Annotated in this window: 194 protein-coding genes, 2 tRNA genes and 1 pseudogene (1 of these 197 running past the window's edge); 105 read left to right on the top strand and 92 right to left on the bottom strand. The window is 71.7% G+C overall.

All coding sequences use genetic code 11. The features are described from left to right. Nucleotides 1-45: 45 nt before the first annotated feature. Entirely contained in the window at nt 46-861 is an 816-nt protein-coding gene (locus tag TU31_RS32060; RefSeq protein WP_042161129.1) for an SAM-dependent methyltransferase, read from the top strand. Between the two features lie 81 nt (nt 862-942). Here TU31_RS32060 and TU31_RS32055 read toward each other — a convergent pair whose 3' ends face one another. Further along, nucleotides 943-1,851, bottom strand: a complete 909-nt coding sequence (locus tag TU31_RS32055; RefSeq protein WP_042161127.1) for a Sco1979 family transcriptional regulator — start codon at nt 1,849-1,851, stop codon at nt 943-945. A gap of 219 nt (nt 1,852-2,070) precedes the next feature. Beyond that, nucleotides 2,071-2,307, bottom strand: coding sequence for a DUF397 domain-containing protein (locus TU31_RS32050; RefSeq protein WP_042161124.1), 237 nt, complete (start codon nt 2,305-2,307; stop codon nt 2,071-2,073). A 196-nt stretch (nt 2,308-2,503) separates the two neighbouring features. Between TU31_RS32050 and TU31_RS32045 the strand changes: the two genes are divergently transcribed. Both TU31_RS32045 and TU31_RS32040 read left to right on the top strand, forming a co-directional pair. Then, complete coding sequence (locus tag TU31_RS32045; protein WP_052719129.1) at nt 2,504-3,013, top strand: ATP-binding protein; 510 nt, start codon at nt 2,504-2,506, stop codon at nt 3,011-3,013. Nucleotides 3,014-3,122: 109 nt separating this feature from the next. Beyond that, nucleotides 3,123-4,061 (top strand): LysR family transcriptional regulator, encoded by a 939-nt coding sequence (locus tag TU31_RS32040; RefSeq protein WP_042161121.1) that lies wholly within the window; start codon nt 3,123-3,125, stop codon nt 4,059-4,061. Nucleotides 4,062-4,109: 48 nt separating this feature from the next. Here TU31_RS32040 and TU31_RS32035 read toward each other — a convergent pair whose 3' ends face one another. Beyond that, a complete protein-coding gene (locus TU31_RS32035) occupies nt 4,110-4,496 on the bottom strand; it encodes a MarR family winged helix-turn-helix transcriptional regulator (RefSeq protein WP_042161119.1) in 387 nt (128 codons plus the stop codon). Nucleotides 4,497-4,581: 85 nt separating this feature from the next. Between TU31_RS32035 and TU31_RS32030 the strand changes: the two genes are divergently transcribed. Beyond that, a complete protein-coding gene (locus TU31_RS32030; RefSeq protein WP_042161116.1) occupies nt 4,582-6,093 on the top strand; it encodes an MFS transporter in 1,512 nt (503 codons plus the stop codon). Between the two features lie 136 nt (nt 6,094-6,229). Here TU31_RS32030 and meaB read toward each other — a convergent pair whose 3' ends face one another. Genes meaB through TU31_RS32015 form a run of 3 tightly spaced genes read right to left on the bottom strand, consistent with a single transcriptional unit; the run spans nt 6,230 to nt 11,401 of the window. Next, entirely contained in the window at nt 6,230-7,237 is a 1,008-nt protein-coding gene (meaB, locus tag TU31_RS32025) for a methylmalonyl Co-A mutase-associated GTPase MeaB (RefSeq protein ID WP_042161113.1), read from the bottom strand. A gap of 10 nt (nt 7,238-7,247) precedes the next feature. Next, nucleotides 7,248-9,518, bottom strand: coding sequence for a methylmalonyl-CoA mutase (gene scpA, locus TU31_RS32020; RefSeq protein WP_245698932.1), 2,271 nt, complete (start codon nt 9,516-9,518; stop codon nt 7,248-7,250). Continuing rightward, a complete protein-coding gene (locus TU31_RS32015) occupies nt 9,518-11,401 on the bottom strand; it encodes a methylmalonyl-CoA mutase subunit beta (protein WP_042161111.1) in 1,884 nt (627 codons plus the stop codon). The genes scpA and TU31_RS32015 overlap by 1 nt, the downstream gene beginning before the upstream one ends. A 243-nt stretch (nt 11,402-11,644) precedes the next feature. On the opposite strand from TU31_RS32015, the gene TU31_RS32010 reads away from it, so the two are divergent. After that, on the top strand, nt 11,645-12,919 hold the full coding sequence (locus TU31_RS32010; protein ID WP_042161110.1) for a DUF5005 domain-containing protein: 1,275 nt from the start codon (nt 11,645-11,647) through the stop codon (nt 12,917-12,919). A gap of 24 nt (nt 12,920-12,943) precedes the next feature. Here TU31_RS32010 and TU31_RS32005 read toward each other — a convergent pair whose 3' ends face one another. The 4 genes from TU31_RS32005 to TU31_RS31990 form a co-directional block, all read right to left on the bottom strand. Continuing rightward, nucleotides 12,944-13,345, bottom strand: coding sequence for a DnaJ family domain-containing protein (locus tag TU31_RS32005; RefSeq protein WP_042161108.1), 402 nt, complete (start codon nt 13,343-13,345; stop codon nt 12,944-12,946). A gap of 168 nt (nt 13,346-13,513) precedes the next feature. Further along, nucleotides 13,514-14,143, bottom strand: a complete 630-nt coding sequence (locus TU31_RS32000; RefSeq protein ID WP_052719128.1) for a GerMN domain-containing protein — start codon at nt 14,141-14,143, stop codon at nt 13,514-13,516. Then, the gene (locus tag TU31_RS31995; RefSeq protein ID WP_042161106.1) at nt 14,140-15,738 is read right to left on the bottom strand and encodes an ATP-binding protein; all 1,599 of its coding nucleotides are present in this window, start codon (nt 15,736-15,738) and stop codon (nt 14,140-14,142) included. The genes TU31_RS32000 and TU31_RS31995 overlap by 4 nt, the downstream gene beginning before the upstream one ends. Beyond that, nucleotides 15,735-16,442, bottom strand: coding sequence for a response regulator (locus TU31_RS31990; protein WP_042161105.1), 708 nt, complete (start codon nt 16,440-16,442; stop codon nt 15,735-15,737). Before TU31_RS31990 ends, TU31_RS31995 begins: the two co-directional genes overlap by 4 nt. 148 nt (nt 16,443-16,590) lie before the next feature. Here TU31_RS31990 and TU31_RS31985 point away from each other — a divergent pair, with 148 nt between their 5' ends. After that, entirely contained in the window at nt 16,591-17,355 is a 765-nt protein-coding gene (locus tag TU31_RS31985) for a polysaccharide deacetylase family protein (RefSeq protein WP_042161103.1), read from the top strand. A gap of 101 nt (nt 17,356-17,456) precedes the next feature. Here TU31_RS31985 and ssgD (TU31_RS31980) read toward each other — a convergent pair whose 3' ends face one another. The 3 genes from ssgD (TU31_RS31980) to TU31_RS31970 all read right to left on the bottom strand — a co-directional run bounded on the left by ssgD (TU31_RS31980) (nt 17,457) and on the right by TU31_RS31970 (nt 20,427). Further along, on the bottom strand, nt 17,457-17,870 hold the full coding sequence (gene ssgD / locus TU31_RS31980; RefSeq protein WP_042161101.1) for a spore wall synthesis regulator SsgD: 414 nt from the start codon (nt 17,868-17,870) through the stop codon (nt 17,457-17,459). 398 nt (nt 17,871-18,268) lie between these two features. Further along, the gene (locus TU31_RS31975) at nt 18,269-19,912 is read right to left on the bottom strand and encodes a PH domain-containing protein (protein WP_042161099.1); all 1,644 of its coding nucleotides are present in this window, start codon (nt 19,910-19,912) and stop codon (nt 18,269-18,271) included. Continuing rightward, nucleotides 19,909-20,427, bottom strand: a complete 519-nt coding sequence (locus TU31_RS31970) for a PH domain-containing protein (RefSeq protein ID WP_042161449.1) — start codon at nt 20,425-20,427, stop codon at nt 19,909-19,911. Before TU31_RS31970 ends, TU31_RS31975 begins: the two co-directional genes overlap by 4 nt. A 137-nt stretch (nt 20,428-20,564) precedes the next feature. On the opposite strand from TU31_RS31970, the gene TU31_RS31965 reads away from it, so the two are divergent. Then, entirely contained in the window at nt 20,565-21,221 is a 657-nt protein-coding gene (locus TU31_RS31965; RefSeq protein WP_042161097.1) for a TetR/AcrR family transcriptional regulator, read from the top strand. Nucleotides 21,222-21,285: 64 nt separating this feature from the next. On the opposite strand, the gene ssgD (TU31_RS31960) is transcribed toward TU31_RS31965, so the two are convergent. Then, nucleotides 21,286-21,699 carry a spore wall synthesis regulator SsgD gene (ssgD, locus tag TU31_RS31960; RefSeq protein ID WP_042161095.1) on the bottom strand — a complete coding sequence of 138 codons (414 nt, stop codon included), beginning with the start codon at nt 21,697-21,699 and terminating at the stop codon, nt 21,286-21,288. 492 nt (nt 21,700-22,191) lie between these two features. Here ssgD (TU31_RS31960) and TU31_RS31955 point away from each other — a divergent pair, with 492 nt between their 5' ends. Further along, the gene (locus tag TU31_RS31955) at nt 22,192-23,268 is read left to right on the top strand and encodes a WD40/YVTN/BNR-like repeat-containing protein (RefSeq protein ID WP_107070797.1); all 1,077 of its coding nucleotides are present in this window, start codon (nt 22,192-22,194) and stop codon (nt 23,266-23,268) included. Nucleotides 23,269-23,420: 152 nt separating this feature from the next. Here the strand turns inward: TU31_RS31955 and TU31_RS31950 are convergent, their stop codons facing one another. Further along, nucleotides 23,421-23,927: a MarR family winged helix-turn-helix transcriptional regulator gene (locus TU31_RS31950; protein ID WP_042161094.1), complete on the bottom strand. Its 507-nt coding sequence runs from the start codon at nt 23,925-23,927 to the stop codon at nt 23,421-23,423. Between the two features lie 72 nt (nt 23,928-23,999). Next, on the bottom strand, nt 24,000-25,796 hold the full coding sequence (locus TU31_RS31945; RefSeq protein ID WP_042161092.1) for an FUSC family protein: 1,797 nt from the start codon (nt 25,794-25,796) through the stop codon (nt 24,000-24,002). Nucleotides 25,797-26,031: 235 nt separating this feature from the next. On the opposite strand from TU31_RS31945, the gene TU31_RS31940 reads away from it, so the two are divergent. After that, a complete protein-coding gene (locus TU31_RS31940; RefSeq protein WP_042161088.1) occupies nt 26,032-26,649 on the top strand; it encodes a TetR/AcrR family transcriptional regulator in 618 nt (205 codons plus the stop codon). A gap of 168 nt (nt 26,650-26,817) precedes the next feature. On the opposite strand, the gene TU31_RS31935 is transcribed toward TU31_RS31940, so the two are convergent. Further along, entirely contained in the window at nt 26,818-27,129 is a 312-nt protein-coding gene (locus TU31_RS31935; protein ID WP_042161087.1) for a hypothetical protein, read from the bottom strand. Between the two features lie 169 nt (nt 27,130-27,298). Further along, nucleotides 27,299-27,874: a TetR/AcrR family transcriptional regulator gene (locus tag TU31_RS31930; protein ID WP_052719127.1), complete on the bottom strand. Its 576-nt coding sequence runs from the start codon at nt 27,872-27,874 to the stop codon at nt 27,299-27,301. 761 nt (nt 27,875-28,635) lie between these two features. Here TU31_RS31930 and TU31_RS31925 point away from each other — a divergent pair. Then, on the top strand, nt 28,636-29,436 hold the full coding sequence (locus TU31_RS31925) for an SDR family oxidoreductase (RefSeq protein WP_245698930.1): 801 nt from the start codon (nt 28,636-28,638) through the stop codon (nt 29,434-29,436). A gap of 326 nt (nt 29,437-29,762) precedes the next feature. On the opposite strand, the gene TU31_RS31920 is transcribed toward TU31_RS31925, so the two are convergent. The 3 genes from TU31_RS31920 to TU31_RS31910 all read right to left on the bottom strand — a co-directional run bounded on the left by TU31_RS31920 (nt 29,763) and on the right by TU31_RS31910 (nt 32,632). Next, nucleotides 29,763-30,566, bottom strand: a complete 804-nt coding sequence (locus TU31_RS31920) for a DeoR/GlpR family DNA-binding transcription regulator (protein WP_042161083.1) — start codon at nt 30,564-30,566, stop codon at nt 29,763-29,765. A 219-nt stretch (nt 30,567-30,785) separates the two neighbouring features. Continuing rightward, nucleotides 30,786-31,667, bottom strand: a complete 882-nt coding sequence (locus TU31_RS31915) for a class II fructose-bisphosphate aldolase (RefSeq protein WP_042161081.1) — start codon at nt 31,665-31,667, stop codon at nt 30,786-30,788. 59 nt (nt 31,668-31,726) lie between these two features. Next, nucleotides 31,727-32,632: an SIS domain-containing protein gene (locus TU31_RS31910; protein WP_042161080.1), complete on the bottom strand. Its 906-nt coding sequence runs from the start codon at nt 32,630-32,632 to the stop codon at nt 31,727-31,729. Nucleotides 32,633-32,969: 337 nt separating this feature from the next. On the opposite strand from TU31_RS31910, the gene TU31_RS31905 reads away from it, so the two are divergent. Further along, complete coding sequence (locus TU31_RS31905) at nt 32,970-34,436, top strand: sugar porter family MFS transporter (protein WP_042161078.1); 1,467 nt, start codon at nt 32,970-32,972, stop codon at nt 34,434-34,436. Nucleotides 34,437-34,531: 95 nt separating this feature from the next. On the opposite strand, the gene TU31_RS31900 is transcribed toward TU31_RS31905, so the two are convergent. After that, a complete protein-coding gene (locus TU31_RS31900; protein ID WP_042161076.1) occupies nt 34,532-34,831 on the bottom strand; it encodes a YciI family protein in 300 nt (99 codons plus the stop codon). A 168-nt stretch (nt 34,832-34,999) separates the two neighbouring features. Beyond that, entirely contained in the window at nt 35,000-36,433 is a 1,434-nt protein-coding gene (locus tag TU31_RS31895; protein ID WP_181018714.1) for an amidase, read from the bottom strand. 158 nt (nt 36,434-36,591) lie between these two features. Between TU31_RS31895 and TU31_RS31890 the strand changes: the two genes are divergently transcribed. Then, complete coding sequence (locus tag TU31_RS31890) at nt 36,592-37,296, top strand: endonuclease V (protein WP_042161074.1); 705 nt, start codon at nt 36,592-36,594, stop codon at nt 37,294-37,296. Between the two features lie 25 nt (nt 37,297-37,321). Here TU31_RS31890 and TU31_RS31885 read toward each other — a convergent pair whose 3' ends face one another. Beyond that, nucleotides 37,322-38,509, bottom strand: coding sequence for a saccharopine dehydrogenase family protein (locus TU31_RS31885; RefSeq protein WP_042161072.1), 1,188 nt, complete (start codon nt 38,507-38,509; stop codon nt 37,322-37,324). Between the two features lie 296 nt (nt 38,510-38,805). On the opposite strand from TU31_RS31885, the gene TU31_RS31880 reads away from it, so the two are divergent. The 6 genes from TU31_RS31880 (at nt 38,806) to TU31_RS31855 (ending at nt 47,314) form a co-directional block, all read left to right on the top strand. Beyond that, nucleotides 38,806-40,266: a sialate:H+ symport family MFS transporter gene (locus tag TU31_RS31880; protein ID WP_245698950.1), complete on the top strand. Its 1,461-nt coding sequence runs from the start codon at nt 38,806-38,808 to the stop codon at nt 40,264-40,266. 323 nt (nt 40,267-40,589) lie between these two features. After that, a complete protein-coding gene (locus TU31_RS31875) occupies nt 40,590-40,982 on the top strand; it encodes an MmcQ/YjbR family DNA-binding protein (RefSeq protein ID WP_107070796.1) in 393 nt (130 codons plus the stop codon). 177 nt (nt 40,983-41,159) lie between these two features. Further along, nucleotides 41,160-42,338: a CaiB/BaiF CoA transferase family protein gene (locus TU31_RS31870; RefSeq protein ID WP_042161068.1), complete on the top strand. Its 1,179-nt coding sequence runs from the start codon at nt 41,160-41,162 to the stop codon at nt 42,336-42,338. Between the two features lie 314 nt (nt 42,339-42,652). Continuing rightward, nucleotides 42,653-43,795, top strand: coding sequence for an acyl-CoA dehydrogenase family protein (locus TU31_RS31865; protein ID WP_042161442.1), 1,143 nt, complete (start codon nt 42,653-42,655; stop codon nt 43,793-43,795). A 65-nt stretch (nt 43,796-43,860) separates the two neighbouring features. Continuing rightward, nucleotides 43,861-45,075, top strand: a complete 1,215-nt coding sequence (locus TU31_RS31860; RefSeq protein ID WP_042161066.1) for an acetyl-CoA C-acetyltransferase — start codon at nt 43,861-43,863, stop codon at nt 45,073-45,075. Between the two features lie 34 nt (nt 45,076-45,109). After that, a complete protein-coding gene (locus TU31_RS31855) occupies nt 45,110-47,314 on the top strand; it encodes a 3-hydroxyacyl-CoA dehydrogenase NAD-binding domain-containing protein (RefSeq protein WP_042161065.1) in 2,205 nt (734 codons plus the stop codon). 36 nt (nt 47,315-47,350) lie between these two features. Here TU31_RS31855 and TU31_RS31850 read toward each other — a convergent pair whose 3' ends face one another. Beyond that, complete coding sequence (locus TU31_RS31850) at nt 47,351-48,109, bottom strand: MerR family transcriptional regulator (protein ID WP_042161063.1); 759 nt, start codon at nt 48,107-48,109, stop codon at nt 47,351-47,353. Between the two features lie 399 nt (nt 48,110-48,508). Here TU31_RS31850 and TU31_RS31845 point away from each other — a divergent pair, with 399 nt between their 5' ends. From TU31_RS31845 to TU31_RS31830, 4 genes are all read left to right on the top strand, one after another. Next, nucleotides 48,509-49,969, top strand: coding sequence for an amino acid permease (locus TU31_RS31845; RefSeq protein ID WP_078886076.1), 1,461 nt, complete (start codon nt 48,509-48,511; stop codon nt 49,967-49,969). 196 nt (nt 49,970-50,165) lie between these two features. Then, the gene (locus tag TU31_RS31840; RefSeq protein ID WP_245698929.1) at nt 50,166-51,026 is read left to right on the top strand and encodes a CPBP family intramembrane glutamic endopeptidase; all 861 of its coding nucleotides are present in this window, start codon (nt 50,166-50,168) and stop codon (nt 51,024-51,026) included. Continuing rightward, nucleotides 51,016-52,290 carry a sensor histidine kinase gene (locus TU31_RS31835; RefSeq protein WP_042161061.1) on the top strand — a complete coding sequence of 425 codons (1,275 nt, stop codon included), beginning with the start codon at nt 51,016-51,018 and terminating at the stop codon, nt 52,288-52,290. Before TU31_RS31840 ends, TU31_RS31835 begins: the two co-directional genes overlap by 11 nt. Further along, nucleotides 52,254-52,904: a response regulator transcription factor gene (locus TU31_RS31830; protein ID WP_042161059.1), complete on the top strand. Its 651-nt coding sequence runs from the start codon at nt 52,254-52,256 to the stop codon at nt 52,902-52,904. The genes TU31_RS31835 and TU31_RS31830 overlap by 37 nt, the downstream gene beginning before the upstream one ends. Before the next feature lie 25 nt (nt 52,905-52,929). On the opposite strand, the gene sph is transcribed toward TU31_RS31830, so the two are convergent. From sph to TU31_RS31815, 3 genes are all read right to left on the bottom strand, one after another. Further along, nucleotides 52,930-53,910 carry a sphingomyelin phosphodiesterase gene (gene sph / locus TU31_RS31825; RefSeq protein ID WP_042161057.1) on the bottom strand — a complete coding sequence of 327 codons (981 nt, stop codon included), beginning with the start codon at nt 53,908-53,910 and terminating at the stop codon, nt 52,930-52,932. 133 nt (nt 53,911-54,043) lie between these two features. After that, nucleotides 54,044-55,732, bottom strand: a complete 1,689-nt coding sequence (locus tag TU31_RS31820; RefSeq protein ID WP_245698928.1) for a DUF6895 family protein — start codon at nt 55,730-55,732, stop codon at nt 54,044-54,046. Between the two features lie 34 nt (nt 55,733-55,766). Continuing rightward, nucleotides 55,767-55,985, bottom strand: a complete 219-nt coding sequence (locus TU31_RS31815; RefSeq protein ID WP_042161055.1) for a hypothetical protein — start codon at nt 55,983-55,985, stop codon at nt 55,767-55,769. Nucleotides 55,986-56,530: 545 nt separating this feature from the next. Between TU31_RS31815 and TU31_RS31810 the strand changes: the two genes are divergently transcribed. Continuing rightward, nucleotides 56,531-57,382 carry an oxygenase MpaB family protein gene (locus TU31_RS31810; protein WP_181018713.1) on the top strand — a complete coding sequence of 284 codons (852 nt, stop codon included), beginning with the start codon at nt 56,531-56,533 and terminating at the stop codon, nt 57,380-57,382. Between the two features lie 66 nt (nt 57,383-57,448). On the opposite strand, the gene TU31_RS31805 is transcribed toward TU31_RS31810, so the two are convergent. Then, nucleotides 57,449-58,936, bottom strand: a complete 1,488-nt coding sequence (locus tag TU31_RS31805; protein ID WP_042161050.1) for a M1 family metallopeptidase — start codon at nt 58,934-58,936, stop codon at nt 57,449-57,451. A gap of 356 nt (nt 58,937-59,292) precedes the next feature. Between TU31_RS31805 and TU31_RS31800 the strand changes: the two genes are divergently transcribed. From TU31_RS31800 to TU31_RS31790, 3 genes are all read left to right on the top strand, one after another. Next, nucleotides 59,293-61,209 carry a Xaa-Pro dipeptidyl-peptidase gene (locus tag TU31_RS31800; protein WP_042161048.1) on the top strand — a complete coding sequence of 639 codons (1,917 nt, stop codon included), beginning with the start codon at nt 59,293-59,295 and terminating at the stop codon, nt 61,207-61,209. Nucleotides 61,210-61,286: 77 nt separating this feature from the next. Beyond that, nucleotides 61,287-62,627, top strand: a complete 1,341-nt coding sequence (locus TU31_RS31795; RefSeq protein WP_042161046.1) for a M14 family metallopeptidase — start codon at nt 61,287-61,289, stop codon at nt 62,625-62,627. Nucleotides 62,628-62,705: 78 nt separating this feature from the next. Beyond that, nucleotides 62,706-64,427, top strand: a complete 1,722-nt coding sequence (locus TU31_RS31790) for a BCCT family transporter (RefSeq protein ID WP_042161043.1) — start codon at nt 62,706-62,708, stop codon at nt 64,425-64,427. Nucleotides 64,428-64,536: 109 nt separating this feature from the next. Here the strand turns inward: TU31_RS31790 and TU31_RS31785 are convergent, their stop codons facing one another. Both TU31_RS31785 and TU31_RS31780 read right to left on the bottom strand, forming a co-directional pair. Continuing rightward, a complete protein-coding gene (locus TU31_RS31785; protein ID WP_042161041.1) occupies nt 64,537-65,430 on the bottom strand; it encodes a D-alanyl-D-alanine carboxypeptidase family protein in 894 nt (297 codons plus the stop codon). A 177-nt stretch (nt 65,431-65,607) separates the two neighbouring features. Further along, entirely contained in the window at nt 65,608-66,618 is a 1,011-nt protein-coding gene (locus TU31_RS31780; protein ID WP_042161039.1) for an FAD-dependent oxidoreductase, read from the bottom strand. Between the two features lie 381 nt (nt 66,619-66,999). On the opposite strand from TU31_RS31780, the gene TU31_RS31775 reads away from it, so the two are divergent. Further along, the gene (locus TU31_RS31775; protein WP_042161037.1) at nt 67,000-69,009 is read left to right on the top strand and encodes an FUSC family protein; all 2,010 of its coding nucleotides are present in this window, start codon (nt 67,000-67,002) and stop codon (nt 69,007-69,009) included. Nucleotides 69,010-69,352: 343 nt separating this feature from the next. Next, nucleotides 69,353-69,742: a DUF2267 domain-containing protein gene (locus tag TU31_RS31765; protein ID WP_042161033.1), complete on the top strand. Its 390-nt coding sequence runs from the start codon at nt 69,353-69,355 to the stop codon at nt 69,740-69,742. 104 nt (nt 69,743-69,846) lie between these two features. Here the strand turns inward: TU31_RS31765 and TU31_RS31760 are convergent, their stop codons facing one another. The 5 genes from TU31_RS31760 to TU31_RS31740 form a co-directional block, all read right to left on the bottom strand. Beyond that, nucleotides 69,847-71,103, bottom strand: coding sequence for a Cmx/CmrA family chloramphenicol efflux MFS transporter (locus TU31_RS31760; protein ID WP_042161031.1), 1,257 nt, complete (start codon nt 71,101-71,103; stop codon nt 69,847-69,849). Between the two features lie 385 nt (nt 71,104-71,488). After that, entirely contained in the window at nt 71,489-73,387 is a 1,899-nt protein-coding gene (locus tag TU31_RS31755) for an ATPase AAA (protein WP_042161028.1), read from the bottom strand. Then, entirely contained in the window at nt 73,384-74,790 is a 1,407-nt protein-coding gene (locus TU31_RS31750) for a DUF2201 family putative metallopeptidase (protein ID WP_042161027.1), read from the bottom strand. Before TU31_RS31750 ends, TU31_RS31755 begins: the two co-directional genes overlap by 4 nt. Nucleotides 74,791-74,934: 144 nt before the next feature. Next, on the bottom strand, nt 74,935-77,376 hold the full coding sequence (locus TU31_RS31745) for a Tex family protein (RefSeq protein WP_042161026.1): 2,442 nt from the start codon (nt 77,374-77,376) through the stop codon (nt 74,935-74,937). A 242-nt stretch (nt 77,377-77,618) separates the two neighbouring features. Beyond that, on the bottom strand, nt 77,619-78,488 hold the full coding sequence (locus tag TU31_RS31740) for an SCO6745 family protein (RefSeq protein WP_042161025.1): 870 nt from the start codon (nt 78,486-78,488) through the stop codon (nt 77,619-77,621). Between the two features lie 150 nt (nt 78,489-78,638). Here TU31_RS31740 and TU31_RS31735 point away from each other — a divergent pair, with 150 nt between their 5' ends. Next, nucleotides 78,639-79,610 carry a GlxA family transcriptional regulator gene (locus tag TU31_RS31735; RefSeq protein ID WP_042161024.1) on the top strand — a complete coding sequence of 324 codons (972 nt, stop codon included), beginning with the start codon at nt 78,639-78,641 and terminating at the stop codon, nt 79,608-79,610. Nucleotides 79,611-79,671: 61 nt separating this feature from the next. After that, nucleotides 79,672-80,316 carry a DJ-1/PfpI family protein gene (locus tag TU31_RS31730; RefSeq protein WP_042161023.1) on the top strand — a complete coding sequence of 215 codons (645 nt, stop codon included), beginning with the start codon at nt 79,672-79,674 and terminating at the stop codon, nt 80,314-80,316. A gap of 36 nt (nt 80,317-80,352) precedes the next feature. On the opposite strand, the gene TU31_RS31725 is transcribed toward TU31_RS31730, so the two are convergent. After that, nucleotides 80,353-81,123: an enoyl-CoA hydratase/isomerase family protein gene (locus TU31_RS31725; RefSeq protein WP_042161020.1), complete on the bottom strand. Its 771-nt coding sequence runs from the start codon at nt 81,121-81,123 to the stop codon at nt 80,353-80,355. 54 nt (nt 81,124-81,177) lie between these two features. Between TU31_RS31725 and TU31_RS31720 the strand changes: the two genes are divergently transcribed. The 3 genes from TU31_RS31720 to TU31_RS31710 all read left to right on the top strand — a co-directional run bounded on the left by TU31_RS31720 (nt 81,178) and on the right by TU31_RS31710 (nt 83,685). Next, nucleotides 81,178-82,821: an ABC-F family ATP-binding cassette domain-containing protein gene (locus TU31_RS31720; protein WP_042161018.1), complete on the top strand. Its 1,644-nt coding sequence runs from the start codon at nt 81,178-81,180 to the stop codon at nt 82,819-82,821. 85 nt (nt 82,822-82,906) lie between these two features. After that, nucleotides 82,907-82,980: transfer RNA gene (locus TU31_RS31715), tRNA-Met, on the top strand. 213 nt (nt 82,981-83,193) lie between these two features. Then, entirely contained in the window at nt 83,194-83,685 is a 492-nt protein-coding gene (locus TU31_RS31710) for an ATP-binding protein (protein WP_042161016.1), read from the top strand. Here the strand turns inward: TU31_RS31710 and idi are convergent. Continuing rightward, nucleotides 83,660-84,271, bottom strand: coding sequence for an isopentenyl-diphosphate Delta-isomerase (idi, locus tag TU31_RS31705; protein WP_042161014.1), 612 nt, complete (start codon nt 84,269-84,271; stop codon nt 83,660-83,662). The genes TU31_RS31710 and idi overlap by 26 nt on opposite strands. Before the next feature lie 546 nt (nt 84,272-84,817). Between idi and TU31_RS31700 the strand changes: the two genes are divergently transcribed. The 16 genes from TU31_RS31700 to TU31_RS31625 all read left to right on the top strand — a co-directional run bounded on the left by TU31_RS31700 (nt 84,818) and on the right by TU31_RS31625 (nt 103,317). After that, complete coding sequence (locus tag TU31_RS31700) at nt 84,818-86,623, top strand: DUF5941 domain-containing protein (protein WP_042161012.1); 1,806 nt, start codon at nt 84,818-84,820, stop codon at nt 86,621-86,623. Beyond that, entirely contained in the window at nt 86,620-87,357 is a 738-nt protein-coding gene (locus TU31_RS31695; protein ID WP_018090622.1) for a phosphocholine cytidylyltransferase family protein, read from the top strand. Before TU31_RS31700 ends, TU31_RS31695 begins: the two co-directional genes overlap by 4 nt. Beyond that, on the top strand, nt 87,345-88,406 hold the full coding sequence (locus TU31_RS31690) for an iron-containing alcohol dehydrogenase family protein (RefSeq protein ID WP_042161008.1): 1,062 nt from the start codon (nt 87,345-87,347) through the stop codon (nt 88,404-88,406). Before TU31_RS31695 ends, TU31_RS31690 begins: the two co-directional genes overlap by 13 nt. After that, a complete protein-coding gene (locus TU31_RS31685) occupies nt 88,384-89,163 on the top strand; it encodes a CDP-alcohol phosphatidyltransferase family protein (protein WP_042161007.1) in 780 nt (259 codons plus the stop codon). The genes TU31_RS31690 and TU31_RS31685 overlap by 23 nt, the downstream gene beginning before the upstream one ends. A gap of 14 nt (nt 89,164-89,177) precedes the next feature. Continuing rightward, a complete protein-coding gene (locus TU31_RS31680) occupies nt 89,178-90,050 on the top strand; it encodes a glycosyltransferase family 2 protein (protein WP_042161005.1) in 873 nt (290 codons plus the stop codon). Between the two features lie 78 nt (nt 90,051-90,128). Further along, nucleotides 90,129-91,058 (top strand): ABC transporter permease, encoded by a 930-nt coding sequence (locus tag TU31_RS31675; RefSeq protein WP_042161003.1) that lies wholly within the window; start codon nt 90,129-90,131, stop codon nt 91,056-91,058. Further along, nucleotides 91,051-91,854, top strand: a complete 804-nt coding sequence (locus tag TU31_RS31670) for an ABC transporter ATP-binding protein (RefSeq protein ID WP_042161001.1) — start codon at nt 91,051-91,053, stop codon at nt 91,852-91,854. The genes TU31_RS31675 and TU31_RS31670 overlap by 8 nt, the downstream gene beginning before the upstream one ends. Nucleotides 91,855-92,303: 449 nt before the next feature. Next, complete coding sequence (hpnC, locus tag TU31_RS31665; protein WP_042160998.1) at nt 92,304-93,170, top strand: squalene synthase HpnC; 867 nt, start codon at nt 92,304-92,306, stop codon at nt 93,168-93,170. Continuing rightward, nucleotides 93,167-94,120, top strand: coding sequence for a presqualene diphosphate synthase HpnD (hpnD, locus tag TU31_RS31660; protein WP_181018712.1), 954 nt, complete (start codon nt 93,167-93,169; stop codon nt 94,118-94,120). The genes hpnC and hpnD overlap by 4 nt, the downstream gene beginning before the upstream one ends. A 100-nt stretch (nt 94,121-94,220) precedes the next feature. Next, nucleotides 94,221-95,678, top strand: coding sequence for a hydroxysqualene dehydroxylase HpnE (hpnE, locus tag TU31_RS31655; protein WP_078886075.1), 1,458 nt, complete (start codon nt 94,221-94,223; stop codon nt 95,676-95,678). Further along, nucleotides 95,675-96,796 (top strand): polyprenyl synthetase family protein, encoded by a 1,122-nt coding sequence (locus tag TU31_RS31650; RefSeq protein ID WP_042160992.1) that lies wholly within the window; start codon nt 95,675-95,677, stop codon nt 96,794-96,796. Before hpnE ends, TU31_RS31650 begins: the two co-directional genes overlap by 4 nt. A gap of 107 nt (nt 96,797-96,903) precedes the next feature. Beyond that, nucleotides 96,904-98,922 (top strand): squalene--hopene cyclase, encoded by a 2,019-nt coding sequence (shc, locus tag TU31_RS31645; RefSeq protein ID WP_042160990.1) that lies wholly within the window; start codon nt 96,904-96,906, stop codon nt 98,920-98,922. Then, complete coding sequence (locus TU31_RS31640) at nt 98,922-99,599, top strand: phosphorylase family protein (RefSeq protein ID WP_042160989.1); 678 nt, start codon at nt 98,922-98,924, stop codon at nt 99,597-99,599. Before shc ends, TU31_RS31640 begins: the two co-directional genes overlap by 1 nt. A 5-nt stretch (nt 99,600-99,604) precedes the next feature. Further along, complete coding sequence (hpnH, locus tag TU31_RS31635) at nt 99,605-100,630, top strand: adenosyl-hopene transferase HpnH (RefSeq protein ID WP_042160988.1); 1,026 nt, start codon at nt 99,605-99,607, stop codon at nt 100,628-100,630. A 115-nt stretch (nt 100,631-100,745) separates the two neighbouring features. Beyond that, nucleotides 100,746-102,128: an aspartate aminotransferase family protein gene (locus TU31_RS31630; protein WP_042160987.1), complete on the top strand. Its 1,383-nt coding sequence runs from the start codon at nt 100,746-100,748 to the stop codon at nt 102,126-102,128. Nucleotides 102,129-102,150: 22 nt separating this feature from the next. Beyond that, nucleotides 102,151-103,317 (top strand): serpin family protein, encoded by a 1,167-nt coding sequence (locus tag TU31_RS31625; RefSeq protein ID WP_042160986.1) that lies wholly within the window; start codon nt 102,151-102,153, stop codon nt 103,315-103,317. A gap of 15 nt (nt 103,318-103,332) precedes the next feature. On the opposite strand, the gene TU31_RS31620 is transcribed toward TU31_RS31625, so the two are convergent. After that, complete coding sequence (locus tag TU31_RS31620) at nt 103,333-104,142, bottom strand: tyrosine-protein phosphatase (protein ID WP_042160984.1); 810 nt, start codon at nt 104,140-104,142, stop codon at nt 103,333-103,335. Nucleotides 104,143-104,397: 255 nt separating this feature from the next. Here TU31_RS31620 and TU31_RS31615 point away from each other — a divergent pair, with 255 nt between their 5' ends. After that, nucleotides 104,398-105,198 carry an SGNH/GDSL hydrolase family protein gene (locus TU31_RS31615; protein WP_042160982.1) on the top strand — a complete coding sequence of 267 codons (801 nt, stop codon included), beginning with the start codon at nt 104,398-104,400 and terminating at the stop codon, nt 105,196-105,198. 69 nt (nt 105,199-105,267) lie between these two features. Here TU31_RS31615 and TU31_RS31610 read toward each other — a convergent pair whose 3' ends face one another. Continuing rightward, nucleotides 105,268-105,729, bottom strand: coding sequence for an ATP-binding protein (locus tag TU31_RS31610; protein ID WP_245698927.1), 462 nt, complete (start codon nt 105,727-105,729; stop codon nt 105,268-105,270). Between the two features lie 137 nt (nt 105,730-105,866). On the opposite strand from TU31_RS31610, the gene TU31_RS31605 reads away from it, so the two are divergent. The 3 genes from TU31_RS31605 to TU31_RS31595 are packed head-to-tail and all read left to right on the top strand — an operon-like array spanning nt 105,867 to nt 107,917. Continuing rightward, entirely contained in the window at nt 105,867-106,733 is an 867-nt protein-coding gene (locus TU31_RS31605; protein ID WP_042160979.1) for a Sco1979 family transcriptional regulator, read from the top strand. A gap of 3 nt (nt 106,734-106,736) precedes the next feature. Beyond that, a complete protein-coding gene (locus TU31_RS31600; RefSeq protein ID WP_042160976.1) occupies nt 106,737-107,015 on the top strand; it encodes a DUF397 domain-containing protein in 279 nt (92 codons plus the stop codon). Beyond that, nucleotides 107,012-107,917 (top strand): SAM-dependent methyltransferase, encoded by a 906-nt coding sequence (locus TU31_RS31595; protein ID WP_181018710.1) that lies wholly within the window; start codon nt 107,012-107,014, stop codon nt 107,915-107,917. Before TU31_RS31600 ends, TU31_RS31595 begins: the two co-directional genes overlap by 4 nt. 41 nt (nt 107,918-107,958) lie before the next feature. Here TU31_RS31595 and TU31_RS31590 read toward each other — a convergent pair whose 3' ends face one another. Next, entirely contained in the window at nt 107,959-108,975 is a 1,017-nt protein-coding gene (locus tag TU31_RS31590; RefSeq protein WP_042160974.1) for a carbohydrate kinase family protein, read from the bottom strand. 415 nt (nt 108,976-109,390) lie between these two features. Here TU31_RS31590 and TU31_RS31585 point away from each other — a divergent pair, with 415 nt between their 5' ends. The 3 genes from TU31_RS31585 (at nt 109,391) to TU31_RS31575 (ending at nt 113,489) form a co-directional block, all read left to right on the top strand. Beyond that, a complete protein-coding gene (locus tag TU31_RS31585; protein ID WP_107070792.1) occupies nt 109,391-110,797 on the top strand; it encodes an NAD(P)/FAD-dependent oxidoreductase in 1,407 nt (468 codons plus the stop codon). A gap of 410 nt (nt 110,798-111,207) precedes the next feature. Next, the gene (locus TU31_RS31580; RefSeq protein ID WP_042160972.1) at nt 111,208-112,383 is read left to right on the top strand and encodes an MBL fold metallo-hydrolase; all 1,176 of its coding nucleotides are present in this window, start codon (nt 111,208-111,210) and stop codon (nt 112,381-112,383) included. A 242-nt stretch (nt 112,384-112,625) separates the two neighbouring features. Further along, nucleotides 112,626-113,489 carry an alpha/beta fold hydrolase gene (locus tag TU31_RS31575; protein WP_042160970.1) on the top strand — a complete coding sequence of 288 codons (864 nt, stop codon included), beginning with the start codon at nt 112,626-112,628 and terminating at the stop codon, nt 113,487-113,489. Between the two features lie 3 nt (nt 113,490-113,492). Here TU31_RS31575 and TU31_RS31570 read toward each other — a convergent pair whose 3' ends face one another. After that, complete coding sequence (locus TU31_RS31570; protein ID WP_042160968.1) at nt 113,493-114,113, bottom strand: TetR/AcrR family transcriptional regulator; 621 nt, start codon at nt 114,111-114,113, stop codon at nt 113,493-113,495. Between the two features lie 233 nt (nt 114,114-114,346). On the opposite strand from TU31_RS31570, the gene TU31_RS31565 reads away from it, so the two are divergent. From TU31_RS31565 to TU31_RS31540, 6 genes are all read left to right on the top strand, one after another. Continuing rightward, nucleotides 114,347-115,537: an FAD-dependent oxidoreductase gene (locus TU31_RS31565; protein WP_042160965.1), complete on the top strand. Its 1,191-nt coding sequence runs from the start codon at nt 114,347-114,349 to the stop codon at nt 115,535-115,537. Nucleotides 115,538-115,908: 371 nt separating this feature from the next. Beyond that, nucleotides 115,909-117,984 (top strand): sensor histidine kinase, encoded by a 2,076-nt coding sequence (locus TU31_RS31560; RefSeq protein WP_245698926.1) that lies wholly within the window; start codon nt 115,909-115,911, stop codon nt 117,982-117,984. Then, complete coding sequence (locus TU31_RS31555; protein ID WP_018088399.1) at nt 117,974-118,423, top strand: roadblock/LC7 domain-containing protein; 450 nt, start codon at nt 117,974-117,976, stop codon at nt 118,421-118,423. Before TU31_RS31560 ends, TU31_RS31555 begins: the two co-directional genes overlap by 11 nt. A 2-nt stretch (nt 118,424-118,425) precedes the next feature. After that, nucleotides 118,426-118,824 (top strand): DUF742 domain-containing protein, encoded by a 399-nt coding sequence (locus TU31_RS31550; protein ID WP_042160962.1) that lies wholly within the window; start codon nt 118,426-118,428, stop codon nt 118,822-118,824. Then, the gene (locus TU31_RS31545; protein WP_042160960.1) at nt 118,802-119,422 is read left to right on the top strand and encodes a GTP-binding protein; all 621 of its coding nucleotides are present in this window, start codon (nt 118,802-118,804) and stop codon (nt 119,420-119,422) included. Before TU31_RS31550 ends, TU31_RS31545 begins: the two co-directional genes overlap by 23 nt. Beyond that, nucleotides 119,419-120,024, top strand: a complete 606-nt coding sequence (locus TU31_RS31540; protein WP_042160958.1) for a GAF domain-containing protein — start codon at nt 119,419-119,421, stop codon at nt 120,022-120,024. The genes TU31_RS31545 and TU31_RS31540 overlap by 4 nt, the downstream gene beginning before the upstream one ends. Before the next feature lie 118 nt (nt 120,025-120,142). Here TU31_RS31540 and TU31_RS31535 read toward each other — a convergent pair whose 3' ends face one another. Both TU31_RS31535 and TU31_RS31530 read right to left on the bottom strand, forming a co-directional pair. Further along, nucleotides 120,143-121,477, bottom strand: coding sequence for an acyl-CoA dehydrogenase family protein (locus TU31_RS31535; RefSeq protein WP_042160956.1), 1,335 nt, complete (start codon nt 121,475-121,477; stop codon nt 120,143-120,145). Nucleotides 121,478-121,778: 301 nt separating this feature from the next. After that, nucleotides 121,779-124,970 carry an amidohydrolase family protein gene (locus TU31_RS31530; protein ID WP_042160953.1) on the bottom strand — a complete coding sequence of 1,064 codons (3,192 nt, stop codon included), beginning with the start codon at nt 124,968-124,970 and terminating at the stop codon, nt 121,779-121,781. Between the two features lie 182 nt (nt 124,971-125,152). On the opposite strand from TU31_RS31530, the gene TU31_RS31525 reads away from it, so the two are divergent. Further along, nucleotides 125,153-126,076: an alpha/beta fold hydrolase gene (locus TU31_RS31525; RefSeq protein WP_042160951.1), complete on the top strand. Its 924-nt coding sequence runs from the start codon at nt 125,153-125,155 to the stop codon at nt 126,074-126,076. A 51-nt stretch (nt 126,077-126,127) separates the two neighbouring features. On the opposite strand, the gene TU31_RS31520 is transcribed toward TU31_RS31525, so the two are convergent. From TU31_RS31520 to TU31_RS31510, 3 genes are all read right to left on the bottom strand, one after another. Further along, nucleotides 126,128-127,036, bottom strand: a complete 909-nt coding sequence (locus tag TU31_RS31520) for a transketolase family protein (RefSeq protein WP_042160949.1) — start codon at nt 127,034-127,036, stop codon at nt 126,128-126,130. Nucleotides 127,037-127,088: 52 nt separating this feature from the next. Next, on the bottom strand, nt 127,089-127,832 hold the full coding sequence (locus TU31_RS31515) for a thiamine pyrophosphate-binding protein (protein WP_370682778.1): 744 nt from the start codon (nt 127,830-127,832) through the stop codon (nt 127,089-127,091). Nucleotides 127,833-127,916: 84 nt separating this feature from the next. Continuing rightward, nucleotides 127,917-128,210 carry a YiaA/YiaB family inner membrane protein gene (locus tag TU31_RS31510; protein WP_181018709.1) on the bottom strand — a complete coding sequence of 98 codons (294 nt, stop codon included), beginning with the start codon at nt 128,208-128,210 and terminating at the stop codon, nt 127,917-127,919. 161 nt (nt 128,211-128,371) lie between these two features. On the opposite strand from TU31_RS31510, the gene TU31_RS31505 reads away from it, so the two are divergent. Both TU31_RS31505 and TU31_RS31500 read left to right on the top strand, forming a co-directional pair. Next, nucleotides 128,372-128,445: transfer RNA gene (locus TU31_RS31505), tRNA-Pro, on the top strand. Nucleotides 128,446-128,739: 294 nt separating this feature from the next. Next, the gene (locus tag TU31_RS31500) at nt 128,740-129,384 is read left to right on the top strand and encodes a LysE family translocator (RefSeq protein WP_042160946.1); all 645 of its coding nucleotides are present in this window, start codon (nt 128,740-128,742) and stop codon (nt 129,382-129,384) included. Between the two features lie 146 nt (nt 129,385-129,530). On the opposite strand, the gene TU31_RS31495 is transcribed toward TU31_RS31500, so the two are convergent. Next, nucleotides 129,531-129,749: a hypothetical protein gene (locus tag TU31_RS31495; protein WP_042160944.1), complete on the bottom strand. Its 219-nt coding sequence runs from the start codon at nt 129,747-129,749 to the stop codon at nt 129,531-129,533. Between the two features lie 280 nt (nt 129,750-130,029). Here TU31_RS31495 and TU31_RS31490 point away from each other — a divergent pair, with 280 nt between their 5' ends. The 5 genes from TU31_RS31490 (at nt 130,030) to TU31_RS31470 (ending at nt 135,541) form a co-directional block, all read left to right on the top strand. Continuing rightward, nucleotides 130,030-130,518 carry a helix-turn-helix domain-containing protein gene (locus tag TU31_RS31490; RefSeq protein ID WP_042160942.1) on the top strand — a complete coding sequence of 163 codons (489 nt, stop codon included), beginning with the start codon at nt 130,030-130,032 and terminating at the stop codon, nt 130,516-130,518. Nucleotides 130,519-130,597: 79 nt separating this feature from the next. After that, entirely contained in the window at nt 130,598-131,206 is a 609-nt protein-coding gene (locus TU31_RS31485; RefSeq protein WP_245698946.1) for a hypothetical protein, read from the top strand. Continuing rightward, nucleotides 131,199-132,419: an MAB_1171c family putative transporter gene (locus tag TU31_RS31480; protein WP_042160938.1), complete on the top strand. Its 1,221-nt coding sequence runs from the start codon at nt 131,199-131,201 to the stop codon at nt 132,417-132,419. The genes TU31_RS31485 and TU31_RS31480 overlap by 8 nt, the downstream gene beginning before the upstream one ends. Nucleotides 132,420-132,947: 528 nt before the next feature. Beyond that, nucleotides 132,948-134,171, top strand: a complete 1,224-nt coding sequence (locus tag TU31_RS31475) for a cytochrome P450 family protein (RefSeq protein ID WP_042160935.1) — start codon at nt 132,948-132,950, stop codon at nt 134,169-134,171. Between the two features lie 209 nt (nt 134,172-134,380). After that, on the top strand, nt 134,381-135,541 hold the full coding sequence (locus TU31_RS31470) for a D-alanyl-D-alanine carboxypeptidase family protein (RefSeq protein WP_042160933.1): 1,161 nt from the start codon (nt 134,381-134,383) through the stop codon (nt 135,539-135,541). Between the two features lie 174 nt (nt 135,542-135,715). Here TU31_RS31470 and TU31_RS40005 read toward each other — a convergent pair. Further along, nucleotides 135,716-136,192, bottom strand: a pseudogene (locus TU31_RS40005) (DUF309 domain-containing protein); the annotation flags it as partial. Between the two features lie 492 nt (nt 136,193-136,684). Continuing rightward, nucleotides 136,685-137,017: a DUF427 domain-containing protein gene (locus tag TU31_RS31460; RefSeq protein ID WP_042160930.1), complete on the bottom strand. Its 333-nt coding sequence runs from the start codon at nt 137,015-137,017 to the stop codon at nt 136,685-136,687. An 86-nt stretch (nt 137,018-137,103) separates the two neighbouring features. Between TU31_RS31460 and TU31_RS38255 the strand changes: the two genes are divergently transcribed. Further along, the gene (locus TU31_RS38255; RefSeq protein ID WP_219819238.1) at nt 137,104-137,352 is read left to right on the top strand and encodes a hypothetical protein; all 249 of its coding nucleotides are present in this window, start codon (nt 137,104-137,106) and stop codon (nt 137,350-137,352) included. A 40-nt stretch (nt 137,353-137,392) separates the two neighbouring features. Here the strand turns inward: TU31_RS38255 and TU31_RS31450 are convergent, their stop codons facing one another. Together TU31_RS31450 and TU31_RS38855 are read right to left on the bottom strand one after the other, a co-directional pair. Beyond that, entirely contained in the window at nt 137,393-137,635 is a 243-nt protein-coding gene (locus TU31_RS31450; protein ID WP_042160926.1) for a hypothetical protein, read from the bottom strand. Between the two features lie 22 nt (nt 137,636-137,657). Next, a complete protein-coding gene (locus TU31_RS38855) occupies nt 137,658-137,909 on the bottom strand; it encodes a hypothetical protein (RefSeq protein ID WP_158894811.1) in 252 nt (83 codons plus the stop codon). Between the two features lie 550 nt (nt 137,910-138,459). Here TU31_RS38855 and TU31_RS31445 point away from each other — a divergent pair. Beyond that, nucleotides 138,460-139,551: a hypothetical protein gene (locus TU31_RS31445; protein WP_042160924.1), complete on the top strand. Its 1,092-nt coding sequence runs from the start codon at nt 138,460-138,462 to the stop codon at nt 139,549-139,551. 47 nt (nt 139,552-139,598) lie between these two features. On the opposite strand, the gene TU31_RS31440 is transcribed toward TU31_RS31445, so the two are convergent. The 4 genes from TU31_RS31440 to TU31_RS31425 all read right to left on the bottom strand — a co-directional run bounded on the left by TU31_RS31440 (nt 139,599) and on the right by TU31_RS31425 (nt 142,912). Further along, nucleotides 139,599-140,075: a thioesterase family protein gene (locus TU31_RS31440; protein ID WP_042160923.1), complete on the bottom strand. Its 477-nt coding sequence runs from the start codon at nt 140,073-140,075 to the stop codon at nt 139,599-139,601. Beyond that, entirely contained in the window at nt 140,072-141,043 is a 972-nt protein-coding gene (locus tag TU31_RS31435; protein WP_042160921.1) for a 3-hydroxyacyl-CoA dehydrogenase NAD-binding domain-containing protein, read from the bottom strand. Before TU31_RS31435 ends, TU31_RS31440 begins: the two co-directional genes overlap by 4 nt. A gap of 61 nt (nt 141,044-141,104) precedes the next feature. Further along, nucleotides 141,105-141,992 carry a beta-keto acid cleavage family enzyme gene (locus tag TU31_RS31430; protein WP_042160919.1) on the bottom strand — a complete coding sequence of 296 codons (888 nt, stop codon included), beginning with the start codon at nt 141,990-141,992 and terminating at the stop codon, nt 141,105-141,107. A 50-nt stretch (nt 141,993-142,042) separates the two neighbouring features. Next, a complete protein-coding gene (locus TU31_RS31425) occupies nt 142,043-142,912 on the bottom strand; it encodes a TetR/AcrR family transcriptional regulator (RefSeq protein WP_042160917.1) in 870 nt (289 codons plus the stop codon). A gap of 206 nt (nt 142,913-143,118) precedes the next feature. Here TU31_RS31425 and TU31_RS31420 point away from each other — a divergent pair, with 206 nt between their 5' ends. The 3 genes from TU31_RS31420 to TU31_RS31410 all read left to right on the top strand — a co-directional run bounded on the left by TU31_RS31420 (nt 143,119) and on the right by TU31_RS31410 (nt 148,042). Beyond that, a complete protein-coding gene (locus TU31_RS31420) occupies nt 143,119-145,182 on the top strand; it encodes a SpoIIE family protein phosphatase (RefSeq protein ID WP_042160915.1) in 2,064 nt (687 codons plus the stop codon). 84 nt (nt 145,183-145,266) lie between these two features. Beyond that, nucleotides 145,267-146,667, top strand: a complete 1,401-nt coding sequence (locus TU31_RS31415) for a glutamine synthetase family protein (protein WP_042160913.1) — start codon at nt 145,267-145,269, stop codon at nt 146,665-146,667. A 100-nt stretch (nt 146,668-146,767) separates the two neighbouring features. Next, a complete protein-coding gene (locus tag TU31_RS31410) occupies nt 146,768-148,042 on the top strand; it encodes an MFS transporter (protein WP_245698925.1) in 1,275 nt (424 codons plus the stop codon). Nucleotides 148,043-148,104: 62 nt separating this feature from the next. Here TU31_RS31410 and TU31_RS31405 read toward each other — a convergent pair whose 3' ends face one another. Both TU31_RS31405 and TU31_RS31400 read right to left on the bottom strand, forming a co-directional pair. Beyond that, nucleotides 148,105-149,628, bottom strand: a complete 1,524-nt coding sequence (locus tag TU31_RS31405) for a M81 family metallopeptidase (RefSeq protein ID WP_042160909.1) — start codon at nt 149,626-149,628, stop codon at nt 148,105-148,107. A gap of 148 nt (nt 149,629-149,776) precedes the next feature. After that, complete coding sequence (locus tag TU31_RS31400) at nt 149,777-150,487, bottom strand: L,D-transpeptidase family protein (protein WP_370682782.1); 711 nt, start codon at nt 150,485-150,487, stop codon at nt 149,777-149,779. Nucleotides 150,488-151,231: 744 nt separating this feature from the next. Between TU31_RS31400 and TU31_RS31395 the strand changes: the two genes are divergently transcribed. Continuing rightward, a complete protein-coding gene (locus TU31_RS31395; RefSeq protein ID WP_042161420.1) occupies nt 151,232-152,629 on the top strand; it encodes an NADP-dependent succinic semialdehyde dehydrogenase in 1,398 nt (465 codons plus the stop codon). A gap of 272 nt (nt 152,630-152,901) precedes the next feature. Here the strand turns inward: TU31_RS31395 and TU31_RS31390 are convergent, their stop codons facing one another. Then, a complete protein-coding gene (locus tag TU31_RS31390; protein ID WP_042160906.1) occupies nt 152,902-155,046 on the bottom strand; it encodes a SpoIIE family protein phosphatase in 2,145 nt (714 codons plus the stop codon). Nucleotides 155,047-155,379: 333 nt separating this feature from the next. On the opposite strand from TU31_RS31390, the gene TU31_RS31385 reads away from it, so the two are divergent. Next, nucleotides 155,380-155,811, top strand: coding sequence for a DUF2000 domain-containing protein (locus tag TU31_RS31385; protein ID WP_042160905.1), 432 nt, complete (start codon nt 155,380-155,382; stop codon nt 155,809-155,811). Nucleotides 155,812-155,869: 58 nt separating this feature from the next. On the opposite strand, the gene TU31_RS31380 is transcribed toward TU31_RS31385, so the two are convergent. The 5 genes from TU31_RS31380 to TU31_RS31360 form a co-directional block, all read right to left on the bottom strand. Continuing rightward, complete coding sequence (locus TU31_RS31380) at nt 155,870-156,712, bottom strand: SMI1/KNR4 family protein (protein ID WP_042160903.1); 843 nt, start codon at nt 156,710-156,712, stop codon at nt 155,870-155,872. A 102-nt stretch (nt 156,713-156,814) separates the two neighbouring features. Continuing rightward, nucleotides 156,815-158,038, bottom strand: coding sequence for a metallophosphoesterase (locus TU31_RS31375; RefSeq protein WP_078886072.1), 1,224 nt, complete (start codon nt 158,036-158,038; stop codon nt 156,815-156,817). A gap of 237 nt (nt 158,039-158,275) precedes the next feature. Then, nucleotides 158,276-158,785 (bottom strand): DUF1990 domain-containing protein, encoded by a 510-nt coding sequence (locus TU31_RS31370; RefSeq protein WP_042160899.1) that lies wholly within the window; start codon nt 158,783-158,785, stop codon nt 158,276-158,278. 113 nt (nt 158,786-158,898) lie between these two features. Next, nucleotides 158,899-159,750 (bottom strand): crotonase/enoyl-CoA hydratase family protein, encoded by an 852-nt coding sequence (locus tag TU31_RS31365; protein WP_245698923.1) that lies wholly within the window; start codon nt 159,748-159,750, stop codon nt 158,899-158,901. Beyond that, the gene (locus TU31_RS31360; RefSeq protein ID WP_042160897.1) at nt 159,750-161,414 is read right to left on the bottom strand and encodes an acyl-CoA dehydrogenase family protein; all 1,665 of its coding nucleotides are present in this window, start codon (nt 161,412-161,414) and stop codon (nt 159,750-159,752) included. The genes TU31_RS31365 and TU31_RS31360 overlap by 1 nt, the downstream gene beginning before the upstream one ends. Before the next feature lie 80 nt (nt 161,415-161,494). Between TU31_RS31360 and TU31_RS31355 the strand changes: the two genes are divergently transcribed. Then, nucleotides 161,495-162,268 carry a PaaX family transcriptional regulator C-terminal domain-containing protein gene (locus tag TU31_RS31355; protein ID WP_042160895.1) on the top strand — a complete coding sequence of 258 codons (774 nt, stop codon included), beginning with the start codon at nt 161,495-161,497 and terminating at the stop codon, nt 162,266-162,268. 83 nt (nt 162,269-162,351) lie between these two features. Here TU31_RS31355 and TU31_RS31350 read toward each other — a convergent pair whose 3' ends face one another. After that, entirely contained in the window at nt 162,352-163,755 is a 1,404-nt protein-coding gene (locus TU31_RS31350) for an alpha/beta hydrolase family protein (protein ID WP_042160893.1), read from the bottom strand. A gap of 332 nt (nt 163,756-164,087) precedes the next feature. After that, the gene (locus tag TU31_RS31345; protein WP_052719126.1) at nt 164,088-165,506 is read right to left on the bottom strand and encodes a hypothetical protein; all 1,419 of its coding nucleotides are present in this window, start codon (nt 165,504-165,506) and stop codon (nt 164,088-164,090) included. 298 nt (nt 165,507-165,804) lie between these two features. Here TU31_RS31345 and TU31_RS31340 point away from each other — a divergent pair, with 298 nt between their 5' ends. Then, a complete protein-coding gene (locus tag TU31_RS31340) occupies nt 165,805-167,073 on the top strand; it encodes an aspartate aminotransferase type Ic (protein ID WP_042160891.1) in 1,269 nt (422 codons plus the stop codon). Between the two features lie 24 nt (nt 167,074-167,097). Here the strand turns inward: TU31_RS31340 and TU31_RS31335 are convergent, their stop codons facing one another. Next, nucleotides 167,098-168,507 (bottom strand): amino acid permease, encoded by a 1,410-nt coding sequence (locus tag TU31_RS31335; RefSeq protein ID WP_078886071.1) that lies wholly within the window; start codon nt 168,505-168,507, stop codon nt 167,098-167,100. A gap of 99 nt (nt 168,508-168,606) precedes the next feature. Further along, nucleotides 168,607-169,803 carry a lactonase family protein gene (locus tag TU31_RS31330; RefSeq protein ID WP_042160887.1) on the bottom strand — a complete coding sequence of 399 codons (1,197 nt, stop codon included), beginning with the start codon at nt 169,801-169,803 and terminating at the stop codon, nt 168,607-168,609. Nucleotides 169,804-170,099: 296 nt separating this feature from the next. Here TU31_RS31330 and TU31_RS31325 point away from each other — a divergent pair, with 296 nt between their 5' ends. Then, nucleotides 170,100-171,188 (top strand): tetratricopeptide repeat protein, encoded by a 1,089-nt coding sequence (locus tag TU31_RS31325; RefSeq protein ID WP_042160885.1) that lies wholly within the window; start codon nt 170,100-170,102, stop codon nt 171,186-171,188. Here the strand turns inward: TU31_RS31325 and TU31_RS31320 are convergent. After that, nucleotides 171,082-172,506, bottom strand: coding sequence for a lipase maturation factor family protein (locus TU31_RS31320; RefSeq protein WP_042160883.1), 1,425 nt, complete (start codon nt 172,504-172,506; stop codon nt 171,082-171,084). The genes TU31_RS31325 and TU31_RS31320 overlap by 107 nt on opposite strands. Before the next feature lie 392 nt (nt 172,507-172,898). On the opposite strand from TU31_RS31320, the gene TU31_RS38850 reads away from it, so the two are divergent. Then, complete coding sequence (locus TU31_RS38850; RefSeq protein WP_158686011.1) at nt 172,899-173,069, top strand: hypothetical protein; 171 nt, start codon at nt 172,899-172,901, stop codon at nt 173,067-173,069. Between the two features lie 55 nt (nt 173,070-173,124). On the opposite strand, the gene TU31_RS31315 is transcribed toward TU31_RS38850, so the two are convergent. Then, nucleotides 173,125-173,700 carry a TIGR03086 family metal-binding protein gene (locus TU31_RS31315; RefSeq protein WP_042160881.1) on the bottom strand — a complete coding sequence of 192 codons (576 nt, stop codon included), beginning with the start codon at nt 173,698-173,700 and terminating at the stop codon, nt 173,125-173,127. 119 nt (nt 173,701-173,819) lie between these two features. Beyond that, complete coding sequence (locus tag TU31_RS31310) at nt 173,820-175,649, bottom strand: alpha-L-fucosidase (protein ID WP_042160878.1); 1,830 nt, start codon at nt 175,647-175,649, stop codon at nt 173,820-173,822. A 308-nt stretch (nt 175,650-175,957) separates the two neighbouring features. Here TU31_RS31310 and TU31_RS31305 point away from each other — a divergent pair, with 308 nt between their 5' ends. Next, the gene (locus TU31_RS31305; protein ID WP_042160876.1) at nt 175,958-177,520 is read left to right on the top strand and encodes an AMP-binding protein; all 1,563 of its coding nucleotides are present in this window, start codon (nt 175,958-175,960) and stop codon (nt 177,518-177,520) included. Nucleotides 177,521-177,550: 30 nt separating this feature from the next. Here TU31_RS31305 and TU31_RS31300 read toward each other — a convergent pair whose 3' ends face one another. Next, nucleotides 177,551-178,393 (bottom strand): nitroreductase/quinone reductase family protein, encoded by an 843-nt coding sequence (locus TU31_RS31300; protein ID WP_042160873.1) that lies wholly within the window; start codon nt 178,391-178,393, stop codon nt 177,551-177,553. A 530-nt stretch (nt 178,394-178,923) separates the two neighbouring features. Beyond that, the gene (locus TU31_RS31295; RefSeq protein ID WP_042160871.1) at nt 178,924-181,032 is read right to left on the bottom strand and encodes an alpha-galactosidase; all 2,109 of its coding nucleotides are present in this window, start codon (nt 181,030-181,032) and stop codon (nt 178,924-178,926) included. 225 nt (nt 181,033-181,257) lie between these two features. Between TU31_RS31295 and TU31_RS31290 the strand changes: the two genes are divergently transcribed. Then, entirely contained in the window at nt 181,258-181,602 is a 345-nt protein-coding gene (locus tag TU31_RS31290; RefSeq protein ID WP_042160869.1) for a DUF1330 domain-containing protein, read from the top strand. A gap of 245 nt (nt 181,603-181,847) precedes the next feature. Further along, nucleotides 181,848-183,926: a restriction endonuclease gene (locus TU31_RS31285; RefSeq protein WP_107070791.1), complete on the top strand. Its 2,079-nt coding sequence runs from the start codon at nt 181,848-181,850 to the stop codon at nt 183,924-183,926. A 54-nt stretch (nt 183,927-183,980) separates the two neighbouring features. Here the strand turns inward: TU31_RS31285 and TU31_RS31280 are convergent, their stop codons facing one another. Further along, entirely contained in the window at nt 183,981-184,784 is an 804-nt protein-coding gene (locus TU31_RS31280; protein WP_042160864.1) for an alpha/beta fold hydrolase, read from the bottom strand. 186 nt (nt 184,785-184,970) lie between these two features. On the opposite strand from TU31_RS31280, the gene TU31_RS31275 reads away from it, so the two are divergent. The 4 genes from TU31_RS31275 (at nt 184,971) to TU31_RS31260 (ending at nt 190,297) form a co-directional block, all read left to right on the top strand. After that, complete coding sequence (locus TU31_RS31275) at nt 184,971-186,098, top strand: tetratricopeptide repeat protein (protein ID WP_158894807.1); 1,128 nt, start codon at nt 184,971-184,973, stop codon at nt 186,096-186,098. 108 nt (nt 186,099-186,206) lie between these two features. After that, nucleotides 186,207-187,376, top strand: a complete 1,170-nt coding sequence (locus TU31_RS31270; RefSeq protein WP_042160861.1) for a CapA family protein — start codon at nt 186,207-186,209, stop codon at nt 187,374-187,376. Nucleotides 187,377-187,548: 172 nt separating this feature from the next. Beyond that, nucleotides 187,549-190,002: an excinuclease ABC subunit UvrA gene (gene uvrA / locus TU31_RS31265; RefSeq protein ID WP_107070789.1), complete on the top strand. Its 2,454-nt coding sequence runs from the start codon at nt 187,549-187,551 to the stop codon at nt 190,000-190,002. An 82-nt stretch (nt 190,003-190,084) separates the two neighbouring features. Continuing rightward, nucleotides 190,085-190,297, top strand: coding sequence for an EF-hand domain-containing protein (locus tag TU31_RS31260; RefSeq protein ID WP_042160858.1), 213 nt, complete (start codon nt 190,085-190,087; stop codon nt 190,295-190,297). 85 nt (nt 190,298-190,382) lie between these two features. On the opposite strand, the gene TU31_RS31255 is transcribed toward TU31_RS31260, so the two are convergent. Then, nucleotides 190,383-190,796 carry a LysR family transcriptional regulator gene (locus TU31_RS31255; RefSeq protein WP_052719125.1) on the bottom strand — a complete coding sequence of 138 codons (414 nt, stop codon included), beginning with the start codon at nt 190,794-190,796 and terminating at the stop codon, nt 190,383-190,385. 113 nt (nt 190,797-190,909) lie between these two features. On the opposite strand from TU31_RS31255, the gene TU31_RS40000 reads away from it, so the two are divergent. Next, nucleotides 190,910-191,092, top strand: coding sequence for a hypothetical protein (locus tag TU31_RS40000; RefSeq protein WP_306304278.1), 183 nt, complete (start codon nt 190,910-190,912; stop codon nt 191,090-191,092). 90 nt (nt 191,093-191,182) lie between these two features. On the opposite strand, the gene TU31_RS31245 is transcribed toward TU31_RS40000, so the two are convergent. Both TU31_RS31245 and TU31_RS31240 read right to left on the bottom strand, forming a co-directional pair. Continuing rightward, nucleotides 191,183-193,567 (bottom strand): GH92 family glycosyl hydrolase, encoded by a 2,385-nt coding sequence (locus tag TU31_RS31245; RefSeq protein WP_107070788.1) that lies wholly within the window; start codon nt 193,565-193,567, stop codon nt 191,183-191,185. Between the two features lie 242 nt (nt 193,568-193,809). Beyond that, the gene (locus tag TU31_RS31240) at nt 193,810-194,253 is read right to left on the bottom strand and encodes a tautomerase family protein (protein WP_042160856.1); all 444 of its coding nucleotides are present in this window, start codon (nt 194,251-194,253) and stop codon (nt 193,810-193,812) included. A gap of 120 nt (nt 194,254-194,373) precedes the next feature. Here TU31_RS31240 and TU31_RS31235 point away from each other — a divergent pair, with 120 nt between their 5' ends. Further along, a complete protein-coding gene (locus tag TU31_RS31235; RefSeq protein WP_042160854.1) occupies nt 194,374-195,315 on the top strand; it encodes a LysR family transcriptional regulator in 942 nt (313 codons plus the stop codon). A gap of 46 nt (nt 195,316-195,361) precedes the next feature. Here the strand turns inward: TU31_RS31235 and TU31_RS31230 are convergent, their stop codons facing one another. Next, on the bottom strand, nt 195,362-196,099 hold the full coding sequence (locus TU31_RS31230) for a class I SAM-dependent methyltransferase (RefSeq protein WP_042160852.1): 738 nt from the start codon (nt 196,097-196,099) through the stop codon (nt 195,362-195,364). Nucleotides 196,100-196,604: 505 nt separating this feature from the next. On the opposite strand from TU31_RS31230, the gene TU31_RS31225 reads away from it, so the two are divergent. Continuing rightward, the gene (locus TU31_RS31225; RefSeq protein WP_018088483.1) at nt 196,605-197,081 is read left to right on the top strand and encodes a hypothetical protein; all 477 of its coding nucleotides are present in this window, start codon (nt 196,605-196,607) and stop codon (nt 197,079-197,081) included. A 75-nt stretch (nt 197,082-197,156) separates the two neighbouring features. On the opposite strand, the gene TU31_RS31220 is transcribed toward TU31_RS31225, so the two are convergent. The 4 genes from TU31_RS31220 to TU31_RS31205 all read right to left on the bottom strand — a co-directional run bounded on the left by TU31_RS31220 (nt 197,157) and on the right by TU31_RS31205 (nt 200,297). After that, nucleotides 197,157-198,608, bottom strand: a complete 1,452-nt coding sequence (locus tag TU31_RS31220; RefSeq protein WP_370682781.1) for an amino acid permease — start codon at nt 198,606-198,608, stop codon at nt 197,157-197,159. 125 nt (nt 198,609-198,733) lie between these two features. After that, entirely contained in the window at nt 198,734-198,949 is a 216-nt protein-coding gene (locus TU31_RS31215) for a dodecin (protein ID WP_042160848.1), read from the bottom strand. Nucleotides 198,950-199,047: 98 nt separating this feature from the next. After that, nucleotides 199,048-199,509, bottom strand: coding sequence for a universal stress protein (locus tag TU31_RS31210; protein WP_042160846.1), 462 nt, complete (start codon nt 199,507-199,509; stop codon nt 199,048-199,050). An 80-nt stretch (nt 199,510-199,589) separates the two neighbouring features. Further along, nucleotides 199,590-200,297, bottom strand: coding sequence for a PAS domain-containing protein (locus tag TU31_RS31205; RefSeq protein WP_042160844.1), 708 nt, complete (start codon nt 200,295-200,297; stop codon nt 199,590-199,592). Nucleotides 200,298-200,402: 105 nt separating this feature from the next. Between TU31_RS31205 and TU31_RS31200 the strand changes: the two genes are divergently transcribed. Continuing rightward, nucleotides 200,403-203,591, top strand: coding sequence for a cytochrome P450 (locus TU31_RS31200; protein ID WP_042160842.1), 3,189 nt, complete (start codon nt 200,403-200,405; stop codon nt 203,589-203,591). Between the two features lie 278 nt (nt 203,592-203,869). Here the strand turns inward: TU31_RS31200 and TU31_RS31195 are convergent, their stop codons facing one another. Continuing rightward, nucleotides 203,870-204,433 (bottom strand): DUF2165 domain-containing protein, encoded by a 564-nt coding sequence (locus tag TU31_RS31195; RefSeq protein WP_042160841.1) that lies wholly within the window; start codon nt 204,431-204,433, stop codon nt 203,870-203,872. A gap of 174 nt (nt 204,434-204,607) precedes the next feature. Here TU31_RS31195 and TU31_RS31190 point away from each other — a divergent pair, with 174 nt between their 5' ends. Continuing rightward, entirely contained in the window at nt 204,608-205,642 is a 1,035-nt protein-coding gene (locus TU31_RS31190) for a phosphatidylinositol-specific phospholipase C domain-containing protein (protein ID WP_042160839.1), read from the top strand. Here TU31_RS31190 and TU31_RS31185 read toward each other — a convergent pair. The 7 genes from TU31_RS31185 to TU31_RS31155 all read right to left on the bottom strand — a co-directional run bounded on the left by TU31_RS31185 (nt 205,614) and on the right by TU31_RS31155 (nt 213,999). Beyond that, nucleotides 205,614-206,741, bottom strand: coding sequence for a trypsin-like serine peptidase (locus TU31_RS31185; RefSeq protein WP_042160837.1), 1,128 nt, complete (start codon nt 206,739-206,741; stop codon nt 205,614-205,616). The genes TU31_RS31190 and TU31_RS31185 overlap by 29 nt on opposite strands. Before the next feature lie 296 nt (nt 206,742-207,037). Next, nucleotides 207,038-207,967 carry a phosphatidylinositol-specific phospholipase C gene (locus TU31_RS31180; protein WP_042160835.1) on the bottom strand — a complete coding sequence of 310 codons (930 nt, stop codon included), beginning with the start codon at nt 207,965-207,967 and terminating at the stop codon, nt 207,038-207,040. A gap of 147 nt (nt 207,968-208,114) precedes the next feature. Continuing rightward, nucleotides 208,115-209,077 carry an L-histidine N(alpha)-methyltransferase gene (egtD, locus tag TU31_RS31175; RefSeq protein ID WP_042160833.1) on the bottom strand — a complete coding sequence of 321 codons (963 nt, stop codon included), beginning with the start codon at nt 209,075-209,077 and terminating at the stop codon, nt 208,115-208,117. Then, nucleotides 209,074-209,829 (bottom strand): ergothioneine biosynthesis protein EgtC, encoded by a 756-nt coding sequence (gene egtC / locus TU31_RS31170; RefSeq protein ID WP_042160831.1) that lies wholly within the window; start codon nt 209,827-209,829, stop codon nt 209,074-209,076. Before egtC ends, egtD begins: the two co-directional genes overlap by 4 nt. A gap of 37 nt (nt 209,830-209,866) precedes the next feature. Further along, a complete protein-coding gene (egtB, locus tag TU31_RS31165; RefSeq protein WP_042160829.1) occupies nt 209,867-211,189 on the bottom strand; it encodes an ergothioneine biosynthesis protein EgtB in 1,323 nt (440 codons plus the stop codon). Then, nucleotides 211,186-212,463, bottom strand: a complete 1,278-nt coding sequence (egtA, locus tag TU31_RS31160; protein ID WP_042160827.1) for an ergothioneine biosynthesis glutamate--cysteine ligase EgtA — start codon at nt 212,461-212,463, stop codon at nt 211,186-211,188. Before egtA ends, egtB begins: the two co-directional genes overlap by 4 nt. 324 nt (nt 212,464-212,787) lie before the next feature. Beyond that, on the bottom strand, nt 212,788-213,999 hold the full coding sequence (locus tag TU31_RS31155) for a pyridoxal phosphate-dependent aminotransferase (protein ID WP_042160825.1): 1,212 nt from the start codon (nt 213,997-213,999) through the stop codon (nt 212,788-212,790). A 113-nt stretch (nt 214,000-214,112) separates the two neighbouring features. Between TU31_RS31155 and TU31_RS31150 the strand changes: the two genes are divergently transcribed. The 6 genes from TU31_RS31150 to TU31_RS31125 all read left to right on the top strand — a co-directional run bounded on the left by TU31_RS31150 (nt 214,113) and on the right by TU31_RS31125 (nt 219,934). Next, nucleotides 214,113-214,787, top strand: a complete 675-nt coding sequence (locus TU31_RS31150) for a winged helix-turn-helix transcriptional regulator (RefSeq protein WP_042160823.1) — start codon at nt 214,113-214,115, stop codon at nt 214,785-214,787. Next, the gene (locus tag TU31_RS31145) at nt 214,784-215,266 is read left to right on the top strand and encodes a phosphatase domain-containing protein (protein ID WP_042160821.1); all 483 of its coding nucleotides are present in this window, start codon (nt 214,784-214,786) and stop codon (nt 215,264-215,266) included. The genes TU31_RS31150 and TU31_RS31145 overlap by 4 nt, the downstream gene beginning before the upstream one ends. 150 nt (nt 215,267-215,416) lie before the next feature. Next, entirely contained in the window at nt 215,417-216,433 is a 1,017-nt protein-coding gene (locus TU31_RS31140) for a glycosyl hydrolase family 18 protein (protein ID WP_245698921.1), read from the top strand. A 161-nt stretch (nt 216,434-216,594) separates the two neighbouring features. Beyond that, nucleotides 216,595-217,593 (top strand): NADPH:quinone oxidoreductase family protein, encoded by a 999-nt coding sequence (locus TU31_RS31135; RefSeq protein WP_042160816.1) that lies wholly within the window; start codon nt 216,595-216,597, stop codon nt 217,591-217,593. Beyond that, the gene (locus TU31_RS31130; RefSeq protein WP_042160815.1) at nt 217,590-218,774 is read left to right on the top strand and encodes an acyl-CoA dehydrogenase family protein; all 1,185 of its coding nucleotides are present in this window, start codon (nt 217,590-217,592) and stop codon (nt 218,772-218,774) included. Before TU31_RS31135 ends, TU31_RS31130 begins: the two co-directional genes overlap by 4 nt. After that, nucleotides 218,771-219,934 (top strand): acyl-CoA dehydrogenase family protein, encoded by a 1,164-nt coding sequence (locus TU31_RS31125; RefSeq protein ID WP_042160812.1) that lies wholly within the window; start codon nt 218,771-218,773, stop codon nt 219,932-219,934. Before TU31_RS31130 ends, TU31_RS31125 begins: the two co-directional genes overlap by 4 nt. Before the next feature lie 24 nt (nt 219,935-219,958). On the opposite strand, the gene TU31_RS31120 is transcribed toward TU31_RS31125, so the two are convergent. Then, entirely contained in the window at nt 219,959-220,501 is a 543-nt protein-coding gene (locus TU31_RS31120) for a Ser-Thr-rich GPI-anchored membrane family protein (RefSeq protein WP_245698920.1), read from the bottom strand. Nucleotides 220,502-220,703: 202 nt separating this feature from the next. On the opposite strand from TU31_RS31120, the gene TU31_RS31110 reads away from it, so the two are divergent. After that, complete coding sequence (locus TU31_RS31110) at nt 220,704-222,062, top strand: hypothetical protein (protein ID WP_042160806.1); 1,359 nt, start codon at nt 220,704-220,706, stop codon at nt 222,060-222,062. Between the two features lie 88 nt (nt 222,063-222,150). Here the strand turns inward: TU31_RS31110 and TU31_RS31105 are convergent, their stop codons facing one another. After that, the gene (locus TU31_RS31105; protein ID WP_042160804.1) at nt 222,151-222,693 is read right to left on the bottom strand and encodes a cell wall hydrolase; all 543 of its coding nucleotides are present in this window, start codon (nt 222,691-222,693) and stop codon (nt 222,151-222,153) included. Nucleotides 222,694-222,796: 103 nt separating this feature from the next. Here TU31_RS31105 and TU31_RS31100 point away from each other — a divergent pair, with 103 nt between their 5' ends. From TU31_RS31100 to TU31_RS31080, 5 genes are all read left to right on the top strand, one after another. Continuing rightward, entirely contained in the window at nt 222,797-224,026 is a 1,230-nt protein-coding gene (locus TU31_RS31100) for a S1 family peptidase (RefSeq protein ID WP_042160802.1), read from the top strand. A 178-nt stretch (nt 224,027-224,204) separates the two neighbouring features. Then, entirely contained in the window at nt 224,205-224,672 is a 468-nt protein-coding gene (locus TU31_RS31095) for an acyl-CoA thioesterase (RefSeq protein WP_042160801.1), read from the top strand. A gap of 176 nt (nt 224,673-224,848) precedes the next feature. Further along, nucleotides 224,849-226,870: a LodA/GoxA family CTQ-dependent oxidase gene (locus TU31_RS31090; RefSeq protein ID WP_042160800.1), complete on the top strand. Its 2,022-nt coding sequence runs from the start codon at nt 224,849-224,851 to the stop codon at nt 226,868-226,870. Beyond that, nucleotides 226,867-228,024, top strand: a complete 1,158-nt coding sequence (locus TU31_RS31085; protein ID WP_042160799.1) for an FAD-dependent monooxygenase — start codon at nt 226,867-226,869, stop codon at nt 228,022-228,024. Before TU31_RS31090 ends, TU31_RS31085 begins: the two co-directional genes overlap by 4 nt. Beyond that, nucleotides 228,021-228,598, top strand: partial view of a hypothetical protein gene (locus TU31_RS31080; protein ID WP_042160797.1) — the 5' portion only. The gene runs 145 nt beyond the window's last position; 578 of the gene's 723 nt are visible here — the first part of the coding sequence; it begins with the start codon at nt 228,021-228,023; its stop codon lies off the right edge, out of view. The genes TU31_RS31085 and TU31_RS31080 overlap by 4 nt, the downstream gene beginning before the upstream one ends.

Below are 228,598 nucleotides of genomic sequence, written 5' to 3'. Positions count from 1 at the left end.
GCTGCCCCCTGCCTGAGGGCTGTCGAAGCGACGGGAAAGTGTGGAATGAGCCAAGAGACGCGACCGCAGTCCAGCGCCGTCGACGTCAGCATCCCGAGTGTGGCGCGGATGTACGACTACTACCTCGGTGGCAAGGACAACTACGCCGTCGACCGCGAGGCCTGTGACGAGCTGAGCAAGGTCGTCCCGAGCACCCAGGTGCTGGCGATCAACAACCGGCGTTTTCTCCAGCGGGTGGTCCGCTGGCTGGCGCGTGAACACGGCATCCGGCAGTTCATCGACCACGGATCAGGTCTGCCGACCCAGGACAACGTTCACCAGGTCGCCCAGCAGGTCGACCCGCGGTCCCGTGTGGTGTACGTCGACAACGACCCCATCGTGCTGGCGCACGGCCGCGCCCTGCTGGAGGAGAACGCCAACACCGCGGTCATCCAGGCGGATATGCGGGACACCGACGGCATCTTCAGCAGCCCTGAGGTCGAGCGGCTGATCGACTTCGACCAGCCCGTCGCCGCGCTGTTCGTCTCCGTGCTCCACTGCATACCGGACGCCGACGACCCGGCGGGTCTGATCAAGCGGGTCGCCGACCGGCTGGTGCCGGGCAGCTTCCTGGTGGTGTGCCAGCTGGTCAGCGAGGACGCCGCGACCCGCGACTTCGTCACCGAATTCATGCGGGTCAGCACCCACGGACAGTGGGGGCGGGTACGTCAGGCGCATGAACTGGCCGGATTCCTGGAAGGGCTGGAGGTCCAGGAACCGGGCCTGGTGGAGGTCTCCACCTGGAAGCCGGACGCGGACATCGGCCCCAAGCAGCTCACCCAGGAGTGGATCGAGTACGGCGGCGTGGCCCGCAAGCCGTAGCGCGGCCGGCACCCCACAACGCGGAAGCGGGCGGTGCACCTCGGTGGGTGCCCCGCCCCGCTCCGCCGAGAACCGTGCGGATCAGCTCTCCTGCTTGAGCAGCCGCTCCAGGATCGCCACGGATTCGCGTGGCGACTCGGACTGGGCGCTGAGCCGGTCCATCACCGCGAGGTAGTGGTCCACATCATCGCGCTTGTCCAGATAGAGCGCGCTGGTCAGCTGTTCCAGATAGACGATGTCCGGAAGATCCGGCTCCAGGAACCGCAGGATCGTGATCGGACCACCGGCCGCCGCCAGTCCACCGAGGCTGAACGGCGCGATCTGTAGCGTCACATTCGGCAGCTCGGTCATCTTCAGCAGATGTCTGAGCTGGTCCGCCATCACCTCCGGCCCGCCGAGCGGGCGCCGCAGGGACGCCTCGTCGATCACCGCCCACACCCGCGGCGCGTCCGGGACGGTCAGCAGTTCCTGACGATGAACCCGCAGCTGCACCCGGCGCTCGATCTCCTCGGGTGAGGACCGCGGATGACCGAGCTGCGCCACCGCACGGGCATAGTCGGCGGTCTGCAACAGGCCCGGTACGAACTGGACTTCGTAGGTGCGGATCACCGAGGCGGCCTCTTCGAGGCCGATATGCGTCTCGAACCAGCCGGGCAGTACATCGCCGTACTGATGCCACCAGCCGGGGCTGCTGGTCCGGCGGGCCAGCTTGAGGAAGTCGGCGCGGACCGCCTCGTCCGTGACGTTGTAGAGCGTCAGCAGATCGGCGATATCCCGCTCCTTGCAGCTCACCCGGCCGAGTTCGAGACGGCTGATCTTGGCGTGTGAGCCGCGGATGGCGTCCCCGGCGGCCTCCCGGGTGATGCCCGCCGCTTCCCGCAGCCGGCGCAGCTGGGTGCCCAGCACGATGCGCAGAACGGTCGGGCCGCCCCGCGGGTGGTCGAGATAGCGGCGCAGGGACGGACCGCTGCTCGGCTGCGCGGCGTTCATGCCGAAACCTCACTTCGCTCGGCCTCGCCTGCGCGCGGCGCGCACCCTTCAACGGTCCGCCGACCTCCGGCCGGGCGAACCCCCATCCGGCGCTCGCTCATGCTGACTCCCCTGAGTGGTCGGGCGAACGCCCAGTGTCCCATCGGCCCCAGCGTGCGTACAGCCGGGGTGACTATCCAGTCGACATATGCGCCAATCGTGGCGGCGTCTGCGCCGGTCCTAGGCGATGAGATCGTCGAAGTCGCCGTCCTTGGCGCCCTGGACGAAGGCCACCATCTCCTCGCGGGTGTAGATGAGTGCCGGCCCCGAGGCGAACCGGGAGTTACGCACCGCCACTCCGCCGTCCGAAAGAACCGCCAGTTCAACACAGTTGCCACTGGGGTTGCTGCGGCGGCTCTTGCGCCAGACGGCGCCTTCGATGCTGGTCGCCTGTATGCCGTTGCTCACCGACTCCATCACAACTGCTCCCTTACTGGAGGTCATTCCTCCGACCGATGCCGAGCCTTCGATCACCTTGGCGTGAACGAGCCCCTGGGGCGCCGTCCTTGCCGATGTAATTGCAGATGCACTTGCACCGGGTGACGGCTGCCGAGGATATTAACCCTCCGAGGCAGTCCGGCCCAGCCCCGAAATCCCCTTCGCGGAGATGTTGATGACCACACATCCGGCAGAGACCGTGCACCACGCCCCTCGGGAGGAACCGTGTGAGGACGCCTGGTGGATGCCCACCCCCGACGGCTTCGCCGCCTGCGCCCTCAGCGCTACCGCACGCACCGTGCCGGAAGCCCGCCGGTTCACCCGGGCGACCCTCGAAGGCTGGCAGGTGTGCGCGGGCCTCGCCGATGACGCGGTCCTGGTCGTCTCCGAACTCGTCAGCAACGCCCTGCGGCACGGTTTCCGGAACCCCGGACCGCAGGACGGGGACGCCGCGGCACCCACCCCCTTCTGCAATGCCTGGCTGGCACTGACCCGGCAGGAGACCACCGTGCTGTGCGCGGTCTCGGACGCCGGCCCCGGCGCTCCCGTCATCAGGCAGCAGGACGTCCTGGCGGAATCCGGGCGCGGTCTCCATATCGTCGACCGGCTGAGCGAGTCCTGGGGCTGGACGCCACCCGACCGGTCGGGGAAGACGGTCTGGGCGGCGATGTCGGTACGTGGCTGAGGCGGCGCGTACGGAACCCTGCGGCGGCCCGCGCGTGGAGCGGGCCATTACCTGTCGTGTGTGACGATTCCGGGGTCGCCGTCACCCGAGCGGAAGGCCCCGGAAGCCGATGGATCTGCTGTCCCTGCGCTACTTCCGTGCGGTCGCGCGCCGGGAGCACATCAGCCGGGCCGCCGAGGAACTGCGGGTGGCCCAGCCCTCGGTGAGCCGGACGATCGCCCGGCTGGAGGCCGAACTGGGCGTGCCGCTGTTCGACCGGCACGGCCGCGCGATCCGGCTCAACCGCTACGGCGCCGCGTTCCTGACCCGGGTCGAGCGGGCGCTGGACGAACTCGACGACGCCCGCCGGGAGATGGCCGATGCGGCCGGACTCGATGACGGCGGGATCGCCGTCGCCGCCGAGACGCTGCTGCCGCTCACCGAGCTGCTGGCGGGATACCGCGCCGCCTACCCCGGGGTCACCGTCCGCTGCTTCCAGTCCACCCCCCACGTGATGCGGGAGCAGCTGCGGGCCCGGGAGGTGGACTTCTGCATCGCCTCGCAGCCGCTGTCCGGGCCCGGTCTGGGGGCGGTGCGGCTGCTGCACGAAGAGGTGCTGCTCGTCGTCCCGGCCTCGCATCCGCTGGCCGGCCGCGAACGGGTCACGGTCGCCGCGCTCGCCGAGGAGCCCTTCATCACCACCAGGCCGGGCCACTGGCAACGGGCCCTGCTGGAGCGGCTGTTCACCAGCATCGGACGCCGTCCGGTGATCTCCTGCGAGGGCGACGAACCGGGCGCCACCCACTTCCTGGTCGCGGCCGGTCTCGGCATCGGCCTGATGCCCTCGCTGGCCCGCGCCGATCTCGCGTCCGTGCCGCTCGCCTGGCTGCATCTCGACACCCCCGACTGCGTACGGACCCTGAGCCTGGTCCGGCGCGAGGACAGTTATCTGACCTTGGCCGCGGCACGCTTCCGGGACCTGGCCGTCGCCCATTTCACCGGCCGGCCACAACATGGCGAACCGGCCCGGGAGCCGCGGCGGTCCGAGGGGCCGGCGGGCGTCGCGTAGGCAGACCTCTGACCGTGAACCGTCATCGACTGTCCGCGCGGGAGCGGGTCAGTCTTCTTCGTGGAGGGTGCGCGCGAGAACGGAGCGGTGGGTCGGTTTGGCGTCGCCGTAGCGCTTGTGGCCTTCGTCGGTGATGACGACGAAGATGCCACGGCGGTCGAGATCGCACATGACGCGCTCGACGAGGCCGCCTCGCTCCAGCCTGGCGACCAGCCGGGAGGCGGCGCTCTGGCTCAGGTGCACCACGTTGGTGAGGTCCTGGCCGCGGCACTTGCCGTGATCGGAGGAGGCGAGGAGTTCGAGCGCCTCGAACTCGCTGACGCTGAGGCCGTGCTCCGCCTGCAACTCCTGCTCCAGAGCGCTGTGCACGGTGGCATGGCGGGCGAGAAGCCCATGCCACTCCTCGACCAGTTCCTGCTCCGAGCGACCCTTCATGGGGCAAGGTTAACATGCGCCAGCATTTGATGCACGGAAATTAAATGCGCTTGCATTCGATGTGCGTGCATGCAAGGCTCGTCGCATGACTTCCTCCGCACCCCTGTCCGTCTCCACACCCACGTGGAACGCCAAACTCTGGGGAGTTCTGCTCACGGTCTCCCTGGTCATCGGCCTCGACGCGCTCGACGTCTCGATGGTGGGCGTCGCGCTCCCCTCCATCCAGGCGGACCTGGGTCTGTCGACCAGCGCGCTTCAGTGGATCGTCAGCGGCTATGTCCTCAGCTACGGCGGGCTGCTGCTGCTCGGTGGCCGCGCCGCCGACCTGCTCGGCCGCCGCCGGGTCTTCCTGACCGCGGTGGCCGTGTTCGCCGCGGCCTCCGTGCTCGGCGGTCTGGTCGACGACGGAACCCTGCTCATCGCCACCCGCATACTCAAGGGCATGGCGGCGGCGTTCACCGCGCCTGCCGCGCTGTCGATCATTACGACCACGTTCGCCGAAGGGCCGGCGCGCAACAAGGCGCTGGGCGTCTTCTCCGTCTTCGGGGCCAGCGGCTACTCGGCCGGCCTGGTGCTCTCCGGCCTGCTGACCCAGGTGGGCTGGCGGTGGACGTTCTTCCTGCCGGTGCCGGTCGCGGTGATCGCGTGGATAGCGGCCAACCGCCTGCTCCCCAAGGACGGTCCCCGCGCCTCCGGCGGCTACGACATCCCCGGGGCGATCACCTCGGTCGGCGCGATGCTGCTGCTCGTCTACACCGTCGTGGAGGCGCCGGAGGCCGGCTGGGCCGCGCCGAACACGCTGATCCAGTTCGCGATCGCCGCGGTGCTGCTGGCCGCCTTCCTGGTGATCGAGCGCCGCAGTGCGCATCCGCTGGTCCGGCTCGGCATCCTCCGCTCGGGCTCGCTGGCGCGGGCCAACCTGGGCATATCCGTGTTCTTCGGCGGCTACATCGGCTTCCAGTTCGTGGTCATGCTCTACTTCCAGTCGGTGTTGCAGTGGTCGGCGCTCCAGACCGCGCTGGGCTTCCTTCCGGCCGCGGTGATCGTCGCCTTCGGCTCGCCGCGGATGGACCCCCTGATCGAACGGGTCGGCACCGCGCGCACCATCGCCGGCGGCGTCATCGCTCACCTCATCGGCTACGTGCTCTTCCTCGTCATCGACCGGGACGCCCCGTACGCCGTCGGTGTGCTGCCCAGCATGATCCTGCTGGGTATCGGGTTCACCCTGGCCTTCGCGTCCTTCAACATCCAGGCCACCGCCGGCATCCCGGACCACGAACAGGGCCTGGCCGGCGGCCTGTTGAACACCTCGACGCAGGTCGGCGGCGCGATCGGGCTCGCCATCGTCACCGCGGTGCTCACCGCCGGAGGCGAAGGCAAGACCGGCCCCGACGCCCTGCTCGCCGGCTTCACCCCGGCGCTGCTCACGATCACCGTCCTCTCGGCGATCGGCCTGCTCATCGGAGTGTCCGGCCTGATCGGGCGGCGCAAGGCCGATCAGCCGGCGGACGCGTCGGTGGGAGAGCCGGCGGAGAAGCCGGCCGTGAAGCCGGGGGAGAAGTCCTCGGACGAGCGGGAGCTCGCCCTCGTCGACTGACCGGTCTGGTCCCGGCACCTCCCGGTGTGCGGCACGAGCCGCAGCCGGGAGGTGCCGTGGTGCGTACGCCTCCGCGTGACTCGCTGACGGATGCGTGGTGCATGCGCCGCGTGTCCGACTCGGCGCACACGCCCGGCTAGGCTTCGCCCGGCGCGCCGTCCCCCAAGCCGAAGGCGGCCAGCAGGCGTTCGGCGGCCAGTGTCGCGGTGAGTTCGCCGTCGCGCACCGCGCGTTCGACCTCCGGGCCCAAGCGGCGTACCTCGGGGTGTTCCTGGAGGCGGTCGATCAGCCGCTCGCGCACCATCGACCAGGTCCAGTCGACCTGCTGGACCCGGCGCCGCTCGGCCAGCGCCCCGGTGGACTCCAGCAGGGTGCGATGCTGCTCGACCCGCTCCCAGACGCCCTTCAGACCGGTGCCCTCGCGGGCGCTACAGGTCAGCACGGGCGGCGTCCAGGCGGCGTCCGGCGGCTGCAACAGCCGCAGTGCACCGGCCAGTTCACGGGCCGCGGACCGGGCATCGCGCTCGTGCGGACCGTCGGCCTTGTTGACGGAGACCAGGTCCGCCAGCTCCAGCACCCCCTTCTTGATGCCCTGGAGCTGGTCACCGGTGCGCGCCAGGGTCAGCAGCAGAAAGGTGTCGACCATGTTGGCGACGGTGGTCTCGGACTGGCCGACGCCGACCGTCTCCACCAGGATCACGTCATAGCCCGCCGCCTCCATCACCACGATGGACTCCCGGGTGGCCCGGGCCACCCCGCCCAGGGTGCCGGACGTCGGGGACGGCCGGACGAACGCCGCCGGGTCGGTCGCCAGCCGCTCCATCCTGGTCTTGTCACCCAGGATGGAGCCGCCGGTACGGCTGGAGGACGGGTCGACGGCGAGCACCGCCACTCGGTGTCCCATCCCGGTCAGCAGGGTGCCGAGCGCGTCGATGAAGGTCGACTTGCCGACGCCCGGCACCCCGCTGATGCCCACTCTGCGGGCCGAACCGGAGTACGGCAGCAGCTCGATCAGCAGCCGCTGGGCCGCCGCCCGGTGGTCCGGGCGGGTCGACTCGACCAGGGTGACGGCGCGGGCGATCCAGGCCCGGGAACCCGCCCGGACACCCTCGGCGTACCGTTCGACATCGATCGTCGCAGGCATGACCCCCCGCTCAGAGCTCGTGGCCGAGGACCGACGCCAGGTCCCGCACCAGATCGTGCGCGGCCTCGGGGATGACCGTGCCGGGCAGGAACACCGCGGCGGCGCCCATGTCCCGCAGCGGCTGCACATCCTGCGGCGGGATCACCCCGCCCACCACGATCGTGATGTCCTCACGGTCCTCCGCCGCCAGCGCCTCCTTGAGCGCCGGCACCAGCGTCAGATGGCCGGCCGCCAGCGACGACACCCCGACGATATGAACGTCCGCCTCCACCGCCTGGCGGGCCACCTCGGCCGGCGTCTGGAACAGCGGGCCGACATCGACGTCGAAGCCCAGGTCGGCAAAGGCGGTGGCGATCACCTTCTGGCCGCGGTCATGGCCGTCCTGGCCCATCTTGGCCACCAGGATGCGCGGCCGGCGGCCCTCGGCGCGCTCGAACTCGGCCACCAGCGACCGGGTGCGCTCCACACCGGAGGAGGGGCCTGCTTCGTCTCGGTACACACCGGAGATCGTACGGATCTGGCCGGAGTGCCGCCCGTAGACCGACTCCAGTGCGTCCGAGATCTCACCGACCGTGGCCATCGCACGGGCCGCGTCCACCGCCAGCGCCAGCAGATTGCCCTCCAGCCCCTCGCCGGGACCGGACTCGGCCGCCGCGGTCAGCGCGCGCAGCGCCTTCTGGCAGGCCTCCTCGTCGCGCTCGGCACGCAGCCGCTTGAGCTTCTCGATCTGCTGGGCCCGCACCGAGGAGTTGTCGACCTTGAGGACCTCGATCTCCTCGTCGGTCTCCACCCGGTACTTGTTGACGCCGATCAGCGCCTGCCGCCCCGAGTCGATCCGCGCCTGCGTCCGGGCCGCGGCCTCCTCGACGCGCAGCTTGGGGATGCCCGCGTCGATGGCCTTGGCCATCCCGCCGGCCGCCTCGACCTCCTCGATGTGCTGCCAGGCCCGGTGCGCCAGATCGTGGGTGAGCTTCTCGACGTACGCACTGCCGCCCCACGGGTCGATGACCCGGCAGGTGCCCGACTCCTGCTGGAGGAACAGCTGGGTGTTACGGGCGATACGGGCGGAGAAGTCGGTGGGCAGCGCCAGCGCCTCGTCGAGGGCGTTGGTGTGCAGCGACTGGGTGTGCCCCTGGGTGGCGGCCATCGCCTCCACACACGTACGCGTGACGTTGTTGAACACGTCCTGCGCGGTCAGCGACCAGCCCGAGGTCTGCGAATGGGTGCGCAGCGAAAGGGACTTGGGGTTCTTCGGCTCGAAGCGCTGCACCAGGCGCGCCCACAGCAGCCGGGCCGCCCGCAGCTTGGCGATCTCCATGAAGAAGTTCATGCCGATCGCCCAGAAGAACGACAGCCGGGGGGCGAAGGAGTCCACGTCCATGCCCGCCGCGATGCCCGCGCGCAGGTACTCCACCCCGTCGGCCAGGGTGTACGCCAGCTCCAGGTCGGCCGTCGCACCGGCTTCCTGGATGTGATAGCCGGAGATCGAGATGGAGTTGTAGCGCGGCATCTTCTGCGAGGTGTACGCGAAGATGTCGGAGATGATCCGCATCGAGGGCTGCGGCGGATAGATGTAGGTGTTGCGGACCATGAACTCCTTGAGGATGTCGTTCTGAATGGTCCCGGCCAGCTTCTCGGGCGGTACGCCCTGTTCCTCCGCGGCCACGATGTACAGGGCGAGAACGGGCAGCACCGCGCCGTTCATCGTCATCGACACGGTCATCTTGTCCAGCGGGATGCCCTCGAAGAGCTGCCGCATGTCATAGATCGAGTCGATCGCGACGCCCGCCATACCGACATCGCCGGTCACCCGGGGGTGGTCGCTGTCGTAGCCGCGGTGGGTGGGCAGGTCGAAGGCGACCGACAGGCCCTTCTGGCCGGCCGCGAGGTTGCGGCGGTAGAAGGCGTTGGACTCCTCGGCGGTGGAGAAACCGGCGTACTGCCGGATGGTCCAGGGCTGGTTGACGTACATCGTCGGGTACGGGCCGCGCAGATACGGGGTGATGCCCGGGTAGGTCCCCAGGAAGTCCAGCCCGTCGAGGTCCGCCTCGGTGTACAGCGGCTTGACGTCGATGCCCTCCGGCGTCTCCCACGTCAGATCCGCCACGCCCTTGCCGGTGGCCTGCTGCACGGCCGCGGCCCACTCCCCGGCCTCGCCGGCGTCCGCGGTGACCGGGCCGCCGAGCTCGACCGTGCTGAAGTCCGGGATGGCGCCCGAGGGCACCGGGGAACCGTGCGGCGCTTCGCCGACGGCGCCTGTCTGCTGCGTCGTCTCCTCCATCACGCCACCTCCATGACATCCAGGGCCGAGGACAGCACCTCGACCGCGTCGCAGCCCGTGAAGACGAAGGAGTCCACACCGGCCGCTGCGAATTCGTCCCGCCGCTCGCCCGGCTTGCCCGCCAGATGCACCCGCAGCGCACCCGCCGACTTCAGCGCGGCCGCCACGGCCGCCGCCTGCTCGCCGTACACCGTGTCGCTCGCGCACAGACAGGCGATCTGCGCGCCACTGCGGGCGAACGCCTCGGCCACCGACTCGGCGTCCACCGGCGCGGGCTCGGCCACCGTCTCGATGCCGCCCGCCTGGAACAGATTGGCGGCGAAGGCCACCCGCGCGGTGTGTGTCGCGACCGGGCCCAGCGCGGCCAGAAAGACCTTCGGACGGGCGCCGCTCGCGGCCAGCTGCGCATCGGAGCGCGTCCGTAGCCGCTCGAAGGCATCGTCCCTGCGCACTCGCGGCAGCCCTCCGCCGATCGGCGCGGGCGCCGGCTCGCGGTGCACCGGCGGCTCGGCGAGATGCGGGAACTCGCTGACGCCGGTGACCGGTTCGCGCCGGTGGGCGAGGTCCTCCGTACGGCGCTCCCAGGTGTCGGCCAGCCGGCCTGCGATCATCCCGGAGCGCAGGGCCGCGGCCTGGCCGCCGGCTCCCTCGATCTCCTGGAACCACGCCCAGGCCGCACGGGCAAGCTCATCGGTGAGGCTCTCCACGTACCAGGAGCCGCCCGCCGGGTCGATCACCTTCGACAGATGCGACTCCTCCAGCAGCACGGACTGGGTGTTGCGGGCGATCCGCCGCGCGAACGCGTCGGGCAGGCCCAGCGCGGCGTCGAACGGCAGCACCGTCACCGCGTCGGCGCCGCCCACCCCCGCGGACAGTCCGGCGACCGTGGTGCGCAGCATGTTCACCCACGGATCCCGACGGGTCATCATCACCGTGGAGGTGACGGCGTGCTGGCGCTGCGCGGACGCGGCGGGGGAGGCCCCGCACACCTCGGCGACCCGCGCCCACAGCCGGCGGGCCGCCCGCAGCTTGGCGATCGTCAGGAACTGGTCCGCGGTGGCGGCATAGCGGAACTCCAGCTGCCGGCAGGCGTCGTCGATGCCGAGGCCGGAGCCCGTCAGCTGCCGCAGATAGGCGACGCCGGTGGCCAGCGAGGTGCCCAGTTCCTCGGCGGCCGAGCCGCCCGCCTCGTGGTACGGCAGCGCGTCGACCGCCAGCGCGCGCACACCGGGCGCCTCGGCGGCGCAGCGCGCGGCCATCCGGGCGGCCGACTCCAACTGGAGGCGCAGCTTGGCGTCATCGCCCGTACGGGCCAGCAGGCCGAGCGGGTCGGCGCCCAGGCAGCCGGCCGCCTCGCGCAGCGGCGCACCGGACGCGGTGTACAGCCGCAGCAACTCCTCGGCGGCCGCCGCGAAATCGGCCCCGGCGTCCAGCACCACCGCGGCCAGGTCCAGATAGACCCCCCGCAGTGCCTGCTCCAGCCCGGCCACCGGCACCCCGCCGTCACCGACGGTCAGCCAGACCGAGGTGACGCCGTTCTCCAGATCGGCCAGCACCGATTCATTGGCCTGCTGGGGATCGGTGTGGACATGGCGCTGGCGTACGTCCCACCCGGCGACGGTCGTGCCCTCGGGCCGGCCGGCCCGTACGAAGGGCGGAAAGCCCGGGTGGCCCAGGGCGGCCGTACCGTCCTCGGCGGTGTAGAGCGGGCGGACGCGGATGCCGTCCTGGAGATCGGTGGCGAGCGCGTCCTCGGCGGCGGGGCCCGTTGCTTCTGCGACGCCCGATTTGCGCAGCACACCTTCGACGAGGCGCTGCCACTGTGCGCGGTCGGCATCCGGGAAGGCTGCGGCCAGGGGGAGTTCGGGGGACTCGGCGGTCATGGCAGCAGGCTAGGCGAACGACCGTTAGCTGGAGCAGGGGCTCCAGCTGTGACGTTGCACTCGTTGACCGTGCAGAAATGTTGATATCCATGGGCCGGATGGGGCAGGTGGGACGGGTCGCCCCTATCGCGCGAAGTCCTCCGGTGACCTACGGGACGTGTCCGCCCCGGGGCGTCGGCGCAGGTTCAGTACGGTGGGCGCGGCACCCTCCCCAGGAGCAGGGGGTACCCCCAGAGGAGCGCGATGCCCAAGGCGCCGTTGACCCGAACCGTGACCGTCGCCACGTTGCTGCTGGCCGTCGCCGCGCTCCTGTGGGTGCTGCCGCGGACCGCCGGCCGCGGTCACGCCGCGGACTGCGCCGGACGCCGGATCGTCTCCTGGACCCCCGATTCCCGGCATACCGCGGAATTCGCCCGTTACGGCAATGACAACACCCGGGTCGACGACTGGACCGGCGGCGACGGCACCCACTCGGTGCGCCTCCCCGACGGCCGGACGCTCTGGCTCTTCTCCGACACCTTCCTCGACCGGATCCAGCAACCGCCCAACCCGCAGGGGGAGCACCGCCGTTGGCGCACCGCCGACACCGGCGGCACCCCGTTCCTGCGGCACAACTCCGCCGTGGTGATGTCCCGTTCGGGCCGGCTGGAGCGCACCCTGACCGGTGGCACCGCGGCCGCCCCCGGACCGTTCTTCCCCGACCCGCCCGGCGGTGGCTGGCGCTGGCCGGTCCGCGCGAGCGTGGAGCCCCGCGGGCCCGGATCGGACCGGAAAGTGGTCCGTGTCCTGCTGTGGAACCGCGCGCCCGGCACCGGCCCGTGGATCTTCGGAATGCCGCACAGCACCGAGGTCGCCACGCTCTCCCTCCCCGGCCTGCGCCTGGAAGGCATCACCCAGGCCGTCGGCCCGACCTCCGCGGACCCGGGCCGGCGTGTCCTCTACGGCGCGGCCGCGGTCCGCGACGGCGGCTGGACCTATGTCTTCGGCAGCGACGACCCACCGTCGGCACCCGCCTCCAGCGCCTATCTCGCACGGGTCCCGGCCGGGCGGCTAGGGGACCGCGGAAGCTGGCGGTTCTGGGACGGCGCCCACTGGCAGCGGCGGGCCGGGCGGGCCCGCCCGGTGCTGCGGGACGGGGGCCCGCGCGGCGTCGGCACCGCCTTCACCGTCGTCCGCGACGGACCCGCGTGGGTGCTGATCACCATGGACACCGGGGGCGGCGGCGCGGCCGGGATGCGGGCCCTCACCAGCTACTGGTCCTGCTCACCCCACGGCCCCTGGCACGGGCCGAACGGCCGGCTCACCCCGCCCCGCCCACCCGCCGCCGACCCCCAGCACCTCACGGTCTACAACCCGCAGGCGCATCCGGAATTCACCGCCGACGGCGCACTGCTGCTCAGCTACGACATCAACTGGCTCGGCCCGCCCGGCGTCCCGGCCGACTCCCGGCTCAACGGTGATGTGGACCTCTACCGGCCACGATTCCTGCGGGTGCGGCTGGGCCCGGTCGGGCCGTGAGCCGGGGCGCGGCGCCCGGTCTCTTCAACTCCCGTGCTGCTCCCGCCACTTACGGGCCGCCTCGTCGATGTCGAACGGTACGAGGTTCAGCGGCGGGCCTTCGAGCGGGGTGCGCAGCGCCGCGCGGATGCGCTCATTGACCGGTGTCAGGATGCGGCGCAGGGCCGCCTCGGTGGGAGCGGTGGCCGCGGCCTCCAGGGCGTCCTCCGCCTCCTTGCGCAGGGCGAGGCTCGGCGGAAGGTAGGAGAGGTGCTCCCGGCTCATCTTGTCCTTGATCCACCACATCTCGTCATACGGCTGATCGAGGTGGGGGAGGGGCTTGCCTGCGCCCGGGAGGCCGGCGAACTCGCCGCGCTCCGTCGCCTCGCGGATCTGCCGGTCGATCCAGCTCTCGAAGGTGACACCGGGGGGTTTGCGCTCGGTCATCGCGGGTGTCTCCCGAGGATTCAGGGGCCGGTCGGCCGATCTTCTCCGGACGGGGTGCGGGCAGGTGGGTGCCTGCTTTCACGGTAGCGCGGCACCGGGGGGCGAGGGGCGGTCCGTGGTGTTCAGCCGGCCGGGCTCGGTTCCGTGACGGACCCGCCGGTGCCGGGCTCACCCCGTGTCCGACCGCTCCGTCGCGGACGGCGGGGTGGGGGTCGGGCTCGGCTCGACGACGGGGAAGGCGTTGTTGCCGCCGCACACCATGGGGCCGACCCGGCCGGCCTTGCCCTCGATCGTCACGGTGACCTGCCCCGCCGGCTTGTTCCCCGGCACCCGGGCGTTGGCCGCGGTGCACACCAGCTGGTTCAGCGAGGCGGAGTCCAACAGCTCGACGCCCACCCGCACGGAGATCGCCACGGCGCCCTCGCGGGTCTTGGCGGACGGCAGGCCGAGGAACTTCGGCAGCACACTGGTCAGGCCGCGCATCCGCTCCGCGTGGTTCGGGCCCTTCATGAGCAGCTGGAGGGCCGTCTCCGGATCGACCGGGGCCTTCGCCGGCCGGGTCGCGGAGCGCAGCCCGGACGGCCCGTAGAAGAACAGCTGGACATCGGCCTCGGGCTGGCCCGGCGACTTCATGCCGCTGGCGGGTTCACCGGCGTCGATGACATCGGTGGGCGCGATACCGCAGCCGGTCAGCGCCCCGGACAGGGCGGCCGCCAGCGCCCCGGTGAGGGCACCGCCCAGGACGAGACGCCGGGCCCGCACCGTACGCAGGGCCTTCAGGGCGTTCAGGGCGCTCATACGAGGTTCTCTTTTCCGGCTTCGGGACGTGCGCCGTCCGGGTTGTCGTCCGCGGTCTCCCCGGCCGCCCAGGCGCCGTCCGGCGGGCCGTCCGCCTCCTCGGCCGCCGCCCCGGCGGTCTCGCCCTGGCGCAGCGGCAGATCCACCGTGAACACCGCACCGCCCTCGGGGGAGTTGGCCGCGCGCATGACGCCGCCGTGCAGCCGTACGTTCTCCATCGCGATGGCCAGGCCCAGGCCGCTGCCCTCCGAACGGGCGCGGGCGGAGTCCGCCTTGTAGAAGCGCTCGAAGACATGCGGCAGGACCTCGGGGTCGATACCGGGCCCGCTGTCGGAGATCTCGATCAGCAGCCGGTCCGCGCCCGGCTCCGGGGCGTGCAGCCGCACCCGGACCGGTTCGCCGCCGTGGTGCAGGGCATTGCCGACCAGGTTGGCGACCACCACATCGAGCCGCCGCGGATCGAGCCGGGCCCGTACGCCGGCCGGCAGCTCCGCCGTCACCCGCTTCTGCCAGGCCCTGGCCTGAAGGGTCTTACGGATGGTCTCGGCGACGTCCACCTCGTCGGGATGGAGCGCCGCGGCCCCCGCGTCGAACCGCGAGACCTCCATCAGATCCTCCACCATCCGCGCCAGCTTCCCGGTCTCCTGGCTGATCAGCCGGACCGCGGAGGCGGTGTCGGGGTCGAGGGAGTCGGCGTCCTCGTCGAGCACGTCGGTGACCGCGGTCATCGCCGCGAGCGGCGTGCGCAGCTCGTGCGAGACATCGGCCGCGAACCGCCGGGCGTTGGACTCCAGCCGGCGCAGCTCGGCCATGCTCTCCTCCAGCCGGGCCGCCATGTCGTTGAACGTCCGGGACAGGTCGGCGAGTTCATCGGCGCCCTTGACCTCCAGCCGGGTGTCCAGCTTGCCCTCGGCGATCCGCCCGGCGGCCTGCCGCAGCCCGCGTACGGGCCGGAGCACCCCGCGCGCGGCGAGCAGCGCCGGGATCACGGTCAGCACCAGCACCGGCAGCGCACCCCGCTGGGCGGCGCTCACCAGCGCCTCGACATTGTCCTCCTCGGCGTACAGCGGGAGCTGGGCATAGACGGACAGCGCGGAGGCCTTGCCGTCGGTCTGCCGCACCGGCATCCCGATCAGCAGCCACGGGTCCCCGCCGCGGTCCACCCGCTGGAAGACCGGCACATGTCGCTTCTCCACCGACTCCTTGAGGCCGGCCGGGATCACGACATCGCCGCGCAGACTCCCGTCACCGCTGTCCCGCACTCCGCGGTAATGCACCGAAATGTCCCAGTCCCGGGACTTTCCGGAACGCTCCAGCTGGACCCGGAAGGAGTCCAGGTCGGCCTGCGACGGCGGCACCGGGAGCTCGGGAGCCAGCGAATTGACCTGCGCCCGCAGATCGTTGACGGCGATGTCCTGGGAGCGCTGGAGGATCGCGTTACGCGCCTCCTGGTAGGTCAGCAGCGCGGTGGTCAGCGCACTGACGGCGGCCACCACCAGGAATCCCACCACGAGCCGGGCCCGCAGCCCACGCAGCAGCTGGGGGTTCCCGCGCCCGAGGCGGGGGAGGTCCGCCCAGCGGCGGGGGCGCTTCACAGGGGTCCGAAGCGGTAGCCGAAACCACGCACGGTCTGGACGTAACGGGGGCTGCGCGGGGTGTCCTCTATCTTCGTCCGCAGCCGCATGACGCAGGCGTCGACCAGCCGCGCATCGCCGTGGTAGCTGTGCTCCCACACCTGCTCCAGCAGCTGCTGGCGGCTGAAGACCTGCCCCGGGGTGGCGGACAGGAACAGCAGCAGCTTCATCTCCGAGGGGGCCAGCGCCAGATCCTGGCCGCCCTTGCCGACCACCAGGCCGGCGCGGTCTATGGCCAGTTCGCCGTAGGTCTCCACCGGGGCCGGGCCCGGCTCGGCGGCGGCCGGTGTGCCCTCGGCCGGCAGCGCGGTACGGCGCAGCACCGCGCGGATGCGGGCTTCGAGGACCTCACCGCGGGCCGGCTTGACGATGTAGTCGTCGGCCCCGGCCTCCAGTCCGAGCACCACATCGAGGTCGTCGCCACGGGCGGTGAGCATGATGATCGGCAGCTGTCGCTCGGCGCGGATCAGCCGGCAGACCTCGAAGCCGTCCTTGCCGGGGAGCATCAGATCCAGCAGCACGATGTCCGGGCGGAAGCCCGGCAGGACGTCCAGGCCCTCCTCGCCGCTGGCCGCGGCGGCCACTTCATGGCCGCGCCGCCGGAGCGCGAGGGTCACCCCGTCCCGTACGGCGGCGTCGTCCTCGATCAGAAGTACACGTGGCATGGGACCAGTATCAATAAGTTTCATGATGGATCCGTAACAGGAGCAGCCTTCTCGATCTCTGCCGCATCTTCCGTGGTGCAGGGCGGTGCGGGTGCAGCACCCACCGCCGTCGGACCGCACAGGCGCAGGTAAGAGGGACGGGATCGGGATGGCACGGGGCTTCGGTAAAGAGAGCGGCATCATCGGGGTGGCCGCGGCGGCTGTCGTGGCACTCGCGGCCGCGGGGACGCTCGTCTTCTCCGGAGCCGGTACGGACTCCAGCGCGGCGGACGCCGCCAAACAACCCAAGAAGGCGTCCCGTGGCGCCCCGGTCGACCCCTCGATCGTGCACGCCTCGGACCGTCCCGGCCGCAGCCTGAACATCACCATCGACGACGGCCCGGACCCGACCTGGACCCCGAAGGTGCTGGAGGTCCTCAAGCGGCAGAACGTCAAAGCGGTCTTCTGCATGATCGGCCCGCAGGCCAAGGCGCATCCGGACCTGGTCAAGCAGGTGGTGGCCGCGGGCCACAAGCTCTGCGACCACACCCTCGACCACGACACCGGGATGAATCACAAGTCCGAGAGCTTCCAGTCGCGGCAGATACTCGACGCCCAGCAGATGATCGAGAACGCGGCGGGCGGCGCACAGGTCGAGTACTACCGCGCCCCCGGCGGCGCCTTCACGCCCTACAGCCGCAAGCTCGCCGCGGACCACGGCATGCGACCGCTCGGCTGGAACGTCGACAGCAAGGACTTCGAGGGCGGCACCGTCGACATGATCGACGCCACGGTGCGCGCCGAACTCTCCAACGGCCCGACGGTGCTGTTCCACGACGGCGGCGGCGACCGCTCCCGGACCGTCGCCTCGCTGGAGCGGCTGCTGCCGTGGATGAAGCAGCAGGGCTACGGGTTCGGGTTCCCGAAGCGCTGACGCCAGTCGTGTGGATCAGGGCGGCCTTCGGGCCGCCCTGATTGCCGTCTGGGGGCGACGGTGCCGCCGCCCCTTTTGCGCTCCGCCGCCACGACGCCGGCCTATGCCGCGCCGAACAACTCCGCGAGGCCGCGCTCCAGACCGAGGTAGGCCGGCTCGGCGCCGGCGGGCACGGCCGCGTAGGAGCGGGCGAGGAACTGCCGTACGTCCGTGGTCCTCAACTGGACCATGGCGATGCCTTCGTCCGCGTGGAACTCCATCACCGTGCGGTCCGGACCGGACGGCCGCACCCGCACATCGCCCCGCCCGGCCGGCACCCGCAGCCCCTCGTCGAGCAGTTCGCGGGCGAACGCCCAGTCCACCGCCGAGCCGTCCAGCGAGATCTCCGGCGGGAAGGACATCCGTACGGCCAGCGGGTCGGCGGGCTGATAGTGCAGCACCGCGGGTACCGGGTGCGGGCCGGGGGTGGTGGCGATGAGGCGGACCTGGACGGCTTGGTCGATGACGGGGTCCATCGCGCTGCTCCCTCACGGCTGTCGGATCCTGGGCAAAGGCTCGTCCAGTAGGACGGTGTGCCCGGCCTCGTCGTGCACGCGACACGGGTGTGAGGTATCTCATGTTGCGGTGCCGGCGGTTTCGTGCCGCGTCGGGGCGTGTGTGCAGGTCACGCCGCCTTCGGATGGCAGAGGGGCATCTGCCCGTGCTGCGGCCCGGAGTTGCGGGCGGCGCCCGCCCCGCCCCGGCCCGGTCCGGCATGAGCGGCGGCCCGCCCTCGGTGGGCGAGCCGCCGTCATAGGCGTCAGCTGCCGTGTGGGGCCCGCCGCCCTGTGCCGGCTGTCGCGGGCGGGGGCAGTCGCCCCACGGCCCGACTGCCCCGGAAACACCGCCCGTTCTTGTGGTGCCCGCCCTGCCGCTACCGCGTTCGCTGTCCCGGCACGGGGGCCGGCCCGGGGTGCACCAGGAACTCGTCCAGGATTCCCGGGGCCGCCGTCGTGGCGAAGCCGGGGGCGTCGGTGGCCGGGAGGTCCGGGATGCGGTAGCCGTCCTCGCCCGCCGCGACCGCCGCGGTGAGCGTGACGAGCCCGGCCCGGCGGGTGAACGGCGAGGTCGAGAACGTCCAGGCGGCGATGGCGTCGCGCTGGAGGGCGACGGTGTCGCGGCTGAAGGTGCCCGAGCGGGCGACCAGATACGGGCCGTCCAGACCGTGCCCCAGATTGCGGTACGCGTCCCGGGCCAGCCACAGCGACAGCGTCGTGGTGACCAGCGCGTAGATCCAGGCGCAGTGCAGCAGGACGGGAGTGAACGCCGCGCCGAGACCGGCGAGCACGGCGGTGCCCGGCAGGACCACGAACAGCAGACCGCGCACCCGCCGCCGGCGCAGCGCGACCCGGGGGTGCGGTGTCAGCGCCGCGGGCGCCGCGCTTCCCGGGAAGGGCGAGCGCAGGGTGCCACCCGCCACCCGCAGTGCCTCCGCGCGGGGCGCCGGCGGCAGCAGCCCGCTGCGCTTGCGGTTCTCCTCGCGGTTGCCCAGACCGCCCGCCACCGCGCGCACCAGCGCGCCGCCGCCGGCCCGCAGCAGCAGCGGTTCGCGCAGCACCACGCCGCGCAGCCGGGCCCGTTCGATGGTGACCGCACGGGTGGTGAGCAGCCCACGGCGCACCCGGAGCGTGCGCGAGTCGGTCCACTCCAGGCAGTAGCTCCACCAGTTCTCGACGTACAGGACGACCGCGCCGACCGAACCGAGGGCGAGGATGACGAGCAGCGCCGCCGGGATCGTCAGCCAGAGCGCACTGGCACCGAATTCGGTGAACGCCCGCTGGACGAAACCGAGTTTCCAGGCCTCGATGCCGATCCCGTCCAGGGCGCGGTAGGCGCCCCCGGCCACCACGAAGACCCCGCCGATGACCCAGAAGGTGAGCGGGGCATAGCGCAGCCAGCGCCAGTTGATACGGGCCACCACCGGGTCGTTCGCGACGGCCTCGGCATCGGCGTAGGCGAGCAGCTCCGTGCGCAGCCGCTCCGCTTCGGGGACCGCGAGCGCCTCCAGGGACAGCTCGCTGCTGCCGTCCCCCGACCCGGCCGTACCGGCCCGCAGCACGGTGACGCCCAGCACCCGGTGCACCGGTGTCGCGGTCAGGTCGACGGTGCGTATCCGGTGCAGTGGCACACTGCGCAGCCGCCGGGTCAGCAGCCCGCTCCGCACATCGAAGGTGGGGGAGGCGCCGCCCGGTCCGCTGCCGGGCCGGGGCATGGTGATACGGAAGTCCGTACGCGCCCACCGGATCAGGCCGAGCGTGGTGAGGACGGCGAACGAGGCGGTGAGGGCGGCGAGCGTGATCCAGGCTTCGATGCTGATCCGGCCCCCGGTGGCCAGCGCCGTCAGTGCCAGCGAACCGAACGGCGCCGCCATCCAGCCGCAGTGCACCAGAAGGGTGCGCGGGTCCAGCCGCCGCCACGGCGTCTCCTCGAAGGCGGCGTCGGGCGGGACGGCGGGCCCGGTCCCGGCGGACGCCCCGGAGTCCGTGCCGGGCGCGCCGGGTTCCCGTGGCGTGCTCATGCGGCATCACCCGGGACGTCCTGCGCGGCCTCGCTGATCCGCTGGGAGAGCTCCTCGGCGTCCGCGTCGGACAGTCCGGCGATTTTGATGTCGCCCGCGGTCGAGGCGGTGGTGACGGTCACCGTCGCCAGCCCGTACCGCCGCTGGAGCGGCCCGCGCACGGTGTCCACCGTCTGCACCCGGCTCAGCGGCGCGATCCGCCGCTTCTGCCAGAACCAGCCGCCCGCCGCATAGACCGCCCGGCCGCCCAGCTCCCAGGCGTGCACCGCATACCGCCACCGCGGCATCACCAGGAGATAGCCGAGGGCCGGCAGCACCAGCACGACCAGCAGCAACGGGCCGAGCCAGGGCAGCGCGCCCGGGAAGAAGAGCAGGGAAAGGACCGCCATGGTGAGCGCGGTGAGCAGCATCGGGCCGCTGAGCGTCAGCAGTGCCTGGAGCGTCCACCAGCGGCGGGCCCGGGGATCGACGCGGTGGCGGGGTGGTCGAAGCAGCGGGGCGGCGTGCTCGGGCATCAGGGTCACCGGTTTCCAAGTCAAGCGTATTGAGTAGCGGTACGTTATAACGGTACAAGCGACTTGTAAAAGCGGGCCCGGTACCCGGAAGCGACCCCGCGCGCGAGGAACCGCGCACCGTACGAGGGAGGTCATCCGTGCCCAAGAAGGTGGACCACGAAGCCAGACGCCAGGAGATCTCCGAGGCGCTGTGCCGGATCGCCGGCACCCGTGGCCTGGACGGGGCGAGTCTGCGCGATGTCGCGGCGGAGGCCGGTATCTCGCTGGGCCGGCTACAGCACTACTTCCGCACCAGGGACGAGATGCTGCTCTTCGCCCTCCGGTACATCAACCGGCTTGCCGGGGACCGGATCAGGGAGCGCATCGAGGCGCTGGCCGAGGAGCCGACGCCCCGTGAGGTGCTGCGGGCCTGTCTGTCGGGCATGCTGCCGCTGGACGACAGGAGCCGCATCGGGCTGCTGGTCGGCGCCGCGTACTACGCCCGCGCCGTCCATGACGAGGCCCTGCGCGCCGAGGCCGAGGACGGTATCCCCCGGCTCCGCGCTTTCTTCGCCGACCAGCTGCGGCTGGCCGCTGACCGCGGTGAACTGCCGCCGGAGCGCGCCAATGAGGACGAGGCGATGCTGCTGATCAGCGCGGCCGACGGGCTCGCCACCTACGTCCTGCTGGAGGTGCACACTCCCGAGACCGCGCTACGGCTGCTGGACCTGCATCTGGCGAACCTCTTCGGAACGGAGCGGACGCCGGAAACCGGGGCGGGGCGGGGAGTGAAGGCCGGGGGGAGTGCGCGGTGAGGGCAGGGGGCGGCGCAGTGGGTGCCGGAACTCCGTCGGGCTCCGGCGCCGACAGGTTGGGGGTTTACGCCTCGCGCAACAGGGCGGCGAGATCGGCCTCCACGTCCAGGTGCCGCGCCTCGTCGCCCTGCGCGACGAGCTCGTACGACCGCGTCAGAAACGCTCTCAGCTCCTGCGACTCGAACTGCACCACGGCCATCCCGCCGGCGGCGTGGAACTCCATCACCACGGCGTCGGCGTCGTACGGCCAGATCTGTACGTCGCCCGCCCCGGCGGGTCCGCACAGGCCCTCCTCCAGCAGTTCGCGCCCGAACGTCCAGGTCACCTCCGCCCCGTCCAGCGAAGCGGCCGGCGGAAAGACCAACCGCACCGCGAAGGGGTCGGCGCGGTCGTAACGCAGGCTCGCCGGGATCACCTGCGACCGGGGAGCGGTCGCGATGAGACGGGCCTGAACGGCTTGGTCGATGACGCTGGACATCGCCGGCTCCCTTGTGTTCGGTGCGGTTCATTTGAGTCTTCGACCACTAAGACGCACGGGCCGTCGCGCCAGGTGCATTGGATTCCTACGTGACCTGCGTCACGGGCCTTTGAATGTACGCATTTGCCCTCTTTGTTGGCCGCCCGATGTCCGCGAGTGGCCTCCCGGGGCTCAACTTGACGATCCGTCAGGTGTGCGGGTGTGCCCCGGCGCGACCCCGTGGCCACCGAGGGCTCCCCGGCGGGTGCGGGCAGTGACGGGGGAGGTCGCCGGCGGTGCCGGGCGGCGGTCTGGACGGGGCGGTCGGGCTGGGCTAGCTTCCAGCCCAAAACCAGAGCGGGGTGGGGCGAAATGCAGCGCACGGGACGTTTGTTGTGTCTGGGCTCAGATCAGGGAAAGCGGCGGGAGGCGCGCCCACGCGGTGCCGGACTCCGCGCGGCCCTCACGGCCGGTGCGGCGGCCCTCGCCACCCTCGCGGCCGGCCCGATAGCCATGGCCCGGCCGGCGAACGCCCCCATGGACGCGACCTCTTCCCCCGCCTCCTACGCGGCGGCGCACACTCCGGCCCGGCTGACGGCGGCCTCGCTCACCGGCCCGCACGCCGGCTGGCGGCTCAAGGAGGGCGGCAGCACCGCCCGCTTCCGCGGCCTGGCCGCCGTCAGCCGTACGACCGCCTGGGCCGCCGGCACGGGCGGTACCGTGCTGCGCACCCGGGACGGCGGCAAGCACTGGCGCAATATCTCCCCACCCGGTGTCGGAGCACTGGAGTTCCGCGACATCGAGGCGTTCGATGCGCGCCGCGCGGTCGTCCTCGCGATCGGCGAGGGCGCGGCCTCGCGCGTCTTCCGTACCGATGACGCCGGCGCCACCTGGACCGAAAGCTTCCGCAACCCCGACCCCCGGGCCTTCTACGACTGCCTGACCTTCTTCGACCGGCGGCACGGCATCGCGCTCAGCGACCCCGTGGACGGCAGGTACCGCATCCTGTCCACCGGGGACGGCGGCCGCAGTTGGCGGGTACTGCCGTCGGACGGCATGCCGCCGGCCCAGCAGGGCGAGGCCGCGTTCGCCGCCAGTGGCCAGTGCCTGGTCTCCTCCGGCAGCCGTGACGCCTGGATCGCGACCGGTGGCGCGGCTACCGCCCGCGTCCTGCACACCGCGGACCGCGGCCGTACCTGGACGGTCACCGACACCCCGCTGCCCGCGGGCGACCCGGCGCGCGGCATCTTCGCCCTCGCCGTCCGCGACCGCGGCCACGCCCTCGCGGTCGGCGGCGACTACCGCCCCGACCAGCCTTCACCGCACGCCGCCGCGGTCAGCGACGACGCCGGCGCCACCTGGACACCGGCCGCCGCACCCCCGAAGGCGTACCGCTCCGGCGCCGCCTGGCTCCCGCACTCCCGCCACCTCGCCCTGGCGGTCGGCCCGACCGGCAGCGATCTGACCCTCGACGGCGGCCACACCTGGCACACCTTCGACACCGGCTCGTACGACACCGTCGACTGCGCCCTGGACCTGGGCTGCTGGGCCGCGGGCGAAAAGGGGAGGATCGCCCGACTGGAATGGTGAGGGTGGGGTGACAGGCCCGCTCGGCCAGGGCGTGCTGCCCTTGGCGCGCCGGTCGCTCCGGCGTTCGCCGTCCCGGCCGCGCGCACTCCCGCCCATCGGCCGGGGCTGCCCTCCCACCCGAGCGGCAGCCCCTCGCCCGCCACCCGTCGGCGTCAGTCCAGCAGGCTGCCGAGCCGTCCCTCCAGGACCACCAGCAACTCTCCCAGCGCCGTGGAGAGTTCCTCCTGCCGCTCGTTGCCGATGCCGTCGAGCAGTGATGCCTCGTACCGCAGCTGTTCGGGCAGCAGTCGGTCGATGGTGTCGCGTCCCTCGTCGGAGAGCGAGAGATGGCTGACGCGGCGGTCCCGGTCGTCGGGGCGGCGGACGATCAGCCCCCGCTCCTCCAACTGCCGTACCCGTTTGGTGACCGCGGCACCCGAGGCGAAGGTCTCGCGGGCCACCCGGCCGGGGGTCAGCTCGCGGTCCATCCGGCGCAACGTGCCGAGGATGTCGAACTCGGGCCGGGTGAGCCCGGCCCTCCGCAGCGGCGCGTCGGCCGCCTGCTGAAGCAGCGCGGAACAGCGGTTGAGCCGTCCGATCACCGCCATCGGGCCGGTGTCCAGCCCCGGGTGCACCTGCTGCCACTGGCGCAGCACCCCCGCGACGATGTCCTCGGTCACCCGCACTCTCCTCTCGGCTGTGCCGTAAGCACCCAATTGTGCCTGCCGTACGGTGCCGGCCGGCCGCACGGGTCAGGCGGCAAGTGTCGGCGCCGTGAGCCGCCGGACGAGACCGGCCAGCGCCCGGTGACCTCGCTGTTCGGCCTGGGCGATCCGCTCCTCCGGAACGGCCCGCTGCCACCACTCACCGGCCGCGACCTCCGCCGCCTCCCGGAGCTCGACCAGACATCCCGCCAGCCGGTCGCGGGCCCAGCCGATTTCCCGGGCTTTGTCCGCGCCGGTCGCGGGCCCCTCCGCGAGCAGCCGGGACGCGACGGCCTCCGCGGCCGCGACCCGCCCCAGCGCAACCTCGATACGGCCCGCTGCCCGCCGATTGGTGATCAGGACGCAGCAGGCCAGGCCCACCGCCGCTCCCACCACGGTGTCGAGCCAGCGGTCGGCGATCAGCGTCGTCGCCGGCACCTGACTGCCGAACTCGGTCAGCAGCAGCGCCATCGGGGTCACGCACACCGAACCGAGCCAGTAGTTGCGGGTGATCGTGGCCTCCGCGCCGAGCTGACAGGCCAGCGCGAGCGCGATCATTGCGAGCGGTCCGAGGTGCAGCAGCGGCAGCAGCGCGGTGTAGAGGAGCAGCCCGAGCAGATTGCCGAGGGTGCGCTGAAGTGCGCGCTGCCAGGAGAGCGTGGTGTTGGCCTGGTAGATGGAGGCCGCCGTGACCACGGCCCAATACGGGTGCCCGACCCCGACGGCCATCGACGCCCAGCCCGCCAGTACACACCCCACGGCGACCCGCGCGCCGATGGGCAGCAGCGGTGACCCGGGCGCCAACCGGGCGAGCACCGCCCGCACCCCGCGCGGATGACCGGGCCCGGGCCGCCGCGGCCCCCACGCCTCCGCGGCGACACCCGCCAACTCCTCCGCCTGTGCCGCGGAGAGCGCCACCGTGGGCAACGGCCGCCCGCTGCGCAGTTCATGCGCCCAGCTACCGAGCCGGTCGGCCTCGGCCCCCGCTTCGTATGGCGCGGCCTCGGCGGCCACCCCGCCGGCGTGCCCCGTACCCCCCAACGCCGACTCGGCGCGCACCAGCAGCCGTTCGAGCCCGGCCCGCGCCGCGGCCGTGTCCGGGGTACGCACCGGGACCAGGAACAGCGTGTGCCAGGCGGCGTTCACCGCGGCCGCGGCGGCGTGACGGGCGTGCGCCACCCCGGTCGGTTCCCCGCCGCCGGTGCCCGCCTCCGTACGCAGCAGCCCCGCCGCGGCCTCCAGTGCGCGGGCGACCACGATCCGCTCGGGCCCCTGCGGCCGTATCAGCGCCGGGGCCATACAGACCAGCCAGGCGAGTACGCCGGTGCCGAGTGCGAGCACCAGGTGCAGGGGTACCTGCCCGAGCTGCTGCGGCACGAAGAACGCCGAGGCGGTGATGAAGGTCAGGATGACATTGCCCGGCGGGCCGATCCGCGTCGCGTCACAGACCACCTTGTGGACCGCGGAGACCAGCGAGGCGCAGACGACCAGCAGTGCGGTCGAGGTGATCAGCGATGCGGCGGTCAGTGCGACGCCGAGGCTCGCGACCATGCCGAGCACCACCCACGGCAGTGTGCGGGCGCGCGCGGCATACGGCAGACCGTGCGCGTACAGGGCGCACATCGCCCCCGCCGAGGTGTACAGGATCAGATCCAGCCGCCCCAGCGCATACAGCGTGAGGTCGGGGATCGCCAGCGCCACCACCGCGCTGAGCGCCGGCTTGTGCCAGATGTCGACGGGCCCTCGCAGCCGCACCGTGCTCCTGACCGGCAGCGGACGGGCCCGCACCAGGCTCCCCGGAGCATCGTGCGCACTCTTGCCGGACGGCTTGGCGTGCTTCCCCATAGGGGGAATCTTAGCAGGTGTTTTACTCGTGAAATATATGCCCAGGTCGGGGCGAGGGGACGGGAGCTGGGGCGGGCGGCCCGCGGGCGGCGGGTACCCGCCAGGAGGCGCGGGCATCCGACGAGCGGCAGACGGGCGGTAGGCGCGTACGCCGGGAGCCCCGAGCAGCCGGCGGGAGAAATGCGATCGACGAGCGGGCGACAAGCGGGGTGGTGCGGAGGGTGACAATGGCCGGGTGCCAGCCGCCAAGAAGAAGTCGACGACCGCGAACGCCTCGCCCGAGCGTCGCCGCGAACTGCTCACCATCGCGGCGGAGGTCTTCGCCGCACACGGCTACAACGCCACCACCGTCCGACGCATCGCGGACGAAGCCGGCATGCTCGCGGGCAGCCTCTACTACCACTTCGACTCGAAGGAATCGATGCTGGACGAGATTCTGTCCAGCTTCCTGACCGAGCTGTGGGACGGCTACGACGCCGTACTCGCCGCCGGGCTCGGCCCCAGGGAGACCATCGAAGCCCTGGTCACCGAGTCCTTCCGGGAGATCGACCGGCATCGCGCGGCCGTCGCCATCTACCAGAAGGAGTCCAAGCACCTCGCCGTCCAGCCCCGCTTCGGCTACCTCGCCGACTCCCAGCAGAAATTCAAGAAGGCCTGGCTGGGCACCCTGGAGCGCGGTGTGGCCGCCGGGGCGTTCCGCGCGGACCTTGACATCCGGCTCACCTACCGCTTCGTCCGCGACACCGTCTGGGTGGCGGCGAGCTGGTACCGGCCGGGCGGGCAGCACAGCCCCGAGGAGATCGCCCGCCAGTACCTCTCGATGGTGCTGGACGGCATCGCCGTACGCGCCTGACGCGCTCCACCGGCACGGCGAGGTCCCGGCGCGGGGTGAGCCCTTGGCCGCGAGCATCGGCCCGGTGGCCTGCGCGGTTCCGGCTGCCGCCGCGCCCCGCTCCTCGGCTGCGCCCGGCCCTTCGGCTGCGCCCCGGCCGCTCGGTCGTGGCCGCTCAGTCGTGGCCGCTCAGCAGGGGGTGTTCTTCACGAACAGGGCTCGCGGCGTCCCGGTCGTGCCGTAGTGGATGTCCTTGGTAGTGCCCTTGGGGAGCCTGCCATGGGGGTCGCGGTGATGCGGGACGACGATGGTGAAGCACGAGGTCCGCTGCGTGCACAGGTTCGACAGGCGGACATAGCGCTGGTGGCCCTTGTTGAAGTACTTCCGCACCTTGACGCACTGCGGCGCCCGGCCCGCGGCGGACGCTTCCGAGGCGGTGGCCAGGGTCAGCGAGGCGCTGCACACCACGGTTGCCACTGCTATGGCGATGATCTTCCGCACGTGATCTCCCCCGTTGAAAGCCTCGGAACCCCTCGCGAACTCCTACCGTGTTCGCACGTTCATTCCCCATTGTCCATACCCGCCCAATGGAAATCAGCCCCGGGGGCCACACAGGGACACAAGCGCTACATAGCAGCAACCCTTTCGGAACAGGGCCGGGCCGGCTGGGCTACAACTCGTCGATGCGCAGATAGTGCAGCGCGCGGCGGGTCAGCTCCGCCACATCCTCCGGTTCGTCCTGCCAGGCCCAGTGCTCCATGGCGACGCTGATGCCGTCGAGCAAGGCGCAGGCCAGGAGCCGTACCTCCATGCTGTCCTCCGGTGCGCCCTTGCGCGCCGCGAGTACCGGTACCAGCTGGTCCTGCATCTCCCGCCCCGCCGCGAGCCACCGCATCCGAATGGCCGGGACGGTGCCCATGACCCGCACCAGCCGGCGGGCCTGCTCGCGGTCCGCGAGCTGCCGGGTCGCGGCCGACGAGGTGAACGACGCCTGCACGGCGCTGCTCAGTGGTTCATCGACGGGGCGCCTCGCCAGCTCCTCGACGAGCACGCCGACGCTGGACGTCATGACGGGGGTCAGCGCGTCCTCCTTCGCCGCGCAGTAGCGGTAGAAGGTGCGCAGCGAGATACCGGCTCCCGCCGCGATGTCCTCGACCGTCGTCGCCTCGTACCCCTGGTCCGAGAACAGCGCCGCCGCGGTCTCGGCGATCTCCAGCCGGGTCTCCTGCCGCCGCCGCTCGGTCAACGATGGTCTGCCTCGCGCTGCCGTCATCCGCCTCTCCTGATCGTCTGGCCGTCATGTCTATCAGGGCCGATTTTCTGTCACAGACCAGCTTTCTGGCATGCCATGCCAAAAAACCGGTATGTTGGCACCGCCCGGCCCACCGGCTCACTGGCCCTTGGCCGGTGCTCGACCGATATCCGCTTTCGCCCCGCCCCGCTTCGCCCACGCCGACCCCGAACGCCGCACACCCACAGCCCTCACCGCCCCGATGGACGGGCGGACGGTCCACGCCCCCGACGAGAACGGCCCGCCGCGCGGACAGGCAGGAGCTCATGAACCGGCCCACCGCGCGAACCGGCACAACGATCCGCCCAGCGAATGCCCTGCGTTCGGCACCGACCACATGTCCGCACCGACCGCGCGTCCGCACCGACCATGCTTCAGGCCGGCCATGCGTCCACACGCCGACCACGCGTCCATACCGGCCATGCGTCCGCGACGACCACGCGTCCGCGACGACCACGCGTTCGCGCCCACCATGCGTTCTGCATCGTCGATGCATTCCGCGCCAACCATGACGTCCGCCGAGTTCGCCCAACCACCCGACCCGCAACGACGGTTCGACTCGGCTCGACCTGCACCTCGGGTCGGAACCGGAGCCAGATCCCGAAGCCGAACCAAATCCAGAGCCAAAGCCCGAACCAAAGCCCGAGCCAAAGCCCGAACCAAGTCCAGAGCCGAACCCAGAGCCAAACCAGAACGTGTCAGCGAAGGAGCCGACCATGCCCACGCCGGTGCCCATGCCCCGTTCCCGTACCTACCTCGTCACCGGATCCGCCTCCGGCATAGGCAAGGCCACCGTGGCCCACCTCCGTGAACAGGGCCACACCGTGATCGGCGCCGACCTCAAGGACGCCGACATCTCCGCGGACCTCGCCACCCCCGACGGCCGTATTCAACTGGTGGACCGTGCCCACGAGTTGACCGACGGCCGACTCGACGCCGTGATCGCCTGCGCCGGCCTCGCCCACTTCGTCCCGCGCACCATCCAGGTCAACTACTTCGGCGTCGTCGCCACCCTCGAAGGGCTGCGCCCGCTGCTCGCCGCCGGTACCGACCCGCGCGCCGTACTCCTCTCGTCCGTCGCCTCGATCCACCCGGCCGACCAGACCATCGTTGACGCGGCGCTGGCAGGCGACGAGGCAGCAGCCGTGGCCGCCGCCCAGGCCGCCGTCGACCGGGGCGAGGGATACGCGATCTACGGCGCTTCCAAGCAGGCGATCGCCCGCTGGCTCCGTCGTACGGCCATCTCCGACGACTGGGCCGCCGCCGGCATCCCCCTCAACGCCGTCGCCCCCGGCACGACCGTGACCCCCATGACCGAGCCCATGCTCGCCGACGCCGAAACACGTGCGGCCATCGACGCCGGCATCCCTATGCCCCTGCACGGCCACGCCCGCCCCGAACAGGTCGCCCCACTGCTCACCTGGCTGACCTCCCCCGAGAACACGCACGTCACCGGCCAGGTCGTCTTCCTCGACGGCGGCGCCGACGCCGTCCTCAGGGGAGACAACATCTGGTAACCACCCACCAGGAGCCCTGGCTACGCCCCCGGGTTACGCGGCGCACCAGGGCAAGTCCGGTCACGCGGCGGACGGAGGAAGTCCCGTCACGGGGTGCACCCGTGGGAGCCCCGTCACGCCGCGCACCGGGACAGCCCTGCCGCACCGTGCACCGGGAAGGCCCCGTCAAAGCCGCACGAAGAAGTCCTGCCCACACAGCAGACCGGTCCTCTCACACGGCGGACCGTAGAGGGCCCTGTCGCAAAGAGCACCCTGACCCCCCGGAGGCCAAGGACGCCCCGGGCAACGCCGTGCCCTACCCCGCGGCCCGGGGCCCGGCCGGTGTGTCACTCACCGGCGGACGGGCGGGCCGTCACCACCTTCAAGCCCCGGTCCGCGAATTCGCGGCGGGTTACCTCCTTCGCTCCGTTGTCTGTGATGAACGTGTCAAAGACATCCGCGTCGCCGACCCGGGCGAAGCAGCGCTCGCCGATCTTCGATGAGTCCGCGACGACCACGGCACGCCGGGCACGCTCGGCCATGAGGCGGTTGACCCGGGCCTCCGCCTCGTCGTGCACCGTCGCCCCCATCATCGGGTCCATGCCATTGGCCCCGATGAACGCGATGTCGATGGAGATCTGCTGAAGCACCAACTCGCTGAACGGACCCACCAGTTCGAACGACCGCGAGTGCGCGACCCCGCCGGTGAGAACGATCTTGATCTGTGGCCGGACGGCCAGCTCATTGGCGATGTTGAGGGAGTTGGTGACAATCGTCAGGTGCGGTTGCGGTCCGGCCTCCGCGAAGTCCGGACGGGTGGCGAGTACCCGGGCGATCGCCGTGGTCGTCGTGCCACCGCTCAGCCCGACCACGTCACCCCGCTCGACCAGCTTCGCCGCGGCTTTCGCCACCGCCTCCTTCTCCTCCGACCGGTGAGCGTGCTTGTAGCGGATCGGCAGGTCGTACGCCACCGAACTGAGCACCGCCCCGCCCCGGGTCCGGGTCAGCAGTTGCTGTTCGGCGAGGGCGTCCATGTCGCGCCGCATCGTGGCGGCCGAAACCTCCAGCGCGGTCGCCGCCTCCTCGACATCCACCCGGCCTCGGTCTCCGAGCAGCTCAAGCAGTGCGTTCATCCGTTCATGGCGCTTCATGGCGCGAGCCTAATTCGTTTCGGCACACCCTGGTGACGCGCGGTGGAGCTCCCGCCGAACTCCGCAGAGGCCCCGCCGAACCCCGCCGGACACCGCCGATGCCGGGGTGGTGGGCCGGGCGGGACACCATGCCGGGGTCCGCCGCGGGAGTTCTGTCGCCATGGCCCCGTTATGGGCTTGTCACGGGATGTGACCAGGGCGATCATCGGGTCCACGCGCTCATCCCCGGGCAGGTGCCTGGGTCGCGTACTGGCCCGGGACCGTCGCCGGAGTGCCCAGCACATCCAGCAGCCTCGCCGCTTCCTCTGTCACCGCCTCCCGGGCCGGCTTGACGTACTTGCGGGAGTCGACGAGCGAGGGATCGGCGCCCAGCGTCCGTCGTATCGAGTGGGTGAACACCGAGACGAGATGGGTGGAGATATTGATCTTCGTCATTCCGGCGGCGATGGCACGGCGCAGCTCATCGTCCGGCACACCCGAGGAGCCGTGCAGAACCAGCGGCACCGGCAGAGTGGTGTGCAGCGCTGTGATGAGGTCCTTGTCCAGTACGGCCGTGCGCTCATGCATCGCATGTGAGGATCCGACGGCCACGGCGAGGGCATCCACGCCTGTCGCGCGCACGAAGGCCAAGGCCTCGTCGGGGTCCGTGCGCACCCCGGGCGCATGGACCCCGTCCTTGCCGCCGACCTCGCCGAGTTCGGCCTCGACGTAGGCGTCGCGTTCATGGCACCAGGCGGCGAGGTCGGCGGTGGTGGCGACGTTCTCCTCGTACGGAAGAGCGGAGGCGTCCACCATGACGGACCCCACCCCGGCGGTGATGCCCTGACGGACGAGGTCCGCATCGGTGATGTGGTCGAGGTGGACCGCGATCCGGGCCGTGGAGCCCTCGGCGAGGGCGAGCGTGGCACGGGTGATGGGCAGCAGGCTGCCGTGGTAGCGGATGCAGTTCTCGCTGATCTGAAGGATCAGTGGGATACCGGTGCGCTCGGCGGCGGTGACGAGCGCCTCGGCGGTCTCCAGATGGATGACATTGAAGGCCGCGGCACCGGCCCGCGCCTCACGCGCGGCGTCGACGATCGATGAGGTCGGAACGAGTGGCATGGGATGCCGACTCCCTTCTCCCTTGCGGGCAGGGCTGGTTGAGAGGGTGAGGTGGGCGGCTATGAGGCAGCCGGCGTATCGAGCATCACCGAACGGGTCAGGCTGCGCGGGTTGTCGGGGTCCAGACCGCGGGCGCGGGCTCGCTCCAGCGCCACCCGCTGGACCAGCACCAGATCCGCCAGCGGATCGCGCGCATGGTGTACGAAGCGCGCACCCGTCCGCGCCACATCGGCCTCCAGCCCCTCCGGTGCCTGCCCGAACAGCCAGGTCACCCGGCCGGGTGCGGCTATCGCGATCGGACCGTGGCGGTACTCCATCGCGGGGTACGACTCCGTCCAACTCTGCGATGCCTCCCGCATCTTGAGCGCCGCCTCATTGGCCAGACCGAACGTCCAACCGGAGCCGAGGAAGGAGAACTGCTCGGCGTCCACCCACTCCTTGTCCAACGGCGCGGCAAGCGCCTCTTCCGCATCGGTCACCGCACGGGAGATGTCCTCGCCGAGGTGCGCGCGCAGCAGTGCCAGCGCCGTCGTCGCGAAACGCGTCTGCACCACCGACTTCTCGTCGGCGAACGGCAGCGCGACCGTCGCGTCGGAGAGCGCCACCGCCGGCGTCTCAGGATCACCGATGATCGTCACCGTCGGGATGCGCCCCTTGACGGCGTCGAGCACTCGCAGCACCTCGGTGGTGGTGCCGGAGCGGGTGATCGCCACCACCGCGTCATAGCCGCGGTCGCTGCCGAGGAAAGCCTCGGAGGCGGCGAACGGATCCGTCACGCCCTGCCCGGCCGCCTCGCGGAGCGCCGCATACGACTGGGCCATGAACCACGAGGTGCCGCAGCCGACGACGGCCACCCGCCGGCCGGCTTTCGGCAGGGGCTCCGCCGCTACTCCGATCCGTGCGGCCTGCCGCCAGGTCTCCGGCTGGCTGCCCAGCTCCTGCTCCATGTACGAGGTCTCGCTCATGGCCCACCCTCCCGTGATGTGGCAATGGACTGAAAAACTCTGCGTGAAGTTCTGCGTGAAACTGCACCATTTGGCTTCGTTGCAATCGACTGTACGCAGAAATCCGTCCGCGATCCATCCCTCGTACGAGTGGCTGCGCCAGAGGGGAGCGCGGGAGTGAGGCCCTGAATGGGCCGCTTGGGCAAGGCGGAGGCGGGGTCGGTGTGGGGCGGGCGCACGGCAGGGAGGGGTGAAAGGAAGTGTTGACAGCTGCGTGAAAGGCGCCGAATACTCGCATGATCAGTCATGCGCGCTTCGGCATGCAGCAAGGCCCGCTCCGCCGCACAGAGGACTTCCCATGTCCATTGCCACGCTCTCGGCGACGCCCCCGCCGCCGTCCTCCAAGACCACACACCGCACCGGCAGACTGTTCGCGCTCACCGGCGCGGTCGTCGGCGTCATCTATGGCTACGACACCGGCAGCATCTCCGGCGCCCTGGTGTTTCTGAGCAAGGACTTCCATCTCACCGAGACCGAAAAGGGCCTGGTCAACAGCATCTTGGTGTTCGGCTCCATCGTCGGCGCGCTGATCGGCGGCAAGCTCGCCGACGCTCTGGGCCGTAAGGCCGCGATGCTGATCGTGGCCGGCTCCTACGCCGTCTTCGTCGCTTTCTCCGCGGTCGCACCCAATGTGGTCGTGCTGGACATCGTCCGCTTCCTGCTCGGCGTCGCCATCGGAATCTCGATCGTCGCCGCCCCGCTCTATGTCGCCGAATCGACCCCCGCACGCATCCGCGGAGCCTCCGTCGCCGCCTACCAAGTGGCCACGGTCGCGGGCATCGTGCTCACGTACTTCGTCAACTGGGGCCTGTCCGGCGGCGGGCACTGGCGCTGGATGCTCGGCCTCTCCGCCCTCCCCGCCGCGCTTGTCCTGATTCCGCTGTTCCGGTTGCCGGACACCCCGCGCTGGTACGTCCTCAAGGGGCGGACGGAACGAGCCGTCGAGGTCATGGCCATGACCGACCCCGATGTCGATCCGTATGCGGAGGTCGCGGCCGTGGAAGCCGCGCTCGCTGAGGAGAGCGGTGGGTCGGCGCGCTCGCTGCTGCGCAAGCCCTACGCCCGCGCCGCGGTCTTCGTCGTCGGCCTCGGCTTCTTCTGCCAGATCACCGGCATCAACGCCGTGACGTACTACAGCCCGCAGATCTTCGAGGAGATGGGGTTCACCGGCAACGGCCAGAACTTCCTGCTGCCGTCATTCGTCCAACTCGCCTCGCTGGCCGCGACGGTGCTCGCCATCCTCATCATCGACCGGCTCGGCCGCCGGATGGTGCTGCTCTCCGGCATCGGCACGATGGCCGTCATGCTCGCCGTCCTGACGGTCGTCTTCGGTACGGGCGAGCTCCAGGGGGCGACGACCTGGGTGGGGTTCGCCGCCATCCTGCTGTTCACCGCGGCCTTCAACTTCGGCTTCGGCTCGCTGATCTGGGTCTATGCGAGCGAGGCATTCCCCGCCCAGCTGCGCTCGACCGGAGCCTCGGTGATGCTCACCGCGGACCTGGTCGCCAATCTTCTGATCGCCCAGTTCTTCCCCTCGCTGATGGCCTGGGCGGGCGCGGCCCGGACCTTCGCGGGCCTCGGCGTCCTTGCCCTTGCCGCCCTGGTCTTCGCCTCCGTCACCGCACCCGAGACCAAGGGGCGTCAGTTGGAGGAGATCCAGGACTACTGGCGTAACGGGGGGCGGTGGCCCGACCCGGCTGCGTCCACCACCGCAAGCCCCCGCTCGCTCGGTGATTCGGCGGTGCCTCCGACCACGACTTCCTAGTTACGGGCTGTCGGGAGCGGTATGGCGCGACCAGGGCTGAGCGCGGTGCTCGGACCGGCGGATCGCCGGCGGTCCGAGCCTCCGGGCCACGCGCTTCAGGAGGGCAGTTGCTCCCGGTACTGCTCCAGTGCCGGCGCGGTCGTCGTCGCCACGAACTCCGTGATCCGGTACTCACACACCTCGGCGAGAGTGAACGGGTCCTCGGAAACGATCCGCTCGACGGTGGCACGGTCCATCCCGGCGGCGAGAATCACGCCCCCGTCCCGTGGGACCTTGCGGCCGGCGGCGAGGAAATGCCCGGCGGCGTACTCCTTCCGAAGCCACTCCACATGCTGATCGAGGACGGCGTCGACGCGTTCGAGGGGCGCGGTATACGTCAGTTCCAGTACGAACATGACTGCAATATAGAGGAGGTGTCGGGCAGGGCTCCGCCCTCTCTCCGTGCAGGGAAGGTGCAGGCCAGGGCGGTATCGGGCAAGGCTGCGGCACTGATGGGGCGAGGTGCGACTGCTTCCCTTCGCCCCGCAGGGCGGCCGCTCCCGCCACCGGGGCGGGCGTCGGGATCAGGGCATCGGCAGGTCCGGGCGGCGGCGCCCGTGCTGCGTCGCGCGCTCGTAGGCATGACCGGCCTGGAGGACGGCGAGATCGGCGCGCGGTGGACCGATGAACTGGAGCCCCACGGGCAGACCGCCCGGGGTGAAGCCCGCGGGAACCGAAAGAGCGGGTACGCCCAGGACCGAGATGAGGTAGGCGGACCGCATCCAGTCCAGATAGCTGTGCGTGGGACGGCCCGCTACCTCGCGCGGATACTCCAGCTCCGCGTCGAACGGCGTGACTTGACTGACCGGGGCGAGGAGCAGGTCGTACCCGGAGAAGAATTCCAGCGTGCCGAGGTAGAGGCGGCCGTGGGTCGTGGTGGCCGTGTGGAGGTCGGCCACGGTCAGCCGGCGGCCCTGCTCGATGTTCCAGACGATGCTGGGTTTCAGGGCCTGCGGGGCGGAGTCGAGCAGTCCACCGAGGGCAAGGTCGAAGCTGTGTGCCCGCAGCGTACGGAAGGTCTCATCGGCGCCGGCGAGGTCCGGGCAGGCGGTGTCGACACGGCAGCCCAGCTCCTCCAGGACCCTCAACTGGGGCTCCAGAACGGCGAGTACCTCCGGGTCGGCCGGTGCGTATCCGCCCAGGTCGGGTGCCCAGGCGACACGCAGCCCGCGCAGGTCGCGGTCGAGCGGTACACGGAACGCCGCCCCCGGGGCCTCCAGGCTGAGGGGGCAGCGTGGGTCCGGGCCGGCCATCGCTGACAGCAGCAGCGCGGTGTCGGCGACCGTCCGCCCCATGGGGCCCGGGACCGACAGGGTGTCCCAGAGGTCGCTGCCCGGCGGCGAAGGAACGCGGCCCGGCGTCGGCCGCAGACCGACTACATTGCAGAAGGAGGCGGGGTTGCGGAGTGAGCCGCCCATGTCACTGCCGTCGGCGAGGGGCTGAAGACCGGCTGCCAGGGCCGCGGCGGCGCCCCCACTGCTGCCGCCCGCCGAGCGTGTGAGGTCGTACGGATTGCGGGTGGTGCCGAAGACGGCGTTGAAGGTGTGCGAACCGGCGGCGAATTCGGGGACGTTGGTCTTGCCGAGACGGATGGCGCCCGCCTGCTGGAGCCGGTCGACCAGCAGATCGTCGTCGTCCGGGACGTGATCGGCGAAGAGCGGTGAGCCGTGTGTGGTGCGCATACCGCGGGTGAGGCGGGTGTCCTTGAAGGCGATCGGCAGCCCGTGCAGGGGCGGGACGGCGGCGCCCCGGACGAGTCGCTCATCGGCGCGTGCGGCCGCGGCGAGGGCGCCCTCCGGGTCGAGGGTGACGATCGCATTGACGGCCGGGTTGACCCGTTCGATGCGGTCCAGGTGGGCCTGGACGACCTCGCGGGCGGAGAGCTCGCGGCGGCGCAGCCGGCCGGCGAGGTCGGTGGCGTCGAGCTCGTGAAGCGCGTCGGACACGGGCGGGTGCATGCTCATCACGGTACCGAGCACCACTGACACTGAGCTCTGAAATCCATGGCCTGAACTCCGCGGCCTGAGCTCTGAGCCCCGAAAGCCCTAGCTCTGAGCCGCGAGCCGATCCGCCCGGCCGTGGGCTCCATCACCGGTTCGCTAGCGTTGCGGTCATCATGGACGCTTCCGGAATGATCTCCTGCGACGACGAACTGCGGCATTGGCCGGCCGACGAAGCCCAGGCGCGTGCGGTCCAGGACCGGTTGCGGCCCCATGTACGCCTCGATGAAGCGGGACCGGAACCGGGGTTCGAGGGCACTGTGGTGGGGGTGGATGTCGCCTACGACGATGAACGAGACGTTGTCGCGGCCGCCGCCGTCGCCCTGGACGCCCGCACCCGCGCCGTCGTCGACCGGGCCACCGGCGTCGGGCAGGTCTCCTTCCCGTACGTCCCCGGCCTGCTCGCCTTCCGTGAGATCCCCACCGTGCTCAAGGCTCTCGGCCGCCTCGCCCGCACTCCCGACCTGGTGGTCTGCGACGGCTACGGGCTGGCGCACCCGCGCCGCTTCGGGCTCGCCAGCCACCTGGGCGTACTGACCGGACTGCCCACCATCGGCGTCGCCAAGAACCCCTTCACCTTCCGGTACGCCCCTCCTGGCCCGGAGCGCGGCGCCACCTCGCCGCTGCTGGACGGGACCGAGGAGGTGGGACGTGCACTGCGTACCCAACAGGGCGTCAAGCCGGTCTTCGTCTCGGTGGGGCACCGCACCGACCTCGACCGGGCCTGTGCGCACACCCTCCACCTGGCGGCCGATTACCGCCTTCCGGAGACGACCCGGGCCGCCGACGCACTGTGCCGGAGGGCCCTCGCCGACGCGTGACGGCAGGCCCGGGTCACGGCTCGGGCTACTGCTGGACGATGCCGAATCTGATGCCCGCTTCCTGGAGGCGCGCCGTCAGCGCGTCCCCCATGGCCACCGCCGTCGTCACTTGACCAGCGGTCTCCGGCAGGTCGTCGAAGGCCAGGCTGAGCGCCGACTCGGCGAGCATCTTCGCGGTCTCCTCGTAGCCGGGGTCGCCGCCCGAGACCTCGGTGATCAGCCGGGTGCCGCCGGCGGCGGCGACGAAGCGCACCTTGAACCAGCTGCGCGCCCGCCGCTCGGGGCTCGGGCCGTCGCCCGGCTCCAGACGCCCCGACAGCCAGCGCCGTGCGGGCGGCACCTGGGCGAGGGCGCACAGTGCTCCTGCCCCCAAGGCGCCGCCGACGGCGATCGGCAGCCGCCGCACCCCGGCGTAGTGGCGATAGCGGAAATCCGGCCCGTAGCGGTCCAGCGCGGCGGCCGAGCGGGCGACGATCTGCGGATCGAGGGTCGGCAACGGCACACCCCAGGTGCGCGTTTCGCTGCTCCGTACAGGCGGGCCGAAGGGCGCGCGTACCGTCCGGCCGGCCGGCTGCGCTTCTACCCGCTGCCGTTCACGGGCGGCCCGCGCCATGGCGACCGGACGTGAGGCGGCGGTCAGCGCCGAGTTCAGGGTGCCGCCGGAGAACGTCGCGTTGGTCCGTACGAAGCCATCGATGCGTACGGGGACACCTTCAGGGAGGAGCCCCACGGTGTAGTGGACCCCCAGGTCGTACGGGACGGAGTCGAACCCGCTGGCGTGCACGAGGCGCGCGCCGGAAGCGCGGGCCGTCGCCTCGTGCCGCACGTACATCCGGTCGATGAATTCCGACTCGCCGCACAGATCGACATAGTCGGTCCCGGCCGCGGCGCAGGCCGCCACCAGCGGCTCGCCATGGATCAGATACGGACCGACGGTCGTCACCAGCACCCGGGTGTCGGCCGCGAGGTCGCGCAGTGAGCCGGGATCGCCGCTGTCGGCCCGCAGCAGCGGCAGGTCGGCGCAGGCCGGGTCGGACTTCGCCAACCGGTCGCGCAGCTGCTCCAGTTTGGCGGTACTGCGCCCGGCCAGTGCCCAGCGGCAGCCCGTGGGGACGTGTGCGGACAGGTAGGCGGCAGTGAGGGCGCCGGTGAAACCGGTCGCGCCGTAGAGGACGAGGTCATAGGTCCGTCCGGAGGTGTCCTGCCGTGGCATCGCGCATCCTCTCGACCGCCCACCGGCCTTGGAGTCCGGGCCCTGGCAGTCGGCGTCGCCCCGTCAAGGTCCGCTCCTGGCGGCCCTCTTGACCGCTCTGTGGGTGGCACGGAGTCTGGCATGACGCCTTGACAGGGTGTCGCAGCGGGGCCAGATTCACGGATGACGTAGGACGTCGTATGTCCGGTGCGCCGACTGCTGGAGGAGGCCCGGCTGCTGTGACAACGTTCCCCACGGACATCCCTGACCGGGGGCGGCGAGGGTGGCAGGAGCTCACCCCGTCCCAGTGGAAGGCGATGTTCGCCGCTTGGATCGGCTACCTCCTCGACGGTTTCGACTTCGTCCTGATCACGCTGGTGCTGACCGAAATCGCGGCGGACTTCCGGCTGAGCACCGCCACCGCCGCCTCGCTGATCTCCGGCGCCTTCATCACCCGATGGCTGGGCGGCGCCGTCCTGGGCGCGATGGGCGACCGCTACGGCCGCAAGGCCGCCATGATCAGCAGCATCCTGCTCTACTCGCTCGGCACCTTCGCCTGCGGATTCGCCTGGGACTACACCAGCCTGTTCGTCGCCCGGCTGGTGATCGGCCTCGGCATGGCCGGGGAGTACAGCGCAAGCGTGACGTATGTGCTGGAGAGCTGGCCCACCCGATGGCGCAACCGGGCTTCCGGATTCCTGATCTCCGGTTACGCGGGCGGTACGGTTCTCGCGGCCGAGCTCTACAAATGGGTGGTGCCCCACTGGGGCTGGCGCTGGATGTTCTGGATCGGCGTGCTGCCCGTCCTGGTAGCTCTCTGGGTGCGCAGGGCGCTTCCGGAGGCCGGGGACTGGCAGAAGGAGATCGGCGTCGCCGCCACCCGTTCGGCAGAGGGGCGCCCGAACCCTTTCCGGCCGTTGTTCACGGGACGGCTCCGCTCCGGGGGCAACGCGGTCCTGGCGGTCGCCGCCTCGGTGGCGCTGTTCTGCGTCTTCACGCCCTTCGGCGCGGGCTACGTCCCCTGGCTGTCCGCCGCCGCGGCGCTGTGCCTGACCGCCTTCGCCGTCCAGCTCGGCGGCCGCCGCGGATGGCCGTTGTACGTGTCCCTGATGGCGACGGTGTTCTGCGCGTTCCTCTACAGCTGGCCGATCCAGGCCCTGTTGCCCACCTACCTCAAGACCGGCCTCGGATACTCCCCTGGGCAGGTCACCGACGTGATGTTCTACGCGGGCTTCGGCACCATGGCGGGCTGCTGGCTGGCGGGCTTCGTCGGCGACCGGCTCGGCACCCGGCGGGCCTACGCGTACACGCTGCTCGCCTCGCTCGTCTTCGTCTTCCCGGTCTTCGCGGTGCGGGACAGCTTGCCGGTGCTCGGCGTGCTGGTCTTCGTGCTGCTCGCGCTCAGCCAGGGCATCTCCGGCATTCTGCCGAAGTACCTCGCCGGCCACTTCCCGATCGCCACCCGGGCCGCCTCGGTGGGCTTCGTCTACAACGTCGGGGCCCTGGGCGGGGCAGCGGCGCCCGTCCTGGGCGCCCATCTGGCCGAAGGCATGCCTCTGGGGCGGGCCCTGGCCGTGCTCACCTTCGGGCTGACGCTCGTCGTCATCCTTCTGGTGGGCGGCAACGTCCCCCAGCGGCTGGGACGGCTGGTGGACCGTCAGGCGCCCGACGATCATCTGGTCCCGGCGGCCGGGGGAGCGGGGGCCCTGCCCGCGGCCTCCGACTCCACCTCCACCTCCGCTTCCGCCTCTGGGGAGGTCTCGCCCGATTCGGCGTAGCGGGGCCCAGGTGGCCGAGCGGTCGGGGCCGGGGCCGGGGCCGGATCACCGTCCGCCGCGCCGCCCCGACCGGTCAGCGTGGCAGAAGCAGCGCAGTCGCCGGCGCGATGAATCGGCGTCACCCTGCCCGGCTGTGGAAGTCGGACAGACGGGTGGCGAGTTGCCCGGCGGACGCGGCGTCAGATGTCCCTCGGCCGACCCGCCGTCCGGCGCTCCGCGGGCCGTTGTCAGTGGTCGCCGTTAGCGTGGAATGCGTGGGTCGGCTCGCGCGGGACGCGCGTGCGGCTCAGCGGTATCGCAGGCGGTGCCGCGGGGGAACGGACATGGAGGAGCGCATGGCGAAGGCGGCCGGGCCGGCGGTGGTGCGGGAGCGGGTGCGTGCGTTCGCGCTCGCGCTTCCCGGGGCGGTGGAGGAGTTTCCCTGGGGCGAGAGCGTCATCAAGGTCAACAAGAAGGTCTTCGTCTTCCTCGGCGTCGACGACGGCAGCCATCCGCTCGGGATCACGCTCAAACTCACCGACCCGGAGGCCCATGCCCATGCGCTGACCTCGCCCGGTGCCAAGCCCGCGGGCTACGGCCTGGGCAAGTCCGGATGGGTGCAGGTCCCCCTGGAGGAGCCGGACGCTCCGCCCGCCGAGCTGCTCTGCGACTGGGCGGAGGAGTCCTATCGCGTCATAGCCCCCAAGAAGCTCATCGCCGAGCTCGACGGGGTGTAGAGGCGCAGCGGCGGCTGGCGCGCAACGGCCCGTGACGGCGATGGCGATGAGCCTCGTCGGCGCGGGCCTTTTCCGTGGTCGCCTCTTGGCACGGGGGTCTTGTGGAAAGTGGAACACGTTCTTAACATCACGAGTGTTACATCAGAAGTGTCACAGTGCGGAAAGGCATGGGGCGCGATGGCAGAGCCAGGCAACGGCCCACTGAGCGGGGTGCGGGTGGTCGAACTCGCGGGCATCGGTCCCGGCCCCTTCGCGGCCATGCTCCTGGCCGACCTCGGCGCCGACGTCGTCCGGGTGGACCGGCCCGGCGGCGCGGGATTGGGCATCGATCCGGCCTACGACGTCACCAACCGCAACAAGCGCTCCGTACTGGTGGACCTGAAGAGCCCCGACGGCGTGGCGCAGGTGCTCGAACTGGTCGAGCGCGCCGATGTGCTGGTGGAGGGGTACCGACCCGGTGTGGCCGAGCGGCTGGGGGTGGGTCCCGAGGAGTGCCTCGCACGCAACCCCCGGCTGGTCTACGGGCGGATGACCGGCTGGGGGCAGCGGGGCCCGCTCGCCGACACCGCCGGACACGACATCGGCTATATCGCCATCACGGGCGCGCTCGGCATGATCGGCCCGCCCAACGGCCCGCCCGCCATCCCCGCCAACCTCCTCGGTGACTACGCCGGCGGCTCCCTCTACCTCGTCATCGGCGTCCTCGCCGCCCTCCAGCACGCCCGCGCCGACGGCGGAAAGGGCCAGGTCGTGGATGCCGCCATCGTCGACGGCACGGCACATCTGACGGGGATGATCCACGGCATGCTGGCGGCCGGCGGTTGGCAGGACCGGCGCGGCGCCAACCTGCTCGACGGCGGGACGCCGTTCTACGGGACGTACGAGACCGCCGACGGCGGCTATATGGCGGTCGGCGCGCTGGAGAAGCGGTTCTACGGCGAATTCGTCCGCCTGCTGGGCATCGAGGAGGAGGCCCCCGGCCGCGACGACCTCGCCGCATGGGGCGAGCTGCGTACTGCCATCGCCGCCCGCTTCAGGACCCGTACCCGCGAGGAGTGGACGGCCGTCTTTGAGAAGTCCGATGCCTGTGTGGCGCCTGTGCTCTCCCTGCGCGAGGCCCCGCGGCATCCACACCTCGCCGCCCGCGGCACCTTCGTCGAGCACGGTGGGATGACCCAGCCCGCGCCCGCGCCGCGCTTCTCGCACACCCCCGGCGCCGTACGCAGACCACCCGCGCGGCCCGGTGCGGACACCGAGGAGATCGCCCGCGACTGGCAGGCCCCCGGCCTCCTCGCCCCGTCGCCGGCCACCCCCGCCGGCCCGGGCCGCACCGCCCAGAAGGACACCGCCGGCTGATGGCACCCGCCCGCACGCTCCGGTACGCGGCCGGCCCGCGCCGGGTCGCCGACGAGGCCGCCGCCAGGGAAGCGGCCGGCCTCGACGCCGTGCGGGCCCGCAGTGGCCGGCCCGGACGCGTTCCCCGAGCGGAAGCCGCCCCGCGCGGCCGGGGCCGACTGCGGGGCCGAAGCTGCGTCCGCGACCGGACCAGGGGATTCCGGGCCGTGGGCGGGACAAGGTTCCCTGCCCGTCCCGTGGGGCCGCAGCCCGCAGAGTTGACCGAGACCGTCAAGAACTGGCTCATGGGAGGGCCCGCAGAGATGACCGCGCAGATGAAGCGCCAGATCTTCACCGAGGACCACGAGGCCTTCCGAGAGATGGTGCGGACCTTCCTCGCCAAGGAAGTGACGCCCTATTACGAGCAGTGGGAGAAGGACGGCATCGTCAGCCGGGACGCCTGGCGGGCGGCCGGCAAACAGGGGCTGCTGGGGCTGGCGGTGCCGGAGGAGTACGGCGGGGGCGGGCAGCACGACTTCCGTTACAGCGCGGTGCTGGCCGAGGAGTTCACTCGGGCCGGTGCCGCCGGTCTCGCCGTGGGCCTGCACAACGACATCATCGGCCCCTATCTGACCACCCTCGGCACCGAGGAGCAGAAGCGCCGCTGGCTGCCCGGCTTCTGCAGCGGCGAGATCATCACCGCCATCGCCATGACCGAGCCCGGTGCCGGCTCCGACCTCCAGGGCATCCGCACCCACGCCGAGGACGCCGGCGACCACTGGGTCCTCAACGGTTCCAAGACCTTCATCTCCAACGGCATCCTCGCCGACCTGGTCATCGTCGTGGCCAGGACGACGCCGGAGGGCGGGGCGCACGGTCTGAGCCTGCTGGTCGTCGAGCAGGGTATGGCGGGCTTCGAGCGGGGCCGCAACCTCGACAAGATCGGCCAGAAGTCCCAGGACACCGCCGAGCTGTTCTTCCACGACGTACGCGTCCCCAAGGAGAATCTGCTCGGCGAGCTCAACGGTGCCTTCGGCCATCTGATGACCCACCTCGCCCAGGAGCGGATGGGCATCGCGGTCGCCGGGATCGCCGGCGCCGAACACCTGCTGGAGATCACCAGCAGCTACGTCAAGGAGCGCGAGGCGTTCGGACGGCCGCTGGCCAAGCTCCAGCACATCCGCTTCGAGATAGCCGAGATGGCCACCGAATGCGCCGTCACCCGCGCCTTCCTCGACCGTTGTATCGCCGACCACTCCGCCGGCGCACTGGACGCGGTGCACGCCTCGATGGCCAAGTGGTGGGCCACCGAGCTGCACAAGCGGGTCGCCGACCGCTGTCTGCAACTCCATGGCGGCTACGGCTATATGGCGGAATACCGCGTGGCCAGGGCCTTTACCGACGGCCGTATCCAGACGATCTACGGAGGGACCACCGAGATCATGAAGGAGATCATCGGACGCTCCCTGCTCGACTGAACCCGGACCGCCCCCGGTCCCCACCGCCGCTCCTGCCTCCACCCTCATGCGAAAGGCTTGTTGACTTGAGTACCGAAGCGTACGTATACGACGCGATCCGCACCCCGCGCGGCCGCGGCAAGGCCAATGGCGCACTGCACGGCACCAAGCCGATCGACCTGGTCGTCGGTCTGATCCACGAGGTACGCCGCCGCTTCCCCGGCCTCGACCCGGCGGCCGTCGACGACATCGTGCTCGGCGTCGTCGGACCGGTCGGCGATCAGGGCTCCGACATCGCCCGGATCGCGGCGATCGCCGCCGGGCTGCCCGACACCGTCGCCGGCGTACAGGAGAACCGCTTCTGTGCCTCGGGCCTGGAGGCCGTCAACATGGCCGCCGCCAAGGTGCGTTCGGGCTGGGAGGACCTGGTCCTGGCGGGCGGTGTGGAATCCATGTCGCGGGTCCCGATGGCCTCGGACGGCGGAGCCTGGTTCGCCGACCCGATGACGAACTTCGACACCAATTTCGTCCCGCAGGGCATCGGCGCCGACCTGATCGCCACCCTTGAGGGCTACACCCGGCGCGATGTCGACGAGTTCGCCGCGCTCTCCCAGGAGCGCGCCGCCGAAGCATGGAAGGACGGCCGCTTCGACCGCTCCGTCGTGCCGGTACGCGACCGCAACGGCCTCGTCGTCCTGGACCACGACGAGCACATGCGCCCCGGCACCACCGCCGACTCCCTGGCCGGTCTGAAGCCTTCCTTCGCCACCATCGGCGACGCGGGCGGCTTTGACGCGGTCGCGCTCCAGAAGTACCACTGGGTCGAGAAGATCGACCACGTCCACCACGCCGGCAACTCCTCCGGCATCGTGGACGGCGCGGCGCTCGTCGCCATCGGCTCCAAGGAGGTCGGTGAGCGTTACGGCCTGACCCCGCGGGCCCGCATCCTCTCCGCCGCGGTCTCCGGCTCCGAGCCCACGATCATGCTCACCGGCCCCGCGCCCGCCAGCCGCAAGGCCCTGGCCAAGGCCGGACTGACCATCGACGACATCGACCTCGTCGAGATCAACGAAGCCTTCGCCGCCGTCGTGCTGCGCTTCGTCAAGGACATGGGCCTGAGCCTGGACAAGGTCAATGTCAACGGCGGCGCCATCGCGCTGGGCCACCCCCTCGGCGCCACCGGCGCGATGATCCTCGGCACCCTGATCGACGAGCTGGAGCGGCAGGACAAGCGCTACGGCCTGGCCACGCTCTGCGTCGGCGGCGGTATGGGCATCGCCACCGTCATCGAGCGCCTCTGACCGCCCGTCCCATCCCCCTTACGGAGAAGCCACAGTGAGCGAGTCCCCTGCGTCGTCGACCATCCGCTGGGAACAGGACGAGACCGGCATCGTCACCCTGGTCCTGGACGACCCCGACCAGTCCGCCAACACCATGAACAACGCCTTCAAGGCCTCCCTGACCGCGGTCGCCGACCGCCTGGAGGCCGAGAAGGACGGCGTCCGCGGCATCATCTTCACCTCCGCCAAGAAGACCTTCTTCGCCGGCGGCGACCTGCGCGACCTGATCGCCGTCACCCCCGAGAAGGCCGAGCAGGCCTTCGAGGCGGGCAACGGCATCAAGCGCGATCTGCGCCGCATCGAGACCCTCGGCAAGCCCGTCGTCGCCGCGATCAACGGCGCGGCGCTGGGCGGCGGTTACGAGATCGCGCTGGCCTGCCACCACCGCATCGCCCTCGACACCCCCGGCACGAAGATCGGCCTGCCCGAGGTCACCCTCGGCCTGCTGCCGGCCGGCGGCGGGGTGACCCGTACGGTGCGGCTGCTCGGCATCGCCGACGCGCTGCTGAAGGTGCTGCTCCAGGGCACCCAGTACAACGCCACCCGCGCCCAGGAGGCCGGGCTGATCCACGAGGTCGCGGCCACCCCCGAGGAGCTGCTCGGCAAGGCCCGCGCCTTCATCGAGGAGCACCCGGAGTCCCAGCAGCCCTGGGACGTCAAGGGCTACCGCATCCCCGGCGGCACCCCGGCCCAGCCGAAGTTCGCGGCCAACCTCCCGGCGTTCCCGGCCAACCTCAAGAAGCAGCTCAACGGCGCGCCCTACCCGGCCCCCCGCAACATCCTCGCCGCGGCCGTCGAGGGCTCCCAGGTCGACTTCGAGACCGCGCAGACCATCGAGGCGCGCTACTTCGTCGAGCTGGTGACCGGCCAGATCTCCAAGAACATGATCCAGGCGTTCTTCTTCGATCTCCAGGCCGTCAACTCGGGCGCCAACCGGCCCAAGGACATCGCGCCCCGCAAGGTCGAGAAGGTCGCGGTCCTCGGCGCCGGCATGATGGGCGCGGGCATCGCCTACTCCTGTGCCAAGGCCGGGATGCAGGTCGTCCTGAAGGACGTCTCCCTGGAGGCGGCGCAGAAGGGCAAGGCCTATTCGGAGGGGCTGCTCGCCAAGGCGCTCTCCCGGGGCCGTACGACCGAGGCGAAGCGCGACGAGCTGCTGGCCCGCATCACGCCCACGGCCGAGCCGGCGGACCTCGCGGGCTGCGACGCCGTCATCGAGGCGGTCTTCGAGGACGTGGGCCTCAAGCACAAGGTCTTCAAGGAGATCCAGCACATCGTCGCCCCCGACGCGCTGCTGTGCTCCAACACCTCCACGCTGCCCATCACGCTGCTGTCCGAGGGCGTCGAGCGCGACCAGGACTTCATCGGGCTGCACTTCTTCTCGCCGGTCGACAAGATGCCGCTGGTGGAGATCATCAAGGGCGAGCGGACCGGCGACGAGGCGCTGGCCCGCGCCTTCGACCTGGTCCGCCAGATCAGGAAGACCCCGATCGTCGTCAATGACTCGCGCGGCTTCTTCACCTCCCGTGTCATCGGCCACTTCATCAACGAAGGCGTGGCGATGATCGGCGAGGGCCTCGACCCGGTCTCCGTCGAGCAGGCCGCCGCCCAGGCCGGCTACCCGGCCAAGGTGCTGTCCCTGATGGACGAGCTGACCCTCACCCTGCCGCGCAAGATCCGCGAGGAGACCAAGCGGGCGGTCGTGGAGTCCGGCGGCAGCTGGCAGCCGCATCCGGCCGACGCGGTCATCGACCGGATGGTCGACGAGTTCGGCCGGCCCGGCCGCAGTGGTGGCGGGGGCTTCTACGAATACGGCGAGGACGGCAAGCGCACCGGACTGTGGCCGGGGCTGCGCGAGCACTTCACCAAGAAGGACGCCACCATTCCGTTCGTCGACATGCAGGAGCGGATGCTCTTCTCCGAGGCTCTGGACACCGTCCGCTGCTTCGAGGAGGGCGTGCTCACCTCCGTCGCGGACGCCAACATCGGCTCCATCCTCGGCATCGGCTTCCCGGGCTGGACCGGCGGTGTGATCCAGTACATCAACGGCTACCAGGGCGGCCCGGGGCGGGAGGAACTGGTCGGCCTGCCGGGCTTCGTGGCCCGCGCCCGTGAGCTTCAGGAAGCCTACGGAGACCGGTTCGCGCCGTCCGCGCTGCTGGTGGAGAAGGCCGAGAAGGGCGAGAAGTTCAGCGACTGACCGGTCATGGGGGCGGGCCCCGGCGGCCCGCCCCCGTCAGCCCTCGGGAGTGTGGCCGCCCAGATCCCGGTCGGCCTCCATGCCGAACGACTCCCGCAGCTCCTGCTTCATCGACCGCTGGAAGGCGGTCACCAGTGCCTGCACCACCATCGGCTGCATATGGGCCGAGAGCGACTTCATCCGCGCCATCTCGTCCTCGTCCGGCCCGCCGCCCCGGTTCGGCTCCCACACCTCGTCCTTGAAGAGCCGGCTGAGCTCCCGGGCCGCCGAGCGGGTGTGCTCGATGACCACGCTGCGCGCCGTGAGGATGGTCTCCAGGGAGATCGGGACGTCCAGCAGCCGGGTGCCCAGGTGCAGCAGCCCCGGGTCGACGCGGAAGACCCGGGGATCATCGGTCCGGACGAGCACACTCATGGCCGCCAACCGGTCCAGATCCTCCTCGGTCAGCGCCCGGCCGACCCGCCGCTCCAACTGCTCCCGGGTGGCGTCCTCGGCCTTGTCCGGAATCCAACTCGCCACCAGCGCCCGGTGGATGGCCAGATCCTGGGCGCTCAGATCGGGCGGCAGCTGCTCCAGATAGCGTTCGATCGCGGACAGTGTCAGGCCCTGGTGCTGGAGCTCCTCGATCAGGGCGAGCCGGGAGAGGTGGTCAGGACCGTAGCGGCCGACCCGGCGGGGGCCGATCTCCGGCGGTGGCAGCAGACCGCGCGTGCTGTAGAAGCGGATCGTACGGACCGTGACGCCGGCGCGGGCGGCCAGTTCGTCGACCGTCAGGTCGGTGGCGGGCTCCATCATGTTGAACAGTATTGCTGTCTCACCACTCCTGTGAAACCTTCCGCGCGGACCGGGCCGGAGTGGACCGGTATGGCGGGCAGCCATCGGACGGGCCGAGACGGAGTGAGTTGTCACGAAAGCAAAATGCACGCCTCCATCGATCCGAACAGGTCAAGAAATCCTCCTTGCCGGGCGGGCTGCGGAGTCCGGAATCGGGTGAACTGACGCCCCTCTTGAAATTGATGCGCCGGGAAATTCACTTCAAATACGGACAAATCTTGGATGGCCTATACACGCTGTGATCTTGCCCACAGACGGAGAAGGGCTCTTCAGGGAAGGTGTGCCGTCGGCCGTCCACGCGATCTGCGGGACTTCTAGGCCATGGCTTCAGCGCCTGCCCGAAAGCGAGATACACCAGCAGTGAGCACAGAAACCGTCACCGAGACAGCCCACAGGTCACCTGACGGGGGGAGCGGCGCGCAGCAGGATGCGGGCGACGCGGGCTACAGCAAGGGCCTCAAGGGCCGGCATGTCAACATGATCGCCATCGGTGGGGCGATCGGTACCGGCCTCTTCCTGGGTGCCGGTGGTCGACTGCATTCCGCCGGCCCGGCGCTGGCCGTCGCCTACGCGGTCTGCGGCCTCTTCGCCTTCTTCGTCGTACGGGCCCTGGGCGAGCTGGTGCTGCACCGCCCGTCGTCCGGTTCCTTCGTCTCGTACGCCCGTGAGTTCCTCGGGGAGAAGGGCGCCTACGTCGCCGGCTGGATGTACGTCGTGAACTGGTCGACGACCGGTATCGCCGACATCACCGCGATCGCGCTCTATACCCACTACTGGAGCCTGTTCACCGACATCCCGCAGTGGGTCATGGCGCTCATCGCGCTCGCGGTCGTGCTGACCGTGAACCTGATCTCGGTGAAGATCTTCGGTGAGCTGGAGTTCTGGTTCGCGATCATCAAGGTCGCGGCGCTGGTCGTCTTCATGTTCATCGGCATCTTCCTGCTGGCCACCCAGCACCCGGTCGGCGGCCACACACCAGGGCTGGACCTGCTCACCGACCACGGTGGAATCTTCCCGACCGGTCTGCTGCCCGTGGTGATCGTGCTCCAGGGCGTGGTCTTCGCCTACTCCGCGGTGGAGCTGGTCGGTGTGACCGCCGGTGAGACCGATGAGCCGGAGAAGGTCGTGCCGAAGGCCGTCAACTCCATCATGTGGCGAGTGGGCGTCTTCTACGTCGGCTCGGTGATCCTGCTCGCGATGCTGCTGCCGTGGAACAAGTACGTCGGTGGCGAGAGCCCCTTCGTGACGGTGCTGTCCAACGTCGGTGTGCCGGCGGCGGGCGATGTGATGAACCTCGTGGTGCTGACCGCGGCCATGTCCAGCCTGAACTCCGGGCTCTACTCGACCGGCCGCATTCTGCGCTCCATGTCGATGGCGGGCTCGGCGCCCAAGTTCGCCGGCCTGATGAACCGCAACCAGGTGCCGTACGGCGGCATCATGCTCACCTCCGCGGTGTGTGTGCTGGGTGTCGGCCTCAACTACGTCATGCCGGGCGAGGCGTTCGAGATCGTGCTGAACATCGCGGCGCTGGGCATCATCAGCACCTGGTGCACGATCATGGTCTGCCACATGGTGTTCGTGCGCCGGTCGAAGGAGGGCCTGGTCGAGCGGCCGCGCTTCCGGCTCCCCGGCACGCCGGTCACCGATATCGCCACCATCGTCTTCCTGCTCGGCGTCATCGTCCTGATGTGGTTCGACGACGGCGTCGGCCGGCAGACCGTGATGCTGATCCCGGTCCTCGCCGTCGCGCTGGTCGGCGGCTGGTTCGCGGTACGCGGCCGGGTCAGCCGGATTGCCGCGGAGCGCGAACTCTCGAAGTAGTCACGCACCAGCGGACGCCTGCGTCATCAAGGGCGGTCGCGGAGGCCGGAATGCCTCCGCGACCGCCCTTTCGCCTTGGTGCTTCCGGCGGACGTGATGGTGTCCGGCGGGGCCGCGGCGGATGGTGACCGGATGACCACCACCGAAACGGGCCGCAGGTGTACCTGGGTACACCCCTGCCCGGCATCCAGACGCAATGGCGGCGGGCCCGTCGGACGGCATCGTCGTTGTCATGCCAAGCAAAGACGCCATGACAAGCACAGATGCATTGCCCGGCAAACCTGTCGACATCAGGGCGATGGCCCTGTTCCTCGCCGTTGCGTTTCTGGCGGCCGGAGCGCTGGGCGCGCTTCAGCCCGTGACCGGGATACCCGGTGAGGTCATTCAGCTGACACAGTTCGGGCCCGCGCTCGGGGTGGGGCTCGCCGCGGTGCTGTGGCCGGGGCGGGTACGGGAAGTGTTCGCCGGCTCCGTGCCGGGCCGCAGGGGTCAGGGGGTGCTGCTGCTCGTCACGGCGCCGCTGATCATCGCGGTGAGCGTCGGGGCGTACGCGGTGTTCACCGGGGATGTGCGTGCCACGCGGCCGGATGCGCCGTTTCTGTTGATCGCCGTGGCGCAGCTGATCGGCGCGTGCGGCGAGGAGATCGGATGGCGCTGCTTTCTCCAGCCGCTGCTGCGCACCCGCTTCGGCCCGCTTGTGGCATCGGTCGCGGTGGGTGTGGCGTGGGGCGTCTGGCACGTTCAGGTCTTCGCCCAACACCCCGTGTACGCGGGGGCGTTCATGATGGCGGCGCTGTCCATGTCGGTCGTGATGGGGTGGGCCCTTGACGGGGTGCGGGCCTCCAGGCTGCCGTTCGCGGCGGGCTTTCACGCCCTGATCAACCTCGGCATGCTGCTGTTCATGGATGAGGAGTCCGGCGCGGTGCTCCCCATGGTGGTGTTCGGCGCCTCGTGCCTGGCAGCGGCCGGACTGTGGACGTGGACGAGCGTCGGCAGGCCGCGGGTGGCGGGGTCGGCACCGGCTAAGATCCCTCCGATCATGGACGATGTTCGATAAGCCACGTGCGGTCGCCGCCCGCGCCGGTGTCGCTCTCGGCCGGTGCCAGCTGGCGAGCCTGCATGCGCTCGCGGTGTCGGCGGTGGGCTCGCTGGTGGTCTTCGCCCTGCTGCTGATGCCCGTGGGCGTGGGCTTCCTGCTGCTGCCGCCCGCCGCGCGGGCCCTGCGCGCACTGTCCGATCGTTCCCGTGCCTGTGCCGACCGGTGGACGGGCGTCCATATCGGTCCACCGGAACCGCTGCCCGTGGACCCTGCCCTCAACGCCCGCAAGCGGTCGGGCGCGATCGTCGCTGACGAGGGGTTCTGGCGCGACCTGGCGTGGGCCTGGCTGGAGCCGGTGGCCGGCGGGCTCCTCGTCGCCGTGCCCCTCGCCCTGGCCGAGTACGGGGCGTTCGGCGCGCTGGTGCAGCCGTTCATCTGGCGGCTCCTCGACGACGGCAACTGGTACGCGTTCGTCCCCGTGCACAGCACCGCGACCATGTGTGCCGCACTGGTGCTGGGCCTCGTTTTCCTGGCCGCCGGACTGCTGGCCGCGCCCGCCACGCTCCGGCTGCACACCCGGATGAGCCGGCCGCTGCTTTCCGCACCGCGCCGCATCCAGCTCGCCCGGCGGGTCGAGCGGCTCACCGACACCCGTACCCGGGCCCTGGACGCTCAGGCCGCCGAACTGCGGCGCATAGAGCGGGACTTGCACGACGGGGCGCAGGCCCGGCTGGTCGCCCTGGGCATGACGCTGGACCGGGCCACGCGCCTGCTGGAGACGGACCCGGCGGCGGCGCGCGAGCTCCTGCTGGACGTCCGCCGAACGTCCGAGGGGGCCTTGCAGGACCTGCGCGACCTGGTGCACGGCATCCACCCGCCGGTCCTCGCCGACCGGGGCCTGGGCGACGCGGTCCGGTCGCTGGCGCTCGACAGCTTCCTCGATGTCCAGGTCGAGACCCGGCTGCCGGGCCGGCTCCCGGCGCCGGTCGAGTCCGCCACCTACTTCGCGGTGAGCGAGGCGCTGGTGAACGCCGCGAAGCACTCCGGGGCCCGCGAGGTCGGCATCGCCCTGACCTACGAGGACGGCCTGCTGCGCGCAACCGTCACCGACGACGGTCACGGCGGCGCCGACCCCGCACGGGGCACCGGGCTGGCCGGCGTGCGACAGCGATTGGATACCTTCGATGGCACTCTCGACCTGCACAGTCCGCAGGGCGGGCCGACCACCGTGACGATGGAGATTCCATGCGCGTTGTCCTCGCCGAAGACCTCTTCCTCCTGAGGGACGGGCTGGTACGCACCCTCCAGGAACACGGCTGCGAGGTCATCGCGGTGGACAACGGCCCGTCCCTGCTGCGCGCGCTGCTCGACGACGGGGACGCGGCACCGGATGTCGCCGTGGTCGATGTGCGGCTGCCGCCGACCTTCACCGACGAGGGCCTTCAGGCCGCACTCGAAGCCCGTCGCCGGCGGCCCGGACTGCCCGTCCTCATACTCTCCCAGTACGTCGAGCAGCTGTACGCGAACGAGCTGCTGGCCGGGGGCGAGGGCGCCGTCGGATATCTGCTCAAGGACCGGGTGACCCACACCGAGCAGTTCATCGACGCGGTCCGCCGCGTCGCTGCCGGAGGCACCGTGATGGACCCTCAGGTCATCTCCAGACTGCTGTTGCGCAGCGATGCCCGTGGCACGATCGGCAGCCTGACGCAGCGCGAGCGGGACGTCCTGGAGCTGATGGCCGAAGGCAGGTCCAACGCCGCCATCGCCGCCGGCCTGCACATCAGTGAGAGCGCTGTCGCCAAGCACACCGCGAGCATCTTCACCAAGCTCCGGATCAGCCCGTCGGCGGACGACAACCGCAGGGTGCTGGCCGTCCTGGCCTATCTCAAGCGCTGACCCGCTCGTGCCGCCGCAAGGCCGACTAGCCGACGGTACCCACGACCGGGTAGTGATCCGAGAGATTGGTGTACGTGTAGTCCTTGCCCCAGCTGGAGACCGTCCAGGGCGCCGACTCCTCCTTGACCACGGTGTTCCGCCATCCGGCGGGACGGGCGTGGCCGTTGCGGAACAGGACGTAGTCCAGGTCCTCGCGAGGGTCGTCCGGGTAGCGGTACTTCGCGATGGAGTTCTCCTGGGTGTCGAAGGAGTAGGGGTGGCCGGTACGGCTGTCGGCGGGCGCCAGGTCGGCGTTGCCGAGCAGCTCGTCGTACTCGGCGCTGTGCGAGTCGATGTTCAGATCGCCCGCGACCAGTACCTCTTCGTCCGCCGGGATGTTCTTGGCGTCCAGGAAGGCGTCCATCTCCCTGAGCTGCTCGGCGCGGTCGGCGGCCGCCTCGCCCGCCTTGCAGCCCGAGTCGGTGGACTGGGCGTGGGTGCCGACCACATGCACCCGGGTGCCGTTGACGTCCAACACCGCATAGACGAAGCCCTTGTTGGAGAGACGGTCCGAACCGCAGGCGTCCTTGTAGACGTACTGCTCCTTGCGCAGGATCGGCCACTTGCTCAGCAGCGTGACCCCGCCGTCCTCCGGGGTCACGGCGGAGTAGGCACCGCCGGTGGCGTCCCAGCCACCGCGGCTCCGGCCCACCACCGGGGTCTGGTGCGGATACTGCGCCGCGGCCCGGGACTTCAGCGTCTCGGACGAGGAGTTGTCGAACGCTTCCTGGAGCACCACGACGTCCTGGCCCTGGAAGAAGTCCGCGGCCACGATCGCCTGGGCGCGGTGGTCCTGCCCCCAGTTGGGATAGAGGTTCTTGCTCATGAGGAAGACGTTGTAGCTGAGCACCTTCAGGCGGGGCGTGGCGGCGGCCGACGCGGAGGGGGCCGCGGTCGCCACCGTGACCGCGGCGAGGGCCGTGGCGAGGGCGGCGATCCGGGGCATGCGCAGCGCGGAGTGCGACACTGAATCTCCCTGTGGGGGTGGGGACATGAACCAGCGACGCTTATCCAAGCAGCTGAGGTTACTTCCAGGTAACCGTCTGGCGGGCACGAGATGGACAAACTGAAGCTCTTGCCGACGAGGCCGGTGTTCCGGGTCAGGGGCAGGGCCGCGGACTCGTGAGCGCCGCGCCGCAGGCCGTGTGTACGGCAGCCAGCGCGGTGACGGCGCTCTGGGTCCAGGACAGCAACGCCCGTTCCCGGCTTGACGGTTCGTCGCAGGCCGGGCGGCCGAACGCGCCGCACGAGCTCTGCTGGGCGAGGAGGAAGGAGACGGCGTCGCGGGTGATGCGGTGCTGTGCTTGTCCGGTGCGGGCCGAGTCCCGGATGAAGCCGGCGATCTGCCCCAGGTGATAGTCCTTCCAGGCGCCGGGCAAGTCGGTGACGGTGGTCTCCGGTGCCGGGTGCGGCGCGTCGGCCCCACCGGTCAGTGCGGCCGCGCGCTGCGGGGCCAGCAGCCCCAGACCGACCAGGCGTTGGATGTTGCGCACCGCCTGCGGCGGCACCCGGTCCAGGAGTTCGACGGCGGCGACGGTGGACTTGAGAAACAGATCGAGCGAGGCGCAGGGGATCCCGTGAGCCCGCAGGCCGGACGCGAAGGCACCGACGACTTCCATACCGTGCCGCTGCCAGAGCTCGGAGTCCGCGTCCGCGAGACGCGCGGAGAAATCGAGCAGCAGGGGGCGGGCGAGCTCGGGTTCGCCCAGGGCCTCGGCGGCATGTGCGACGGCCGCCGCGGCGGGCAGGCAGCCGGCCGGGTCCTGGCGCCGGACCGTGTCCGCCAGCCACACCACGGCCCGCCGGAGCGGCTGCTCCACGGCCGAGCGGGGCGTCGATACGGACGGCCGAGGCCGCCGCACCACCCGGGGACTGCGTTCCAGGAGCGCGGCCAGGGCCGCGACGATGGTGGTGTGGTAGCCGGTGGCCCAGTGCCGGTACGCATCGTCGCCGTCGGTGAGTCCGGGGTGGACCACTCCCGGCGGCCCGTTGACCCGCCCGTCGGCCTCTTGTACCGCCATGAGGAACTCCCAGGCCCGGCGGGCTTCGTCGGAGTCCCGGACCCCTAGGCAGAGAAGGCAGCACAGAAGCTCTCCCACCAGATCGGCATTCTCCTGGCCGAGGGTGAGGACGAGGAGCGCTTCGAGCAGCTCCACCGCCGCGGCCGGATCGAAGTCCCGCGGCCAGCGGGGCTCGCGGAGGCCGAAGTCCGTGGCGTAGAAGATCGTGTGGGTGATCGCGTAGATGTCGCGATCGGTGAGCTTGAGGACGTTCGGGCGGTTGCAGAGCAGGGTGAACGGCAGGACCTCGTCCATGGCGGGCAGGGCATGCGCGACACCGCACAGCTCCAGGGTGTGCAGCAGATCGAGCTGCCGGTAGGGAATCCGCTCGAAGACCGCCGCATAGCCGCCGGCCGCGGCCTGGGTGATCAGCTGCCGGAACTCCGGGTCCTCGCGTCCGCAGAGCCGGAGGGCCGCATAGGTTCCCGCGTACAGCAGGAGGGCGGCTTCGTCCCGGGCGATCAGTTCCCGGTAGGAGGGGCGGGCCGCGATCTCCTCGACCTGGTCGAGGAGGGCCGAATAGTCGCCGTCGAGGGGTTCGGGGTCGAGGCGGGACCGCAGTCCCACCAGGAACGCCGTCTCGATGAGGGCCTTGCGGGCGAACAGCACCCGGTCCGTGGCGGCTTCGGCCGGATCGATCAGAGTGCGGCGCGCAGCGAGCCAGGCGACCGCCCGGGTCTCCACCGCGCGCCTTTGTGACGAACCGTCACCGGGCTGCGTCGTGTCCACTGAATGCCTCCCGGCGAACGGCGTGGTCAATGGCTCAGTTGCCCGCGGCGGAGTCGTCGTCCGCGACCTGGCTGGCGACTACGAGCACGTACCGCTCCCAGGCGAGTACGTAGCCGGCCACATCGTCGAGTTGGCTGACCTGGTCGACGACCCGCTCCAGCGGAACGGTGAGGTCGACGAGCCCGCTGGTCCGCAGGAAGTCGAGTGCCTTACGGGCGTCAACCGGCGGGGGACAGGGCGGGGGACAGGACATGAGTTGCTCCTTTCGGGTGGTTCGGATGAACAGTGCGAGTGTCGCGTTCCGTACTGTCGATGTCACTATCTGTGTCTATTGGGGTAAGTGGTGATTTGGCCGTCCCAGCTCAGACGTTTACGTGGCGGAAAAACCACTCGTGGAGGTGAATTCCGACTGCGGGACCACGGTGGTTTGGGTGGGGCGATGGCGTACGGCCGGGTGTCGAGTGGCGGCGTACACTCCGCCGCCCGCTCGGTGGGGCGGGGTTCGGGGAGTTGCCTCAAGGGGCGCGTGGGGTGATAGGTGGTCCGGCTTCGCTGTCCGCTCGTGAGGCCGGATTCCTCCCTGTGCCCACTCGCGTTCAACTCGCGTTTCCATACGCCCGCGTTCGGTATCCTCCGGGCCGAGTGGGGACATGGTGCAGGTGTTGACGAGCCGCTCGCCCGGGCGTCGTGGCGTGCGGGATCGCCGTGAGGGCGCGTCCGGACGGGCTGCGCCTGCGGTGGCGTGGAGGGGCCTCGCGTCCGCCGATCGCGGAGAGTCACCGTATGATGATTAATACCATGATTGCGGTAAAAAATGACCCAAATCCCCCGCCGGTCGGAGGTGTGCTCTGGTCGCTGGCCGGGGACATCCGCATGCTGCTGACCCTGCCGGCCGCGCTGGCCATGCAGGTCGCCCACCCGGCGGTGGGCGCCGGTGTGGACGACCACTCCGTGTTCCGTACGGACCCCTGGGGGCGCGGCGAGCGGTCCCTGACCTCGCTACAGCTGTGGGTGTACGGAGGGGAGGCGGCGGCCGCGGAGGGGCGGCGGCTGCGGGCGCTGCACAAGACCATCCAGGGGACCGACGCACACGGCCGCGCCTACCACGCGCTCACCCCCGCCTACTACGCCTGGGTGCACGCCACCGGCTACCCCGTCTTCCGGCACGCGCAGCAGTATCTGGGCCGCCCCTTCACCGAGGCGCAGGAGCGGGCGCTGTACGCGGAGTGGCTCCAGGTCGGCCGGATCCTGGGGATCCATGACCGCGATATGCCGCAGACGATCGAGGAGTTCTGGCCGTATTACCAGAAGGTCCTGGACAATGAACTCGAAGAGACCGTCGTGGTCAAGGAGTTGCTGGCGACCGATCCGCAGCTGCCGGTTCCCGACCGCGGCCCGCGCTGGCTGCGGCTGCTCCTGCGGCTGTCCTGGCCATGGCTGTGCCCGCGATTCGCCCGCGTCCGGCGCTTTCTCACGATCGGGCTGATGCCGCCGGACGCCCGGCAGGCCATCGGGCTGGAGTGGACGGACGCCCAGGAGCGCACCCTGCGCCGTCTCGGCCGGGTCGTGCGCGCCGTGATGCCGGTGCTTCCGGAGCGGCTGCGGTTCATGCCGATCGCGCGCCGGGCCAGGCAGGCGGCGCGCCGGTAACGACGCGGTGCGCGTACGGAGCCGGGGGAGGCCCGGCTCCGTCTCGTTCAGCGCTCGTGCACCGGCTCAGTGCCCGTGCACGTCGTGCGTGGCCGCGATCTGCTTCCACGACTTGGGCTCGGCGACCGGTGCCTGCCGGGCGCCGAGGGCCTGCTTGGCCGCGCCCGCGGAGGGCCGGGACGGCTGGAAGAGCCAGGTGTCGAAGAAGCCGGCCAGCTCCTTGCCGGTCTTCTTCTCGGCGAACTTCACGAAGTCGGCGACCGAGGCGTTGCCGTACCGGTTCTCCGTCGGCCAGGACTTGAGGAGACCGAAGAAGGCCTTGTCACCGACCTTGTTGCGGAGCGCCTGGAGGGTCAGCGCGCCACGGTCGTAGACCGCGCCGTCGAACTGGTTCTCCGCGCCCGGGTTGCCCGGCTTGACCGTCCAGAACGGGTCGTCGGCCGGGTGCTGGGCGTAGACGTGGTCCGCCAGCTCCTGGGCGGTGCCCTCGCCCTCCTTCTCCGACCACAGCCACTGGCTGTAGGCGGCGAAGCCCTCGTTGATCCAGATGTCCTTCCAGTCCTTCAGCGAGACGCTGTCGCCGTACCACTGGTGCGCCAGCTCGTGCACCACGACGGAGACGTTCGTGCCGCGGTCGAAGGCCTTCTTCCCGTAGAACGGGCGGGTCTGGGTCTCCAGCGCGTATCCGGCCGGCACGTTCGGCACATAGCCGCCCACCGCGTTGAACGGGTACGCGCCGAAGACGCTCTCCAGCCATTCGGTGATCTCGGTGGTGCGCTCGATGCTGGCCTTCGCCGAGCCCTCGTTCGCGCCGAGGTCCTTGCTGACCGCGTTGACCACCGGCAGACCGTTCGCGGTCTTGTCGGTGGTGATGTCGAACTTGCCGACGGCCAGCGTCGTCAGATACGTCGCCTGCGGCTTGTCCGAGCGCCAGTTGTAGCGCGTCCAGCCCAGCTTGGAGGACTGCGAGGCCAGCACACCGTTGCTCAGCGCCTGGGTGCCGTCCGGCACCGCCACCGAGATGTCGTACGTCGCCTTGTCGGTGGGGTGGTCATTGCTCGGGAACCACCACACGGCGGCGTCCGGCTCCTGGGCGATCACACCGCCGTCGGGGGTGCGGGCCCAGGCGCTGTAGTTGTCTATCTTGAGCTCGGAGGGCTTGCCCGCATAGCGCACCACGACGCTGATCTGCTTGCCCTTCTCCAGCGGCGTGGCCGGAGTGACCTCCAGCTCGTGCTTGCCGGAGGTGGCGAAGGAGGCCTTCTTGCCGTTGATCCGGATCTCGCTGACCTTGAGGCCGAAGTCCAGGTTGAAGCGGGAGAGATCCTGCGTGGTGGTGGCCAGCAGGGTGGCCGTGCCCTCCAGCAGGTCCGTCTTCGGCTGGTACTTGAGCCGCAGATCGTAGTGGGAAACGTCGTATCCGCCGTTTCCGCTCTCGGGGTAGTAGGTGTCGCCCACACCCGGAGCGCCCGGTGTGAAGTCGGCAGCCGAGGCCGGGATGGCCAGCAGCAGGCTGAGTGCGACCGCGCCGGGGACGAGGAGTCTGTGACGCACGAGTCCTCCAACTCGTAGGGGGGATGGCTCTGTTCAGACCTTATGTACTGCGCCCGCCCAGCGTCATGTACATGGCCTGATCTGACACATGACCGACATGAACCCTCATCCGTCCCTCCCGTCTGCCGTGCTCCGCGGTCCCCCTCTCCCTCACGGCCCGCAGCGGGCGCCGCCGCGATCACGGCACGGGATTGCGGACCGCCCACGGGACGGAAAAGCTACCGATGGACCTGTTTTCGGCCGCCGACGGCCCGCGGTGCCCGGACTTGCCCTTACGCAGGGGAGTTGGGCCGCGCTACCGTCCGCCCGTGACGAATCCTGCGCGGATCCCCCGCATCCCCTTCACAGCGCTCGTGATGGCAGCCGTCGCCGCCCTGCTGTCCGCCCTGATCGGGCCGGCCGCCGCGCAGGCGGCGCCCGCCGAGAGCAGACCCGTCTACTCCTACGACCGCGCGATACGCGAATCGGTCTGGGTGGACACACGGCTGGACGGCGACGCGGACGGGAGAACCGACCGCGTCGCCGTCGACATCGTGCGGCCCGCCGAACCGGCGCAACAGGGCCGGCGGATCCCCGTGATCATGGACGCCAGTCCGTACTACTCGTGCTGCGGGCGCGGTAACGAGAGCCAGAAGAAGACCTATGACGACCGGGGCCGGCCGGTCGGGTTCCCGCTCTTCTACGACAACTACTTCGTGCCACGCGGCTATGCGACGGTCCTGGTCGACCTCGCGGGCACCAACCGCTCGGACGGCTGCTCCGACGTCGGCGGCCGCTCCGACATCCGGTCCGCCAGGGCCGTCGTCGACTGGCTCGGTGGCAGAGGCCGCGCCTACACCGCCCGTACGGGAGGGGAACCCGTCACGGCCGGCTGGTCCAACGGCAGCACCGGGATGATCGGCAAGAGCTGGGACGCCACCATCGCCAACGGCGTCGCGGCCACCGGCGTCAAGGGGCTGAAGACCATCGTCCCGATCGCCGGCATCTCCTCCTGGTACGACTACTACTTCGCCAAGGGCGCCCCGCTCTACGACTCGGGGCCCGACTCCCTCGCCGATGTGGTCGACAGCCCCGACGCGCGCAAGCGCTGCGCCGCCGTGCAGAAGAAGCTCGCCGACGGGGCGCCCCGTACCGGCGACTGGACCCGTCTGTGGCGCGAGCGCGACTACGTCCGCCACGCGGACCGGGTCCGGGCCAGCGTGCTCCTGGTGCACGGCATGCAGGACCTCAACGTCCGGACCCGGCACGCCGGGCAGTGGTGGGACGCGCTCGCCCGGCACGGTGTCGAGCGCAAGATCTGGCTCTCCCAGACCGGGCATGTCGACCCGTTCGACTACCGGCGCAGCGCCTGGGTCAAGACCCTGCACCACTGGTTCGACCACTATTTGCTGGGCTACGACAACGGCATCGAGCGCACCCCGATGGCCGATATCGAGCGCTCGCCCGGCACATGGTCCACCGACCCGCAGTGGCCCGCTCCCGGTACCGCGCCCACCACACTGCGGCCGCGCGGCGGCACCGCGCCCGGCGTCGGCCTGCTGGGGACCCGTAAGGCGCCGCAGGGCGCGACCGAGACCTTCACCGACGACCCGAAGCTGAGCGAGGCCGACTGGGCGGCCGCCGTCGATGCCCCGACCGCCGCCAAGGCCGGGTTCCGCACCAGGCCGCTGCGCGCGCCGCTGCGGCTCTCCGGCTCCGGCACGGTGACCGTGACCGTCACCCCGAGCACCTCGACCGCCCATCTCTCCGCCGTACTGGTCGACCTCGGCCCCGACACCATCCGCGACTATGCGGCCGACGGCGAGGGCATCACCACCCTCGACCGGCGCACCTGCTGGGGCGCCGGAACCACGGGCGACACCGGCTGCTTCAAGGAGACCGCCGCCGACACCCGGAAGGTCGCCCACACCGTCTTCAGCCGCGGCTGGGCCGACCTCGGCAACTACGCCGACGCCCACAAGGGCCGCCCGCTCACCCCCGGCAAGCCCTACACCCTCACCCTGGACCTGGCCGCGAGCGATCACCTCGTGCCCGCCGGGCACCGGCTCGCGCTCCTCGTGGCCGGCACCGACGCCGGTCTGATCGACCCGCCCGCGTCCACGCCGAAGCTCACCCTCGACCTGTCCCGCACCTCCGCCGAACTGCCGCTGACCGGCGGCGCAGCGGCCTTCGCACGGGCCACCGCGGGCGCACCGAGGCATCCGGACGCCGCGGCACCGCTGGACGGCATCGCCCCGCCGCGCTCGGTCAGCCGGCTGCCGGCCGTGGGATGACCACCCGGGGCCGTCGCAGCGCGGACGGCCCCACCCGGTCCCCCTCTCCACCGCTCACCCAAGGGAGGCTCCTCCTCGTGATACCCCGCTCCCACCGCCTCGCCGCCGGGCCGCTGGCCATCGGGCTGGTGGCCACCCTCGGTGCCACCCCTCCGCCCGCGCCCGCCGCGACCGCAACCCCCACACCCCGTACGGGATTCGAGATCAGCCATGGCGCCCGCTGGACCGGCCAGACCGAGGAACAGGACTTCCTCACGGCGGTCGACCGGGGCTCGGTGCGCGTACGGATCGACCGGATCGGCACCACCGGGCAGGGCCGCCCGCTGCGGCTCGTCCGGATCGGCGCCCCCGCCCCCGAGCGCCCGGCGCAGATCCGCCGCGGCAATTCCGTGCTGCTGATCTGCTCCCAGCACGGTGACGAGCCCTCCGGGCGCGAGGCCTGTCTGACCACCGTCCGCAACCTCGCCTACGCCAAGGACCCGGCGACCCGGCGCTTCCTGGAACACACCAGCGTGCTGGTCCTCCCGACCGCCAACCCCGACGGCCGGGCCGCGGACACCCGCGGCAACGCCGACGGCACGGACATCAACCGCGATCACATCGCCCTGCGGACCGCCGAGGGCCGGTCGATCGCCGAGGTCATCCGCGACTACCGCCCCGACACCATCTACGACCTGCACGAGTACGGCCCCACGGTCCCGTATTACATGAAGGACGTGCTGTCGCTGTGGCCGCGCAACCTCAACACCTCGGACGGGGTGCACCGGGAAGCGGCCGCGCTCTCCCAGGACTTCGTGCGGCCCGCCGTCCACCGGGCGGGCTTCTCCACCGGTGTCTACGGCATCTGGACCGACCCGGAGACCGGTGATCCCGTCAAGCAGGTCGCGGGCGACGGCCAGGAGCGGATCCTGCGCAACACCGCGGGTGTCAAGGGCTCGGTCGGACTGCTCGTCGAGACCCGGGTCGACGCGCTCACCGAGGCCGAGAAGGCCGACCCCGCGCTCAACAACCGCCGCCGGGTGGACTCCCAGCTGGCCGCGCTGGACGGCGCCTTCACCTTCCTCGACCGGCACCGGTCACGGATCGAGGCGGCCACCACCGCCGCCCGGCTCGCGGGCTACACCGATCACGGTCCGGTGTATCTCGGCGGCGCGGATAACGAACCGGCCACCGAAGACCAGATCCTGTCCGACCCACCTTGCGCCTATCGCCTCGAAGAGGGACAGTTTGCGCAGGTCAGGGAAGAACTGGTGAGGCACGGAGTGGTGTGGCGCCGGGACCGTGACGGCGTCGTCGTGCCGCTGCGCCAACCGCTGCGGAAGCTCGTTCCGCTGCTGTTGGACCGGAGGGCCGGTTATCACCTTACGGTCGCGACGCCGCTCAACGTCTGCCGTCGTGTGGTAGGGGGTAACGGGTAAGGAAAATATGGCCCATTGAAAGGTTGACACGTGTCGGACACAGTCAGAGAAGCCGGAGACGGGGGTGGCACGCCATCCGTGACGGACGTCCCCGATGAGCCGCAGCACCACGGGCCCCCGCAGACCGACCGTGTGGTCTTCGGTGTGACCTCGTTGCTCACCCTCGCCTTCATCGCGTGGGGAGCGTCGTCCACCGAATCCCTCAAGAGCGCATCGACCTCGATGCTGAACTGGGTGATCGACAACGGCGGCTGGGCCTTCGTGCTCTCCGCCTCCGGATTTGTGATCTTTGCGATTTGGCTGGCGGTCAGCAAGTACGGCCGGATCACACTCGGCAAGGAGGGCGAGGAGCCCGAATTCCGCACCGTGTCATGGATCGCGATGATGTTCAGCGCGGGCATGGGCATCGGCTTGATGTTCTACGGCGTCAGCGAGCCGCTGGGCCACTTCAGCACCCCACCGCCGGGCACCGATCCGAAGGATGCCGCCCAGGCGATGGACACCGCGATGGCCACCACGATGTTCCACTGGACGCTGCACCCCTGGGCGATCTATGCGGTCGTGGGCCTGGCCATCGCTTACAGCTGCTTCCGGCGGGGGAGGCGGCAGACGATAAGCGCGGTGTTCACGCCACTGATCGGCACCCGGCGGGCGAACGGCTGGGGCGGCCGGGTCATCGACATCCTGGCCATCTTCGCCACCCTCTTCGGTTCGGCGGCCTCGCTGGGGCTCGGTGCGCTCCAGATCGGCAGCGGCATCAAGGTCCTCGGCTGGATGGACAGCGTCAGCACCACCCTGCTGGTCGGTGTCATCACCGTGCTGACCATCGCGTTCATCCTGTCCGCGGTCTCCGGTATCGCCAAGGGCGTCCAGATGCTGTCCAACATCAATATGGTGCTGGCGGTCATCCTGGCGGTCTTCGTGTTCGTGGTCGGGCCGACCATCCTCATCCTCAATCTGCTGCCGACCTCTCTCGGCTCGTTCATCGGCGAGCTGCCGCAGCTCGCGGGCCGTACGGAGGCCAGCAGCGGTGACGATGTGGGCGGCTGGCTGCGCAGCTGGACGGTCTTCTACTGGGCGTGGTGGATCTCCTGGACGCCGTTCGTGGGCATGTTCATCGCCCGGATCAGCCGGGGCCGGACCATCCGCCAGTTCATCGGCGGGGTCATCCTCGTCCCGAGCGTGGTCAGCCTGGCGTGGTTCGCGGTGTTCGGTGGCTCGGCCATGAAGCTCCAGGACTCCAAGCAGCTCAGCGGGTCGAGCACTCCCGAAGGCCAGCTCTTCGATGTGCTGCACCAGTACCCGCTCGCCACGGTCATGAGCGTTCTCGTCATGATCCTGGTCGGCATCTTCTTCGTGTCCGGTGCCGATGCCGCGTCCATCGTCATGGGCACCCTCTCGCAGAAGGGGACCTTCGAGCCGACCCGGCTCGTGGTGATCTTCTGGGGAGTGGTGACCGGTGCGGTCGCCGCGATCATGCTGTTGATCGGCGGTGGCTCGGGCGATGCGCTGACCGGACTCCAGAATCTGACGATTCTGGTCGCGGTGCCGTTCATGGTCGTGATGATCGCCATGTGCTGGGCGCTGATGCGTGATCTGCGCAGCGATCCGCTGATCGTGCGCGGCCAGAAGGGCGCGGAGGTCGTCGAGCTGGCCGTGATCGCGGGCCATGAGCAGTACGACGGTGACTTCGAGATCCAGATCGGACCCGGCGGCAACGGCAACGGGGACGACGAGGGTGACGGCAGCGGCAGCGGCAGCGGCGAGGACAACGGCGTCGGAGTGAAGAGCGGCGGTTAGCCGACTCCGGAGCGGCGTCGTACGGCCCCGGTGTGGTGCCGGCGGCCGGATGACGAAGGGGCCTGCGCGCGACCGGAAGGTCGTGCGCAGGCCCCACGCCTGTCCCGGGTTACTTCTTGAAGCCGTAGTCCATCAGCTTCTTCGCGTCAGCGGTGCGGTCCGTCACCGAGGTGGAGGCGAGAACCGTGCCGATGACCGTCTTGCCACCGCGGGTGGCGGCGAAGACCAGGCAGTACTTGGCCTCCGGGCCGGAGCCCGTCTTGACGCCGAGGGTGCCCGAGTAGCTGCCGAGCAGCGCGTTGGTGTTGGTCCACGACATGTTGCGGTAGCCACCGCTCTTCGTCGTGACCTTCTGCGTGGTCGACTTCGTCTTCACGACCGTACGGAACGTGGAGTACTTCATCGCGTTGGAGGCGAGCTTGGTCAGGTCGCGCGGAGTCGAGTAGTTCGCGCCCCTGCCGATGCCGTCGAACGAGTCGAAGTGCGTGTTCGTCATGCCGAGCGACCGGGCCGTGGAGTTCATCTTGCCGATGAACGACTTGACCCGGGCGGCCCGGGTGGAGCCGCTGCCGAACTTGTCGGCCAGCGCGTACGCCGCGTCGCAGCCGGACGGGAGCATCAGCCCGTACAGCAGCTGGCGGACGGTGACCTTGTCGCCGACGATCAGCTTGGCCGAGGAGGCCCAGTTGTTGTCGACGATGTAGTCGCTGTACGCCTTCTGGACCGTCACCTTGGAATCAAGGTTGAGGTTCGACTGCGCCAGCACCACCCGGGCCGTCATGATCTTGGTGGTGGAGCCGGTGGAGCGACGGGTGTCCGCGGCCTTGGTGAAGAGGGTCTTCCCCGTGCCGTTGTTCATCACGAAGCCGCCCTTGGCGGCGATCGTGGGAGTCTTGGGCGCAGCGGCCTGCGCGGGAGCGGTGAACGCCCCGGCCGTCAGAACGGCTCCCGCGGTGACAGCGACCGCGGATACGCGACGAATGCCCTTAATGCCGTTTTTCAAAATGGATACTCCAAATACCCCTGAAGTGCGGCCATACAGAAATGGCGCTTGCTCATAGGACGCATGAGACGGGCGAATGGATGCGCCCTCCGGCCGGTGAATTCCGCTCGTCCGCATACTGCTGGACCGAAAGGACGGATTCCGGCCCGGGAAGGCCCCGGGATGACTGCGCCGTACTTACCCGCGTACCGGTCCGCGGCCCTCCTGGACCTCCCGCACCATCCGCAGCACCTCGTCCGCGCACCCCCACGCCACGGTCACACCCGCACCCCCGTGCCCGTAGTTGTGCACGCAGGGCATGCCGCCGGGCAGCCGCTCCGCCGTCAGCCGCACCGCCGGGCGGGCCGGGCGCAACCCCACCTTGTGAGCCAGGACCCGGGCCCGCGCCAGCTGCGGGAAGCGCTGTGCGGCGCGCGCCACGATGGCCGCCGCCACCGCCGGATCGGGCTCCCGGGACCAGGCGTTCTCCCGCGCCGTGCCCCCCAGCACCAGGCCGAACGGCTGGGGCAGCAGATACGTGGTGTCCGTCGCCCCCGCGTCCGCCGAGACGGACCACTCCTCGATGCCGGGGTTCTCCACCACCACCAACTGGCCCTGGACCGGATGGACTTCCGGGTCGGGGACCAGATCGCGGGCGCCGAGTCCCGAGCAGTTCACGACCATGTCCGCCGCCTCCCCGGCCTCCTCCAGCGAGCTGACCCCGCGCCGCTCCAGGGTCCCGCCCGCCGCCGCCAACCGCTGTTCCAGATAACGGAGATGGGTGGGCATGTCCACCAGGGGGGTACGGGCCCGCCACCCCCACGCACAGCCCTCGGGTAGCTCCTCCGCCCGCGCCCGCCGCAACCCGGGCACCGCGTCGTACCAGGCGGCCAGGCCGTCATCGGCGCCGCCGCCCGTCGTGGCCGTCATCGTGCCCGTCACCATCCGGGCGCCGGTCTCCGCCGGCCGTTCGGCGAGCGCCGTGAGCACCTGGAAGGAGCGTACGGACCACTCCACCGCCCGCTCGTACGGCTGGATGCGGTACGGCCAGCACAGCCCGCCGGCCACCGCCGAGGTCGTCCCGTCGGCCGCGTCCCGGCTCAGTACCCGTACCCGGTGCCCGTCCTCGGCCAGCGCGATCGCCGACGTCAGCCCGATCACGCCGCCGCCGACCACCCGTATGTCCAGGCCACCCGTATTGCTCGTCATGCCGGGACGCTAACCGCTGGCGGGGGCGTGGAAAAGGGGAGGACAGCGGGGGAGCGGCCTGCCCCGCTGGAGCGGCGGCGGGCACGGGGGCCGCGCGTGTGGGGGGAACTCGCCGACGGGGCGGTACGGCCGACGGATCTGCCGGCCGTGCGGCAGCCGGGGCCGGTTGCCGGGGCGTTCCGGTGACCGGCGGCGTCCACCGGGGCGGCGGGAGCCGGGAGGGGGCCGGGCCGTCTGCCCGCCATTCGTTCGTGATCTTGTGGTAACCCCGGGGCAGCGGAATGGACCCTCCCGGACCGTAGGCTGGTAGTAGCACCGTTGGCCGATGTCGCCCCTCGGAACCGCTTGTCGCCGTCCGTACGCCGTCGTCTGAGGAGGCCCATGCTCCGCGCGCCGCGCGCCGTGCCCGCCTGGCTCGCCCACCCCTTCCGCTGGCAGCGGCTGCCCGTACCCTGGGCGGCCGTTGCCCGCGGGGCGCTGTGTGCGGGGCCGCTGCTGGGCGCGGGTATCGCGACCGGCCATCCGGCGCCCGGCGTCCTGGCCGGACTCGGCTCGATGCTGGCCGGGGTCAACGACCGCCCCGGCACCCGGCGCACCGGCATCGTCCATATCGGCCTGCCCGCCCTCGCCTCGGCCCTCGGCATGCTGATCGGCGCCTCGCTCCGGGCGGCCGACGCGGGCTGGTGGCTCCTTCCGGCGCTGTTCGCCGTCGGCTTCGTCTCCGGCGCGGGCAGCGTGGCCGGACCGGTGCGCTCCAACGCCGGGATGCAGATGCTGGCCACCACCATCCTGGGCGCCGGGATGCCGCTGCCCGGCGCGCCCTGGGCCAAGGCCCTCTATGTCCTCGCCGGCTGCCTGTGGCTGCTTCTGCTGCGGCTCGTGCTGCGCCCGCCCCGTCCCGCCGGCGGTGCGCTCAGCGGCGAACGGGCCGCGGTCGCCACGGTCTTCGACGCGCTCGCCGACGCCCTGAGCGCGGTCGGCGGGCCCGATGCGGAGGCCGCCCGGCGCCGGCTCACCGCCGCCCTGGACCGCGCCGACGAGGCCGTGCGGCTGCGCCTCCTCACCAGTCGGCTGCTGCGCCGGTCCGCCCGTACGGAAGAGCTTCTGCTCACCGAGCGGTTCGCCGCGGCCACCGCGCTCTGCGAGGCCAGCGTGGCGCTGCTGTGGGAGGCCCGCCCGCTGCCGTCCCGGGTGGCGGAGAGCCCCCGCAGGTTCGCCGATGCCCTGCGCACCGGGCGGTCGCCGGGCCGGCTGTCCGCCCCGGAGACCAGCACGGCCGCGCGCGGCGCCTTCGACCAGGCCCTGCTGGACGCCGCGGTCGCCTTCGCCCGGCGGGAGCCGGAGCTGCCGCCGGGAGCGGAGAACGCACCGTCCCCGTCGGGCCGTCCCGCCTGGATGGCCCGGCCCGAGGCCGTGGTCCGCGGGGCGCTGGGTGCCGTCGGGGGACGGACGCGGCGCGGGCGTGGCCTGTTCGGTCCGGCCGGGCGGGACTACGGCCTGCGGGTTGCCGTCTGCATCGCCGCGAGCGTCGCCGTCGCCCTGCTGCTCCGCGCCGACCACTGGTACTGGCTCCCGGCGACCGTCACCTTCCTCGTCAAGCCGGACCTGGGCCCGCTCTTCTCCCGTACGGTCAACCGCTTCGCCGGGACCGTCGCGGGCGTGCTGGTCTTCGCCGGGGCGGGCCTGTTGCTGACCGGTGCGTGGTGGCCCGCACTGGTGGCGGGCGCGGGCGGTGCGCTGCTGCCGTTCGCCACCCGCCACTTCGCCCTTCAGACCGTCGCGATCACCCTCATGGTGCTGTCGTTCGTGCATGTCAGCGGCGACCCGCAGGCCGCCGCCGAGCGGATCGTGGACACCTCCATCGCCTGCGGCATCGTCCTCGTCGTCGGACATCTGCCCCGCCTCGCCGACCCGCGCCGCCGGGTCGGGCACCGTGTCACCTCGGCGCTGCGCAGCACCGAGCAGTTCCTGCGGCACGTCCTGGAGGCGGAACCTGGCGCGGACCCCACCCGGCGGCTGGCGCTGCGCCGCGCCGCCTACCGGGCGCTGGGGGAGGCCAGGGCGGCGGCGGAGACCGCCGCGGCGGAACTCCTCGCCGCGCGCGACCGCAACCCCGACTGGCTGACCGTCGTCACCGCGGCCGAACGCATCGTGGACGCCGCGACCGCCTGTGCGGTACGCCTCGACCACGGCGCGCACCGCCCGAGCCGGGCCGAGGCCGAGGGGCTGTGCCAGGCATTGGCGGCGATGGCCGACGCCCTTGAGGACCCGCGCCGCCGGCCCGAGCCCGGCCCGTCCGCCCCTGACCTCCCACCGGTTCCGGACTGCGCCACGCTCACGGATGTGGCCGTGGAACTGGAGCGGATCCGGGGGTACGCGGGGACGGGCTGAACCCGGGTCTGCGCGGTGTGCGGGGCCCGGACGTACGGGGAGGCGGGCGTGCGCCGGTCGTGGAGCCGGCGGGGAACGACCCGGATGCGGGCAAGTGCTGGTCAGCGGGCCGACGGGCCGAGCGCCGGCCGGCCGGCGAGGCCGACCACGAGGCGGGCGTTCTGAGGTCGCGAACCCCGATCGCCGAGCGTGCCGAGCCCCACGAGGTCGCCATGGGCGGGGACACTGGGCAGAAGCAGATCCGCGGCTGAGCGGGACCGCGCCCGCCTCGGCGGGGGACGGGAAAGTCTCCCTCCGGTCCCGCCCTCCGCGCTCCGAAGAGAAGGAGGCAGCTGTGGCGCCCATGCGATGGGAGGCGTTCCTGGCACAGGTCCAGGAGCGCGGCGAGTACGACTCACCACAGGAAGCGGAACGGGCGGCCCGCGTCGTCCTGGCCCTGCTGGGCGCGCATCTGGTCGGCGAGGAACGGGCCGAGCTGGCCGCGGGGCTGCCGGAGACCTTCGCCCTGATCCTGCTCAACCCGCTCCAGGCCGCCGAGCCGCTGGACCCCGCACGGTTCGTCCGCGCCACGGCGGCCTGGATCGAGGGCGCCACCGAGGAGACCGCCAAGTGGGATGTCGGCGCCGTGCTCAGCGTCGTCGCCGACACCGCCGGCGAAGACCTCATGCAGCGCGTCCTGCTGCAACTGCCGCCGGACTTCGACCTGCTCTTCGGCCATCCTCGGTCGCCGTGACCACGTCGTGAGATTTTCCTCCCCGCTGACGGGGAGGAAAACCCCGTGTCAGGAGCCGCCCCCTCCGCTCCGGGGCCGTCGCAGGAGAAGGGGCGGCCGGCGGCTCACCGCATCCGTCGGCCGTCCGCCGGTTCGCCCGCTGTGGTGGAGGGGGCTGCGGAGTCCTCCGTACGGGACGGCCGCACTGCCCGGCGCGCCGCCGTGGCCGGCCGGCGCCGGGGCACGCGAGCCAGGCCCCCGGCGAGGAGGGCGAGCGCCGTCAGGAGGGCACTCACCCACAGTGGCGAGCGGTAGCCGAGCCCCGCGGTGAGCGCGGCGCCGCCGCACCAGGGGCCGAGCGCCGCGCCCACGTTGAGCGCCGCCGTGGCGAACCCGCCGCCCAGGGCCGGTGCCCCGGTCGCCGCGTAGAGGACCTGCGAGACGAGGGTGGAGCCGACGGCGAACGACAGCGCCCCCTGAACGAGGAGGAGCACCGGCACGGCCACGGGGTTCCCCGCGGCGAGCGCCGTCACGATCCAGCCGGCGAGCAGGGCCGGTCCGCCGAGCGCCAGGAGGCGGAGGGGGCGGGCATCGGCCAGGCGCCCGGCAACGCTGACCCCGGCGAACGACCCCAGGCCGAAGAGCGCCAGCAGGGCGGGCACCCAGCCGGAGCCGAGTCCGGTGACCTCGGTGACCAGCGGCGCGAGATAGGTGAAGGCGCAGAAGGTCGCGCCGTTCACCAGGGCGCCGAGGAGCAGCAGCACCACGAGCCGGGGGCTGCGCAGAGCACGCAGTTCGGCGCCGGCACGGGGGCCGTCCGCAACGGACCGCGGGGCGGGGGCGGCCGGTACCGACCACAGGATCGCGAGGACGGCAGGCACCGAGACCAGCGCCACCGCCCAGAACGCCGAGCGCCAGCCCCACAGTTCACCGAGCAGCGCACCGGCGGGCACGCCCGCGACACACGCCATGGTGGTGCCCCCGAGCAGGACGGAGGTGGCGCGGCCCTTGGCGTCGGGGGCGACCATCGAGGCCGCGGTCGCCAGGGCCACCGCCAGGAACCCGGCGTTGGCCAGCGCCGCGACGGCCCGGGTGGCCAGCAGGACTCCGTAGTCCGGGGTGACGGCCCCGAGGACATGGACGAGCAGGAACGTGACCAGGAAGGCCAGCAGCGCGCGACGCCGCGGCCAGCGCAGGCTCAGCAGCGCCAGCAGCGGCGCGCCGACCACCATCCCCACGGCGAAGGCCGAGGTCAGCGCTCCGGCGGCGGAGAGCGAGGTATCCAGCTCACGGGCGATGTCCGGCAGCAGACCGGACAGCATGAATTCGGAGGTGCCTTGGGCGAACACCGCAAGGCCGAGCAGATAGAGAACGAAGGGCACAGCAACTCCGCAACCACAGGGTGGATCGACACGGCGCGACGGCAGACGCAGCGGTGCCCGTGTGGAGGTGAAGGGAGCGACCGTCCGGCCGGGCACGCGTGGCTACCGCGCGAAAGGACCTGGGACGTCCGAGAAATGACGCCACGTCAGGTGAAACAGCCCGCACTACGGCGATCCGGTGGCAGGAGACGTGTCGGGTGGTGCGCGACGAGGAGGCGACGGCGCGACCGCGAGACAGTGCAAGGAGCCACCGGACGGCCGGTGGCTAGCGTCTTGACGCCTCGGGGCTGGACATGCGCGCAGACTAACCGAGCCATGCGGCCCCGTCCACGCAATTCGGCTACGGCAGCCGGCGGTGACTGGGCCGGCTGCCTCGCCCTGCCGCTCAGCCGCGGGGTATCAGTGCGAAGACCTCGATCCAGAAGCGCTGGACCTCGCTCGACGCGCCCACCAAGTAGGTGGAGCGCAGCTTCGGCGGGAGCAGGGCCACCAGCCGGGCCACCGCCGCCTGATGCTGCTTCAGCTGCGACAACTCCGCGTTGGCCAGGACCTGGTGGACCAGATCACTGTCGTTCGAGCCTTCGCTCGACGCACGCGCCGCCGTCCGCAGCCGCGCCTCCCAGGCATCGACCTCCCGGGCCAGCTCGCGCAGACCGGTGACCGGGCGGTTGCTGAGCCGGTCGAGGAGAGCGGTCAGCGACACCGGAGCGTATTCGCCGTCACCGAGGTAGACCGTGCCCATCTCCAACGGCAGTCCGCGCTGGTGGAGTTTGATCAGCCGTTCCATGGTGCGCTTGGTGATCCAGGCCCGGCCGTCCTCGTCGATGTCGTGCTTCCACCACTCCAGGACCGTCTCGGCGACGGCACCGTACTTCGCGATCAGCCACTCATTGGCCGGGATGTCGCCCGGCTCGACGGTCAGCGAGGCGGTGAAGCGGGTCGCCTGCGCGATGTTGTTCCGGGCGACCAGAAGCTTGCGGCCGAGGTGGTACGGCGGGTTCTGCACCGCGATCTGCGCCCGCAGATTCTCGATCCGGCGCCCCGCCAGGGACCACTCCTGAGTGATCTCCATCAGCTTGGCGAACGCCGCCTTGTCCTTGGGGCGGTTGTACTCGTCCCAGACGATCGCCTTCGGCTCCGGACCCAGGAACGACCCGGCGAGGAGGTTGTCCAGGGAGCCGTCGGTGGTCGGGATCGGTGCGCAGAGGTCTTCGACATTGGTCACCGGCATCGAGAAATACAGCGGGTCGCGCCCGTCGAGGCCCTCGCGGACGGTCTCGCGGACCAGCTCCGTCTTGCCGCAGCCGGGCGGCCCCTGCAACAGCACCGACCAGCGGTTGCGCAGCGCCGCGCGCACCACGGCCCGTACCGGATCGGGGATGGTGGCGGGGTTGGCGGCGCCCACCGCCGCCGCGATCCGGTCCAGCACCTCGGTCGTACGGTCCTTGCCCGGCCTGCCGTTGTCCTTCTGCTCGGCCAGCCGCAGCCGCTCGCCATTGACCAGCGGCAGTCCCCAGCGCAGCGGGAAGCCCTCCCGGGCATTGGCCAGGATGTGGTCGAGGGTGCGCGGGGAGAGCAGCTCGCGCAGGGCCGGGGAGAGGGTGGCCCAGAGGGTGAAGACCTCGCGCAGATTCCAGTCGCGGTACTTCGCCGCGAGCTGCTGCCGCCAGGAGGTGTCGTTGGCGGTGATCCGGATCGTCACCATGCGGTCCAGGACGGCCAGATCGCTGCGCCGGGCCGCCGTCTCCGCCAGCGATTCGTTGTCCGTCAGGAAGACGCCGATGCAGCCCAGCTCCCGCAGGTCGTACTCGCCCAGCGTCCAGTTGCAGGCGATCTGCATCAGCTGTGACTGGATCGTCGCACCCGCCTGGAGCGAGTCGTCGATCAGCAGCACGAACGGCTTGCCGGGCCGCAACTGGCTCATCACCAGCTGCCGCAGCACCAGTTCGCCCGTCTTGGCGTCGCGCACCGGCGCGTTGGCGAGCAGATCGTCCGGGGTGAGATTGGCGGCCGGCACGAAGACCAGCTCGGCGTCGGGGTACGCCGCGGGCAGATGGGAGAAGAAGGTGGCCGTCTTGCCGATGCCGTGCTCGCCGAAGATCTGGCCGGTCTGGCCCATGTCGATCATCGCGTCGATGAACGACTCCAGCCGGGACACCCCCGTCCAGCCCTCCGGGGGCTCGGGGTAGGTGGCGCTGGGCCGCCATCCCGCGGGGCGGGGCGGCGGGGTCTGCGCGGTCGCCGCGGTCCCCAGAGACGCCGCAGTCGGCGTGGTCGTGCTCATCGGTCTCCTGTCGTCACACGGTGGCAGGCCATCGGCGGGGTGTGGTGGTCGGGCCAGTCGTCGCCGCCCGCCGTGATCAGCCAGATCCATTTGTCCGGCTCGGCGGGGGTGATGTGCGGGGCGTAGCCGTCGGTGAGCAGCACCACGGCGTCCGGTGTCTCCTCGAAGTGGCGGCCGTCGACCGTGGTGCGGCCCTCGATGTAGTCGGCCACCGCCTGGAAGCTCGTGCCTCCGCCGCCGTACACCTTCTCGCCGGGGCGGAACGGCATCACCACACCGTCGAACGACAGCCAGTGGGCGGCCACCCCGTCGATCGAGCCCACCAGCTCCGTCAGCCAGTTGATCACCGCATCGGGCATCGACCCCGAGGTGTCGTACGCGATCACGAGGTTCTTCTCCCGCACCGGGCCGCGCCGCGACAGCATCGGATCGTGGCCCAGCGCGGCGAGCAGGGCGCCGCGCTTCTTCGGATAGACCAGCCGCTCGCCCTCCCGCAGCTTGGACGCGAGGACATCGACCAGCCAGCGCTGCCACCAGTCGACCTTCCCCGTCCGCGGGGTCCTGCCGCGCAGCGCCCCCGCACCCAGCCGCCCCCACACCCGGCTCGCATGCTCCGAGGTGCCGTCCGTACGGTCCATCAGATCGAGCAGCTCGCGCTCTGCGCCCGGGTGTCCGCGCCGCGCCGCCAGCAGGGCGTTGACCAGCGCGGAGGACACCGTCTCGTCGAGGGTCGGCTGATCGCCGTCCGCCGTCTCCGGGTCCGTGAGATGCACACAGGGCACCGCGGGAACGGGCGGCTGCCGCATGCGCTTGAGCTCGGAGAACACGGTCATGTCGGTCTCGACGAAGGCGTCGTAGCCGAGCGGTTCGAGACCCTGGGCCGTCAGATCGGCGGCATAGTCCCGATGGATCTCGCGCGGGTCGACCCCCGTGGGCCGGCCGTCGAGCTGCGGCAGCTCCTTGCGGCCGAGCCGGACCAGGGCGACATGGTTGATGGCGACCTCGGCGGCGAGGGTGAAGACCGGGTCCGCGCGCAGCTCGGGATCGGCGAACAGATGGCGGTGCACCAGATGCCGCGCCTCATGGAAGAGGACGAACTTCACGCCCTCCAGGCCCAGCCGGACGAAGAAGTCGGGGTTGTAGAGCAGCGGACAGCTGCCGTCCCCGGAGGCCACCACGGCCGCGGTCGCCACGGCCGTCGTCGGGATCTGGTGGTGGCACTTGGCGTAGATCCAGGACGCCACCACGGATTCCGTCAGCCCGAAATCCAGCAGCGCGGCTTCCTTCAGCCGCCGGGCCTCCGCGATCACGTCCGGTGCGGCCGGCCGCCGGCCCTCCAGGGCCCGCCGGTCGGTCAGGTCAACCACCGGCCGGTGCCCCACCGTTGTCCTGTCGTACGCCATGCCCGCCCCCGTTCTCAGCTGCCTCCTTTCGTATCAGGAGGCACTGACAACCGAGCACGGCGGGACCTGTCACAAGGGGAGCGACGGCCGGTGAACCGGCGGCAGCGGGACCGGCCCGCCGCCGCCGGACACCGGGCGGCTGCCTCAGCGGCCGCCGCGGTCCTTGCCCAGGAGCCCGGCCCGCCGCAGGGCGTCCGCCATCGCGTCGTTGGCCGGTCCGGCGTCGCGGCCGCCCCGGCGGTCACCGCCGCGCGGTCCGCCGCCGCCCTGCCGCTGCCGCGGCGCACCGCCCCGGCCGCCCTCGCGCGCTCCGCCGCCGTTGCCGCCCCGGCGCTCGCCGCCGGCGCGCCGCTCGCCGCCACCCGCCGACGCACCCTTGCCGTGCTCGTCGTCCAGCCGCAGCGTCAGCGAGATCCGCTTACGCGGAATGTCGACATCGAGCACCTTCACCCGCACGATGTCGCCCGGCTTCACCACGTCCCGCGGGTCCTTGACGAAGCTCTTCGACATCGCCGAGACATGCACCAGACCGTCCTGATGGACGCCCACGTCCACGAACGCCCCGAAGGCGGCGACATTGGTCACCACGCCTTCCAGGAGCATCCCCGGCTCCAGGTCGCCGATCTTCTCCACGCCCTCCTTGAAGGTCGCGGTCTTGAAGACCGGGCGCGGGTCGCGTCCCGGCTTCTCCAGCTCCTGAAGGATGTCGCTCACCGTCGGCAGTCCGAAGGAGTCATCGACGAAGTCCGCGGCCTTCAGGGTGCGCAGCACCGCCGTGTTGCCGATCAGCGAACCGACCTCGGTATCCGCCGACTTCACCATCCGGCGCACCACCGGGTACGCCTCGGGGTGCACGCTGGAGGCGTCCAGCGGGTCGTCGCCGCCCCGGATCCGCAGGAAGCCCGCACACTGCTCGTACGCCTTCGGGCCGAGGCGCGCCACGTCCTTGAGGGCCTTGCGGGAGCGGAACGGGCCGTTGCTGTCCCGGTGGGCCACGATGTTCTCGGCGAGGCCGGAGCCGATGCCGGAGACCCGCGAAAGCAGCGGCGCGGACGCGGTGTTGACGTCCACCCCGACCCCGTTCACACAGTCCTCTACCACCGCGTCCAGCGAACGCGACAGCTTCACCTCGGACAGATCGTGCTGGTACTGGCCCACGCCGATCGACTTCGGGTCGATCTTGACCAGCTCGGCCAGCGGGTCCTGGAGCCGGCGGGCGATGGACACCGCGCCCCGCAGCGACACATCCAGCTCGGGCAGTTCCTGCGAGGCGAACGCGGAGGCGGAGTACACCGAGGCACCGGCCTCGGACACCATCACCTTCGTCAGCTTCAGCTCCGGCTGGGCGGCGATCAGATCGGCCGCCAGCTTGTCGGTCTCGCGGGACGCGGTGCCGTTGCCGATCGCGATCAGCTCGACGTCGTGCTCACGGGCCAGCTTCGCCAGCGTGGCCAGCGAGGCGTCCCACTTCTGCTGCGGTACATGGGGGTAGATGGTCTCCGTGGCGGCCACCTTGCCGGTCGCGTCCACGACGGCGACCTTCACGCCCGTACGGAAACCGGGGTCCAGGCCCATCGTGGCGCGCGTACCGGCGGGCGCCGCCAGCAGCAGATCGCGCAGATTCGACGCGAAGACCCGCACGGCCTCGTCCTCGGCGGCCTGCCGCAGCCGCAGCCGCAGATCGATCCCGAGGTGCACCTGGACCCGGGTGCGCCAGGCCCAGCGGACGGTGTCCTGAAGCCACTTGTCGCCCGGACGGCCCCGGTCGGCGATCCCGAAGCGGTGCGCGATGGACTGCTCGTAGGAGCTCGGCCCCTCGGTCGCCGCCGACGGGTCCTCCGGCTCCAGGTTGAGATCGAGGATCTCCTCCTTCTCGCCGCGGAACATCGCCAGCACCCGGTGCGAGGGCAGCTCGGTGAACGGCTCGGCGAAGTCGAAGTAGTCGGCGAACTTCGCGCCGGCCTCCTCCTTGCCCTCGCGTACCTTCGCCGCCACCCGCCCGCGCGACCACATCCGTTCGCGCAGCTCACCGATCAGGTCCGCGTCCTCGCCGAACCGCTCGGTCAGGATGGCCCGCGCGCCCTCCAGGGCGGCGGCCGGATCGGCGACCCCCTTGTCGGCGTCCACGAACGCCGCGGCCGCCGCGGCCGGTTCCACCGACGGATCGCTCAGCAGCCCGTCGGCGAGCGGCTCCAGGCCCGCCTCCCGCGCGATCTGTGCCTTGGTGCGCCGCTTGGGCTTGAACGGGAGGTAGATGTCCTCCAGCCGTGCCTTGGAGTCGGCGCCGCGGATCTGCGCCTCCAGGGCGGAGTCCAGCTTGCCCTGGGACCGTACGGACTCCAGGATCGCGGTCCGCCGCTCCTCCAGCTCCCGCAGATAGCGCAGCCGTTCCTCGAGCGAGCGCAGCTGCGCATCGTCGAGCATCTCGGTGGCTTCCTTGCGATAGCGCGCGATGAACGGGACGGTCGAGCCGCCGTCGAGCAGTTCGACCGCGGCCTTCACCTGCCGCTCCTTGACGCCGAGCTCCCCGGCGATCCTCGCTTCGATGGACCCGAGGGCCCCGATGGGCTCAGTGGATGCCGTCACGTTGATCCAGACCCGCCTTCCAGCGCTTGCTTGAGCCTGCATTGTGCCGGGTGGCGGGCCGGACTGTCGCACCGCCCAGCCGCCGGGGGTGTCCGTGACGTCACCTCGTCCGCCCGGAAGCGGGAGGGATCTGCTGACATCCCTGGCGCCGGGGTGCGCGAAGACCTCCGCACACCCCGGCGACCGCGGGGCACCGCTCCTGAGGGTGCGTTACGCACCGGAACGTGCCGATACCTTCCGGATCACTTGCCGAACAGCACCGCGGGGAAGGCCCCGGCGTTCATGGCGGTGGTGGTGAAGCCGGTCGCCAGCTCGGTGAGCCGGGCCACGCCCTCGGCGCCCAAATGCTCGTACGGGGCCCGGTCCAGCCGGTCGGTGGTCCGCTCCAGCTCCTTGCGCAGCAGGACTCCGGCCTCGGTCAGCTCGCCCCCGTCGTCCAGGAGTCCCCGCGACCGCAGCCGCTCCTGCGCGGCCTGCCAGTCCTCCTCCGTCCAGCCGCGGGTCGCCATGATGCCCCGGTGGCTCATGCCCCGGCCGGTGGCGGTGTGGGTGACCAGCGCCTCCAGGCCGTCGAGTTCGGCGTCCAGCAGCGCTATCAGGTGGCCGTCACCGCGGTGTTCGCGCAGCAGCGTCGCGGCGTGCCAGTAGGCCAGGTGCGGGGCCTGGGGCACCGGCAGATCGGCGTGCGCGGCGTAGAGCGGCCGGGCGCGGCGGGCGCAGGCCTCGGCGGCGTGCAGCGCCAGCTTCGCCGCCTCCGCCATCTCCGGCGACTCGACGGCCTCGGTGCCGAGCAGCCGGCGCAGCGTGGCGTCCGTGGCGCGCAGCCGGGCGTCGAGCACCTGCTGCGGCGTGGTGACGGACCAGATGTGCGGGACGTGCTGGGCGATGAGCTCGTGGTTGAAGTTGTAGAAGGTGGCCGTGATCGTGCCGGGGCCCACGGCACCCATGGCCGCGCCACGACAGGCGAAGTAGGCGGCGCTGCGGTTGTCGAGGCCGAGCTTCGCCATCTCCTCGGACAGCTCCGGCGCGAAGTAGTGCGTGGAGTGGAACGGGTTGACGACGTTGTGGCAGGTGCGGCCGGCCTTCTCGGGCAGTGCACTCGTAGCAGTCATGGCAGCAGGTTACCGACCGCTCGGTATGAGGCTAGGGGGAGGGTGCCTCCGGTGGGTCGGGCGATCTGGGACAGGCGATCTCGGCCGATGGCAGTAAAGGTGGGCTATTCGTCATTGCCGCCATTCGCCCGGCTCTCCAGGATGGAGGGCATGGAACAGCGCGATGTGCTGGTCGTCCTCTTCGACGGCCTCCAGAGCCTCGATCTGACCGGACCGGTCGAAGTCTTCGCCGGTGCGAACCACGGCGTCCCCGGCGCCTACCGGATCCGCACCGCGAGCCTGGACGGCGGCCCGGTCCGCACCTCCAGCGGTCTGACGCTCACCCCGGACCTCGCGCTCACCGACACCGCACCGCCGCACACCCTCCTGGTGCCCGGCGGCGAAGGCACCTGCCACCCCGACCCGCGGCTGATCGACTGGCTGCGGACGCACGCCCCCCGCGCCCGCCGGAAGGTCTCGGTGTGCAGCGGCGCGCTCCTGCTGGCCGAGGCCGGGCTGCTGGACGGACGCCGGGCGACGACCCACTGGATGCTCTGCGGCACGTTCGCCGAGCGCTTCCCGGCGGTGCACGTCGAACCCGAGCCGATCTATGTACGGGACGGCGACCTGGCCACCTCCGCGGGTGTGACGGCCGGTATCGACCTCGCGCTGGCCCTGGTGGAGGAGGATCTCGGCCGGGATCTCGCGCTGGCCATCGCCCGCCATCTGGTCGTCTTCCTGCGGCGTCCGGGCAACCAGACCCAGTTCAGTGCCCAGCTCGCCGCCCAGACCGCACAGCGCCGGCCGCTGCGTGACGTCCAGCAGTGGATCACCGAGAACCCGGAGGCGGATCTCTCCGTCGACGCCCTCGCCGCCCGCGCGCGGCTCTCCCCGCGGCACTTCGCGCGGGCGTTCCGCGAGGAGACCGGTATGACGCCGGGGCGCTATGTCGACCGGGTACGGCTGGAGGCCGCCCGCCGCTGCCTGGAGGACACCGCCGACGGCATCGAGCAGGTGGCGCGCCGCTGCGGCTACGGCACCCCCGAGGCGATGCGCCGCGCCTTCCTCCGCGTCCTGGGCTCCTCCCCGGCCGAATACCGCCGCCGCTTCCAGCCGGCCGGACCGCCCGTCCCCACCGCCTGAACCCCGCCGGCCGCCACCAACCCACCGCGCCGGCACCATCCACCGACGACAGGAACCGAAGATGCAGCTCGCGATCCTTCTCTACGACCGCTTCACCACGCTGGACGCCGTCGGCCCCTACGAAACCCTCAGCCGGCTGCCGGGCGCGGAGGCGGTGTTCGTCGGCGAACGCACCGGCCCGTACCGCAACGACCTCGGTTCGCTCGGGCTGGTCGCCGACGCCACGCTGGACCAGGTCACCGCGCCGGACATCCTCGTCGTGCCGGGCGGCCCGGGGCAGGTCGCGCACATGACGGACGGCCCGCTGCACGAGTGGCTCCGCGCCGTGGACACCCACACCACGTGGACCACCTCGGTGTGCACCGGTTCGCTGCTCCTCGCCGCCGCCGGTCTGCTCACGGGGCGCCGGGCGACCTCCCACTGGCTGGCCCTGGACCAGCTGCCCGCCTTCGGCGCCGAGCCGACGGGGGAGCGGGTGGTCTTCGACGGCAAGTACGTCACGGCGGCCGGTGTCTCGTCCGGGATCGACATGGGGCTGGCGCTGGCCGGCCGGATCGCCGGGGACACAGCGGCGCAGACGATCCAGCTCGGCATCGAGTACGACCCGCAGCCGCCCTATGACGCGGGCTCCCCGGACAAGGCCCCGGCAGAGGTGGTCGCGTCGCTCCGGGGGATCAGCCGCTTCGTGCTGACGGGCGAGGAGTAGGGGCGGGCCGGCCGCCGCCACCTTTGCCCCGCGGCCTCAGCCCGTGGGCCAGGTGAACCGCGGCGCCCGGCGCTCCAGGAAGGCGGCGGCACCCTCCGCGGTGTCGCCGCTCGCGCGCGCCTGCGCGGCCCAGTACGCGCCGCGCTCCTCGGCCTCGGCGGGCGGTACGTCCCAGGTCCCGTTGGCCAGCTCCTTCGCCGCGGTCTGGGTCAGCAGCGACCGGCTCGCGAGGACGGCCGAGAACTCGGCCACCCGCTTGCCCAGCTCGCCCTCGGCCAGCACCTCGTCCACCAGGCCCGTCCGCAGCGCCCGCGCACAGTCGATCAACTCCCCGGAGAACAACAGGTATTTGGCGGCGGAGAGCCCGACCAGCCGGACCAGCCGCCGGGTGGCGGACGCCGGATAGGCCACCCCGAGCTTGGCCGGCGTCACCCCGAACAGCGCGCCCTCCTCCGCGAACCGCAGATCGCACGCGGCCGCCAACTGGGCGCCGCCCCCCACGCAGTAGCCACGTATCGCCGCCAGCGTCGGTCCGGGAAACGCCGCCAGCGCCTCCTCGGCCGCCACCGCCAGGCCCTGCGACTCACCCGCCCCGTCCCGCAGCGCGCCGATGTCCGCCCCCGCGCAGAACGTGCCGCCCTCGCCGGTCAGCACCAGCGACCGGACGGAACGATCGCCCGCCAGCCGCTCCAGCAACGGCGGCAGCTCCCGCCACATCTGCACCGTCATCGCATTCCGCTTGCCGGTGTTGCTGATGGTGACGGTCGCGGTGCCGTCGCTGACATGCGTCTTCAGACCGGGTTCCATGCCCCGGATATTAGAGCGCCGGACAGTTCCCGGCCCGATACGATCGGCGGCCTGATGTCAGCAACTCTCGTCGCCAAAGACCTCGCCGCCGGCCACGGCGAGCGCGTCCTGTTCTCCGGTCTCGATCTGGTCGTCGCTCCCGGGGATGTGATCGGCCTCGTCGGCGCCAACGGGGCGGGCAAGTCCACCCTGCTGCGCCTGCTGGCCGGCCTGGACACCCCGGAGGAGGGCACACTCGCGCTCGGCCCGCCCACCGCCACCGTCGGCCACCTCCCGCAGGAACCCGACCGCCGCCCGGGAGAGACCGTACGGGCCTTCCTCGCCCGCCGCACCGGCGTCGCCGGCGCCCAGCTCGCGCTGGACACCGCCACCCAGGCGCTGGTCGAGGAACGCCCCGGTGCGGACGACGCCTACGCCACCGCGCTGGAGCGCTGGCTGGCCCTGGGCGCCGCCGACCTCGACGAGCGCGCCGAGGAGATCGCCGGCCGGCTCGGCCTGACCATCGGCCTCGACCAGCCGATGACCACGCTCTCCGGCGGCCAGGCCGCCCGCGCCTCGCTCGCCTCCCTGCTGCTCTCCCGCTACGACATCTTCCTGCTCGACGAGCCGACCAACGACCTCGACCTGGACGGCCTCGGACAGCTGGAGGACTTTGTCACCGGGCTGCGTGCCGGCACGGTCCTGGTGAGCCACGACCGCGAGTTCCTGACCCGTACGGTCAACCGCGTCGTCGAACTCGACCTGGCCCAGCAGCAGGTCAACACCTACGGCGGCGGCTACACCTCCTACCTGGAGGAGCGCGAGCGGGCCCGGCGCCATGCGCGGGAGCAGTACGACGAGTACGCCGACACCAAGGCCGCTCTGGAGACCCGGGCGCACACCCAGCGCAACTGGATGGAGAAGGGCGTCAGGAACGCCCGCCGCAAGGCCACCGACAACGACAAGATCGCCCGCAAGGGCCGGGTGGAGGCCACCGAGAAGCAGGCCGCCAAGGCCAAGCAGACCCAGCGCCTGATCGAGCGGCTCGACGTCGTCGAGGAGCCGCGCAAGGAGTGGGAGCTGCGGATGGAGATCGCCGCCGCACCCCGGGCCGGCGCGGTCGTGGCCACCCTGCGCGGTGCCGGCGTCCGGCGCGGCGACTTCCGCTTCGGCCCGGTGGACCTCCAGATCGACTGGGCGGACCGGGTCGCCATCACCGGCCCCAACGGCTCCGGCAAGTCCACTCTGCTCGCCGCCCTCCTCGGCCGGCTCCCCCTGGATGCCGGGCAGGCGTCGCTCGGCCCCGGCGTGGTGGTCGGCGAGGTCGACCAGGCGCGCGGGCTGTTCTTCGGCGACGATCCGCTGATGGACGCCTTCCGGGCCTCCGTACCGGATCTGTCGCCCGCCGATGTGCGCACCCTGCTCGCCAAGTTCGGCCTGAAGGCGGCACATGTGCTGCGCCCGGCGCGCACCCTCTCACCGGGGGAGCGGACCCGTGCCGCGCTGGCCCTCCTCCAGGGCCGCGGGGTCAACCTCCTCGTCCTGGACGAGCCGACCAACCATCTCGACCTGCCGGCCATCGAACAGCTGGAGTCCGCGCTCGCCTCCTACCCGGGCACCCTGCTGCTGGTGACGCACGACCGCCGGATGCTCGAAGCGGTGCACACCACCCGCCGCATCGAGGTCGACGGGGGACGGATCACCGACCGGGCGGTGTGAGAACCCCGGACCGGCGGCCCGCGGCACCCGTGGTGATTATCGATTTGGCCCTGAGGCCGCCGACCCGTACTGTGGTGTTCACCGACGCGGGGTGGAGCAGCTCGGTAGCTCGCTGGGCTCATAACCCAGAGGTCGCAGGTTCAAATCCTGTCCCCGCTACTGAAGACAGAACAGCAGGTCCGGTGCTCAGGCACCGGGCCTGCTGTTCTTTGGCCCAGGGCGCGGCGGGCCGGGAACGCGGCACAAAGGGAACAGGTCCGGTCCCCGGGCCGGGCCAACCACTCGGAATCGGCCAGAAGCCGTCGATAGATGCTGACTTGTGGTCAGCAGGCCGGTCCGGACCAATGCATTCCCAACACTCTTCCTGTGAGGATGCCTTCCGGACCCCCCGCAGAACCCCCCGAAGAGCTGACCTCCCCGCTCGCGTACGAAGGTGTCTGGCGGTTCACCGCCCCGGCACTGGAGGCCTCGGTGCCGCAGGCCCGGCACGCGGTACGGGATCTGCTCGCCGAACAGTGTGTACCCGTCGCCGCCGCGATCATGGACGGCCTGCTGCTCATCGTCTCCGAACTCGTCACCAACGCCGTCCGGCACGCCGCCCTGCTCTCGCCCCAGATCGCCGTACAGGTCACCCTCGGGGCGAACTGGCTACGGGTCGCGGTCGAGGACGATCACCCCTACCGCCCCAAGGCACTGGAGGCGGACCAGGGTGATGTCGGCGGCCGCGGACTGTGGCTGGTCAAAACGCTCACCGCGGAGGTGGGCGGCAAATGCGGTGTGGAGCACACGAGGAACGGCGGCAAGGCCATCTGGGCCGAGCTACCGCTCATCCCGCCGGCTACCAGCCCGCCGCTCCTCCTGTGAGCTCGCGCACCGCCGGCCGCGCCGCGTCCAGCACGGTCATGAACCAGGCGGAGAACGGCGCCTCGGCATGCCGCTGGGCCAGCTCCTCCGGCGTCACGAAGGCGATCTCGCCGATCTCCTCGGGGTCGGGCGACGGCTCGGCCCGCACCAGCCCGACGAACAGGTGGTTGTACTCCTGCTCCACGAGGCCGGAGTCCGGGTCGGGATGGTTGTAACGGACCGTGCCGGCCTCGGCCAGCAGGGAAGGCGCCAGGCCCAGCTCCTCCGCGGTCCGGCGGGCGGCGGCCGCGAACGGTGCCTCACCCGGGTACGGATGCCCGCAGCAGGTGTTGGACCACACACCGGGGGAGTGGTACTTCCCCAGCGCCCGGCGCTGAAGCAGCAGCCGGCCCTTCTCGTCGAAGAGGAAGACCGAGAAGGCCCGGTGCAGCTGCCCGGGGGGCTGGTGGGCGGCGAGCTTCTCCGCGGTGCCGATCGTCGTACCGTCCTCGTCGACCAGCTCCAGCATGATCGGTTCGGCGGTGCCGCCCGGTGTGCTCACCGCCGGGTCCCCGGCGGTCTGTCCGTTGGCAGGTGTGATCGGCATGCCCATCCTTGTCGTCGGTCTTCGACGCCAAGTCTGCCCTAGCCGGGTCCGCATCACCGGCACAGCGGGTGCGCGGCGCAACAAGCCTGCGCAGCGGTCACCCGGCGCGCCTGCCGTGAGATGGTCCACACCCGCCGTGGGCCGCGCGGCTCCCGGCGCGGTGGACACCGGCCGGCGGCCGTGGCGCCACCGGCGGCCGGCACGCGCCCCGGACCTGGGATGGCTCTCACCACACCGGCCCCGGCACAACCCGCCCGCCCTGTGACCAGCCCTCTCATAACCGGCACCGGATCGGGTCCCGGCCTGCGGGCCAGTTGTTCATGAGCCACCCGATCCACCATGATGATCGCGGCAGGCGCAGCCGTCGGTCACTCGATCGTGCGGTGAATGCGCGGTGAACGGCCGCATCCGGCGATCCGATAGCCTCTGCCGACGTGCCACCCGGCCCTCCCAGGGGCGAGGTGTGCCACGCCCGCTGCCCGGGTAGTTCGTATCGAATGCGGACCGACCGGCGCTGCCTTGTCAGCATCCAAGGAGTGAGTTCGTCTGTCGACCGCCATCCTCACCGGTCCGCCGGTCGCCGGGTCGCCGCTCGAAGCCGACCTGCGCACGCTGGGCTTTGACGTCCGTACGGCGAACGATCCCGCGGCCGCCGCCGAGCTGATCAACGCGGTGCCCGCGGGCGAGCGGGTCGCCGTCGTCGACCCCCGCTTCGTCGGCCATCTGCACGCCCTGCGGCTGGCGCTGACCGACCCCCGCTTCCCGGCCGCGGCCGTGCCCGGCGCGCTCACCGCGCAGCCCGCGGCCCGCGCCGCGCTGACCCGCGCGGTCGGCAGGATCCCGGTCGGCGCCGGCACCGCCCACCTCACGGATGTCCTCACCGACACCCTCACCGAGTCCCTCGACCGCGACGAGATCGGTCTGCACCGCGTCGAGCTGGGCAGCCTGGTCGCCACCGTCGCGCTCACCCCGGCGCAGCGCGAGGACGCGCGGGAGGCCGTCGCCGCCGTCGACGATGAGGCCGTCCGGCTGCGCACCGCCGTGAAGTCCCGCGACGGGTTCTTCACCACGTACGGCATCAGCCCGTACTCCCGCTACCTCGCCCGCTGGTGCGCGCGGCGCGGGCTCACCCCCAACCAGGTCACCACCGCGTCGCTGCTCACCGCACTGATCGCGGCCGGCTGCGCGGCCACCGGAACCCGTGGCGGCTTCATCGCCGCCGGCTTCCTGCTGCTGTTCTCCTTCGTCCTGGACTGCACCGACGGGCAGCTCGCCCGCTACTCCCTCCAGTACTCGACGATGGGCGCCTGGCTGGACGCCACCTTCGACCGGGCCAAGGAGTACGCGTACTACGCCGGCCTCGCCCTCGGGGCGGCCCGTGGCGGGGACGACGTCTGGGCGCTGGCGCTCGGCGCGATGGTCCTGATGACCTGCCGCCATGTCGTCGACTTCTCCTTCAACGAGGCGAACCACGACGCCACGGCCAACACCAGCCCCACCGCCGCCCTCTCCGGCAAGCTCGACAGCGTCGGCTGGACGGTCTGGGCGCGCCGGATGATCGTGCTGCCGATCGGCGAGCGCTGGGCCATGATCGCCGTGCTCACCGCGCTGACCACCCCGCGCATCGTCTTCTACGCCCTGCTCATCGGCTGTGCGCTGGCCGCCTGCTACACCACGGCCGGCCGGGTGCTGCGCTCGCTGACCCGCCGGGCCCGGCGCACCGACCGCGCCGCCCAGGCGCTGGCCGACCTCGCCGACTCCGGGCCGCTCGCCGAGCTGATCGCCCGCAGTGCCCGGGGCCGCGGCCGGACCGGTTCCTTCCTGGCCCCCGTCATGGCATTTCTCTCAGCCGCCGTGCTGCTGGTCTGGGTGATCTTCCAGGACGACCCCACCTCGTGGCTCACCGTCGGCGTCGCCGTCTGCTCCGCGCTGCTGGCCGGTGCGGCCGTGGCCCGGCCGCTCAAGGGCGCCCTCGACTGGCTCGTACCGCCCTTCTTCCGGGCCGGTGAGTACGTCACCATCCTGGTGCTGGCCGCCCGTGCGGACGTCCCCGGAGCACTCCCCGCGGCGTACGGGCTGGTCGCGGCGGTCGCCTACCATCACTACGACACGGTCTACCGCATCCGTGGTGGCACCGGAGCCCCTCCGCGGTGGCTGGTCCGGGCGACCGGCGGACATGAGGGACGGATCCTCGTGATCACGGTCCTCGCCGCCGCGCTGTCCCCCTCAGGTTTCACAATCGCGCTGACGGCCCTTGCTGTGGCCCTGGCGCTGCTGGTGCTCATCGAGAGCATCCGCTTCTGGGTGTCCTCCCAAGCACCCGCCGTACACGATGAAGGAGAACCCGCATGATCGGCCTCGTGCTGGCTGCCGGCGCCGGACGGCGTCTGCGCCCCTACACCGACACCCTGCCCAAGGCTCTGGTGCCGGTCGACGGGGACACGACCATCCTCGACCTGACCCTCGGCAACTTCGCCGAGATCGGCCTGACCGAGGTCGCGATCATCGTCGGCTACCGCAAGGAAGCCGTCTACGAGCGCAAGGAGGCCCTGGAGCAGAAGTACGGCCTCAAGCTCACCCTCATCGACAACGACAAGGCCGAGGAGTGGAACAACGCCTACTCCCTGTGGTGCGGCCGTGACGCCATCAAGCACGATGTGATCCTCGCCAACGGCGACACCGTGCACCCGGTCTCCGTCGAGAAGACCCTGCTCGCCGCCCGCGGCAACGGCCAGAAGATCATCCTCGCGCTGGACACCGTCAAGCAGCTGGCGGACGAGGAGATGAAGGTCATCGTGGACCCCGCCAAGGGCGTCCAGAAGATCACCAAGCTGATGGACCCGGCCGAGGCGACCGGTGAGTACATCGGTGTCACCCTCATCGAGGGTTCGGCGGCCGAGGAGCTGGCCGACGCCCTGAAGACCACCTTCGAGCGGGACCCCGACCTCTACTACGAGGACGGCTACCAGGAGCTCGTCAACCGCGGCTTCAAGGTGGACGTGGCCCCGATCGGCGACGTCAAGTGGGTCGAGATCGACAACCACGACGACCTGGCGAAGGGCCGTGACATCGCATGCCAGTACTGACCCGCCTCATCCCGTCCCCGGTCGTCGTTGACATCAACGCCGGCGCCCTGGACGACCTGGCGGGCCTGCTGGCCGATCAGCGCATCTCCGCGTCCGGCAAGCTCGCCATCGCGATCAGCGGCGGCTCGGGGGCGCGGCTGCGCGAGCGGCTGTCCCCCGCGCTGCCGGGCGCCGAGTGGTACGAGGTCGGCGGCGGCACCCTGGACGACGCGATCAAGCTCGCCGACGCCATGAAGAAGGGGCACTACGACGCGGTCGTGGGCCTGGGCGGCGGCAAGATCATCGACTGTGCCAAGTTCGCCGCGGCCCGCATCGGTCTGCCGCTGGTCGCCGTCGCGACGAACCTGTCGCACGACGGTCTGTGCTCGCCGGTGGCCACGCTGGACAACGACGCGGGCCGTGGCTCCTACGGGGTGCCGAACCCGATCGCCGTGGTGATCGACCTCGACATCATCCGCGAGGCCCCGGTCCGGTTCGTCCGCTCCGGCATCGGCGACGCGATCTCCAACATCTCCGCGGTCGCGGACTGGGAGCTGTCGCACCGCGAGACCGGTGAGGACATCGACGGACTGGCGGCCGCCATGGCGCGCCAGGCCGGCGAGGCCGTGCTGCGCCACCCCGGGGGCGTCGGCGACGACAACTTCCTCCAGGTGCTGGCCGAGGGCCTGGTCCTCACCGGCATCTCGATGTCGGTGGCCGGCGACAGCCGCCCGGCGTCCGGCGCCTGCCACGAGATCAACCACGCCCTGGACATTCTTTATCCCAAGCGCGCGGCGAGCCATGGCGAGCAGTGCGGCCTCGGCGCCGCCTTCGCCACGCATCTGCGCGGGGACAAGGAAACCCGGGACCTGATGGTCGAGGTGCTGCGCCGGCACGGTCTGCCGGTCACACCGGGCGAGATCGGCTTCACCGATGAGGAGTTCGTCGAGGCCGTCGCGTACGCGCCGAAGACCCGCCCCGGCCGCTACACCATCCTTGAGCACCTCGACCTGTCCGCCGATCAGATCAGGGACGCATACGCCGACTATGCAGAAGCCGTCAGTAGCTGAACTCCGCCCGGTCGTGCACCCCGAGGGTGTCAAGGACCGGCGCAGCGGTGAGCACTGGGGCGGTCGCCTCTATATGCGCGAGATCTCCTTGCGCATCGACCGGCACCTGGTGAACACGAAGGTCACGCCCAACCAGCTGACCTACCTGATGACCGTTTTCGGCGTCCTCGCCGCCCCGGCACTGCTGGTGCCGGGGATCGCGGGCGCCGTGCTCGGTGTGCTGATGGTCCAGCTGTACCTGCTGCTCGACTGTGTCGACGGCGAGGTCGCCCGCTGGAAGAAGCAGTTCTCGCTCGGCGGGGTGTACCTGGACCGGGTCGGCGCCTACCTGTGCGACGCCGCGGTGCTGGTCGGCTTCGGCCTGCGCGCCGCCGACCTGTGGGGCTCCGGCCGGATCGACTGGCTGTGGGCCTTCCTCGGCACCCTCGCCGCCCTCGGCGCGATCCTGATCAAGGCCGAGACCGACCTCGTCGGCGTCGCCCGGCACCAGGGCGGGCTGCCGCCGGTCAAGGAGGCGGCGTCCGAGCCGCGGTCCTCCGGAATGGCGCTGGCCCGCAAGGCGGCCGGGGCGCTGAAGTTCCACCGGCTCATCCTCGGGATCGAGGCGTCCCTGCTGATCCTGGTCCTGGCGATCGTGGACTCGATCAGGGGCGACCTGTTCTTCTCCCGCCTCGGCGTCGCCGTGCTCGCCGGTATCGCGCTCCTCCAGACGCTGCTCCACCTCGTGTCCATCCTCGCCTCCAGCAGGCTCAAGTGACGGGGGCGTCCCGAATGCGGATCGGTGCGGTTGTCCTGACGATGGGCAACCGCCCCGAGGAGCTGCGCGCGCTGCTGGACTCGGTCGCCAAGCAGCACGGCGACCCGATCGAGACCGTCGTCGTGGGCAACGGTTCGCCGCTGCCCGAGCTCCCCGAGGGCGTACGGACCGTCGAGCTGCCGGAGAACGTCGGTATCCCGGCCGGCCGCAATGTCGGCATCGAGGCCTTCGGCCCCGGCGGCAGCGATGTCGATGTGCTGCTCTTCCTCGACGACGACGGGCTGCTGGCCAGGGAGGACACCGCCGAACTGTGCCGCGAGGCATTCGCCGCCGACCCGGAGCTCGGCATCATCAGTTTCCGGATCGCCGACCCGGACACCGGCGAGACCCAGCGCCGGCACGTTCCGCGGCTGCGCGCCTCGGACCCGATGCGGTCGTCGCGGGTCACCACCTTCCTCGGTGGGGCGAACGCGGTCCGGACGCATGTCTTCGAGGAGGTCGGCGGGCTGCCCGACGACTTCTTCTACGCCCACGAGGAGACCGATCTGGCCTGGCGGGCGCTGGACGCCGGCTGGCAGATCGACTACCGGTCGGACATGGTCCTCTTCCACCCGACGACGGCACCGGCCCGGCACGCGGTCTACCACCGGATGGTGGCCCGTAACCGTGTGTGGCTGGCCCGCCGCAACCTCCCCGCGCTGTTGGTGCCGGTCTATCTCGGTGTCTGGTTCCTGCTCACCCTCGCCCGGCGGCCGTCGCGACCGGCGCTGCGGGCCTGGCTGGGCGGCTTCAAGGAGGGCTGCGTCACGCCGTGCGGTCCCAGGCGCCCCATGAAGTGGGCTACCGTTTGGCGACTGACCCGACTGGGCCGCCCTCCCGTCATCTGACAAGCTCGTATCTGAGAGCATCAGGCGCGAGCCGGGGCGTGGCCCCGGCAGCGCACCTTGAGGACGAAAGTGTCAACTGTGAGCGAGACCACGCACGACAGTGCGGTCGCCATGAGTGCCCCGCCATCTTCCGACGCGGGGCTCACGGCTGCCCAGCGGGCCCAGAAGTACGGGCTCTCGCAGAGCGGGGCCCGTCCCGGCCTTCCGGAGTACGTCCGGCAGCTCTGGGACCGGCGGCATTTCATCTCCGCCTTCGCCAGTGCCAAGATGACGGCGCAGTACAGCCAGGCCAAGCTGGGCCAGGTCTGGCAGGTGGCGACGCCACTGCTCAACGCGCTCGTCTACTACCTCATCTTCGGTCTGCTGATCGGTACCCGGAACGGCGTCCCGGACTTCGTCCCGTTCCTGGTGACCGGTGTCTTCATCTTCACCTTCACCCAGAGCTCGGTGATGGCCGGCACGAAGTCGATCTCGGGCAACCTCGGGCTGGTGCGGGCGCTGCACTTCCCGCGGGCCTGTCTGCCGATCTCGTTCTGCCTGATGCAGCTCCAGCAGCTGTTCTTCTCCATGGGTGTGCTGGTCCTCATTCTGCTCGGCTTCGGGCAGCTGCCGACGTGGTCGTGGCTGCTGGCCATTCCGGCGCTGGCGTTGCAGTTCATGTTCAACACGGGGCTGGCGTTGGTGATGGCGCGGCTGGGTTCGAAGACCCCGGACCTGGCGCAGCTGATGCCGTTCATCATGCGGACGTGGATGTATGCGTCCGGCGTGATGTTCAGCATCGACCTGATCCTCAAGGGCAAGCACGTCCCCGCGTTCGTGGAGGTGCTGCTCAATGTCAATCCGGCGGCTGTCTACATCGACCTGATGCGGTTCGCGCTGATCGACAGCTTCACGGACGACAAGCTGCCGCCGCATGTGTGGGCGTCCGCCGGGGGCTGGGCGCTGGTGATGGGCGTCGTGGGCTTTGTGTACTTCTGGAAGGCTGAGGAGCGGTACGGACGTGGCTGAGCAGAAGAACGGTGTCCAGCCGACCGAGGCGGCCGCGGAGCGGATCCCGACGGTGATCGCGGACGATCTGCACATCGTCTACCGCGTCTACGGCACGGGTGCGGGCAAGGGCAGCGCCACCGCGGCCCTCAACCGCATCGTGCGCCGCAAGCCCTCCTCGGGCGTGCGTGAGGTGCACGCGGTCAAGGGTGTCTCCTTCACCGCCTACCGGGGTGAGTCGATCGGGCTGATCGGTTCCAACGGCTCGGGCAAGTCGACGCTGCTCAAGGCGGTGGCCGGTCTGCTGCCGGCGGAGCGCGGCAAGGTCTACACGCACGGCCAGCCCTCGCTGCTGGGTGTCAACGCGGCCCTGATGAACGATCTGACCGGCGAGAAGAACGTCCTTCTCGGCGGGCTGGCGATGGGCATGTCCCGTGAGCAGGTCCGTGACCGCTACGAGGGCATCGTCGACTTCTCCGGGATCAACGAGAAGGGCGACTTCATCTCGCTGCCGATGCGCACCTACTCGTCGGGTATGGCGGCCCGGCTGCGGTTCTCCATCGCCGCGGCCAAGGACCACGATGTGCTGATGATCGACGAGGCGCTGGCCACCGGTGACCGCAGCTTCCAGAAGCGCTCCGAGGCCCGCATCCGCGAGCTGCGCAAGGAAGCCGGCACGGTCTTCCTCGTCAGCCACAACAACAAGTCCATCCGCGACACCTGCGACCGCGTCCTGTGGCTGGAGCGCGGCGAGCTGCTGATGGACGGTCCGACGGACGAGGTCATCAAGGCGTACGAAAAGGAGACGGGCAAGTAGTCCGCTCCGCACTCGAAGGCCTCCGCGAGTCCGCCTCGTGGGGGCCTTCCAGCGTGCAGACAGGTCAACTCCGGCGGTCCCCGGATCAGTTCGGACGTATGGGGCGCCGGCTTGATCGTTGTCTCACGCTTCGGGACCCGCTCGGACGTGGGTGAGACGTACGACGTAAGCTGTACGGGTACCGAACAGCACAAGTGGTATATGTCGGGCAATGCTCACCCGAGCGGGCGATGTGGGCTCGATCGAGGCGCGTCGCCCGCTGCGGCGTGTCCGAAATAGGATGTTTTAGCTTGGCGGTGTAGAACGGGAGACGTGACGGCAATGGCTACTGGTTCGCTCCGGCACCGAAATGCGCCGGGCAGCCCCCGGTGAGCCGAGACAACGAGCAGGCGCGTCGCGCCATCCTCCGAAGGGGGGCGGCGGGTGACGGGCGGGAGCAGACGCGCACCGTGCTCGATCAGGCCGCACACGAGAATTTCCCGGTCGCACCGTTCTTCCTGCCCCGCGCCTGGCGGACCGATCTGATGGCCGTCTACGGCTTCGCCCGGCTCGTCGACGACATCGGCGACGGAGATCTCGCACCCGGCGGCGGCGATGCCGTACTCCTCGGGCTGGAGCGCGCGCAAGCCGATAACCGGTCGGCCTTGCTGGACGCGCTGGAGGCCGACCTCCACCGGGTCTTCAGCGACCGGGCGCCCGGCCCCCGGCATCCGCTGCTGCGCCGGCTCGGCCCGACCGTCCGCCGCTGCGCGCTGACCCCCGAGCCGTTCCTCAGGCTGATCGAGGCCAACCGGCAGGACCAGCGGGTGAGCCGCTACGGCACCTATGACGACCTCGCCGCCTACTGCGAGCTGTCCGCCAACCCCGTCGGCCGCCTCGTCCTCGGGATCACCGGCACCGCGAGCCCCGAACGCATCCGCCGCTCGGACGCGGTCTGCACCGCCCTACAGATCGTCGAACACGTCCAGGACGTGGCCGAGGACCTCGGGCGCGACCGCATCTACCTCCCCGCCGAGGACATGAAACGCTTTGGTGTCACCGAGGCGGATCTGGCCGCGCCCAGCGGGGGCGCATCGGTGCGCGCGCTGATCGCCTACGAGGCGGAACGCGCCCGTGACCTGCTGAATGAAGGCACCTCGCTGGTGGGTAGCGTCCACGGCAGACTCAAGCTGCTGCTGGCCGGATTCGTGGCCGGCGGACGCGCTGCACTCCAGGCGGTCGCGGCCGCCGATCACGACGTACTCCCTGGACCGCCCAAGCCGACCAAGCTCAGCCTGCTGCGCGAGGTAAGGGCGACATTGCGAAGAGAGGGGTGAGTCGGACCGTGGAGGCATCCGCACACGCGTCCGCGCCGGTGCTCGCTGCGTACCGCTACTGCGAGGCCATCACCGGGCAGCAGGCACGCAACTTCGCCTATGGCATCCGGCTGCTGCCGGCCGACAAGCGGCAGGCCATGTCGGCGCTCTACGCCTTCTCCCGCCGGATCGACGACATCGGCGACGGCACCCTGGAGCCCGCAGCCAAGCAGGGGCGCCTGGAGGACACCCGGGCGCTGCTGGCGCGTATCAAGGACGGCCGGATCGACGAGGACGACACCGACCCGGTGGCCGTCGCACTGTCCGACGCCGCCCGCCGCTTCCCGCTGCCGCTGGAGGGGCTCGACGAGCTGATCGACGGCGTGCTGATGGACGTGCGCGGCGCGACCTATGAGACCTGGGACGAGCTGAAGGTCTACTGCCGCTGTGTCGCCGGTGCCATCGGCCGGCTCTCGCTGGGCGTGTTCGGCACGGTCCCGGGGGCGCAGGACGCCGATCGCGCCGCCGAGTACGCCGACACCCTCGGCCTGGCCCTCCAACTGACCAACATTCTCAGGGACGTTCGCGAGGACGCCGGCAACGGGCGTACCTATCTGCCCGCCGAGGACCTCGCCAAGTTCGGCTGCGCGGCCGGCTTCGAGCGTTCCGTCCCGCCGCCCGGCTCCGACTTCACTGGTCTGGTGCACTTCGAGGTGAAGCGGGCCCGTGCGCTGTTCGCCGACGGCTTCCGGCTGCTGCCGATGCTCGACCGGCGCAGCGGCGCCTGTGTGGCCGCGATGGCCGGCATCTATCACCGTCTGCTGACGCGGATCGCCGCCGACCCCGAGGCCGTGCTGCGCGGCCGGGTCTCCCTGCCCGGCCGGGAGAAGGCCTTTGTCGCGGTGCGCGGGCTGTCCGGGCTCGACGCGCGGGCGATCGGCCGACGGCAGGCCGTCCGGAGGCGCGGATGAGGTGCCGGGCGGCGAACGACAACGGTGACCCCGCGTCAGCGCGGCGGGCAACCCTCCCCGGGCCGGCTGCGTCCGAGACAGCAGTACAGGGGGAGATCACATGACATCGGGAGCGACCCGAACCGACCGGCACCGTGAGCTGCCGCCCCGCCGTCCCGAAGGGGCGGCTGCGGTGGTCATCGGGGGCGGTCTCGCCGGCACGACCGCGGCGCTCGCCCTGGCCGACGCCGGGCTGCGGGTCACCCTGATCGAGGGCCGGCCCCGCCTCGGCGGACTGGTCTTCTCCTTCCGCCGCGACTCCACCGCCGGCGAACTGTCCGTCGACAACGGCCAGCATGTCTATCTGCGCTGCTGCACCGCCTACAGCAGGCTGCTGGAGCGGATGGGCGCCGCACATCTGGTGCCCCTCCAGGAGCGGATGGACGTCCCGGTCCTGGACGCCGACCGGATGCGGCTCGGCCGGCTGCGCCGCACCGCGCTGCCCGTCCCGCTGCACCTCGCCCAGAGCCTCGCCGGCTACCCGCATCTGTCCCCCGCCGAGCGGGCCGGGGTCGTGCGGGCCACCCTCGCGCTCAAGGGCCTCGACCCGGCCGACCCCGCGCTGGACGGTCTGGACTTCGGCAGCTGGCTGCGCCGGTACGGCCAGTCGGCCCGGGCGATCGAGGCGCTGTGGGACCTGGTCGGCATCGCCACCCTCAACGCCCGGGCCGGTGACGCCTCGCTGGGCCTGGCCGCCAAGGTCTTCAAGACCGGGCTGCTGTCCGCCCCCGGCGCCGCCGACATCGGCTGGTCCCGCGTCCCGCTCGGCGACGTCCACGACACCCTCGCCCGTACGGCCCTGGAGAAGGCCGGCGTCCGCATCGCCCTGCGCACCCGCGCCGGAGCCGTCACGCGCCGGGACGGCGGCTGGCAGGTGTCGGTGGAGAACGGCCCGCACGGCACCGAGCAGCTCACCGCGGACACCGTCGTCCTCGCCGTACCCCAGCGCGAGGCACACGGCCTGCTGCCCGACGGGGCGCTGGACGGCAAGGACCGGCTGCTGGACATCGGCACCGCCCCGATCCTCAACCTCCATGTCGTCTACGACCGCAAGGTGCTGCGCCGCCCCTTCTTCGCGGCGGTCGGCTCGCCGGTCCAGTGGGTCTTCGACCGCACCGACGCCTCGGGGCTGACGCGGACCGCCGGGAACGAGCGCTGTCAGTATCTGGCGGTCTCGCAGTCCGCCGCGCAGGAGGAGATCGACCAGCCGGTCGCCAAGCTCCGCGCCCGCTATCTGCCCGAGCTGGAGCGGCTGCTGCCCGCCGCCCGGGGCGCCAGGATCCGCGACTTCTTCGTCACCCGCGAGCGCACCGCGACCTTCGCGCCCGCCCCGGGCGTCGGCAGGCTCCGCCCCGCCGCCCGCACTCAAGCTCCCGGCCTGTTCCTGGCCGGTGCGTGGACCGCCACCGGGTGGCCCGCGACCATGGAAAGCGCTGTTCGCAGCGGCACTGCCGCCGCTCGCGAGGCACTCAACGAACTCGGCTTCCCCCAGGGCCAGTTGCCTCAGGAGGCGGCATGACTACGAGTACGAGCGCTCGCACGAGCACGAGCGTCGGAAACAGAGGAGAAACCGTGAACCCGGCTTCCCCAGCTATCGACACCGAGAGCGTCACCGCTCTGCTGGAGCGCGGGCGGACACTCGCCACCCCCGTGCTGCGCGCGGCCGTGGACCGGCTCGCTCCTCCCATGGACACCGTCGCCGCCTACCACTTCGGCTGGATCGATGCCGAGGGCCACCCCACCGCGGGTGACAGCGGCAAGGCGGTGCGGCCGGCGCTCGCGCTGCTGTCGGCCGAGGCCGCCGGTGCGGCCCCCGAGGTCGGTATCCCCGGGGCGGTCGCCGTCGAGCTGGTGCACAACTTCTCGCTGCTGCACGACGACCTCATGGACGGCGACGAGCAGCGTCGGCACCGCGACACGGTCTGGAAGGTGCACGGCCCCGCGCAGGCCATCCTCGTCGGTGACGCGCTGTTCGCGCTCGCCAACGAAATACTGCTGGAGCTCGGCACGGTCGACGCCGGCCGCGCCACCCGCCGGCTCACCCTGGCCACCCGTAAGCTGATCGACGGTCAGGCCCAGGACATCTCCTACGAGCACCGCGAGCGGGTCACCGTCGAGGAGTGCCTGGAGATGGAGGGCAACAAGACCGGCGCGCTGCTGGCCTGTGCCGTCTCCATCGGTGCGGTCCTGGGCGGCGCGGACGACCGCACCGCCGACACCCTGGAGAAGTACGGCTACCACCTCGGCCTCGCCTTCCAGGCCGTCGACGACCTGCTCGGTATCTGGGGCGACCCGGACGCCACCGGCAAGAAGACCTGGAGCGATCTGCGGCAGCGCAAGAAGTCGCTGCCGGTCGTCGCCGCGCTGGCGGCCGGTGGCCCGGCCTCCGAGCGTCTCGCCCAGATCCTGGCGGCCGACGCGAAGAAGAGCGAGACCGAGATTGCCGACTTCACCGAGGAAGAGTTCGCCTCCCGCGCGGCCCTCATCGAGGAGGCCGGTGGCCGCGAGTGGACCTCCCAGGAGGCCCGCCGCCAGCACGCCACCGCCATCGCCGCACTGGACGAGATCGACATGCCGGAGCAGGTCCGCGCACAGCTCGTCGCGCTCGCGGACTTCGTCGTCGTACGACAGAGATGAGCAGTATCGACACCGAATAGTTCGCAGTCGCCGGCCGGTGCCAGCCGGGCGCCGGCCGACGGAATCCCTGAGCACGCTTTTCACAGTTCACTGCCGAAGGGGAAGCCATGACAGCGACGACCGACGGAAGCACCGGGGCACTGCCGCCCCGGGCCCCCTCGGCCAGCGATGCCACCGCTGAGAAGACCGCCACACAAGCGCCCACGCGCACCGCCGTATGGCAGGACACGGTGGACGCCGCCCGGCGCGCGACCGCACGCGCCACCGACTATCTGCTGTCCGTCCAGGACCCCGCCGGCTGGTGGAAGGGCGACCTCGAGACCAACGTCACGATGGACGCCGAAGACCTGCTGCTCCGTCAGTTCCTCGGAATCCAGGACCCCGAGCTCACCGAAGCCGCCGCCCGCCACATCCGCGGGCAACAGGGCGCGGACGGCACCTGGGCCACCTTCTACGGCGGGCCCGGTGAACTCTCCACCACCATCGAGGCCTATGTCGCCCTGCGGCTCGCCGGGGACGCCCCGGACGCACCGCACATGGCCCGGGCCGCCGCATGGGTGCGCGCGGAGGGCGGGATCGCCGCGGCCCGGGTCTTCACCCGCATCTGGCTGGCGCTCTTCGGCTGGTGGAAGTGGGACGACCTGCCCGAACTCCCGCCGGAACTCCTCTACTTCCCCAAGTGGTTCCCGCTCAACATCTATGACTTCGGGTGCTGGGCGCGGCAGACCATCGTGCCGCTGACCATCGTCTCGGCCAAGCGCCCGGTCCGCCCGGCGCCGTTCGCCCTCGACGAGCTGCACACCGATCCGCGCCGCCCCAACCCGCCGCGGCCGCTCGCCCCCGCCACCAGCTGGGACGGGGTGTTCCAGCGCCTCGACAAGGCACTGCACCTCTACCACAAGGTCGCCCTGCGCACGCTGCGCGGCGCCGCGATGCGCTCCGCCGCCCGCTGGATCATCGAACGACAGGAGAACGACGGCTGCTGGGGCGGCATCCAGCCCCCCGCCGTCTACTCCGTCATCGCCCTGCACCTCTGCGGCTACGACCTCGACCACCCCGTGCTGCGCGCCGGTCTGGACTCCCTCGACCGGTTCGCCGTATGGCGCGAGGACGGCGTCCGGATGATCGAGGCCTGCCAGTCCCCGGTCTGGGACACCTGTCTGGCGACCATCGCGCTGGCCGACGCCGGAGTGCCCGCCGACCACCCGCAGCTGGTCAAGGCCGCCGAGTGGATGCTCGCCGAGCAGATCGACCGGCCCGGCGACTGGAGCGTCAAGCGGCCCCAACTCCCTTCCGGGGGCTGGGGTTTCGAGTTCGAGAACGACAACTACCCGGACATCGACGACACCGCGGAGGTGGTGCTGGCGCTGCGCCGGGTCCGGCACCCCGATCCGTCGCGGGTCGAGGCCGCGGTCCGGCGGGCGGTGCGCTGGAACCTCGGGATGCAGTCCAAGAACGGGGCCTGGGGCGCCTTCGACGTCGACAACACCAGCCCGTTTCCCAACCGGCTGCCGTTCTGTGACTTCGGGGAGGTCATCGACCCGCCGTCGGCCGATGTCACCGCCCATGTCGTCGAGATGCTCGCCGACGTCGGCCGCACCCACGACCCGCGCACCCGCCGCGGGATCGCCTGGCTGCTGGCCGAACAGGAACCCGACGGCTCGTGGTTCGGCCGCTGGGGCACCAACTACCTTTACGGCACCGGATCGGTGCTCCCCGCGCTGGCCGCGGCCGGCGTCCCCGCCTCGCACCCCGCGGTCCGCCGGGCCGTGCGCTGGCTGGAGCGGGTGCAGAACGACGACGGCGGCTGGGGCGAGGACCAGCGGTCCTACCAGGACAAGGAGCGGTGGGCGGGGCGCGGAGCCTCGACCGCCTCACAGACCGCCTGGGCGCTGATGGCGCTGCTCGCGGCCGGAGAGCGGGACAGCGAGACGGTACGGCGCGGGGTGCGCTGGCTGACCGCGACCCAGCGCGAGGACGGGTCCTGGGACGAGCCGTACTTCACCGGCACCGGCTTCCCCTGGGACTTCTCCATCAACTATCACCTGTACCGCCAGGTCTTCCCGCTGACGGCCCTGGGCCGCTACCTCAACGGGGGACCGGCCGGCGCGCCGGTGGAGTCCTGATGACGGGCCGGCCCCCGACGGACGCGGAACCGCCGCTGCTGATCGCCTGCGCGCTCGGCATCGAGCGGTTCGCGCTGCGCCGCGGGGGCCGCGGGGGCCGCGGGGGAGCGGCGGGGGAAGCCCACCCGCGCGTGATCACGCTCCGCACCGGTATGGGCCCCCAGGCGGCCGAACGCGCCCTCACCGAAGCGCTGCGTGCAGGGTCGGTCACCGAACGTTCCCCCGTTGTCGCCAGCGGCTTCTGCGCCGGCCTCGCCCCCGGGATGCGCCCCGGGGACGTGGTCGTCGCCGAGGCCACCCGCGGCCACCACGCCGCCGCACCGGAGACGCCCTGCCATGACAACGGCCCGCTGCTCCGGGCTCTGCGGGAGCGCGGTCTGACCGTGCACAGCGGGCTGCTGTGCGGCTCCGACCATGTCGTACGGGGTGCGGAGCGGGCCGAGCTGCACGCCGCCGGTGCGGTCGCGGTGGACATGGAGTCCGCCGCGACCCTCGGTGCCGCCCGGGCCGCCGGCCGCCGTCCGGTTGCGGCCGTCCGGGTGGTCGTGGACGCTCCAGAACATGAACTCGTACGAATCGGCACCGTGCGCGGTGGAATATCGGCCTTCCGAGTGCTGCGCTCCGTACTCCCCGTTTTCCACGAATGGCACCGTTCTTTGCTGCTCCCCTGGAGGTGAGCCAGATGGCCATGCCGCTCCGTCAGTCCATCCGAGTCGGTACCTATCTCTTTGAACAGAAGGTGATCCGGCGGCGGGAGAAGTTCCCGCTCATTGTCGAGCTGGAACCGCTCTTCGCCTGCAATCTCAAATGCGAGGGCTGCGGGAAGATCCAGCATCCGGCGGGTGTGCTCAAGCAGCGGATGCCGGTGGCGCAGGCGGTCGGGGCGGTGCTGGAGTCGGGCGCTCCGATGGTCTCCATCGCCGGTGGCGAGCCCTTGATGCACCCGCAGATCGACGAGATCGTACGGCAGTTGGTGGCAAAGCGGAAATACGTGTTCCTCTGCACCAACGCGATGCTGTTGCGCAAGAAGCTGGAGAAGTTCACCCCCTCGCCGTATTTCGCGTTCGCGGTGCACATCGACGGCATGCGGGAGCGCCACGATGAATCCGTCGCCAAGGAAGGCGTTTTCGACGAGGCGGTGGCGGCGATCAAGGAAGCCAAGCGGCGCGGCTTCCGGGTCACCACCAACTCCACCTTCTTCAACACCGACACCCCGCAGACCATCATCGAGGTCCTCAACTTCCTCAATGACGACCTCCAGGTCGACGAAATGATGCTGTCGCCCGCCTACGCCTACGAGAAGGCCCCCGACCAGGAGCACTTCCTCGGCGTCGAACAGACCCGGGAGCTGTTCAAGAAGGCCTTCGCCGGCGGCAACCGGCGCCGCTGGCGGCTCAACCACAGTCCGCTCTTCCTGGACTTCCTGGAGGGCAAGGCGGACTTCCCGTGCACGGCCTGGGCGATCCCCAACTACTCGCTGTTCGGCTGGCAGCGCCCCTGCTACCTGATGAGCGACGGCTACGTTCCGACGTACCGGGAGCTCATCGACGAGACCGACTGGGACAAGTACGGCCGCGGCAAGGACCCGCGCTGCGCCAACTGCATGGCGCACTGCGGCTACGAACCGACCGCCGTCCTCGCCACCATGGGCTCGCTGAAGGAGTCCCTCCGGGCGGCCAGGGAAGCCGTCGCGGGAAACCGCAGTTGACCCGTCGAGTGAGGGGAGCCCGTCGCCACGGCTCCCCGGTGTACCGGTCCGGTCCGGCTCATCCGCCGTACGACGGGTGAGACGGACCGGGCCGGTCCCGTAAGGAGAAGCAGCCGTGACCGGATTCGACCTGACCAAGCTGCTCGCCGAGCGCGGCGACGAGCGCTACGACCTGCACACCCGCCATCTCAACCACCAACTGCCGCGGATGCTGCACACCATCGGCTTCGACAAGGTCTACGAGCGGGCCGAGGGCGCCTACTTCTGGGACGCCGACGGCCAGGACTACCTGGACATGCTCGCGGGCTTCGGGGTGATGGGCCTCGGGCGCCATCACCCCGTCGTCCGGCAGGCGCTGCACGACGTCCTGGACGCCCAGCTGGCCGATCTCACCCGCTTCGACTGCCAGCCGCTGCCCGGCCTGCTCGCCGAGAAGCTGCTGAGCCACGCGCCCCATCTCGACCGGGTCTTCTTCGGCAACAGCGGCACCGAAGCCGTCGAGACCGCGCTGAAGTTCGCCCGCTACGCCACCGGCCGCCCCCGCGTCCTCTACTGCACCCATGCCTTCCACGGCCTGACCACCGGCTCGCTCTCCGTCAACGGCGAGGACGGCTTCCGGGACGGCTTCGCCCCGCTGCTGCCGGACACCGCCGTGGCGATGGGTGATCTGGCCGCGCTGGAACGGGAGTTGAAGCGCGGCGACGTGGCGGGATTTGTGATCGAGCCCATCCAGGGCAAGGGCGTCCACCCGACCCCGCCGGGATTTCTGCGCGCCGCACAGGAACTGCTGCACCGGCACAAGGCCCTGCTGATCGCCGACGAGGTGCAGACCGGCCTGGGGCGCACCGGTGACTTCTTCGCCTACCAGCACGAGGACGGTGTCGAGCCGGATCTGGTGTGTGTGGCCAAGGCGCTGTCCGGCGGATATGTGCCGGTCGGGGCGACGCTCGGCAAGGACTGGATCTTCAAGAAGGTCTACTCGTCCATGGACCGGGTGCTGGTGCACTCCGCCAGCTTCGGGGCCAACGCCCAGGCGATGGCCGCCGGTCTGGCGGTGCTCGCGGTGCTGGAGGACGAGCAGCTGGTGGCCGGCGCCCGGCGCACCGGCGAACTGCTGCGCTCCCGGCTGACGGAGCTGATCCCCCGCTACGAGCTGCTGCACGAGGTGCGGGGCCGCGGCCTGATGATCGGTATCGAGTTCGGCCGTCCCAAGTCCCTCGGTCTGCGCAGCCGCTGGACGATGCTCCAGACGGCCCGCAAGGGGCTGTTCGCGCAGATGGTCGTGGTGCCGCTGCTCCAGCGGCACCGCATTCTGACCCAGGTCTCCGGTGACCATCTGGAGGTCATTAAGCTGCTTCCGCCGCTGGTCATCGGCGAGCGGGAAGTGGACCGTTTCGTCGAGGCGTTCACGGCCGTCATGGACGACGCCCATGGGGGCGGCGGCCTGATGTGGGACTTCGGGCGGACGCTGGTCAAACAGGCGGTCGCCAACCGCTGACCACGCCGAGGGGGGAGGGCACATGGTGGCCGAGGCGACGGCGCGGGCCGTGAACGACATGACGGCGCGCTGGGCGCGCGCGGCAGTGGGGGAGCGGGACACCGTGCTGACCGCGGCGGGCGTCTGGCCGCTGCTGGCGCTGCTCGCCGGACCGGCCACCTGCCTCGCCCGCAAGGAGCTGGCCGAAGCCCTCGGCACCGGTGCGGAGCACGCCGTACGCGAAGGCCGGGAGCTGCTCGCCGCGCTGACGGCGGCGGACGGCGTCGATGCCGCGGTGGGCCTGTGGGCCCGCCGCACGCTGACCCTGCACCCCGAGTGGCTGGCCGGCCTGCCGCCCGCTGCGCACGGCGAGCTCACCGGGGACCCGGCCGTGGACCAGGGCGCGCTGGACGCCTGGGCACGGCAGCACACCGACGGCCTGATCGAACGGATGCCGGCCCGGCTCGCCCCCGACACCCTGCTCGTCCTCGCCAGTGCGCTGCTGGTGCGCACGACCTGGACGGAGCCGTTCGACGAGTTCCCCGCCCGGCCGTCCGAAGGGCCATGGGCGGGGCGGGAGTTGCGGGTGCTCAGCCGTTTTGGGCCGGAGGTGGAGCAGGTACGGGTGCACGGCACACCGGCCGGTCCACTGACGGACGTGCGGGTCGCGGGCGACAACGGACTCGATGTCCATCTGCTGCTCGGCGGGCCGGAGCTGCCCGGCGGTGAGGTGCTGCACCACGGTGTGGCGGCGCTGGGCGGCGGCTATCCAACGGTGTCCGGTACGGCGCTGACCGACGGCGCCGGTCCGGGGCTGGGGGTGACCTGGGTGCCGAGCTACGACGGCGCCCCGAGTCTCAGCCTCACCACCACACGGTTCACCGTCGGCGCCGACCACGATCTGCTGGAGCGGGCGGACCTCTTCGGGCTCGCCACCGCCGCCGACACCTCCCGTGGCCACTTCCCCGGCATCAGCCACCAGCCGCTCGCGGTGTCGGCCGCCCGGCAGTCGGCGACCGCGACCTTCGGCCCGCTGGGTTTCCGGGCGGCCGCGGTCACGGTCATGCCGGCTGCCGCGGGCTCCGTGCCACCGCCCCCGCCGTACCGGGCCCAGCGGATCTCGGCCCGCTACGACCGGCCCTTCGGCTTCCTCGCGGTGCACCGGGCCTCGGGTCTGGTGCTGGTCGCGGGGTGGGTGGCCACGCCGTGAGCGGGCGCCGACCCGTCAGTCCGTCAGCAGCCGGTCCCGCAGCCGCTCGCGGACGGCGGGCGTCAGCTTCAGACCGTCGGTGAGGTACTTCTCCGTCGAGCCCCAGGTCCGGTGGATCGCGTCATAGGCGGCCGTGAGGTAGTCGGTGTGCGCACCGAACAGCGGTGAGAGCAGCTCCATGACCTCCTGCGACATCCCGACCGCGGAGTTGTCGGAGCGGCGGATCTTGTAGCGGCGGTGGGGGTCGTTGGACTTGAGGTAGTCCGCCTCGATCGCGTCCCGCTCGACCCCGACCGCGAGCAGGGTCACCGCGACGGACAGCCCCGCCCGGTCCTTGCCGGCCGCACAGTGCATCAGCGCCGGAACGCTGTCCTCGGCGAGCGCATGCAGCACCCTGCTGTGGTCTTCGGTGCGGGTGGTGATGATGTGGCGGTACGTCGCGGCCATACGGGCCGCGGCCTTGCCGTCGCCGAGTGCGGAGCGCAGCTGCTCCAGTTCACCGTCGCGCACCATCGCCCAGAATTCCGCACCGTCGGCCGGGTCGGTGAGCGGAATGTTCACATTGCGCACGCCGGGCAGCGTGACATCGGGGCCTTCCAGCTTGATGTCCGAGGAATTGCGGAAATCGAAGATGGTGTGCAGCCCGAGCCCGGCCAGAAAGGCCGCGTCGGACTCGGTCGCATGGGCGAGGTGGCCACTGCGGAACAGCCTGCCCTCCCGTACGCGACGCCCGTCCACGGTCGGCAGGCCGCCCACATCGCGGAAGTTGCGGACCTCCGTGAGCTCGGGCTGGGCCTGTGGGACCTGCGGCGTCTGCTGCGTCACGGGCGCGCTCCTCGGGTTCGGCCGCCGACGCTGCTCGTCGACGAGGCGGGGCACCTCCGACGATACGACATTGATGCAATAGGCAATCAGGTCATTGCGGTGACGTTCCGACGCGCCTTGGAGCGCCCGGGGAGCAAGGCGCGATCGATCATTATTCCGACTTGAGCAGAATTTGACCTGGTGGCATTAATCACCCCTCGTCAACCCCTGGTTACGGTGGCGTAAGTCACTTCTTGAGGTGAAGTATGTCCTGACGTGGCAGACGATTCGAAGTACTTCAGCAACGGCGCCCTTGGCGCCATCGGGTCGTACGCAGCCGTCGGGGACAGCTTCACAGAGGGGGTCGGGGATCCCGGCCCTGACGGGGCGTACATCGGTTGGGCGGACCGGCTCGCGGTCCTGCTCTCGGACCAACAGGCGGAGGGTGACTTCCGCTATGCGAATCTCGCGGTCAGGGGCCGGCTCCTGGACCAGATCGTGGAGGAGCAGGTGCCCCGGGCGAAAACCCTCGCCCCCGCGCTGGTGACGTTCTGCGCCGGCGGCAATGACATCCTGCGGCCGGGCTCGGACCCGGACGCGGTCGCGGAGCGCTATGAGGCGGCGGTCGCCGATCTGCGGGAGGCGGTCGGCACGGTCCTGCTCTGCACCGGCTTCGACACCCGCGGAGTCCCCGTCCTCAAGCATCTGCGCGGCAAGATCGCGACGTATACGGCGCATGTCCGGGCCATCGCGGACCGGCACGACTGCCCGGTCCTGGATCTGTGGTCGCTCAAGTCGGTGCAGGACCGGCGGGCGTGGAGCGATGACCGGCTGCATCTGTCCGCCGACGGGCACACCCGGGTGGCGCTGCGCGCGGCACAGGTGCTCGGGCTGCGGGTGCCTGCCGATCCGGACCAGCCCTGGCCTCCGGAGGCGGAGCGCTCGGCCGCCGACGCGCGGCGGGACAACATCCACTGGGCGCGGGAGCATCTGGTGCCGTGGATCGGACGCCGGCTGCGCGGGGAGTCCTCCGGCGATCATGTCGAGCCCAAGCGGCCCGATCTGCTGCCGCTGTAAGGCGGCCGCGGGCCGGGAAGGGCCCCTGGCATGACTGAGGCCCCGATTCCGCGGATGCGGAGCGGGGCCTCAGCGGGCGAGGGAGGAGTACGGCAGGTCGGCCCAGACGACCCGGCCCTGACCGCTGTCGGTGGGTCGCGACCCCCAGCTCTCGGACAGTGCGCCGACGAGGAACAGCCCCCGTCCGCACTCCTGGTCCACACTGCCGGGCTGGATGTGCGGCGCCGAGTCCTGCGGGCCGCCCTGGTCCGTGATCTCTATGCGTATGTGCGCGCCGAAGAGTGCGAGCTCGCAGCCGACCTTCTCGCTGTCGGTGTGCCGTACCGCGTTGGTGAACAGCTCGGAGACCACCAACTCCACGTCGTCGCGGACTTGTTGATCCGCGCCCCACTCGCACAGCAGCGCACTGACGCGTCTGCGCGCCTCGGGAACGGACGTGCGTCGCGCCGGCAAGTGGAACGCGTCCTGCGGGTACTGGGCGACGAAGCCGCCACAGCGCCCTAACGAGGGAGCGTTGTTGGAGGAAGCCACGCCGTAACTATGTGCGATGTCGGTCACCAATGGCAAGGATCAGTCTGTAATTTGCAGAATCGGAAGTGCAGTCTGTTCGTTGTTGCTGATGGCATGACACACTGCTGACCATTGAAGTCAGTTGGAGGCGATCGAACGTGGCGGACCCACGGTCGGCAGGGGCGCCCACCGTCCTGCGGGTGGTGCTCGGCAAGCGGCTACAGGACCTGCGTGAGAAAGCGGGCCTCTCCTTCGAGCAGGCCGCCGCGGCCCTCGATGTGACCCACGCCACCATACGGCGGATGGAGAAGGCCGAGGTCGGACTCAAGCTCCCCTATGTCGAGAAGCTGCTGGCGACCTACGGCGTCACCGACGAGGAGGAGATCGAGGGCTTTGTCTCCCTCGCCCGCGAGGCCAACAAGCCCGGCTGGTGGCACCGGTTCCGCGATGTCCTGCCCGAGTGGTTCAGCGCGTTCGTCAGCCTGGAGAGCGAAGCCAACCTCATCCGGGCCTACCAACCGCACTACATCCCGGGGCTGTTGCAGACCGAGGACTATGCCGCCGCCGTCCTGAAGGCCGGGATGCCGCATGCCTCCGCGAAGGACATCGACCGTATCGTCGCGCTGCGCATGGAGCGCCAGTCCCTGCTGACCCGTGACCACGCCCCGATGCTGTGGGTGGTCATGGACGAGACCGTGCTGCGGCGCCCGATCGGTGGGCCGAAGGTGATGCGTGACCAGGTCACCCGGCTCATGGAAGCCACCGTGCTGCCGAACGTCCGGCTCCAGATCATGCCCTTCGCCGCGGGCCCGCACCCCGCCATGTACGGCCCGTTTCACATCTTCCGCTTCCCGATCCCGGAACTCCCGGACATCGCGTATGCGGAAAGTCTCGTCGGAGCCGTGTACTTCGACCAGCGCAACGACGTCTCGCAGTTCCTGGAGGCCCTCGACCGGATGTGTGCGCAGGCCGCGCCGGCACACCACACCGAGGCCATTCTGGGTGGCTTTCGCAAGGAGATCTGAACCATGGATCGCATACGCATCTACAACGGCATGCCCGCCAAAGAACTGGGCACAGAGGGCTGGCACAAGCCGTGGAGCGGCGGAAACGGGGGCGAGTGCGTCGAAGCCATGCGGCTGGGGGACGGCCGGATAGCGCTGCGTCAGTCGACCGACCCGGACGGCCCGGCCCTGATCTACACCCACCACGAAATGGTGAGCTTCATCGAGGGGGCAAAGGCCGGCCACGCCGACTTCCTGCTCGCGGCGGTGCCGGGCCGGCGCACCGAACGGCGGACGGCATGAGCGAGCAGGGCATGTCGCAGGGGGCGCCGGACGGTGAGCTCCCGGAGATGGGGCCGTACGTCCAGGGGCCGGAGCACTCGGGCTTCTCGGCCGCGGAGATCGACACCAGCCGGCCGCACCCCGCCCGGATGTACGACTACTACCTCGGGGGCTGGGACAACTACGAGGTCGACCGGGTGGCCGCGGAGCGGGTCATCGAGGTCCACCCCCAGGTACGGCTCAGCGCCCGCGCCAACCGCGCGTTCCTGCGGCGGGCGGTGCGCGAGCTGGTCGCCGGCGGCATCCGCCAGATCATCGACATCGGCACCGGCATCCCCACCTCGCCCAACACCCATGAGGTGGCCCGCGAGACCGCCCCCGACACCCGCGTGGTGTACGTCGACAACGACCCGATCGTCGCCACCCACGCCGGGGCCCGGCTGACCAACGCCCACGGCACCGGATTCGTGCTCGGCGATGTCCGCGACCCCAAGGCGCTGCTGGACCACCCCACCGTCCGGGAGCTGATCGACTTCGACCGGCCGGTGGCGCTGCTGCTGGTGGCCGTCATGCACTTCATCCGGGACGACGAGGACCCCGCCGCGCTCATCGCCACCCTCGCCGAGGCGCTCCCCGCGGGCAGCCATCTCGTCCTGACCCATGCGACCGGTGAGCCCTATGAGGACTACGCGGCGGGCCGCACGGACGAGCGGGCACGCGACGGTGTGGTGAACGTCTACAAGAGCGCCACCGCCACCCTCAATCTGCGGTCGAAGGCCGAGGTCGAGCCGCTCTTCGGGCCGTTCGCCCTGCTGGAGCCGGGTGTCGTACGGGTGCCGCTGTGGCGGCCGGAGGGCCCGGTGCCCGGCGCGAAGGAACTCAACGACACCATTTTCTACGGCGGAGTGGGCCGCACGAGCTGACCGGCCGGGGTGCCCGGCCGGTCCGTGCTCCGTCGCCCCGGCTACGCCCCCGTGGGCGACACCTGGGCATCCGGCGGGCCCGGGATCCGGTGCCCGTCACCGCCCGGCGCCGCCGTGACCGGGGCCGTCGTCTTGCCGCGGAGGGCCGCGTGCAGCTCCTCCCGCCCGACGAGGGCGGTGTGGGTGCCCCGGGAGGTACAGGCGTACGCCCCCGCGACGGCGCCCAGGCGGGCACACTCCTCCAGGCTCCGGCCCGCGAGCCTGCCGTAGAGGAAACCGCTGGTGAAGGCGTCGCCCGCGCCATTGCTGTCCACGACGGGGCCGGGCGGGACCGCGGCCGGCACCGGGCGTGGGGTGCGGTCGTCGGCGCTGAGGAGGTAGGCGCCGCCCGCACCGGCCGTGGCGATCACCGCCTCGGCGCGTCCCTCGTGCAGAATCTCCCGCATCACGGCCGCGATCCGTTCACCCGCCCCCGCCGTACTGAGGAACACCAGGTCGGAGCGGAGGGCGAACTCCCGGTGATGGTCCGTCAGCCCGTCCCAGTCCTGGAGATCGGTGGAGACGGGGAGGCCCAGCTCCTCGATGTCGTCATACAGGAAACGGGCGAAGTTCATGATCGACAGATGGACGTGGCGGGCGCGGCGCAGCGGGGGCAGATAGTGCTCCGGCGGCATCCGCAGCTCGGCCGGGTCACGGGCGTCGTAGAACGACATCCGACGGCCGTCGGGGGCGACGAGGTTGACCGCGCGCCGGGTGCCGTGCGGAGAGATCAGCGGCCGGAAGTCGACGCCGCTGCCGGCCATCCGCTCGCGGACCAGTGTGCCCGGATGGTCGTCGCCGATGAAGTCCACGAACCCGGTGGTGAGCCCGAGCGCCGCGCAGCCGAGCGCGACGCCGGTACCGGTGTGCCCCGCCCCTTCGTACAGCGGCGGGACCGCGTACGAATCGGCGAGCGGCACCGGCAGAGCGCCGACCGACACGACGGTGTCCACGCCCGACCCGCCGACGACGAGGACGTCATAGGCGTCATACGGCTCAGAAACCTGCTGGAATGTCACAAGCGTCCCTGAATCCCTTGCTGGTGAGACGAATCCCTTGCTGGTGAGACCGTTTGCGGATGAGGTGCATCCGCTGCCGGGAGTCTAGACGCAGGCTCGTCCCATGACGGGATGTCAGGGAATCCGGTGACACGAGGGAGGAAGGGGCGCACGAGTAGCCGGGCCGGTGATCAGTGGCCAAAGGTGAACGGGCGACGGCGGAGCACCGCGAGAGCGGCCGGGACCCACGCCGACACCGTGAATCGGTTGGCGGAAAGGGCCGTTGACACCGCCGCCGAGCGCACTGAAGTGTGGGCCCGACAGTGATCAGTTTCCGCGGACGGTGCGCAGATGCCGGTCAGGTCAAGGAGACCGGGGACGGGAACGAGCGGGCCGTACGGCGGCCGGACCACGCCGTCGGGGGAGCGAGGCAACGGTGACAGAGCACTCCAATGGCGGGCGCACCGCGATCGTGGTCGGCGGCGGGCTCGCCGGGATGCTGGCCGTCACCGCACTGCTCGGACAGGTCGAGACGGTCACTGTCGTCGAGCGGGACCGCTATCCGGAGGGGCGCGGCTTCCGCAAGGGCGTTCCGCAGGCCCGCCATCTGCACGTTCTCCTCAGCGGCGGCCGGCACGCCCTGGAGGAGCTGCTGCCCGGCACGGTCGCCGCGCTCGGCGAGGCGGGCGCCCGCGGCCTGTATCTGTCCCGCGATCTGCTCACCCGCACCCCCACCGGCTGGCAGCGCCGCTTCGACGAGCGCCGGCATCTCACCCTCAGCGTCACCCGGCCGGTACTGGACGCGGTCGTACGGGAGCGGGTGCTGGGCGCGGCCGCCGGCTCGGCCACCCGGGTCGAGGTCCTGGAGGCGACCGAGGTCACCGGGCTGACCGGGGACGCGAGCCGGGTGACCGGGGTCCGGGTGCGGCCCCGGGACGGGGCGCCGGGCGCGCGGTCCGAGCGGGAGCTGCCGGCCGTGCTCGTCGTGGACGCCTCGGGCCGCGGCTCCCGCACCCCGCAGTGGCTCGCCGCGCTGGGCCGGACCGTGCCGCACGAGGAGACCGTGGACGCGGGGATCGCCTACGCCACCCGGATGTACCGCCCCAAGGACCCGGCCACGGCACCGGACGCGGGCATCAACGTCCCGGGCTGGCCCGAGTGCCCGCGCGGCGCGGTGTATGTCCCGGTGGAGGACGGCAAGTGGCTGCTGACGATGTCCGGTGTGCGCGGGCACCATCCGCCCACGGACGCCGCGGAGTTCACCGCCTTCAGCGCCACCATCGGTGACCCGTACATCCATGAACTGCTCGACCGGGCCGAGCCGCTGTCGCCGGTGCACGGCTTCCGCGACACCCGCAACCGCCGCCGGCACTTCGAGCGGCCCGGTGCCCTCCCCGACGGCCTGCTCGTCCTCGGGGACGCCGCGTGCACCTTCAACCCCGTGTACGGGCAGGGCATGTCGGTCGCCGCCCTCGGTGCGCTGGCCGTGCGCCGCACGCTCACGGACGGCGGTGGGCTGCGATACGGGATCACCGCCGAGGCGCAGCGGGCGGTGGCCCGCGCCGCGGAGCCCGCCTGGCTCGCCGCGGTCGGCGCGGACCGCCCGTACGCGAGCACCGGCGACACCAAGGCGGGCCTCGGGGAGCGGCTCTCCACCTGGTACCTCGACCGGCTGTTCGCCCGCGCCGCCATCGACCCGGTCGTCGGCGCGGCCTTCCGGGACGTCTTCAACCTCACCGCGCCGCCGACGCGTCTGGTCGCCCCGCGGATCTTCCTGCGCACCGTCTTCCTGCCCCGCCGCCCCGGGCTGCCCGGCCCGCCCGCGGCCATCGAGGCGGTCTGATCCGCTGACGGGCCCGGGGGGAAGCGGGGTGCGGCCGCCTGAGGGGGCCGTGGGAGGGTGCGGGGCGGATTCGGGGGTGTGGGGGGAAGAGGGGCGGCGGCCGCAGGGGCTCTCGCCCGTCCGCCGCTCCTTCACCCCGGCTCGCCCCCGTGACCTCGGCCCCCGCCCCGTCACCGCAATGGACGCGTCCCGGTGGCCGCGCCGAAAGACCTCCCCGGCAGGCCGGGAGAGGTCACACCGCCCGCCAGGAATGCGACGGCCGGTCGCGCGGTTTCTCTCTGCGGGTGATGGTGTTGAGTCCGGGTGTCGTGGTGCGGAAACCGTACGACGGTGCCGAGTGGCGCGGTGTGCCGGAACCCACCGCTCATGCGGCCCGTTCACTTCGCGACCGCCCTGACCATGGAGGTGCCGTGACCGGTTCCCGACCCCGCCGCACTCGACTTTCCGCGCTGCGGCCCGCGAGCTTCGGAATCGCACCCACCGGGGAGCGGCTGGCCAGGATGCGCAGGTCGCCCCAGTTCGTGGACGGTCAGTTCCGCAATCCCGTGCCGACCAGGCAGCTGCTGCACGGCTCCGCGCTGCCGATGGCGCGCACCCAGCTGAGCCGGGAGGGCCGGCTGCGCCGGGCGCCGGTCGGCCGGATTCCGGTGTACCGTCCGACCGCCGCGGACTGGGGCCAACCGCCCGCTTCCGGGCTGCGGCTCACCTGGATGGGCCATTCGAGCGTGCTGGCCGAGATAGACGGGCAGCGGGTGCTCTTCGACCCGGTCTGGGGCGAGCGCTGTTCGCCGTTCACCTGGGCCGGCCCCCAGCGGCTGCACCCGGTGCCCCTCGCACTGGACGAGCTGGACCCGGTCGATGCCGTGGTGATCTCGCACGACCACTACGACCATCTCGACATGACGACGGTCCAGGGCCTGGCCGGCACCGGCGCCGCCTTCGTCGTGCCCCTCGGCATCGGCGCCGACCTGGAATTCTGGGGGGTGCCCGCGGAGCGGATCACCGAGCTCGACTGGCACGAGTCCACCCGCGTCGGCGGCCTGACCCTCACGGCCACCCCCGCCCAGCACTTCTGCGGCCGCGGGCTGCGCGGCCCGCAGCACACCCTGTGGGCCTCCTGGGTGGTCGCGGGCCCCGAGCACCGGATCTACCACAGCGGCGACACCGGCTACTTCTCCGGCTTCGCGGAGATCGGCGCGGCGCACGGCCCGTTCGACGCCACGATGATCCAGATCGGCGCCTACAGCGATTTCTGGCCGGACATTCATATGACGCCCGAAGAGGGCGTCCGGTCCCACCTCGACCTCCAGGGCGGCGAGCCGCGCGGGGTGCTGCTGCCGATCCATTGGGGCACGTTCAACCTCGCCCCGCACCCCTGGGCGGAGCCTGCCGAACGGACACTGGCCGCCGGCCGGAAGTCCGGGGTCGACACGGCCCACCCCAGACCCGGCGAGCCCTTCGAGCCAGACGCCCCGGCCGCCGTCTATCCGTGGTGGCGGGCGATCGCGGTGCCGCCCGTCCATGGCTGGCCGACCTGGCCGTCGGCGGTGTCCCCGACCGACGTGGGCCTCGCCGCGGACCATTGAGCCCGCACCGGAGGCCGGTCGCGACGGCGAACTCCGGGTACGTGGCCGGGTGCAGGCGGGGGAGCGGACCCCACGGACGTTGACGCCGGGGGACTCGCCGAGCCGGAGACAACCCGCTCGCCGTGACCGGCCCGGGAGGTAATCCGCCTGCCGTGCCCGGCCCGGCGACAATCCCCTTGCCGTGCCCCGCCCCGGCGACAATCCCCTTGCCGCGCCCGCCACATGGCGATGAGGATGACGCCATGCCTGCCTTCGCCGCTCCGGACGGGACCCCACTCGCCTATCACGTCGTGGGCGAGGGCGAGCCGCTGCTCTGTCTGCCCGGTGGACCCATGCGGGCCTCCGGCTACCTCGGCGATCTCGGCGGGCTGTCCGAGCGGCGCCGGTTGATCAAGCTGGATCTGCGCGGCACCGGCGACTCCGGCCGCCCCGCCGACCCGGCCACCTACCGCTGCGACCGGCAGGTCGCCGATGTCGAGGCCCTCCGTGTGCACCTCGGGCTGGACCGGGTCGACCTCCTCGCGCACTCGGCGGCCGGCGATCTCGCGCTCCTCTACGCGGCCCGCCACCCGCAGCGCATCCGTACCCTCACCCTGGTCACCGCGCGCGCCCGCGCCCTCGGCGTCGACTTCACCGAGGCACACCGCCGGGAGGCGGCGGCCCTGCGCACCGCCGAGCCCTGGTTCGGCGCCGCGTACGACGCCTATGAACGGGTCTGGGCCGGTTCCGCGACCGACGCCGACTGGGACGCCATCGTCCCCTTCTTCTACGGCCGTTGGGACGCGGCCGCGCAGGCGCATGCCGCGTCCGAGGTGGCACAGACCCACGAAGAGGCCGCGGAGAGCTACGCGTCCGGTGGCGCCTTCGCCCCCGACGAGGCCCGCGCCGCCGTTGCGGGCATGGACGCACGGGTCCTGCTGCTGGCCGGTGAACTGGACAGCGGCCCGCTTCCCCGTATCGCGGCGGACATCGCGCAGCTGATCCCCCGGGCCGAACTGGTCGTCCAGCCGGGCGCCGGTCACTACCCCTGGCTCGACGACCCCCGTCGCTTCACCCGGACCGTCGCCACGTTCCTCGGCCAGGAGTCTGCCGGGCTCGCCGTCTGACGCTCAATCGGCGTCCTGCCCCGAGGCGCGGGCGGTGCGCCGGGCAGGTGGCTGCCAGCCGCCTTCCAGCAGGTCGAAGGCGGCGTCGACGGCCGCGCGGGGATCGTCCTGGCCGCGGGCGAGGACGAGCGCTTCGAGGGCGAAGTGCGCGAGTGCGGCGCAGGCCGGGTCGTCCTCGGGGGCGCCGGTGTCGGTGGCGATGGCCTGCGCGAGGGCGGTTTCATGCCGCATCCACATGCGGTGGCCGTAGTCGCGGAGTGCCGGTGTGCTCATGACGAGCTGTCGGAACCGGGCGAACGCGGGGTCGGTAGCGGTCCCGAGATGGCAGCGCAGGATGTGGTCACGCAAAGCGGCGGGAACGGAACGGCCGTCGGGGCGGTCGCGGACGGCCGCGACAAGGGCGGCCTCATGATCGCTGTCCGCGTCGAAGACCAGGGCTTCCTTACCGGGGAAGTGCTTGAAGAGCGTCGTGGTGGAGACATCGGCGGCTTCGGCGATGTCCTTGATGCTGACCTGGTCATAGCCGCGTTCGAGGAACAGCCGCAGTGCCGCGTCGGCCAGCGCCTGGCGGGTGGCTGCCTTCTTGCGCTCGCGGCGGCCGAGGGGCTGTGTCGTCTCACTCACGGCTTCACCCTACCCTCTGGTTGCCCGATTGAAAAAGTTGACTCGTTGCACTTTTTGAATCGGTGTGCTCTTCTGGGTGAGCCGGGAGTGCCGGCCGGGCCCCGACCGGGCTCCGGAGCCGCCGCACCGGTGAACCGAGCGTTGCCATCGCCCCGTTGACGTCCGAGACCGGTCCGACGGTCCGGCGTGTACCCGCTCATCCCACCCGACCGCACCCAGCGGAGGAATCACCCATGCCCACCACCCCCGCCCCCGCCCCGCGGATCGCCGTCATCGGCGCCGGGCCCGGCGGTCTGACCTGCGCCCGCGTCCTCCAGCGCCACGGCATCGACGTCACCGTCTACGACCGGGACGCCTCCGCGGACGCCCGCAACCAGGGCGGCACCCTGGACCTGCACGCGGACTCCGGACAGATCGCCCTGCGGGAAGCCGGACTGCTCGCCGACTTCCACGCCCTGGCCCGTCCCGAGGGGCAGGCCCAGCGCATGCTCACCCGCCATGGCGAGGTGCTCGTCGACTACCGCCCCACCAGCGACGAGGACGCCGCCCCCGAGATCGACCGCGGGCAACTCCGTACCCTGGTGGCGGACTCCCTCGCACCCGGCACCATCCAGTGGGGCCACACCCTCATCTCCGCCACCCCGGGCCCGGCCGGCACCCACCGCCTCACCTTCGACCACGGCGTCACCAGGGACGTCGACCTCGTCATCGGCGCGGACGGCGCCTGGTCCCGGGTGCGGCCGCTGGTCAGCGACGCCACGCCCGTCTACACCGGCGTGACCTTCCTGGAGGCCCGCTACGACGAGGTCGACACCGCGCACCCCGCCGTCGCCGAACTCGTCGGCGACGGGAACGTCTTCGCCACCGGCGACCACAAGGGCCTGATCGGCCAGCGCAACAGCAACCAGCACGTCCGCGCCTACATCGCCCTCCGTGACGACGCGGACTGGTACCGCGCCGCCGGCATCGACCCGGACGACACCGAGGCCGTGCGCGCCGCGCTGCTCCGGGCCTTCGCCGGCTGGGACGAGCGGCTTCTCGTCCTGATCACCGACAACGACGGCCCGTACGTCAACCGGCCGCTGTTCGTCCTCCCGGCCCCGCACACCTGGCCCCACACCCCGGGCGTCACCCTGCTCGGGGACGCCGCCCACCTGATGGCTCCCCTGGGTGGCTACGGCGCCAACTTCGCCATGCTCGACGGGTGCGAACTCGCGCTGGCCCTCGCCCGCCATGACACCCCCGACGAGGCCGTCACCGTCTACGAACGGACCATGATGGCGCGCGCCACCGCGGTCGGTGACGGCGCCGAGGCCCTGGCGCGCGTCTTCGGGCCGGGGGACCGCGACCGCTCCGACGTCCCCGACTTCGCCGAGGCCAAGGAGCGGTACCGGCAGGGAGCCGCCGCGTACCGCAGCCGGTGAGCGGGCGTGGATCAGCCGCCACGGTCCTGAGGCACCGGGCGGGCGCGCATGCCCCGGTGGCCGATCCGGCGCGGGGCGAGGAGCCTGCCGACTCCTGGAGCGACGGCGATCGGCCCCCTGCCCGAACCGATGTCCCCGGCGCGCGTCGCACCCCCGAGCGCCGTTCGCGAGCCATCGAAAGGGGCACCCTCGGAGGCCTCAACTCGCCATGAGGGAACGGAGGTTCGGGTGGACCCGTACTGGCGTGCGGGTGGCGGCCACTCAGGGAGGTGGCGTGGGGTAGCGAAACCCCGAAGTGGCTCCGGACCCCACCCCGCCAACAACTAGCGTGCGTGCTCCGCGAACTGCCACGGCCGATCCGGAGGGCGCCGATGCCTACCGCATTCCCCCAGGGGACTCAGCTGTCCCAGGAGGCTCAGAGATCCCCAGGGTCCCAGGGTTCCCCGGGGGCCGCCCCCGTACCCGCCGCCGCCCGGCGGCGGGAGCGTGAGGGCGGACGACACGGCCGTGCCGCGTTCCCCGAGTCGGCCGCCGACTCGGCGATACGGTCCCGTCTGGTCAGGCTCGCCGCCGTCCCCTGCCTTCTGGTCGCCGTCCTCTGCACGGCCGTCGCCGCCTATGTCGTCCAGGCCGGGGGCGCCCGGATCACCGGCCGCGAGTGGGTGGTGCTGTGCGGCGGGCTCGCCCTGGTCTGCGTCATCGTGCTCACCGCGGGCGCCGCCGCCCACTCCGAGGCCCGGGCCACCGTCGCCCGCTACGCCCGGCTGCGCCAGGTCTGCGCCCGCAGCCAGTCCGACCTGTACGACCTCCTGGACCGCGTACGGCAGGGCGAATGGATCCAGCGCCGCGAGCCCGACCCGGGGCCGGTGCCCACCGGCGACACCCTCGACCTGCTCGCCCATGAAGTGGCCGCCGCCGGCCGGGCCGCCGAGTCCGCCGTCATCGACGCGGTCGCCATCGCCCGCAGCAACGCCAGCGGCAGCGAACAGAAGGTCGAGGTCTTCGTGAACCTCGCCCGACGGCTGCAATCCCTGGTGCACCGCGAGATCGAGCTGCTGGACGAGTTGGAGAACCAGGTCGAGGACCCCGACCTGCTCAAGGGCCTGTTCCACGTCGACCACCTGGCCACCCGCATCCGCCGGCACGCCGAGAACCTCGCCGTCCTCGGCGGCGCCATTTCGCGCCGCCAGTGGAGCCGCCCGGTGTCCCTGACCGAGGTGCTGCGCTCCTCGATCGCCGAGGTCGAGCAGTACCCGAGGATCAAGCTGGTGCCGCCGATCGAGGGCACCCTGCGCGGCCATGCCGTCGCCGACGTGATCCACCTGCTCGCCGAACTCGTCGAGAACGCCACGATCTACTCCGCCCCGCAGACCCCGGTCCTGCTGCGCGCCCAACTCGTCACCGCCGGACTCGCGGTCGAGGTCGAGGACCGCGGGCTGGGGATGTCCGCGGACGAGCAGTCGCGGATGAACGGACTGCTGGCCGACCCCGAACACATCGATGTCGCCGAGCTGTTGAGCGACGGCCGGATCGGGCTCTTCGTGGTCTCCTCGCTCGCCCGGCGGCACGGCATCGTGGTCCGGCTCCAGAGCAATATCTACGGCGGGGTGCAGGCCGTGCTGATCGTGCCCCAGGCGCTGCTCGGCGCGGAGCCGGCCGAGGGCAACGCGAACGCGGCGGGCGCACCGGCCCCCACCGCATCGCCGGATACCGGCCCGGCACCCGCGCACGACGTACTCGACGGGGGGACGTACGAGAGCGGATACCCCGGGGACCACGTCGGCACCACCGACGCCGGGCAGGAGCGGCACGACCGCCATGACCCCGGTCCCGCGGTCCCGCGCACGCTCGCCATTCCCGCCCCCGGGCCCGCTCCCGACCGGGCGCTCGACCTGTCACCGCGCGGTTACGACGTCCGCCCGGACCCGGCTCCGGCCCCCGCGGACCCCGATCCCGATGTCGGCGCCACCCGGCGCCGGCTGGTCCGCGCGTCCGGCGCCCACACTCCCGACGTCCACCTGCCTGACGCGCACCTGCCCGACGCGCACACCCACGAGACCCCCGGCCCCGACCCCGCCGACCGGCCCGGCCCGGTCGTGCTGCCGCCCGCCCCGCCCGCCGTGGACAACGCCGCCCGTCCGCGGCTGCCCCGGCGGCGCAAGCAGACGCATCTCGTTCCCGAGCTGCGCGGCGACCCGATCCTGCCGTCCACGACACCCCGTACGGGCCCGGAACCCGAGCACGACCCCGGCCTGATGGCCGCTTTCCGACGCGGTTTCAGCCTCGGCGACGACAGCTACGCCGAGGACACCGCAAGCGGCACAGGCACCATCCCGGCCCAGGGCGGCGACCCCAGCAGCCCGGCCGGTAACGACCTGCTCTACGACCGTGACCACGACGCCCCGATGGCCCGCCCCCGAGGAGACGACCGTAACCATGGTGAGTGATGTGCGTGCGCAGGCGCATTTGCAGCCGCAGGGCGGCCAGCACACCGACCTGTCCTGGCTGCTGACCGGGCTCGTACAGCGGGTGCCGCACGCCCGGAGCGCGCTCCTGTTGTCGTCGGACGGTCTGGTCAAGGCCGCCCATGGGTTCGACCCGGACAGCGCCGACCACATGGCCGCCCTGTCCTCCGGCCTCTACTCCCTCGCCCGCAGCGCCGGTGTGCGCTTCGGGGAGGGCGACGATGTCCTCCAGGTCGTCGTCGAGCTGGAGTCCACCTTCCTGTTCGTCTCCACCGCCGGCTCGGGCGCCTGTCTGGCCGTGCTCGCCGGCCGTGAGGCCGATGTGGCGGTGCTGGGCTACGAAATGTCGATGCTGGTCAAGAGCGTCCGGCCGTATCTGTCCACCCCCGCACGCCAGCAGGCGCCCGCGGGCGGTCGTTGACCATGACCGTGCGTCGCCTACGGCGGCAGGGCGGCGAGCCGTGGTATGACGACGCGGCCGGCCGGCTGGTCCGTCCGTACACCATCAGCAACGGCCGGACCCGTCCGACGGCGCACTTCGACCTGCTGACCATGGTGATGGCCACCGGCCGGCGGCCCGTCTCCTGCCAGGGCCCCGACTACGCCCAGGTGCTGGGGCTGTGTGGCGGGCCGGTCTCGGTCGCCGAGATCGCCGCCCACATACGGCTGCCCGCCGTGGTCACCAAAGTGCTCCTCGCCGACCTCGTCGACTGCGGGGCGATCACCGCGCGGGCCCCCGCAGCCGTTTCGGCAGGGCCCGCGTCCCGTACCGACCGTGCCCTGCTGGAGGCGGTGCTGAATGGACTTCGCAAACGACTGTGACCCCCGCAACCAGGGGGACCCCGCGACCGACCTCTTCCCCACCGCGCTCAAGATCCTGGTCGCGGGCGGCTTCGGGGTCGGCAAGACGACCTTCGTCGGGGCGGTGAGCGAGATCGAGCCGCTCAGCACGGAGGAACTCCTCACCCAGATCAGCGTGGGGACGGACGATCTGGCCGGTGTCGAGGAGAAGAACACCACCACCGTCGCCATGGACTTCGGCCGGATCACCCTCAGCCCGGCGCACATCCTCTACCTCTTCGGGACGCCGGGGCAGCAGCGCTTCTGGTTTATGTGGGACGAGCTGTCCAACGGCGCGCTCGGCGCGGTCATCCTCGCCGACACCCGGCGCCTGGACCAGTGCTTCGCCGCCGTCGACTTCTTCGAGCGGCGCGGCATCCAGTTCATCGTCGCCGTCAACGAGTTCGAGGGCTCCTACCGTTACGACCCGGACGAGGTCCGCAGCGCCATGGATGTCTCCCCGGACATCCCCGTCGTGCTCTGCGACGCCCGCCGGGGCGGCTCGGCCACCCAAGTCCTGGTCTCGCTCGTCCAGCATCTGCTCACCCCCGCCCTCGCCGCGACCCCGGAGCTGCCATGAACCACCCCGCCTCCCGTGTCCCGTACATCTCCTACGACCCGACGCGCCATCTGCTGCTCACCCCGCAGGACGACGAGGCCCCGGCGCGCGTCGCCCGGCTGCGTGCCCTGGGAATCGGCGAGTCCCCGCTGCCCGCCTTCGACGAGTTCGCGCGCAAGCTCGCCCGGACCACCCGGGCGCCCTATTCGATGGTCAACTTCATCGATGAGCGGCGGCAGTACTTCGCCGGTCTCTACACGCCTTCCCAGGACCAGGCCGTCGAGCTGGGACCGGCGCCCGCCAGTGCCCAGCCGGGCCGGGTGATGGACCGGGACCACGGCTACTGCCCGCATGTCATCGTCCGCCGCAAGGCCCTGGTGCTGGAGGACGTCTGCGACTATCCGCGGTTCGCCGGCAACCCCGTCGTCGATGAGATCGGCATCCGCTCCTACCTCGGTGCGCCGCTGATCGACCGTACGGGGACGGCGCTGGGCACCGTATGTGTCGTGGACCTCGAACCGCGGCCCTGGGGGCGGGAGGGGCTGGAGACCATCAAGTCGATGGCCGCCGAACTCGTCGAGCAGATCCACCGGATGGAGAAGCAGCAGAGCGACGCGCTCTGACGCGGCCCCGACTCCCGGCCCCGGTGCCCGGCGGACGGCCTTTGTGCCGGACCGCGGGCCCGGGGCCGCGGCGTCGGCCCTGACCCGGGCCGGCGCGGCTCGGGTCAGGGCCGGTCGCTCACCTCGGCCGGGCGAACCAGGAGTGCCGGCGCGTCGGTCCGGTGCGCTGGCCCGGCACCGTGGGCGTGGGGTCCTCGGGCCGCACCGTGACGGGCGGGTCCGCGGGGGCCGCGTCGGCGCCATCGTCCTCCTCGGGCCACTCCGAGGGCTCCAGCCGCAGCAGGTCGGCGAGCCGGCTGGACCAGTCGCCCTGCGCCCGGCCCAGGGCGAGTTCGCCCAGGCGCAGCAGCTGGATGTCGGAGGTGCCGGCCGGCGCGAAGATGTGGTGGGCGTCGCGCAAGAAACGTTCCACCGGCCGGTCGGTGAACAGCCCGCACGCGGCGTGGATGTCCATCGCGTCGCGCGCCGACTCCAGCGCCGATTCCACATTGACCAGCTTGGCGTTCATCAGCTCCGCGTCGCACGGCAGCCCCTGGTCCAGCAGGTGCACTGCGTGGTACGCGGACAGCCGGCCCAGCAGCAGCCGTGACTGGATGCGCCCGAGCTTCAGTTTGATGTTGCCCAGGTCGGCCAGCGGTTTGCCGTAGCGCTGCCGCTCGGTGCAGAACCTCGTCGTCTCGTCCAGCACCGCCTGATGGATGCCCAGCGACACGGCGGTCAGATTGGGGCGTCCGTAGAGCACGCTGGAGGAGTAGGCGACCGACAGGCCGTCGCCCTCGCGGCCCAGCAGATTCGCCGCCGGGACCCGGCAGTTGTCGAAGAACAGCTCACCGAAGCTGAAGCCGTGCAGGCCCATGGCGGGCTGCTGGGGTCCGACCCGGAAGCCGGGGGTGTCGGACTCCACGAGGAACGCCGAGAGTCCCTTGGAGCCCTCACCGGTGCGGACCACGACGCCGTGCAGATCGCCGACGTGGCTGTTGCCGACGTAGCTCTTCCGGCCGTTGAGGACATAGTCGTCGCCGTCGCGGACCGCGGTGGAGGACATACCCAGCACATGGCCGCCGGACTGCGGTTCGGTGACGGCGATGGTCGGCAGGCAGTCGCCCGAGGCTATGGCCGGCAGCCAGGTCTTCTTCTGCTCCTCGCTGCCGAAGTGGACGATCTTCGCGACGCCCAGCTGGGACGCCTGCACCATGGCGCCCATCGCGGCACTCACCCGCGAGAGCTCCTCGATGATCAGAGTCTTGGCGACATGCCCGGCGCCCATCCCGCCGTAGGCGCGGTGCACGGTCGCGCCTATCCACCCCTGACGGGCGATCAGGCGAGACAGCTCATGGCAAACGGAACGGCTCGCCTCCATCTCGGCAATCCGGGGGCGGACCTCGCTCTCGGCGAAGTCCCGCACCCGGTGCCGGAGTGCCTCATGTCTCTGGTCCGTGAAATAGCGATGCAAGACGAGTCCCTCCTTCGCGATCTTCCCCGCGCTGGTCGCACCCCGCCTTGGGACGGCACCGGCGGTGCCGTCTCCAGCGAACGTTCCGGAAAGTGATCTTTCGCTTACCCCGTGCAATACCCGTTGGCATACCTACTGCGGGGCGCATGAAACATCAACTGGGTGTGTTCGGACGCAGAGTTGAAGCGCGAAGCACCCGCGCACCACCCCCTGCGCCACAACGACTGTGGCGCGGTCCCGAGGCCCCCGGAACCGCGCCACCCCACGCCTCCCCGGGGTGTGGTGACCGGGGGCTCCTCCGTCAGTCCGCCTCCCCGCAGCACGACTCGCGGCGCTGCTGCCGGCCCACCTCCAGCCAGTCGGTGGCGGCCGCTCGCAGGGCGGGTCCGGCGGGGGCCGGGAAGGAGTCGGTGAGGGTCCGTTGTTCGAAGAGACGGCCGCCGCGGAGTACTGCCGGGGTGCGGACCAGGGTGTCGAAGTCCGTGAACGGGTCACCGTCCACCAGGGTCATATCGCCGAGCTTGCCGACCTCCAGGGTTCCCAGATCCCGCTCCGCGCCGAAGACCCGCGCGGGCAGGGCGGTCGCGGTGCGCAGTGTGCGGCTCACGCTGAGCCCCCCGCGGTGCAGCGCCCGCAGGCACAGGTGCAGCCCCAGCCCCACCGGCACCAGCGGCTGGTCGGTGCCCAGGGCGATCAGACCGCCGCCGTCCAGTACCCGCCGGTAGAAGCCGACTTCGGTCGCGATGTCGGCCAGCTGGGCCGGGGTGGGGCGATGCCGGGCGTGGTCCTTGATGAACGCGGTGTCCCAGGGCGGCATCAGCCGTTCCACCCGCGCCTCGTCGGCCAGCGCCGGATCGTCGCCCAGCAGCGCGGCCGCCGAGAAGGGGGTGGCGAGGAGGTGGAAGCCGGTGCCGGTGTAGATCTCCTCGACGTCCTGGTAGGCGTGACCGGAGCCGGATACCGCGTGGCCGAACTCCTGGCGCTGGGTGGCCTGGAGGTGGGTGGTCAGGTCCTGGCCGAGCTGTACCCCCGGGCTGAGCAGATGGCTCCCGGCCCGGACCCCGAGCCGCTGGTGGGCGAAGCGTGCGGCCTCGGCCATGATCCAGCCCGGGGCCCGTACATAGGTCTTGACGAAGTCCCAGTCCAGGGCCGCGCCGCGGTCCAGGGAGCGGCGCAGTCCCTCGCGGGTGCGGTGTGCCCGTCCCATGCTGTAGGCGACCCGGCCGCCGTCCAGCAGTTCCCCGCAGGTCAGCAGCCGCGGCCCGGCGAGCACACCGGCCGCCACGGCCTCCCGGATGCGGGCCTGTTCGTAGGAGAAGCCGCCGCAGGAGACCGCGGTGGTGATGCCGTAGGCGAGCTGAAGGGCGGTCTGCCGGCCGCCGTAGGTCGTCTGCCAGGGGTGCGTGTGCGCGTCCCAGAGGCCGGGCAGTACGGTCCGCGCGGAGGCGTCGATCCGCCGGGCCGCGCCGGACCGGGCCGGGCGGTGCGGTTCCACGGCGGTGATCCGCCCGGCCCGCACCACCACATCGACGTCCTCCCGCACCTCGTCACCGGTGCCGTCCCAGAACCGGCCCGCGTGGACGACGGTGTCCCGGGCGCGGGCGAGGCGGTGTTCCAGCGACAGCGGAACGGTTCGTGGCGCGCCGCCGGACACGCCGATCAGGCGCAGCTTTCCGGCCGAGAGGTACAACAGGGTGCCGGAGTCCCCGGACCACGACGGATGGTCCGCGCTCTCGTCCGCCAGCCGCCGTGGCGCACCGTCCGGTGTGCCGTCGGGCCGCACCGGCAGTATCCACAGCGCGGACTCGGCGATCACCGCCATCCAGCGCCCGTCGGGCGACCACACGGGCCCGGAGTCATAGCGGTCGGCGATCGAGACATGCTCGGCGAGCGGGTACAGCCGGTCCTTGCCGGTCTCGGTGTCGACGATCCGGATGAGGTGATAGCCCTCGCGGAAGCGGCGGTTGAGCCGATTGCGGTCGCAGTAGGCCAGGTGCCGTCCGTCCGGTGACCAGCTGGGGCGGCCGGGCAGCCCGCCCGCGCCCAGCGGCGCGGCCAGCACCTTTTCCCGGCCGTCGGAGAGCGTCCGTACAACGAGGTTCCCCGACATGTCCAGCGCGGCCAGCCGCCCGCCGTCCGGCGACAGCGCAGGGTGCACCCGGCCGCCGGTCGCCAGCACCGTCTCCTTGCCGGAGGCGAGCTCGTGGCGGCGGACCGCGAACAGCCCGTCCCGGTCGTCCGCATAGACCAGCGCCCGCCCGTCGCGGGACCAGCTCGGTGCCAGGACATACCGGGTGACGTCGGCCCGGACGACGCGGCGTGGCGCGCCGCCGCCCGAAGTGGGGCCGATCCAGAGGGAGTTGAGCGCGGCGAAGGCGACCCTGCGGCCGTCGGGCGACAGTGCGGGCAGATGCACCCCGCGTACCGGGGACGCCGCCGTCCGCTCGAAGCCGTAGTCCTTGACGCGGTAACGGGGGCGGTCCAGCGGCAGCCGCGCCCTGAACGGGATCTGCTCGGCCCGCCCCGGGGCACCGGCCGGGACGATCCGGAACTGCCCGCCGACGGTGAGCAGCAGCCCGTCCCGCGAGACCCAGCGCGGCGGCACCGGCTCCACATCACCGTCGACCGCGACCGGTGCCCCGTCCACCACCAGAGTGCAGGTGGGGCCCGGATAGTCGGTGGTCCGCAGATAGGCGAGCCGCCCGGCGGGGGACAGAGCCGGCGCCATCACCTGCGCGGCCGCCGTCTCGGTGTGCTCGGTGCGCACCGCGCCGTCCCCGTCCGCCGGTACGGACGCGACCGTACGGGAGAGCAGCGCGGTACCCGTCACCTGGCCCCGTACGAACACGATCCGTGAGCCGTCCGGTGACCAGCAGGGGTCGAAGTCCTCCCAGGCGCCGTCCTGATGGGGGCCCTCTTGGCCGGGCAGTCCGGTCACCCGGGTCAGCCGCCGGGACGTCACCTCCAGTACCCAGATCCGGTACGGGCTGCCGGTCACCGCATCGCCGCCCCGTTCGGAGGCGAAGGCGATCCGGGTGCCGTCGGGGGACCATGCGGGGCCCCGGTCGTCCCACGGGCCGTCGGTCAGCTGCTGGAGACCGGAGCCGTCGGCGTTGAGCATCCACAGGTGGAAGCCGCCGCCGCGGTAGGCGCAGACGGCGATCCGGCGGCCGTCGGGGGAGTGCACCGGGCGGGTGGGCTCCAGGTCGGGCGGGGGCAGCGGCACCGCGTCGCCTCCGGTGCGCGGCAGCGACCACAGGACGTTCTGGACCTCGGCGACCAACCGGTCACCGGCCGGTGCGAGGGAGGCCGCGCCATTGGTGGCGGCGGTGAAGGACAGAGCGCCGGCGGGCACCTGTGCCCCGGCGGGGGGAGCGGTGACGCCGGCCAGTCCGGCCGCGGCGGCGGCCGAGGCGGTGCCCTGGAGAAATCTGCGGCGGGACAGCGGCGAGGGGTGACGGGGAGCATTCTCGGGACGGTCCGTGGTGTCCAACGATCCTCCTGCGAAAGGGAGTTGCCGCACAGGTGCCGGGCAAGAACCGCCCGATCGTGCCACGCCGCACGGACACCGGGCCACCTCCGCCACGCGCGCCCCATGGCGCACCGCCGCCCGGCGCGCAAGAGTGGGCGGCGACGACTCGTCAGCCACCGCCCCGGCAGTCAGGAGACGACGCCATGCAGGCCATGCAGCAGGACTTCCACCAGGCTCCGGACGGCGCCCGGATCGCCACCTACACCTGGCTCCCGGAGTCCGGCCACCCGCGTGCCCTCGTCCAGATCGCGCACGGCGCCGCGGAACACGGCCGGCGCTACGACCGCTTCGCGCGCTTTCTGTCCGGCCACGGCTATGCCGTCATCGCCTCCGACCACCGCGGCCACGGGGCCACCGCCGCCGCCACCGGCGGCCGCGGGGTGGTCGGTGAGGACGCCTGGCGGGCGATCGTCAGCGACCTCAAGGGCATCGGCGATCACGCGGCCGCCGCCCACCCCGGCCTCCCGCTGGTGCTGCTCGGCCACAGCATGGGCGCGATGCTGGCCCGCGACTATGCCCAGGAGTACGGCGCCGACCTCGCCGGGCTGATCCTCACCGGCACCTTCCGCACCCTGCCCGGCCTGGACATCGACGGTGCCGTCACCGGACTGGAGGAGGAGATCGCCGAGCGCGGCCGCGGCGCCCTGTCCGCCTTCATCCCGCGCACCTTCAGCTCGTTCAATGACGCCTTCACCCACCGCACCGGTTACGAATGGCTCTCCCGCGACGCCGCCGAGGTGGATGCCTATGTCGCCGACGAGGACTGCGGCTTCCCCTTCTCCGCCGGTCTCGCCGCCGACTGGGTACGCGCCATCCGCAAGATCAACGACCCGGGGAACCTCGCCCGTGTGCCCCGCGGTCTGCCCGTCCATGTCGCCGTGGGCGAGCTGGACCCCTGCCACCAGGGGATGACCCTGGTGCATGAACTGCTGGAGGACTTCCGCTATGTCGGCACCCGCGATCTGACCTGGAAGGCCTATCCGGACGCCCGTCACGAGATCCTCAACGAGACCAACCGCGAGGAGGTCCAGGACGATCTGCTGGCCTGGCTCGACAAGCGCATCTGAGCCGGCAGGCCCCCTGCGCCGGGACCCCGCGCCCCGCACCCCTTGGGCCGGTCAGGCCCGTCCCGTCATGAACCCGGTGATCCGCTCGCGCAGACCGCGCGGATCGAGGCCGTGTGCCGCCAGGTGCTCGTCGAGCTGCCCGTAGCGGCGCAGCTCCTGGCGGCCGACGCCGAGCCCCAGCAGCCGGTGCGGCCGGTCCTCCAGCGCCTCGGCCGCCGGCCGCGTCGAGGTCCCCGCGAGATACGGCTCCACGATCACCACATCCGAGGTGCCGGCGGCCCCGGCCGCGGCGCGCAGCGTGGCGGCGTCGAAGGGCCGCACGGTCGTGGCGTAGAGCACGGTCAACGGCAGCCCCTCGGTCGCGGCGAGCACGTTGTCCAGCATCGGGCCGACGGCGATCACCACCCCGCCGCGCCCCTCCCGCACGGTCCGGAAGCGGGCCCCGTCCACCGCCCGGGGCGCGGCGTTGGTCTGCAGGGACAGCCGGACATAGACCTTGTCGTCACCGGCCGCCGCGGCCTGCCGCAGCAGGGTCTCGGCCTCGTCGGGGTGCCCGGGAACATGCACGGTCCAGCCGTCGAGCGTGTCCAGCAGCGCGACATCGCCGGGTGCCATATGGGTGAATCCGCCGCTCGGCCAGTCGTAGGAGGCCCCGGCGCTCACCAGCACGCCGCCCACGCCCTGGTGGCCGAGGTCCAGCTTCAGCTGCTCGAAGGGGCGCTCCACCAGAAAGCTGGCGAAGGTGTGCATGATCGGGCGGAGCCCGGTGAGCGCCAGCCCGCCGCCCACACCGATCAGCAACTGCTCGCGGATGCCGACGTTCACCACCCGGTCCGGATGTCGTTGTTCCGCTTCGGCGAAGCCGGCCGCCCCGATGTCGGCGAGGACGAGTGCCAGCCGCGGGTCCTCCGCCAGCATCCGCGAGGTGACCGAGGTGAAGCGCTCACGCATGGTGTCCATCACTGAAACCCTCTCGAAGTCTTGGTCGTATACGGGAAGACGGGGCGGCCGCTCAGGCGCCCTTGGGCTCGACACGGGCGATCACCGCATGCGGACGGCCCGGATGCGGCGCGCTGAAGGCCGCGTACAGCGCCTCGTGGTCGCGGCCGTCCACGGTGGCCGCGGACCACCCCGCGGCCTCGAAGCGGGAGGCGACCCCGCCGCGCCACCCATGCGTGGCGGAGGCGTTGTCGATGACCAGGGTGTGCAGCCGGTCCAGGCCCGCGGCGGCCGCGTAGGCCAGGGCCTCGTGATTGCTGCCCTCGTCCAGTTCGGCGTCGCCGATCAGCACCCATACGGCCGGTCCGGGCCGGCCCTGCGCCCGCAGACCGAGGGCGGTGCCGACGGCCAGCGGCAGCCCGTGGCCCAGCGATCCGCTGCCGATCTCGGCGCCGGGCACCAGCATCCGGTCGGGGTGGTGGCCGAGCGGTGAGTCGTACGAGCCGAAGCCCGGCAGCCACTCGGTGGGGAAGAAGCCCTTGGCGGCCAGCACCGCGTAGTAGGCCATCGGGCCATGGCCCTTGGAGAGCAGAAAACGGTCCCGGTCCGGGTCCGCGACGGTGCCGGGGGAGACCCGCAGCACCCGGTCGTAGAGGACCCAGAGGGCGTCGAGCGTGGAGGTGGCGGCCGGCCCGTGCTTCTCATCGCCCGTCATCAGGCTCATCAGGTCCGGCAGTTCGGCGAAACCGATGCGGTCGCCGTGCGGAGCGGGCCCTGCCGGGGCGCCCGCCACAGGGGGTGTCGTCAGATGTGTCATACGACAGAGCGTGCAACCTCAAGCGCGCTTGAGGTCAAGCGTGGGTCCGCGGGCCGGGAGATCCACGGCCCGCGGTCACCGGGGTCAGACCTGCCCCGGCTTGAAGACGTCCTGCTCGATGAGGAGCTTGTCGATCCGGGCCTTGTCCACCCGGTTCGTCACCTCCTCGACCTCCTGGCGGTCGCGCACGCACTTCGCCAGCGTGAACGCCGACGACACCACGAAAATCAGGCCGAGAGCGAGAAATCCGCGCTCCCACGGCCCCACCGGCAGCTTGATGATCCCGATCGCCAGGGCCACCAGCGACAGTCCGAAGGAGATCGCGGCCTGCACGAAGAAGGCCGTGGTCGTCGGCCGCTGAATCGATGGAGTAGTCATGCGCGTAGCGTGGCGGCACGGTGACACCGGCGCATGAGTACAGCTACTCATCTCGCACCGGCCGCCCCGCCGCGAGGCGCGAAAGTGGCAGCCCCCACCCTCTGACATGCGGTATTGTTCTCGTGCGCGGTCAGCCGGGACAACCCGGCCGCATCGGGCACCGGGACGTGGCGCAGCTTGGTAGCGCACTTGACTGGGGGTCAAGGGGTCGCAGGTTCAAATCCTGTCGTCCCGACGGTGCAAGCGCAGGTAGGGGCCATTTCTTCGAATGGCCCCTTCTGTGCGTTCGGGAGCGCTTGGGGCGCGGAGCGGGAGTGCTCCGTATCGGCCCCGTCCCTGTTCAAATGCCGTGCGTGCCAATCAAGTTGGGGCTCGCCGAGTCTCATGACGTCCTGCGCCGCTTCGGGCATCAGCGGGCCCGGGGAGCGGCCGGTGCCTGGCGATATCGGTATGTGGATGAGCCTGGAGCGGACGGCCCGCCATCTGTTTGTATGAGCCCCTGGAACGCATTTCAGGAGGTGGCGGACACATGGTGTCCACGGAGAGCATTCTCGCGTTCGCGGCGATGTCGCTACTGGTGATCGTGATTCCGGGGCCGAGCGTGCTGTTCGTGATCGGCAGAGCCCTTGCCCACGGCCGCCGCACGGCGCTCGCGACGGTCCTCGGCAACCTGGTGGGTTCGTACGTCCTGGTGATCGCTGTGGCGTGGGGCCTCGGCGCGCTGGTGGAGAGCTCAGCGGCAGTGTTCATGGGCGTGAAGATGGCCGGCGCGGCCTACCTCGTCTATCTGGGAGTGCAGGCGTTCCGGCACCGCAAAGAGATGCGTGCGGCGGCCATGGAGGCCCCGGCGAGTGAGCGGCGTGGCGATCTGCGCACGATCCTGGACGGGATTTTCGTGGGCGTCACCAACCCGAAGGGCATCGTCTTCTTCGCGGCGGTGCTGCCACAGTTCGTGGACCACGCGGCGGGCCACGTCCCCGTCCAGATGATGGTGTTGGGCCTGGTCCCGGTCGCCATCGGCCTGATCACGGACACCCTGTGGGGCCTGGGTGCCTCGGCGGCCCGTTCCTGGTTCGCCCGCTCGGACCGTCGCCTGTCGATGGTCGGCGGGGCGGGCGGCTTCGCGATGATCGGGCTGGGCGTGACGGTGGCGGCGACGGGCCGCGCCGACTAAGGGCTGTCGGCAGCGCCCCGGCATGCGGCGCTCCCGCCGGGGCAGGCCACGTGCGCAGGTATCCGGCAGCGCGCCGCCGGGTGGTCACTGTGCCGCGCGTCCGCCGGCCCTCGCGCCCTGTCCTGTTCGAAGGCCGGGGCCGGCTTTCACCCCTGTACGCGTGGCGCCTCGTCCCTGATCTTCTTCTTGTGCTTGTCCGTGAGCTGGAGGTATCGCTCGCAGCGGCCGCACTCCACGCAAACCAGCACCTTGCTCGGAATGTCCTCGACCCCCCAGTAGCCGAGCTCCACCATGAACTGCCTCTTGATCGCCTTCAGGCTGTAGACCTCTTCTGAACCACAGGCAGGGCACGTTCCTTGGCGCATGTTCGTCACCGTCATGGCCTGGCAGCTTAGTGGTCGGGCGGCGAGTCGCGGCCAACAGGGGAGTGGACGGGCGGGGTTGGGCGAGGGGCGAGTCAGGCCGGCGTGCTGCGCGTGACGCTCCGTACGACCTGCGCCCTTCGTCACTCAACTCCCGGTTAAGTCCGGCGATCCCTACTGTCCGTAAGTGGACTGGTGCACCGCGTTCCCGGCGTGTCAGGATGAACGCGAGGTGACGGAGTCTTAACTGTTCGTTGGGCTCAATCGACGGGGGACGGTAGACATGAACGTGGGGGGAGACAGCCGGTCCCAGGGGGCGGGCAGTGTGCTCGCGGAACGGCTGAACCATCTCTTCGCCAACATGCATCCGCCGGGGGCCCCGTACACCAACGCTTTTGTGGCCGAGGAGATCAGCGGGGGAGCGGAGGAGTACGGCGGGGTCAAGGTCACCGAGCAGTATCTGTCGATGCTGCGCAACGGCAGGCGTACGAACCCGAGCCCGGAGCTGCTGCGCGCGCTGGCCAAGTTCTTTGCCGTACCGGTCGGTTATCTGCTGGGGGACCTCTCGCAGCCGCAGGCCGCGCGGGTGGAGGAAGAGGTCCGCTTCCTGGCCGCGATGCGGGACCAGCGGGTGCGCGCGATCGCGCTGCGCTCCGTCGGGCTGCCGCCGGAGGTGCAGGACAGCCTGACGACGATCATCTCCCAGTTCCGGCAGCAGATGAATCTGCCGGCCGATCCGCCGGAGCAGGGCGGTGAGCGGCGCGGTGAGTGAACCGGTGCGGACCGCTGAGCGCGGCCAGATCTTCTCTTCCTGGCAGCGGGTCGGAGACGAGGACGGGACGAGCATGCGAGTGGGGCAGATACGCAGGCGGTGCAAGCGGCTCATCAAGGAGCTGGCGCTGCCGGCCACAACCGATCTGCGCGGAATGTGCGACATCGTCGCCGCGCGGGTGGCGCGGCCCGTCCATCTGGTGCCGATGAGCCTGGGCGGGGTGGTCTCCGGGATGACGGCCGTCACCGATGACGGCTACTGGGTCTTCTACGAGCTCAAGACCTCACCGTGGCACCAGGCGCACATCGTGCTGCACGAGCTGAGCCACCTCCTGCTGGGGCACGGCCAGGATCCGGCGGTCACCGAGGACGCGCTGAAGCTGTGGACACCGTCCGTCGATGTTGCCACCGCCATGCGCCGGATGGGCCTGACCATGGGCTTCGCCCGGCATCACGGCTATGACAACCTCGCCGAGCGGGAGACCGAAGTGCTCGGCACGCTCCTGATGGAGCGGGTGGCGCCGTCCGCGGCCGAACGTGCCCTGCCCCTGGAGGGGCAGGCGGCCGAGCTGGCGGCGGCGCTCGGACCCGCGCTCCAGCACATCCGGCGGCAGGAGACCCCGGCCGGGGACGAGCGGACCGACGGCGCGGGAGCGGGCGCGCCGCAGGACGGGGGCCCGCGTGTTTGACGTCATCTATCTGTCGTTCGGTGTCGCCGCCTGGGCGATCGTCGGCTACAAGTCCGTCGCGTGGTTCCGGGACCGCAGCAACGCGGACCTGGGGCTGGCCTGTGTGATGACCGGCGGGGTGGCGACGGTCTTCCTCTTCTCCGCACCCAGCGTCTACCGCGCCTTCGACCGGCTCACGGGCGTGGCCAACCTCGCCATGGTCTTCCTCTACTCCTCCGTCGTGATGTTCGCCGCCGGTGCCCTGGTGCTGCTGCTGCGCTGGACGGCGGGCGAGGGCGCGCAGGCGCGGGCCCGTGTCCGGCGCAGGGCGCGCGTCGCGGTCGGCAGTGTGGCCGCGCTGTGGGCGGTGGCGATCACCGGCTTCGCGGTCGGCCGGCCGGACGCCATCGAGCACCCCCGCGACTTCAGCACCGCCTACACCGACTCCCCGGGAGTCATGCTGTTCCTGGTGCTGTATCTGGCCATTTTCGGACTGAGCTCGGCGGCCCTGGGGACGCTCTGCCCCCGCTACGCCGCACAGCTCGGCGGCACCCACCTGGCGCGCGGTCTGCGGGTGCTGGCCGCGGGCTGCTGGCTCGGCCTGGTCTACTGCGCCTGCAAGGTCATCGGCTTCGTCCTGTCCTGGACGGGCCACCCCGCACCGTGGCTCTCCAACGGGGTGGCCCCGTTGAGCGCCTCGGTCGCGGCGCTGATGGTCCTCGCCGGATTCGCACTGCCCGCGGCCGGTCCCCGGGTCGCCGCCTGGCGCCGGCTGCGCCGGCTCTCCCCGCTCTGGAGGACCGTCACCGCGCAGACCCCCGAGGTCACGATGGGCTCCCCGGCCTGGTCCGTACGCTGGCCGTTCGCCGACCTGGAGTGGCGGGCCAACCGTCAGATGGCCGAGATCCGGGACGTACAGCGCGGTATCCGCCGTCATGTGGAGTCCGACGCCGTCGACATCGCCCGCGAGCGGGCCCGGGCGGTCGCTCTCGACGACCGGCAGCTGGCCGCCGTCGCGGAGGCCGCCGCGCTCCGCCGGGGCCTGGAGAACCGCGCGGTGGGCCATGTCCCCGACCACGGCGCCGACAGCGTGGTGGTCACCAACGGCGCGGACCCGGCCGAACTCGCCGCGGAATACGAGCACTTGGCGCTGGTCGCGGATGTCTACCACTCGCCGCTGATCGACACCGTGCTCACCGAACTGCGCCAGCGGAGCTCGGTGGCGCACGGCTGAGGAAGCACCACAGACGGGGTGGCCCGGCACGGGGGTCCGGGCCGCCCGTACCACCCCGGCGGCACCGGCCCATGAGACCGGTGCCGCCTCGGGGCCTTGCAGCGGTTGGCTTGTCGGCTCTCCGGGCCGCACCCATTTCACCGAGAGGACTGCCTCGCCCTTTCCCGCGATGCGGGGGCGGTGCTCGCGGAACGGGTTCCGGACGTCTTCCAGGCATTCCGCGACCGGGGGTGGCCAGTGCCCGATCGCCTGGACCGGGTGTACGACTCGACTGCCGCCGCCAACGCGCTCGGTTACCGGCCTGTTCGCGGAGTCCGGCAGCTACTGCGCGATCCACGGAACACGCCATGAACGGCATCGCCCGACTGCACGACCTCGCCCTCGCCGGATAGCCGAACAGGCTTACCGGCCAACGGTGTTCACAGCTCTCAGGAGATCATCGCGGGTCAAGCCCTAGGGGTGTCCGCAAAGTCCCGCCAGGCGTCGCGAGTCAGGCGGGACTTTGCGGACACCCCTAGGGTCGGGCCTATGCAGAACACCGCCGAGACCGGCCCCGACGCCCCCATCGACATGACGCCCCTCCTCGACGATCCGTACGCCGCCTACGCCGCGCTGCGGGACGCCGGCCCGGTGCACCGGATCACCGGAGCCGACGGGAACCCCGCCTGGCTGGTGACCCGCTACGACGACGTCCGCCGCGCCCTCGCCGACCCCCGGCTCTCCCTGGACAAGCGGCATGCCACACCCAACGGCTACCGCGGTTTCGCCCTGCCGCCCGCGCTGGATGCGAATCTGCTGAACATGGACCCACCGGACCACACCAGGGTGCGCCGGCTGGTGGTCAAGGGCTTCACCACGGGCCGGGTCGAGGCGCTGCGCGCGCCCGCACGGCGGGTCGCCGACGAACTGCTGGACGCGATGGCGGATCGCGGCCGCGCGGAGCTGATCGCCGACTACGCCGGGCCGCTGTCGATCGCCGTGATCTGCGATCTGCTGGGCATTCCGCACCGTGACCGCCCCGATTTCCTGGCCTGGTCGGACGCCCTCATCACCCCGGACCCGAGCCGGCCGGAGCTGATGAAGGAGGCGATCGGGGCGATGCTGAAGTTCTACACCGGACTGATCGCGGCCAAGCGCGCGGAACCGGGCGACGACTTGCTCTCGGATCTGATCGCGGTGCGCGACGAGGCGGCCCCCGGCGAGCAGGACGACCGGCTCACCGAGGACGAACTGACCTCGCTCGCCTTCCTCATTCTCTTCGCCGGATACGAGAGCACGGCCCATCTCATCGGCAATGCGGTGCTCGCCCTGCTCGATCACCCGGACCAGCTCCGGCAGTTGCAACGCAATCCGGCCGAACTGCCGACGGCTGTGGAGGAGTTCCTCCGCTTCGACAACCCGTATCCGGTGGCGATCCGTCGCTTCCCCATGGAGGACATGGAGATCGGCGGCGTACGGATCCCGGCCGGGGAGAGCGTGCTGCTGTCGATCGCGTCCGCGAACCGCGACCCCGCGCGTTTCCCTGAACCGGACGCGCTGGACCGCGGCCGGGACCTCTCCGGGCACCTCGGAATGGGGCACGGCATCCATCACTGTCTCGGTGCTCCGCTGGCCCGGCTGGAAGCCGTCACCGCGCTCGATGCGCTCCTCGGCCGCTTCCCGGAGCTGCGACTGGCCATCCCGCGTGGTGATTTGCGGCATCGTCGGGCGCTGCGGGCGCGTGGCCTGATTTCGCTGCCCGTCACCTGGTAATCGGCAAACGAACAAGTTTTTGAGGCATAACCGTTCGCTCATGCGGTAGAAAGGTTCCTGAGACCCGCCCGGTGTGCATCCCCCGTCGCACCGGGCGGGTCCTTCTTTGCACCTGTTGCAGTTGCGACACACCCGGTGCTTCGGCGCGGCCCTGAGCCGACTGGCTCAACCGCGCTGCGGTCCGCGGCACCGCTTCTTAGCGTGACGGCATGGCAATTGACGCGCGTGTGTCCAGGAAGGCCGGTGCGGTGGCGCTGATCGCCGTCGCCGGTGTCTCGCTCACATCCATACCGGCCGCGGCCAACGGGGCGACGGCCCGTCAGCCCGCCGCCGGGGTACAGGCGCCCACCGACCCCGGCACGGCGCGGCTGCCCAGCGGCCTGAGCGCGCTGTCCTGGATGGTGGCGGACGCGGACACCGGCAATGTGCTGGCCGCGAAGAGCCCGCACCGCAAGCTCGCCCCGGCAAGCACCCTCAAGACGCTGTTCGCGGTCACCGTCCTGCCGAAGTTCTCGGCGGGCACGGTACGCCGGGTCAGCTCCGCCGACCTCGCGGGGGTCGGGGCCGGCAGCAGTGTCGTCGGCGTCCGGCAGGGCCGCCGCTACACCGTCGGCGACCTCTGGCGCGGGGTCTTCCTGCGCTCCGGCAACGACGCGGTGCATGTGCTGGCCTCGATGAACGGCGGCTGGCGGACCACGGCGGAGGAGATGCAGGAGACCGCCCGGAAGCTCGGCGCACGCGACACCACCGTCAAGTCCCCGGACGGCTATGACGCGCCCGGTCAGGTGTCCTCCGCCCACGATCTGACCGTCTTCGCCCGCGCCGGGCTCGCCAACGAGGACTTCGCCCGCTACTGCGCCACCACCCGCGCCACGTTCCCCGGCGCGGGCGGCGCCACACAGATCGAGAACACCAACCGTCTGCTGGCCGGCTCGCACGGGATGCCCCGTTACCCCGGCATCATCGGCGTCAAGAACGGCTACACCAGCAAGGCCGGCAACACCCTGATCGCCGCCGCGCGCCGGAACGGCCGCACCCTCCTGGTCACCGTCCTGAACCCCCAGTCGCAGGAGTACAACGGCGTCTACAAGGAAGCCGCTGCCCTGCTGGACTGGGGCTTCCGCACCGCCGGTACGGCCCAGCCGGTGGGCACCCTGCACGCCGTTCGCGCCGCCGATGACGCCGCCGGCCCGATGCGCCCGGTGGCTGCCGAGGTCACCGGAGCGGAAGCCCGCGGCGGCGCCCCCTGGCGCACCACCCTCGTCCTCGGGGTGGGCGGCGCCGGCGTCGCGGCACTCGGCTTGGGCCCCCTGCTCGCTCGATGGCGGCAGGCCCGCAACCGCAGTGGCCGGAGGGGAGGGACCGCGTAGGCCCGCCGGGGCGGTGGCCCGTGGTGGGGTACGACAGCGACGACGGCTCCGCGCGTCCCGGCGGAGCCCGGCGCTCTCGGTCCCCTGGGGAGCATGAGTGCGGCACCTAGGGGCGTGACCTAGGGGTCTCCGGTGGGTCGGGCCGACCCTGGACCCCCGTGCGGCGCTTTTCGGTCATGTCTCCTGTCGCCGCAGCCGGGGCGCGGTCTCCGCCGCCGGTACGGATCCGGAGCCGGTCAGCCGTCCGGTCAGTTCCTGGGCCCAGGCCATGAGTCCCGCGATGTCGATCCCGTAGGGGGCCGTGTCCGCATACGGTGCGATCGCCCTCGCGCCCCGGTCGAGCAGCGCCGTTCCGCCCACGGTGTTGCCACGTGCCGCATGGGTGAGACCCACCGCGAGCTGGGCGAGCCCCCGCCACAGTTCGCGCTCCGACTCCGGCGCCGTCTTCCAGGCGTCCTCCAGGACCTCATGGGCGTGGAACGGCATCCCGCCGTCGAGCAGCTGCTGTGCCTCGGTCAGCGACTGCGCGGGCGTCCGGGGCACGCCCTCGGGCTGCCGGGCCACGCCGGGGGAGCCGTACGGCAGCGGCCGGCCGAGCCCGTCACGCGGGCGGGCGCTACGGGCCCGCCCTTCCTCGTCACGGTCCCGGCGGCGCGGCCCGGCGGGGTCGGGCCCGCCGCGATTCCCGGTCGGGGTCGGGGCCGGGGATGCGCCCGGCGCCCCGGTCCCGCCCCCGCCCGCCCCGCCGCTGCTTTCCTCCCCGCCGGAGCCGGAGCCGGAGCCGGAGCCGGAGCCGGAGCCGGTGCCGTCGCCCGTGCCCTCGCCGCCTGTTTCCGCCCCGGCCCCACAGTGCTCGCAGACCGCACTGCCGGGCCGTTCTCTGATCCGGCCGCAGGCGTCACACACCTGGTCCAGCCAGCAGGCCGGATCACCGCCTTCGTCGACCGCCCGGTACGGGCCGGACGGGCGGGACGGGAGGGGCTGCTCGTGGGGGCTGTCCGCGTCATTCACGGTTTCGATTGTGCGCCGTGTGGGCGGGTCGGCGTCGCCGGGGGGCGGGTGCGTTGCCGTATTGGCGGGCGCGCGGCCATTGTTAGGTTTCTTTCCTATTCCCCCCGGGTGGGGGCGCCGGGGTGCCACGACTCAGACCAACTCGACCTCGTAGAAGCAGAAATGGTCCTTGATCCGGGCGACTTCGGGATGTGGCTCGGGGTAGGCCCAGACGATGTCCTCCGGACCGCCGGCGAGCGACCAGTAGGAGGCTGTGCCCTTGAAGGGGCAGACGGTATGCGTCGCGGACGGGGCGAGCAGCTCGGTGCGTACGTCCTCGGGAGGGAGGTAGTAGCGCACCGGATAGCCGGTCTCGGAGAGCAGCAGCGGGCGTCGGCTCTCGGCGATCAGCTGTCCGCCGATCTCGACGCGGACGTGGTCGGTCCCTTCTTCGACGTCGATGCGGTGGCCTCGGGTGGTGCTCATGGTCACTTCCCTTCGGTGGGCGGGGGAGGCGGCTCCCTCCCGGTCCAGCATCGCACCGGGAGGGAGCGGGACGGGGCGGGGCTGAGATGGCCCGACGTTTCGGCCAGTGGAGCCGAGACCGGGCCTGGGCCGGCTCCACCGTGTCGTCCTCGCAGCGGCTCGGCCGCCACCGCTGGGCCGTCGAGCGGACCGTTTCCCGGCTCGCCGGCGGCCGCCGACTCCACCGCCGCCACGAGCGCGAAGCCGACCACTTCCTCGCCTTCGTCGGCATAGCCACAGCCCACGAGCCACCGTCGCCTCACCAAATAAAACGACAGTCGCTCGCGGCGCCCTGACCTTCGGTGACCAACTTCGGTGACACAACGTCCAGGAGGCCTACTCCTCCAACGGGGGCAGCGGCTGGGGGTTGAGAGCCACTTTCTCGGCCGCGGTTTCGTAGAGGCGAGCGGCGGCGAGGTACAAGGAGCGGCGCTCGTCAGCACCGTTCATGTTGGCCGAGAGCTCGGCCATGACCACCGCAGTGAGGATGTCGCGCAGCCACGGCGGGCGGGGCGGGTGGCCGGGCGCGGGTGTCCCGCACCAGTCGTCCATGTTCTGCACCAGCATGGTCAGGCTCATGTCTCCTCCTGGTGTACGGCCCTCATTCCTCAGGTCCCGGGGTGCCGTCCGGGATGCCGACTCCTCCGACCAGAGATTCTCCATCGAAGCCGCCGCCGACAAGGCTGAACGAATCAACCATGAAGGTGTGGTCGTGCGAGGCCACCGCGAACTCAGGATTCAGGTCGCTGACTGTGCTGCTTTGCCGCAGGAAGAAAATCTGTGGGCGAAACTGCACCAGCCCCGATCTATAAAGGCTCGCTTGTCCGGCCCGGCCCAGGGCCAGGCCGGACATATCGGGGTGTGGAAGTGACGATCTGCCATGACAGGACCACCTGGTGGCCTCTTCGGCCAAGCGCGCTGACCATAGGACAGGAAGAGGGAACTGTGAGCCTGCGTCGTGGTGCAGGCACGGTGCCTGATGGGCCGCAGCGGCTGTCGAAGGTGCCGTCTACAGAGACCTGGCCTGAGCGCCTTACCCACGACCGTATGTCCGGAGTCTCTGGTCTGCATCTTGACGCACGGGCTCGGACCGCGACGTGTTGATGATGTGGAAGCCGGCCGTAGGAAGCCGGTTTTGGCAGGTTGTCGAGCGGTACGAACCGCCCTCATGAGGTGCATGCCCGAGGGGGCGCGAATTTCTTTTTCGGCTAGCCTGGGAGAGACGCACGACAGCGGGTTTTCCTTCGGCTCCGGAGCAACAAACCGCTCCCCTTGAGAGGCTGTTGCGAGCGCGGCTGTTGGCGAAGCGCCTTGGTGAGACCGGTCTTGGGTCCATCTATACCTGGGGCCTCCAGGGCGAACTCTCTGGTTCAGATGAACCAGATCGTCGGGAGGGCCGGAATATGGCAACCGAACAGCAAGTGATGGCAGCGGAAGCTCTCATAGCCGTCGACTGGACGTCGCGCGACAGTGACCGAATGGCCACGGGGAGACTGGGTGGTCGTAAGGTGACGATCACCGGGCCGTCGGGGCCGTCCCCGTCGGTGGGGCAAGTGAACACCGACAATGAGCACACCGACTTCGGAACGGCGAGCGTGTTCACCCCGCCGCTGCCCGCGTCGGACGCCGTGGAACTCAGGAGCAGGCGCGAGGAGCAGGAGTTCATCGTCCAATTCGAAACCGAGGTCCAGGACATTATCTTTGACCTGTCCTCACTTGGCTCGATCATGACGTTTCCCGAGCCGGGTACGACTGTCGCCAAGGTCAGCGGCGATGAGCGTCTCACGCTTCAGGGCACGACCGTGGTGACGGGCCAGCAGTTCAATGGCCCACCGAGTGACGGCAATGGCACCGTTCGCGTCAGTAAGTCGGGACCCTTCAAGACGGTCAAGTTCAGGGTGAAGACGGCAGCAGACTCTGTCTCCCCCGATGACGGCATACACCTCCAGATCGGTAGGACAACGCGGTTCGAGTTCGTTGACTGGACGTCGCGCGACAGTGACCGAATGGCCACCGGGAGACTGGGCGGCCGTAAGGTGACGATCACCGGGCCGTCGGGGCCGTCCCCGTCGGTGGGGCAAGTGAACACCGACAATGAGCACACCGACTTCGGAACGGCGAGCGTGTTCACCCCGCCGCTGCCCGCGTCGGACGCCGTGGAACTCAGGAGCAGGCGCGAGGAGCAGGAGTTCATCGTCCAATTCGAAACCGAGGTCCAGGACATTATCTTTGACCTGTCCTCACTTGGCTCGATCATGACGTTTCCCGAGCCGGGTACGACTGTCACCAAGGTCAGCGGCGATGAGCGTCTCACGCTTCAGGGCACGACCGTAGTCATAGGCCAACAGTTCAATGGCCCACCGAGTGACGGCAACGGCACCCTTCGCGTCAGTAAGTCGGCACCCTTCAAGACGGTCAAGTTCAGGGTGAAGACGGCAGCAGACTCTGTCTCCCCCGATGACGGCATACACCTCCAGATCGGCCGTCCCCTCTGAAGACGTTCCCCCGCGTCCGCCGCGCCCGTCCGCGCGCCGTCGCCGCCTCACACCTCGCGGATACCGCGCCCCGCCCACTCCGGCGCCGGTGCGATGAGGCCGGTGAGGCGCTCGCGGGCCGTCGGGGGCATCGGGGCCGAGCGTCCGGTGGCCTGGTCGATGTGCAGGGCGAACAGCTCCTCGGTGGCCACCGGTTCGCCGGAGAGTTTCCCGGCGAACATCTCATGGACCAGTCGGAGCTTCTTGCCGTCCACGCCCAACACCGTCGTACGGACGGTGAGTTGACTGTCGCGGGCGACCTCGCGGAGATAGCGGACATGGGCCTCGACCGTGTACAGGGAGCAGCCGGTGCGCTCCCGGTAGGCGGCGTCGAGGCCGGCCGCGTCCATCAGGGCGTCGGTCGCGAAGCCGAAGATCAGGACGTAGTAGGCCTCGCTGAGATGGCCGTTGTAGTCGATCCACTCGTCCCGGACCGTTTGGCGGAAGAGGGGCAGGCCATCCGTGGTGTTGTCGGTCACGGTCATCGGCGGGTGCTCCCTAGCCGGCCCGTGGCGCGGAGGACGTCGATGACGCCCTGGTCGCGCGCGGCGACCAGATCCGCGTACGTACGGTCGCCCGCGGCCTCCCGGCAGCCGTCGACCATGGCGTCGCGCAGCGCACGGTCCAGCTCGGGCGCCTCCAGACGGGTCCACGGCGACTTCAGGGACGGGCCGAAGTGGTCGAGCATATGGGCCATTCCGCCCTCCCCGCCGGCCAGTGCGAAGGTCAGGCAGGGGCCCATGAACGCCCAGCGCAGGCCGGGCCCTTCGGTGATCGAGGCGTCGATGTCCTCGACCGTGGCCTCGCCGTTGGCGACCATGTGGAGCGCCTCGCGCCAGAGTGCCTCCTGGAGGCGGTTGGCGATGAAGCCGGGCAGTTCGCGGTCCATGGTGATCACGGATTTGCCCGCCACGTCGTAGAAACGGGAGGCCCAGGCGACGGCCTCGGGGTCCGTCCGCTCGCCGCCGACGACTTCCACCAGCGGGATGAGGTACGGCGGGTTGAAGGGGTGGCCGACGACGAGGCGGCCGGGGTGCTCGGCCGCCGTCTGCATATCGGTCATCGGGTAGCCCGAGGTGGAGGAGGCGATGACCACGCCCGGCCGGGTGGCGGCGGCCAGCTCGGCGAGCAGGGAGCGCTTCAACTCCAGCTTCTCGGGGGCGCTTTCCTGGACGAAGTCGGCCTCGGCGACCGCTTCGCCGAGGGTGGGGGCGAGCGTCAGCCGGTCCTGCGAGGCGCCGTCGGCCAGACCTATCTGTTCCAGCGCGGGCCAGGCGGCGGCCACCAGGCGGCGCAGCCGGTCCTCGGCGTCCGCGGCCGGGTCCCAGGCGGTGACGTCGTAGCCGCGGGCGAGGAAATGGGCTACCCAGCCGCCGCCGATCACTCCGGCGCCGATACAGGCGACGCGGCGTACGTCCTCGGGGGCGCAGGGGGCAGGGGTGGTTTCCGGCATGAGGGAGCGGCTCCAGGTGGCGGGAGGAAGGGGACGGGAAACGGGGGAGTGTGGTGGCGGGTCAGGTGCGCGGCTTCAGGCCCAGGAGGGCGCGTGCCCGGTCGGGAGTGGCGACCGTGGCGCCGAGCAACTCGGTGATCTGGACGGCGCGTTCGACGAGCTGCCCGTTGGTGGCCTTGACGCCCTTGCTGAGGTACAGGTTGTCCTCCAGGCCCACCCGCACATGCCCGCCGAGCAGGATCGACTGGGCGACCCACGGCATCTGCATCCGGCCGAGCGCGAAGCTCGCCCACCGGGCACCCTCGGGCAGCATGTGCACCATCGACTGAAGTACCCCCGGGTCGGCCGGTGCGCCCCACGGGATGCCCATGCACAGCTGGAAGACGGTCGGGTCGTCCAGCAGCCCCTCGGCCAGCAACTGCTTGGCGAACCACAGCTGACCGGTGTCAAAGATCTCCAACTCGGGCCGTACGCCGAGCTCCTGGATGCGCTTCGCGCCCGCCCGCAGCATGTCGGGGGTGGAGACATAGAGGTTGGAGCCGTCGCCGAAGTTGAGCGAGCCGCAGTCCAGGGTGCAGATGTCGGGCAGCAGTTCCTCGACGTGCGGCAGCCGCTCCAGGCCGCTCACCAGGTCCGTACCGGGCAGCTGCCGCAGCGGCCGGTCGGGGTCGATCACCAGGTCGCCGCCCATGCCGGCGGTGAGGTTGATGACGACGTCGGTGCCGGTCTCCTTGATCCGCTCCACCACCTCGGCGTACAGCCGCGGGTCGCGCGACGGCTCGCCGGTGCCGGGGTCGCGGACATGGATGTGCACCACCGCGGCGCCCGCGGCCGCCGCCTCGACGGCCGACGCGGCGATCTGCTCGGGCGTCACCGGGACGTGCGGGGAGCGGCGGACGGTGTCGCCGGCGCCGGTGAGCGCGCAGGTGATGATGACCTCGTGGTTCACGGGGGTCCCTTCTACGGGGGTGGGTGCCTCGGGCTCGGCGGGAAACGGCGTCAGACCGTGGGGGCGGGGGTGAGTTCGCTCTCCACGAAGGCCAGCAGTGCGGTGTGCATGGTGTCGGGGCCGGTGCTGTCCGGAGCGGTGGCGAGCACCTGAGTGGCCAGGCCGTCGATCAGTGCGGTCAGCCGGAGCGCGGTGAACTCCGGATCGACGGTGCGGAAGACGCCCTGGTCGACGCCGCGGCGTACGACCTCGGCGACGGTGGTGCGCCACTGCCGGTAGTAGTGCTCGTGCAGCCGCCCCACGGCGGTGGAGCGGGCGGCCTCGGCCCACAGATCGAGCCAGACCAGCCACTGGCGGCGCTGCTGCCCGGTGCGCGGGATCTGTAGCGCGATCAGCTGGAGCAGCTCGGCATGTGCGTCGGGGGCCGCGGCCGACTCCGCGGCGCGGCGGGCGGTGTCCTCGTCCATGCACCAGCGCACCGCCGCTTCCAGCAGCTCGTCGCGGCCGGGGAAGTGGTAGTGGACGGCGGCCGGGCTGGTGCCGCAGGCGGCGGCGATATCGGTGACCCGTACGCCGTGGAAGCCGTGCTCGGCGATCAGCCGGACGGTCTCCCGCACGAGCTGGAGCGGCCGGCCGCCCTCGGGCACGGCGGCCGGCTCGCGGCCGGCCGGCGCCGCTGGCCGCTCCGGGGCGCCGAGCAGCCAGCCGGTGTCGACCGCCCCGATATCCGCGATCCGCACGATCTCGGCCAGCGTGAAACGCCGGGTGCCACCCAGTGACCTGGACAGTTTCGAGGGGTCCATCACGATCCGGCGGGCGAACTCGCGCTGGCTGCATCCGAGCCGGCCGATCACCTGCCGGACACGGTCCGTGACCTCTCCGGCCTCGTCGGTGACCCGGTCTCCGGGGGTGTCCTCCATGGTCCGGGACCGTAACAGCGCGTTGAGAACATCGCAACGGGCGGGGTGGCGGGTGCAGGTGTGTTGGCCTGGTACAGCTGGGCCCAGGGTGCGGTGGTGCGGGCAACCTGAGAGTGGAGTCAGCGACGTGGCGACCGCTGCCGCGATGATCGCGGATAAATGGTCTGGGGACGCCGCAATCCGGGTGAATGTGGCAAAGTGACGACATGGCTGACCGGGGAGCGAAGCGGCCCACCGTGTCGGTGCCGGACGACTGGCCCGCCCACCCGGACCTGACCCTGGCCCTCAACGGCATGGGCGGCTTCGACTGGGACCTCGACAGCGGGCTGATGCATATGGACCCGCCCGCCCTCGAGGTCTTCGACATGCTCCCTGGGGAGTACGACGACCGCCCGGCCACCCTCAACACACGTGTCCCGGCCCATGAGGCGGCCCGTCTCGACGCCCTGGTCGCCCGGGCGCTCAAGGACGGCAGCGACTCCTACGGCGCCTACTTCCGGGTCCGGCTGCGCGACGGTGAGCTGCGCTGGACGCACAGCCAGGGCAGCATCCGCCGGGACAGCACCGGCCGGCCGCGCAGGATCATCGGGGTGGTCCGCGACGCCAGCCACGAATACACCCACGCGGCGGAGCGGCTCGCCGGAGATGAGGAGCGCCGGCGGCACACCAGCGTCGTCGAGCGCACCACCGCCGCCCTGGCCCACGCCAGGACGGTCGGTGAAGTGATCGCGGTGCTCGCCGATGAGCAGGGGCTGAGCCGGCTGGGCGCGGAGAACGTGATTCTGGGCCTGGTCGAGGCGGGACGCATCCGGCTGATCTCCGAGGGCAAGGCGGGCAGCTTTGTGCCCGACCTCGAATACACGCGGGTGGGCGACGAATTCCCGATGAGCGAAGTCGTCCGCACGCTCACCCCGCGCTATGTGTGCAGCCGCGCGGAATTCCGGCACAACTACCCCCGGCTGTGGCCGGCCATCGAGCCGCTGAACGTCAACTCCGCCGCCTATCTGCCGCTGATCGCACAGGGCCGTCCGATCGGGGTGATCGGTCTGTTCTTCGAGCGGGAGAGCGACTTCCGCGACCAGGAGCGCAACGTCCTGGTGGCGCTCGGCAGCAGCATCGCGCAGAGTCTGGCCCGCGCCATGCTCTACGACCAGGAGCACGATCTCGCCGCCGGCCTCCAGCAGGCCATGCTGCCGCGCCGGATCCCCGGCATCCCCGGCGCCCAGATCGCCGTCCGCTATCGCTCCGCCCGGATGGGCCGGGACATCGGCGGCGACTGGTACGACGTGATCCCGCTGCCCGACGGCCGGGTCGCCGCCGTCATCGGCGACGTCCAGGGCCATGACACCCAGGCCGCGGCTCTCATGGGCCAGCTGCGGATCGTGCTGCGCGCCTACGCCGCCGAGGGGCACGCCCCCGCCACCGTCATGGGCCGCGCCTCCGCCTTCCTCAACGAACTGGACACCGACCGCTTCGCCACCTGCACCTACGTCGACGCCGACCTGAGCACCGGCTCGGCCCGGATCGTCCGGGCCGGCCATATCGACCCGCTGCTGCGGCACGCCGAGGGCCTCTGCCGCCGGCTGCCGGTGGCCGGCGGGCTGCCGCTCGGTATCTCCTCCGAATTCCGGCGGCTCGACTACCCGGTCACCACCGTCCAGCTCGCCCCCGGCGACACCCTGCTGCTGTGCACCGACGGCGTCGTCGAACAGCCTGGCACCGACCTCGACATCGGGATGCGGGAGCTGGCCCGAGAGGTCCGCGACGGCCCCCAGGACGTCCAGCAACTCGCCGACCGGCTCTGCGAATCGGCGGGCGACCGGACCGGTGAGGACGATATGGCGCTGCTGCTGCTGCGCCGGCTGGGCGCTCCGACACACGACATCGTCGGACGGTTCCGCCAGCACATCGCGCCGGCCGACCCCGAGGGACTCTCCGCCGCCCGGCACATGATCCGGGCCGCGGTACGCGCCTGGGGCGCGGCGGACCGTGCCGAGGAGATCGAACTGGTCGCCGACGAGCTGATCACCAATGCGCTGCTGCACACCGACGGCGAGGCCGTGGTCAACATCCGTATGCCGCACAGCGTCGGGCGGCTGCTGCGGCTGGAGGTCGAGGACCACTCCAGCAGCCTGCCGCGACGCCGCGAACCGGGCGAGGCCGGCGTCTCCGGCCGCGGTCTGCTCCTCGTGGACCGCCTGGCGGACGTCTGGGGTGTGGAACCGCGCGGCAGTGGAAAGTGCGTATGGTGCGAGTTCAACTGCTCCTGACCGGTCGGCGCCGAGGCGCACCGGGAAGGGCGATCAGCGGGCACGGGTGCCGAGGCTTCGGCACGGTCGAGTGAGGACGGCTCTATGGGAACGCGGGCTGCGGAACAGCGCGAGGAAGCCCGCCAGTTGGCGGCGCGTCTGGAGGCGGAAGGCGTCCGGAACGTGGCGCTGACCTGGGTGGACAACGCAGGCATCACCCGCGTCAAGACCATTCCGGCGCAACGGCTCCCGGCTGCCGCGGAGCGCGGCGTCGGGATGTCGCCCGTATTCGACGTCTTCACCTCCGACGACGCCATCACCGAATCCGAGCACCTCGGCGGGCCCGACGGTGACCTGCGGCTCTTCCCCGACCTGGACCGCGTCACCGTACTCGCCGCCCAGCCCGGCTGGGCCTGGGCCCCGGCGGACCGCTACGACCAGCTCGGCCGGCCGCACCCCGCCTGCCAGCGGCAGTTCGCCCGGCGGATGGTGGAGCGGGCCGCCGCTGCCGGGCTGGAGCTGCGGATGGGCTTCGAAACGGAATGGGTGGTCACCCGCGCCCCGGACGGGCCCCACCCGGCCGCCGCCGGCCCGGACGAGACATTCGACTACCCCTGCGCGGGCCCCGCCTACGGCATGACCCGGGTCGTGGAACTCTCCGATTACCTCCGCGATGTCACCGAGGCGCTGGCCGTCCAGGGCATCGACGTCCTCCAGCTCCACCCCGAGTATTCGCCCGGCCAGTTCGAGGTCACCACCGCCCCGGCCGATCCCGTCCGCGCCGCCGACGACGTGGTGCTGGTCCGCGAGACCGTCCGCGCCGTCTCCGTCCGGCACGGCCTGCGTGCCTCCTTCGCCCCGTCGTTCGTCGCAGGACAGGTCGGCAACGGCTGCCACCTCCACCTCGGTCTGTACCGCGGCGGCAGCAGCCTGCACCGCACGCCGGACGCCTCATGGGGCCTGGCACCGGACGCGGTGGCCTTCCTCGGCGGCGTCCTGAACGCGCTGCCCGCCCTGCTCGCCATCGGCTGCCCCTCGCCCGCCAGCTATCTGCGGCTTCAGCCCTCGCACTGGGCCGGCGTCTACCAGTGCTGGGGCGTGGAGAACCGGGAGGCGGCGCTGCGCCTGATCACCGGCGCCCCCGACGACGCGGACGGCGGCCATGCCGAGGTCAAGACCTTCGACGCCGCCGCCAATCCGTATCTCGCGGTCGGCGCGGTCCTCGCCGCGGGGCTGCACGGCATCGAGACCGCGGCCCAGCTGCCGGCCCCGCACGCCGGCGACCCCGGCACCCTCGGCGTCCGCGAACGCGCCCGGCGCGGCATCGTACGGCTCCCCGCCACCCTCACCGAGGCGGCCGACCGGCTGGAGAAGTCCGCCCCGCTGTACGAGGCGATGGGCGAGGTCCTGCACGGTGCGGTCCTCGCCGTCCGGCGCGCCGAGGAGGCCCACTTCGCCGGCTGCGAGCCGGAGGAGATCGCCGCGGCCACTCGGTGGCGGTGGTGAGGGGGACCGCCCGTACGCTCCGGCCGTAAGGGGCAAGCGGCCGGAGCGCCTCTTCCCGCCCCGGCGCCCCTCGCGCCCCCGTCACGTGCTTTACTGCCGCGTGCCCCCTACAACGACCTCCGAAAAGGGCGAAATACCGCTGCGCTCCCGGATATTCGCCGATCTGACCCCGCTGCGCACCTCCCCGGACTACCGCCGTCTCTGGTGTGGCAACACCATCTCCTGGATGGGCCAGCAGATGACCGCACTCGCGGTCTCCCTCCAGGTCTATGCCATCACCCACTCCACCTTCTCGGTCGGCCTGGTGGGTCTGTGCTCCCTGGTGCCGCTGGTCATCTTCGGGCTGTACGGCGGCGCCATCGCCGACACCGTCGACCGCCGCAAACTGGGCCTCTACAGCGCCCTGGGCGCGACCGTGATGTCCCTGGTGCTGGCCGCCGCCGCGCTGGCCGGGTACCACCGGGTCTGGCTGCTCTACACCGTCGTCGCCTGCCAGGCCGTCTGCTTCGCGATGAACTCACCGGCCCGCAGCTCGATGATCCCGCGGCTGCTGCCCACCGAGCAGCTGCCGGCCGCCAACGCCCTCAACTCCCTGACCGGCAACCTCGGTCTGATGGGCGGGCCGATGCTGGGCGGGGTCATCGTGGGGCTGTGGGGCTATCAGACCGCGTATCTGATCGACGTGGTGGCCTTCAGCGGCTCGCTCTACGCGATGTGGCGGCTGCCGTCCATGCGGCCCGACCAGGGGGAGGGGCCGCGGCGCCGGGCCTCCGTACTGGACGGCCTGCGCTTTCTCGCCACCCGTCCGAATCTGCGGATGACGTTCTTCTCCGACCTGGCGGCGATGGTGCTCGCCCAGCCGCGCGCACTGTTCCCGGCGGTCGCGGTGCTCTGGTTCGGCGGGGACGCCAAGACCGTCGGCCTGCTGGTCGCCGCGCCCGCGGTGGGCGCCGTATTGGGCGGGCTGTTCTCCGGCTGGCTCGGCGGGATCCGCCGGCACGGTCTGGCCATCCTGATCGCGGTGGCCTCCTGGGGCGCGGCCATCGCCTGCTTCGGGCTCTCCCGGCAGTTGTGGCTGGGGCTGTTCTTCCTGGCCGTGGCCGGCTGCGCGGACACCGTCTCGATGGTCTTCCGCAGCACCATGCTTCAGGCGGCGACACCGGACGCGATGCGCGGCCGGCTCCAGGGTGTCTTCATCGTGGTGGTGGCCGGTGGCCCACGCCTCGGCGACTTCCTCGCCGGCTCCGCGGCCGACCTGACCTCCCCGGCCGCCGCGGTCATCGGCGGCGGCCTGGCCTGCATCCTGACCGTCACGGCGCTCGGCCTCGCCCGCCGCGCCTTCGCCCGCTACGACGCCCGCGACCCACAGCCGTGAGGGCCCCGTATGCCAGGACGCGCCCCGTCGAGCGCCCGGTGGGGGTACCCCCGGCGGCGCCCCTACAGAAGCACCGGATGCAATTCCGGTTCCTCGAAGCCCTCGTCATCGAAGGGGTAGAGGGGACGCCGTACGCGGTGGTGTCCGAGGCGTAGGAGGTCCTGGTCGACGCCGCCCGGGGTGAGGGCGAGCAGCCAGTCCGCGGCCATCTCGTACAGCTCGGGTTCCAGGTAACCGATCTTGACGACCACCAGGTCGTAGGCGAGCGGGTCCAGAACGCCGAAGTCCGCGCGGGTGTGGAACGGCTTCCGGCGCTCGGTCAGCACGACCGTCACCCCGCCGCAGGTGACGGCCGCGGACCGGCCGCCGCCGTCGTGGGCCGGACTCCCGCCCGGCGCGCCGGAGTCCGGGCCCGCCGGTTCGTCCACGGCGGTGACCGTGCCGGTGAGCACGTACGGTGCGGCGTGTGGGCCGGTGCCCGCGCTGAACCGGCCGCCCACGCTGAGCGTGACCTCGGCGCTGACCCCGGCGGCGCAGCAGACGGCGACGGCCTCGGGGTCGGTGATGCCCGGGTGCAGCGCCGTGACCCGGCCGCTCGACAGGTCCTCGTCGGCCAGCAGGCGGCCGAGCATGTACGCGAGGTCCCCGGCGCCGCCGGCCGTGGGGTTGTCGCCGGAGTCGCTGATCAGGAACGGGCGGGCGGAGGAGGCGACGGCGCGGGCGATGCAGGTGTCGGCGTCCCCGGTCGGGCCGGCGAAGACGAAGTCGCGGCGTGCGTCCCAGTACGCGCGGGCCAGCGATCCGGCCTGCGCCAGGGCGAGTTCGGGATCGTCCGCGGTGACCACCACGGCGGCCCGGCAGCGTGCCTCGTCGGCCCAGGCGTAGCCCACCCAGATCGCCGCGTCCACGACCCCGTCGAGCGCCTCGACCGAGGCCAGCCGCCCGTAGAGCGAAGCGGCCGGTTCCAGCCGGGTGCTGGTCTTCTCACCGGGCAGCAGGACCGGAATCTGCACCCAGGCCCGGTACGGGCGGCCCAGCCCGCGGACCAGCCGTTCGACGAGCTTGCGGGCGGCCCGCTCCCGGGTCTCCCAGGCGTCCTCGTGCGGGGCCATACGGTGTGCGGTGAGCAGATCGAGGTGCTCGGCGAAACGGCGCGAGACGTTGCCGTGCGGATCCATGGAGGCCGAGATCAGTGTGCCGGGGCCGGTCGCGGCCCGTACCGCGGCGGTGAGATCGGCCTCCGCGTCGTCCAGTCCGACCACGCTCATGGCGCCGTGGATGTCGTACACCAGCCCGTCCAGCGGGCCCGTCTCCCGGATCCGGCCGGTCAGTTCGTCCTTGATGCGGTCGTAGGCGGCACTCTCGACCGGCCCGCCGGGCACCGCGACGGCATGCACCAGCGGTACCCACTCCACCAGCCCGGCCGGATCGCTGTCCGGCCGGGTCCAGGTGTAGCGGTCCAGCAGTGCACGCCCCCGGGTGACGCGGAAGTCGTCGTAGGCCGAACGGTGCGGGCAGAACTGGCTGGACTCGATGGCCATACCGCCGATGCCGATCCGGAGCCGGGAGCTGGTCGGGGTGGACATGGGGCTCACTTTCCGCTGGGCGGACGGGAGTTGGGCAGCAGACCCGGTTGGGCGGGCGGGAGGTGGACAACGGACCCCGCCGGCCGGGCAGGAGTTCGGTGCCGCGGTGGACCGATTACCCGCCGTACGCCTCGCCCCGCGCCCCCGGTCAGTAGTGAGTCAGCGCCGTCGCTCCGGACGCCGTGCCGATGGCCATATGCGGATGCGTGGACGGTCGCACCCAGGACAGGATGCGCGCCATCGCCCCTGCCGGTACGGAGACGCAGCCGGCCGTGGCGCCCTTCCCGTGGACGTGGAGGAAGATTCCGGCTCCGCGGCCGCGCACCGGGCGGTGGTAGTTGAAGCCGATGACCAGGGCCCGGCTGTACTGCGTCGGGTAGCCGGCCAGCCGCTCGGACTCAGCGGCCGCGCAGTCCGGGGGCAGCGGGTCCACCCAGCGGTTGTAGGAGGCGGAGGCGTTGTCCTCGCACCACCAGGAGTGCGCGCCGACCCTGCGGTACGGGATCGTGGTGCCGGGCGGTGCCGGGGCGGCCCCGAAGCCGAAGGGCAGGTCGTACAGGCCGGTCGGGGTGGTCGAGGTGCCCTGCACCCGGCTGCCGCCCTCGGCCAGTCCGCCGGCTCCGAAGCGGGCCGGTGCCGAACCCCTCAGTCGCCAGCGGCCGTTGTGCCGCTGCCACCACTGCACGGTCCCCGTGGTGGCGGCCAGGGTCCGCGCACGGGCGGTGATGAGCTGGGTGCCGCCGCCGGTGTCGGCCATCGCGGCGGGGAGGGGGCCGCCGGGGCCGGGAGAGACGGCGGGTGGCGCGGCCGCCGCACCGGGGGCGGCAGGCGCACCCAGCGCCACACCGGCCGCCGACAGCAGCGCCACGACGCCTGCGCCGAGCCTGCGTCGTGCGCTCCCCGACAGAGCCCCGGCCCCGGCCCTGGTCCGGGTCCTCGCCGGCAGCGCCAGGCCCCCGGTCCTGCTCCGGTTCCTCGCCCGCAGCGCCAGGCCCCAGACCGTGCCGCGGCCCCTCGCCCGCAGCGTCACCGCCACGCGCCCGACCCCGCCGCCGGTCCCCGCCCGGCGCGGCGTCGTCCTCGTCCTCATCCTCGTCCGGGTCCCGGTCCACGTCATGGGCATGACCGCACGGTAGGGCGTGACCGGCGTGCCCGGCGACGCCCGATCGGGTCATATACGCCGCGCCCCGCCCGTCCGCAACCCGTCCGCGGCAATCCGCCGTGCGCCGGGGCCATGGACGGGCGAAACTCGGGTACGGGGGCTGATGTGCCACTAGCCGTCTCATTCTGGAGGCCCGCAGTGCAGCGGCAACCGTATACGTGCAGTGAGCGCACGCTCGACCGAGAACCGCAGCCGACGCCGGATCCGGGGGGCCCACCGCCGAACCCCGTCCCGGACCCGCTCCCCGGCCCGCCGGTCCCGCCCACGCCGCCCGAACCCATACCGCCGGAACCGTCGCCGATACCCCGTCCGCCCGGACCCGATCCCGACCCGGTCCCGGAGCCGTCCCCGGCCCCTTCGCCGCTCTCCTAGGAGCCGCCCGGACTTCCGCCCCGTATACCGCGGGTACCACGTCCCCGCACCATCAAGGAGGTGCTGATCATGGCCATCGCCACGGTCAACCCGGCCACCGGCGAGACCCTGAAGACCTTCGACGCGCTCAACGCGGGCGAGATCGAAGATCATCTGGTCCGGGCGGAGCAGGCTTTCCAGGAGCACCGGACCACGAGCTTCGCCCGCCGCAGGGAACTGCTCCTCGCGGCCGCCGACCTGCTCGACGCCGACCAGGACGGCATCGCCCGCACCATGACCACGGAGATGGGCAAACCGCTGGCCCAGGCGCGCGCGGAGGCCGCGAAGTGCGCCAAGACCATGCGCTGGTACGCCACCCACGCCGAGGCGCTGCTCGCCGATGAGCACCCCGACCCCGCCGATGTCAGCGACTCCGGCGCGCGGCGCGCCGTGGTGCGCTACCGCCCCCTCGGCACCGTGCTCGCGGTGATGCCCTGGAACTTCCCGCTCTGGCAGGTCGTACGGTTCGCCGCGCCCGCCCTGATGGCGGGCAACACCGGGCTGCTCAAGCACGCCTCGAACGTCCCGCAGACCGCCCTGTACATCGAGGAACTCTTCCGCCGTGCCGGCTACCCCGAGGGCTGTTTCCAGACCCTGCTGATCGGTTCCGGCGCCGTCGAGGAGATCCTGCGCGACCCGCGGATCGCCGCCGCGACCCTCACCGGCAGCGAACCGGCCGGCCGCGCGGTGGCCGCCGTCTCCGGCGACGAGGTCAAGAAGACCGTCCTCGAACTCGGCGGCAGCGACCCGTTCCTCGTGCTCCCCTCCGCCGACCTCGACAAGGCGGCCCGCGTCGGCGTCACCGCGCGCGTCCAGAACAACGGGCAGTCGTGTATCGCGGCCAAGCGGTTCATCGTGCACGAGGACGTCTACGACGCGTTCGTCGAGCGGTTCACCAGCCGTATGGCCGCGCTGACGGTCGGCGACCCCATGGACGAGAACACCGATGTCGGGCCGCTCTCCAGCGAACAGGGCCGCTCCGACCTGGAGGAGCTCGTCGATGACGCGGTCCACAAGGGCGCCACCGCCCTGTGTGGCGGACAGCGGCCACCGCAGCACCGCGCGGGCTGGTTCTATGAGCCGACGGTGCTGTCCGGCATCACCTCCGAGATGCGCATCCACCAGGAGGAGGCGTTCGGGCCGGTCGCCACGCTCTACCGCGTCGCCGACCTGGACGAGGCGGTGCGGATCGCCAACGACACACCGTTCGGGCTCAGTTCCAACGCCTGGACCCGGGACCCCGACGAACAGGACCGGCTGGCCCGCGATCTTCAGGCCGGCGGAGTCTTCTTCAACGGGATGACCGCCTCCCACCCGGGCCTCCCGTTCGGCGGCGCCAAGCGCTCCGGCTACGGTCGGGAGCTCTCCGGGCACGGCATGCGGGAGTTCTGCAATATGACGACGCTGTGGTACGGGCCGGAGGACTGAGAACCCGGACGCCACAACGGAGTTGGCCTCTGCGGGTGCGCCTGCCGGAGCGGTTCGTGGGGGACGGGAGCGGGTACGTTCCGGTTAGGCCGAGTCGGCCAACGGCCAGGTTGGTCGGCTCGGCCCCTCGTGGACCGGGGCGGACCGCGGCGGCCGCGGCGCAGAATGTCGTCGCCCGACGATGACGGTCCGGCCGGCCGGTGGTCCGAGGGCCGGTGGACGGCCTCCGGCAGAGCCCAGATACCGCCAATCGGCTTTCCCGGCACGGGAATTCAGTGCGTCAGATCCGCCGTGTCCGGCACCGCGAACTCGCACCACAGGGCCTTGCCCGCGCCCCGCGGCTCCGCGCCCCATGCGTCGGCGAGCGCCTCGACCAGCATCAGGCCCCGGCCGGAGGTGGCGGTCTCGCCGGGGTTGCGCCGCCGTGGCCACCGGCTGGAGCGGTCCTCGACCTCCAGCCGGATCCGGCGCGGGGTGCCGGGCAGCAGCTCCACGGAGACCAGGGCGCCGCTCTCGGTGTGCGTCAGCGCGTTGGCGATCAGCTCGGAGGCGGCGACCTCGATGTTGTGCATCACGGCGCCCGCCCGCCACTGGTCCAGTGTGCGGCGCAGCGCGGAGCGGACCTCCGCGGCGCCCGACGGATCGGCCTGATGCACATGCAGCCGCAGCCGCGGGGTGGTGGCGCCCCCGGGGCCGGGCAGCCGGTGCAGCAGCAGGAGGGCCATGTCGTCCTCCGAGCCGGGATCGGCCCACAGATGGTCCGACAGCCGGTCGGCGAGCGCCTCCAGGTCCGTGGGCCCGGCGCGGACCGCCGCGGACAGCGCGTCGATACCGGCGGAGATGTCCCGGCCGGGCTGTTCCACCAGGCCGTCGGTGCACAGCAGCAGCGTCGACCCCGGCTCCAGGAACAGCTGGGTCTCCGGGAAGTGGTCGTGCCCGAAGTGCGTGGCCAGGCCCAGCGGCAGGCCGCCGCGGACCTCGGGCCAGTCGATGTGCCGGGAGCTGTTGCTGATCAGCGGGCCGAGATGGCCGGCCCGCGCGAGGTGCAGTGCCCCGGATTCCAGATCGGCCTGGATGTACGTACACGTCGCGAAGCGCTCGGTGTCCAGCTCGGCCAGGAAGCGGGAGGCCCGCACCAGCACGGTCTCCGGGGAGTGCCCCTCGCTGGCATAGGCGCGCAGCGCGATGCGCAGCTGGCCCATCACGGCGGCCGCATGGGTGTCGTGGCCCTGCACATCGCCGACCACCAGCCCGGTCCGCCCCTGGGGCAGCGCGATCACGTCGTACCAGTCGCCGCCGATGTCCCGCCCGACGCTCGCCGGGTGGTAGCGCACGGTGACCGCGCCGCCCGTGAGGGGCGGCAGCCGGCGCGGCAGCATCGTCGCCTGAAGGCCCGTCGCGAACTCCCGCTCCTGATCGAAGAGGGTCGCCCGCTGCACCGACTGCGCGACGACACCGGCCAGCGCCAGCGCCAGGTTCCTGGCCTCCGGCGACTGCACCGCCGGTTCGGCGTTGAACAGCCCCAGCGCACCGATGACGGTGTCCTGCGCGATCAGCGGCAGGAACGCCGCGCTGCCCGCCGGCAGCACGTCCGTATACGGGCGCAGCCGCGGATAGCGGGCGATCAGCTCACCGCGGCTGCTGAGGAAGATGGACCGCCGGGAGCGTGCCGCGTCGGCCAGCGGCAGGGTGTCGTCCAGCCGTGACACCATCATGTCGTCGGGCACCTCGCCCTCCAGCCCGGCGGTGGCGATGACCTCGAACTGGTCGTTCTCGACCAGCCCCAGGACCAGTCCGTCCGCGCCGAACCGGCGGGCGCCGCCGGCCCCGGTGAGCACCCGGGTCACATCCCTGACGGACAGCGCACGGGCCAGCGCGGCGGTGGTCTGCTGCACCATCACGGTCTGCCGCTGCCGCTCCTGCTGGAGCGACCGCAGCAGCGCGGAGTCCGCCAGCTCGCTGGTCGCCTCCCGGACGATGCCGATGATCCGGTACGGCTTCCCGTCCGCGTCGTGCAGAATCCGCCCCTGCGAATGCGTCCAGCGCTGGGTCCCGTCGCGGCACTGGAGCCGGAAGTAGGCCCCGTACGACGAGTGGCCGTCCTGGAGGGCCTGGGAGAGCGCCTCGTCGAGCCGCAGTCCCTCCTCCGGCGGCACGCGCGTGACCAGGGACATCGGTGCGCCGTCGTATTCGTCCGGGCGGAGGTCGAAGACCTCCATGGCGCCGGCGTCCAAGGCCATGGAACCGCGGTCCAGATCCCAGTCGAAGGTGCCCATCCGGTTGAGGGAGAGCCGCTCACGCAGTCCGATGGGCTCCCGGTGCGACACCCCGGGGGTGTCCTCCGCGACATGCCGCCACGCCCGGTCGGCCCGGGGGTCATAGTCCTTGTCGGACGGTTCCAGGGGCGGGCCGGTCATGGTGTGCCGTGCCTCGTGACCCCGCCGCGCGGGACGTGCGGGCCCGCTTCTCGCGGGCGGCGGCGCATCGGGACGGCAGCCCGCGACACCGCGCCGAGCACCCCTCGCGCCCTCGGTCGCGGGCCGTTGACCGGGGCCGATATCCACCGGAACGCGGCCATGCGAACACCCTAGGCGCGGGCCGCGGGACCCGCATTTCCGGTACGCGGGGAAGACCGGGCCGGCGGGGAGCGCCGGCCGGCCCCCGACCGGCCGCCGCGGTCTCGGTCTGACCAGCAAGGACGCCAAGAACGTACAAGAAGGGGTGAGGGGGCGGGCGGCAGTCTCGGAGGCATGACGAACGAGAACCCCGCCGTACGTTTCGAGACCAAGATCGCTGTTCTGCTGCGCGAGGACCTGGAGCCCTGGCAGCGGCTGAATGTGACCGCGTTCCTGGTCAGCGGCCTCGGCTCCGAGCTCCCCGAAGTCATCGGGGAACCGTACGCCGATGCCGACGGCACCCCGTATCTGCCGATGTTCCGCCAGCCCGTCCTGGTCTTCGAAGGGACGAAGGAGACCCTGACCGCCGCGCACGGCCGCGCCCTGTCCCGCGCGCTGCCCCGTTCGGTGTTCACCTCCGACCTCTTCGTCACCGGCAACGACCGGGACAACCGCGCGGCGGTGCGGGCGGTGCCGAAGGACCGGCTGGACCTGGTGGGTCTCGCCGTGTACGGACCGCGCAACGCGGTCGACAAGGTGCTCAAGGGCGCCCGTATGCACCCCTGAACGCTGCCGGACACCCGCCGACGCCGGCCCCGAGCCCACCAGCACGTGGCCGGTGTCTTCAGGCCCAGGAGGAGGTGCCGTGGACGGGTGAGACGGACTGGACGGCGCACCCCATGCGGGCGAGGGCGGCGAGCACCGTGTCGCGGGCCCGTGCGCTGTCCGCGGGCGGGAAGGCGACGCGGAGCTGGTGCCCGTAGGCCGTCTCATAGGTCAGTTGCCAGCCGGTCTCCGTGACGACGAAGTGGTCCTGTCGGCTGCCCTGGTACTCGTACGAGCCGCGGTCCGCGGTGGGGCCGAGCGCCTCGCGCAGGATCCGCAGCCGTTCGGGGTAGGGGAGGGGCCCTTCATCGAGCTGGAGATAGATGTGGTCGCGGTCGACGGCCGCGTCGAACCAGGGGGCGAGATCCGGGTCGGCGGGCAGGAGTTCCGAGGTGAGGCGGCCGCTGAGCCACTCTTCGAGGAAGGCGGCGACTCCGCAGTCGAAGCGTTCGTAGGCGTCGTCGCGGGACCAGATGACCACCGGCCAGGAGGCGGGCGGCCCAACCGTCAGCCAGCACAGGTGCGTTCCGGTGTCGGTCACCGCCCAGGCGAGGAGTCCGCCCGGTTCCGGGAAGAGCGGGTAGGGGTACTTCTCGGGCCAGCGGTCCCGCGACGGACCGAAGTCCTCCAGGAGATCCGCCCTGAGCCGCACGGGATTGTCGTCACCGAAGGGTGTGCACAGGCAGAGCGCGCCCCAGAAGTCGCCGCGCCCGTACGCCGCCACCACCCGCTTGAAGTCATCCGGCAGCGGGGTCCCCAGCGCCCGCTCGGCAGCGCCCCAGTCGCCGGAGCCGTTCACCGCTTCGACAGGCGGCGGTACCCGTTCCATGATGCGGGCGAGCGGATCCGGTGAGTCGATCATGGGCACACCCTAGAAGCGGCGGGCGGGACAGCCGCACCTGCCCCCTGATGGGCGTACGAGATGAGCCGTCCCGGGAGTGCGCCCCCGGGACGGCTGCTGATGTCAGGCGTGCGCTCCGGCCGGGGCCGCCACCGGCCGGGTCTGGCGGGTGCGGTGGGCCAGGGTGGCCTTCCGGGTCGCGACGTCGACGGTGTACGCGTCGATGGTCAGCCGGGCGCCGGACACCTTCAGCACCATGAAGCCGTGGTCGGAGAAGTTCTGCCAGGCCGCCGGGTGCCCGAAGTGTGCCGTGCCGTCCTCCGTCTTGGCCGACGCACCGCACACCACCTGCCGGGTGCCACCCGTACGGGCCGTCGGCTCCAGGATCTGAAGCGTGTGGTCATGACCGGACAGGATCAGATCGGCCCGTCCGCAGACCACGTTCTCGTACATGTCCTTGAGGTGGACGCCACTGGTGTAGTTGCCGATCTCGAAACCGTCGTAGGAACCGGCGCTGCCGTGCTTGCCGTTGTTGAGGTACGGGTGGTGGCCGATCACCACCTTCCAGCGGGCCCGGGAGGCGCGCAGCGCGCCGTCCAGCCAGCTCCGCTGCTCGCGCATGTACGGCCCGTCCCAGCGGTAGTGCGGGTCGAGCTGGGCCACATACGACGACCAGGGAATGGTGTCGATGGCGAAGAACTCCACCAGCGGATCGGCGGCGGGCAGCGGCACGCTGTAGTAGCGGCTCGGCATGTACCAGCGCCGTGAGGTGGCGGCATAGGCGACCTCGCGGTCACCGCGGGACGGGTCGCCGCCGCTGCCGGGGATCAGCCCCGAGCAGTCGTGATTGCCCAGCACCATCAGCCAGGGCACATCGATACCGCTGTTGGGCTTCTCGAACTTGTCCTGGAACTCCGAGTCGTCGTCGGATTCCGGCCCGTTCTCGTAGATGTTGTCGCCGAGGCCCACCGCGAGGCCGATCCCCTCGGTCCGGCAGAGGTCCCGGGCGGCGGCCGCCACCGCGTACTGGGCCTCGTCCCCCGTCCCCGCGTCACCGGTCACCAGGACGGCGAACTCGCCCTTGCCATTGGGGTGTTCGGGGAACGGAAAGGCTCCCGGACCCCCGAGGCGGGGCGCGGCGGACGCGCGCGACTGGGCCGGCGACGGCAGCACCGTGAGCGCCGCACCGGCCATCGCGCCGCCCAGCAGGGTCCGCCGGTTCACCCACTGCGGAACGCGCCCCGTCGTCCGCATCGACGGCCCCCCGGCCGTCGCCTCCGACCCGGCCCGCAGCCACTCCCGCTCGGTCATGTCCGCCTGCGGCGGGATCAGTTCGTCATCACACATGTCTGGTTTTCTTTCATGGTCACCAGAGGTGATGGTGACGAAAAGATGAAGCAGAAGTGGACGTATGGCGATCGCCGGCCGTCATGCTACGCGTCGGTAACTACCCGTATTCCGGGGGCTATCAGGGCGTGAGCGGAGGTCGTGGCGAGCGCGCGGCTCCCGGAGCCGGCCCGGCCGGACGGGTGTCGCGAGGGGTGGTGCGGCGCGCGGCGGTGGCCGGTTCCCGTTGCGCGGAATTCACGGACGGTTCACGAGGCGGCGGAGGGTCCGGCCGAGATGGCGAACGTACTGGCGCTGGAAGACCGGGACCAGCGGGCCCCCGAGCCGGGTGATCGTCCGGGCCGGCCGGCTGAAGGCGGTCACCGTGAACCAGACCGAGCCGTCCGCGCGCAGCTCGGCGACGAACGACTCCTCACCGCACTCCGGATGCCCCTGCCGGGCCCCGTAGCCGAACCCGACGCGGTTCTCCTCGGCCACCGTCCACACCACGGTGCACGGCGCCCGCAGCCGCAGCGGGCCGAACCCCAGCGAGACCTCGACGTGCACGCCCGGCGCGGCCCGAGGGGCGTCCGAGCGGATTTTGGTGCCCGCGGCGCGATGCATCCGGAAGGTGGTGATCGCCTCGCCCGCCGCGGTCAGCACCGCGCGGCCGTGGCCCAACGGCAGCTCCTCGCGGAGGTGGTGGTAGCCGGGCGGCAGCGGGGTACGGCGGGTGCCGCCCTCCTCGGGGTAGTTCAGATCGCGCATGGCGGGCTCCTGGAGGACGGGCGGCGACGACGGGGCAGAGCGACGGTACGCGGACGGCCACCGGCGTTCAACGACACCGGCCGTCCGCGGGGTGGCGGGCCCCGCGGCTGCCGTCAGCCGCCGTGACCAGGGCCGGAGCGGGAGGAGTCCGACGCGGTCCCGGGGCGGGGCGGCTCCGTGGGCGCGACGGCTCCCGGTTCCCGGCTGCCGTCCGGCGCACCGTGCCGCCCCGCCCCCGCGGCGAACCGCGCCGCGCCCTGTGCCGCCTCGGGCAGCACCGACTGGCCGTAACGGAGTTCCGCGGCCATCGCCGACTCCTCGTCCCGGCCCTCCTGGTCCAGCAGGGACGCCCGGTCGCTGCGCAGACACGCCTGCGGGAAGCGGGCGAGCTCCGCCGCCAGCAACTCCGCCTCCGCGCGCGCCGAACCGGCGGGCACCACCCGATGGACCAGCCCGATGTCCAGTGCTTCCGCCGCCGGGACCGGACGGCCCGTCAGCACCAGGTCCATCGCCCGGCTCGCGCCGATCAGCCGCGGCAGCCGCACCGTACCGCCGTCGATCAGAGGCACGCCCCAGCGCCGGCAGAACACCCCGAACACCGCGTCCTCCTCCGCCACCCGGAGATCGCACCAGAGCGCCAGCTCCAGACCGCCGGCCACCGCATGCCCCGCGACCGCCGCGATCACCGGCTTGCCGAGCCGCATCCGGGTCGGGCCCATCGGCCCGTCCCCGTCCGGGGCCACGCGGTTGCCGCGCTCGGTGCCGATCGCCTTCAGATCGGCGCCGGAGCAGAACGTCCCGCCCTCGCCCCACAACACCGCGACCCGGGCACCGTCATCGGCATCGAACTCCCGGAAGGCGTCGGCGAGTTGCCGGGCGGTCACGCCGTCCACGGCATTGCGGGCGGCGGGCCGGGACAGCACCACCGTCGTCACCGGGCCGGCGCGCTCCACCCGTACGGACATCAGGACGCGTTCCCCGCCGCATCCGCCGCACCCGGCCGGGCCCGCTCCAGGATCGAGGTGAGATCCGCGCCGGCCGGCAGGGTGCCGAAAGCATGGCCCCACTCCCCGTCGAGGCGCGAGGCGCAGAACGCGTCGGCGACCGCCGGGTGGCTGTGCCGCACCAGCAGCGAGCCCTGGAGCACCAGCGCCATCCGCTCCGCCAGCGACCGCGCCATCAGCTGCGCCCGCTCAGGACTGGCGAGCCCGCCGAGCATCTTGCGGACCCCGGCCACCGCGGCGTCCAGCCGCCGGTCGGCGCCCGCCGCGGTCTCCACCTCGGCGAGGAACGCGTCCAGCGCGGCCGGCTCCTTGCCCAGCGCGCGCAGCACATCGAGCGCGGCGACATTTCCCGAGCCCTCCCAGATGGACAGCAGCGGCGCCTCCCGATAGAGCCGCGGCATGCCGGAATCCTCGACATAGCCGTTGCCGCCCAGACACTCCAGCGCCTCCGCCGCATGGGTGCTGCCCCGCTTGCACACCCAGTACTTGCCGGCCGCCAGCGCCAGCCGGCGCAGCGCCGCCTCCCCGGCGTCCCCGGCCTGTGAGCGGTCCACCGCCGTCGCCAGCCGCATTCCCAGCAGGGTCGCCGCCTCCGACTCGACCGCCAGATCGGCCAGCACCGAGCGCATCAGCGGCTGGCGGTCCAGCTCCCGCCCGAACGCCCGCCGGTGCGCGGTGTGGTGCAGCGCCTGCCGCAGCCCGGCCCGCATCCCGGCCGCCGAACCCAGCACACAGTCCAGCCGCGTCATGTTCACCATCTCGACGATGGTCCGCACCCCGCGGCCCGGCTCGCCGACCGGCCAGGCCACCGCCTCGTCGTACTCGATCTCGGAGGACGCGTTGGAGCGGTTGCCCAGCTTGTCCTTGAGCCGCATCAGCCGCATCCCGTTGAGCGTGCCGTCCGGCAGCACCCGGGGCACCAGGAAGCAGCTCAGCCCCTCCTCCGTCTGCGCCAGCGCCAGGAAGACATCGCTCATCGGCGCCGAGGTGAACCACTTGTGGCCGGTGAGGCGGTACGTGCCGTCACGGGCCGGCACCGCGCGGGTGGAGTTGGCCCGTACGTCGGAGCCGCCCTGCTTCTCCGTCATCGACATGCCGGCGATCAGGCCCGACTTGGTCAGCGGCGCGCGCAGCCCGAAGTCGTAGGCGCGCGCGGCGAGCAGCGGCTCGTACTGCGCGGCGAGCTCCGGAGCGGCCCGCAGCGCGGGCACGGCGGCGTAGGTCATCGAGATCGGACAGCCGTGACCCGCCTCGGCCTGGGACCAGACGTAGAACTTCGCGGCGCGCACCAGATGCGCCCCGGAGCGGCCGTCGGCCCAGGGGGCGGCGTGCAGCCCGTGCTCCACCGCGACGGTCATCAGCTGATGCCAGGCCGGATGGAAGGCGACCTCGTCGATCCGGTGCCCGAAACGGTCGTGGGTGTGCAGGCGCGGCGGCTGCTCCTCCGCCCAGCGGGCCTGGTCCTGCACCGCCGCGGAACCGGCCAGCGCGCCGAGCTCGGTCACCTCCCGCACGCCCCACTCGGCGCCGTCCCGGCGCAGCGCCTCCAGCAGGGCCGGCTCGTCCGCCGTGCTGAACCCGGTCAGCGGCGGGGCCTGATTCACGACTTCATGGGTGACGGTCATACCGTTGACGTTACAGAAACCGAACAGCCGCGGGAAGGCTGTAATGCCCGCAACCGCCCTCGCTAGAATTTCCTGCACATATGAACGACGACCGCATCCGCACGATCGACGACACCGAGGCCGCCGCGCTCGCGCTGCGCCCGCTCACCGCCCGCTCCATCGTGCTGAGCACTCTCCTCGGGCATCACCCGCCGCGGCTGCCCGCACGGGCCCTGGTGCGGGTCGGCGAGCTTTTCGGCATCGCCGAGGGCACCGTCCGGGTCGCGCTCTCCCGGATGGTGGCCGCCGGTGACCTGCGGCAGACCGATGGCTCGTACGCCCTCACCGCGCGGCTGCTGGCCCGCCAGACCCGGCAGGACGAGAGCCGCTCACCGCGGACCACCGCCTGGAGCGGCGGCTGGGAGATCGCCGTCGTCGCCACCCCGGAACGCCGCCCGGCGGCCGAACGCACCGCGCTGCGCCAGGCCATGGCGGCACTGCGGCTGGCCGAGCTCCGCGAGGGCAGCTGGCTGCGCCCCGCCAACCTCGACCGGCCCCGCCCCGCCGTCGTCACCGACCAGTGCACCTGGTTCACCGGCACCCCGGACGGCGATCCGGCCGCCCTCGCCGGCCGGCTGTGGGACCTGACCGGCTGGGCCCGGCGGGCCCGCGCCCTGTCGGCCGCACTGGACCGCGCCGGCACCCACGCCGACCGCTTCACGGTCGCGGCGGCCGCCCTCCGCCATCTCCTCGCCGACCCGCTGCTGCCCGCCGAACTCCTGCCGGAGAACTGGCCGGGCGAGCAACTCCGCCGCAACTACGCCGAGTTCGAGACCGAGCTGCGCGATCTGCTGCGGCAGTACCTGGCCGGTTAGGGCCCTCGTGCGAGCCCCGTACGGACCGCGCCCGGACACCGACGGGCCCCGGCTCTCGGCCTGCGGGTACGCCGCGGCGGCGCTCAGCTGCCGGACAGTTTCTCCTCCAGCCAGTCGAAGACGACCTCGCAGTGCTGCTGCGGGGCCATCGGGGAGCAGTGCAGCTGTGCGCCGGTGGCCGCGGTGAGCTTCACATAGTCCTTGGGAGCCGTCAGCTTCTCGAACAGCTGGCGCGGCTGCCCCGGATAGAACTGCTCGAACTCGTAGTCGAGCACCAGCGTGGGCATCTTGATGCGGCTCACGACATCCGTGATGTCCAGCGACTTGATGAGGGTGGCCGGAGTGTAGAAGTCGGTGAACATCTTGCCCGCACGGGCCGCGAGCATCGCGGGCACCGAGAACGGTTCGATGCGCTTCTTCATCGTCGCGGCCTCGGCCGGCGACAGCCCGGGGACCACCTCTTTGTTCCAGATGGTGTTGGTCTTCGCCTTGTCCGGGGTGAGAATCTCCCGGATCTCCGGCGGGAAGCCCAGCCAGGGGGAGAGCACGCCGGGCATCGCCACCAGAGCGGCGATCCGGTGCTCGAAGGCCGCCGCCCGGGGGGCCAGGTCCCCGGCCATGCTCAGTCCGGTCAGCGCGATCTTGCCGGTGTCCACGTCCGGGCGGGCGGACAGCCAGTCGACGAGCGGGGTGACGACCTTCTCCCAGCGCGGGGTGAAGACCACCTGGTCGACGAAGAGCAACTGGCCCTGGCCGGGCCCGTCGTAGACCAGGGCGTTCCAGCCGCGCTGAAGAGCGGCCGCGACGCCGTAGGTCCACATGTCGACGTTCTGCCCGTCGCTGCCGTTCGTGAGGATCACGGTCGGGCGCCGCTCGCCGGAGCTGTCCGGCCGGAAGAACCACACGGGCAGCGGGGTCTTCCCGTACGGGATGCGCGCCGTCACCGGCACCGGGTCGCACCGCTCGCAGAACGCGTCCCAGGCGCCGCGTCCCGCCTTGTAGAGCGCCTCCTCGCTGCCGGGGGTGTCGGAGCCGAGCACGAAGAACAGCGCCTGTGCGTAGTACTGCGCGGCCCGCAGGGCACGGAAGCGGGTGGTCTGGGTGTCGGGCTCACCGCTGCTGGGCGGCTTCCGCAGCTGATCGCCGAGCGTCTTGAACGTCTCGGTGTACGTCTGCGCGGACAGCCCGGCCTTATTGATGGTGTTCACGGCGGTGAGGACCTCGCCCACCTCGGCGGAGCCGTAACCGGATCCGCCGAGCGTGAAGAGCCCGTTGAAGTTGAAGGCGGGGTCCTTGAAGAGCGTCATCACGCCGGGCGTCGGATCGCTCGCCGAGGCGTAGGCCCGGGCCGTACGACGGGTCGGGGGCGCCGTCGCGGGCGACGCGCTGCACCCGGCGGCCAGGAGGGCCCCGGCCCCGCCGACGAGCCCGGTCAGCGTGGTGCGGCGGGTGGGGCCGGAAGCGCGATCAGCCGATGCGTTCGTCATGCCGCCCGAACGTACGAGCCGCGTCCCCCGGCCCCCCTCTGCGACACCCGGCCTTCCCCCGAACGCCACGCCCCGCGGTCCCGGTTGCCGCCTCCGGGCCAGGAGCGCGCCGGACCCCGCCCGGCCCAGGAGCCCCGTCAAGTGCGGTCATCGGCCTCACCGGCCTGAGGGCGCCGTCACGCCCCGCCCCGGGCCGCCGGCCGATGGACGAGGGGGTGTCCGTGCTGCGACGGCCCCTGGCCTATGTGGCGCTCATCCCGCTGGCGTGGGCGGTGTGGGTCGTCACCGGGGTGATCACCCACTCCGGCTGACCCGCCTGACGCGTCCCGTCGTCACGCCAGGGCGTCGAGCGCGTCCTCGGCCAGGCCGGCCAGATACCGGGGACAGCCCCACGCCTCGGCGCCCCGGGCTTCCTCCGGGGCGGTGAACTCAGCCGGTGCGTAGAGGTGGTTGAGGTGTGCCGGGAAGTCCGGGCAGGCGGGCGGATGGGCCTCGTCGTGCGCACACGCCGTGTCGGGCGACGCCGTCCGGACCCCGGCGAGCACGTCCCGGATCTCCTCGCCGACGTCCGGGGCCAGTTCGACGGCCTCCGCGCACCACAGGACCAGGAGCAGCAGCACCAGACGTTCCCGCGGGCTGTCGTCCCCGGTGGCCGCGTACCGCCGCGCGGCCCAGCGCACGGCGTTCTCGGCCTCCCAGGACTTGTCGTACTCCGCCTCGTCGAAGCAGTGCGTGAGCGCGCCGATGTCGAGCCGTCCGTCGGGGCGGAGGTACGTGCCGTCCAGGAGGCGGTCGTCCCGGGTGCCGAAGAGCGAGTCCCGCGCATAGCGCAGATTGCCCAGCGCCTCGTCGGCGAGGCCGTGCAGGAAGCCGTGGCACAGCCACCTCTTCAGGAACTCGCCGGCGGTCCATGCCCTGAGCTCGGCCCGGCCGCCGGGGCTGCGCAGGAAGTAGCCGGTCCTGGCGTCGCCGCTCGGGTCGCCGGACGGCTGGGGGTGCTCGGCGGCGGTGTGCGGGCAGGCGGTGTCGCGCAGTAGCGGCAGCGCCGCCTCCAGGCCCGCGATCATGTCGTCCAGCACGGACTGCTCGGTGATCAGACCGGAGGCCGCGTACCACTGGCTCGCGTGCAGGGTGACGACATATCCGGCGAGCACCCCCTTCGTCGGATGGCGGGGGAGGGTGCCGGCCTGGAAGGACAGCTCCTCGCCGGGGTCGCCGTAGGGGTAGCCGTTGAGGAGCGACGACAGGCTGTTGAGGCTGCTCGTGTGGGCGGCGGGGATCCGCTCGGGGAGGCCGCCCACCGTGAACGGGTCGAGGACGTCGGCGGTGATCCGGGCGAAGCCGGCCACGTTGGCCGGGCAGCGCCAGGTGTCGCCCTCGGGCGCCGGGCCGGCCAGGCTCGTCAGGTCGGGCCCGGCCAGCCACACCTCGTCCGCCAGGAGTTCCTTCAGGGTGTCCTCATACGGGTGGGAGATATGGGTGCAGGGCATCTCCCTCAGCGCCCGGTCGACGGCGAGCAGTGCGTCCAGTGCACTCCGGGCGGCCTCCGGCCCCGGCCGCCAGGCGAGGTAGCCGGCCATCCGCACCAGCCCGAACGTCCACAGAGGCGCCGTCTCGCCGCCGGGGTCGGCGAGCAGGCGGCGGGCGCAGTCGCGTACGAGCGGATCCGCTTCGGTACGGTCCGAGGCCGCCGAGACATGCCCCCACGCCTCGATGAGCCGCTGGGTCAGGGCGGCAGGAGTGTCGATCATGCTGGGTACGACGATGGGGTGCCCGTGCCGGGTTCCTGGCGGCCGGCGGCGGGCCGGTGCCTCCTGACCGGGATCGGCGACCATCTGCACATACCTCGGAATGTGCTCACAGATTCCCATAGGGGGTGTAAAGCCGCGAATGGGACGGCAGGGAGGCCCGGAACCCCGTCATGCCGGGCCCGAGCAAGATCCACCCGGGGCTGGCCGGGGCGTTCGAACGGCGGTTTGTATCCTCGGCAGGCAGTACCGAAGCCCCGGGCGCCGTCCCCGCGGCGCCACCGGCCTGAGAGGAAACACCATGACCACCGAGCTGAGCGCCGACGCCCTGAGTGGGCTCCTTGAGCGAGCCCGCAAGGACTATCAGGATCTCGCGGGGCGTGGGCTCTCGCTGAACCTCACCCGGGGCAAGCCGGCGCCCGAGCAGCTCGACCTCTCCGCGGACCTGCTGAGCCTGCCGGCCGGGCGGCACACCGCCGCCGACGGCACGGACGTGCGCAACTACGGTGGTCTTCAGGGGCTGCCGGAGATCCGGGAGATCTTCGCCGAGGTGCTCCAGGTGCCGGTCGGGCAGCTCCTCGCGGCGGGCAACTCCAGCCTTGAGCTAATGCACGACTGCCTGGTGCACGCCCTGCTGAGCGTGCTGCCGGGGGCCGAGTCGCGCTGGGTGGACCAGGAGCGGATCGCGTTCCTGTGCCCGGTCCCGGGGTACGACCGGCACTTCGCGCTCTGTGAGCGGTTCGGGATCGAGATGATCCCGGTGCCGATGACGGCCGAGGGGCCGGACATGGCGGTCGTGGAGCGGCTGGTCGCCGAGGACCCGGCCGTCAAGGGCATCTGGTGCGTCCCGAAGTACAGCAACCCGGACGGGGTCTGCTACAGCGACGCGACGGTGGCGCGACTGGCCGCGATGAGCACCGCCGCGCCCGATTTCCGGATCTTCTGGGACAACGCGTACGCCGCCCACCACCTCACCGACGAGCCGGTCGAGATAGCCGACCTGCTCGCCGCCTGCGCGGAGGCCGGGAACCCGGACCGCGCGTTCGTCTTCGGCTCCACCTCGAAGATCACCGCGGCGGGCGCCGGCGTCGCCTTCTTCGGCTCGTCGCCCGCGAATGTGGAGTGGCTGCTGGGCAACAACGCCAAGCGGTCGATCGGCCCGGACAAGGTCAACCAGCTGCGGCACGCGATGTTCCTGCGGGACGCCGACGGGGTGCGGGCCCACATGGAGCGCCAGCGCGCCCTGCTCCAGCCGAAGTTCGAGATGGTGGCCCGGATCCTGGAGGCGGAGCTCGGCGGCACCGGGCTCGCCCGGTGGACCGACCCCAAGGGCGGCTACTTCGTCACCCTCGAAGTGCCGGACGGCTGCGCCAAGGAGGTCGTACGCCGGGCCGCCGAGGCGGGCATCGTGCTGACCCCGGCCGGCGCCACCCACCCGTACGGCGACGACCCGCGCGACGCCACCATACGGATCGCGCCCAGCTACCCGGGCCTCACGGAGCTGGAGCAGGCCATCGAGGGCCTCGCCGTCTGCGTCCGGCTCGTGGGCTACGAGCAGCAGGCCGCCTAGAAGGTCTCCGCCGGCCGGCGCGGCTCAGTCCGCGTCGGCCGGCCCCTTCCGCCGCCGCAGCTCGTATCCGGCCAGCACCACGGCCACCGTCAGCAGACTCAGCCAGAACTGCGACCGGCTGTCCGGCAGCCACGCCATCGCCCCGATCACCACCGCCATCAGCGCGATGGTCAGCCGGCTCAGCCACGGGAAGAGCCACATCTTCAGCGTCAGCCGCTCCGGCTCCGTACGCTCCAGCTTCCGCCGCATCCGCACCTGGGCGACCGCGATCGCCAGATAGACGAACAGGGCGACCGCGCCGTAGGAGTTGATGAGGAACCGGAAGACGACATCGGGCGAGATCCAGGCCGCGATCACCGACAGATAGCCGGCCGACGTCCCGGCCAGCAGCGCCCGGCGCGGCACCCCGCTCGCGCTGACCGCGGTGAATTCGCGCGGCGCGTCCCCGTTGCGGGTGAGCGCGAACAGCATCCGGGACGACGTGTAGAGCGCGGAGTTCAGGCAGGACAGCACGGCGATCAGCACCAGCGCGTTCATGACCGTGCCGGCCGCGGGCACCGCGAGCCGGTCCAGCACCGCCGCGTACGGACTCACCTCGATCGCCTTCGACGTCCAGGGCACCACCGTGACCACCAGGAACACCGACAGCACGTAGAAGGCCACCACCCGCAGCACGATGGAGCGGATCGCGTCCGCCACCGCCCGCTCCGGCTCGGCCGACTCGGCGGCCGCGATCGTCACGATCTCCGCGCCGGTGAAGAACCCGATGCAGGGCACGACCGCGGCCAGCACCGCGCCGACACCCTCGGGCGCGAACCCGCCGTGTGCCGTCAGCTGCCCCAGCCCGCCGGGAGCGTCCGGCCACAGCCCCAGCACGAACAGCGTGCCGAGGAAGAGGAACACCACGATCGCCAGGATCTTGACCGACGAGAACCAGTACTCGAACTCGCCGTAGGAGCGGGCCGAGACCATATTGGTCGCGGTCAGCACCGTCATCAGCACCAGGCTGACCGCCCACAACGGCGCGCCCGGAAGCCACAGTTGGACGATCCGGCCGCCGGCCACCGCCTCGACGGCGACCACGATCACAAAGAAGTACCAGTAGAGCCAGCCGACGGTGAACCCCGCCCGCGGCCCCAGCGTCTCGCGGACATGGGCGTAGAAGGAGCCCAGCGCCGGGCGGGCGACGGTCATCTCGGCCAGCATCCGCATGATCAGTACGGTGAGTCCGCCGGCCGCCAGGAACGACAGCACCGCGGCCGGACCGGTGGACCGTATGACCACCCCGCTGCCGACGAACAGCCCGGCCCCGATGACCCCGCCCAGCGCGATCAGCCGCATATGGCGGCGCTGGAGCCCCTGCTGCAATCCGCCCGGCGCGGCCGGCGCCCCGTCCCGTGTCGTGCTGTCGTCCCGTACCGTGCCTGTGCTCATACGGACCGACGCTAGTGAGCCCGTCCTGCGGCGCTGTTGCCGCAGTGTTTCCGTCCGCGGAACGTCATGGCGGGGGCCGGCGCGGCGCCTGTGCCGCGTTCACCGCGGCAGTACGCACACCGGGACCGGAGCCGTGAACGGGGCTCCCGTACGCCGCAGCGCCCCGGTCCGGGCGTTCACCGAGAACACCGTCACCGACCCCGACTTCTGGTTCGCCGCGAACAGCCATCGCTGATCCGGCGAGAAGGCGATCTGCCGGGGGAAGTCCCCGCCCACGGGCACGGTGTCCAGCAGCCGCAGCCGGGCCCCGGCCGCCTCCACGGCATAGCGGGTCAGGCTGTTGTGACCCCGATTGGCGAGATAGGCGAAGTCGCCGCGCCTGGTGACCAGGATCTGTGCGGGATAGCTGGTGCCCGGACCGGTGCCGGTGGACTGCGGCGCGCCGGGCGTGAGCCGTCCGCTGCGGCGGTCGTAGCGGCAGACCACGACCGTGTTGTCGACCTCGTTCGCGAGGTATGCGAAGTCGCCGGAGGGATGGAAGGTCAGATGCCGGGGGCCGGCCCCGGGCCGCAGCGACGCTGACGACACCTGGGTCAGTTTTCCGGCCGAGGTGTCGAGCCGGTAGGTGTAGACGGTGTCATTGCCGAGGTCCATGGCCAGTACATGGCGGCCGTCCGGGGCGGTGATGATCTGGTGGGCGTGCGGCCCGTCCTGGCCGGGGCCGGGCGGCGGGCTGGAGTGGGTGACCAGATCGGTTTGCTCGCCCAGGGCGCCGGTGGCCGGGTCGACCGGATGCACGGCGACGCTGCCGGAGAGGTAGTTGGCGCTGAGCAGCCAGCGCCCGCCGGGATGGACCGACAGATGGCAGGGGCCCGCACCGCCGGTGGACCGGGTGCCCAGCACCGCGGGCGGGCCGTCCGGCCGCAGCGCCATGGCGGTCACCCCGCCCTGCTCCCGCTCGTTGACCGCGTAGAGCGTCCGGCCGGACGGCGCCAGGGCGAGGTACGAGGGATCGGCGACCCCCTCCACCACCCCGCCGGCGGTGATCTGCCCGGTCAGGGTGTCATACGTCCCGAACCCGACGCCGGCGCCGCCGCCCGGGACCGACGTGTAGGTCCCCAGGAAGAGCGGGCGGACGCGGGGCGGGCGGGGCCCCGGGCGGTGGGTGGCCCGGGCCGGTCCGGGGCCCCGGATCGACAGCAGCCCCGTCCCGGCCGCCGCGGTGAGCCCTGCGACGGTGCCGAGGAATCGCCGGCGTCCGGTCCCGGCCGGTGTTCCCGTGTCTTCTGCTCCCATGCCACACCTCGTGCTCGCGGTCGGTGGTCCGTGATCGGGTGGTCGTCAGCAGGGTGTCCCGTCCGGCCCGCTCGGGCAAGCAGAGCGCCCCGCGGGGAGCGGCGTGCCGGGCCCGCGCGCTCTTCCCTCGGAGGGATGACCCTGACGGACCCGTACATCCTCAAGATGACCATGATCCTCATCCGTAGCACTCGAGTCGTACGGCACAACCCACATGCGGACTGATTCGCCGGACCCCCTACCGCTCATAGGTTGTTGATCAAGGCACGGAGATGAGTCGAGAGGGCCACGGATCTATGTACGGCAAGGCATTCGCCCCGGAATATCAGGGTGAGTTGGGCGCGGCCCTGGGTGTGAACTCCTCGTACGAGGAGGTGCTGGCGACGGCGAGCCGGGCGCACGCCGACGCGGGCACACCCCTGGAGCGGGCCCGGGCCGCGCTCGCGGTCGCCGAGGCCAACCGCCGGCTCGGCCGGGTGACCGAGGCGGGTGACGCCTGGCGGGAGAGCTACCGCAGCGCCCGCACCGCCGGCGACCCGGGCGCCATGGCCTGGGCCCTGTGGAGCGGCGGCACCCTGGCCCGCCAGTGCGGGACCCTGCCGCTCGCCCGCCGGCTGCTCACCCACGCCGTCGCGCTGGCGGAGGGCAGCGGCGACCGCCTCGCCCACGGCTACTCGCTCGCCGGCCTCGCCGAGACCGGCCGCATACAGGGCGACTACGCCGCGGTCGCCGAGCTCCATGAGCAGCTGCTCGAACAGGGCCGGGCGCACGGCGAGGCCCGGCACATGGTCTGGGCGATGTCCGGCATAGCCCAGATGCACCGCAACACCGGCGGCTACGACAAGGCCCTGGAGCTGTTCGAGGAGTCCGCCCGGATCGCCGCCGAGGCCGATGACTTCCGTGGGCGCGCCTGGTCGCTGCGCGGCGTCGCCGATGTCCTGTCCGTACAGGGCGAGACGGACCGGGCGCTGGCGCTGCTGTCCGAGGCGGAGGCCATCTGCCGCACGATGGACCTGGCGAGCGCGCTCGCGTACAACCACAAGATGCGCGCCAACGTCTTCTACCGGGCGGGCCGTTACGAGTCCGCGCGGGAGACCTACACCCTCTCGCTGGCGGAGTTCCGTGAGATGCAGGAGCCTCGTGGCGAGGCGCTCTCCCGGCTCGGCCTCGTCAAGTCCCGCGCCCGCCTCGGCCGCGACGAGCAGGAGACCCTGGCCGAACTCGCCGCGCTGGAGAAGGACTTCGTGCGCATCGGGCTGCGCCATGCGCGCGATATGGTCATCGCCTTCCGCGCAGAGCTGACCGCGCGAGAGGCGGCAGAAACTCCCGCTCCTCGGTGCGATGCCACCACGCCCCGGTATCCCGCAGTTCCCGCCAGGTCGTGAAGCGGTAGCGGAAGACCCGGGCCCTGATCCGGGCCGGCGGCAGATCGGGGAACGGATTGCCGCGCAGCAGCCGCAGCGTGTCCCGGTCGTTCTCCAGCAGCCGGGCCACGAACGGCACGAACCACGCCTGTGCGTAGGCCGGTGACAGCGCGGCGAACCACATCAGCCAGTCCAGCCGCAGGTGATACGGCGCGAACTGGCGCGGCAGCCGACGCACCGCGCCCGGCTTGCCGTGGAACTCGTACGCGAGCCAGGTGGTGTCCGGCCCGGTCACCGCGTCCGCCGTCCCTTCCACCACGATCTCCCGGCGGACCCGGGTGATACTGCCGAACGCGCCGTACGAGTTGACCAGATGCAGCGACTCGTAGGACGTGTTCATCAGCTGCTGCCGGGCCAGCAGATTGCGGGCCGGGCGGTAGCTGAGCGCGAGAACGCCGGCGGTGGCGAGGAGGACCAGGACCTCGAACCAGACGGGCGGCGCCGGCAGCGGCGCGGCGGGCTGTGCCCACAGCGGGGCGGCGGCCGACAGGGCGAGCGCGATGGTCACCCAGTTCAGCCAGGCGAAGTTGCCGGACAGCACCAGCCACAGCTGGGTGACCACCATCACGACCGCCGCCCATCCGGCGATCGGCTGCGGGGTGAACAGCAGTACCGGCACGGCGAGTTGGGCGACATGGTTGGCGGCCACCTCGACCCGGTGCAGGGGCTTGGGCAGACGGTGGAAGAACCAGCTCAGCGGCCCCGGCATCGGCTGGGTCTCATGGTGGTAGTAGAGGCAGGTCAGATCCCGCCAGCAGGTGTCACCGCGCATCTTGATCAGCCCGGCCCCGAACTCCACCCGGAACAGCACCCACCGCAGCAGCCACATGACCGTCACCGGGGGAGCGGTCGCGGCGTTACCGAGGAACACCGCCAGCGAGCCGGCCTCCAGCAGCAGCGACTCCCAGCCGAAGCCGTACCAGGTCTGCCCGACGTTCACGATGGACAGATACATCGCCCACAGCGCGGCCCACAGCAGCATCGACGCCCACAGCGGCACGGCGTCCGCGGCCCCCGCCGCCACGGCCGCGGCGAGCAGGACCCCGCTCCACGACCACAGGGCGAAGAAGCGGTCCGAGTAGTGCCAGTGGAAGACCGAGGGCGCCGCGCGGAACGGCACCACCGCCACATACGCGGGCACCGGCAGTATGCCGCGCGCACCGATGAGCGCCCGGAACTGCCGCACCGCCGCGAGGAACGCGACCACATAGAGAACGGCCAGCGTGCGCTGGAAGACCAGCCGCCCGAGCCAGTAACCGGAATCGGAGAACCATGCCACCCGCCCATGGGTAGCACCGCGACCGCGCGCTCTGCGCCACGGCGCGCGGCCTCGGTGGCTGGATCCTTCGCTCCTTCCCCAGCGTTAAGGAGCGAGGCGAATGCAGCAACCGCAGGGCCATTGGGGTGAGTGATGTGCATCACAAATCTCACCCTTTTCCCCCGTCATTGAGGGGGGCGGTATTCGCGCTTTCCGAGGACTTGACTTTCGCGACGGAAAACGTCGAGCGCGCCGCGTGCGGCGTCGTTACTCTGAGGGGCGACGGACGACCTTTCTGGGAGACGCCAACACCATTGGCCCGTCGCGGGAACGCCACAAACCTTGGCTGACCTCCCGGTTTGTGAACAAGGCGCCACCGCGTCGGAACCAATACCTCGATGAAGGAGTGCGTGGTGGCTTTGCACAAGGCTCAACACAAGCAGCCCCGTTTGAAGCAGGGCGAGCGGCCAGGCCGGATCAAGGAAGTCCGCAATCTGGAAGTCTGGGACCGCTGTGCCCCGGTGCGCCTGGCCGGCTGCGACGACGATCCCGCCGAGCCGAATATCTTCCGCGGCATCGACTGATCGGCTGATCTCAGGTGTGGCGCCGGCCCTGACCCGAGGGCCTCCTCCTCACGGGTCAGGGCCGGCGCCCGAGCAGGCACAGCAGCCCGGTGAGCGCGTCGGCGTCCGCCGGCGGCTCGACCGCGGGGGCGAACAGCCCGGAAGCGGAGAGCCCAGGGGCATACGGCTCCACCTCGCGCAGCGCCGCCGTCGCCAGATGGCCGGGAAGCCGCTCCTCGGCGCCGATCGCACGGGACAGATCCCAGGCGTGCACCACCGCGTCGGCCATCATCTGGGTGCAGTACGCGCCGGCCCGTTGGGTGCCGTAGGACAGCTGGACCGGGCGGTTCAGCGCACCGCGCTCCGCGAACGCCGCCACGGCGGCCACCGCCGCGCGGTCCCAGGCCCCGGCCGGGTCGTCCCCGAGCACATCGCCGTCATACTCCGAGCCGACGTCCGTGATCGAGGCGCCGTCCCGCACCAGGCGGGGCACCCACAGCTGTTCGGCGGTGAGATGGTTCACCAGATCGCGCACCGACCAGTCCGTGCACGGCGTGGGGCCGTCCCACTGGTCGTCGCGGACGGCATGCACCCGGGTCCCGAAGAGCGCGAGAGCCTCACCATGGGTTCGCAGGATCTCGTCGTTGTCCATGCTCCCCGAGGATAGGAGCGGGCACCGACAACGGCGCCCTGACGCACGGCCGATCACCCCAGGGCCGGCGTGACCCGAACGGCCCAACGGGGCGGTGGATTTCCGGCCCCCGGCCGCGATCAGTCGGCGTAGAGCTGACGCCGCGGCACGATCTGCCGGTCCTGGCTCGGGCTGGACCACAGCAGCTTCATATGGGCCTCGCCGGTCTGCTCCGTGTAGTCGATCCGGATACGGTGCCGGTGACCGGCCTTCAGGGTGGCCGTCCCCTTGTCGACCTTCGGGCCGTGCGGGGTGGCGCTGTCGATCACCGGCTCACCGTCGATCCACAGCCGCACGGTGTCGTCCGAGACGGTGGTGAAGGTGTACGTCTCGTCGTAGCGCGGCTCGATGCTGCCGGTCCAGCGGGTGCTGAAGTGATCGGCGGGGATCTCCGGGGCCGGTGAGCCGTCGAAGCGGTAGGACTTGTTCACCGTCGGATCGACGGCGGTCACCGCGGGCGGGCCGGAGAAGGAGTCATTGGCCCAGCTCCGCGCCGTCAGCCCGGTGCCCTTACCGACGGGCGCCGCGGCCGGCGGCCGGATGGTGAGCCGGATGACGCTCGCCCGCGGATCGGTGGCCGCGCCGGACGGGGTGAGGTCGAAGCCGTCCCCGGAGCGGGCGACCGTCACCTGCTGGGAACTGCCCAGGACCCGGGCGGCGGTGATGTCGAACGGCGCCCTGGCCGTGAGGTGGAGGGGAGCGCCGGCGGCCGGCCAGGCGGTGACCGCGGCATACAGCTCGTTGCCCCGGCGGGAGACCGCGCCCCAGGGCGGGTCCGCCACCAGCCCGGTGTGCCCGGCTCCGTACACCGCGTCGCCCTGCCCGTGCGCGGTCAGCCAGCGGCCGGTCTCGCGCAGCCGGTCGACGGACTGCTGCGGGATGCGCCCGAGTCTGTCCGGCCCTACGTTGAGCAGATAGTTGCCGCCGCGGCTCGCCACGTCCAGCAGATTGCGCAGCACGGTCTCCGACGACTTCCAGTGGGTGTCGTACTTGGCGAAACCCCAGTGGTCGTTGAGCGTCATACAGCTCTCCCACAGCTGCCCGTCCACCGGTTCCGCCGGGATCTCCTGCTCCGGCGTGCCGAAGTCGCCGTCGGCCACCTCGCGCTTGCCGACGCGGTTGTTGACGATCAGACGCGGGTTCAGGGTGTGCAGATACGCCTGGAGGTCCGCACCGTCCCGGCGGGACCAGGGGTTGGTGGGGTTGTCCGTGTCCCACTCGCCGTCGAACCACAGCAGCGCCGGGTCGTAGTGCTCGATCAGCTCCTTGAGCTGGGCGTACATCCGTTTCTTGTAGCGCGGGAAGGTGCCCGGGCCGGCGAAGTCCGGATCGTGCCAGTCCCAGATCGAGTAGTAGAAGCCGAGCTTGATCCCGGCGGCGTCGGCGGCCTTCTTCAGCTCGGCGAGGATGTCGCGCCGCTGGTCGAAGGAGGAGTGGTCCCGCAGATTCCAGGTGTTCTGCCGCGTCGGCCACATCGCATAGCCGTCATGGTGCTTGGCGGTGATGACGATATAGCGCTGACCGGCGTCCTGGGCCGCCCGGACGATCGCGCGGGCGTCGAAGGCGGACGGGTTGAAGGTGGCCGCCTGCCGTTCGTACTCCTGGTCCGGGATCCGGCACTCGCGCTTGATCCACTCCGCGTTGCGGCAGACCGTGCCGTCGGGCCGGGTGTACTCGCCCTCCAGGTTCGAGTACGCGCCGAAGTGGATGAACATCCCGAAGCGGCTCTGCCGCCACCACGAGGTGCGCGCCGAGGTGAAGGGGTCGTCGGTGGCGTGGTTGGTGCCGGGGCCGGCGGTGGGCCGGGGCGGGGGCTGTGCGGCGGCCCCGGGGCCGCCGGCGGTCAGCAGCAGGGCGCCCAGCGCCCCCGTCAGTCCCAGCAGCCCGAACCGTCTTGTGCGGCTGTGCATCGCTCGCTCCTCGGGTCAGTTGGTCACGTACGTGCCTCCTGTGCCATCCCGCATGGTGCAGCCCCGGCACTCGGACCGGAAGACCCCTGGCGCCACAAACATCGGAGCAAATCGGGGAAGAATGCGGAGAGTTGGGGGAGTTGGCCCCTGGTGAGCCGGGAGACCTCGGATCTAAGACGAGTGCGGGGGAGTGGCTGAGAAGAGGGCGTCCGATGGCCGAAAGCACTGCTGACGCATGGTCAGCGCCCTGGTGGGTAGCGCCACTTGCCGGTTCAATGAGCGAGCCGGTCGCACTCACTGGAGGCACCATGGAAGCCGTCGTCCGATCCGCCGCCGGGGCCCCGGCCATCCGCTGCGCGGGCCATGAGCGCGACTATCCGGCCTTCCTCGACCGTGCGGCGCGGATAGCGAACGGCCTGGCGGAGTGGGGGGTCGAGCCGGGCGACCGGATCGCCGTGGTGATGCGCAACGAGCCCGCCCATCTGGAGATCACCGCCGGCGCCGCGCTCCTCGGAGCCTCGGCGGTACCCGTCAACTGGCATTTCCGGCACCACGAGCTACGGCATGTGCTCACGGACAGCGGCAGCAAGGTCGTCTTCGTGCACACCGATCTGCTGGCCGCGGTGGCCGCTGTGCTGCCCGACGGCGTACGGATCGTCGAGGTGGCCGTCCCGGCCGGTGTCGCGGCCGCCTGTGGCATCGCCCTGCCGCCGCCCACCGGCGCACACCCGCTGCTCGACCACTGGCTGGAGGACCGCGCACCGCTGCCCGAGACCGCCGCCGAACGCCCGCCCACCATCATCTACAGCTCCGGAACCACCGGCCGCCCCAAGGGGGTGCTGCGCGAACCCGTCGCCGCGGACCGGCTGGAGGAGGCGGTGCTGCGGTTCCTGGAGTACTTCGCCGTCGCCCCCGGCGGCCGTACGCTCATCCCCGCCCCGCTCTACCACGCCTCGCCCAGCCAGCATGCCGTCCTCGCGCTCGCGGCCGGTCTGGACATCACGCTGATGCCGCGCTTCGACGCCGAGGAGTTCCTCCGGCTGATCGCCCACCACCGCATCGAGCAGGTGCAGGTGGTGCCGACGATGTTCGTCCGGCTGCTGCGACTGCCCAAGGAGGTCCGTGAGCGCTACGACCTGTCCTCGCTCACCTCGGTCGTGCATGCCGCGGCGCCCTGCCCGCCGCATATCAAACACGCCATGATCGACTGGCTGGGGCCGGTGCTCAGGGAGTACTACGGCGGCAGTGAGACCGGCGCCGTGACCTGGTGCGACAGCGCGGAGTGGCTGGCCCACCCAGGCACCGTCGGACGGGCCACCGGCACCTGCGGGGTCGCGGTCCTCGGCCCCGACGGGAAGCCGCTGCCGACCGGCGCCACCGGTGACATCTACCTCAAACCCGCCGAGGACTGGCCCCCGTTCACCTACCTCGGCGATCCGGACAAGCGCGCCGCCATGGAAGCGGCGGACCTGCCCGGGTACGTCACCATCGGGGACATCGGCCACCTCGACGCGGACGGCTACCTCTACCTCAGCGACCGCCGCAACGACATGGTCATCTCCGGCGGGGTCAACATCTACCCCGCGGAGATCGAGGGCTGTCTGCTGGCCCTCGACGGGGTCCGGGACGTGGCGGTCTTCGGTATCCCCGACGAGGAGTTCGGCGAGGTCCTCGCCGTGCATCTGGAGACCGAACCCGGCGTGCTGCTCAGCGCCGAGACGGTACGTGCCCATGTCGCGGAGCGGCTCGCCGGGTACAAGGTCCCCCGGGCCGTGGTCTTCGAGGAGCGGCTGCCGCGCGATGAGTCGGGAAAGCTCTTCAAGCGGCTGCTGCGGGATCCCTATTGGGCGGGACACGACGGCGCGATCTGAACGTCGTGCCCGCCCGGCGGTTCCCGTGGTTCAGCACATTCCTCCGTCGAGGACCGGAATCAATTGCTCCTCCTCATAGGTGAGATGGTCTTCCACCTCCTTTGTGAGCCGTTCGACTTCGGTGAGCACCCGCTGCGGATCCGCTTCCTGGGTGGAGATGACTTTCTGCAGGTCGGCGAGGAGGACCGCGAGTTTCTCGTGTTCCTGCCGAAGTCGCTCAAGGGCCGGGGCAAGTTCGGGATGGTTCCGGCCGAGCATCGGAAACATTCCGGCGTCCTCACCGGTGTGGTGGTTGTGGAATCCCTGGCAGAGGGTCAGACAGTTCACCCGGAGCTGGGCGCCGAGTCCGGGGCCCGATGCGGCGATTTCCTTGCGGATCAGGGCGAGTTCCCGGCGGAATCCGTCGTGTACGGCCTTGAGTGCCGCGCCCGCCGAGGATGCGTTGATACGTGGCGGCCCGGCCGGGATTTCCTCCAGGGCCACCACCGGAAGGATGCGCTCCGTCTTCTCCTGGTAGTCGGACCAACCGGGATCGGTCGCGGCCGCACGGGCGAAGGCCTGGTCGCGTTCGGCCCCTTCCAGGACAACGGCCCGCGCCTCGTAGGTGAAGATGCCGGCCTCGACGGTCACACGGGGATGGGCCACCAGGTTGTGGTACCAGGCCGGGTGCTTCGGGGCGCCGGCCGCCGAGGCGATGACCAGGACCCGGTCACCGCCGTCGGGAAGGTAGCCGAGCGGAGTGGTGTGCGGGGCGCCGGACCGCGCCCCCGTAGTGGTCAGCAGCAGCAGTCGGCCGCCCTCGAAGGGGCCGCCGACGCGTCCGCCGTTGGCACGGAACTCCTCGATGATCTGTCGGTTGAAATCGATCGGCATATTCGGTGTTTTCTCCAGAGGGGAAAGGAAGCGCGAGCCCGCTGAGATAGTGCGGGCAGGGCGAAGAAGCCCTGCGGGGGAGGCGGAGAACCGCTCATCGGGCAGGGCGAATTGACCTCGGGCGAAAAGCGTTCGTCCGGGGTGCGGGCGCCGGAAAGGCGCAGAGGGAAAGGCTGCGTGGTGACGCGTACGGTGCGTGCCGGCGCGGGGCGCGGGCAGGGCGAAACCCGTACGCGAGCCGAACTCGCAGGAAAAGGAGAGCGCGCAGCGCGCGAAAACTGAAAGAGCGGAGGGGGCGGGCCTCTTGGCGCCCGCCTGGCGGTCACGTGGTGACCGGGAACCTCACTCGCTCATGGCACATGGCCGACCCGGTAGTCACAGCGACAAAGGTAATGCCATGGAGGAAAGAAGGCAACGCGAAAGCGAAATCGGGCCAGGGGGAACGTAGTTCCCGGTGCCGGAGTGGCCGGCGCCCCGACGAGGAGCCGAACTCGCCGCCACCGGGAAGCGATTGCGTCCCCGTCGCCGGCTCACTGCCGTACGGCCTCCAGCAGCACCAGCCGCTCCGGGAACAGCGTCGGTGCCTGCACGCCCACCTCGGCCAGTACCCGTCCCGGCAGTGTCACGCCCCGCTCCCACCAGGGCAGCGGGGAACTGACCGGCCCCTCCGGGCGGTCCCCCGGCGCCAGCGGCGACAGCCGGTAGTCCGCGTCCGGCTCCAGCCCCGGCAGCCGCACCCGCCCGGCCGGGGACTGCACACTCGTGGCCATCTGCACCAGCGCGAACACCGCCCGTCCGGCGTCCTGGGCCACCACGCCGTGCACCCACAGCGCCGGGTCGGGATGGTCGCCGCGCACCACCGTCCCGCTGTCCAGCAACGGCCGCAGCGTCCGGTACAGCGCCACCCACTCGGCCAGCCGCGCCCGATCCGCCGCACTCGCCGCCGTCAGGTCCCACTCGATCCCGAAGTGACAGAACAGCGCGGTCCCCGCCCGGAAATCGAGGGTGTGCCGCCGCCCCGTCGTGTGGGCGACCGGCGCCCCCACATGCGCGCCGAGCAGCTCCGGCGGCAGCAACAGACCGGTCCAGCGCTGGATGTGCTGCCGCTCCAGCGCATCGATGCAGTCGCTGGTCCACACCCGGTCGGTGCGCTCCAGCACGCCCAGATCCACCCGGGCGCCACCGGACGCACAGGACTCGATCTCCAACTGCGGGTGCCGCGCCCTCAGTTCGTCCATCAGCCGGTAGGTGGCCGTCGTCTGATGGTGCGCGGCGGCGTCCACGAGGTCGCGGTTGTGGTCCCACTTCAGATAGTCGATGGGGTGCTCGCGCAGCAGGGTGTCCAGCCGTTCGCGGACATAGGCGTACGCCTCGGGGCGCGCCAGATCGAGGACCTGCTGATGGCGGGAGGCCGGTGGCAGCCGTGACGGGGAGTCGGCCAGGATCCAGTCCGGATGCGCACGGGCCAGATCGGAGTCCGGATTGACCATCTCCGGCTCGACCCACAGCCCGAACTGCATCCCCAGCCCCCGCACGGTATCGGTCAGCGGCCGCAGCCCGTCCGGCCAGACCGCCGGGTCCACGTACCAGTCACCGAGCCCGGCGTGATCGTTGCGCCGTCCCCGGAACCAGCCGTCGTCCAGCACGAACCGCTCGGCGCCGACCTCGGCCGCGGCCCGCGCCAGCCGCTCCAGGGTGGCCAGGTCGTGGTCGAAGTAGACCGCCTCCCAGGTGTTGAGGGTGACCGGCCGGGCGGAGGCGGGGTGTCCGTCGCGGGCCCGCAGCTCACGGTGGAAGCGGCCGGCCAGCTCGTCCAGGCCGTGGCGTCCGTAGGAGGCGTGGAGCCAGGGGGAGCGGTAGGTCGCGCCCGGGGCCAGCCGGAGCTCGCCCGGCAGCAGCAGTTCGCCGCCGGCCAGCACCGCCTGCCCGGCCGGGGTGCGTTCGGCGAGCGTGCGGTGGTTGCCGCTCCAGGCCACATGCAGCCCCCACACCTCACCGGACCGGAAACCGAAGCCCGCCTCCGCGGCGGTCAGCAGCAGCGTCGCATCGCTGCCGGTGCGCCCGCGCCGGCTCTCCCGCAGATGCGTGCCCAGCGTGAACGCATGACGCTGCGGGGCGCGTTCGCGCAGATGCCGGCCGGTGAGATCGAGGAGCTCGGTGGCCTGTGCGGGGAGCGGCAGGGCGGGCGTCAGCCCGTCGAGGTGGTAGGGCCCGTCGCCGGTGTTGGTGACCGCCGCGCGCAGCCGCACCAGCCCGGCATCGGTCAGCCCGAGCTCCAGCGTGAGCGCCAGACCGCCGTCGGGGTCCACCGCCTCGACGGTCAGCCGCCGGCTCCCGTTCTCCACGGACCTGCCGCGCACCGTGAAGGCGGGCGCGGCGGTACGGCCCGCACGGTGGCCGCTGAGCCCCGGGGTGCCGGGCCAGCCCGCGGACTGCTGGGGCAGCACGCCCATCGGGACCGGCTCGTCCAGTGCGTTGGGGACGGTCTGGGGGACGTCCGAGGCGAGCAGCCCGGCGAGCCGGCCGGGCGCGACCGCACCGAGGTCGGCGCCCCAGTGCACGACGCGCGGCAGACCGGCACCGGACATGTCCAGCAGCAGGCTGATGCCGGCGGCCCGGAAGTGCAGGAGGTCGTCCATGGCGAGATCCCTTCGTGACGGCCGGGAGGGCGGGGCGTACCAGGGGACGGGCGGGAGGGCGCGGGCGGTGGGACGGACAGAACGGCGCGGCCTCGCTGTGAGAGGTACCGGACGCACCGCCCGGCGCACCAGAGGGCCACGATGACCCCGGAGGTAATCGACCCGTACCCCGAGGGCTGGAAACGTGGGTGTCACCGCACCACCGACGCACCGGAAGGCAGTCCCATGACCGCATACGCCCTCGCCCACCTCCGTCCCGGCGCTCCGCACCCGGAGGTCTTCGACTACATCGAGAAGATCCAGGCGACCCTGGACCCGTTCGGCGGCCGGTTCCTCGTCCACGGTGTCGAAGTGGAGGTCAAGGAGGGCAGCTGGCCAGGAACCGTCGTCGTCATCGCCTTTCCCGACATGGCACGGGCCCGCGAGTGGTACGACTCGCCCGCCTACCTGGAGATCCTGCCGCTGCGTACCCGCCATGTCGACGGTGACATCGTGCTGGTGCCGGGGGTGCCCGACGGTTACGACCCGGCCGTCACTGCGGCCAAGCTGCGGGCAGCGGCGGCCGGATGAGGCACGGCCGGGGCCCGCCACGGCGGTCGGGCGACGCCCGGAACGGCGGCCGGCACCCGCCCGGCGAAGGCACCCGCGAAAGCATCCGCGAAGGCACCGCGAAGGCATCCGCGAAGGGGGCCGATTCTTCGTACCCGACCGTGACCGGCCGCTCCCTCCCCCGCTAAAGTCTCACCAACAGCGCAGGTGAAACCGCTTCCACAGGGTCCGGGGGCAGCCGCCCCGGGGGGAGGACACAAAGCGATATGAGCCGCCGTTCCCACGGGTTAATGGCCATCTGGGCCGAGGCGCAGCGGCAACAGCAGCGCCGGCAGGAAGCCCAGCGCCGCGCGCGAGCACAGCAGCAGCGCGACCAGGAACGGCAGGCCCGGGACGCGGAACGGGCCATGGCGCGGATGCACCGCGAGCGGCAGACGGCCTACCGGCAGCAGCGCGAGGCCGACGCCCGCCGCCGCACCGAGGAGCTGGACAGCCGGGTCGCCGCGCTGACCGGCCTGCTCGCCGAGGGCTGCCGCGCCCCCGCGTTCTCCCCGGCCGCGCTGCTGCGCCCCGAGCGCATCGAGGAGTTCGCGCCCGGCGCCCTCGCCACCCCGGTACCGATGCCCGACCCCGCGCGCTATCAGGCCCCGCCGGGCGGCCGGCAGGCCGGTGTCCACAGGGACCGCGCCCAGGGAGAGGCCCGCGCCCGCTACGAGCAGGACTGGTACGCCGCGCAGGCCGCGGAGAGCCGGCGGCAGTCCCAACTCGCCGCCTACCGGCAGCAGTACGACCAGTGGGCCGCGGGCACGCTGGCCGGGATCCGGCAGCACAACGCCGGCATGGCGGAGCTGCTGTCCGGTCTGCGCGACGGCGACCCGGACGCCGCCGTCGAATACTTCTCCGCCGCGCTGTACTCCTCCACCGCCTGGCCGGAGGGCTTTCCCCGGCAGGTCGCCGCCGCATACGACCCGGCGGCCCGCCAGCTCGTCCTGGACTGGGAGCTCCCGGGCTACGACATCGTGCCGGAGACCAAATCCGTCCGGTACATGCCCACCGCCGACCAGGAGAAGGAGACCGCCCGGCCGGCCGCGCAGCGCCGGGCGCTGTACCGCGATGTCCTGGCCCAGAGCGTGCTGCTGGTGCTGCGTGACCTCTTCGCCGCGGACACCTACGGCACGCTGGACTCGGTGGCCCTCAACGGGTTCGTGGACGATGTGGACCCGGTGACCGGCCGCCCCGCCCAGGTGTATCTGGCGACCGTCATGGCGGCCCGCGGTGCCTTCGACGCGTTCCACCTCGCGCAGGTCAGCGCGGTGGAGTGCCTCACCGAGGGGCTGCGCGGACAGCTCGCCGCGCGCCCCGACCAGCGGACCGCGGTACGTCCCGGACGACTGCCGGGCGACGTCGGGGGCGAGGTCGTCGCCCACGGCACCGACAGCGAACCGGATCTGTACGAGATGGACCCGATCGCCTTCGAGAACCTGATCGCCGAGCTGTTCCGGGCCATGGGCATGCAGGCCGTGACCACCCAGCGCTCCGGCGACGGCGGGGTCGATGTGGACGCGCTGGATCCCGACCCGATCCGCGGCGGCAAGATCGTGGTGCAGGTCAAGCGCTACCGCCACACCGTCCCGCCGACCGCCGTGCGTGACCTCTACGGCACGGTCCAGGCCGAAGGCGCCAACAAGGGCGTGCTGGTGACGACCTCCCGCTTCGGCCCCGGCTCCCACACCTTCGCCAACGGCAAACCGCTCAGCCTGATCGCCGGATCCGAACTCGTCGACCTGCTCGGCCGGTACGGACTGCGCGGACGGCTCGGTACGGACACGCCGGCCGGCTCCGCCGCCGCCGACGAGGCGCCGGACCACAACGTCCTCGGCATGAACTGGTCCGGCGAGGTCGCCCTCGATGTCTGCGCCCTGGTGTGCAAGGGGACCAGCGTCCTGAGCGACGACCACTTCGTCTTCTACAACAACCCGCGCAACCCGGACGGCTCGGTGCGGATGCTGCCCGGCTTCGCACCCGACCGGGCCGCGATACAGGTGCGGTTCGAGGCGCTGCCGCCGGACGCCGACCGGCTGGTCCTGGTCGCGGCGATCGACCCCCAGGTCAACCCGGACGCCGATCTCGCCGGCTTCACCGACGCCCGGATCCGGTTGCTGGACGCGTCGGGGGAGGAGCTGGGACAGCTGGAGGTCTCGGAGGGACGCCGCGGCGAGACCGCGCTGGTGCTCGGCTCGTTCCGGCAACGGGCGGGCGGCGACTGGGACTTCGTAGGGGGCGGCAAGGGCTTCCCCGGCGGCCTGGAGGCGCTGGTGCAGGAGTACGGCATCGACGTCGCCTGACGACCGGGGCGGAACGGTCCGGGCCCCGGAACGGCCCGGCCCCGGTCGCCCGGGTCAGCTCTGCCACAGCCGGGCGAGAACAGCGTTCACCTCGTCCGGCCGGTCCTGGTGCGGCGCGTGGCCGGCTCCGGACACCCGCACATGGCGGGCGCCGATCGCCCCGGCGAGGTACTCACCGCAGGCCATCAGCGCCGTGCCGGTGAACTCCCGGTGGTCGGGGTGGGCGGTGTCCCAGGTCCCGTTGATGACGGTCTTGGGCATGGTGGCGCCGGCCAGCGGACCGAGCGGAAGCCGCGCATCCCACACGGGACGCTCGCGCATCGCCGACCGCACCGCGCGCAGCAGCCGCGGGGTCGGCTCCGGCATCGGCAGCCCGTACGGCTCGGTGGAGTGCCGCAGATAGTCCTCCGGAGTCAGCTCCGGGTCGAGGTCTCCGAAGGACGCCCGGATGCGCTCCAGGGCGGCCGCCACGGTGGGGTGACCGGCCGCGGTGCGCAGCGGGGACGGCTCGATGAGGGTGAGGGACCGCACCGCGGCCGGATGGGCCGAAGCGGCCAGCATCACGGCGGCCGCCCCGTAGGAGTGACCCACCAAGTGTGCCTCTCGGCCGAGCAGTTGGCCGAGATCCTCGGCGTCGACCGCGTAGTCGCTCCGTTCGATGTCCGGGCTGTCGCCGAAGCCGCGCCGGTCGATCACTTCGAGGCGGAACCGCCCGGCCAGCGGCCGCTGCGCCGCGAAGCACTCCGTGCCCCAGCTCATCGTGCCGTGCACGAGCACGGCACGCGGCGCACCGGGCGCCGCCTCGTCCCACACCGTCACATGAAGCGGCGCATGGTCGCGAGTCGGTCCACGATTCATGGATCCGAGGCTAGGCGCCCTCTGCGACGGGACGCCGGTGGAGTGTCCCCGGATGGCCGATTGTGGCGGGTGGGGTGGGCGTGGCGCGCCGGGCCCGTGGGCGGAACTACCCGCATGGCGGTCGCTGCGGGCCGCGGTGCTGATCAAGGCTGGCCGGAGGGCCGACGTGGCGGGAACGGTGACGTGATGATGCGGAAAGAAGGGCGCCGATGGGGCGCGACGGTGGTGGCCAGGCTGCGGTGGGGCGGACAGCTCCGGGCGGCCAGGAAGGACGTCGCCACGCACCGCGCCCAGGCGGAGGCCGATGCGGACCCTCGCTACCGCCTCGCCCTCGCGCGGTCCCAGTGCACCCTCGGTGAGCTGCTGGCGAAGGTCGGCCGCCCGGCCGAGGGGCTGCCGCACGCCGAGGAGGCGGTCGACCTCTGCCGTCGGCTGGCCGACACCGAACTCGGGCGCCATTGCGCCCTCCTCGCCACGTGCCTGGGCACGCTCGGCGACCTGCTGACGGCGCTGGTCCGGCCGGCCGCGGCACAGGCCGCGAAGGACGAAGCCGCCGCCCTGGAGAGGGAGCCCGCGGACATCGTCGCCTTCTACCGCGAGCTGGCCGAGGCCGACCCCGACCGCCGTCGCCCCGCCCTCGCCGCCGCCCTGCACTACCAGGCCTCCTGGCTGAAGCAGCACGACCGGCCGGAGGAGGCGCTGCCGCCCGTCGAGGAAGCCATCGCGCTCCGCCGCGGCCTCGCGGAGGCCGACACGGACCCGCTCCGCCGTATTGCGCTCGCCCGGTCCCTGTGCTTCCTCGGCGAGCTGCTGGGGCAGCTGGACCGGCCGGCCGAGGGGCTGCCACTGGTGGCGGAAGCCGTTGAGCTCCGTCGTGACCTGGCAGCGGCCGACGCGGACCCGCGCCGCGGTATCCCGCTCGCCCTGTTCCTGCGTGCCCACTGCCGGCTGCTGCTGCAACTGGACCGGCCGGCCGAGGCGCTGCCGTCCGCCCGGGAAGCCGTCCGTCTCTGGCGACGGGTGGTGGAGTCCGAGGCCGGTGACCGCCGCTACCAGGTCGGTCTCGCCGTCTCGCTGCACACCCTCGGCGAGCTGCTGGCGAAACTGGACCGTCCGGCCGAGGCGCTGCCGTACGCCCAGGAAGCCGTCGACCTCCACCGTTCGGGTGTCGTCCTCCTCGGCCACTCCCCTCTCGCCGGTGCCCTGCGCACCCTCGGTGACGTGCTGACGGCACTGGACCGTCCGGCCGAGGCGCAGGCGGCACAGGATGAGGCGACGGCCCTCGGCGGGGAGACGGAGCCGGACAACCCGTGAGCCGTCCGGCCGCACGATGGCGGCAGGAGTGAGTCCGTACGGGGGAGAGCCGCGGACATCGGCGTCTCGGGGCATTTCCGGTCATGTCCCTGCTGATATCTGTCGGGGATGAGCGCGTACACCCGGTATGCAGCCGTCGCCCTGCTCGCCGCGCTGGCCGTGGGCTGCACCCGTCCGCACCCCGTCCCACGGCCCGCCCCGCGGCCCTCCCCGGAACCCACTCCGCGGGCCCATGCCGGCGCCCCCGTCACCCGCGCCGCCGGCCGGCAGCCCTTCACCCTGGTCGCCGCCGGGGACGTGCACCCCTCCGACCGCGAGGTACTCGCCACGGCCCGGCGGGACGCACCGCACGACGGGTACGACTACCGGCCGATGCTCAAGGGCGTCCGGCCGGTCATCTCCGCCGCCGATCTGGCGCTGTGTCATCTGGATGCCCCACTCGGACCGCTGACCGGCCCGTTCACCGGCTACCCCGTCCTCCAGGCGCCCCCGCAGATCGCCACCGCGCTCAAGGCGACCGGCTACGACTCCTGTGCCACCGCCTCCCACCACGCCCTCGACCGCGGAGTGCCGGGTGTGCAGCGCACCCTGGAGGCCCTGGACACCGTCGGGCTGCGCCATACCGGCTCCGCCCGGGACGCCGCCGAGCGTGCCCGTCCGGCGCTGCTGCGGGCCCCGGGCGGCGCACGGGTGGCTCACCTCGCGTACACCTACGGCACCGGGAGCGGGCGGCGTCCGGCGTACGCACCGTGGACGGTGAATCTGCTCCACGCGAAGCGGATCATCAAGGATGCCCGGGCGGCCCGCCGGGCCGGGGCCGATGTCGTGGTCGTCAGCCCGTACTGGGGCACGGAGCACCGAACGGCCCCCGACGCACGGCAGATCGGGCTGGCCCGGCTCCTCACCGTCTCCGAGACCGGCGGCCGGCCCGACATCGATCTGATCGTCGGCACCGGTGCGCACACCCCGCAGCCGTACGAGAAGGTCAACGGCACCTGGGTCGTCTACGGCCTCGGTGACCAGCTCTCCGGCGTCATGAAGAAGCCGAGCGGCAACTGGGGCAGCATCGCCCGCTTTTGGTTCGCGCCGCCGCGGCGCGCCGGTGAGCGCTGGCGGGTCACCGCGGCCGAGTACGTCCCGCAGCTCGTCGCGCAGGGTGCGCGGGTCCGGGTGCGCGATCTCAGCAGGGCCGGCGGGCACGACCGGATCCGTAAGGAGATCGGCAAGGCGGTGCTGAGCCGGGGTGCCGCGGCCGACGGGCTGACGATGGGGCGGTGATCCCCGGGCTCCGGGAGGGTGCCGGGCCGTTCCGGCGCCGCCTGCGTGCGGTCATCGCCACCCCGCTGCCCTGGGAGGAGGCACGCGAGCGGATCGGCGCCGCCACGGCCGCCGGCCGAGACACCTCCGAGGCGGTGACCGACCGGAGCCGGCGGTGCCCGATCATGGAGGGATGGCCGACTCGTATGTACGGGTGCGCGGCGCCCGTGAGCACAACCTCCGCACCATCGATGTGGACATCCCGAGGGACGCGCTGGTCGCGTTCACCGGGGTGTCCGGATCGGGCAAGTCCTCCCTCGCCTTCGGCACCCTCTACGCCGAGGCGCAGCGCCGCTACTTCGAGTCGGTGGCCCCCTACGCCCGACGGCTGATCCATCAGGTCGGCGCGCCCAAGGTCGAGGACATCACCGGACTGCCGCCCGCGGTCGCCCTGGAACAGCGGCGCTCCGCGCCCACCTCCCGCTCCTCGGTCGGCACCGTCACCACCCTCTCCAACACCCTGCGGATGCTCTTCTCCCGCGCCGGCGACTACCCGGAGGGCACGGCGGAACGGCTCGACTCCGACGCCTTCTCGCCCAACACCGCGGCCGGGGCCTGCCCGGAGTGCCACGGCCTGGGCACCGTCCACCGCGTCACGGAGCAGTCCCTCGTCCCCGACCCCGCGCTCTCCATCGCGGAGGGCGCCATCGCCGCCTGGCCCGGCGCCTGGCAGGGCAAGAACCTCCGCGACATCCTCGCGGCCCTCGGCCATGACATCGACCGGCCGTGGCATGAGCTGCCGCGGGCCGACCGGGACTGGATCCTGTTCACCGACGAACAGCCCGTCGTCACCGTCCACCCCGTACGCGACGTGGGCCGCATCCAACGCCCCTACAAGGGCCAGTACATGAGCGCCCGGCGCTATGTGCTGCACACCTTCGCCGACTCCAAGAGCGAGACCCTGCGCAAGCGCGTCCAGGGGTTCATGGTCGCCGAGCCCTGCCCGGTGTGCGCCGGGCGGCGGCTGCGCCCCGAGGCGCTGGCCGTGACGTTCGAGGGCCAGGACATCGCCACGCTCGCCGGGATGCCGCTCGGCGCCCTCGCCGAGCTGCTGCGCCCCACCGCCGCACGGCCGGACGACGAGGTGGCCCCCACCCTGGCCCGCGACCTGGTGGCACGCATCGAGGTGCTCACCGAACTGGGGCTGGGCTACCTCAGCATGGACCGGCCCTCGCCCACCCTGTCCGCCGGTGAACTCCAGCGGCTGCGGTTGGCCACCCAGCTGCGCTCCGGCCTCTTCGGTGTCGTCTACGTCCTGGACGAGCCGTCCGCCGGCCTGCACCCGGCCGATACGGAGTCCCTGCTCACCGTGCTCGGCCGGCTCAAGGAAGCGGGCAACTCGCTGTTCGTCGTCGAGCACGACATGGACGTGGTGCGGCGCGCCGACTGGATCGTGGACATCGGCCCGCGCGCCGGGGAACACGGCGGACAGGTGCTGCACAGCGGGCCGGTCGCCGGGCTCGCGGACGCCACCGCCTCCGCCACCCGCCGCTTCCTCTTCGACACCGCACCACCCGCCGCGCGCACGGTGCGCCGCCCCACGGGCACCCTCACACTGCGCGGCGTCACCCTGCACAATCTGCGCGATCTGGACGCCGCCTTCCCGCTCGGCGTCTTCACCGCGGTCACCGGCGTCTCGGGGTCGGGCAAATCGACGCTGGTCACCCGGGTGCTCGCGGAGGCCGTGCGGGAGCACCTCGGCGACGGGACGCCCGAGGCGGGCGAGGACGCGGCCGAGGCCGGGCCGATGGCCCGCGCACAACTCACCGGCGCCGAGGGCCTGGCGGCGATCGACCGGCTGGTGCGCGTCGACCAGAAGCCGATCGGCCGGACCCCGCGCTCCAACCTCGCCACCTACACCGGCCTCTTCGACGCCGTACGCAAGGTCTTCGCCGCCACCGACGCGGCCCGCGCCCGCGGCTACACCGCCGGACGGTTCTCCTTCAACGTCACCGGCGGCCGCTGCGAGACCTGCCAGGGCGAGGGCTTCGTCGCCGTCGAACTGCTCTTCCTGCCCGGTACGTACGCGCCCTGCACCGCCTGCCACGGCGCCCGCTACAACCCCGAGACCCTGGAGATCACCTACCGGGACCGCACCGTCGCCGAGGTCCTCGCGATGACCGTGGACACGGCCGCGGACTTTCTCGCCGACATCCCGGCCGCCGCCCGCAGTCTGCGCACCCTCCAGGACGTGGGCCTGGGCTATCTGCGGCTCGGCCAGCCCGCCACCGAGCTGTCCGGCGGCGAGGCCCAGCGCATCAAGCTCGCCACCGAACTCCAGCGGACCCGCCGCGGCCACACCCTCTACCTCCTCGACGAGCCCACCACCGGGCTCCACCCCGCCGACACCGAAGTGCTGCTGCGCCAGCTCCACGGCCTGGTGGACGCCGGCCACACCGTGGTGGTCGTCGAGCACGACATGGGGGTGGTGGCCGGCGCCGACCATGTCATCGACCTCGGTCCGGGCGGCGGCGCGGACGGCGGCCGGATCGTGGCGGCGGGCACCCCGGCCGAGGTCGCGGACGCGCCCGGGAGCCGGACCGCCCGCTACCTGGCCCGGCGGAGGGCGCGGCCGGACGCCTCTTGACGGTCCGCTAATGTACGCAGGTCAGATCACCAGGTATCACCACCGCGCAGCACTGCGCAGCACCACGAAGGGGGCACCTCACATGGCAGACATGGAGAAGGCCAGGGCGGCGTTCGACCGGTTCGACGCGGACGGCGACGGCCAGGTCACGCCGGAGGAGTTCAAGCACGCGATGGCCGAGATGGGCGACCCGTTCGTCACCGGCCCGGTCGCCGAGGCGGTCATCAAGGCCAAGGACACCGACAGCGACGGCCGGATGTCCTTCGACGAGTTCTGGCAGGCCCTCCAGGCCTGACGCGCCCGCTCACACCCCCTTCGCCTCCCGTTCGCCCGCGGCCGCGCGCAGCGCCGCCAGCCCGCGGGCGATCGGGGGCCGGCGCTCACTGCCGCGCCGTACGGCCGCCAGGAACCGCCGTATGGGGAGCGGCTCCCCGCGCAGCGGCACCCGTACGACCGGACAGCGTTCCGGCACCGGCGCCAGCACCGGCGATCGCCGTCGCCACCCCCGTGATCCGTAGCCGCCCGGCCACCCCGTCCGCGTACCCCGCGAGATCCGCACGCGCCTCCTCCCAGCGCACGAACAGCGCATCGGCGTGCTCCACCAGCGCCAACGCCGCCGGAGTCAGACGCACGTTGCGGCCCGCCGGCTCCAGGAGCTCCAGCCCCAGCCGGGCCGACAGCTGCCGCAGCTGCTGGGAGACCGTCGACGGCGTCAGATGCAGCGCCTCGGCGGTCGCGGTGACGGTGCCCCGCTGATGCAGGACGCGCAGGGTCTGTAACCGGGGATCGATCATGCGGGGACAGCGTAGCCGCACGGGCCCCGCCCCAACCGTGCGGAGATGCCGCACGGTTCCCTGCGGAAACTTTCGATGGACCCACCACATGGGACCGCCCGAAGGTGGACGGCATGACCGAGATCCTGACCGAAGCCTTTCTGCCGGGCCTGGGGGCGGGCTATGCGCTGGCCGTTCCCGTCGGCGCGCTGGCCGTACTGCTGGTGAGCGTCACCGCCCGGACCTCGTTCCGGGTCGGTGCCTCGGCGGCGCCCGGGGTGGCGACGGCGCCGCCGGCCACCGCGGCCAGCGCGTAGAGGCCGTCGGCGGGCGGACCCGTGCTGGGCAGGACGCTGACCGGCCCACGGGGGCGGGCCGTCACCGCGCTGCTCTCCGCCGTGGTGGTCTCAGCCCTTGCGGTGGGACTGCTGGTGCGCGGCTGAGGCGGTGCCCACCGGCGGCGGTGCGGCCTGGTCACCGGTGCCCCAGCCGGACGGCTTCGGGCCCACGGTGAAGGCCAGTTCACGACCCGAGCGCAGATCGCCGGTGGTGAGGTAGGTCCGGTCGTGGCCGGCGCCGTCCAGACGGACCGACTGCACATAGCGGTGGGCGTCGGAGGTGCCGGGCGCCGTGACCGTGAAGTGCCCGGACGGGTAGTAGCGCCGGTCCAGGGTCAGGTCCACCCGGTCGAAGACGGGTGTGCTCAGCCCCCAGCTGTCGGTGCCCGGCTGCACCGGGAACACCCCGATCGAGGAGAGCACCATCCACGCCGACATCGTCCCCAGATCGTCGTTCCCGGTCATCCCGGACGGCGCGTCGGTGAACAGGGTCAGCGCCGCATGCACCACATCCGTCGTCTTCCAGGGGCGGCCGGTGGAGAGATAGGTGTACGGCGCGATCAGATCCGGCTCGTTCTGCGGGTTGTACTTGTCGGCGTTGTAGTAATCGTAGGGACCGTTGACCCACACCTCGCGGGCCGTCTTCTCCGGGTCCTCCAGCAGCTTCCGGTAGGCGAAGAACGCGTCCAGGCGCTCATCGGCCTTGTCCTTGCCGCCGATCAGCCGCAGCATCCCCGGCAGGTCCTGCGGCACCAGCCACTGGTACTGCCAGGACGTGCCCTCGTGGAAGCCCTCGCTCTTGGCCGGGTCGGCCGGACCGGTGAAGGCGCCCTGTGCGTCGCGGGCCCGGAAGAAGCCGGTCGAACCGTCGAAGATCTTGCGGTAGTTCTGAGCGCGGGCCGCATACCGGTCGGCGTCCTTGCCGTGCCCCAGATCGCGCGCCATCTGGGCCAGCATCGCGTCCGACAGGGCGTATTCGAGGGTCGCCGAGGCACCGTGGTCGAAGTCGGAGTCGCCGGGCTTGGTGTGCGGACGGCCCTTGACGTACGGGGCGAAGCCGTCCTTGAGGTAGGGCGCGTTGGCCTCCCGGCCAACCGCCGGCGAATCCGCCGGCGGCACTCCGTCGGCGTTCTTCTTCAGCGCCGCGTACGCCTCCTCCTCATGGCCCCGCAACAGCCCTTGCTGATAGGCGTTGGTCAGGAACGGGGTGACCGGATCGCCGGTCATGATGTTCGTCTCGACCGTTCCGTAGCCCCACTTGGGCAGCCAGCCGCTCTCCTTGGCGATCCGCAGCACCGACAGCGCCATATCGCGGGACTCGCCCGGCGCCAGCAGCGCCAGCAGCTGCGCCTGGGTGCGATAGGTGTCCCACAACGACCAGTTCTGGTAGTAGGTGAAGCCCTTGGCGCGATGGGTCCGCTGGTCCCATCCGGTGTAGCGCCCGTCCACGTCACTGCCGATGTTCGGCGCGAGGAAGGACCGGTAGAGCGAGGAGTAGAAGGTACGGCGCAGCGTCCGGTCGCCGCCCTGGGTCTTCACCAGCCCCAGTCGCCGTTCCCAGGCGGCATCGGCCGCCGCCTTCGCCCGGTCGAAGGAACTGCCGCCCTCGGCCCGCAGATTGCGGGCGGCGCCCGCCGCGTCCACATAGCTGAGGGCCGTGGTCGCCTCGACGGTACGGTCCGTGCGGGTGTCGAAGCGGGCGTAGGCGCCGTGCCGGCCGGTGGCGGTGGACTTCGTGGACCCGGCCGTCACCTTGTCGCCGTCCCAGGTCCCGTACGAGGTGAACGGCCGGTCGAAGCGGGTGATCGTGTGGACGGTGTACGGCTTGGTGTCCTGGCAGAAACCGCGGCCGGTGATGGCGGTGCGGATGGTGCGTGAATCCAGCACCTCGACCCGGGTCGAGACCGTCCTGTGCAGCGACTGACCCGTATTGAGCAGCACATTGGCCTTGTCGGTGGCCGGGAAGGTGTAGCGCTGCTTCCCGGTGCGGGCGGTCGCGGTGAGCTCGGCGGTGATCCCGCCGTAGGACGACAGGCCGACGCGGTAGTAGCCGGGCCGGGCCGACTCGTCGTCGTGGCGGTAGCCGGCCGCGTACTTCGCATAGTCGGTCTCGGTGATGTCGCCCGTGGTGGGCAGCACCGGCAGGTCACCGCCGAGCCCGCAGCCCACGCCCGAGATGTGCACCGAACTGAAGCCGCGGATGTGGTCGTCGTCGTAGCCGTAGCCGGTGAAATGACCGGTATCCGGGGAGAGTTGGACCATTCCGAACGGCACGGCGGCACCCGGGTAGGTGTTGCCGTCCTTCTGGCTGCCGATGAACGGGTTGACCAGGTCGGTGAGCGGGCCGCCGGGCGGCTCGGCCTGCGCGGTGGGGACCGCGAGCGCGCTCCCGATGAGCGCGGCCGCCAGCACCGCGCCCGCGGTACGCAGGCGGGTACGACTCAGCCATGGCATGGATCCGGACCTCCGGGGGTTGGGTCGCCGGACTGCCGGCCGGCCCGTGCGGACGAGCGCACACGGCCTGCGCGGTCGACAACGTTGTCAGAGCGCGCTCATTCTTGGCGGCGGCCCAGTGCGCGTCAAGAGGTGCCGCCGGAGTAACTCCGGTACGCCCGGCCCCCGTCGAGGAGCCGGGCGCATCTTCCCGGGAGTGAACGGGGCGCGCCGGACAGCGCGCACGCGACCGGGCGGAAGGCTCAGCGGGCGGCGGCGACGGGTGCGGCGGGGGCCTCCGGAGTGGCTGCCGGTGCGGCCACGGCCCGCCGGTAGTAGTCGAGTTGGGTCACCCCGTTGTAGCCGTAGCTCTCCGGGTGCAGTTCGTGCAGCGCGACACCGGAGCGGGGGAGTGGGCCGAGGAGGTCCGACAGCAGCTCATCGGCCGCGGCGATGAAGGCGGCCTTCTCCGCGGCGCTGTTGGTGCCCGCGGTGAGACTCGCCTCCACATGTGCGTCACGGCCGTCGGTCAGGGGCGCGCTGTCGACGTAATAGCGGCCGGGCGGCACCAGGTTGAGGTGGACGATGGTGCGCGCGCCGGACTTGCGCAGCACCGTGACCGCCAGCCGCGTCAGCCCCTCGGCGAGGGCGCGCTGGACGTCGGTGGGGCGGTCGGGGTCGGGGACGGTGACCCGGAAGTACGGCATGGCTCTCCTCGGTATCTGCTCGGGGTGTCACCGCACGGAACCGGCGGCACGAAGCCAGCGTCACCGAACCGGGCATCATGGATCCAACGCATAGCCGTCATAGGGATATGAGGCCGACGCATGACCCTGAACCTTCCCCAGCTGAGGGCCTTTCTCGCCGTCGTCGACGCGGGCGGGTTCAGTGCGGCCGCCGCCGAGCTGGGCATGAGCCAGTCGGCGGTGTCGCACGCCGTCGCTTCCCTGGAACGCGAGTTGGCCGCACCGCTGCTGATCCGCGCCCACCCCGTGCGGACGACCGCACTCGGTGAACGGGTCCTGCCGCACGCCCGGATGGCGCTGTCGGCGGTCCGGTCCGTGGAGCAGATCGCGGCCGATGCGACCGGGACCATGACCGGCACCGTGCGGCTGGCCGCCACACCAACGGTCTGCCAGGGGCTGGTCCCCGGCCTGCTCCGGCACTGGCGCGAGGATCAGCCCCGGATCACCGTGCGGGTCTTCGAGGGCGACAGCGGCGAGGTCGCGGCCTGGCTGGAGGACGGGACGGCCGATGCCGCCGTCCTGATCGATCCGCCCCCGGCCGCCGCCAGGGCGTTTCCCCACGCCGACCCCGGCATCCAGCTCGCCACGGACGAGTACCGGGCCCTGCTGCCCCGGGACCACCCGCTCGCGGACGAACCCGGTGTCGACCTCCGCGACCTGGAGGACGACCCGCTCCTGATCTCACCCAACGGCTGCGAGGACCGGGTCCGTACGCTCCACCGCCGGGCCGGACTGCGTTTCGCCCCCACACACCGGGTGCGGGACCTGGCGACGCTGATCCGCATGGTGCAGGCCGGGATCGGTGTGACCGTCCTGTCCGAGGTCTCCCGCTCGCTGATCCCCGCCGACCTGGTCCTGCTGCCGCTGAAGCCGCAGACCTCGCGCCGCCTCGTCCTGACCGGACCGCAGACCCGCCCCTGGCACCCGGCGCTGCGCACCCTGGCGGAGTCGGCCGCCGGTCATCTGGCGCCTACCACCGCCCGGCCGGCGGAAGGGCGCCCCCTGCCCAGCGGCACCCGCTGAGCACTCGGGGGCGCCGCGGCCGGCCGCGTCCCACGGCCCGTGGACGTCATGCCCGGGCATCGCGACGGAACAGGGCCGTCCAGAGGAAGTCCTCGCCGAAGTACGGGGACTCCGGCGGCTCGTCGTGCATACGGCGCAGTTCGACCTCCGTCAGGCCGGAGAAGATCCGGCGCAGCGACTCGGGGCTGTAGGCGAGGCCGCCGTGGAGGCGGGCCTGGCGGTAGAACTCGGCGTCGGGGAGTTCGGACCCCATCCCGCCGGCCGCGAAGCAGGTGAGCGCGAGATGGCCGCCGGGCGCGAGCAGCCGGTCGAGAAGGGCGAGGTAGCTGATGCGGCGGTGCGGCGGCAGATGATGAAAGCAGCCGGAGTCGTGAATCAGGTCGTAGGGGCCGCTGAGCTCGTCACCGGCCGGCGCGAAGGCGTCGCCGCAGTGGAACGTGACCTGGGCGCCCGCCTCCCGGGCGCGCTCCTCGCCCCAGGCGACGGCCGCCGGGGAGAGGTCGACGGCGTCCACCGTGAAGCCCAGCGAGGCGAGGTGCAGCGCATTGCGGCCCGGCCCACAGCCCAGGTCGAGGGCCCGGCCCGGGGCGATCAGCCCGCGGTCGAGGTACGAGACCAGATGCTCGTCGGGCTTCGCCACGAAGAACGGCACCGCCCGGTCGCGGTCCGCGTAGAAGCCGTCCCACCACCCGGCCCCCTCGCTCGTCCAGCGGTCGGCCTCCGGTGCGAACAGGCCGTCCAGAAGCCTGAGTACGTCGTCCACGGTGCGGATGTCCCGGTCCATCCGGTCCCCCCTTTCGTTGCGGCGATCGTAGGGTCGGCGGGTACAAAAGCCCAGATCAGAGCGGATGCCAGGATGCCGCCACCGGGGGTGTGAGGGGCCGGGGCGAGAGGGCGGAGGGTGCCCCTGCGGCATGGGGTGGGCTCCCGCTCACACCCCCGTCGAGGGTCGTGAAGGGGGCAATTCCCGCTGCGCCGGGCCGAGTTTTCCGACCGGCGGCCGGCGAGGCCCTGAGGGTGGTGCAGTGGGACGGATGAGGAGGGTGTTCCGGACGCGTCATTCTGCGGCCGGGAACCCCGAAAATCATGGGGGTTCTGCCTTGCTCTCTTCAGGGGCGCATGCCTCAATGGGCAGCGATTCAGGTCGCTGAGCATCCGTCAGATCCCGGACGGTGCGTCGGCACGGGGTCCGACCGCGGCCCCCGGGTGGCTGCCTGTCGTTCCTCCCGCACCCCTCGACGGCCGGTGCCATGGACCTGCACCCCCCTCATGAAGGCGGTAACCCCCCTATGAAGCACCTCAGACCCGGCAGATTCGGCTTCCGTACGGCACTTGTCGTCGCCGTCGCCACCGCGGGCACCCTCGCGATGGCACCGGCCGCCCCCGCGGTGACCCCCGGCACCGCCACCCTCTCCTTCAACTGCGGCTTCTACGGTTCCGGTACGGGGACGCTCACCGCGACCCAGAACGGCACGGCCGCGACCATCAGCCTCTCCACCTCGGCGATCACCTCACCCATAGCCATCGGTGCGAACTCGGTGGCGTCCACCCTCACGCTCACCAAGAACGGCTCCGGTACCACGCAGTTCAGCGGCAAGGCCAACCCGGCGATCCCGGCCGGCAGCCCGGTCTCCACCGGACCGCTCAGCGGTACGGTCGCCGCGGGCGACCGCCTGGAGGCCACCTCCCTGAAGGTCGTGGTGTTCGGCATCACGGCCACCTGCCAGGCCACGTCCAAGCAGTCGCCCGGACCGTTCGTCTTCTGAGAGACGGGCGGGGGCCGGCGGACCCACGCCCGCCGGTCCCCGCCGTACGACCGCCGCCCGGTCAGCGGGCGCGGCTCACAGCTTCCCCTGGCCGCCCCCCGCACCGGACGCCTCCCGTTCCGCCCGCGCCAGGTTCGAGCGGCGGTAGGAGTAGGCGAAGTAGATGACCATGCCGACCAGGAACCACACCGCGAACCGGACCCAGGTCTGCCAGGCCAGGAACGTGATCAGCCAGATCGAGAAGCACACCCCGATCGCCGGCACCACCGGCATCCCCGGCGTACGGAACGTTCGCGGCAGGTCGGGACGCTTGTAGCGGAGCACGATCACCGCGATGCAGACCACCACGAACGCGAGCAGGATGCCGATGTTCGTCAGCTCGGCGGCCTCCCCGATCGGCAGGAAACCCGCGATGGCCGCGGAGGCGAAGCCGACGATCCAGGTCACCCGGGTCGGCACATGGTGCTTCGGGCTGGTCTTGGCGAACCACTTCGGCAGCAGACCGTCGCGGCTCATCGAGAACCACACCCGGGTCACCCCGAGCATGAAGGTGAACATGACGGTCAGAATGCCGATGATCGCGCCGACCGCGATGACATCCGCGAGGCTGCTCAGCCCCACCGACTTGAACGCCGAAGAGAAACCGCTCTCCGGGTCGATGTCCTTGTAGTTCTGCATACCCGTCAGCACCAGGCAGGCGAGGACGTACAGCACCATCGAGATCGCCAGCGAATACATGATCGCCTTCGGCATATGGCGCTGGGCGTCCTTGGACTCCTCGGCCGCGGTGCTCATCGCGTCATAGCCGAAAACGGCGAAGAATACGGTGGCCGCGCCGGTGAAGGCGCCGGTCACCCCGAACGGGAAGAACGGCTGGTAGTTCGAGGTGTTGATGTGGAAGAAGCCGACCGCGATCACCACGATGACCACCAGGACCTTCAGGCCCACCACGATCGTCTCGAAGCGTGCGGCGTTCTTGATGCCCAGGGTCAGCAGATAGGCGATCAGCAGACAGAGCACCGCGGCGAAAAGGTCCACCCGGTGCCCCGGCCCCGTTCCCGGCGCGCCCAGCATCCAGGCGGGCAGATCGACGCCCATTTCGCCGAGCAGAAAGCCGAAATAGCCGGAGATCCCGATCGCGACCACCGCCACGATCGCGGTGTACTCCAGCAGCAGATCCCAGCCGATGAACCAGCCCGCCACCTCACCGAGGACCGCGTAGCCATAGGTGTAGGCCGAGCCCGCCTTCGGGATCAGCCCGGCGAACTCCGCGTAGGAAAACGCCGCAGCGGCACTCGCGATACCCGCGATGAGAAAGGAGATCAGCACCGCCGGTCCGGCTTTCTCATTCGCGACGGTGCCGGCCAGTGTGAAGATTCCCGCGCCGATGATGCCGCCGACGCCGATGGCGGTCAGCTGCCACAGGCCGAGCGCCCGGGTGAGCTGCTGGCTCGCGGTGCCTTCCGCCTCTTCAATGTGTTCGATCGGTTTACGGCGCAATACGCCCTGTCCCGCGCGCAGGCCCATCGTCATCCCTCCGTAGGCTCCGTCGTGGTCCGACGGCGGATCATCATGGACCCTCGGGGGCGACTAAGGAAGGCGACTCCCTAGTAGTGCCAGGACTCGCCGGGAGACGTACACGGGAGAGGTGTTCAATCGGCGTCCTCCAGCCGGAAACCGACCTTCAGGCCGACCTGGTAATGGTCGATCTCGCCGTTGACGATATGCCCGCGGACCTGGGTGATCTCGAACCAGTCGAGATTGCGCAGAGTGTCCGAGGCGCGTTTGATGCCATTCCTGACCGCGGCGTCCATGCTCTGCTGGGACGTCCCGACGATCTCGGTCACACGATAGGTGCGGTCGGTCACGGTGGTCTCCCTCGCCGGGGCGGCGCTCCGCCCGTCCACTTTCCACCGTGCATCAGGGCGCCGTACCCCACCAGCGGAGCGGCGGGCGGCCCGGGGGCCTACGGCACGACGGTGACCGGCCAGCGGCCGGCCTTGACCAGCCGGACCGCGACCGAGCCCATGATGCGGTGCCCGGCGGTCTCCGAGGCGCCGACCACCACCGCATCGGCCTTCAGGTCGTCGGCCATCTGCACCATGCCGTTGTACGGGTCGCCCCGCAGGGTGTGGAACTCCCAGCGCACCTGGTAGATCCCCTGGAGCCGCTCGGTCGCGCTGCGGATCTCGGCCATCAGCTCCTCGGCCACCTCGTTCGTGGCATCCACCACCGGAGCCCCCATCGCCGCGCCGGCCGGCAGCACCGGCTGGACGTAGACCAGGGCGAGCTTCGAGGCCTGGCGCCTGGCCAGCCCCGCCGCATAGGCGGCGGCGCGCCACGACGAGTCGGAGCCGTCGATACCGACGACGATGACCTTCGGGCCGTCCGTTCCGCGCTCGAACCGCGCGGCTGCGTTCTCCTCCACACCACGGAGGTTATCCGCACACACGTGCTGCCGGGCCCGCGGGCCGCGCCGCCGTCCCCGGGGCCCGCCGCCCGGCCCGGTCAGGCGGGAGCCGGCGGCCAGCTGTCCGCCGACAGCACGCCCAGCACATACGCCCTGGCCACCAGTGCCGTACGGCCCTGCACCCGCCAGCGGCGGGCCAGCCGGGTGAGGTGGTAGTTCACCCCGTCGACCGTCAGCCCGAGCGCCGTACCGATCGACGCCGTGGTCGCGCCGCCCGCGGCCAGCGCCAGGATGCGGGCCTCCACCGGGCTCGCCGGGGCGCGCGGCGCCGGTGCCGGAGCGGGGTCGCCGACCCGCAGCAGCGCCAGCAGGGCGGGTGGGTTCACCGACGGATCGCCCACCGGATCGATCGTCAGCTCCCCTTCCCGTGCACTGCCGTCGGACCCGTCCCGCCAGCGCACCTCCACCGGATAGCGCGACCGGCGCCCCAGGCGCAGCGCCTCGGTCAGCCGGTCGAGCTGCGCCTTCGCCCGGGGCTCGAAGAGGTCCAGCAGATTGCGGCCGCGCAGCTGTCCCGGTGCCGCACCCCACTGGGCGGCCATGGCAGGGTTCGCGATCAGCACCTCGCCATGGGCCCGGCACACCGCGATCGGCGTGGGGATACGGTCCAGCAGAATCAGGAAGTAATTGCGCCAGGGCCCGTCCGCGTACGGCCCGGCCGGGTCGATTTCCGCGCGGTCACAGGACGGCTTGCCCGCGCCGTCGGCGTCGGTGCCCGGTGCACCGCCGGCAGTCCCGTCGTCCATTGCCCCTTCTCCGGTCCGCGCGCAAGGGCGAGCAGCGAAAAACCACTGCACAATCATGCAGTTGTCCGGGCGTGACCTGCACGTGGGGGCCCTCACGCTGGAGACATGACCGACACCATCGCGCTCCACAGCGACGAACGCGCCGCCGATGACGGCATTCCGGTGGCCGACCTCACGGACGCCGGGCTCACCCACACGCCCATCCAGCAGTCCATGGACCTCGCCCGGATCCACGGCCCGGTCTTCAAGCGCAAGTTCGGCGAGCGGGAGACGCTGTTTCTCTCCTCGCTCGATCTGGTCACCGAGGTCGCCGACGAATCCCGCTTCAGCAAGGGTGTGTCGGTCGTCCTGGAGAACGTCAGAGAGTTCGCCGGTGACGGTCTGTTCACCGCCTACAACGACGAGCCGAACTGGGCCAAGGCACACGAGGTCCTGATGCCGGCCTTCGCGCTCGGCTCGATGCGCACCTACCACCCGGCGATGCTCGAGGTCGCCCGCCGGGTCATGGCCGCCTGGGACCGGCGGGTCGCCGACGGCACGCCCGTCCAGGTCGCCGAGGACATGACCCGGATGACGCTGGACACCATCGGACTGGCCGGCTTCGGCTTCGACTTCGAGTCGTTCTCCCGCGGTGACACCCCGCACCCGTTCGTCGAGGCCATGGTGCGCTGCCTCGAATGGAGCATGACGAAGTTCTCCCGCGACCCCGACGCCGACCACTCCGCGGCGGACGCGGCCTTCCAGGCCGACGCCGACTATCTCGCGTCCGTCGTCGACGAGGTCATCGCCGCCCGCACGGCGAGCGGCGAGAGCGGCGACGACGATCTGCTCGGCCTGATGCTCGGCGCCCGGGGGCAGGAGGACGGCGCCGCGGGCGACGGCCCCACCCTGGATCTCGCCAACATCCGCAACCAGGTCATCACCTTCCTGATCGCCGGGCACGAGACCACCTCGGGCGCGCTCTCCTTCGCGCTCTACCACCTGCTCAAGGACCCGCTCGCGCTGCGCATGGTCCAGCGCGAGGCCGACGAGCTGTGGGGCGACCAGGCCGACCCCGACCCCTCGTTCGAGGACATCGGACGGCTGCCGTTCACCCGGCAGGTCCTCAACGAGGCGCTGCGGCTGTGGCCCACCGCCGCCGCCTTCACCCGGCAGGCCCATGAGGACACCCTGCTCGGCGGCCGCTACCCGGTGAAGGCCGGGGAACTGGTCACCGTGCTCACCCCGATGCTGCACCGCGACCCCGCCTGGGGCGACAACCCCGAGCTGTTCGACCCCTCCCGCTTCAGCCCGGAGGCCGAGGCGGCCCGCTCACCGCATGCGTACAAGCCCTTCGGGACCGGTGAACGCGCCTGCATCGGGCGGCAGTTCGCGCTCCACGAGGCGACCATGCTGCTCGCCCTCCTCGCCCACCGCTACCGCCTGATCGACCACGGCGACTACCGGCTGCGCATCAAGGAGACGCTGACCCTCAAGCCCGACGGGTTCACCCTCACCCTGGCCGCCCGGACGCCCGCCGACCGGGCCGCGGTCCGCGCCGCGCTGGCCGTGCTCCCCGGCGGCGCCGAGGGCACCGGGAGTGACGTAGCCACCGACGAGGGGCTGCCGACCCGTGTCCCCCAGGGCACCGGACTGCTGCTGTTGCACGGCAGCAACTACGGCACCTGCCGCGAGTTCGCCGAGCGGCTCGCCGACGAGGCCACCGGACTCGGCTTCACCGCCGATGTGGCGCCGCTGGACGCCTGCGCCGGTACGCTGCCCGCCGACCGCCCGGTCGTCATCGTCGCCGCCTCCTACAACGGCCAGCCCACGGACGACGCGACCGCCTTCGTCCAGTGGCTGAACACCGCACAGGACGGCGCCGCCGCGGACCTGCCGTTCGCCGTGCTCGGCGTCGGCGACCGCAACTGGGCCGCCACCTACCAGCACATACCCACCCTGATCGACGACCGGCTCGCCGCGCTCGGCGCCCACCGGCTGCTGCCGCGCGCCGAGGCCGATGCCTCCGGCGACCTCGGCGGCACCGTCAAGGAGTTCACCGCGGCGCTGCGCACCGAGCTGCTGACGCGGTACGGCGACCCGGCGACCGTCGGCGCCGGCGCGGCGGCCCCGGAGGACACCGGCTACACCGTCACCGAAATCACCGGCGGTCCGCTGGACGCCCTCGCCGCCCGCCATGACCTCGTCCCGATGACCGTCACCGAGGCGTACGACCTCACCGCCGAGGGCTGGCCGCGGCCCAAGCGTTTCCTGCGGATCGCCCTGCCGGACGGCGTCCGCTACCGCACGGCCGACCACCTCGCGGTGCTGCCGGCCAACGCCCTTGCCGCTGTCGAGCGGGCCGCCCGGGCCCTGGGCGTGGACCCGGACACCGTCCTCGCGCTGCACTCCGGCCGCCGCGCCGGACGCGACACCCTGCCGGTCGACCGGCCCCTGACGGTGCGGCAGTTGCTCACCCACCACCTGGAGCTTGGCCGGCGGCCGACCCCCGAACAGGTCGCCGTGCTCGCCGCCCACAACCCCTGTCCGCCCGAGCGACAGGCCCTGGAGACCCTCGCCGAGGACGATCCGCGCACCCTGATCGAGCTGATCGAGGCCTACCCGGCGCTGTGCGGGGCGCTGCCCTGGCCGGTGCTGCTGGAGCTGCTGCCGCCGCTGCGCACCCGGCACTACTCGCTGTCGTCCTCGCCCGCCACCGACGCCCGGCACGCCGATCTGATGGTCTCGCTGCTGCCCGGCGGCACCGGCTCGACCTATCTGCACGGTGTGCGGCCCGGCGACACCGTACTGGCCCGCGTCCAGCCCTGCCGCGAGGCCTTCCGCCTCGACCCGGCCGATGACACTCCCGTCATCCTGGTCGCGGCGGGCACCGGCCTCGCGCCCTTCCGCGGCGCCGTCGCCGACCGCGTCGCCGCGGGCCGGCGGACCCCCGCCCGGCTCTACTTCGGCTGTGACGACCCCACCGGCGACTTCCTGCACGCCGCGGAGTTCACCGCGGCCGAAGCCGCCGGCGTCATCTCCGTACGCCCCGTCTTCAGCGAGCGCCCCGAAAACGGCCACCGCTTCGTCCAGCACCGGATCGCCGCCGAGGCCACCGAGGTGTGGGAGCTGCTGAAGGCCGGCGCGCGGGTGTACGTCTGCGGGGACGGCAGCCGGATGGCCCCCGGTGTACGGGCCGCCTTCCGCGAGCTGCACGGCGCACACACCGGCGCCTCCCCGCAGGAATCCGAGGCCTGGCTACGCGAACTGACCGTCTCCGGCCGCTACATCGAGGATGTGTACGCGGCGGGCTGAGGGGGGCGCGGGACCCGCAAGGCTGATGTGTACGCGGCGGGCCTGAGGGCTGCTCAGGCCCGCAAGGCTCTCCCCCGCCCCCTCCCCCTCCTCCCCCTTCGGGGGAGGGGGCGGGGGTGGGTTCGGGGGTGGGGGGGAGGCGTGGGGCCGGATTTACGGCCTCCCCGGGCCAAGTGGGGGAGGGGCGGCCGGTGGGCCCGCACCGTTCTCCGGGCCGCACGCCGCACGCCGCACGCCGCTTCCCTGGTGACCGGCCGGGCCGCTGCCGAGCGACGCCCCTAGGAGGCTGCTCCGCCCTCCGCGGCCTCGTCGCTGCCCTGCCCGGCCGCCCCCGGGAGGTGGACGACCAGCAGGGCGATCCCGGCGAGGGTCACATTGCGGGTGGCTGCCTCCAGGCCGTTCCAGGTCTTGGACTGCCACATGGAGAACCACTCACCGCCGATGGCGAGGAAGCCCGCACCGAAGAGCAGGAGGAGCATCAGCAGGCCGACGGTGCTGACCAGTCGCGCCCGTGCGAGCCGGTCCCGGTGTCGCACGCCCCGGGCCCACAGCGCGGTGGCGGCGATCAGCACCAGGGCGGCGAGCGTCTCCCAGGCGATGATCCCCAGGTATGCGGCGTCCTGCCAGGTCCGTGAGGTGATGGCCCGGCCCATCAGGTCCGGATCCTTGAAGGTGGTGTCCATGGCCAGGACATGCCGGACGAACTCCTGGTTGGTGCCGAAGTCGGTGATATTTCCGAACGCCACGAGGGCGATATAGAGCGCCACGATGCCCGTGAGGGTGGCGGCCGCGAGCGGCAGTCCGGTGTGCGGTATCCGGTTGGTGGAGCATTTGTCGGACATGGGTCCTCCCCGAGTCGGTGATGTCGTCTGATCTTTGCTTATCCGTCAGCCACCCCGTGCGCCCCATGGGCCTCAACTCCCGTACGCTGCTCCCCGATCGACCGGGTGACCGACCGGTCGATCGGCCGTTGGGCGAGAGGCCGGACGGCCGAAGACCTAGGGGAAGCGGGGCACATGAACGGAAAGCGGTGTGTGGGAACGGTCGCCGTCGCGGCGGCGGCGGTGCTCGCGACGACCGTGCCGGCGGGCGCCGAGCCGGCCGGCACGACATACGGCACCAGCACGTCCGTGGGCGTCCACAACGCCTATGAGAAGGAGAAGTACCCCTACTTCGCGGATGCCTTGGACTCCGGCGCCGCACTGCTCGAACTCGACCTCTGGACCAACGGCCTGGGCCGGTCCTTCCGGGTCTCGCACAGCAACCCGCTGGGCAACAACAGCAACTGCGAGGGCGCCGCGAAACCCTCGGAGCTGCGCACCAAGGACCGCAATCAGGACTTCGCCGGATGCCTCGCCGATGTGCGGGCCTGGCACGACGCGCACCCCGGCCATCGTCCGATCCTGTTCAAGATCGAGATGAAGGACGGCTTCAACGCCAAGGGCGGCCGCGGCCCCGCCGAGTTCGACGCGCTGGTGCGGGAGAAGCTGGGCGACGCCGTCTACGGCCCCGGCGATCTCACCGCCGGACACGCCACACCCGACGAGGCGGTGCGGGCCGGCGGCTGGCCCTCCCGCGCCGACCTGGCCGGCAAGTTCCTGATCGAGCTGATACCCGGCACCGTCGAGGAGAAGAACCCGTTCGACAAGCTGTGGACGGACGTGGAGTACGCCGGCCACCTCAAGAACCTCGCGGCACAAGGCGAACTGGACCGTTCGACGGCCTTCCCCGCGGTGCACGGCGCCGCCCCGGGCGACCCCCGCGAGCGCTACGCGGACCCGGCGCTGCGCCCCTGGTTCGTGGTGTTCGACGGTGACGCCGCGACCTATCTGAACGGCAGTATCGACACCGCCTGGTACGACACCCGGCACTACCTGCTGATCATGACCGACGCCCACAACGTGCCGCCGGCCATCGACGGCACCCGTCCGACCGAGGCCCAGGCGCTGGCCCGGGTCCGGCAACTCGCCGCCGCCCACGCGAGCTTCGCCACCGCGGACTGGTATCCGCTGCCGTCCGTCCTCAAGACCGTGGTGCCGCGCGGGGCCTGACGCCGGACGCGGCGGCCCGGGTGCCGGCCCGTGGGGGCCGCGGTCCCGGCTGGGCCGTGGCCCGCCGGTAGAGCGCGGCCACGTCCGGGCCGAACCGGCTGCTGTACGAGACGAGGTCGTCACCGCCCTCGTCGAGACCGCCGATCACACCGATCAGCGCACCGGTCCCGGTGGCCGGATCGAGGTCGGTGAGCATCGGACCGCCGCTGGTCCCGTTCGGGAACCCCGGGCAGCTGAAGCGGAGTTGGGCCGGGCCCTGGGCATCCGCGGTATGCCGGCAGCTGACCGGTATGTCCCGGTCCTCGGGATAGCCGGTCAGTTGCGCCGGGCGCCCGGCCGGTGTGTCGAAGCGGATGCGTTCGGCGCCGGTGAGGTCCGCTATCCGGCCGCCGGTCCGGCCCGCCCGCCGCACCCGCAGGAACGCCACATCGTGGTCCGGGTCCCGGTCGCGGATCCAGCGCGGATCGACATGGATCCGGGTGGGCACCCACAGGCCGTACGGCGCTATGCCGTCGTGCAGACCGGGCGCGAACACCAGCCGGGTCCGGAAGCCGTCGTCGTGCACACAGTGCGCCGCGGTGGCGATCAGGTCGCCGGCCGGGGACTGCACCACGCTGGCCGTGCAGTGGTGGACCGGCTTGCCCTCGTCGTCGGGGGAGAAGAGCGCGCCGATCGCCGGCGAGGGAGCCGCCGGGGCGGCCAGCAGCGGCCGGGACCGGGACAGCGGGGACGCCATGACGCTGTCGTGCCGTGCGGCGGCCACCGGCGGGCCGGGCCGCTCCTGGTAGGGCCCGGCGAGCACCGCGGCGGCGGCCTGGTCGCCGTCGGCCCGGTTCGCCAAGTAGGAGCCGGTGGCGGTGTCCCCGGGGGCCAGGAACGGATCGCGGGACGGGGAGCCCAGCGCCAGGACCGTGCTGCCCATGACCACGGTCAGCACCCCGAGCGCCAGGGTCACCCGCAGCGGAACGCCGTCCCGGCCGCGGCCGGTGCACGCCGGCCCGCCGGGACCAGGGCAGACCCCGGCCGCCGGCGCCCCGGCGTCCTCGCCCGCCCCGTCGGCGCTGTCCGCCGGCACGGTCCCGCGCTCGCTCGTCTCCACCAGCCGCCGCCTCCCCGCATCAGCGGTGGCACCCCCTTGGACGCAGGGGCGACACCGGATCCAGACATTTCACCCAGTCTGATGCAGGGGTGGCCGCTGTGGTTGGGTCACCCGGCCGCCTCATTCCGTACGAGCGGCCCAGAACACCGGAGAAACCCGCAGCGGGGCACCCGGTACACCCGGAATCCGCGGGTCCGGCGGGCCGCGCGTACCGGGTGCGGTGACGGTGCCGCCCGGCGTCGCTCCCTAGGCCGGTCGAGTGACCCGAGGGGGGCCGCCGTGGCCGCCGGCCGCCGTCAGGCCGCGCGCCGCAGCCGCCGCCCCGCGAGGTTGTGTGCGATCAGCGTCTCGGCCAGGCCGGCCTCGTTCGGGAAGTCCATCGGCACGATGCCCAGCCCGGTCCAGCCGCTCCCTTCCGAGCCCGTCAGCAGCTTCTTGACCTGCGGGTTGAGGCGGTCCGCGTTGGAGCGGGGCGGAAGCAGGGCGGCGGTGCTGACGTAGTTGACGAACAGCTTGCCGGGCTGGGCGACGGCCTTGCGGAACTGGGCCTCGATCTTCGGGTACTTCCCGAACGGCTCCGCCATGTAGTCGTCCTGGATGTCGAACAGTTGCGGATCGGCGTAGCGGACCCCGCCCAGGCCCTCGGAGTCCGCCAGCAGCACGACCCGGCCGCGTGCCTGACCCAGCGTCGGCAGCCCGGCGTCCAGCCGGAACAGCGACCGGTACCCCTTGTCGTCCAGGTAGATGCCGAAGATCCGGCGGAACTCCTCCGCGGAGACCTCCGAGTACTCCTGCTTGACCCGCATCAGCACCGTCTCGGAGGGGTGCGCCCGGAGGAACGCCCGGCAGGCGTTGAGCACATCGCCGAACATCAGCTCCTGGTAGAAGGCGCCGTGATGGATGGCGAAGACGTTGTCGATGGCCCGGCAGCGGACGTCCAGGAAGCGGATCCCGGAGGCGAGTTGGGCGTCGACGGAGGTGTTCTGGCAGGCCACCCAGGGGCCGCCCAGCCGGGCACCGGAGTCATGGGTGCCGGGGATCGTCAGCCGCTGGACCGGGGTGCCGTCGCCGAGCGCCGCCATCCAGTCCGCCACGGACACCGCGGGCGCCCGGCGTTCCGCGGCACCGGCCGTGAACTGCCCGCTGCCGGCGCCTGCCAGCACCCCGGCGGCCGACAGCCCGGCCGCGCCCCTGAGGAATCCCCGTCGATCCAGCACCGGTCCCATGCCGCTTCCCCTGCCCGTCGAGTCTGCGTGCGTGCGCACCGGCCGTCCGGTACGAACATGCGGTCGGGGCATCGAACCACATCGCGCGCGAACACGGCACCCGGCCGGCGGACCCGAGGGGGCACGCCGGCCGGGGAGCGGCCGCGGTCAGACCCGGAAGGACAGCGACAGCGCGAAACGGTCCGCGCTGTCCGTCCACCAGTTCTTCAACTCCAGCCCAGCAGCGGCCAGTTCGGCGCGCACGCCCTCCTGGCGGAACTTGGCCGAGACCTCGGTGCGCACCTCCTCGCCCGCCGCGAAGGTCACCGCCAGGTCCACTCCGGGGATCTTGACGGTCAGGTCCTTACGGGCCCGCAGCCGCATCTCGATCCACTCCTGTCCGGCGTTCCACAGGGCGACATGGTCGAAGTCCGCCGGGTCGAAGTCGCCGCCCAGCTCGCGGTTGATGACCTCCAGGACGTTCTTGTTGAACGCGGCCGTCACCCCCTGCGGATCGTCGTAGGCGGTGACCAGGGTGGCCTCGTCCTTGACCAGGTCGGTGCCGAGCAGCAGGGCATCGCCCGGGGACAGCATGGCGTGCACGGAGTGCAGGAACGCCGAGCGCTCCTCCGGGAGCAGATTGCCGATGGTGCCGCCGAGGAAGGCGAGCAGCCGCGGGCCGGGCGTCCCGGGGAGTTCCATGCCCTGCTGGAAGTCGGCGACCAGTGCGTGCACGGTCAGCCCGGGGTGCTCGGTGAGCAGCGCCTCGCCCGCCGCGGTCAGCGCGGATTCGCTGACGTCGATGGGCAGATAGGTGTGCAGTCCGGTCAGCGCGCCGAGGAGATGGCGGGTCTTGTCGGAGGAGCCGGACCCCAGCTCGACCAGCGTCCGGGCCTGGGTGGCCGCGGCGATGTGATCGGCGCGGGTGAGCAGGATCTCCCGCTCGGCCCGGGTCGGGTAGTAGTCGGGCAGCTTGGTGATGTCCTCGAACAGCTCGCTGCCACGGGCGTCGTAGAACCACTTCGGCGGCAGCTGTTTGGGGGTACGGGACAGACCCTGGGCGACATCGGCGCGCAGCGCGGCCGCGGTGGCGTCGGCAGGGAGGGTGCGGGTGATGCTGAGGGGGCTCACGTCGCGGGCTCCTTGAGCGGGGTGAGGTGGACCTCGGTCCGGGTGGCCCGCAGCAGCGTGCGGTCGGGGACCTCGGTCCAGTGGGGGGAATCGTCGTACGGTTCGGAGGCGACGACCGTGCCGCCTTCGGGAAGGGCCAGATGGCACAGCGTGTCGCCCCAGGTGGTGGCGGCGATGGTGGTGCCGTCGGTGAGCAGCAGATTGAGCCGGGATCCGGGCGCGGCCCCGGCGACCGCCGCGACGGTACCGGCGAGCGCGTCGCCGAGCTCGTCGCCGCGCGCCAGCCGGTGCAGGACCAGCGCCCACAGGAACGCCGCGTCGCAGCGGGCCGGCAGCCGCAGCAGCTCCTCCGGCGGCAGCTCGGCGGCCAGCGGGGCGAGCGCGTCCGGCCAGCCGGCCACCGCGCCGTTGTGGCTGAACAGATAGCGGCCGGTGGCGTACGGCGCGGCCGCGGCCTCGGCGTCCGCCCCGGCCATGGTGGCGTCCCGCACGGCGGCCAGCAGCGCGCCGGTGCGCACCACCCGCGCCAGGTCGGGCAGCAATTCATCGCCCCAGATCGGGCCGGCCCGCCGGTAGCGTGCGGGCACCGGATCGCCGGGCGCGTACCAGCCGACGCCGAACCCGTCGGCGTTGACCGTGCCGTGCCGCTGGCGGCGCGGCGCCCACGACTGCCGGTAGAGGCCGTGCGGCGGGGCGAGCAGGAGCTGCCCGAAGGGCCGCTCCGGTCCCAGGTAGGCAAGGTGACGGCACATCAGGCACCGGCCTCCCCGCATGGCGGGGCCGCGGGCCTCATGCGTCCACCGCCGTCGGGTCGGCGTCCCGGGCGGTACGGAACCCGGCGAAGATCTGCCGCCTGACCGGCAGGTCCCAGTTGCGGAAGGTACCCCGGCAGGCGACCGGGTCGACCCCGAACGAACCGCCGCGCAGCACCTTGTGGCCGTCGCCGAAGAACACTTCGGAGTACTCCCGGTAGGGGAAGGCGGCAAAGCCCGGATACGGCAGGAAGTCGCTCGCCGTCCACTCCCACACATCGCCGATCAACTGCCGGATGCCGAGCGGCGACTGGCCGTCCGGATAGCTGCCCACGGGGGCGGGCCGCAGATGCCGCTGGCCGAGGTTGGCATGCGCCGGGGTGGGGTCCTCGTCGCCCCAGGGGTAGCGCCTGGCCCGCCCGGTCGCCGGGTCGTGGCGGGCGGCCTTCTCCCACTCGGCCTCGGTCGGCAGCCGCCGGCCGGCCCAGCGTGCGTAGGCGTCCGCCTCGTACCAGCTCACATGCAGCACCGGCTCGTCCGGCGGCACCGGCTCGGTCACCCCGAACCTCCGGCGCAGCCACTGGCCGCCGTCCCGCTTCCAGAAGAGCGGGGCGCGCAGCTTGTGCTCCCGCACCATCGCCCAGCCGGCCTCGGCCCACCAGCGTTGCTCCTCATAGCCGCCGGCCTCGATGAACCGCTGGTAGGCGCCGTTGCTGACCGGTGTGGTGTCGATCAGGAAGGCGGGCACCAAGCGGCGGTGGGCGGGCCGTTCGTTGTCCAGCGCCCAGGGCTCGGTGGAGGTGCCCATGGTGAACGGGCCGCCGGGGACCAGGACTTCGGCCGGCAGCAGGTCATCGGGGGCGGGCGGCGGCTCGGGCGCGGTGAGCACGGCCGGGCCGGTGCGCAACTGGTGCGTGATGAGCATGGTCTCGTCGTGCTGCTGCTCATGCTGCGCGATCATGCCGAAGGCGAAACCGGCGTCGAGCAGCGGACCGCCGTGCAGCGGGGCGCTCTCCAGGATGTCCAGCACCCGGCCGCGGACCTCGGCGACATAGCCGTGTGCCTCGTCGGGGGCCAGCAGCGGGAGCGAGGGGCGCTCGGACCGGGGGTGCTCGAAGGCGTCGTAGACGGAGTCGATGTCGGGGCGCAGCGCGTCACGGCCGCCGACGGTGCGCAGCAGCCACTGCTCCTCCTGGTTGCCTATGTGTGCCAGGTCCCAGACGAGCGGGGACATCAGGGGGGAGTGCTGGGCGACGAGGTCGGGATGTTCGACGCAGGTGGTCAGCAGGCGGGTGCGGTCGCGGGCGGCGAGCAGCGCCGAGGCCGCGCGCTCACGAAGGAGCTCGGGATCGAGGGTCACTGGCTGTCCTTCCCAACGATGAGATCGCCCTCCGCGGCGTACAGGGCGTCGAGATGGTCGTCCGCGGGGCAGCGGCCGCGTGCCACATAGCGCTCGGTGAACTCCGCGACCGCCGCGCACACCTCGGGGGAGGCCCCGAGGCGCGGCAGGGCCTCCTGCGCGGCGGCGAAACAGGCCACCGCGGCGGTGTGCAGCTCCGGGTCGGTCAGCGCGGCGCGGGCGGCGTGCCGCCACAGCGGATTGCGTGGCGCGGGGCGGGAACCGGCCGTCTCCGCCAGGGGTTTGACGATGCGGTACGCCCGCTCGGTGGCCTCCGGATCGTCGAACAGCGCGGCCGTGACGGCCAGCGGCACGATCCACCCGGCATCACCCGACTGCGCGTCGATCATGCGCAGTTCCAGATGGCCGCGCGGCCGGACCGGCGGGAAGAGCGTGGTGACGTGGTAGTCCAGATCCTCCTGGGTGGGCGGTCTGGGGACGCCGGTACGGATCCACTCGCGGAAGGTGAGCCCCTCCGGAGCGTCCCAGTGCCCGTCCTCGGAGCGGATGCACATGACCGGTGCGTCGAGGACGTAGCGCGCCCAGGCGGTGCGCGGGTCCGGCCCCGGGGGCGGGGCGAGCGTACGGGCCGGGTCCAGTTGCGACCAGATGACCTGGCGGGTGGTGCGGTAGCCCGTCGGACAGGCCTCGCTGATCGGTGAGTTGGCGAACGCCGCGGCCAGTACGGCGCCCAGCAGATGGGCCAGCAGCCAGCGCCGGCTGTGTCCGAGCGGTCCCGGCTCCTCGTGGCCGGCGTCCACACACACCTGCACGGACGCGGTGGCGCACATCATGGACCGCCCGGCGGAGCCCCAGCGGTCGAAGTACGCCTCCATGGCGTTGTAGCGGGGATCGGTCAGCACCCGCCGCGGGGGGTGCCACGGATTGTGGCCGTGGCCGGCCAGGCTCAGGCCCATGGCCAGCATGGCGGGCCGGACCTGCGCGAGATCGGCGGTGACGGCCTCGATGCAGTCGGTGAGGGAGGTGGCGGGCAGCGAGCTGAGCTCCAGCTGGCCGCCGGGTTCGAAGGTCAGCAGAGAGGCGAGGGGGAGGGCGCGCAGGGCGGTGGCCGCGCTCTTCAGCCGGGCGGGTTCGACCGGACATCGGGGGTTGCGCGCATCATGGACCAGCCATTCGATCTCGACGCCGATACGGCGCGGCGGGCCCGTCTTGAAGCATATTCCGCGCAGGTGAGCTTCCAGTTCCGCTTCCGATACCGCAGGTCGTACGGGCATCGAATCCCTCTCCCTTGTGGGGTGACGGCAGGATTGCCGCCCTCCACCTAATCTGCTGCGGGCGATGCGCTCAAGAGCGCGTTCGGTCAGCGGACGGCGGAACGGGCGCCCACCGGGCGAGGGGGAGGGCCGGGGCCCGGAGACCGCCCGAGGTGCCGCGGCGTCTCCTCGGCGCCAGGACGGCCTTCCTGCCCGCCGCCCGGCCCCGGGACCGTATCGGCGGGCGGCGGACGGGGCCCAGGAAGGGGTACGACCGTTCGAGTGAGTGCGGGGCGGGGTGCGGTTTGCCGCCCGGCGGCCCGGTGCGGGCGGGCCCGCCCGGCGTCACTGGCGGTAGCCCGCCAGGAAGCGTCCGATCCGGCTGATCGCCGCGTCCAGGTCGTCGGCGTGCGGGAGGGTGAGGATGCGGAAGTGGTCCGGGCGCGGCCAGTTGAAGCCGGTGCCCTGGACGACCTGGATCTTCTCCCGCAGCAGCAGATCGAGGACGAACTTCTCATCGTCGTGGATCTTGTGCACGGCCGGGTCGAGGCGCGGGAAGGCGTAGAGCGCGCCCTTGGGCTTGACGCAGGAGACGCCCGGGATCTCGTTCAGCCGCTCCCAGGCCCGGTCGCGCTGCTCGTGCAGCCGGCCGCCCGGCAGCACCAGGTCCTGGATGCTCTGCCGGCCGCCGAGCGCGGCCTGGATGGCGTACTGCGCGGGGGCGTTCGGGCACAGCCGCATGGAGGCGAGGGTGCCCAGGCCCTCCAGGTAGTCGGCGGCGTGCTGCTTGGGGCCGGAGACCACCAGCCAGCCGGAACGGAATCCGGCCACGCGGGAGGACTTGGACAGTCCGCTGAACGTCAGACAGACCAGGTCGGGCGCGAGGACCGCGGCGTGGTGGTGGACCGCGTCGTCGTACAGGATCCGGTCGTAGATCTCGTCGGCGAAGACCATCAGCCCGTGGCGCCGGGCGAGATCGAGCATGCCGTCGAGCAGCTCGCGCGGATAGACCGCGCCGGTCGGGTTGTTGGGGTTGATGATGACCATCGCCCGGGTCCGGTCGGTGATCTTCGAGGCGAGGTCGTCGAGGTCCGGAAGCCAGTCCGCGGACTCGTCGCAGAGATAGTGCACGGGCTTGCCGCCCGCGAGCGAGGTGACCGCCGTCCAGAGCGGGAAGTCGGGGGCCGGGATGAGGATCTCGTCGCCGTCGTCGAGAAGGGCCTGCACCGCCATCGAGACGAGTTCGGAGACGCCGTTGCCGAGGTAGATGTCATCGACGCCGACGTCGGGCAGCCCGTTCTGCTGGTAGTGCTGGGCGACCGCGCGGCGGGCGGAGAGGATGCCGCGGGACTCCGTGTAGCCGTGTGCGCGGGACAGATTGCGCATCACGTCCTGAAGGATCTCTTCGGGGCACTCGAAGCCGAACAGCGCCGGATTGCCGGTGTTCAGCCGCAGCACGCTGTGGCCCGCCTCCTCCAGCGCGTCCGCGTGCTCGATCACCGGCCCGCGGATCTCGTAGCAGACGTCGGCCATCTTGCTCGACTGCTTGAACTGCATGCGGTGGCCTCCCGGTCCCTCGCTCACCGCGCGGCGCGGCAGCATTCGACACAACGTACTTGGTTTTACCAAGCCGGTACTTGGAAAGTCCAACCTCTGTCTATGCTGGTGTCATGCCGCGCCGAAGCTATGACCAGTACTGCGCCGTCGCCCGGGCCCTGGACGCCGTCGGTGACCGCTGGACGCTCCTGATCGTCCGGGAACTGCTGGGCGGCTCCCGGCGCTACACCGATCTGCACGCCGATCTGCCGGGCGTCAGCACCGACATGCTCGCCTCCCGGCTCAAGGACATGGAGCGGGACGGTCTGGTCACCCGCCGCCGGCTCGCCCCGCCCGGCGCCGCCTTCGTCTACGAGCTCACCGCCCGCGGGCGCGCACTGCTGCCCGCGCTCACCGCCCTCGCCGACTGGGGCGCCCCCGCCCTCGACGAGCGGCGCCCGACCGACGCGCTGCGGGCCCACTGGTTCGCGGTCCCCCTCATGGTGAGACTGGCCCGGCACTTCACGGACGGCACCGACGTCATCGACATCGCCCTCGACGAGGGCGAGTTCCATGTCGTCCTCGGTCGCGACGGGCCGGCGTCCGGCGACCCGGACGGCGGGTCCGGATATGCGGACGGCCCGGCCGAGCGCCCCGACGTCCGGCTGCGGATGGACACCGCGACCTGTGCCGATATCGCGTACGATCGCCTCTCCCTCGCACGGGGGATCGAATCCGGCCGGATCGCGGTCACCGTGCCCGAGGGATCCGGTGAACGGCGGCGACGGAAGAGGACGACAACGGCATGACGACGCGCCCCCTGGCGGTCTTCGACCTGGACGGCACGCTCGCGGACGCCGGCCACCGCCAGCATCTGCTGCGGCGCACCCCGCGTGACTGGCGGGCCTTCTTCGCGGCGGCCACCGAGGACCCTCCCCTCGCCGAGGGGGTGGCCCTGGCGCTGCGCAGCACCGAGGACTGCGAGGTCGTCTATCTGACGGGCCGTCCGGAGCGCTGCCGCCGGGACACCGTGGCCTGGCTCGCCCAACACGGCCTGCCCGAGGGCAGGTTGTGGATGCGCCCCAACCATGACCGGCGCCCGGCGCGGCACACCAAGCTGGAGATCCTGCGCCGGATCGCCCGCGACCGGGAGATCCGCCATGTCGTCGACGATGACGAACTCGTCTGCGACGCCTGCGAAGAGGCCGGTTTCCGGGTGATCCGGGCGCGCTGGGCCACCCCGTCCGAGACTCTGCGGGACGCCCAGCAGCGGGCCGGGCGCACCTAGCGCCACCCCCGTCACTCACCGCTCGCCCCGCTCCGGGCGCGTCCGTTCGGCCGAACTGACGGTATGTCAGCAACCGGACCGGGTAGCGCTCGGGAAATGGATCAAGCATCAGGAACCCGGTCGCGCACCGGGCTTGCGCTCTTGCTGACCGTGGCGTTGCTCACCGGGCTCTGGACCCCGGCGGCCGCGGCGGCCCGCGACCCGAGGAGTGCCGGGCGGACCGGCTCGGCCTGGCTGCCCTACTGGGGTGATACCGACGCCGCCTACCGCGACGCGCTGCGGCACGCCGCCCAACTGCACACCGTCAGCCCCTTCTGGTACGAGACCTCCTCCGACACCACCGTCAAGGGGCACACGGGTGCCGGGCGGCGCGACATCATCGACGGACTGCACGACGCCGGGATCGATGTCGTGCCCACCGTGACCGAGACCCTCGGCGCCGCGAAGATGGCCGAGCTGATGCACGATCCGGAGCGGCGGCGGGATCATGTCGACACGCTGCTGGACCTCGTCGAGAGCCGCTCCTACGACGGCCTCGACCTGGACTACGAGGCGATGGCCCTCAGTGGTGACCGGGAGGACCGCGACCGGGTGCGGACCGGGTACAACAAGCTCGTCAAGGAGCTGTGCGCACGGCTGCACGAGAGGGACAAGCAGTGCGTGGTCACGGTACTGGCCCGGGTCCGCGGCAGTGGCCAGGCCTTCGACTACGAGCGGCTCGGCCGGTACGCCGACCGGTTCCGCATCATGGGCTACGACCTGCACTGGTCCGGCGGCGAGGCGGGCCCGCTCGCCGCGAGGGACTGGTACGACGAGTTCCTGCGCTACGCCACCGACACCGTCCCCCGGCACAAGATCGAGGTGGCCTTCCCGGGCTACGGCTGGGACTGGATCCGCGGGGTCACCGGCCATGCGGCCCATGTGACCTGGAAAGAGGCCGAGGCGCTGCGTGAGCGGGAGGACGCGGACTACCTCTTCGACGAGGTGTCCGGCACCCCGCACTTCACCTACCGCAAGGACGGTGAGGAGCACGAGGTCTGGTACCAGGACGGCCGCGGGGTCCGCGCGCAGCTGCCGCTGCTGAGGAAATACGGGGTGCGCGGCACCGGCCTGTGGGCGCTCGGGTTCGAGGACCCGGACTTCTGGTCCGCGCTCCGCGACGCGTAGCCGCCACACGACTACGGGGCCCCGGCGAGATCGCGCCCGGGGCCCCGTAGTCGTGTGGCGGAGACTGTTCCCTACGGGATACCGACCGCTTAGTATGTCGCTGGCGAGGGGGCCGGTGTGCCCTCCGCCCACCGCGTATCCAAGGTCTGTGGAGGCACCAGGTGAAGGCATGGCGCGTACACGAGAACGGTGAGCCGCGTGCGGTGATGCGGCTGGAGGAGGTGCCGGACCCGCAGCCGGGGCCGGGGCAGCTGCTGCTGCGGGTGCGGGCCGCCAACGTCAACTTCCCGGACGCCCTGCTGTGCCGCGGCCAGTACCAGGTGCGGCCGCCGCTGCCGTTCACCCCGGGCGTGGAGATCTGCGGCGAGGTGCTCGCCGTGGGGGAGGGCGCGGCCGGTGAGCCCGGTGCGCGGGTGCTGGCCCAGCCGCCGCTGCCGGACGGCGGCTTCGCCGAACTCGCGGTCGTCGACGCGGCGACGGTACGCCCGGCCCCCGAGGCCCTGGACGACGCCGAGGCCGCCGCACTGCACATCGGCTACCAGACCGGCTGGTTCGGACTGCACCGCCGGGCCCGGCTCCAGGCGGGCGAGACCCTGCTCGTGCACGCCGCGGCGGGCGGCGTCGGCAGCGCCGCCGTCCAGCTCGGCAAGGCCGCGGGCGCGACCGTCATCGGCGTGGTGGGCGGCGCCGACAAGGCCCGGACCGCCCGCGAACTGGGCTGTGATGTGGTCCTCGACCGGCACTCCGACGACCTCGTCGCCGCCGTGAAGGAAGCCACCGGCGGCCGCGGCGCGGATGTGGTCTACGACCCGGTGGGCGGCGAGGCGTACGCCAAGTCCGTCAAGTGCATCGCCTTCGAGGGCCGGATCGTCGTCGTCGGCTTCGCGGGCGGTGCCATCCCCACCCCGGCGCTCAACCACGCGCTGGTGAAGAACTACGCGATCCTGGGCCTCCACTGGGGCCTGTACAACACCAAGGACCCGGCCGCCATTGACGCCTGCCACGAGGAGCTCACCAAGCTCGCCGCCCAGGGCGTCATCAAGCCGCTGATCGGCGGACGCGTCCCGCTGGAAGGGGCCGCCGACGCCGTCCAGCGGGTCGCCGACGGCACCTCCGTCGGCCGGCTCGTGGTGGTCCCCGGAGCGGAGGAGGCCCGATGACCGACGCCGATGACCTGCGCCGGCGCACCGCCGAACTGCTCGCCGAACACCCGCCCGCCACCACCGAGCGGCTGGAGTTCCTGCGCGCCCGCTTCGACGCCGGGCTCGCCTGGGTCCACTTCCCCGAGGGCCTCGGCGGACTGGACGCGCCGCGCTCCCTGCAAGCCGTCGTCGACGCGGAACTGGAGGCCGCCGGGGCCCCCGACAACGACCCCGGCCGCATCGGCATCGGCCTCGGCATGGCCGCGCCCACCATCCTGCGCTTCGGCACCGACGAGCAGAAGCAGCGGTTCCTGCGCCCTCTGTGGACCGGCGAGGAGGTGTGGTGCCAGCTGTTCAGCGAGCCCGGGGCCGGCTCCGACCTGGCGGCGCTGGCGACCCGCGCGGTACCGGACAGCGGGGGAGACTGGATCGTCGACGGCCAGAAGGTCTGGACGTCCAGCGCGCATCTGGCCCGCTGGGCGATCCTGATCGCCCGCACCGACCCCGACGTCCCCAAGCACCGCGGCATCAGCTACTTCGTCTGCGATATGACCGACCCCGGCGTCGAGGTGCGTCCGCTGCGGCAGATCACCGGCGAGGCCGAGTTCAACGAGGTCTTCCTCACCGGTGTCCGGATCCCCGACGCCCACCGCCTCGGTGCGGTCGGCGAGGGCTGGAAGGTCGCCCAGACCACGCTGATGAACGAGCGGGTCGCCATCGGCGGGGCCCGCATTCCCCGCGAGGGCGGCATGATCGGCGTCGCCGCCGCCGACTGGCGCGCCCGGCCCGAACTGCGCACCCACGACCTGCACCAGCGGCTGCTGAAGCTGTGGGTGGACGCCGAGGTCGCCCGCCTCACCGGCGAGCGACTGCGCCAGCAGCTGACCAAGGGGCAGCCGGGGCCCGAGGGCAGCGGTATGAAACTGGCCTTCGCCCGCCTCGCCCAGGAGATCAGCGGCTGGGAGGTGGAGTTCCTCGCCGAGGACGGGCTGACCTACGACGACTGGACGATGCGCCGGCCGGACGGCGTCGACTTCACCGGCCGTGAGGCCGGCTACCGCTATCTGCGCGCCAAGGGGAACTCCATCGAAGGGGGCACCTCGGAAGTGCTGCTCAACATCGTCGCCGAGCGTGTGCTGGGGCTGCCGCCCGAGCCGCGCACCGACAAGGACGTCGCGTGGAAGGACCTCCCCCGATGAACGACGGGACCACCCTGCCGGGCGCCCCGGCGCCCGACCCCGACCTCCTCTACTCCGAGGACGAGGACGCGCTGCGCGCCGCCGTACGGTCGCTGCTCGCCGACCGCAGCGATCCGGCCACCGTGCTCGCCGGCCTGGAGTCGGACGTCGCCTACGACACCGGCCTGTGGCACTCCCTCGCCGCGGAGATCGGCACCGCGGGCCTGCTGGTGCCCGAAAAGCTCGGCGGCGCGGGCGCGACCGCCCGTGAAGCCGCCGTGGTGCTGGAGGAGATCGGCCGCGCCGTCGCGCCCGTCCCCTATCTGACCAGCGCGGTCCTCGCGGTGACCGCTCTGCTCGGCTGTGATCACGGCCGTGCGGACGTCGCCGCGTCGCTCGCCGCGCTCGCCGAGGGCCGCACCGTCGGCGTGCTCGCGGTGCCGCTGCCCACCGCCCCCGGCGGGCTGTCCCGTCCGGCGTCCGTACGGGCCGATGCCGGCGGCGCCCTGACCGGCCGGGTGACCTCGGTCGCCGATGCCGCGGCCGCCGAGCTCCTGCTCGTCCCGGCCCAGGGACCCGACGGCCCGGCCCTCTACGCGGTGGACCCCTCGGCGGGCGGGGTGCGCACCGACACCGTCACCCCGCTCGACCTCACCCGCCCCCTGGGCCACCTCACCTTCGACGGTGCCCCCGGCCGCCTCCTGGCCACCGGGGACCGCGCCAGTGCCACCGTCGACCGCGCCCTGCTCACCGGTGCCGGACTGCTCGCCTCGGAGCAGCTGGGCGTCGCCGAATGGTGTCTGACCGAAACCGTGCGGCACACCGCCGAGCGCACCCAGTTCGGCCGCCCCGTCGGCTCGTTCCAGGCGCTCAAGCACCGGATGGCCGCCCTCTGGCTGGACGTGGCCTCGGCCCGCGCCGCCGCCCGGAACGCCGCCGACGCCCTCGCCACCGAGAGCCCCGACGCCCCGGTGGCGGTGGCCGTCGCCCAGGCGTACTGCGCGCCGGTGGCGGTACGCGCCGCCGAGGAGTGCGTCCAGCTGCACGGCGGCATCGGCATGACCTGGGAGCACCCGGCGCATCTGTTCCTCAAGCGGGCCAAGAGCGCTGAGCTCGCCCTCGGGTCGCCGGGGCGGCACCGGGACGCCCTGGCGGGGCTGGTCGGGATCGCCGCGCCCTAGGGGCCGTGGGCCGGTGGCCGCCGGTCAGTTGGTGATGGCGAAGGTCCGACTGAAGGCGCGGACCGCGCCGTCGCCGGCGGTCGCCACCTCCAGGAAGTAGCGCTTGCCCGGCGGCACCCGCGGGAGCGTCACGAGCGCCTCGCCGGACGGCCCGGCACCGGCCTTGGTCGCGACCAGCGCCACCCGCTCCGACTCGCCGTGGCCTGTCGCCGTCCGCAGCCAGATGTCCACCTCCTCGCCCGTGCTGTTGTTCCAGGTCACCGCGAAACTGCCGTTCGCCTTGTAGTCGACGCCGGGCTCCGGCGCGGTCACCTCGATCCGCCCCGTCGGCGGCGAGGCGAACTCCTCGGGGCCGGCACTGCCGGCGGGGGCACCGAGGGCGGAGGTGGCGGCCCGCGCGGCCGAGCCCGCATGGCCGGCCGTGGCGGCCATCGCCCGGCCGGCCGCGGGACCACTCTTCCCGGTGTCCGGGCGCGACGGCGCCAGCGAGATCACCAGCATGCAGCCGACGGCGGTGGTGGCGACGGCGACGGCCAGATTGGTGGCCATCGAGGTGGCCCTGCACATCGTCTCCTCGTTTCCTCGGGGGAGGGGCGAGCCGAACATCCCCGGCACCTCGATCATCAAAAACGACGCGCTGAGCGATCACCTGGATGGACAGCTCCGGCGCGACAGGCCCCGGGACGGGAGGGAGAATCCACCGCTCGGGACGGAATTGATCCCGGCTCCGGTGATGTCCTGAAAGTGCGGTTCGGGTAGCGTCGAACACATGAAGACCGCAACTCGTCGTGCGCTGATCGGACCAGTCCTCCTGCTGGTGGCCGCGCTGCTGGCGGTGGTCGCCGCGATGGCATCGGGTGCCCGTGCCGCCGGGGGGCTGGACGAGGCCGCGGCGGCCCTCGAAAAGGGCCCGGTCTACGTCGATCCCCGCGCCACGGATCAGTTCTCCCGGGCCCAGGCGGACGCGCTGGCCAAGAAAATCAAGGACGCGGACAAGCCGATCTTCGTCGCCGTGCTGCCGCGGGCCGCCGAGTACCAGCCCGGCACCCTGCTCCAGAACCTGCGCACCAAGGTCGGCATCAGCGGCGTCTACGCCGTTGAGCTCGGCAACGGCTTCAACGCCGGCGCCGACCCGCGGGTGATGCCGCGCAATGCGGTGCAGAACCTCGTCGGATCGGTCAAGAGCTCCGACTACCCCACGGTCAACGAGCGCCTGAACAGCTTCGTCGACACGGCCGCACGGTCGGCACACGGCCAGGCCCCCGCCTCCTGGGGCGGCTCCGGCGGCAGCGGCTTCGGCACCGGTACGGCGATCGGGCTCGGGGTGCTGGTGGCCGTCGGAGGCGGCGGCGCGTACGCGATCGCCCGCCGCAACCGCAGAAGGCGGATCGAGGAGGAGCAGGCCGCGCTGGAGGACCTGCGGGTCGTCGTCGACGAGGACATCACCGCCTTCGGCGAGGAGCTGGACCGGCTCGACTTCAACCCCGGTGAGCACGGCGCCGATGACGCGATGCGCGCGGACTACAGCCATGCGCTGGACTCCTACGAGAACGCCAAGTCCGCGATGGCGTCGGCCCAGCACCCCGGCGATGTCCAGGCGGTGACCCAGTCGCTGGAGGACGGCCGGTTCTCGCTGGCCACCCTCGCCGCACGCCGGGAGGGCCGGCCGCTGCCCGAGCGCCGGCTGCCCTGCTTCTTCGATCCACGGCACGGTCCGTCCGTCGTGGATGTCCGGTGGGCCCCGGAGGGCGGTGCGGAGCGCACCGTGCCGGTCTGCGCCGCGGACAAGAGCCGGATGGACGACGGGCGGGAGCCGCTGGCCCGTACGGTCAGGACCGCGCACGGCGACCGCCCCTACTGGGACGCGGGTCCGGCCTACGGCCCCTGGGCCGGCGGCTACTTCGGCGGTGGCCTGCTGCCCGGCCTCCTGGTGGGCACCCTGCTCGGCAACATGATGATGTCGTCCGCCGCCTACGGAGCCGACTTCGGCGGTGCGGGCGCCGACGGCGGTGACTACTCCGGATCCGACTTCAACAGCGATGACTTCGGCGGCGGCTTCGGTGACGGTGGTGGCTTCGGAGACGGCGGTGGCTTCGGTGGCGGCGGCTTCGACGGCGGAGGTTTCTGAGGGCTGAGCGCCCCTGGGCGGCCCGGAGCGGCCGACGCCCCTCGGCCCGCCCGGGGTGCTCAGCGCCCCCTCGGCGGCCCCGAAGCGCTCAGCGCCCCTCAGCCCGTCCCGCCCGCTTGGCGCCGAGGAAGCGCCCGTAGCGCGGCCGCGCCGCGAAGTCCGCATAGCGCCATACGGCGGGCCGCCCGGCCTCCCGGCACAGATGCAGGACCTGGTCGGGGCCCAGGTGAACGCCCACGTGCGCGCCGTAGCCCGGTGGCCGGCCGTCCGCCGGACCGCCGTCGAACAGCACCAGATCCAGCGGCCGCGGGCGGTCCACCCGGTGGGTCGCCCGTTCGTCGGCCCAGAGTTCCGCCGAGCGCAACGGCGGTATCAGCAGGCCGAAGTGGCGCAGCACGGCGTAGGCGTAGCGCTGGCAGTTCGCGCCCCCGGCCAGGTCGTCGAAGGGGTCCGGGGCGGCGAGGCCGGGGACACCGGCCGCCCCGTCCGCCGCGTATGACGGGCATTCAGGTGTCGTCGCTCCCGGATGGCGGGCACCCGAGTAGGTCACGTTGCGCAGCGCCTCGGGAAGCTGCCGGAACGCCACCGCGCCGTGGACGGTGGGGACTTGACGGCCGGGGTCACGGAACACCCGGGCATGATGCCGGGGACCGCCCTCATGCCGCACGCCGCGGTGTCGAGCACGCTCACCCCATCGGATCCGACGTGCACTCGACACCGCGAGGAGATCCCCGATGGAACGCCGCTTTCGCAAGGCAGCCCTCTGGGGCGCGGCCGTCGCCACCGTCGTGGCGGCGGCCGGCCCGTTCGGCCCGGCGCACGGCGTGCCCCGGCCCGATCCCTCGCCCCAGCCCACGCCGCGCGGCATGCTCGACGCGATGCGCCGGGACCTCGGGCTGAACGCGGTGCAGGTGCGGACCCGGCTCGCGCAGGAGACCGATGCGCACCGTGCCGCGGCGGCCGTACGCCGGACGCTGAGCTCCCCGCCCGCCGGAATGTGGTTCGACAAGTCCACCGGCAAACTCGTCGTCGCGGTCACCGGCGCCGCCGACGCCCAGCGGGTGCGCGACGCCGGGGCGCTCCCCAAGACGGTGCCGCACAGCCGCGCCGCGCTCACGGCCCTGGTGCGGCAGATCACCGGCCGGGCCGGCGACGGGGTGCCCGGCGTCACCGGCTGGGGCGTCGACGAGCGGGCCAACGGTGTGGTGGTCCGCATGGACCGCACCCGGCACACCGCCCGGACCACCGTTTTCGAGACGTCCGTCCGCGCGCTGGGGGCCCGGTCGAAGATCCCCGTCACGGTCGAGCGCAGCGACCAGACTCCGCGTCAGCAGGGCGGCACGGTGGTGGGCGGTGAGCGGTGGATGCCCGGCAGCGAGGGCATCTGTTCCATCGGCTTCTCGGTGACCGGGCCGGGCGATTTCCAGGGCTTCCTGACGGCCGGCCACTGCACGCTCACCCCCGATCAGGCCGCGTTCGGCAAGGACGGCAGCCGCATGGGGACCTCCAACCAGGGCGGCGGGCACAGCGTCAACGACCGCGAGGGGGACTTCGGGCTGGTCGAGGTCGATCGGCCGGACTGGACGGTCAGCGCGGACGTGGCAGGGCAGGGCGGTACACCGGTCACCGTCACCGGCGCGCAGGAGGGCCTGGTCGGCATGTCGATGTGCCACTCCGGGCAGAGCAGCGGCTGGCACTGCGGGGAGATCACCCGGGTCGACCAGACCGTGGACTACGGCAACACGGTCATCGAGGGCCTGTCGTTCACCAACGCCTGCTCGGCGCCCGGCGATTCGGGCGGTTCTTATGTCACCCAGCCCAGCGCCCCGAAGGCCCTGGGCGTGCACTCGGGCGGCGGCGCCGCCGGCTGCGGCAACTTCGGCGGTGCCACCCTCACCATCTTCCAGCCGGTGGGTGAGATCCTGGACAAGTGGCACCTGCGGCTGAAGACGGGCAGCCCCTGACCCGCCCCGCCCCCGGCCGGCACCGCCTCCCCGGCCGCCGCACACGGGCCGGGGACCGGCCCCGGGAACGGGCACCCGGCCCCTTGACCTCCCCACCTACGATGTGAAGCCAGTGGCCGATGAGGCGCCGGGGGTCGACGTGGCGGACCGGCGCCTATGGGGGAGCGGGAGAGCGCGCATGGCAGAAGCAGCGGAGCCGGCAGCCGGTACGGACGCGACGGAGCCGTTCGCCGTCGGGATCACGGTGCGCGGCTACGAGACGGACACCCAGGGCCATCTCAACCAGAGCGTCTATCTCCAGTACGCCGAACACGCCCGCTGGTCGCTGCTCCAGGCGAGCGGCATCCGCCAGAGCACCATGGTGGACCGCCGCGTCGGCCCGGTGACCGTCGAGACCACCATCCGCTATCGGCGGGAGCTGCGGGCCGGTGACGAGGTCGAGGTCAGCTGTGCGTTCGTCTGGGGCGAGGGCAAGACCTTCCGGATCGAGCAGACCGTCCGCACGACGGACGGGACGGTGGCCGCCGAGGTGAGCGCCGTCTGCGGGCTGCTCGACCTCACCGAGCGCAAGCTGCTCCCGGACCCGCGGGCGGCCTTCCGCGACCTGGCCGACAAGCCCGCGCTGCTGGGCCTCGCCGACGTCTGACGAGCGCGGTCCGCGGTGGCCTCCCCGCTCCGTACGGCGGCAGCGGGCACGGGCCGCCGACACGAAAGAGTGAACCCATTCATCCATTGCGATGCCTGGAGGTCACGGCGGGCGCCAGGCTGATCCACGTTTGAGCCGTCGGGGGGCACCACACGCGCCCAGCGAAAGGCTCCTCGATGGACACGCAGATAGTCCAGGTCAAAATCCATCCCGCCATCGGCATAGCCCGGGTCGGCAACAGCGACAAACCGCCCTTCATCGGCCCGGAATCCCCGGACCAGCCGCCGCTGCCGCCCGGCTCGTACAAGGACAGCTCGGGGAAGGTCATCCGGCAGGCCGCGCGGTTCCGGGTCTATGGCTACAACCAGGCCGGGGAAGCCGTCCGGGAACTCAAGCTGGGTGAGGCGGGGGTCACCGAGATCAAGTGGTCGGTGCACCTGGCCAACAAGAAGGCCGCCTGGTACCAGTTCCATCTCGCGCTCGACATCGATGAGGCCGGCGGTCTTCAGGAGGCCCAGCTGCGCCGCCGGAACTTCGACGTCCGGGGAGCCGACCGGAAGAAACTCGTCATCGACGCCGGCCGCAAGGAGATCCGCGCCTCCCTGCACGAGAACGCCGCCCTCGCCGGGAAGATCATGACCCGGGCGGTCCCCCTGGGATCGATCACCACCCAGACCGACGGCCGGCTGCTGGTCGTCGGCGGCGTCGGCAAGTCGGCCTCCTACGCCACTCCGGAGAAGCCGATCTCCGGTGTCGCCAACAACGACACCTGGTACGACGACGTGTCCGACGGCCCGGTCACGGCGCAGGTCACCATCGGGGGCGTCACCAAGAGCGCGAGCCCGGCCTGGGCCGTGGTCGCCCCACCGCACTTCGCGCCCGGTGTGAAGACCGTCCGCACCCTCTACGACGTGCTGTACGACGTGTTCGTCACCGAGCACACCCTGCCCGCCGTGCAGCAGATCTCGTACCCGGAGCACATCGAACCGATGCTGGACCGGTTCTGCCAGCTCCAGTGGGTCAACCATGGCTTCGCCACCCAGTTCGGCCGGTCCGGCCCGTACGACTTCCGCGACCCGGCGCTGCGCAAGCGGCTCGCCGACCCGGGCGAGGCCAGCCGGGAACTCCGCCGGCAGATCTATGTCCAGATGCGTGACTACTGCCGGGACGGGACCTCCCCCCTGCCCTGGCCGTGGCTCTACGGCGACGCCATGTCCGGCGGTAAACCCACCTCCGTCCGGCAGCACATCAAGATCTCCGGTGAGCAGGACCGGATGCTGGCCCAGTGGGCCGACGGCCACTTCACCACCGGCCCGCCCCGTACGGGCCACCCGGACGTGGACGCGGCGCCGGTCGCCGCGCAGCCGGGTCTGCTGGACCGGGGCGCCCTGGAGAACTGCGCCGCCGACGCCTTCCACCCGGGCTGCGAGGTCACCTGGCCGATGCGGCACAAGACCATGTACTCCGAGCCCTTCCGCATCCTGCACCGCACACCGGAGAACCCGGAACCCGACTACGGCGATGCGCTCACCGTCCAGGAAGCCCTGGGCAAGACCGGTCCGCTGCACGCACAGGGGCCGGGCGACCTCACCCGCTGGATGGCCGCTCCCTGGCAGTGCGACGCCGCGAGCTGCCGCTCCGGTTACCAGGTACGGTCCGGGCTCGGCCCCCGCTACAGCCCCTACCTGCCGACCTTCTGGCCCGCCCAGGTGCCCAACCATGTGCTCAAACAGTCCGACTTCGCGACCGTCAACACCCCGCCGAGCGGCTCCGACGACAGCGTCAGGGAGAAGGCCTTCGAGAACCGGGCGGTCTGGCTGCGCGGCCTGAAGGGCACCGACTTCAACAAGCAGCGCCGTCAAATGATCGACGACTGGTACAAGTTCGGCATCGTCGAGACGCACGAATACACCGTGGGCGACGGCAAGTTCCCCCAGCACATCCAGGTGGAGTCCGAGCCGGGCTATCCGCCGGCCCTCGACCACGCCAACCTCGTCAACATCCAGGTGCCCGAGGCGGGCGCGCCCCAACTGGCGGGTGTGGCCGACGCCTGGACCGGCGAGGTCCCGGCCGAGACCGTCGAGGCCATGCTCGTCCAACAGGCCATCCAGGAAGTCATGGAAGCGACCGGCCGGGACGAGACGGAGATCGCCGCCGGATACCTGGAGAAGCTCGACCCCTTCCACGGCGCCCAGTGAGCCCCGCCCCCGCCCCCGCCTACGACGTCGTGGTCGCGGGCGGTGGCCCGGCCGGCTGTGCCGCCGCGCTCACCCTCGCCCACGCCGGCCGGACCGTCCTGCTGGCCGACGCCGGCTCCGGCCCGCCCAAGGCCGGTGAGGCGCTGGTGTCCATGGGCCGGCTGCTGCTCGCCGACCTCGGCGTCGCCGAACCGGTCCTGGGCAGCGGCCATCTGCCCTGCCACGGCAACCTGTCCGCCTGGGGCTCGCCGGAACTGCACGCCGTGGACTTCCTCCACGACCCCTACGGCCACGGCTGGCACCTGGACCGTCCGCTCTTCGACCGCCGGCTGCGCGCCGCCGCCGGTGCGGCGGGCGCCGAGGTCGCCGAGCACACCGCCGTACGGAGCCCCTCCCGGCAGTCGGACGGCACCTGGCGGCTCGCCCTGCGCGACCGGGCCGGCGGGGGCGGGGACCGTACGGTGTGCTGCCGCTGGGTGGTGGACGCCACCGGGCGCGGCGCCGCGATCGCCGTCCGCTCCGGCGCCCGGCGGCGCACCGGAGACCAGCTGACCGCCCTCCACCTCACCCTCGACCCGGCCCCGCAGACCCCCCTCGACGGCCGTTCGCTGGTCGAGTCGGACGAGGACGGCTGGTGGTACACCGCGCTGCTGCCTTCCCGGCACCGTCTGGTCGCCTACTTCACCGACCCTGATCTGCCCGTCGCCGCCGCACGCGGAGCCGAGCGGTTCCGCCGGCGGCTGCTGGCCACCCGGCACATCTCCCGCCGGGCCCGCCCGCACGGGCTCACCACCCTGCGCCCGCCCCGCCGGGCCGCCGCCCACAGCGCACATCTGGACCGGGTGCACGGCGACGGCTGGACGGCCGCCGGGGACGCGGCGGCCGCCTTCGACCCGCTCAGTTCCCAGGGCATCCTCACGGCCCTCTACACGGGGCTGAGCGCGGGCCAGGCCGTCGACGCCCGGTTGCACGGCGACCGGGCGGCCCTGGCCGACTACGCGGCCAAGGTCAGCACGGCCCGTACCGCCTACCAGCACGGCCACCGCGCCGTGCACGCGCAGGAAACCCGCTGGCCCGACCGGCCCTTCTGGTCCCGGCGGCAGCGGAGCTTCCACCACAACACCCCACCCACGAAAGGCGAGACCTCATCATGACCCCCACCCCCGCATCCGACTCCACCGAGGCACACCAGCACATCCACCGCTTCCTGCTGCTGGGCAAGAAGAAGCTGTTCTTCTACCACCTGGCGCTGTACAACCCCCAGTCCGGCCACAACTTCCAGGCGGTCTTCGACTTCTCCATCAAGGACAACGGCGAACTGCGGGACATGTACCTGAAGGATCTGGCGCAGCACGAGAACGAGCGGGTCTTCTACTCCCTGCGCTGCCCGCACCACTTCGAACTCCCCGAGCTCCAGCAGGGCAAGGAGTTCGGGGTCCATCTGGAGCGGGTCGTCGTGAAGCCGGACGGCAGCCGCGACTTCCAGCAGATGACCACGGCCGAGACCATGGTGGACTGCAAGCCGGAGAACGTGCTCTCCTTCCGCAAGCTGGGCAATCTGCCCTACCCCGAATACCTCACCTACCTGGTGTTCGGCGCAGGCGACGAGGTCCACATGGCCCACCAGCTCGCGGAGCGCCCCAACTGGGACGAGGCCGTCACCGTCACCCCCGCGCAGCCCATCGACCCGGCGCTGCTGAAGAAGGTCCCGACCCTCGTCATCGACTC

Origin of the sequence: Streptomyces lydicamycinicus (genome assembly GCF_000829715.2) — a bacterium.
GTDB classification, from domain to species: Bacteria; Actinomycetota; Actinomycetes; order Streptomycetales; family Streptomycetaceae; genus Streptomyces; species Streptomyces lydicamycinicus.
Note: the sequence above shows the minus strand (reverse complement) of the source record. Positions and strands in the feature narration are given on the sequence as shown.

Excerpts from the sequence above, each read along its gene's own strand:
- TU31_RS31225 (WP_018088483.1), top strand. The coding sequence starts at position 196,605 with ATGAAGCACCTCAGACCCGGCAGATTCGGCTTCCGTACGGCACTTGTC.
- TU31_RS31390 (WP_042160906.1), bottom strand. The coding sequence starts at position 155,046 with ATGACCGGCCCGCCCCTGGAACCGTCCGACAAGGACTATGACCCCCGG.
- TU31_RS31355 (WP_042160895.1), top strand. The coding sequence starts at position 161,495 with ATGAACGACGACCGCATCCGCACGATCGACGACACCGAGGCCGCCGCG.
- TU31_RS31910 (WP_042161080.1), bottom strand. The coding sequence starts at position 32,632 with ATGAGCGAGACCTCGTACATGGAGCAGGAGCTGGGCAGCCAGCCGGAG.
- TU31_RS31100 (WP_042160802.1), top strand. The coding sequence starts at position 222,797 with ATGGAACGCCGCTTTCGCAAGGCAGCCCTCTGGGGCGCGGCCGTCGCC.
- TU31_RS38255 (WP_219819238.1), top strand. The coding sequence starts at position 137,104 with ATGGCCCGACGTTTCGGCCAGTGGAGCCGAGACCGGGCCTGGGCCGGC.
- TU31_RS31685 (WP_042161007.1), top strand. The coding sequence starts at position 88,384 with ATGCAGAAGCCGTCAGTAGCTGAACTCCGCCCGGTCGTGCACCCCGAG.
- TU31_RS31235 (WP_042160854.1), top strand. The coding sequence starts at position 194,374 with ATGACCCTGAACCTTCCCCAGCTGAGGGCCTTTCTCGCCGTCGTCGAC.
- TU31_RS31470 (WP_042160933.1), top strand. The coding sequence starts at position 134,381 with ATGGCAATTGACGCGCGTGTGTCCAGGAAGGCCGGTGCGGTGGCGCTG.
- TU31_RS31360 (WP_042160897.1), bottom strand. The coding sequence starts at position 161,414 with ATGACCGTCACCCATGAAGTCGTGAATCAGGCCCCGCCGCTGACCGGG.
- TU31_RS31550 (WP_042160962.1), top strand. The coding sequence starts at position 118,426 with ATGACCGTGCGTCGCCTACGGCGGCAGGGCGGCGAGCCGTGGTATGAC.
- TU31_RS31975 (WP_042161099.1), bottom strand. The coding sequence starts at position 19,912 with ATGAGCACGCCACGGGAACCCGGCGCGCCCGGCACGGACTCCGGGGCG.
- TU31_RS32035 (WP_042161119.1), bottom strand. The coding sequence starts at position 4,496 with ATGAAGGGTCGCTCGGAGCAGGAACTGGTCGAGGAGTGGCATGGGCTT.
- TU31_RS31555 (WP_018088399.1), top strand. The coding sequence starts at position 117,974 with ATGGTGAGTGATGTGCGTGCGCAGGCGCATTTGCAGCCGCAGGGCGGC.
- TU31_RS31680 (WP_042161005.1), top strand. The coding sequence starts at position 89,178 with ATGCGGATCGGTGCGGTTGTCCTGACGATGGGCAACCGCCCCGAGGAG.
- TU31_RS31525 (WP_042160951.1), top strand. The coding sequence starts at position 125,153 with ATGCAGGCCATGCAGCAGGACTTCCACCAGGCTCCGGACGGCGCCCGG.
- TU31_RS31985 (WP_042161103.1), top strand. The coding sequence starts at position 16,591 with ATGGCACGGGGCTTCGGTAAAGAGAGCGGCATCATCGGGGTGGCCGCG.
- TU31_RS32045 (WP_052719129.1), top strand. The coding sequence starts at position 2,504 with ATGACCACACATCCGGCAGAGACCGTGCACCACGCCCCTCGGGAGGAA.
- TU31_RS31710 (WP_042161016.1), top strand. The coding sequence starts at position 83,194 with ATGCCTTCCGGACCCCCCGCAGAACCCCCCGAAGAGCTGACCTCCCCG.
- TU31_RS31275 (WP_158894807.1), top strand. The coding sequence starts at position 184,971 with ATGATGCGGAAAGAAGGGCGCCGATGGGGCGCGACGGTGGTGGCCAGG.
- TU31_RS31515 (WP_370682778.1), bottom strand. The coding sequence starts at position 127,832 with ATGACACATCTGACGACACCCCCTGTGGCGGGCGCCCCGGCAGGGCCC.
- TU31_RS31285 (WP_107070791.1), top strand. The coding sequence starts at position 181,848 with ATGAGCCGCCGTTCCCACGGGTTAATGGCCATCTGGGCCGAGGCGCAG.
- TU31_RS31300 (WP_042160873.1), bottom strand. The coding sequence starts at position 178,393 with ATGCCGATCGATTTCAACCGACAGATCATCGAGGAGTTCCGTGCCAAC.
- TU31_RS38855 (WP_158894811.1), bottom strand. The coding sequence starts at position 137,909 with ATGTCCGGCCTGGCCCTGGGCCGGGCCGGACAAGCGAGCCTTTATAGA.
- TU31_RS31945 (WP_042161092.1), bottom strand. The coding sequence starts at position 25,796 with ATGGGGAAGCACGCCAAGCCGTCCGGCAAGAGTGCGCACGATGCTCCG.
- TU31_RS31330 (WP_042160887.1), bottom strand. The coding sequence starts at position 169,803 with ATGGGAGCAGAAGACACGGGAACACCGGCCGGGACCGGACGCCGGCGA.
- TU31_RS31830 (WP_042161059.1), top strand. The coding sequence starts at position 52,254 with ATGCGCGTTGTCCTCGCCGAAGACCTCTTCCTCCTGAGGGACGGGCTG.
- TU31_RS31345 (WP_052719126.1), bottom strand. The coding sequence starts at position 165,506 with ATGATCGACACTCCTGCCGCCCTGACCCAGCGGCTCATCGAGGCGTGG.
- TU31_RS31370 (WP_042160899.1), bottom strand. The coding sequence starts at position 158,785 with ATGCGCGATCTGAACTACCCCGAGGAGGGCGGCACCCGCCGTACCCCG.
- TU31_RS31155 (WP_042160825.1), bottom strand. The coding sequence starts at position 213,999 with ATGCAGTTCAAGCAGTCGAGCAAGATGGCCGACGTCTGCTACGAGATC.
- scpA (WP_245698932.1), bottom strand. The coding sequence starts at position 9,518 with ATGGAGGAGACGACGCAGCAGACAGGCGCCGTCGGCGAAGCGCCGCAC.
- TU31_RS31990 (WP_042161105.1), bottom strand. The coding sequence starts at position 16,442 with ATGCCACGTGTACTTCTGATCGAGGACGACGCCGCCGTACGGGACGGG.
- TU31_RS31375 (WP_078886072.1), bottom strand. The coding sequence starts at position 158,038 with ATGTGTGATGACGAACTGATCCCGCCGCAGGCGGACATGACCGAGCGG.
- ssgD (WP_042161095.1), bottom strand. The coding sequence starts at position 21,699 with ATGTCCAGCGTCATCGACCAAGCCGTTCAGGCCCGTCTCATCGCGACC.
- TU31_RS31690 (WP_042161008.1), top strand. The coding sequence starts at position 87,345 with ATGCCAGTACTGACCCGCCTCATCCCGTCCCCGGTCGTCGTTGACATC.
- TU31_RS31545 (WP_042160960.1), top strand. The coding sequence starts at position 118,802 with ATGGACTTCGCAAACGACTGTGACCCCCGCAACCAGGGGGACCCCGCG.
- TU31_RS31230 (WP_042160852.1), bottom strand. The coding sequence starts at position 196,099 with ATGGACCGGGACATCCGCACCGTGGACGACGTACTCAGGCTTCTGGAC.
- TU31_RS31600 (WP_042160976.1), top strand. The coding sequence starts at position 106,737 with ATGGATCGCATACGCATCTACAACGGCATGCCCGCCAAAGAACTGGGC.
- TU31_RS31905 (WP_042161078.1), top strand. The coding sequence starts at position 32,970 with ATGTCCATTGCCACGCTCTCGGCGACGCCCCCGCCGCCGTCCTCCAAG.
- TU31_RS32040 (WP_042161121.1), top strand. The coding sequence starts at position 3,123 with ATGGATCTGCTGTCCCTGCGCTACTTCCGTGCGGTCGCGCGCCGGGAG.
- TU31_RS31840 (WP_245698929.1), top strand. The coding sequence starts at position 50,166 with ATGGCGGCGGGCCCGTCGGACGGCATCGTCGTTGTCATGCCAAGCAAA.
- TU31_RS31310 (WP_042160878.1), bottom strand. The coding sequence starts at position 175,649 with ATGCACAGCCGCACAAGACGGTTCGGGCTGCTGGGACTGACGGGGGCG.
- TU31_RS31415 (WP_042160913.1), top strand. The coding sequence starts at position 145,267 with ATGGGAACGCGGGCTGCGGAACAGCGCGAGGAAGCCCGCCAGTTGGCG.
- TU31_RS32015 (WP_042161111.1), bottom strand. The coding sequence starts at position 11,401 with ATGACCGCCGAGTCCCCCGAACTCCCCCTGGCCGCAGCCTTCCCGGAT.
- TU31_RS31850 (WP_042161063.1), bottom strand. The coding sequence starts at position 48,109 with ATGATGGAGCCCGCCACCGACCTGACGGTCGACGAACTGGCCGCCCGC.
- TU31_RS31835 (WP_042161061.1), top strand. The coding sequence starts at position 51,016 with ATGTTCGATAAGCCACGTGCGGTCGCCGCCCGCGCCGGTGTCGCTCTC.
- TU31_RS31520 (WP_042160949.1), bottom strand. The coding sequence starts at position 127,036 with ATGGACACCATGCGTGAGCGCTTCACCTCGGTCACCTCGCGGATGCTG.
- TU31_RS31540 (WP_042160958.1), top strand. The coding sequence starts at position 119,419 with ATGAACCACCCCGCCTCCCGTGTCCCGTACATCTCCTACGACCCGACG.
- TU31_RS31200 (WP_042160842.1), top strand. The coding sequence starts at position 200,403 with ATGACCGACACCATCGCGCTCCACAGCGACGAACGCGCCGCCGATGAC.
- TU31_RS31595 (WP_181018710.1), top strand. The coding sequence starts at position 107,012 with ATGAGCGAGCAGGGCATGTCGCAGGGGGCGCCGGACGGTGAGCTCCCG.
- TU31_RS31440 (WP_042160923.1), bottom strand. The coding sequence starts at position 140,075 with ATGACCGTGACCGACAACACCACGGATGGCCTGCCCCTCTTCCGCCAA.
- TU31_RS31495 (WP_042160944.1), bottom strand. The coding sequence starts at position 129,749 with ATGCGCCAAGGAACGTGCCCTGCCTGTGGTTCAGAAGAGGTCTACAGC.
- hpnH (WP_042160988.1), top strand. The coding sequence starts at position 99,605 with ATGGCCATGCCGCTCCGTCAGTCCATCCGAGTCGGTACCTATCTCTTT.
- TU31_RS31295 (WP_042160871.1), bottom strand. The coding sequence starts at position 181,032 with ATGGACGACCTCCTGCACTTCCGGGCCGCCGGCATCAGCCTGCTGCTG.
- TU31_RS31305 (WP_042160876.1), top strand. The coding sequence starts at position 175,958 with ATGGAAGCCGTCGTCCGATCCGCCGCCGGGGCCCCGGCCATCCGCTGC.
- TU31_RS31725 (WP_042161020.1), bottom strand. The coding sequence starts at position 81,123 with ATGGAACCCGGTCTGAAGACGCATGTCAGCGACGGCACCGCGACCGTC.
- egtC (WP_042160831.1), bottom strand. The coding sequence starts at position 209,829 with ATGTGCCGTCACCTTGCCTACCTGGGACCGGAGCGGCCCTTCGGGCAG.
- TU31_RS31325 (WP_042160885.1), top strand. The coding sequence starts at position 170,100 with ATGTACGGCAAGGCATTCGCCCCGGAATATCAGGGTGAGTTGGGCGCG.
- TU31_RS32030 (WP_042161116.1), top strand. The coding sequence starts at position 4,582 with ATGACTTCCTCCGCACCCCTGTCCGTCTCCACACCCACGTGGAACGCC.
- TU31_RS31130 (WP_042160815.1), top strand. The coding sequence starts at position 217,590 with ATGACCGACGCCGATGACCTGCGCCGGCGCACCGCCGAACTGCTCGCC.
- TU31_RS32005 (WP_042161108.1), bottom strand. The coding sequence starts at position 13,345 with ATGACCGAGCGCAAACCCCCCGGTGTCACCTTCGAGAGCTGGATCGAC.
- TU31_RS31120 (WP_245698920.1), bottom strand. The coding sequence starts at position 220,501 with ATGTGCAGGGCCACCTCGATGGCCACCAATCTGGCCGTCGCCGTCGCC.
- TU31_RS32010 (WP_042161110.1), top strand. The coding sequence starts at position 11,645 with ATGCCCAAGGCGCCGTTGACCCGAACCGTGACCGTCGCCACGTTGCTG.
- TU31_RS31740 (WP_042161025.1), bottom strand. The coding sequence starts at position 78,488 with ATGACTGCTACGAGTGCACTGCCCGAGAAGGCCGGCCGCACCTGCCAC.
- TU31_RS31625 (WP_042160986.1), top strand. The coding sequence starts at position 102,151 with ATGGTGGCCGAGGCGACGGCGCGGGCCGTGAACGACATGACGGCGCGC.
- TU31_RS31650 (WP_042160992.1), top strand. The coding sequence starts at position 95,675 with ATGACTACGAGTACGAGCGCTCGCACGAGCACGAGCGTCGGAAACAGA.
- TU31_RS31425 (WP_042160917.1), bottom strand. The coding sequence starts at position 142,912 with ATGGAGGACACCCCCGGAGACCGGGTCACCGACGAGGCCGGAGAGGTC.
- TU31_RS31800 (WP_042161048.1), top strand. The coding sequence starts at position 59,293 with ATGGCAGCCGTCGCCGCCCTGCTGTCCGCCCTGATCGGGCCGGCCGCC.
- TU31_RS31810 (WP_181018713.1), top strand. The coding sequence starts at position 56,531 with ATGATTGCGGTAAAAAATGACCCAAATCCCCCGCCGGTCGGAGGTGTG.
- TU31_RS31350 (WP_042160893.1), bottom strand. The coding sequence starts at position 163,755 with ATGACGAACGCATCGGCTGATCGCGCTTCCGGCCCCACCCGCCGCACC.
- shc (WP_042160990.1), top strand. The coding sequence starts at position 96,904 with ATGACAGCGACGACCGACGGAAGCACCGGGGCACTGCCGCCCCGGGCC.
- TU31_RS31220 (WP_370682781.1), bottom strand. The coding sequence starts at position 198,608 with ATGGGCCTGCGCGCGGGACAGGGCGTATTGCGCCGTAAACCGATCGAA.
- TU31_RS31895 (WP_181018714.1), bottom strand. The coding sequence starts at position 36,433 with ATGCACCCGCCCGTGTCCGACGCGCTTCACGAGCTCGACGCCACCGAC.
- TU31_RS31500 (WP_042160946.1), top strand. The coding sequence starts at position 128,740 with ATGGTGTCCACGGAGAGCATTCTCGCGTTCGCGGCGATGTCGCTACTG.
- TU31_RS31460 (WP_042160930.1), bottom strand. The coding sequence starts at position 137,017 with ATGAGCACCACCCGAGGCCACCGCATCGACGTCGAAGAAGGGACCGAC.
- TU31_RS31735 (WP_042161024.1), top strand. The coding sequence starts at position 78,639 with ATGGAACAGCGCGATGTGCTGGTCGTCCTCTTCGACGGCCTCCAGAGC.
- TU31_RS31095 (WP_042160801.1), top strand. The coding sequence starts at position 224,205 with ATGGCAGAAGCAGCGGAGCCGGCAGCCGGTACGGACGCGACGGAGCCG.
- TU31_RS31640 (WP_042160989.1), top strand. The coding sequence starts at position 98,922 with ATGACGGGCCGGCCCCCGACGGACGCGGAACCGCCGCTGCTGATCGCC.
- TU31_RS31190 (WP_042160839.1), top strand. The coding sequence starts at position 204,608 with ATGAACGGAAAGCGGTGTGTGGGAACGGTCGCCGTCGCGGCGGCGGCG.
- TU31_RS31970 (WP_042161449.1), bottom strand. The coding sequence starts at position 20,427 with ATGCCCGAGCACGCCGCCCCGCTGCTTCGACCACCCCGCCACCGCGTC.
- TU31_RS31875 (WP_107070796.1), top strand. The coding sequence starts at position 40,590 with ATGGAGGAGCGCATGGCGAAGGCGGCCGGGCCGGCGGTGGTGCGGGAG.
- TU31_RS40000 (WP_306304278.1), top strand. The coding sequence starts at position 190,910 with ATGACCGAGATCCTGACCGAAGCCTTTCTGCCGGGCCTGGGGGCGGGC.
- TU31_RS31110 (WP_042160806.1), top strand. The coding sequence starts at position 220,704 with ATGAAGACCGCAACTCGTCGTGCGCTGATCGGACCAGTCCTCCTGCTG.
- TU31_RS31870 (WP_042161068.1), top strand. The coding sequence starts at position 41,160 with ATGGCAGAGCCAGGCAACGGCCCACTGAGCGGGGTGCGGGTGGTCGAA.
- TU31_RS31775 (WP_042161037.1), top strand. The coding sequence starts at position 67,000 with ATGCTCCGCGCGCCGCGCGCCGTGCCCGCCTGGCTCGCCCACCCCTTC.
- TU31_RS31125 (WP_042160812.1), top strand. The coding sequence starts at position 218,771 with ATGAACGACGGGACCACCCTGCCGGGCGCCCCGGCGCCCGACCCCGAC.
- TU31_RS31925 (WP_245698930.1), top strand. The coding sequence starts at position 28,636 with ATGCCCACGCCGGTGCCCATGCCCCGTTCCCGTACCTACCTCGTCACC.
- TU31_RS31780 (WP_042161039.1), bottom strand. The coding sequence starts at position 66,618 with ATGACGAGCAATACGGGTGGCCTGGACATACGGGTGGTCGGCGGCGGC.
- TU31_RS31475 (WP_042160935.1), top strand. The coding sequence starts at position 132,948 with ATGCAGAACACCGCCGAGACCGGCCCCGACGCCCCCATCGACATGACG.
- TU31_RS31335 (WP_078886071.1), bottom strand. The coding sequence starts at position 168,507 with ATGAGCACAGGCACGGTACGGGACGACAGCACGACACGGGACGGGGCG.
- TU31_RS31815 (WP_042161055.1), bottom strand. The coding sequence starts at position 55,985 with ATGTCCTGTCCCCCGCCCTGTCCCCCGCCGGTTGACGCCCGTAAGGCA.
- TU31_RS31260 (WP_042160858.1), top strand. The coding sequence starts at position 190,085 with ATGGCAGACATGGAGAAGGCCAGGGCGGCGTTCGACCGGTTCGACGCG.
- TU31_RS31205 (WP_042160844.1), bottom strand. The coding sequence starts at position 200,297 with ATGGACGACGGGACTGCCGGCGGTGCACCGGGCACCGACGCCGACGGC.
- TU31_RS31395 (WP_042161420.1), top strand. The coding sequence starts at position 151,232 with ATGGCCATCGCCACGGTCAACCCGGCCACCGGCGAGACCCTGAAGACC.
- TU31_RS31695 (WP_018090622.1), top strand. The coding sequence starts at position 86,620 with ATGATCGGCCTCGTGCTGGCTGCCGGCGCCGGACGGCGTCTGCGCCCC.
- TU31_RS31270 (WP_042160861.1), top strand. The coding sequence starts at position 186,207 with ATGAGCGCGTACACCCGGTATGCAGCCGTCGCCCTGCTCGCCGCGCTG.
- TU31_RS31955 (WP_107070797.1), top strand. The coding sequence starts at position 22,192 with ATGGCCCGGCCGGCGAACGCCCCCATGGACGCGACCTCTTCCCCCGCC.
- TU31_RS32050 (WP_042161124.1), bottom strand. The coding sequence starts at position 2,307 with ATGGAGTCGGTGAGCAACGGCATACAGGCGACCAGCATCGAAGGCGCC.
- TU31_RS31560 (WP_245698926.1), top strand. The coding sequence starts at position 115,909 with ATGCCTACCGCATTCCCCCAGGGGACTCAGCTGTCCCAGGAGGCTCAG.
- TU31_RS31435 (WP_042160921.1), bottom strand. The coding sequence starts at position 141,043 with ATGCCGGAAACCACCCCTGCCCCCTGCGCCCCCGAGGACGTACGCCGC.
- TU31_RS31720 (WP_042161018.1), top strand. The coding sequence starts at position 81,178 with ATGTCAGCAACTCTCGTCGCCAAAGACCTCGCCGCCGGCCACGGCGAG.
- TU31_RS31575 (WP_042160970.1), top strand. The coding sequence starts at position 112,626 with ATGCCTGCCTTCGCCGCTCCGGACGGGACCCCACTCGCCTATCACGTC.
- TU31_RS31340 (WP_042160891.1), top strand. The coding sequence starts at position 165,805 with ATGACCACCGAGCTGAGCGCCGACGCCCTGAGTGGGCTCCTTGAGCGA.
- egtA (WP_042160827.1), bottom strand. The coding sequence starts at position 212,463 with ATGCCCGTACGACCTGCGGTATCGGAAGCGGAACTGGAAGCTCACCTG.
- TU31_RS31885 (WP_042161072.1), bottom strand. The coding sequence starts at position 38,509 with ATGCCACGGCAGGACACCTCCGGACGGACCTATGACCTCGTCCTCTAC.
- TU31_RS31385 (WP_042160905.1), top strand. The coding sequence starts at position 155,380 with ATGACGAACGAGAACCCCGCCGTACGTTTCGAGACCAAGATCGCTGTT.
- TU31_RS32055 (WP_042161127.1), bottom strand. The coding sequence starts at position 1,851 with ATGAACGCCGCGCAGCCGAGCAGCGGTCCGTCCCTGCGCCGCTATCTC.
- ssgD (WP_042161101.1), bottom strand. The coding sequence starts at position 17,870 with ATGGACCCCGTCATCGACCAAGCCGTCCAGGTCCGCCTCATCGCCACC.
- TU31_RS31405 (WP_042160909.1), bottom strand. The coding sequence starts at position 149,628 with ATGTCCACCCCGACCAGCTCCCGGCTCCGGATCGGCATCGGCGGTATG.
- TU31_RS31765 (WP_042161033.1), top strand. The coding sequence starts at position 69,353 with ATGCGATGGGAGGCGTTCCTGGCACAGGTCCAGGAGCGCGGCGAGTAC.
- TU31_RS31365 (WP_245698923.1), bottom strand. The coding sequence starts at position 159,750 with ATGTCCGTACGGGTGGAGCGCGCCGGCCCGGTGACGACGGTGGTGCTG.
- uvrA (WP_107070789.1), top strand. The coding sequence starts at position 187,549 with ATGGCCGACTCGTATGTACGGGTGCGCGGCGCCCGTGAGCACAACCTC.
- TU31_RS31195 (WP_042160841.1), bottom strand. The coding sequence starts at position 204,433 with ATGTCCGACAAATGCTCCACCAACCGGATACCGCACACCGGACTGCCG.
- TU31_RS31420 (WP_042160915.1), top strand. The coding sequence starts at position 143,119 with ATGGCTGACCGGGGAGCGAAGCGGCCCACCGTGTCGGTGCCGGACGAC.
- TU31_RS31755 (WP_042161028.1), bottom strand. The coding sequence starts at position 73,387 with ATGAGCACGACCACGCCGACTGCGGCGTCTCTGGGGACCGCGGCGACC.
- TU31_RS31315 (WP_042160881.1), bottom strand. The coding sequence starts at position 173,700 with ATGGACAACGACGAGATCCTGCGAACCCATGGTGAGGCTCTCGCGCTC.
- TU31_RS31900 (WP_042161076.1), bottom strand. The coding sequence starts at position 34,831 with ATGTTCGTACTGGAACTGACGTATACCGCGCCCCTCGAACGCGTCGAC.
- meaB (WP_042161113.1), bottom strand. The coding sequence starts at position 7,237 with ATGCCTGCGACGATCGATGTCGAACGGTACGCCGAGGGTGTCCGGGCG.
- TU31_RS31280 (WP_042160864.1), bottom strand. The coding sequence starts at position 184,784 with ATGAATCGTGGACCGACTCGCGACCATGCGCCGCTTCATGTGACGGTG.
- TU31_RS31915 (WP_042161081.1), bottom strand. The coding sequence starts at position 31,667 with ATGCCACTCGTTCCGACCTCATCGATCGTCGACGCCGCGCGTGAGGCG.
- TU31_RS31920 (WP_042161083.1), bottom strand. The coding sequence starts at position 30,566 with ATGAAGCGCCATGAACGGATGAACGCACTGCTTGAGCTGCTCGGAGAC.
- TU31_RS31730 (WP_042161023.1), top strand. The coding sequence starts at position 79,672 with ATGCAGCTCGCGATCCTTCTCTACGACCGCTTCACCACGCTGGACGCC.
- TU31_RS31865 (WP_042161442.1), top strand. The coding sequence starts at position 42,653 with ATGAAGCGCCAGATCTTCACCGAGGACCACGAGGCCTTCCGAGAGATG.
- TU31_RS31490 (WP_042160942.1), top strand. The coding sequence starts at position 130,030 with ATGAACGTGGGGGGAGACAGCCGGTCCCAGGGGGCGGGCAGTGTGCTC.
- TU31_RS32000 (WP_052719128.1), bottom strand. The coding sequence starts at position 14,143 with ATGAGCGCCCTGAACGCCCTGAAGGCCCTGCGTACGGTGCGGGCCCGG.
- TU31_RS31880 (WP_245698950.1), top strand. The coding sequence starts at position 38,806 with ATGTTCGCCGCTTGGATCGGCTACCTCCTCGACGGTTTCGACTTCGTC.
- TU31_RS31245 (WP_107070788.1), bottom strand. The coding sequence starts at position 193,567 with ATGCCATGGCTGAGTCGTACCCGCCTGCGTACCGCGGGCGCGGTGCTG.
- TU31_RS31090 (WP_042160800.1), top strand. The coding sequence starts at position 224,849 with ATGGACACGCAGATAGTCCAGGTCAAAATCCATCCCGCCATCGGCATA.
- TU31_RS31290 (WP_042160869.1), top strand. The coding sequence starts at position 181,258 with ATGACCGCATACGCCCTCGCCCACCTCCGTCCCGGCGCTCCGCACCCG.
- TU31_RS31510 (WP_181018709.1), bottom strand. The coding sequence starts at position 128,210 with ATGACTACTCCATCGATTCAGCGGCCGACGACCACGGCCTTCTTCGTG.
- TU31_RS31240 (WP_042160856.1), bottom strand. The coding sequence starts at position 194,253 with ATGCCGTACTTCCGGGTCACCGTCCCCGACCCCGACCGCCCCACCGAC.
- TU31_RS31750 (WP_042161027.1), bottom strand. The coding sequence starts at position 74,790 with ATGGCGTACGACAGGACAACGGTGGGGCACCGGCCGGTGGTTGACCTG.
- TU31_RS31150 (WP_042160823.1), top strand. The coding sequence starts at position 214,113 with ATGCCGCGCCGAAGCTATGACCAGTACTGCGCCGTCGCCCGGGCCCTG.
- TU31_RS31565 (WP_042160965.1), top strand. The coding sequence starts at position 114,347 with ATGCCCACCACCCCCGCCCCCGCCCCGCGGATCGCCGTCATCGGCGCC.
- TU31_RS31380 (WP_042160903.1), bottom strand. The coding sequence starts at position 156,712 with ATGATCGACTCACCGGATCCGCTCGCCCGCATCATGGAACGGGTACCG.
- TU31_RS31145 (WP_042160821.1), top strand. The coding sequence starts at position 214,784 with ATGACGACGCGCCCCCTGGCGGTCTTCGACCTGGACGGCACGCTCGCG.
- idi (WP_042161014.1), bottom strand. The coding sequence starts at position 84,271 with ATGCCGATCACACCTGCCAACGGACAGACCGCCGGGGACCCGGCGGTG.
- TU31_RS31445 (WP_042160924.1), top strand. The coding sequence starts at position 138,460 with ATGGCAACCGAACAGCAAGTGATGGCAGCGGAAGCTCTCATAGCCGTC.
- TU31_RS32060 (WP_042161129.1), top strand. The coding sequence starts at position 46 with ATGAGCCAAGAGACGCGACCGCAGTCCAGCGCCGTCGACGTCAGCATC.
- TU31_RS31450 (WP_042160926.1), bottom strand. The coding sequence starts at position 137,635 with ATGAGCCTGACCATGCTGGTGCAGAACATGGACGACTGGTGCGGGACA.
- hpnE (WP_078886075.1), top strand. The coding sequence starts at position 94,221 with ATGACATCGGGAGCGACCCGAACCGACCGGCACCGTGAGCTGCCGCCC.
- TU31_RS31255 (WP_052719125.1), bottom strand. The coding sequence starts at position 190,796 with ATGATCGATCCCCGGTTACAGACCCTGCGCGTCCTGCATCAGCGGGGC.
- TU31_RS31890 (WP_042161074.1), top strand. The coding sequence starts at position 36,592 with ATGGACGCTTCCGGAATGATCTCCTGCGACGACGAACTGCGGCATTGG.
- TU31_RS31180 (WP_042160835.1), bottom strand. The coding sequence starts at position 207,967 with ATGGGACCGGTGCTGGATCGACGGGGATTCCTCAGGGGCGCGGCCGGG.